Source organism: Allomuricauda sp. R78024 (assembly GCF_044596045.1).
Classification (GTDB): Bacteria; Bacteroidota; Bacteroidia; order Flavobacteriales; family Flavobacteriaceae; genus Flagellimonas.
On record NZ_CP138995.1, the window covers coordinates 576,713 to 807,398 of the forward strand.

The following is a 230,686-nucleotide window of genomic DNA, read 5'->3' on the forward strand; positions in this document are numbered from 1 at the left end:
TGAAATCTCCAAAAAATAACGAAACATGATTACTTCTTCATACACTGCCTTTTTTAAAGAACTAGCTAGAAACAATAATAAGGAGTGGTTTCATGCGAACAAAAAACGATATGAAAATGAGGTGAAAGCTCCTTTTTTGGATTTACTGGATAATTTGTTGCCAAACTTGACGGAATGGGACGATCGCATCCTTCCAGATGCCAAAAAGGCTATGTTTCGAATTAATAAAGATGTTCGTTTTTCAAAGGATAAAACACCATACCACAACATTTTAAAAGCTGGCTTTTCACCTAACGGGAAAAAATCCATTTTGCCTGGGTATTATTTAGGGATAGATGCTACCAGTATTCATGTTGGAGGCGGCCTTTTTATGCTAAGACCTCCTGAACTTGCCTTGGTCCGAAACCATATTGCGAAGGACATAGTGGCTTTAACAAAAATTGTTGAGGCTTCATCGTTCACCCAAAACTTTGGAAGACTTAAAGGAGAAAAGTCAAAACGATTGGATAAGAGCTTGCTTCCCGCAGCGGAAAAAACAAATCTAATCTATAACAAACAATTCTATGCCATGGCCGAATTTCCATTGGAGCCTTTTTATAACTCTGATGAATTAGGCGGTGAAATCTTGAACCATTTCAAGGCTATTAAACCTTTGAATACTTATTTGAGCCAGGCATTTGATTTATCTTGAGTTTATTTATTAATCATAAAAACAGAAACAAAAATGACAACACAAGAAGTTGCAGACAAACTAGTAAGCCTTTGTAGAGAAGGCAAATATGATCAGGCTTATGGCCTTTATGCCCAAGATGCGGTTAGCGTTGAGATGGCAGGAGTGCCAAATGAAGTGACCGAAGGGCTAGACAATATTTTAAAAGGTTTTGAACAGTGGGCCAATAATATTCAAGAAGCACATGGAGGAACTGTTGGAGACCCTATTGTAATGGGCAATCATTTTGTAGTGCCAATGACCAGCGATGTTACTTTTAAACAGGGAGGTAGAGTAAATATGGAAGAGCTTTCTATGTATCAAGTAGAGAACGGGAAAATTAAGAAAGCACAGTTCTTTTATGATCCTTCAGCCATGTTTTAGGTAAGAATGTTGTCAGTTCGAGCGCAGTCGAGAACTTTTTAATGCAAAGGTTGTAAAGACCATCTCGACTTCGCTCGATGTGACAATTAGCGATAGAAAATACGCTATCATCCTGCAAAAAATGTTTCCAGTTCTTTGAGTGTTTCCGTAGAAGTTTGAATGTCCTTTACTATTTCTCCTTTGTTCAATACTACAATTCGTTCACAAACTTCGGTGACATGAGTTAAATCATGGCTGGAAACTAAAACCGTGACTTCATTTTTAGCTGCCAATTCCTTAATTATACCTTTTAGGCGTATCTGCGTGGTAGGGTCCAAATTGGCGAAAGGCTCATCTAATATTACTACTTCAGGGTTTCCAATGAACGAAGCAACTATTCCAGCTTTTTTTTGGTTTCCTTTGGATAAATCCCGTAGGTACTTTTTTTGACCTAAAATTTCACCGTGGAAAAAGTCTTCAAAAGTGGAAAGGAGTGCATCTACATCTGCTTTGTTTCTTCCTCTTAAATCGCCAACAAAATAAAAGTATTCTTCAGGTGTTAAGTACCCTATAAGGAAGGATTCATCAATAAATGATGATGTAAAAGGCTTCCACCCTTCGCTCTTATTTACTTGAACATCGTTATTTATAATATGGCCTGATGTTGGCTGAATCAAATCCAATAAAAGGCTAAAAAAAGTGGTCTTGCCGGCACCATTGTTACCCACCAGACCAAAGCTTTGACCTTTAGGTATTTCCAAAGATTCAATGTTCAAGACTGTTTGAGATCTGTATTTTTTGGAAAGGTTTTCCGTTGTAATCATCTATGTGTTTTTTATTTTCACTTTCGTGAATTTTACTTAACTGTTCTTTTCCTTAAAGCCAGCTATCATTCCATATTTCTTTTTTCTATACTGTTCTGTAATCTTGTCCAGCAGATAATTCTTTAGCGCAAACCCTATAACTCCCAAAAGAGAAAGTGTTATTACCGCCGCTTCCATAGATATGAGATAATAGGCTCCAGTAAAAATTAGAATGGGTAGCCCTAAAACTGGTAACATTATTAAAAACTGGGTGGCACTTGTGCCCTGCATATTACCAAATGGGCTTTTATCCAGATCTATTCTTTTTTTATTGAAAGATCCAAAAAATAGAATCACGGGAATGTTTACTCCTAAATTATAAATCGCACTTCCAAAGTTTATTGCTAAAGCTTCCCAGCCAAAATAGACATAAGGAATGGTCAATAAAAACATGACCAACACACTAACAGATATAAGAGTTGCCTTGGACTCCAAATATTTTCTAAGCGGTATGTTCTGTGCCATCATCATACTATAATAACCACTGTCCCACGCAGGAATAAATTGTCCAAAATTGCTTAAGAAAATTCCCGTCATGAAGATTCCCAAAAAAGCAAACATCGGAATCATGTTGGCATAGATTTCTTGGGTGTAGAATATCAACCCATAAAACACAAAGAGAAGAGATATAAACACCTGGGCTTTGGTTCTTTTGTTGCGCCAAATCATCTTAAGATCCAACTGTAAAAAAGTTCCCATGTCCCCAAAGCGTTTTGTCCATGACAAATCTGAAGTCTTTACCTCTTTTGTTTTGGACTCTAAAGAAGCATCTAAAAAGAGCTTGTTTTTAAGCAGTTTATAATTCAAAGCATATGCCAAGATAGCCAGTCCCAGAGGTATTAGTACAGTAATGGGGTATTGATATAATCCATGAAAAATAGGTCCGAAAAATTCTTTTACAGGTATTATTTGAAAATAATCGAGTCCATATAGAACAACTATGATGCCCCCAATAATTCCTAATGCCTTATCACTTTTATTAACAAGAAAATTGACATAGTTGATACAAAGTATTATAGAGGAAATTGACACAAGCCATAACAATACATTCAAAGCGGGATATCCATTGAACAAAAGCACAATGCCAAAAGGGATAAAAAAGAAAAGTGCCAACAAATTGTAACCAGATACACCTGATCTACCCAATATATAATGTGTTATGGTACTTTTTTTAATCGGAAACAACAATAATGGTTTAATGTCCATAACAGGAAGCTTCTGCAAAAAGTATCTAAAAAGCAGTTCTATTAGGATCCAATAAACCAAATACCCACTAAGCACCCACATTGGAGATTGGTCTGGAAAGGTTTTTCTAAGGATTTCATAAAGAAATCCTCCAACAAACACCAAGGCCCCAATCATATAAATGCCAAAAAAGATCATTACAATCTTCAATGCCAACCCTTTCCCAAATGAAGAGGATCTATAAAAAGATTTCCATTGAAGATTGATAAAACGTTTAAACATGGGCTGGTGATTTTCTAGATGTTTGTACCTAAAATACTTGATTTGTTACAAAAGCAACGCTTTTTTTAAAATCTGCCTTTCAAAATTGTATGAATGCTTAGTTTTGCAAAAAAATTGACATTCCATGAATGACTTTCATGCATTAAAAATTGCTGCTGTTGATACTTTAACCCCAAATGCAGTGGCGCTTACTTTTGAAGTTCCCGAAAACCTTAAAAATACCTTTGCTTTTACAGCAGGTCAGTATATTACCATAAAGCATACGGTAAATGGAGAAGAATTGCGCAGAGCATATTCCATTTCCTCAGCACCATCTTCTGGAAAACTTACCGTTGGAATCAAAAAAGTGCCAAAAGGCACCTTTTCCGTCTATGCAAATGAGAACATTAAAGCTGGAGATGTTTTAGAAGTTATGCCGCCTGAAGGACGATTTGTTTTTGAAAAAAATTCCGAAGCAAAAAACATCGCAGCATTCGCCGCAGGAAGTGGAATCACTCCAATAATCAGCATTGCCCAAACTGTTCTGGAAAGTCATCCAGAAAGCACCTTTGTATTGGTTTTTGGAAACCAGTCTCCAGAAGAAGCTATGTATTTACGGGCAGTACAAGAGCTTCAAGATAGATATACCAATAGGTTTTTTACTCAGCATGTCTATAGTCGATCACAAGAAGAAAACGCTCTTTTTGGCAGAATTGAAACCTCTACCGTAAACTTTATTATCAAAAACAAGTTTAAAGAAACCTCTTTTGATGCTTTCTATTTATGCGGTCCAGAAGAAATGATTACTTCTGTTTCTGATACTTTAAAAACCAATGGAATTGCTGAGGACAAAATATTCTTCGAACTTTTTACGAGCTCTGACACGGAAGACACTCTTGCTGAAGAACTAGAAGGAAAAACAACCTTGGAAGTCACTGTAGATGATGAAGTTTTTTCATTATCCATGGATAAAAAGACTTTGGTCCTAGATGCCGTTCTTAAAGAAAACATTAATGCCCCCTATTCCTGTCAAGGTGGTGTTTGCAGTAGTTGTATTGCAAGGATTACCGAGGGAAAAGCTGAAATGGTAAAAAACCAAATACTAACAGATGGCGAAGTAGCTGAAGGGTTCATTTTAACATGTCAAGCACACCCACTTACCTCAACACTTAAGGTTGATTATGATGATGTGTAAAAGGTGAAAATAGGATTGAATTAGACGCGGACAGACACAATCCTGATTTTTCTATACTTTCAAAACACTTTCGAACATCCTACTGGCATGGTCATAACCAATGACAAAGGCCTTTTGTATTCCCTTTTTGTCCAAAACCCCAATTTTTTCCAACTCTTTGGGCTCTATGAACAAATCGCATTCTTTTAGTTTTTGGTGACTTGAAGCATAAATCATCAGCCCTGTTACCCTTCCGGCCAATTGCAAAGAATTTTTTAGGTCTTTTTTCTGGACTTCCCCGGCAATAGAAACGTTACTTCCAATAATAAAGTCAGCTTTTCCATCAACATACTCTTTAGGAAAGTTGTTCATTACCCCGCCATCGGCATATAGCGTTTTGTTAATTTCAACTGGACTGAACACTGGAGTTAACGCGGCAGAAGCTAAAAGCGGTTTTATTAGTTCTCCTTCAGTAAATACTTTTTCTTCTCCTCGGAGTAAATCAGTAGCCACTACATATAGTGGTTTCTCCAGACTTTCAAATGAATCTTTTGGGAAGTATCCTTTAAAAATATTAAAATACCTTTCGGTATTGATAAAACCAGGCTTACTAATGGAAAAGAAGTTATACTGAAATAAAGGAGTATCCTTAAAAAACTGCAACATGTCTTCCACAGAATTCCCATTTGCATATAAGGCCCCTACCAAAGCTCCCACGCTAGAACCTGCTACCACTTTAGCATCCAATCCATGTTCCTGCATTGCTTTTATTAACCCAATATGAGCCATCCCGCGAATTCCTCCTCCAGAAAGCACCACTCCAATGGATTTTGCTTGGATACTATTTGCGTTCATGAAATAAGTAGATTAAAAGCATTGCAAATTTAGTCTCTAGACCCCGAAATCACGATTTTACTGCCGTTTTTTAAGAGAACATTACCGACTTCTCGGTCTGTCATCTCTAAATACTATAGTCATTTATGTAGTTCATCGATACCTATTCGATTTTAATCTTTACCAATTGATACCCCTCCATTTTCAAAACCGACTTGCCGGTCGGAATGTTAAAATTGACAATTATTAAAGAAAAATGTAATTCATAGTAATCCTTTGCGACCAAATCAGAATAGATATTTATCGTAAGTTTACGATAGTAGATTAAATCTTGGAAAACACTTTCTCAAAAGAAACAGCAATCCTGATTTTTGCGAATTCCGCTGCTGTGGAAACTCGTCGTAAAAAGACTGTGGCTAATTTAGATTTATTCCATGCGCTAACGTCACGTACCATTCAAATTGCCAAAGCTTCCGGATTACCTTTTTTCCACTTTACCGAAAAACAACAAGAAGGTGCAACCTTTGGTGAGCGTTTTTCCAATGCCGTTCAAGCTATTTATGAAAAGGGCTATGCAAATGTTATTACCATTGGTAATGATAGTCCTCAATTAAAAGCCTCACATATTATTGAGGCAGAAAGGCAATTACAGCTTGGCAAAACTGTTTTAGGGCCAACTACTGATGGTGGTTTTTATCTAATGGGGCTTCATCGTTCCAATTTTGACCCAAAACTATTTCTTAGTTTGCCATGGCAACGTTTTGGGCTTTTCAACAAGATTTTCCTGTTATTTGAAAGTTACGATTCTCATGTATTCAGGCTTCCTGTTTTACATGACATCGATACCAAAGAGGATATTGTCAACATATTGCGTTTTTCCAAAACAATCGCAATTTCTATCTTAAAAATTCTTAGTTCCTTACTAAAAAAGCATATTCGGATTGTTTCCAAAAACGTTCAAATACTCCAACATCATTTTACCTCTCTTTATTTTAACAAGGGTTCACCAGTCTTGATGCAATTTTCCTAAGCATCAATAAGTAATGACATTTCTGTCATTTAAAAGACTAACGATTAAACCCATCAATGAAATACATTTTATTGTCTATGGTATTGCTCATAGGAGTCAATAGCCAAGCACAACAAACCTTATCCGGAAAGGTTACGGATGTTAATAATGTTCCTATCCCTTTCGTAAATATCATTTTAACTGGTTCTGAAATTGGTACAACCACCAGTGAAGATGGCTTGTATTCCTTGAAGGTTCCTAGAGCTTCAACAGCTCTTGAATTTTCCGTTTTAGGATACCGAACACAGAACATCTCAATCAACAATAGAACAACAATCAATGTGCAACTTGTTGAATCATCTGAACAGTTGGAAGAAGTGGTTTTGACCGCCCTAGGTTTAAAAAGGGAAACGAAGGAGTTGGGCTATGTCGTTCAAAGTCTTGATGCCAAAGGTGTCACAGAAGTAAAGGCAGTTAATTTTTTAGATAATCTCGCGGGCAAATTGGCTGGAGTAACCATTAGCCAAGGCGCCACAGGTGTGGGTTCTACCTCTAGGATAAGCATTAGAGGAGAGGCTTCTTTCTCCAACAACAATCCTTTGTTCGTCGTAGATGGTATTCCTATAAACAACAATTCGGTTTTTAATTTCACCAACGAAGCTGCAGCTGGTTTTCAAGAAGTTGATTTTGGTAATGGCGCCATGGAAGTAAACCCAGATGATATTGCGGAAGTTTCTGTGCTTAAGGGTCCAAGTGCGGCTGCACTTTATGGAACAAGAGCGGCCAACGGTGTTATTGTTATTGAAACCAAAGATGGTTCAAAAAGCAAAGGTCTTGGCGTCAGTTATAACACCAGTTTTTTTGTAGACTCTGCTTTTAAATTGTCTGAATTTCAGAACCAATACGGGCAAGGACAGTCTGGTGTCTTTGAATTTGTTGATGGACTGGGAGGCGGAACCAGCGACAATATCACGTACAGTTGGGGACCAAGGTTGGATGTTGGCAACCTCATTCCGCAGTTTGATAGCCCCTTGACCCTGCCGGATGGAACTGTAGTAAGAGGAGGTGACACTTCTTTATATAGCGGTTTGCCCATTACTCCAACCGAGTTTCGTTCAAATCCTGATAATTTGAAGGATTTATATGAAACAGGAACAACTTTTATCAACAATCTGGCAATTTCATCAGCTTTTGATAAAGGAAACTTCCGTCTTTCATTTACTGATTTGCGCAATGAGTCCATTATTCCGGGAGTCAACTTAGATCGACAGACCATAAGTGCAAGGCTTACTTTTAAGCCCACTGAAAGGCTCCGTATCAACTCTTCCATAAGCTACGTGAACTCACAAAGTGATAACAGACCATCAAGTGGATACGGTTCTGAAAACGTAAACTATTCTTTAGTTGCTTGGGGGCCGCGTTCTTTAAATATTGATAGTCTAAGGGATTATTGGCAACCTGGTTTAGAAGGCGTTCAGCAATTTTCTTATAACTATACTTTCTTTGATAATCCGTTTTTTATCCTTCTTGAAAATCGAAACTCTTTTAATCGAGACAGGGTATTTGGTAACGTGTCCGCATCCTATGATATTTCAGATAATTTAACGGCTACCATTAGAACGGGTATGGATTATTCTGATGAGCTTCGCCAGTTTAGGCGTTCCTTCAGTTCCAACCGTTTTGCCAATGGTGGCTACGCTGAACATGATGTGTTTTATCGGGAAATCAACACCGATTTCTTGTTAAACTACCGTAAGGCTTTTGCAAATTTTAAGTTTGATGTTTCTCTTGGCGGAAACCGTTTGGACCAAAAAGCATTTACCTCACAGTCGCAGGCCACTAGTTTGGCGCAACCTGGTATTTTTAGATTATCCAATGCTGCTTCGCCTATTGAAGTCTTTGAATTTGAATCCAACAAGCGCATCAACAGCTTTTATGGTTTGGCAAAGTTTGGCTATAAGGATTTCCTCTTTTTGGACATCACAGGGCGTAATGATTGGTCAAGTGCGTTGGCTACACCATTTTCTGTGGATAACACCTCCTTCTTTTATCCTTCAATATCAAGTAGTTTCATTCTTTCAGAAATAGTAGACCTGCCTCAGGCAGTTTCATTTGCAAAACTTCGTGCCAGTTGGGCACAAGTAGGAAATGATACAAACCCATATCAAACCACGGGTGCATTTGTAGCACAAACCCCATTTAATGGGCAGCCTACATTTAGTGATCAAAACATAATTGCAAATCCAAATTTAAAACCAGAGCAGACCTCTTCTTTTGAGGTTGGTGCGGATGTTCGACTATTTGGTGATCGATTGAACTTTGACATCTCGTATTACAACGCAGTTACCAAAGATCAAATCATTTCATTGCCTATTGGAATTTCATCAGGTTTTACACAGCAAGTTGTCAACGGTGGTAAAGTACGGTCCAAAGGCGTTGAAATTATAGCGGGAGTTACACCCATTAGCAATGAAAACTTTAGCTGGAACAGCACTTTCAATTTTAGCAGAAACCGTGCAACGGTGGAAGGTTTACCGCAAGAAGCGGGGCGATTGACTTTGGCTTTTTCCAGAATCTACGACAGTCAAAACCAAACGGTATTTTTACAAGTTGAAGAAGGTGGCAGAATTGGCGATTTATATGGAACAGGGTATTTAAAAAATGATGCTGGAGATTTTATCCTTACCGATCAAGGTCGATTTATTCCTGATAATACGCTACAAAAATTAGGAAATAACAATCCAGATTTTATGTTGGGTTTCAATAATCAATTCCAATATAAAAATTGGGATTTAGATTTTCTCTTGGATTGGCGTCAGGGCGGTATCATTGTTTCTAGAACTAGAGCGCTGGGTAATGTTGGTGGTCAATTGGCAGAAACTGCTTTTAGACCAGAAGAAGGAATTGTTCCAGATGGTGTGGTAAATGTTGGAACTGCAGAAAATCCTGTTTTTGAGCAAAACACCGTTGCAGTTTCCGCAGAAAGCTACTACAGACAGTTTTTTGACCGAAACCATGAAGAAAACAATGTGTATGATGCCTCTTTTTTAAAGTTGCGACAGGTATCCATCGGATATACCTTCAAAAGTTTTCAGCTATTCCAAAATGATGCAAGCTTAAGAGTCTCTCTTATTGGGCGCAATCTTTTTGCCATTACTGAAAATCCACATTTTGACCCGGAACAATTTGCCGTGCAGGGGAACAGTTTTGTTGGAGGCGTAGAGGATCTGTCCTATGCCACATCACGAAGTATTGGGTTTAAAGCAGGGTTTAATTTTTAGATGAGGAAGATGAAAAACACAAACAAAATAATTACTGCTTTGATTTTTACTCTGGTGATGGTCACCTCGTGCACCAAAGATTTTGAGGAAATAAACACCAATCCAAATCAGCCTTTATCCGTGCAACCAAGTCTGTTGCTTAGACAGGTTATTTATGATTATGGAGAGCAAATGTCTTACGAAGGCTTTACTGCTGGTAATCTTTTAGGGCAATACACTACTGCTTTGGACTTTAATCTTTTTGATCGGCACGATTTAAAGTCGCCACAATTAGGAGGTAATCCATGGCCTATATTTTTCCAAAATCTAAGGGATAATGAAAGTGTAATCCAATTATCATTGCAAAACGAAACTTTTGCCGTGTATGAAGGCCCTTCACGTATTCTAAAAGCCTATATGGCCGCAGCGCTTACAGACCTTTTTGGGGATGTTCCCTATTTTGAGGCATTTCGCGGAAAGGAAGGAACCGTTACCCCTGCATATGATTCTCAAGAAACCATTTATACAGCGGAAGACGGGATTTTGGACAACCTCAACAAAGGAATTGCTGCTTTGGAAAATTATTCTGGAAGTATTTCTCTGGAAGGTGATATTCTTTTTAATGGAGATTTAGAGAGCTGGATAAAGTTTGCAAATTCCCTTAGGATAAAATCCTTACTTCGTATTTCAAATAGAACAGATGTTGCAACAGAATTGCAGACCATCTTCAATGCGGGCGACTTTATAGATGAGAACACAGAAAATGCCATTTTCAACTTTACGGATGGCGAGCCCAATAACTTCCGTCTAGCCAGATTGCGTATTGGTGACTTTAACAATTTTGTGTTGTCCGAAACCATGGAGGAGGTCCTTGTGGATTTTGATGACCCAAGAATAGAAACGCTTTTTAGACCTTTTAGCAATAGTGATTCTGGAGAATTCAATGGATTGCTCAACGGTATTGATGCCACCCAAAATGCTGCTATCCTATCCGATTTTTCCTTGGCAGGAACCATTTTCAGGGAAAATACGGGACAATTGGATGCCAATTTTATGACAAGTTGGGAAACCCATTTTTTATTGGCCGAAGCAGCAGAACGCGGTTTTATAACTGCAGATGCACAACAGCTTTATGAAATGGGAGTAACACAGGCCTTCGAATATTGGCAAGTGGGCCTTCCTGCAGATTATTTGACCAATAGCGCGCCTTATGGTGCAGGTGGTGATGCTTCGATTCAACAAATCATTACGCAAAAATGGATTGCAAATATCATCAATGGTTATGAAGGTTGGATTGAGTACCGCAGAACTGGCTTTCCACACTTAAAAACATTATCCGCAAGTTTAAACAATGATATCATTCCTGTTCGCATGCCTTATCCGGCAGAAGAAGAAGCACTAAATAGTGTTAACTACGCAGATGCAGCTTCAAGAACAGATGGAAATAGTATAAACGTTCCCGTTTGGTGGGACAATAATAAGTAGTTAAGAAAAGTAAATGACTGAGGCATTTTTTTGGCAATGGGGTTTGGTAGTGGCATCTAGTTTGGTGCTGTTCCTAATTTCTCCTTTGGCTAAAAATACCAATCAGTTTTTTAATGCTGTTTATCAAAAAAAGACCCCTAATAGCTTTGTGCTTATGGGGTCTTTAGTCATTTCTTGGATCTTTGCAAAAAGCATTACCAATGCTGCCAATCTAGGCTTGGAATTTGGGATAGTGGGTGGTGCAGCTTATGCTGCATACTATCTGTCTTTTGCTGTAGCCGGTATTGTCATTTATAGAATGCGAAAATTTGGAGGCTTTAAAAGCATTCATCATTTTCTTACTTCTAAGTTTGGAAAAAGCGCTGTAGCTGTATTTTCCATTTTGATTACCATTCGTTTGTTCAACGAGGTTTGGAGCAATACCATGGTCATTGGGTCCTATTTTGGAAATATGGGCTCTACACCATATTACCTTTCTATTTTGGTTTTTACTGTATTGACATTGGCCTATGCCCTAAAAGGAGGCTTGAGCAGTTCCATATTTACAGATAGTATTCAAATGGTATTGTTCACCATACTGCTCCTAGTCATTTTATGGAATGTTTTTGCCGCTGATAGCACGTTTTCTGGTGAAACCGTGGTAACCTCAGGAGTCTGGTCTTTTGAAACTGGGCTCAATTTGCTTTTTGCCGCCGTACTTCAATCCTTTAGTTATCCCTTTCATGATCCCGTATTAACGGACAGGGGGTTTTTAAGTTCCTCAAAGATTACCTTAAAGAGCTTTCTCTGGGCCAGTATTGTTGGTGGATTATGTATTGTCTTATTTAGTATTATTGGTGTCTATGCGCAGCATCAAGGTTTTGCCGGTCAGGCTGCCGTTGTTGTAGGTCAATCCTTTGGAATTGTTATTCTATTGGTCATCAACTTTATCATGATAACCTCAGCGGCGTCTACATTGGATTCTACCTTTTCATCATTTTCCAAATTGCTTTCTATAGACTTAAAGCTTGGAAATAGTTTAACTTTTGGCCGAATTGCAATGGTATTGATTGCCTTCTTGGGAACAATTCCCGTTTTTCTTGATGCTGAAATTCTTTCGGCTACCACCATCAGTGGGACCATGGTCATAGGCTTAACTCCAATTTTCATGTTCTGGAAGAAATCACCCCCTAAAATCAGTTTTCATTTAAGTGTTTTCTGCGGATTGCTATTCGGTTTTTTATTGGTATTTAAGTGGTTTCCGCAAGCTTTGATTTTTACCACAGGAAAGTATGCAGATTTGCTCTGGGTTAATTTCTGGGGCATTCTATGTTGTATCATCTTATATTTGACGCCTTTATGGATAAAGAAATAGAACATATCGGCACAAAAAGTGGGAAGCTGTTGCTCTTTGGTGGAGTTTACAGCAACCTTCAAGCGTTGGAACAATTGATATCAATAGCACAAGCAGAAGGTATTGCACCAGAAAATTGTATTTGTACGGGCGATATCACAGGATATTGCGCCCAACCAGAAGAAACCATCACAACCTTTAAAAAGTGGGGAGCCTTGAGCATTGCTGGAAATGTGGAGTTGCAATTGGCCAATGATAGTGAAGATTGTGGATGTGATTTTAAAGCTGGTGGTCGATGCGATAGTTTCTCCAAAATGTGGTTTCCTTTTACCAAAGGACATCTGTCTGAATCATCCTTAAAATGGGTTTCGCAACTTCCGGAGCACATCGGTTTTGATTATGGCGGAAAAAAAGTAACCGTTGTTCATGGCACATATGCCAATGTATCGGAATTTGTTTTTGAATCGACTCAAGACAATATAAAAGAAAGATGTTTTGAAGAAACGGAAGCCGATGTAATAATTGCAGGTCATTGTGGATTACCGTTTAGTCAAGCCATTGGTAACAAATTTTGGTTAAACCCTGGAGTTATTGGTATGCCGGCCAATGATGGTACCCAACGGGTATGGTATATGCTTTTGGAAATTGAAAACGGTGAATTAAAATATACTCATCGGTCTTTTGAATATGATTATAAGACCACACAACAACTAATGTACAAAAACCACTTGCCAGAGGCATATGCGGATACGCTGGCTTCTGGCATTTGGGACAATATGGAAATCCTTCCCGAACTTGAAAAAATGGGACAGGGCATTCCAATTAATTTTGAAAACAATTCAACACAAAATAAAGAACCTAAAACACCAAAAAAGATGGCAGATTCATATTACGACCCTAAAGACCTAAGAAAATTTGGGAAAATTACTGAATGGAGCGAAGAACTGGGAACCAAATTCTTTGACTATTATGGTAAGGTTTTCGAAGAAGGTGCACTAAGTGCAAGAGAGAAGTCTTTGATTGCCTTGGCAGTATCCCATGTGGTTAAGTGTCCTTATTGTATAGATGCCTATACAAAAGACGGTTTGCAAAAAGGCATCACCAAAGAAGAAATGATGGAGGCAGTACATGTAGGTGCAGCCATTGAAAGTGGTGCTACGTTGGTACATGGTGTACAAATGATGAACAAATACAATAAATTATCAATGTAAAGACGAAATCCAATTCAAAACAAGAATTGAGTCTTCTACTTTATAGCTATAAAATAATGCGTTATGAGTGAAAGCATATTGCCCCAAATGAAAAAGGCGAAAAAGTCCATGAAGGCTCAAGAAAATGAGTTGGCTGCGATTAATAAACAAATGGAAATTCTTAATGGTGGCATTTTTGCAGATGGTGAGCTTCCTTATTTTAAGGATAAAATTGCAGAAATAGGGCATTTTCCGTTACGCCCCAATAAGTTGGAAATTCTACAGATCAATGTTGGTTATATGTGTAACCAGGTTTGTGAACATTGCCATGTAGATGCAGGACCTGACCGTAAGGAAATCATGACCCGTGAAACGATGCAGCAGTGTTTGGAAGTCATTAAAAATACAGGGGCGCATACCTTGGACCTTACCGGTGGGGCACCAGAGATGAATCCGGATTTTCGTTGGTTTGTAGAAGAAGCTGCCAAGGCTGGAATCAAAGATTTTATCGTACGTTCCAACTTAACCATTATCCGTGCGAACAAGAAGTATTACGATTTGCCAGACTTCTTTAAAAAGCACAATGTTCATGTAATTTCTTCCATGCCGCATTATACCCGTGGTAAAACCGACAAGCAACGTGGAGACGGAGTTTTTGATAAATCGATAAAAGCCTTGCAAGAATTAAATGCCAGAGGATACGGCATGCCTGGCAGTTCTTTACGTTTGGATTTAGTCTATAACCCATCTGGTGCTTATTTGCCCGGAGACCAAATGGCGATGGAAAAAGATTTTAAAAAGGCTTTGGACGAAGATTTTGGAATTCAGTTCCACAACTTATTTGCCATTACCAATCTGCCCATTGCCCGTTTCTTGGACTATCTCATCGCCTCTGAAAATTATGAGGATTATATGTATGCTTTGGTGGAAGCCTACAATCCCGCTGCGGTAGCCAATGTGATGTGTACCAATACCATTTCCATTAGTTGGGACGGCTGGTTGTACGATTGCGACTTTAACCAAATGCTCGACCTAAAGGTCGCCAGCAAGGTAAAGCACATTAAAGATTATAACGAGGATATCTTAAACGATAGGAACATTATCATTTCCCAGCATTGTTATGGTTGTACTGCGGGTGCGGGGAGTAGTTGCCAAGGGACGGTGGCTTAGCATAAATCGAACTTAGTTTGAAGAGAGTTTGCACGAGTTATAAACTCGTGCCAGCGAGGGGCTAGTTTTTCTGTTTTTTTCGTTTTCGCAACGCTATTATTTCATTGTTTAAATCTGATTTTGCTCTTAACCTCCATTTGGTGATTTCCTTTTCGTCTTTAGATTCTGTTACTTTTTCATCTGGTTGGGGTGGCATAGGGGGCGGGTTTAAGGTGGAAATATTGTTTTCAGGTTTATTGAAGCTCCTTGTAAGCCCACAATGATTTATCACTATTTGATTCTCATCGTTGAAATTCCCATAAATCAGCCATTTTCCCGTTTCATTGATTATTGGGCCGCATAGCGCATCATATTTCCCATTATAAATCTCTCCGCTTTTTTCGTCTTTGAAAGATTCAATGACTTTGAACTTAAAAGAATTGTTAAAAGCATCGACTTCGAGAACCTCACCAATAAAAATACATTCCGAATTCTCAAATTCTGAATCTTGAATCTCTTTTAGGCTCTCTGGAACCTTGCAGCTGCAAGCACAAATTTTAGTAGACGTCAATACTAAAGCACAAATCAATATTTTATAAATATGTTTCATTTTTCATATTTGGCTGTAAAAATTATAATCAATGGTCTTTGTAGCTAAGTGAAGTTAGGAATTTTTCATTACAGCATTCGGATTGAACTGATATAAGTCCAAAAAATAAACAGCACTTGCAATGGGATTCTAAACCATAAATACGTAAGTCCATGACCGTCAAAGGTTCCTTTTTGATAGTTTACCTGATGTATGGCAGCATAAACATTCGCTGGTAACATCACTATGAGAAAAACGATCAAAGTCCATCCACTTATCACTTTTAGTTTAGGGATAAGCAAGCCAATGGCCAAAAGGATTTCAAAGAGTCCAGTGAGGTGAACAAAGCTTGTCTTGAATGGAATAAATTCAGGTATCATCATGGACATGCCTTTAGTATAGACGAAATGTCCCATGGCCGTAAAACACAACATGATAGATAGGGCTATTCTTGCGGACAACGCAAAATCATATTGCTTGTACATAATTTTCACCACGAAAATGGCAATCACAAAGCTGGATAGAAGTACGAGTAATGGTTTCATAAGGTCTTGCTTTAACTCATTTACAAAATTCATAAATGATTTTAGGCCAGACAATGAACCTAGGTTAAGTAATTCGCTTTCGTATTCTGCTCAAGGCTTGAGGTGTAACCCCAATATAAGAGGCAATGTATTTTAACGGAATCTGTTTCAACAATTTGGGGCGTTCCTGAAACAGGTTCAAATAGCGTTCTTCTGCTGTTTTGCTCAGTAGGGAAATTTCTCTTTTCGACTTAATCAAAAACATATTTTCTGCCATTCTCCGCCCAATTACATTTCCGCTTTCGGTTTTTTTATACACCTCTTGCAGGTCTTTAAACGATATGCGCCACAAGGTCGCGTTGGTCAGCGTTTCGATTTGATAGGGAGAAGGTGTTTGGGTGATAAAGGAATCATAGGCCGTAACAAATTCGTTTTCAAATAAAAATCCAAGAGTTAAGTCACTTTCTTCTTGGGGAATATAAAACCGCACTATCCCTTCCGAAATAAAAGATAGGTAGTTCTCAATTTCACCGATTTTTATAAGCGGTGTGTTTTTCTTTACGGTTTGCTTCTGCAGTTTGGAAGAAAAGAAGTCCCAGTCAGCACTATGCATTGGATAGATACGGTCAATGAACTTTTTGATTTCTTCCATGCTATATTTTTGCTAGTGGGAACGCCCGATACGTGAAGTTTGGCATTTTTCGTCAAAATAAGACGCTTCTATTGGAGTGGCCTTACATAAGTTTGTAACTCGTGCGAGCAAGGGGCCCTTAAATTATCTCCAAATCATTTCATTTATGTTATCTACCATAGAAATCACTATAAGCAGAATAACCAATGGAATTAAAAGCCTGATATACTTTTTTAATTCACTTGTATTAAAAACTTTAAACACTAACCAAAGCATGAATATCCAAAAAAGGATATTTGCTGTTCCTCCAATTAATCCTAGATTAAAAGCTGAAATATTGTAGTGAATTAATAGATAAGGTCCAGACAACCGCAGACCTAATCGAATTACTGAAAATATAATTGCTAGATAGAATAAGTTTCTGGTTGTCATCTTTGAAAAGTATAATGATTTAAAATAAGATTTTTTTCTAATAAATTATATCGTCCGATACTGAAACAAGTTTAGTACAAGTAAGTGAAGTTCGAGAATTTTTTGTTGGAAATCAAAACTAAAAACCATCAACACCATTTGGCCCTTCTACCCAGTATGAGGTTCTGTACCATTTATTTTTAAAATACATCGCTATAATTGAATACATATATGCAGAATCCTCATCACCTTCTGAAGTAATAGTATCTTTTACCTCTTCATGGTACATTAAGACTTCGTCCTGACCATCATTATTAAAATCTATTCCTGTTTTGTACAATGTTCCTGGAAAATCTTTTCCTCCAAAATTTATGGTGTCTCTATTTATTTTCGCTCTTTCAAGGTCTGCATGTTCCATGAAATTACATGTGACAAATAGTACAGGAGACCTGAAGTCGAACTGATTTGCTTGCCTATATACTATTGGGACCATTCCTTTATCGATAATGTCATATTTTCCATATGGATAAAAGGTAGGGTACCTTAGGCCTATTAGAGAATCCAAAGTCATTTTAACGAGCTTATCATTTTTAATCATTAAAACATGAAGCGGTTTTTCAAATTCGATTGTTTGAATTTGCTTTCCAAATCGACTTTCCCAATGAGCTGGGTTTGAAATTGGTTGATTTTTAGCTAGACTGTTTATAACATCGATTTTAAGGAAGTAATCCAATTCATTCCTGTTGATTATTATTTTATCGTCATCAAGAGTTGATTTTGGCAGTATTTGTTCCCAAAGATTATCGTCTAGAGCCGATTCTGATTTTACTTCAAACTCCCATCGTTTAATTTCGTTGCCCCATAAGCTTCCAAACCTAGAACAAGAATCTAAATGGAATCTATTTTCAAACAACTCCTTTTGGGCAAGACATTCAACACTGCAGCATAAAATTGTTATCCAGACTAAAGTACTTTTCATTTTCTATAGATATTATGGGCAATTCTGAAAATATGTTTAGCTCAACTAAGTGAAGTTCGTAGGTTTTTGGTTAAACTAGTCACCAAAATTGACAGATAGGTGTTCTGAGTAAACTTATAGTGTTAAATCCTAGTGCTTTTTACCACCATTAAAATGGATATCAATCATTTCCGCCTGTCATTTATCCAATAAATGAATCTGTTAAACAGACTCGCTGGTCGGTTTCCTTTTTAAGGGCTCCCTCTTTTAGGCCCTTTTTCTACTTTTCACCGATTTTTCCTACAACTACATCCTCATTTCTTTCGGTTGGGGTTAATCTGCCGAATCTTTGTTACAGACTTAACGGTCTATTTAACCCAAAACCTAAATCTTATGGAAAAGAACCTAAAAAGACGCGAAACCATGCATCGTTTATGTGCCAAAGGCCTAGAAATATTTCATGAAAAAGGCTATTACAATACCAGTTTAGATGATATTCTAAAAGAACTAGAGCTTTCTAAAGGTGCATTTTATCATCACTTTAAATCTAAAGAAGATTACTTTATAAGCATTATACAAAACCTTGTTGTTCAAAAAGTGTATGCCTTATTGGTTGAACCTTTGAACACTCATGAAAATCCATTACCTATTATTTTAGATAGTTTGGAAAATGCTTTGGAACCTGGCAAACGTAATGAAATGGCCTATGGGTTTATGTTAAATGACTTTCTGACCGAATTCAACAAACGTAATTCAGAAATCAGCAAGTACCTTAAGGATATCCTTAAAGTATGGGAGGTAAATCTGGTCTCTGTATTGAAAAAAGGTAAAATTGATGGCCATATTGCCCGCCATATCGATTGCGAAGGAGTGGCTACCTATATTATTGCTTCGTATTTGGGAATGCGTTCCCTATTAATGGATAGTACTAACAGGCAATTAAAGTACCAATACGTACAACAGTTAAAACACTATTTTAGTTCCATTGCAGAACGCAAGGTGATAGCTTAAGAAGCTAACAGCTGGCTTATTTTGGTGACTACCTGCTCTGGAGTTATGGATTGCATGACATTCTCATATCCTTTTGGAAGTTTGTTGCCATACACAGAGGTTGGAATCAATGGAAACTGTTTGCGGTCCGACAGCAATGCATTTTCCAAAGATTGATTAAAAGGATAAAAACCAGCATAAGGGTGCGTAAGCCCCCAAAGCGTTACCACAGGAATACCATGATTGGCTGCCAAATGTGCATTGCCGCTATCCATGGAGAGCATTAGATCCAAATTTGAAATCAGTGATAATTCTTCCGACAGATTAAGCTTTCCTGCCATGTTAACTACGCCTTCGAATTCTTTTTCAATACCTTCTAACTGTTTGATTTCATTGGCGCCACCACCAAATAACGCTATTTTATACTTTTCGGTATCGTTTAGTTTTTTGATTACCTCTTTCATCAAACTGAGTGGATACATTTTACCTTCATGGGCAGCAAAAGGAGCTATCCCCACCCATTTTTTAGTATCCTGCCCAACCAATTCAAGTACTTTTTCTGAAAGTGGTTGACGCTCCAATAATTTTGTGTTGGATAAATCTATTGGAAATCCCAACTCCGTAAAAACATCTGCATAGCGCTGATGGGTACTTTTTAATTGTTGGAAGATTTTATTTTTGGAACGCGTAAGTGCTTTTTTATCCGTGCGACCCTTATCAATCTGAACAAAATGTGTTTTATCCAACGCAAAATACTTTTTCAGAATTCGGCTACGGAGCACATTGTGCAGGTCTGCAACATAATTAATATCCAATTTTTTCAATTCCTGATATAAGCGCCATAATCCAACTAGACCTTTATGGTTTTTTTTCACATCGGCCTCGTACACCTCAACATTTTTCAATCCAGAAAAAATAGGGGCAAATGGTTTTTTAGTAAGAACGGTAATCTTTAGTTCAGGATTTTTGTCCAGCAATGCAATCAGAACAGGAATGGTCATCGCCACATCTCCCATTGCAGATAGCCTAATGACCAAAATATGGGACTTACCCTTTTTGTCCACGGAGTACCGGGTTTAATTCGTCATCATTGTACATTTTCATCTGTTTATAGACTTTCATATACTTATTTCCTGCTTCAATATCCGTCAATAATTGGTCAATAGCTGTGGTAAGATCTTTCTTTTGTTCCAATAGTACAGCCAACTTATCATTGCATTTGGCAATATGTTCTGGAGAAGCATCCGTTCGGTTTGCCTCTTCTTCCATGTGGTAAATCTTCAAAGCCAAAATGGAAAGTCGGTCAAAAGCCCAGGCTGGGCTTTCAGTATTTATAGTGGCTCCTTTCTTTATCTCAACAGATTGATATTTGTTCAAAAAATAACCATCAATGTATTCCACTAAATCTGTTCGGTCTTGATTGCTGGCATCTATTTTTCGTTTAAGATCTAGAGCATCATCAGGGTTTATAGACGGGTCCCGAATAATATCTTCATAATGCCATTGCACAGTATCAATCCAATTTTTCCTGTATAACAAATGCTCTACCTTCTCTTTTGGATAGGGATTCACAAATTCTTGGCAGACATCATCTTTAAGATGATATGTAAGTATACTTTCCTGAAAAATATTGAAGGCAAATGAGCTAAACATGGACCAATTAATTTAGCACAAAGATATTGCTTTATGGTTTACAGATTAAGTTCTAACAGAAAAAGGACAAAGGACAAAGCAATACATATTCCTACTACAACTTCCTTGAGCTTAGCCTTTTTGATAGTCTCAACATAATTGGTTAAAAAAACCGCTGTTGGAAAAAATGTAATTAAAACGGGAGAGGAATCAACAGATTTGAAAAGGTTAATGAAGGCCCCAAAAATAAAAGCCAAGAAAACAATACGCAACGGCACCAATTTTCCCCCTCCTTTCTTTCTCACTTTTAAGAAAACCAAAGACATGACCACTACTAATAAAAAGACATAGATCAATAGTTTTATTATAGCTGGTTCTGTAAAAAAATCAGTTTTTAAAAAGCCTATTGAAAATCTATAATGGTCCGCAAAAAAAGAAAGTTCTCCGTTAACCTTTAAAAAAGTAAAGACCAAGATGAAAAAGGTTAAAATACCAACGATTGGGACCAGCCAGTTTTTAAATGTCTTTCTATCATAAACATTGATGACAAAAAAAACCAAAAGAAAAAACATCACAGCCCAATCGTAAAAAAGACTTGCAATACAGATTAAGAGTGATGCATCAAAAATCTTATGCTTAACATTTTTAATCGATTTAACCGCCAATAACCTCCAAACAGCGAGCAATAAAAAAAAGTTGCAGAAAATAGCATTTTTATCTCCAAGGACCTTTGAAAAAGCAACGAACAGCAAAACAAAAAAAAAGATAGCATACGAGCTGAAATCAGTTACCTTTTCGGTCCTGATAATTCTACTGATAACATAAATAGAGAGCAAAAGTGTCCCAACCGTTAAAACATCTAACGGAATGGTGTCCACATTAATCCCTTGATTTGCTTCAAAAAAAACAAAAACGCTGTAAAAGAGGAATAGGAAAACCGATAGAACAATATAGTTTATGGGTTTTGTTTTTCCGAAAAAGCTTGAAATCATGTTTGGTTTTACTACTTTTGTAAAGTAAATATAGCTAAGATGAGCAAGTTTTTTTACGGCATTGAAGACTTATTTGTAAATGGTCTTTTTGCTCCTTATGATTTTTTCCGTTTTATGCAAAGTTGGTGGTCTTCTAACGCTGTAAACTGGATTTTTGCAATTATTGGTTTTGTAGCCATGGTCTATTGGATGAACCAGTTGAAAATTTTCAACGATAGCGGTGAAGAGGACAAGAGTATTACCTCCCATTCCTATCTATAAATCGAACCCGAGGTCTTTTCTGTAGTACATTCGATCAAAATGTAATTTTTCTATATTTTGATAGGATTTTTGTAGTGCTTCCTGAAAATCATTTCCAAGGGAAGTAATGGCAATAACACGCCCTCCGTTGGTAACCACCTTTCCGTCACTTTTCTTTGTTCCAGCATGAAAGACCAAGGAATCTTTTATATTCTCAATCCCTGTGATTTCTTTTCCTTTTTCATACGTTTCTGGATAACCTCCCGAAACCGCCATTACCGTTGTAGCGGTTCTTTGATCTATATCAAGATTGATTTCATTTAATTTTCCTTTGGCCATCGCTGTAAGGATATCAACCAAATCATTTTTAATTCTAGGAACAACAACCTCAGTCTCTGGGTCACCCATGCGTACATTGTACTCTATGACCTTTGGTTCTTCCTCAACTTTTATCAATCCTATAAAGATGAATCCTACATATGGTAAATTATCCTTTTTAAGACCTTCTACGGTAGGCTTCACTACTTGTTGCTCTATTTTATGTAAAAAGGATTCGTCTGCAAAAGGAACCGGGGAAATGGCTCCCATGCCCCCTGTGTTAAGGCCCGTGTCTCCTTCACCAATGCGTTTGTAATCTTTTGCGGTAGGAAGTATTTTATAATTTGTGCCATCAGTTAGCACAAAACAGCTTAATTCTATCCCGTCCAAAAATTCCTCAATCACCACGGTTGCACTAGCGAAACCAAACTTGGAATCCAATAACATGGATTTAAGCTCTGCTTTTGCTTCATCCAACTCTTGAAGAATCAACACCCCTTTGCCAGCAGCTAATCCATCAGCTTTAAGAACGTATGGCGGTTTTAATGTTTCCAAAAAGGCGTATCCTTTCTCTACCGTTTCTGAAGTAAAACTTTCATATGCAGCTGTTGGAATCTGATGGCGCATCATAAACTCTTTGGCAAATTCTTTACTCCCTTCCAGTTCTGCAGCAGCTTGTTGTGGCCCTATGACTGAAACATCTTTTAGCGCATCATCATTCAAGAAAAAATCATGAACTCCATTCACTAATGGATCCTCTGGACCAACCACAACCAAATCTATCTTTTCGGCCAAAACCAATGCTTTAATACTTTCAAAATCGTTTACCCCAACTTCAACATTGGTTGCAATTTCTGAAGTGCCTGCATTGCCTGGTGCAACAAACAGTTGTTCAAGTTTAGTGCTTTGTGAGATTTTAAGGGCTATCGCATGTTCGCGACCCCCTGAGCCAAGGACTAGAATGTTCATCAATCAAAATTTTGGCTAAAATAAACCAATTCAGATATCGGATATCCGATATCAGTATTTATTTCCCATTCAAATGTGAAAAATCACGATGCTCCTTGCCATGTAATTCCTCTGGTGATAGCGATTTGAAGTATTCATATACCATTTTTAGCCCTTCTGAACGATGCACTTTAGGTTCCCAATCCAAAATTTCCTTGGCCCTAGTGATATCAGGTTGACGCTGCAAAGGATCATCCTGAGGCAATGGTTTGAATATTATTTTTTGATCTGTTCCGGTAAGCTTAATGATTTCCTCAGCGAATTCCAGAATTGTGGTTTCATCTGGATTACCTATGTTGACGGGAAGATGGTAGTTGCTCATCAATAAGCGATAGATGCCTTCAACCTGATCATCTATATACGTAAAAGATCTTGTTTGGGACCCATCTCCAAAAACCGTTAAATCCTCACCCCGAAGCGCTTGCCCCATAAAGGCTGGAACCACTCGCCCATCATTCAAGCGCATTCTTGAACCATAGGTATTAAAAATGCGAACGATACGGGTATCCAATCCATGATGAGTATGATACGCCATGGTTATTGACTCCATAAAACGTTTGGCCTCATCATATACCCCTCTAGGTCCAATAGGACTTACATTGCCATAGTACTCTTCATTCTGCGGATGTACTAAAGGATCTCCATATACTTCTGAGGTTGATGCCACCAGAATCCTGGCATCTTTTTCCTTGGCAAGACCTAACAAATTCAAGGTGCCCAGGGAACCTACTTTTAGGGTTTCAATCGGAATCTTTAAATAATCAATTGGACTTGCCGGAGATGCAAAGTGCAGGATGTAATCCAAATCTCCTCCTATATGCACGAAAGTTGAAACGTCATGGTGATGGAATTCAAAACGCTCATGTGGAAACAGATGCTCAATGTTTTTGAGATCTCCTGTAATAAGATTATCCATCCCAATTACGTGATGGCCTTCGGCTATAAATCTATCGCAAAGATGTGAGCCAAGGAAGCCCGCTGCGCCTGTTATTAGGGTTTTTTTCATAAGTTATACTCCTCTGGAGAATAAAACCGTGGTTACAGTTTTAAAAATTATCCGCATGTCTAATGTAATAGATTTGTTCTTTATGTAATACAAGTCATATTCCAACTTTCGTATTGAATCCTGTAAATCTTCTCCATACTTGTATTTGACTTGTGCCCAACCTGTAATACCAGGTTTAAACAAATGTCTTACACTATAAAATGGGGTTATATCATTAAGTTGATCAACAAAGATTTTTCTCTCAGGTCTTGGCCCAATAAATTGCATATCTCCAAAAATAACTGACAGAATCTGAGGCAATTCATCAATTCGAAATGCTCTTAATACTTTTCCAAATGGGGTAATGCGATTGTCATTTTTTTTTGCCATTTGAGCTCCAGTAATCTCAGCATTAGTTATCATCGATCTAAACTTGTAGATTTTAAATTCTTTGCCATGTTGACCTACTCTTAACTGGGTATAGAAAAGAGGACCTCGATTAAAAAAAAGATTTAAAAAAAATACAAAAGGGCAAACCGCAACAAATATTAGGCCTACAAAAAGTGATAATAGAAAATTAACTACATAACTAAATAAGAGTTGTAGGTACCTTATCTTTTTATTTCTGACTTGTAGAATTTCGTAAAAACTATGATAATGTGACTTAATTGGAAGTGCTTCATATACATTTTCATAAAATGAAGTATATGATATGACTTCACTACCTCTCAAAATAGAGTCTAGCAACAAATTTTCAAGCGTCTTGGGGATTTTGTTATAGTCCTTTACATTCAAAATCCATGTGTCTATTTTTTTAGATGCATCATGAAACCTCTTTTTGAATTCAATAGAGTTGTTATCCTCCATTTGATGTGTTAGTTTCACCTTATAAAAGGTTTTGATTCCCGCACCATTTATGTTCTCGGTGTTGTTCTTTAAATCAGCAATGGAGTTTTGGTCATAGATATAAAGCACATTTTTTATGGTAGGTATTATTCTAAATACATTGCTGAAAAGTAATCTCCAAAGCCAAATTTCGATAGGTGTTAACAGCAAAAAAGAGAGAAGGGGTATCCTCCAAAAACTAACATCAAAAGTGAAAACAGTGAAAATAAAAACTAGAAAAACAAATATGGCGGTTATATATACGGATTGTGATAAGATGTATCTTTTTCTTGCAACCTTTTCCAAATTGTAAAAGTCTAAAATATAGGAAAGGATAAGGTATGTGGAAACCCCAAAGACAAATACAGAGGTTTTTAGCACAAAAGAAATGAATTCTTCATCTATGGCATGATTTACAAATAGATTGAGAGAAGCCAAAATAATCAGCATGTCGCCGATTAAGAGAATAAACTTCCTTTCTATTGAATTTAAAATTGAAGGTCTTGCCATTAAGTACAAAATTTCAAAATACTCAAAAGTAACTTTTCAATTTCAAAACAACTGCAGAAAGCAAATAAAATGCCGATTTGAACCATGACAAACCTTCTATTTCACGATAAATTTTCCATTCGTATTTGACCAAATCCAATTTGTTGGCCGAAATGGATTCATTACCCGAACGATAACTGGCCAAACATTCATTTAAACCATATCCATCGGTTTTTTTTAGTAAATGCAGCCAAAGGGCGTAATCTTGACGCTTACGAATGGATGGCATGTATTGTTTTCCATAGAAATTGACATCATAAATCACAGTCAAGCAACCTATTGGGTTTTTGTATAAAGCACTTTTATAGGTGACCACAGGTTTACATTTTACATATTTGGCTAACTTTTTACCCGCCTCGTCAACCATATCGTAATCGGTAAACGAAAAGTGATAACCGTTCTCTTGCATGAAATTCAATTGCTTCTCCAATTTTTCTGGATACCATTGATCATCACTATCCAAAAAAGCGACATAATCTCCTTGAGCCATTTCAATGGCTTTGTTTCTTGCAATACCGGCGCCACTGTTTTTATCAAGGCGATGGTACTTGATTCGGTTATCTTTTTCTTGAAAGGATTTTATTAGTGCCTCACTATCATCGGAAGAACAATCATCTACTAGGATATGCTCCCAATCGGTATGAGTTTGTGCTTGTACAGATACTATGCTCTTCTTTAGATACTTTTCTGAGTTATATACAGGAGTTATTATTGAGATCATACCTCTTTACTTTTTCAATTGCGCTGCATTTTGAACCGAATTATTTTTGAAAAATTAAAATCCCATAAGGCTCATTGCACTTCAATAGGGTTGAAAACTTGTTTCCCATATAATTTGCCTATTGGCATATTGACCAGTTCTAACTGTCTTTTTTTTATAATCAGGAAGTTCTATAACCGCTGCCAAAAAATTACTGTTACCATACCACCAAGGCAATTCTAAGCTCGTATCTTCATAATTGAAGTCAAGATTGTCAAAATCATACTTTTGTCTTTTCTCAGGTAGGTCTTCAGTTCTGTCTGGAACAATATGCAAAAAGAACCTGGTATTCATCTGAGCTGCATTTGCTTTATCTTTAAAGTACCATAGTTTATTTTTGAATAAATAAACATCAAATCCCGCCTCACTCGCTAATAGGTTTTTTTTGTTTCGGACTTCTTTCAAAGTTTTATATTGCTCTATACTTTCCTTTTGAGCAAAAACAACACCAACAATCAGAGCTCCTAAAGCAATCTTTCCGATTATTTTATTTTTCCGATTTGTCTTTTTATAAAAGTCAAAAACATCTGTAAAAACCGACGATGTTATGCTTCCTATCGTTGCAAATCCGAATAAACAGAAAGGCATATACCAAACTATAAAATTAGTGTGCGTATGAATATAGGAATGCCCTTTGAAAATAACCAACCATGACAGTGCCGCAGCACTAGAAAGCCACATTACAATTATCAACGCGCTATTTGCCTTTGACTTGGCCCATATTGAAGGGGATATCTTTTTTGGCAACTGTGATAAAAGTGAAAAAATAATGAATATTAAAATCAGTTCGCCAAAATCTATTCTAATAAGGCTAGCCCAATCTGTGCTGATGTAGGTGTTTAAATCAATTGCAATGCCATTCCAATATTTTTCTAACACCATTGGCACCGTGCTTTCCAATGATTGCTGATATGCCTCTGAGAAATCGCCACTATTACCCGATGTTCTTTTTAGAAAACTATAGACAATATGCTCAAAACCCTTGGCAAAACTGCCTCTAATCAGTGACAGCTGATATGTCAACACAAAAAAGTACAAAAAAACTGCGACCAGTGAACCTAGCGTCACACTTAAAAGTCTTAAAGAAAAAGTCTTCCATTTCCATTTATTTAAAACAGCATAGTATACAAAGGGCATTACAAACATTATAAGGCTTGTTGTAATGAGTTCAAACCCGCTGAAAAGACATTTAATTAAAACTAATACAAATGCTATTATAGCTAGTTTTTTTAAGGTAAGATCTATACGTTTTTTTGTACTTTCCCTACTAAGAATAAAAAGCATCACGATAAAAGGCACATATAAAACACCTACTACCCAGTACAAATTTCTTCCAAAAACTGTAAGCCAGTGCGAAATCAAAAAAAGAAACAACGTAATTACAGCTGAAAACAATCCATATTTTTTATAAACCCACAAAAGAAACAACGTCAAGATAAATGCAAATAATAATGCGGAACAAAACTTGAATATCTTAAGATTAATTTCGTTGGAAAAAGGAGAAACACTGGATAGAAGAGAGAAAATAAATCCTTGACCTCCAATTTGACTTTTATAGGTACGAAATGTTTCTTTTTCTAATACAACTTCTTTATTTTGATAGAAGTCATATTGATTAAGCCATAGATTACCCTCCTCAATGAAATAACGCCCTAAAAGGCCTGCTTTGAAAGAGGTGCCTTCGCGTTCCGAGGCGGCCAAACGACCGAGAACAAGACTTTCTGAACTTACTTGAAAATCGTCGAACCAATTTTGGTCCGCTACATTCCAAAAGTTATCGTAAAGACCCATTTGAACGATTACCATTGCTATAGTGAAAAACAGAGCGCCTTTACTCATTAAAACACTTTTTAATCTGTTCATTTTTTTACTTTAAAATGCTAATGAACTGGTATTTAGACTTGAAGATTATTTTCACTAAAGGGCTATGGTCATATAAATGTATAGGGGTCAAACGCTTTACTTCAGTAAGACCACATTCGGAAATACACTTGTCATACGACTTCAATGAAAGGTATCGCTTTGGAATAGATATGCCATAGCCATAATTTCCGATGATATCAGCTAACTGTAAAATTTTTCTTGAAAAGAAGCCGTATTCAAAATGGTCTTTTATCACGATGTACTTAGACACTCGCTTCGCTTCTTTTAACAAAATCTCAATATTTTCATAATCATGATGCAGTACATCGCTGAACAAAGCGGAATCAAACGAATTGTCATCAAAGGGCATGTTTTTTCCGTCAAAATGGACGTAATTTTTCCATTTTCCAACATCTTTAAGCGCTTCGGGTACTTCATGTATATCAATCCCGGTGAAACTAATAGCGCTGTCTTTTTCAGAAATAGATTCACTGAGGGTCAAATCGCCACAGCCAATATCCAAGCATTTAATGCTCTCTAAATTCTCTTTTTCCATCAAAAACCGTAGGTCTTTGAAAATCAAGTCAGACAAAATCTCGATTCTACTATTATGAGAGGTTTTTCTATGGAAGGAGATGAGCAATTTGTCGAAAAAACTCTTTTTACTCTTTGCTATTGGAGAACTCATATTACCTTTCTTTTAATACCGATAATACTAAACATAAAACTAAAAATCATTATTTGAATGCCCAAAGTAAATGGGATTACTGCCAGTAATACTTTTCGAACGAAAATCACCGGGTCTAAATCTCCAAAACCAAGGGAGCTCCAGTTATAAAAATTGAGGCCCATGAGAACCAAGCCTATTATAAACAGCAAGGCACCCACTATCAGGCCTCGTTCCAGATTAAAATAATCGAATAGCTTATTAAAGTTTTTGGTTTCTGGCGTGAGACCGCTTACCACGCTATATATTTTAACAAAGTAGTGGAAGAAAATAAGCTGAACCCCGATAATCAAGGTAAAAGCCAAAATAATAGACGTATGAATATCAAAGGTAACACCCTCTAGTTCGAAGGGTTTCAAAATGACGATAGACCCAAATATGGCCGAAATGATCGTAAGAAGAACCCCTGGAAACAAAAACAACCAATTGGGAGAGAACATCAATAAAAAACGTAGATGCCTCCACCCATCTCTCCAAGTTCTCAAGTGAGGTGGTCGGGTTCTACCATCAGGTGACAATACCGTAGGTACTTCGGTAATTTTCATTTTATGAAGAGCGGCTTTAACAACCATTTCCGAGGCGAATTCCATTCCTGTGGTATAAAGTTCCATTCTTTCAAAGGCATCTTTTGAAAAGCCCCTCAAGCCACAGTGAAAATCTCGAATCGGTATTTTAAAAAACAATCTCCCTATAAAGGATAACACCGGGTTACCTAAATATTTATGAAGAAAAGGCATTGCTCCTTTTTTCACTCCGCCCTTAAATCGATTGCCCATGACCAAATCATAGCCTTCTCTAAGTTTTTCAACATAATTCATTAAACTTAGAAAATCGTAGCTATCATCGGCATCACCCATAATAACATATTTACCTCTTGCGTTGGTAATGCCCACCTGTAGTGCTGCTCCATAGCCTTTTTCAGATGCATGTACGAGTCTCGCACCGTTAGTTTTCACAATTTCTTGGGAGCCGTCTGTACTGCCGTTATCAGAGATAACAACTTCTCCGTTAACACCGGTTTTTTCCAAGAAAGTGTGGGCTTTTTTAATGCAAATTTCTAAAGTTTCCGCCTCATCTAAACAAGGCATCACAATAGAAAGTTCAATTTCAGGTTCTGTCATATCGGTTGGTTGTTTCAGTTTTTTGGGAAACGTTCAAAGCTATAAAGTTACACCTTTAAGTAACACTGATAAAAATTAGAGTAGGAAATATCCCATTTCAAAATGCCTCACAGTATGTAAAAATGAGTTGAGAGAGGCATAGAAATTGAATTAATATTATTAGTTAATTACTGGTATCACTTCTAGCATCCCCGCTGATGGTCCACCCCATATCATTAAGAATTGCTCAGGTGGCTTCACCTTCATCACAATAACGCATGCCATGGGCACCTAAAGCAATGTCGGTTTGTAGGTTGTTGCTCAGACCAACCTGATAATATAGCGCCATAGTTTGCTGTTGAAACGTCCGCATTAAAAACAGGTATTCCATTGCGGTCACCTTACTTATATTCTAGGTGCCAATCTCTTGATTAAAAGCTTCAGCATTCTCAAAGACTGCTAATATGACGATTAATATTGTAAGCATCCTACAAATGTTTCAAAGCACATAAGATTTTGGATAGAAGCTCTATCATCTTCAATCCTAAATGAATAGTATTCAAGATAAAACCTTAAGGGTATTAGTGATTCTATCTTACCTTCAAAAATTGTGAAGTATACAAATTTAGGAACTTAAAATACTGCTTTTCTAATACTACGAAAGGAGGTGGGTATAAAATCAGGATATTTCCAATTTACCAGCATATTAATCAACATAAACTAAAACTAGGTAACCGTACAATAGTAGGGTTTTGCTTACGTTGTTTATTTAACATTATAGTTACAAATAATTACATATGAGAATTGGATCGCTACTATTTTTTATTATTGCTGCTGTTTTTATCTTGCCAACGAGGTAACAATGAGGATAATTTAGTGAAGGATAATTTGATTATTGAATTTAGCCTTTTAGTCGAAAACAATTCAAATATTACAGCTAATATCGAAGGCATAATTGATAATCAAAATAATACAATAAGTTTGACTTTTTCTTTTGATTCGGTGGATTTTAATTTCACTCCAGATGTGGTGGTTTCAGAAAATGCATCAATAACTCCAAATTTCAACTCATCTTTTGATTTTTCAGATGAATTGGTTTTTGACGTTGTCTCAAAGTTTAAGCTATCTGTAAATAACTCTTCACTTGTTACTACGGTATATTTGAGGAGCCTATTCAGACAACTTCATTTGAGTTGTTCATTTACAATGAAAATGGTAAGATTTCAGAAATACGGTCTTTTAAAGACACCTCCTATTTAAATTCGACCATTTTTGAATATGAAAATAACCAAGTTTTTATAAAGAATAGTGACCAAACACTGACAATTGTAACAAACAATAACTCTTATTATCGAACATTTTTTGTTAATTATGATTCCTTTGGAAATGTTGAATCATCTACAATGAACGAAGTTGTAAATCAGACATTTTATTACAGCTTTAACAGTACTAATGAAATAACCCAAATTGAAATTGTACCAAAAGATTACGTTGGTGAAATAAGCTATACCTACGAACTAAAAATTATTGAGAAATTAGACGATTCTATTTTCCAAACATCATCTTGGTTCTCTACACATGGCGGATTATTAAACTGTAATGACACTGTAGTTGCAAATCGAGCTACATGTTATAAGCCAATTATAGACAGTGCATTAAACCCGTATTATAAATTATTTGCTGATTTTGGCTATTTAGACTCTCCATACAGTGTGCCCCTTAAACCATTTACAGAAACCGGTGGTGAATCTTTGGAATCTCCAGAACTATGTTAATGCAATAAACGCTTTCGAATATCCCACGGAATCAAAGAATGAAAACTACTTAGGAGACCATGGACCTACTGAGATACGATATGGTTATAAATAGAAATCGCTTGCCCTATAAGTTCAGATTTTAACAAAAACTAGATTTATCTTATAACTATTCTAAATCATGAAAGCCATATTTATTATGTTCAAATACACTGTCAATATTGTTATTTGAAAACATAGCTCCTGAGTCGATTTCTATCTCAGAATGAAATTCATGTACAAGTAAAAGGCCTCCATAAGCTTTAACAAGAAATTTATCGTTGTCAAAAACTTCAAGTATTTGACCGGGCATTATATTTTCATATCCAAAATCTTGAAAATCAAAAATCGCAGCTCTATATATAATGACTTTGTTGTTTTTGATGAAAGAATATGCCCCGTTAAAAGGTTTAGTAACCGCGCGTATAAGGCGCTCAATATTGAAAATATCATCTCCCCAATCAATTATGCTATCCGATTCCGTGCGTTTAGGATAATAGGTGGGTATAGTATTGGGTTGCTTTGTCAACGTAAAATTCTGATTAACCAAATTGTCAATATTCTTTTGAATCAAATATTTCATTGCCAATGTATTTTTAAAATGCATTGTCTCTCCGGTGTCGGAGTCAGTTACTTGAAATTTAAAGGTGTCTAAGACGTCTCCATCGTCTGCTCCGCTATCATACTTGAATAGGTTCGTATAAAATATTTTTCTCCCCTCGATTATTGACCAATTCATGGGGGACCTTCCCCGTCCTTTTGGTAAGTTCATGGGGCTACCATGCATGCCGAATACGCCAACAGAGAATGTGTTTAGAATTTTTTCTGGTACAAGCCTTTGCCAGCCAACGACAAATCCTATGTCAAATTTTTGATTTTTAAAAAACGTCAGGTCTTCTTCTGATATTAGGCTGTATTTATTGCTTACGTATACTTCTATGCTATTTTCAAGGCAAAAATCCTTTAGAAATAAATAGTCAGCTACCTTTTGAGATTTTCCCTTTTCTTCGTCAATGGTAACAAGATGAATTTTGTAATTCAAACTTATTAAATACTTCAGAATGAACTTAGTGGTCGATTTACAACCAAATAAAACGATTTGCTTAGTTGAGTTCATGCTTGATTTCATTAAATGGTTTGCAATTAAAGGCATAGTGAGATTTCATGAGCTCTTTCTTTTTGGTATAGAAATCCTTTAGCTTTTCATGATTCGTAGCTCCTTCGTAAATCCACCAAATAGGGTGAATGAGAATGTGTAAGGACTTTCCTGATTGAAACTCTTCCGTGTTAAAGGGGTGGCCATACCTAAAAGTTCCCGCGGAATCAGCAACATACTTTATGTTCTTAAAGTACTTCTCCATATAGGTGTGTTCAATATCGGATATGGACTGATTATAGTTCTGAAAATAATCATTCGGTCTATGAAGGGAAACTATATCCACCGCTGTTTTGAAAACAGTTTCAAAACATTGTTTTTCCATTTCCAGGCCCTTTTTAAAGTCTTCATAAATGGTGGGGTCAAAATGTATGGATACTTTATGGCCTAAATCTTTTATCTTATTGATAGAGTTCAAATTTTCTTTGTCAAAAGGATTGTAACTACCATTGGTGACCAGAAAAAAGTAGGTCGCTTTAACATTCAACTCATGTTCTATTTTAGCCGTCTCCAAGGCTGCCATGACGTCAAAATCAATATCATGTCTTATTATGGCTTGATGATGCGATTTTGATAATTCATTAAAAAAAATAAATTCATAATTCTCATTTTTGAGTGTCTTCAAAAAAGAACCGAAATCATTCAAATCTGTTTTTGTATACATCTAAAGCTCTATTTATTTAGACCATCATAAAAGTTCAATAACACTTGTTCTTCATTGCCCCAATTGAATTTTTTTAAAACCGCCTTTCTACCTCTTTCTCCCATTTCCGAGGCCAACTCCTTATCCTCTATTAGTCTTTTAATTGCTTCGCTGATTTCTTTCGGGTTCAATGGGTCTACAAAAAGTGCGCAATTTTCTTCTTCAACAAGTTCACGCCAATACGGATAATCTGAGGCGATAACCGCAATACCTGACATCATATACTCGAACATTTTAACCGGAATACACTCCAAATAACTTGGGGTTGGTTCAAGTAGAACCAACCCGGCCACAGACTTTTGTAACATGTTCTTGACTTGTTCGCGATTGAGAAAACCCAGTTCATCAACATTTTTCCAGCCTTTACTTTCTGTAGTTTTCTTTTTCAAATCTTCATTCTCGAATTTACCTCCAAGCAAAAATCTAGCGCCATTGTCATATTGCATAGCATCGACCATATTAAGGACTCCGCGTACTTTTGAGATGGCGCCTACGTAACAAACGAAATTTTGTTTGTCCCCATTATGGAAACTTTCGTCTGCAAACTCTTCCGCTAAAGGAAAATTCCTGACCTCAACTACCTTCTTATTGCTTTTTAGAAATCGATTTAATAACGTTGGTGTTACGGTAACAACTCCTGAAATTTTGGAGATAATTCGATCTTCATAAGATTCCAAGAAACGTGAAAGAGGTTTTCGGATGAGTGAAGGAATGTAAGCCTTGTCCAACACTTGACGCGGTACATCTTCATGGGCATCATATATGACTACCTTGCCTTTCTTGACCAAAGCAGTGGTAATTCTAAGTAATTCGGGGTCATGAAAATGATAAATTTGCACATCTAATTCTAAAGCTTTTTTTAGAATTACTCTGTGGTAAGATAACATTCGCTTTATACGCCCAGAGGGTTTGCCAATATCCAAAATTTTGACTCCATCCTTTTCTTCATTTCCTTTTCCATCGGCAACCACTAAGGTTACATCGTATCCGTTTTTTGCAAGACCTCTGCACTCTTTGACAAAAATGCGGGTATCGTAACGTACATGAACCGTTGTGAGATGGCAGATTTTAATTGGCGTGTTCAAATTCAAACTTGGGTTGACATTGATTGTTTCAAAGATACATGCAATGTTTAAATTGCAATACTAGTTTTTAATTTATATCAAAACGATCGCGTTTGCTGCCAAAAGAAATCTATGGAATGGACCGCGAATTTATTAAACTACTGGGTCCGGAAGAAAATCAATTGAGTGGTGTCTTAACCAATTGACAATGCCAATTGGTAGATATAGATCAGCGGATGTATTGGTCAGTAAAAAAAACCATAGAACCCGCAAATTTAAGCCCTATTCACAGCTTACATCTATATTCAAGGCATGGCATTGAAGACACAGTTTTTAGTAATTACGTTAACGTTGTTCTTTTCAATCACAATTAAAAGTCACAACTTCAGAGCCTTGATCACCATGTCTAGATTTTATTAGAATGTTATTACTCATAAACTCTTCAGTAATATTTTCATCTAGGCAAACGGCAAGTCTGTTTGAATCACCTTGCTCGAAGGTCGCAGCAAAATAATTTCTGAAATCAACAGTAATTTTCAAGTCATTCTGAATATTAAGTTTTGAACCTACAGGCACAGAATTTCTATCACCCCCTGGCACAAAAAATTTATAGTAAAACTTGTTCAAATTTGCGAATCCACTTAAATCTAAGATGGAAGGGTCGAATGATGAGAAGGGTTCAAAATATTGGTAATCAAAATAAAATTCTTCAATATCCGCTAGAGCAGGGTCGAATAACCAACCATCAGTGCCTATATCACCTCTTTTCATGAAATAGTAGAGCTTTTTTAGGTTAGGGCAATTGATTTTTGTTATTCCAAGTATCGATGCTTGAAATAAATGCAATGACTCCAAACTTGGCAGATTTTCAACTGAGAACTGAAATATATTTCTTCGAGATTATCAAGGTTTTCAATTGCAGCAATTATTCTAGGTTGAACATCCTCGGCAATAGCAAAGCGTACCTTGTCAGCGAATTTGGTTTTATCACTTGTTAGTTCTCCTCTTATAACCAATATTAATTTTTTTAAGTTTTTGAATTGTGATATCCCTGCTAACAAATTACTTTCTTCCAAATTATAATCATATCTCCAGTCACTATAATCTTCTCCTTGTTTATTGACATTTAATGTCAACTTCAGTTCTGTTAGTGATTCGACCTCCTTTATACTCGTTTTATTTTGCTCCCGTAAAGCTTCCAAAATATATGGGCTTTCAATGGTAGTCAAAATATCAGAATCAAAACCATCATCTTTAGAACAATTTGATAGACCTATCAGAATCAAAAATAATAATGTAAGAATTTTAGTATGTCTCATGTAAAATAAAACGAAGGCGTCTGTTCATGATTGCTCATCAAAAAGAGGTTTTCTTAAAATATTGAGGAGCGCGAAATCAGTAGTTCTGGTTAACCCCAGTTTTATCATTGAGTAGAAAAATCGCGACAAATAAAAGTGCAAAGGCTCCATGAGTTAAAAGCACTGTGAAAAGCGAAGAACTAATAAATGAAAATATAACTAGTACGAATAAACCAAAATATTTAGCTGGGATTTTCAGGCTATTTAGAACCATGAAATATATGGAAATCAAAAAAATATTAATTACCACCCCTAAAGTGCCAAAATTCATAAAGCCATCAGAAATTAAACCATTGTTTGCTGACATGTCAGGTCTATTAAAATATACCTCTCCAATCAAATTGGTATGCCTAACATCATATGGGTATTCTAAAAACCTTTTGAGTATGGACTCAGACCAATATAACGGTTGCCCATCAAAAAAATCAGTATAACAAATATCCAATAGTGTTGGAATAAAATGGATTCTTCGGAAGGTCAAAATCCAGGGATAGTCCAGATTCATCCAGGCCAAAAGCAAACATGCCACGGCAAACAATGCAGAATACTTTACGATAAACTTTACGGATTGTGAATAACTAAATCTGTAAAAAACAAGTACCACCAAAAGACCCCCATAAACTGCTTTATGTGCCCCAAAGAGGTAGAACAGAATAAGATAAAGAGCACCGACAAGCACCCAGATTCTCTTTTTGAGCTCTAGACTGAAAACGATAATCAAAGGGATTATTATTTTGGTAAAAATCGAATATGTATACCCAAAATAAGGGTTGGAGAGTTTGCTCATAACACCTCTCGTCTGATATACATCAATTAAAAAAAGGTTTTTTAGATTGATATGAGGGCCATATATAATTAGATAGGGCACTACCCCGATGGAAGTAATGCCCAATAACAGGTACAGCGCCTGAGTCTTATTGATTACTGGTACTTTGCTAAAGTCGATTCGAATCTTAGAAAACAAATACAAAGCGAAGAAAAAACCTTGATGATACCATAGCAACTCTGTTGGGTACATGCCTGTAGAAGTAAAGGCTATTAACGAAGGTATGGTGAGTAATGCAAAAAAGATAGAGAGCACAATGAATACAAGCTTTGTTCTCCTTAAAGTGTTCAGAAAAAACAGATTAATAAAAAACAAAACCACCGCAACGAAAAATTGGAAAAACGCAAAATCGAAATCACCATCTTTCAATTCAGCAATATATAGCCAGTAGAAATAGGTCTTTATCTTGTAATGGTAGAGCCCCATTAAAAGGAAAAAATAAAGCACAAAGTAATGTGATATAGATAGCTTAAATTTCATTTCTTAGATAGCCCTCCTTTCAATGCTGAAAAAATAAAACAAACTAAAAAGGAAAAAAAGGAAATACCAGAAAATCGATTGAACATACCTTCAAACATGGAGTTTACCAACAGAATAAGTACAAACGTTAGTAACAAAGGGCTATACCTGAAGCCAGGCAACTGTTGTTTGAGCAAAAAGTAAAAAATACTTATCAGTATTAATATAGCCAGAATTCCATTTTCCAGCCATGATTGCAGCCAAAGGTTATGAGCATTATATTTTTCCATTAATGGATAAGTGTATCCCTTTTGCTCATACCTTTTATTTAAAACCAATTGGGTGTTTGCATAGCCATAACCTAAAATAGGTTTTTCCTTTATAAGTGATATGGCAGCATCCCAGCTTAGGAGTCGTGTTGAAAAACCATAACGGGCCTCCTTGTTTAATAACAACTCGCCATCTGCTACTTTGGTCAAACTTTCTCTAATTCTTGGGTTCATAATAATAAAAGAAGCTACTATAATGGCAAAAACGGAGAAACTTATAGTTTTTTTCACCTTATTGCTTTGCCAAGTAAATACTCGAATGCATAACAACAATGTCAACACAATAAAACTTGCTTTATTGGAAATTAGAAAAACAAACAAAACAAAAAGCCCTAGTATAACAAACCGTGTTTTTGATGGAAACAACTTTGGATTAAACAGCAGAATTGCTATTCCTGCACATAGGTATGATGCATAATATACCGTTTGATGAAATATAGATAAGTACCGACCAAAAAAATAATTACCACCATAGAGTATTGACTCCATAAAACCTTTACCTTCCAGAACGTTAGGCTTAAAGTGGATGATTCCATCTTGAAAGACAATGGAATTAAAACAGGCAACCCCTAAGCACACCAATGCCGAACCTACCAAACCCAAAACAAAAACTTGTAACATTCTTTTTCGTTGCTTTTCAGAGTACTGGTGAAGAAAAAAAATCAGAGGAAAAATCAAAAATGATAGTTTATGTTCCAAAAACTTAAATGAAGGGTTTTCTGAGGTAAAGAAGCCCACAAAGTATAAGACATAAAAAGCAGGTAAAAGTAATAAGTATTTGTTTTTAAGCAGCATTTCTTTTCTAAAACTCAGCAAAGACAGTAAAACCCATACTATTAGAGACAGAGTAACCAACTTTTCAGGAAAGGAAACTAAGAATACATAAAGTAAGGCACCCAAATAGTATGATTCTCTTACATTTTTCCTTTTCATTGTTTCTACTTATTTGTTTTCGGTTTTAGATGTCCAATACGGAATAGTCCAATACCGAACCTATATCGACTAACAAGAGCTTTCTCCTTTGCCATATCAAAAATTGCAAAAGCCAATATACCTTTGAATACAATTTTAACCCTAATATTGACAGACTATTAATATACCCCCCTGATCTCAATAAAAATGTCCAGCGTCATAGGTCATTCTTTTAAATCAGCTATTTTATTATCATGATACCGCCTACTTCACATATATTAAATCTTCTCGATGTTTCGATTGCTTTTTTGCCCATAAAAAACAATTATACCACAAAATCGTTTTCCGTTTTTAATTCTTCTACCAAGCGTTCATACATACTGATGTATTTAAGATAGGAAGGATGAAAGAGATTATTATTATGCCACAGTAACGAAAAATTTCCATTGTATTTTTTGGCTTCTTCTATGAGCAATCTTACTTCTTCAAAAATATTAGAAACGGGATTGTCGCTTAGTAATGCTATGTCCATCACATGAAGCGTATCTTCTTTTAGGTTTAGTTTTTTTCTTGTCTTTACATTGAATACGGTATATCTATAACAGCTTCCTGTTCTAAATCCGATGAGTTTCGAAAAGCCCATGCTACCATCAATCTCCAAGCCCACATCTTCCCAATGTTGCCATGTTTCAGGCACTTGACATCTTAAATAATGTTGTCGCCCTTCTTTCATTGATAATCCTGTTATTTCTTCTAATCTTTTTTTCTCTTTTGATAACAAATCTTTATCAAGAAAAGAATTATACGATGGATGAATTCCTATTATATGTTTTCTGCTTTTTACCTTTTCATAAGCTTTTTTTACTCTTTTAGCATTATAATTATATCTAACATCATATTCTCCTATTAGTCCCGGCATAAAATAAAATCTTGATTTTATTTTACTTTTTTCAGATACATCCATCAAATAATCAAAAGTGTCATAATTATCCTTTCTCCCTAAAAGATATATATTTAGAACATCTAAAAACGTTTTGGTGAGTGACCTTATGCTTTTTCGCGTCAATATATCACCTCCTAGTGCACTTGCTATTTTTTTGAATGAGTCATATCTTGCCACGTTATCAACATCATGACTAAGAAGGGGTTCGAATTTTCTTGATTTTCGGTGAATTTCAATTTTTGATTTTTGAAATAATCGCACCAAAAATTCTGCATATTCATTTACTATTGGTCTTTGCTCCAAATTGTTTTGAACGGCCCATGAATTCCCTTCCGGAAATCTGCCAAACTGATCTTTTTCATTTTCTACAACTTCTTCCCATCTTGTCAGCATAAAAAATGCGGATGCAAAAATATCGGCACCACAATAAATCTTGGAGCCTTCAAAAACTAGCTTGTCATTCCCAAAAGGGAATGAGATTCTATTTGTATCTAGATTGATTGAATGATATCCCTTAGGGAGGTATGCCTTGTTCAAATAAGAGTCTTGAACATTTGTAAAAAAAAAGTCTTGAAGAACAATTACCACATCTCTCTCTGTATGTGTGATTTGGTAATCTTTATTGTCTGAAGCAAATATCTGATATTCCTCAATCCCAATAAATTCTGAAAATAAGGTTTCTACAATGTATTTTTTTTCTTCAAAAAAAGTACTGCCTATGTAAATATTGAACATTATTGAATTATCATTGTTGGTAAAGTTCACAAAACCTTTTGACTCATAGTACACAAGAAATGAATAGCCTTATCTAATGCAAACCGTATTCTTTTTGCCTGTAAACAAATCGCGAAATCAGCCATCTTGGGGTTTCTTTTTCCGCAAACAACTACTGCACAGAGTACCCACCGTCTATTTTTATGTTTTGGCCTGTAATCCACTTTGATACGTTTGAGAGTAAAAAGAGTACGACCGGGGTAACATCTTCTATCTGTCCTATTCCTAGAGGATGCATTTCTTCAATTTCTGAAACGTTTTCTTCGGAAAGCTGTGAAAACAATTTTTTTGTCATTGGTGTTGCTACAATTCCCGGAGATACCGCATTTACTCGAATCTTCCTTTTGGCCAATTCTAGGGAGGCAGACTTAACAACCCCCAACACAGCAGACTTAGTAGCGCAATAACCTACCTTACCCGGCTGACCTAATTCACCCATCACAGAAGAAAAGAACACAACACTTGAATTATCGTTACTAAATTTTTTCTTTGAAAAAATCCGTAAAAGTTCTATTCCCGAAAAGAGGTTTATATTAAATATCGATTTTATTTTATCCTCCTTATACATGCTAAGGGGAACTGTTTCTTCCTTTCCTGCACAAAGCACAAGGCCATCTAATTTCTCTTGATTTGGCAAATTGTTCTTAACCAACTCTTCAATACCATCCACGTTATTCAAGTCGTACGAAATAAACAAAAACTTTTCTTTGTCAAAGGATGAAGCCAAATCGTCTACTTTTTTTTTATCTCTCCCAATTCCAATGACTCTGGCACCTTGAGACAATAAGTCTAAACAAACACCCTTACCTATACCCGAAGTAGCACCAGTAACAAGAATATTTTTATTTTTAAGTTCGTTTTTTTTCATGAATACTTGGGCGATTATGTGATTTTAGGAGAATTTTTCAACACCTATTCTTTCTATCAGAGATTCAAATGTCGTTAGTTTTGTAATGTCTTCAGCGGTTAGGGTGACCTCAAACTTTTCTAGAACAGAACCAATTAGCACCATCATACCCATAGAATCCCATTCATCTAATTCTTGGAAACTTGTTTCTGATGTTACTTCTACCTCTATTTCCATGTCATCTGCCAACTCGGCAATAAATTCTTCTTTTGTCATATTTTAAATTATAAAGGATTGTTGATTTTTATTAATCCTCCAGACCAAGACAATCCTACTCCGAAACCAATTAGAATAATATCTTCTGGTATATTGATGTTCTGCGAGTATTGTTTCAAGGCAATAGGGATAGTATTAGATACCGTATTACCCCCATCTTTTAGATTAATATAAAAGTTTTCTTTTTCGATTTTTAGTCGCTTTCGCATAAAATTAAGCATAAACGCATTGGCTTGATGAAATATGTACTGCGAAATATCTTCTTTATCAATCGAGTTCTTTGCCAAAATTTCTTTTGTGAAACTTGGAATTACCCCAGAAGTAAAATTAAAAACCTCGGGGCCATTCATATATAAATGATTATCGGTATATTTATTTTTTGTGCCGTATTCTTTAACTAGACAATTGTTGTCATATTTATATTTGCTTGCTCCGTTTTTTACAATCAATTTGTCATAACCGCTTCCATCTGTTCCAAAAGCAAACTCTTTAATATTATTTTCCTCAGATTCCACGATTAATGTTGCTGTTGCAGCATCTCCAAATATTGATCTATTGGTTCGATCCCCCTTATATATTAATTTAGAATACGTTTCTGCTGTAATCAATAGAACATTCTTTGCTTGTTTGGACTCTATCAATGCTTTTCCCAAACTTAATCCATACGTATAGCCTGAGCATCCTAAATTAAAATCAAAAGCCCCAATACCTTTACTTAGACCTAATTTATCTTGAAGAATGCAAGCGGTGGTAGGTAAAAAATATTCAGGACTTTGAGTACAATACAAAATGTAATCTATACTATTTTTATCTACTCCTTTTTCAAAAAGCTTTAAAGAGGCGTTATAGGCCAAATCCAAACCTGTCTCGGTATCTTGGACAATATACCTCGAGTATATCCCCACTTTTTTTTCGAAATTCATAAAATCATAATGAGGAAATTCTCTTTGCAAATCCTCATTTGTTACCCTTTTTTCGGGAAAACAATACTCAATAGCAGCAATTTTGCATCCCATAATTTATTTTTTGCCTTTTGTTAATTTGCTAATCATTTTTGATAGATAAAAAGGAATGCTTCTTAGGCCATCAACGTGAAAATTACCATAACAATCTAGACAATCTTTATTTCCACATTGGATGATTTTTCTATTCTTTCTCAATTCCTCTTTTACTACATCATAGCATTTTTGCCCATCCATTATAGCACTTCGGGCATGGCCCACATACCCAAAATCGATTGCATCCTGCACTACCAGTGGGCCTATTAATTTATGCCCGCCTTTTGAACAGCCCCCAATATCATTTACTGTAAATAATTCGATTTTATTTTCCTCTGTTCTATAATATGTTTGAAACAAGCCTTTTGTTGGCATTTTGGCAGTATAACCAAGTTGTTCCTGAGAGTAGTGAATTGCTTGTGGGGCATTTTTACTATCTAAAGTGCCAATCATCACGAATTTCCCCCCTCTTTTTATTATCTCACCTACTACAGTATAGCTCATTGATTCATGGTTATGCGATTTGAAAATTTCGGCTATCGAATTTCCTATACCAATACATGAATTTTTTGGATGTTTGCTACGAACCGCACCTTCATGTTTAACTAAAAAACTAGACAATGCTCCACTAGTAGTATGTGCAAAACGATCAAAAATAATTTTCTTGTCTTTTTTAAATCTAAAGAATGTTTTAGTAAATGCGGGCAATATAATGCCTCCTTCGTTCCCTACTATTTCGCACAAAATTTCAACCCAAGAGCTCAAAGTTTCTTTTTTACTATTTACAAAAAACCCTGCCTTGAACACATCAATGCTTATAAAAAGTAAATCTCCTTTTTTAATGCCAAGTTTAATTAAATCGTTTTTTAAAGCAGTTTTAGTGACTTTCAACTCCATTTAAAGAAATTTTAATTTCTTATATCCAGATGCAGATCTATATTGCAATAATGTATGGAAGATATAATAAACAGAATAGGTTAGTGTATATAATTTTACTGAAACAACATAATCTGCCATTGTATACCCAATATAAATGGCAAAGATAGAAAAAGCCGCTCTGAATATTTGTAAAAACATATCACCCCTCTGGCTCTTGTTAAAAACAATTGTATAGGATAAAGGAGTGGATAAAAAGTTTAAAAAGATTGAAAAAGACAAATATTTTGTCATAGTCCCAGCTATTAGCCATTCATCCCCGAAAACGAAAACGAACATAGTCTCACTAAAAAAAAACAAAACCAGGAATGGAACAATACCCATTAAGAACAATCTTTTAAACGTTTGGACGAACAATTCCTTGCAATTACCAAACGATGCATAGTTTTCAGATGCTTTTTGTCTATATACCTCTCCTATAGCGTTTCCTATCATAGTAACTGTACCGCTTGTAATTCTTTGAGAAAGCGCGTAACACCCTGCAATGGATGCGTCAAAGTATGATGTGAATAAAATCACAGGAGCATTTGAAGCTATTGCACCGGTAAAAGTAGCGAACATTAGATACCTCGGGTATTCCTTATAACGTTTTAGAAGAACTAACGATCTTTTTTTGTTGAAGTAATCGCCCTTCAATGAAGCTTTCTTATAGAGGTAAAAAATATTAAAAACTTGTCCAATAATTGTGCCCAAAATAAGCCCATTTAGTCTTGTTACAATACCTATGAGCAATGAAGAAAGGGTTACTGAACTACTAGAAATTATTTTGGAAGTGCTTTTTTCCTTGTATAGTTTTTTTCTGTTCAACCAATATGATAAAGTTGAAATATTTGATATAAGAAAAACAGAAAAAGGAATAAGATATAACCACCATTTAATATCTATGTTTCCTATTAAAAGGGCTATTTTTTCATTAAAGAAGATGGCTATTAATAATAGAATAAAACAATATGCTATTGTGAAAAAAAATGACGATACTATCAGATTTTTAGCATCTTTATCATGTTTTGGCTCAATTATCGAGAAATCATATCGCCCAGCCGCAAAAACAGCTAAAATTGCGCTCAATCCAGTATATGCCCCAAGTAGCCCAAAATCCTTCGTTGTAAATACTCTTGTTAAAACTGGACTCAAAATCAATGGGATTACTTGAGCTATAGCAAATCCAGACACTAAGGTTACTACATTCTTAAAAAAATCTGACGAAGAAAATCCATTGATGAACTTGTTTAGCATATTTAATTTTCCAGAATTAACTACGTAATTTGTGCTATTAATATCCTTTTAAAAAGGAATGATGCTCCCCCTTTAGGCCAACGGGTGTTGTATTTCTAATATCATGAACAATCTCAATGGCCGTTCGGGCTGCTTCCAATCCATACCCTTTCCCATTCAGAATATCTTGATACACCATGGTGTGCAAGTCAGTAAAACCTCCGCTAAATTCCAATTCCTCTCCATCAATGGTAATAGAACGGAAAGTCGTTTGCCCTTTTTCTTTAATCTCCTTCGGCAAATAGTCTGAATTAATCGATAGAAACCATTTTACCCTGGCATTTTCAAATTCCAGATATCCTGCCGCACGATCCCTTTCGTGAACATGTACAATGTTTTCTTGTACGTCTCCGAAAATCCAGGAAAGCATATCGTAGAAGTGTACTCCTATGTTCGTTGCTATTCCGCCAGATTTGCTCATATCGCCTTTCCAAGATGTTTGATACCAATGTCCTCTGGATGTTAAATAGGTTAAATCCACTTCGAATTTGGAGTCTTTCTTTGCGTTTTTAACTTTATCTCTAAGCGCTATTATGGATGGGTGCACCCTAAGTTGCAAAATATTATATATTTTCTTGCCTGTATTTTCTTCTACCTTTTGCAGTTTATCAATGTTCCATGGGTTCAATACCAAGGGTTTTTCGCAAATTGCATCTGCTCCAGACCTTAAGGCAAATCTGATATGTGCATCATGTAAATAGTTTGGAGAACAGATACTTACAAAATCTAAATATATTTCCTTTTCGTATTTCAACTTCTCTATGTGTCGATCAAATCGTTCAAACTCCACAAAAAAATCTGCATTCGGAAAATGTGAGTCGATAACCCCTACACTATCGCCCTTATCATATGCTGCAAGCAAGTTGTTTTTTGTGTCTCTTATAGCTTTCATATGTCTTGGGGCTATATAACCAGCAGCACCTATTAGGGCAAAATTTTTCATTTATTCAATAATTTAAAGTTCTTAATTAAAAATGGTAGTGGGCAGAGTGCATTCTCTAAATTAAAAGCAGCCTTTTACTCTATTTTTTTTACCTTACCCTTTTCCAACTTATATTTCTGATTACTTTCTGGACATATTGCTTCATTGTTCTTTCCAAATTCCAACCTATGCCCAAACTCTCCTACCCAACCTATTTGCTTGGCTGGATTGCCAACGACTAAAGCATAGTCCATAACACTCTTTGTAACAACAGCTCCAGCTCCAATCAACGCAAATCTTCCTATATCGTTACCGCAAACAATTGTAGCATTGGCACCAATAGTAGCTCCCTTTTTAACCGTTGTTTTTGAGTATTGCCCTCTTCTATTAATTGCGCTTCTTGGGTTTACAACATTGGTAAACACCATTGAAGGGCCCAAAAAGACGTCATCTTCACAAGTGACTCCAGTATATATGGATACGTTGTTCTGTACTTTTACATTATTTCCCAAAACAACCTCAGGAGAGATGACCACATTTTGTCCAATATTACAATTAAGTCCTATCGTGGAGTTAGGCATTATATGAGAAAAATGCCAAATCTTAGTTCCAAAGCCAATTGAACATTCTTTATCTATGACCGCCGTTTCATGGGAAAAAAAATCGTTGTCTTTGTTTTCTGACGTTGTCTTCATATTGATTTAAGCCTTCGAGTATGGGTTAAATTACTCCTTGTGCACTAGTTGAAACGCCTTCCTGTTCATGTACTTGATGGCAGAAAACACAAAAAACAACCCAACTAAAGACAATGGTATTAAAACCGTTCCCTTTGCAAAAAAGACTTTCTTTACCTGCTGGGCGTTTCCAAAATTAACAATGTTAATTGCTTCTCTTTGCTCTTTAACTTCAATTTTCTTTCTTTCTATGCTCTGAATAAGTTGGTTCTTTAAACTAAAAAGGCCCGTGACATTAATCTTTTCAGTATTGTCCATAACAATTCGTCCATCAATGGTTTGGCTACTTTGGTTATTGAAGCTCTGGGAGTAAATAGAAATCAATTCATCAATTTGTTTGATAAATGTTTCATTTCTTTTGATCCTTTCTAATGCATTTTGATTAGAAGTGATTGCCAATTCCTTAAAATACCCATTTGAGTTTATGTATTCCATAACCTTTTGAGCAAACAATTTGCCTTCAGATGGGTTTTTGAACAAAAAAGTAATTCTATGGTTTAATGTGGTCTTATTTGAAAGCTCAGATTTGATCACATCCAAAAACTCTTCATTGGTTTGAAATTTCTCCAAGAGTTCAAGATACTCCAAATTCCCTTCCTTGTTTTTCTCATCTTCTATAGGTTCAACAGTAATCTTAAATTCTCCTAAATTGGTAACATCAATACCAATATTCTTAAAAAAGACCGAATTCTTAGCTCTTATATTACTTTCTACCTCCGCAACAACATCATATAAATAGTTCTTGCTTTCCAAATTAGGTTTGACAATTACCTCAATTTTCATCTTGTTTCTGGAAATCTGGTTAAGCCCATATCCAAGACCCACGCCCACAACAACAAGGATTCCCAATATTATGGCGTGCTTTTTTAAGTAAAGAAACAACCTCAAAAAAGCTATTCCAATTTTGTTAAACCCCCTGCCTATCATTTGAAACAGTTGCCCCAAATCTATCTCATCAGAAGTGCCGTTATTTACTGGTTGGTCTGCCATTTTATGAATTGAATATTTGTTTTAAAATCCTGTCCGTAATTAAATATGTCGGTTTTACACCTGTTGTTCCCAATCCTCCAGAAGCTAACGTACTTCCAGTCTCCAATGGGTTATCAGAGGCATAATACGCATACCTCACTTTCACATCTTTGTTAATGCTTTTTCTAATTTTTGAAGCTGATTGAACTGCTTTTTGGTAGTGTACGCCTTCCATTTCCAGTCCAATTACATTCCATGTGGATTCATGAAAAAATCGAAGAATGTCCTTGTTTTGAAGTGATGTTCCTAAAACGGTTACCATTGTTCCTTCTAATACCTTTAACCCATGCCCTTCAAAGTCCGAGGCACATAATTCATTTTTAAAGGGGTAATTATCCGCAGTACCTTCAAAAATATGTGCAGAAGGAATCATTAAATCTCCTTTGCCTCCTTCCAAAATTCCTGCTTTGCCCATTACGGATATGGAATCCACATTTAAAAATTTCTTTTGAACTTCTCCCTCCATTGGCTTTAAAAGTTCATCTATAGTTTCATAAGCCTGCTCTCCAAATGCATAATCCATAACAAAGATAACGGGTTTTTCATCGTCAGAAATGTCACTTGGGAAATCATAGCAACAGGTATTCTTTCCAAATTTAGCCGAATCAAAAATCTGTACATCAATATTTGCCCCAGATTCGTCATCAATAAAAATCATCCCATTCTTTTCTCCAACTTCCATGACTTTTTTTCTAAGTCCCTTGTTTTTTGAAGAACTCAACGCCTCATAAATATCCAAAGACTTTGTGTCTGGAAATTCTTTTGCCAAAACTTTCTTTGCAAATAGAGAGTTCATAACACTGTGCATATTAGCACTTATTATATGGATGGGCCTGTCCAACAATTTGTGATTGCCCAGTGTTTGTTTGATCAAGGCCGCCCAGCGCTCGCCATGAATGTGATGACCCAACCTTTCCCGAAGCAATGGGCTAAATGTAATTGTACGTTTATTACCCGTTGTTTCTTCTTCTATAGCTAACTTGCCCAACCAAAAAATGATGTTTAAAAAGCGATCTGGTTGCGTTAATGTGCTTAGCTTATTTTTAATTTCTACAACTTCCTCAAAAGTTCTTCCAAGAATATTTGCAACATGTATGAGTGCAACTTCACGCTCAGCTTCACTCTTTTCTTCACTTTGAACAAAATTGACCAGCTTATCCCAATCCCTTATTGTGGCAGTTCCGTCCTCTACCAAAACACGTTCGCATATCTTTCCAGATTCTATGAACAAAAAAGTAAGGTGGGTAAGAATATCATAGATGTCACTTCTCCCTCGGGTTATCTCAATATTCATTTGTTCATCGTCAATCCGATAACAATTTCTTCTTCGTTTTGGAGGTACAATTGCTTTTAGATGGGATTTGGAAAAGCCTTCATCAGAGGTTAGATTGATAAATCGACACTCTTCAATACCTTCAGGCAATCTTTCCAAGACATAAATAAGCCCATCAAGCTCTGCTTTTTCCTCTGCCACAGATCCGTAAATTTCTGGTCTTAGCAAAAGCAGTGCAGTACGTAGAGCATTTCCTGATACTCCTGAAGGTTTGTAAAATCCACGATTAAGCAAATGACGCATGGTAATATATAAGCGCTCAATTGCATTGGTAGATTCTTGTGCTCTTGTAGTTTGTTTTACTTCGGTTGCCATCATACGTTCTGGCAAAAATACATGAAATCCTACTAAAGAAGAACTGTTGGTTGTTATCTAAATCTGAAATGCGGTCAACCCCTCTGCTACTTTCCTGTCATTAGATAATCTTTGTACTTTATTCTGTCCTCCCAATTTCCCAATAGTTCTCATATATCCTTGGAAGCCTCCAGGTTTTATGCGGGTGATTTTTAGTGGTTGCAAGATGTTTCCTTCCAGTAAATCCAAATAGTAGCTGTTTTGTTTTTGCATACTTTCCTCTATAAGTCTGGAAAATTTAGAAAGGTCCGAAGGAATTCTTTCAAATTCTATGAACCATTCATGATAGGGCAGCTGCCCGTTTTCTGGCGAAGTTTGTGGAGCAACTGTAAATTCATTCACCAACGCGTCCGTTTGCTCTATAGCTATTTTTACAGCCTCTTCAACCTCTTTTGCAATAACGTGCTCCCCAAAGGCCGATATAAAATGCTTGATTCTTCCCGAAACAACTACTCTATATGGTTTTGATGAAATAAACCGAATGGTATCCCCAAGGTTGTATGCCCATAATCCGGCATCTGTGGAGATAATCATGACATAGTCTATATTTGGCTCAACCTCAGCTATAGTTAATCGTTTTGGGTTTTCATTAAAAAATTCATCCGCCTTTATAAACTCATAGAAAATACCTGAATTTAAAAGTAACAGCATTCCTTCCTCTTTTTGAGAGTCTTGGTAGGCAAAGAACCCTTCGCTTGCCGGAAAAAGTTCAATACTATCTACCTTTCTGCCTATCAGGTTTTCGAATTTGGCTCTATAAGGCTCATAATTTACTCCTCCATAGATAAATAGCTGGAAATTTCTAAAGAGCTCTCCAACCTTTATACCGGATATGGTATTAAGTTTTTCAAAATACATCTGGACCCAAGATGGTATTCCTGCAATTACGGTCATATCCTCATTTTTGGTCTCCTCAACTATCTTCTCTACCTTGGTTTCCCAATCTTCAATACAATTGGTTTCCCAACTTGGCAATCTGTTTTTTTGTAAATAGTTAGGCACATAATGTGCAGAAATACCGGAAAGGCGTCCTAATTTAATACCTCCTTTTTCTTCCAAAACTGGACTTCCCTGAAGAAATATCATCTTTCCATCTACAAAATCAGCCTTGCCAGTCTCATGAATGTACGTTAAGATTGCATTTCTGGAAGCTTCTACTTGGTGTCTAATAGATTCTTTGGTGATAGGTATATATTTCGCTCCAGAGGTAGTGCCAGATGTTTTGGCAAAATAAATGGGCCTTTCTGGCCATAGAACATTGCTATTCCCTTCAATTATCTTTTCTACATAATCTTTTAACTCCTCGTAATCTCTAACTGGAACTTTTTCCACAAAATCGGCGTGTGTTTTAATCTTGTCAAAACCGTGGTCTTTGCCAAATTCGGTCTGTTTTGCAGCAGAAATAAGATGTTTAAAAGTTTTTTGTTGCGCCTGTATGGGGTCGTTTGCCCATTTAGCTGTTTTCCTAACAATGTTTTTAGCAAAAAGTTTTGCTGCAAAGGACTTTAAGGACATTTATTTAAAATCAATGTAATTCAAAGGGTTTACAGGTTTTCCATTGTTCCAAAGTTCAAAATGCAAATGTGGCCCTGTAGTTAACTCTCCAGTATTCCCAATTGAGGCAATAACCTCGCCCGCTCTTACCAAATCTCCCTGCGATTTGCTCAAAGAGCCATTATGCTTGTAAACAGAAGTAAGATTGTCTTGGTGTTCAATAATGATAACGTACCCTGTTTCTGCCGTCCATTCCGAAAAAAGAACAGTTCCGTCAGCAATAGATTTCACAGGGGTTTCCTTGGGTGCAACAACATCCACAGCATAGTGTTTGGACTTAGCATCAAAGGGTTGGGACAGTGTTCCGCTAACTGGCGAAAACAACAAGCTGCCAACGTTTTCTATATTTCGTTCAAAAAGATTGTATTTGTCTTCCAGATCCACTTCTTCTCTTAAAAGTAAGTCTTCACGGATAGGTGTCAAGTCAACCGTGGAAGGGTCAAGTTTGTATTTTTCAAAAAGCGAGTCCCTATTAACCTCATTATTTTCAATATCCCCTCTTAAAACAAGACGAACATTGTCTAAATACCTATTGGTATAATTTAAAACCGTGACTAGCGAATCCGTTTTATACGTAAGTTCTGTGGCTTGCCTTTTTAATCTTGTAGATGAATATCCAGGTATATATTCCCTTAAAGGCGAAAAAGCTATAATAAGTGTGGTAAGGCCAATTAAAACAATAATGAACAGCGTTCCTGTTACAAATACATTGAGTCTGCTCAGTTTAAAAGAAATCTTTTCCTCAAAGGTGTTTTCGTTCAATATCACCAGCCGATACTTGTGCAGCAGCTTGCGTTTGATCTCTTTTCTTTTCTTCTTATCCTTTGCCATAATGAACAAAGATAACCTTAGATTTTAATTTAGTTGTTAAGCTTTTTAAAATGTGTATGAGTATTGCAAAAGCTTAATAAACAATTTGAGGTGCTAATTTTCGTTAATTGAACAGAGCCTTAAGGTTCTTTTTAGTAATTTTACTTTTCATTTAAAGGCGTTGACGTTATGATTGCTCAAACTATTTTTCTTGGTATGCTAGGCCCTTGGCAAATTGTACTTATCGTACTAGTTGTTCTTTTACTCTTTGGAGGTAAAAAAATTCCAGAACTTATGCGAGGACTGGGCAGTGGTATAAAAGAATTTAAAGATGCTTCAAAAGAAGACGAAAAACTAGAGGGCGGTAAAGAATCGGACTCTTAATTCTATTGTATTATACAGGTTTTTCCTACTCACAAAAACCCCGCATCCAAAGGGTTTGTCGATGAAGAACCACATTTTTGCTGCATACACGTTACAAATTCTCTCTTTCACAACAAAAAGTTATAAACGCTACAACCATATTCTATTTTAGCGTTTGAAACTGGTGTTATGCTTTTTGGTATAATACCCAATCAATCACCTGACGATAATTTATTCAGACGGAGTGATTATGAAAAGACTGATTTTAATTTTATTTCTCATTCTTGCACCTGGACTTAAATCCCAGGAGGTTTCCCTATTGCAGTTTCAGGATGAAGAATTGTCTTTAACCCCCCCTAGCGAACAACCGATTGAATATTCCCGACCAGTTTTTATAAAACAACTTGAAAATCTAGACCGTAGAGAGTTAACCAAGTTTGTTCGCGAAAAAGGCACAACTGCCAAGCTCATTAAACAAGCAGATTCTTATTTTGATAAAATGTGGTATGCCGAGGCGGCCCGTGTATATGATGTGGTCCTAGAAAAAAGTGATGCTAAGCATACTTTCAAACTTCTTTCCAATGCGGGCGACTCACATTATTATACCGGTAATCTAGAAAAGTCCTATAAGTGGTACCATGAGCTTTATGAAACGTTCAGAGAAAGAATCACCGAGGAAAAGTTCTTTAAATATGCCCATAGCCTAAAAGGAACTGGACGGTATCGAAGAGCTGCTAAGCTTACTAAGCTGTTCAGGCAGAAAAGAGATGAGCCGCTTAACGAATTGGATAAGGATAACATTGCGTCTAACGCTCCTGCTTTGGTAGAGATTAAGAATATGGCGATAAATTCAAAATATTCGGATTTTTCCCCAATGTTCCATAATGAGTCAGAAGTTGTTTTTGCATCAGCACATGATTCTTCCTTCCTTACTACGAGAAGATACAAGTGGAACAACCAGCCTTTCCTAGATTTATATGTGGCAAAGGCAGATGACGAGGGTGAGGATCTAACAAGTCCGAAAAAATTCTCTAAACAAATCAACACAAAATACCATGAAGCTTCTGTCGCGTTCTCGCCAGATCAAAAAACCATTTATTTTACAAGAAATAATTATGGTAAAAAGCTTAAGCGTGGTAAAAACGGAATAAATCATCTAAAAATTTATCAGTCTAAGTTTGTAGATGATGAATGGACCAAGGCAGTAGAAGTTTCATTTAACAGTGAAAACTTCTCTACTGGTCATCCTTCAGTAAGTCCAGATGGCAAAAAACTATATTTTGTATCAGATAGACCAGGCGGCTTTGGACTAACTGATGTTTATAAGGTGGATATTCTAGAAAATGGTGCTTTCTCTGAACCAGAAAATCTAGGTAGGACTGTCAACACCAGCAAAAAGGAGATGTTCCCTTATATAACAGAAAATGCCCTTTATTTTTCATCTGACAGGAATATGGGAATGGGTGGTTTAGACATTTATAGAGCAGATTATGCAGATGGCTTTTTTGGCGTGGGCATTAATTTGGGAGAGCCCATCAATAGCAATAGAGATGATTTTTCATATATAATAGATCAAAACAACGAAAAAGGATATTTTGCCTCAAACCGAAAAGGAGGAAAAGGAGACGATGATATATATTCTTTTAAGCACATCTTAAACCTTAATGCCATTTCAGGCTCCATACAGGACCTTATTAGTGAAGATCCTATTGCGGATGCCATGGTTAGTCTATTTGACAAGGACAATCTTAAGATTGATTCCGTGCTAACTGAAAAGGACGGTAGTTTTATCTTTAAAAACCTTGCGCCTTCAAACAAGTATACTGTAAGGACAGTTAAAAAAGGTTATTTTGAAGATAGCCTATCAACAAACACCAAAAACAATGAGAGGATTACGGTGACTCAGTCCTTAAAACAATTGAAGGAAATCATTGAAGAAGAAAAAGGTGTCCTAAAACTGGAAACAGAAACTATTTATTTTGACTTTGACCGATTTAATATTAAACAACAGGCTTCACAAGAGCTGGATAAGTTGGCAGAGGTAATGAGGGAATATCCAGAGATGGTCATAAAAATAGAATCCCATACGGATGCCATCGGTAAGAAAGCCTACAACAAATACTTATCGGACAAACGCGCAAAAGCCACAAGGGATTATATTATTTCGCAGGGCATTGATTCTTCAAGAGTACAAAGCGCCATAGGTTATGGCGAGGAACAGCTATTAAATGATTGTGCTGATGGAACTAGATGTTCTAGAGCTAAGCACCAACAGAATAGGCGTTCAGAGTTTATAATAGTAGAAATGTAGCTGCTATATACCTTATAATTTAAAAGCCCCTTCCTATCGGTTGGGGCTTTTTTAATGCTTTTTTATACTTCGGACTGTATTACATCGATGTTCCTCTCGTTATCCTGTTATTCTTCACTTGTATTTTGCCGATGAATATTTGTGCTTCATAGGGTTTTAAAAAAAAGCAGGCTGTTTGTCACTCTTTTTTGGGTTTTCATCCTGTTGTTTTTCGAGCTGCTTGCCAAAGCATAATCTTTGTCCTGTCTTTAAATCTTAAAAAGCTGACTTATGAAGAAATTAATACTCGTAAAAGAAATTTATCTAGAAGGATTTAGAAACCTTGGTAGTATTTTATTAGAAAAATACTTTAAAGTATTTGCCTGGTTTAGTTTTGTAATGTTCTTTATAGTGCTATACGCATTTGTATATAGAATTGCTACGGGTTTTGCTTTTGACTAAGTAAATCCATGGTATTTAAAGAACAAAAAAGCCCAGCTAGCTGGGGAGCACTGGGCTTTTCTGTTTTACAATTAACTTGTCTAATTTTCAGGAACCGTTGTTAAACTTAACGGTTCTTAGAATCGCTTCCAATTCAAACATATAGTCTCGTTTTTCTGCAGAAGGTGCAAAAGTAAACCCTTCCAGAACGAGTTTCCTATTATTCTCTTTGTCATTGATAATATAGGTTAAGAAAGGGCCTGCCATTGGGTATCCGCTAATTTCCCATATTCCTCTAGCTTCTGCAGCTTTCTTTCCTCCTATTTGAGCAGGGAAAATATAAGGTGAAAAAGCTTTTTCAGTAATCATAAAAGTATTCTCATAAGGTCCGGGCACATACTTCTTCCCTATAGAGTCCCTCATCTTTACAATATCGTTTACAAAAGTGGAATCATTAGAAAAACTATCCCACGGCATGCTGTATGCAACAATATTCATAGTTCCTTTAGGAATTTGAATATCCATCCAAACAAAATTCTTTTCACGTTTTCCAACCTTATATAATGATGGAACTTTTAAGCTTATTCCCAACTCTTCTTCAAATGCTTTTTCTTTATTCAAAGAGCGTGTAAACCGTTTTTGAGCCTCAGCAATTTCTACCTTTTTATATGATGCAATGGCCATTCCAGCTAAGGAATCAATGTTTCCTGCCAAATCATTATAGGTTTCTCCTTTTATTACAGCCACTTTTTGAGGTTTGGCGTATACATCCGTTTTTATATGGGCAAGCGATAATGTATCCTGCTGCACAAAAAGAACAGACCTTGAGTATGTAATAGCTCCTTTAAATACTTGTGGCGGAATTTGAGTTATACTGAACTTAGGTTCTCCTTGAGGCAGACCCAATACAGGAGCTGCAAACTGTTCCCTAATTTTATCGCCTACACCACCTTGCCAAAGCTCAGTGTCCATGACAACCATAAGAGAGTTAATGCCGCCTGTTGAAGGGGGCAGAAATCGCGGTTTTGGTCCAGAATCTTTACATGATAACATCACCATGGATATCATGGCGATGGATAATACTGATAATTTTTTCATCTCGAGTTAAATTTACGAAGAACAATCGCACAATTTTAGTTTTGTGCCCGGTTTTAAGTTGTTACCACTAAGACCGTTCCATTTTCGTAAATTTTCTATAGAAACTCCAGGATATTTTCTCGATATGGTCCAAAGGGAGTCTCCCTCCTTAACCGTATGCACTTTGGAGCCATTGCTTGCCAATGTGGCTGTGGATGATTTTGATGTGCTTGTTTTAGCCACTGCTTGTTTGGAAATATATGGTTTTCTCGGAAAAATAGTAAGTCGCTGTCCTACTCTTAAGTTGTTGCTTCGCAATCCATTCCATCTTTTTATTTGACTAACCCCAACACCATATCTTTCTGCTATTCTCCCCAAATAATCCCCGCTTCTAACTTTATACCTAACCTGATTTTTTGCCTGTGTTAGTTGCGGTAAAGGTTTTTCCAAAGAATCCAATTCTTTTTTAGCATATGCATAAATGGCCTCTTCATTGCTTACAAACTTTCCAATTTTAGTTACTGGTAAGCGAAGTGCGTAAGTTTTGCCCTTTATCTTAGGTATAATGTTTAGTTTGTATGCAGGGTTTAACATTTCCAGTTCTTCCTTACTTATATCTACCAACTTAGATATTTGGTCAAACGTAATTAGGTTTTTTACGTGAACTGTATCCGTTTCAAAATAAGGTCTATCAGCTTTTTTATATTGAAGCCCATGTTCCTCAGCATATTCAAAAATATACATGGTCGCTAGAAAAGCAGGTAGGTAACCAGCTGTTTCACGTGGAAGGTTTCTTCTAATGTTCCAATAATTCTTGTAGCCGCCAGATCGTCTTATTGCTTTGTTTACGTTCCCAGGGCCTGAGTTATATGCCGCCAATGCCAAATCCCAATCGTTAAAAATACCATGGAGTTTTGATAAATACTTTGCCGCCGCTTTGGTTGCAAAAATAGGGTCGTTACGTTCATCCACATAACTACTAACTTCCAAACCATACATTTTTCCAGTGCCATACATAAACTGCCATAGTCCTTTAGCGCCAACTCTTGATCTTGCTCTAGGGTTTAATGCAGATTCTATAATGGCCAAGTATTTTATCTCTAACGGAACGTCCTGGTTATCCAGTTCTTGCTCAAATAATGGGAAATAAAACTGGCTGGCAGTAATCATCCTTTGCATTAAATCTTTCTTTCTTACCAAAAAAGACTTTATCACACTCTCCAAAGAAGAGTTGTACGAAATATTGAAAGGTGTTTTTTCATCTAACAATGCCAATCTTGCCTTAAGCGTGTCCGTTGGTAAATCAACCATTGTAATTTCTTCTTCGGACGGATTTTGTACCTCAAGCAACAGTTCACTAAAGAGCTGCGCACTATCATGCAGTTCTTTAAGCCAAAGACTATCATATCTTCTTGCCTCCTCCAGGTCCATCAACTTGGTTTTGCTGTCATCCCCAACAGATATTGCAATGGTGTTGCCGTCTATTTTGTCTTCAGCAATTTTTAGGTTCAATGGCTTGATTGGTTGTACGGAAACAGAGTCTTCTTCTGAAGATTCCAATAAAACTTCCTTAGAATTAGTTTGTTTTGTGCCTGTGGAATCCATCTCTTGTGCAAAGAGCGAAGAAGCTGAAAAAAGAAGCGCTGTGGATACAGCTATTTTAAATATTTGGTTCATTTTGGACAAGGTTTGATTTTGGGGCAAACGAAAATGGTGTTTTTTTCTGAAATATTAAAGTTTTCAGTCCAAAACATAGCATTGCATAGGATTTCTCCTATTAATTCATAACGTGCATATTAGCCCAATATTGCAGCGATTCCAGGTAGTGTTCTTCCTTCTAAACTTTCCAACATTGCACCTCCACCAGTAGAGACATAACTCACCTTGTCTTCAAATCCAAATTGTTTTACCGCAGCTACAGAATCTCCTCCTCCAACAAGTGAAAAGGCTCCGTTTTGTGTTGATTCGTCAATGGCATTACCCACGGCAATAGTTCCCTTGGCAAAACTCTCCATTTCAAAAACACCAACGGGTCCGTTCCAAAGTATAGTTTTGGAATCCAAAATCACTTGTTTAAAGATTTCCAAAGTTTGTGGTCCTGCATCAAGACCTTGCCACCCATCTGGAATCTCGTTAACATCCATAAACTGGGTGTTTGCATTATTATCAAAAGCATCCGCAGCCAAAACATCAACAGGTAAATGGATTTTCACCCCTTTTTCAGAAGCTTGCTTTAAAATAGTAAGAGCCAATTCCATTTTATCATCTTCACATATGGAATCTCCAACTTTCCCCCCTTGAGCTTTTACAAAAGTGTAGGTCATTCCACCTCCAATAATCAAGTTGTCCACTTTGTCCAAGATATTTTCAATAATTGTAATCTTAGAAGAAACTTTTGCGCCCCCTAAAATAGCAGTTATTGGTTTTTCTCCTGTTTGCATTACCTTTTCTATGGCCTTAATCTCCTTTGCCAACAAATACCCAAAGCACTTGCTTTCGTTGAAATATTTTGCAACAATAGTTGTAGAAGCATGTGCTCTATGCGCTGTTCCAAATGCATCATTCACATAAATATCACCATGCTTGGAAAGTGCTTCTGCAAAAGCTTCATCCCCACTTTCTTCCTCATTGTAAAAGCGAAGGTTTTCCAATAACAATACTTCACCACTTTGTAATTCTGAAACTGCCGCATCGGCAATGTCTCCCACACAATCCTCTGCAAATTTTACCTGTACTCCAATAATTTCTGAAACTTTTTCACAAATATGGGCTAGTGACATATCTGGATTTACTTTTCCTTTGGGCCTGCCCAGGTGGCTCATTAAGACAGCACTTCCACCGTCTTCCAAAACTTTTAGGATACTGGGTTTTGCAGCTTCAATTCTGCTGGTATCGGTAACGTTGAAATCTGCATTCAGTGGCACATTAAAATCAACACGAATCAATGCTTTTTTATCTTCAAAATTGTAATCCTCTATGGTCTTCATTAGTATTTGTTTATGGCAAGCTCAAATGTAAAGATTTCCTGCTTTCCAGTTTGGTCATAATCATCATATTTTTAGAGTTGCAACAAAAAATCATCTAAAACATATGGAACCTAAAAAATGTATCTTTGGAGCATGCTGTTTAAAGACGTTTTAGGCCTTGAGCATATTAAAAAACATTTGGTGACCACTGCTAACTCTAGCAGGGTGGCGCACGCACAATTATTTATTGGCCCAGAGGGTTCCGGAACCCTTCCTATGGCATTGGCATACGCTCAATATTTACTTTGTGGCAATCTTGGAGGTGAAAACGATGGGGAAAATATGGCTTGTAATGCTAAGTGTAATTCTCTTACTCATCCAGATTTACATTTTGTGTTTCCAGTGTCCAATTCCGATAAGGTAAAATCCCATGCTGTAAGTGATCATTACATTCAAGATTGGCGACAATTTGTAGACGAACAGCCCTATGGCAATCTGTTTGATTGGTACAGGCTTATAGGAATAGAGAAAAAGCAAGGCCAGATAGGGGTTGATGAGGCACAGGATGTGGTTAAAAAACTTTCACTCAAATCTTATGAGGGAGGCTATAAAATAGTGGTGATTTGGATGGCAGAAAAAATGAATATTTCTGCTGCCAACAAGCTCTTAAAACTTATTGAAGAGCCACCAGAAAAAACGGTTCTACTTTTAATTGCTGAAGAGGAGGAAAAAATTATCAATACTATTCTTTCGCGTTGCCAAATTCTACATTTTCCCCCTCTTGCACAAAGTGACATCTCTACTGAATTGATAAAGCGAGGTTCAAATGAACCTGAGGCAATTTCCATTGCGCATGAAGCACATGGCAATTTTAATAAGGCTTTGGATCTGTTAAACAACGATTCTGAAGATTTAGTTTTTGAGCGCTGGTTTGTACAATGGGTCCGAAGTGCCTTTAAGGCAAAGGGAAACAAGGCCGCTATACAAGAATTGATTCTTTGGAGTGATGAGGTCGCCAAAACAGGAAGAGAGGTTCAAAAACAATTCTTACATTATTGCCTAACCATGATGCGCCAGGCACTTTTGCTAAATTATAAAGCAGATAGCTTGGTTTATGCAAAAATGCATTTAGAAGGGTTTAATTTGAAAAAGTTTGCGCCCTTTGTCCATGAAAACAACATTTTGGATATTGTGGAAGAGTTGGAAAAGGCAATTTTTCACGTGGAACGCAATGGAAATTCTAAAATTATCTTCACAGATCTCTCTATAAAACTCACCAGGTTGCTTCATACCAAAGCGGCTTAAAAACCAATACGATATGGAAAATTTTACTTCACATGCAACACAGATTTTGTTGCTTGCCTTCTTAGCGATCACATTCTTACAAAGTGGTATTGACAAAATTATGGACTGGAAAGGAAACTTGTCCTGGTTAACCGGCCATTTTTCCAAAACCTTTTTCAAAGGCATGGTGCCCGTGCTTCTTGGGATCATTTTACTTGCTGAAATGATTTCAGGTATTCTATCTACTGTTGGCGCTTTTCAATTTATAGCTGCAGGTGAGAGCAATATGGCCTTGTGCGCGGCAATTCTTTCTGCAGTTACTTTATTACTGCTCTTATTTGGGCAAAGGGTTGCCAAGGACTATGAGGGGGCAAAAACGATAGTTATTTATTTGATTCCAACCATCCTCTTACTGTACTTGCTTCAATCTTAATTTTATTGGCAATATTCTTCAGTCAGTGTTTTTAAAAATGCCTTAACCATGGGCAGAATAAATCCCTTAAGTTGAATATCATGAAAACAAATGAGGAAATTCAGATTTTAAGACTCGGTGATAGCGATTTGGAATTATTCATAAAGCTCGTGGAGTTGTTTAATGAGGTTTTTGATGAATACCATACAATAGCTTCTAAAAACCACCTAGTACGCCTGCTTCAAAAATCTGAATTTTATGGTGTTGTCGCCATCAAAAATGATATCGTTATTGGAGGGTTGACCGCTTATGAGTTTCAAAAATATTATACAGATAAAAGTGAGTTGTATATCTATGACATCGCTGTAAAGGCTGCCTTTCATAACCAAGGTGTAGGAAAGAGGTTAATCAACTATTTAAAGAATAGCCATATTGGTGTTGAAACCATTTTTGTAGATGCTCATTCTGAAGATGTTCAAGCTGTAAAATTTTATGAATCTACTTTTGGACCTGGTGAAAAGGTACATCATTTTACTTTTGACACCATCAGTCCAAAAAACAGCTAAAAAGGTGGATTTTCCTTACCATAAAAACTATTCATTATCTGGTATCTTTGGAGTTATGTTAGATTATCATTTGGTTAAAAGCCAAACTAGTACGCTTAAAACAAAATCAACAATCTCCTAAAATAAATAACATGAAACATGCACTTTCTATTTTCCTAATTATTCTGCTGGTCTCCTGTAGTTCTTCTGACAAAAAAGAGGCATATGCCTCCAAAGACTATAATGTCTATATGAGAGGAAATCTTGCCGGAAAACACTCTAGCACCATGGACGCTGAAGGAAACTATGTCTTCTCTTTTGAATATAACGATAGGGGAAGAGGTCCTGAAATTGAAGAAAAAATTAAGCTAAATGACAAAGGTTCCATTACCTCCCTTAAAATATCTGGGGTTAATTATCTAAAGGATACCATCTCTGAAGTTTTTGACTATAGTGCGGAAAAGGCCAGTTGGAAAAGCACCTCAGAGCAAGGGAGTGCCGTGTCTGATGGAAATCCATTTTATGCTAGTGTAAATAGTACTTTGGGAGATACAGAGTTATTGATTAGAAAGTTGTTGGCCTCACCCAACCATTCTGTGGAACTGTTGCCAAGCGGAACTGTAAATATTGCAACTATTGAGGACGTTGAAGTTGAAAACAAGGCCTTAAGAATCTTGGAAATTACAGGTTTTGGACTGGTGCCATCCTATATCTGGTTAGATGCAGATGACAGGGTTTTTGCTTCAGTATCATCATGGCTAACCATAATTGAATCCGAAAATAATGAACTTATGGGGCCCTTGTTAGAAATACAGACTGAAAAGGAAAATGCCTTCTTTAGGTCTCTAGCTCAAGAATTAACAGAGACTCCAAGTGGAGCTGTTGCCATAAAAAATGTAAATCTGTTTGATTCCAATACCGGGGAAACTTTGCCTAATCGTACAGTTGTAATTAGAGGAAATACAATCGAAGCCATCTTCCCAGATGATGCTTCATTACCTGATGATGCAACCATAATAGACGGAGCAAACAAAACCTTACTCCCAGGGTTATTTGATAATCATTGTCATGTGCAAAAAGAAGATGGTCTATTGCATCTGGCGGCAGGAGTAACTTCCATAAGGGATATGGCCAATTCCATGGAACTTATTGAAATCAAAAAAGAATTTGATAGCTACACCAGTATTGGCCCCCGCATAGTAACCATGTCCGGGTTTATAGATCAAAAAGGCCCTTTTGCAGGTCCGGGGCTCACTATTACAAATGTTGATGAAGGGTTAAAAGCTATTCAAGATTTTAAGGATAATGGCTACCAACAGATTAAATTATACAGTTCAATAGACCCTTCTTGGGTAAAGCCACTTGCGCAAAAAGCACATGATTTAGATTTGAAACTAAGTGGGCATATTCCCGCCCATATGTTGGCAGAAGATGCAATAAAAGATGGGTTTGATGAAATACAGCATGTAAATATGTTAGTGCTTAATTTCTTGTCAGATACTATTGATACAAGAACACCTCTGCGATTTTCAGCCGTTGCCGAACATGCCCATGCCTTAGATTTGAAAGGTGAAGAATTTAAATCATTTGTCAACCTTCTAAAAGACAAAGGCATTGAGATTGACCCAACAGTTTCCTTTTTTGAGGGCATGTTTACTTCAAAAGCAGATGAGCCCGACCCTCAATTTGAAGCTATTCTGGACAGACTGCCCATTCAGCTCCAGCGTGATTTTTATTCTGTAGGGTTGCCCATTCCGAAGGGGAGGGAACAACAGTTCAAGGACTCTTTCCAAAAATTATTGGATATCATTTATGAACTGCACATAAACGGGGTCACCATACTTCCGGGCACGGATGCCATGCCAGGGTTTGCGTTACATAAAGAATTGGAAAACTACGTGCGTGCTGGAATTCCGGCTAATGAAGTATTGCAATTGGCCACAATAACATCTGCCAAAAACACATCTATGGACGATAAATTAGGTTCCATCGAAAAAGGAAAGCTTGCTGATCTTATTTTGGTGGATGGTAATCCGTCCGAGAATATCAGTGATATTAGGCGGGTTGTCTTGACCATAAAAGACGGTAAAATCTTTAACCCAAAAAGTCTTTATGAGTCTTTGGGCATTAAGCATTTTGAATAACCTTTTCCATATCCAACTTGCTTTTGTACAGCATAAAAAAAGCCCATCTAGAAACGATGGGCTTTTATAACTCGGATAATCGAATGTTATTTTTTATACTTGTCGTTCAATATTTTTAGAACGGCTTCAGTAAGGTTTTGTGCATCTTCGCCATAAAGTACAGCTCCACCATCTCCACCTCCAAGAATATAGGTATAGCCATTTGCCTTACCATATCCTTTAATCTCTTCTTTAACTTTGCTTACCAAAGAATCCATTTCTATTTGGCTTCCTTGTTGCAACAGTTGTTCTTCTTGCTGAAGTTGTTGCCCTACAAATTGTCCTCTTTGCTGTAACAGGCTGTATTCTTCTTGAGCATTTTTTTGCGACATTTTCTGTGCTTTTGCTTGAAAAGCTTGAAGTTCTATCTGAAATGCCTGTGAAATACTATCTCTTTTTTTGGTCAATGCATCGGCCTTAACCTTAAATCTGGCTTCAACATCTACCTTTTCTTGATAGCCATCCATTAGTTTCACATTGTCCACATATCCAATCTTGTTTTGCTGACAAGCAACAGCGGTCAAAGCGATTGCAAATACTATAAGTTTTTTCATGTTTCTCTTTTAATGATGCGCAAAAATAGAAAAGCTTTTTGAATGACTACCAATATCTTTTATGAATCCAAAAAAAGCTTTTACCACCGCTATAAGCAATGTTTATTGAAGAATTGGATATAAATCGATTTTATTTATTGAGCGGGCTTTCAGAAATAGCCTCCTTGCGCATTTCTTTTTTTGAAAGGACAATTACACATTGTGAAGGAAGAAGTGATCAGAAATAGCCTAAAATGGCTTAATTTTTCTTTTTTATTACATAAATCAATGACGAATATTCTTTTGAAAAATTCGCTTTGATATTAGACCATAGTCCAACAAAAAAAGCACTGAACAAATACAATTTGTTCCCTTTGTATTTTTCAGATAAGAGCGAAACATAAAACGAATCAAAAAGCATAGGTCTAATTGAAACTACCTCCATCGCATGTCTTTCAAAAATTCTACTGATTGATGTTTGGGAGAAATGCCAAAGGTGTCTTGGAACATCATAAGCGGCCCAATGCGTGCCATAATATTTAGCATCGTAAGATTTGTAATTTGGAACAGCGACCACTACGGTTCCATTTTCCTTCAACAAATTTTTTATTTGTTTCACTTGCGTATCCAAATTTGGCAAGTGTTCCAAAACGTGCCATAAGGTAATTACATCATAAGTGTTTCCTTTTATCGCCGCAGCATCCGCATATAATTGGATTCCCTTCCTTTCTGCATTTGTCCTGGCTTTTTCATTTGGCTCTATCCCTTCGCCTTCAAACCCGTTTTCAATGGCTTTTGCTAAAAAATCGCCGGTTCCAGCGCCATAATCAAGCAGTTTTTTTGAGTTATATATTTGATTATCAATAAGTTGAATCTTTTTTTTAAGACTATATTGCTTTATCTTCTGATATAATTTGTCAACAAAAGAAGCTTTAGCATCTGTATGGGAAATGTATACCTCGCTATCATAATACGGACTTAAGTCTTTTGGTTGTGGATGCGTTACCAGCATTTCCAACTCTGAATAATAATGCAATTCAAAGGACTCTTGAGAGACTGAAAAATCTTTAGTTTTTAAAAACGACTTCATTGTAATTATGGGTGGAAAGGTATTCCTGTTTAAGATTTCGAAGATACGGTAAAACCACATTCCTTGAAATTGAATCTTCTCGCAAGCAGTCCTTTTCTGCATTACTAAAAACTTCAATCGCTATATACCAATTTCCTGATCTTAAAATCGGTTCTGCATCTTCAGAAAGGATAGGCTCAATTTCATCATTGCCAAGTGCGGCACTAAAAGCAACATCAAAAACAATAGGAAAAAGGTTGATAACCTTATCATTGATTTCTACTTCATAAAAAGAAAAGTAGAACTGCTCATTATTTAATGTAAATGGAACTTGGGTGTCAACGTAATAATCCTGAAGTTGAAACTTAGTGTTTACGTAATTATAAAATTCATCCGCGTCTTTGGAATCTTCGAAAACGAAAACTGTTTTCTTTGGCAGTCCGCGTTTAAATCTTTTGCCTTTGACAACTTTATAATCTTTGATGCTTGGTGCAATTCTGATTGGGATGCATGAATTTAAAACAATCCCAATAGCTGCTAGGAGTAGAATTTTCTTCATTGGTGTTTAGTTTGATCCATAAAATGAATCAATAATTAGGCCAAGAAAGAAGTATTTAAGTTTTGTTCCACGTGGAACAAAACTAGCCTTATCTCCCTAGAAAAACCAATAAAACACTTACGTCTGAAGGAGAAACACCACTAATTCTAGAAGCTTGGGAAATCGTAACCGGGCGTATGGCTTCAAGTTTTTCTCTAGCCTCATAAGACAAGGATTTTAATTTAGAATAATCAAATCCATCTGGAATCTTTACGTTTTCCAAACGGTGCAATTTATCCGCATTATTCTTTTCCTTTTCTATATAACCTGAATACTTTACTTGGATTTCAGCTTGCTCCAAAACTTCGGAGTTTAATTTGTTTTGTTCAACAAAACTAGAAACAGAGTCTAGTTGAAGCATGTGGTCCATGGTAACTTTTGGCCTAGAAAACACTTTGAAAAGCTTGTCAGATTGATGTACCGTTGCTGAAGAAACCGATTCCAAAATGGGATTTATCTCGTTGGTAGTAAAGCTGGTTTTCCTAAAAAAATCCACAAAGGCATCAGCCTCTTTTTCCTTTTTCTCCATCCGTTCTATCCGTTCTTTTGTGGCCAAGCCAATATCAAAGCCTTTAGGTGTCAAGCGTAAATCCGCATTATCTTGACGTAACAAGGTTCTATATTCTGCTCTTGAGGTGAACATACGATATGGTTCTTCTGTTCCTTTCGTAATTAAATCATCAACCAAAACGCCTATATAGGCTTCGTCCCTTTTTAAAATAAAAGAGTCCTTTTCATTGATTTTTAAATGTGCATTTATTCCTGCCATCAATCCTTGGGAGGCAGCTTCTTCGTACCCTGTTGTTCCATTTATTTGACCAGCAAAATACAAGTTGTTTATAAGCTTTGTTTCCAGGGTGTGCTTTAACTGCGTAGGTGGAAAATAATCATATTCAATAGCATAACCAGGTCTAAAGAATTTTACCTTCTCAAATCCTTTAACAGATTTTAGCGCGGTATATTGAACATCTTCCGGCAAGGAAGTAGAGAAACCATTTACATAGACTTCAACGGTATGCCACCCTTCAGGTTCCACAAAAATCTGATGTGAATCTTTCTCAGCAAAGCGGTTAATTTTATCCTCGATTGATGGGCAATATCTAGGTCCAATACTCTTAATTCTTCCATTGAACATAGGAGACCTATCGAACCCCTCGCGCAATAAATCATGAACCAAAGCACTCGTATGAGTCATGTGACAATCACGTTGTTCTGTTAGAACTGGAGTCTCTAAGTAAGAGAATTTTTCGGGGTTGATATCTCCTGGCTGAAGAATCATTTTTGAATAATCCAAAGAACGACCATCCACCCTCGGAGGTGTACCTGTCTTCATCCTACCGCTTTCAAAACCAAAATCAACAAGCTGTTCAGTAATTCCAGTAGCTGCTTTTTCTCCAGCTCTTCCTCCTCCAAATTGTTTTTCTCCAATATGGATAAGGCCATTTAAAAAAGTTCCATTAGTCAATACAACCGCTTTGGACTTAATATCAATTCCCAAAGATGTTCTTACGCCAACTACTTTATCTCCCTCAACCAACAAACCAGAAACCATCTCTTGATAAAAGTCTGCATTCGGAGTGTTCTCTAAAGCCAATCTCCATTCCTCAGCAAAACGCATTCTATCATTCTGCGCTCTTGGACTCCACATAGCAGGCCCTTTGGATTTGTTAAGCATCTTAAACTGAATCGCAGACTTGTCCGTAATTATACCACTATAACCACCCAATGCATCTATCTCACGAACAATTTGTCCCTTGGCAATTCCGCCCATAGCGGGATTACAGGACATCTGTCCAATGGTCTGAAGGTTCATGGTAACCAGCAAAGTTTTAGAACCCATATTGGCAGCAGCAGCCGTAGCTTCAGCTCCCGCATGTCCACCACCAACAACTATAACATCATATTCTTTCTCAAACATATCTAGTGTTCCACGTGGAACAATTTTATCTTTTCTTCTTCCTTCTTCCTCATTAACTCCTGCTCTTCATTCGTCTTGTCTCCAAAGCCCATAAGATGCAACACGCCATGACTCATTACCCTTAAGAGTTCTTCTTCTAAACTTACCTTGTACGCTTTGGCATTCTCTGTGACCCTTTCCGTTGAAATAAAAATATCTCCTGAAAGTGCCCTGCCGTCCGAATAATCAAACGTAATTATATCAGTATAGGTGTCGTGATTCAAATACTCCTGATTGATGTTTAGTAGGTAATCATCCGTACAAAAAACATAGTCCAATTGCTTCTCTGTAAAGCCCTCCGATTCTATAATTCTAGTAACCCAATCGGAATATTGGGTTTTATCATTTAAAACAAAGTCTGACTCAAAATGGAAATCAATCATTCTTAAAATAAACCTTTACCTTCTTTTCGTAATTTTGCCGCAAAGGTAGTGCTTGTCTATTTAATATTTCAATGTCGTTCTGGTATTCCTTAAGCAACTCTGGCTTTGTAGTAATAGGGTTAGTGAAATTATTAAGATTGGTGTTGCTTTCTCTTTCCCTTTTCTTGCCTTGTTTTAAAGTTGCATTCTTAAGCTTTAATAATTCATGTTGAATCGTATTCACTTTATTCCTTGTCCGTTGTGTAATTCCGTTCTCCAATAAATCATTCTCAAAATCCTCCATTTGCTGGATAAGTTTTTTGGCCAGATTCCTGTCAGCGTTGTTTATTAAATCATTCAACTGCTTTTCCAGCTGTTGGCGAATATATTGTTGCTCCTTGTAGATTTCATAAATTTCTTCCAATCCCATTTCCCCCTCACCACTTTGGCCTCCATTACCCTTTTCATTTCCTTGTTGTCCGTTACCGCCTTGGCCACCCTCTCCTTCTCCCTTTTTGCCCTGAGTACCTTCCTGACCTTTATCCCCAGAACCTTGCTTTTCGTCTTCTCCCTTTTGACCTTCTCCTTCTTTTCCTTCCTGTCCTGATTTACCTTTGCTCTGCTTACCAGAACTCCCCATCTTCTCTTGAACATCCTGCTGTCCCTTAATGATATCGGGTAGCTGAAAATCACCGCCTCCCTGACCGCTGCCTTGCCCAGGTTTCATATTCTGTTGCATATTGTCAAGAATATTCGCCAAGAAATCAGCCAATGCATTTGTCGCATTAATGACATATTGTTGATATGATGCCCCCTGAAAAACTTGGTTTTCGGCGATACTCTCCAGGGACTTATCAATGTTATAATATACCTCCGTTATTTGTTCATTAACAAACTCAGATAGCTCCGCTCTTCGAAGTGATAATGCAAATAGGCTGTCATCCACATGCTCAAACAATCTTCTTAGTTCCTTTTGGTCTCTTACCGTTCTAGAAAATTGAGAAACGTCAACGTCTGAACTTTCTACGTTCTCAAATAGTTTCTCCTGCTTGAAAGAAAAGGTCACCAAATTATCTAAAATTTGTCTCAACATTTCAGCATCTTCCGTAATAGAAGAACCTCCACCGCCCATAGAGCTTTGTTGTAATGATTTACTCATCTCTTTCATCTTTTGAGCAGCAGATTTCTGCTTTTGGCCAGCCTTGCTCTTAGCTGCTTTACTTTTTTCTTCTTCAGATTTTTCTTGTTCTTCCTTACTCTTATTTAGTTCGTCCAACGCCTTTTTCTGATCTTCCTGAACGTTTTCTTTGTCTTTATCCTTAACATTTATGCCCATTGGCTTTTTCAAGTTCTCATTATCCTTTTTAAGTTCCTCCAACTCCTTGGCCAATTCTTTAAAATCTTCGTTCAATTTTTGTTGTTTCTTTTCTGCCTCAGAAATTGCACTATCCTCCTCCGAAAGCTTTTCTTGTTTCTCTGATAACTCATCAAGCTCTTTAGATAACTGTGCCATTTTCTCCGTTACATAATAGCGCTTGGTAAGCTCCAAAATCTGCTCCAAGTTGCGGGCACTTGAACTCTGTTTCTTTCCAAGCTCTTCTAACTTCTTCTTTAACTCTTCCTTATCTATTTTATCCGCTAGCTTGTTCAACTCATCCAGTAGCTTCTCATTTTTTCTTGCTTCCAACTCCTGTCGTTCCAATCTTTCCTGTAGCATCTTCTTTCTTTCATCTGAACTGTCCTCCTTGTTCAAGCTTTCTTTTAGCTGTTTACTGAACTTCTCCATCAACTGTTCCTGCTGTTCTTGCTTTTGTAAAAAATCCCGTATCTCATTCTTGTCATCAAAGTTTAAGGTCTTTTCCTCCTTTTGCTTATCATTGATTTTTGAAAGTGTCTCCTGCTGTTCTTTATATTTTTCCAGAGACTTATCCATCTTGTTCAAAACAGTATTCTGAAATTCTAACTCTTTGTTTTTCAATTGATTAGTATCAAAAAGTGATGTGCTAAATGTCTTACTTTTGGTAACTTTTCCCTTTCTAAGTCCGTCATTATCAACAATTTCAAAGTACAATTTGTAGTTCTTGCCTTTTTCCAAAGTAAAACCAGACGGAAACGTATAATAAAACTGATGCACATTGCTATTTGGAGATTCTAAAAGCACTCTTTGTGTATCTTGATTATTGTCTAATGGATAGCAAACCGCGCGTATCTTGCTTACTTTATAATCATCAGCGGCTTGGCCAGTATAAAAAGATTGGTTAGGATTAACGGAGTCCAACACCTGGCTCACCTCAACCGAAGGATATGCATCCTTTACAACTTCCAATTGATATCCGAGTTTTTCAAAGTTCTTTACATTGACATTTGACGTACTCAGCTCATATGAAAAATCATTATACACACCATCCGTATAGGTAAAGACATTTTTTTCTTTGCTAAAAGCAACTGTAGTATCCCTTACAGAAATATTGATTTCCTCAACATGCTTTCCTTCAATATTCCATGTTACCTGAGTGCCTTCTGGAATGATGGCGTTTCCTGTTCCTGTAACAAGCTCTGCTATTCGTTGTGTGTACTTTGGAAAGTTCAGCCGCATTTTAAAATCCAACAAAGCCGGTGTTTTAAAACTTCGTATGGCATAGCTTTTAGAACTCCAACCATTCGCCATCAAATAAAAATTGCTTTCGCTAACAGGTGCTTCAAAAGTGTGCGTGTAGATGCCATTTTGATTCTTGAGCAATAGTTCATCGCCATTAACCACCATAAAAACGTTCTCTGGTTTTACTTCCCCGTTAGTGGTAACCTGAATGGTTAAGGGTTCGTTATCCAAAACCTCTAACTTCTCATTTAAAACCAGAAAGGTAAAGGGTGCCGGTTGCTCAAAAGCCATATCATAGTTGACAACTCTTTTGTACGAATTAAAAAATGATACAATGTTTCCAGACAACCATATAAAGCCTAAAATAAGAATAGGAATCACCACATACTTTCCATATTTAAAGCTCTCCTTAAAATCAATTGCTTTAGCAAAAGATACCTTGCTCAATCCTTCGCTCCGCTGTTCAATGCTGGCCAATAAAAGTTCCGATGCTGATTGGTTCTCAGCCAACTCCAGCAAATTATATAGCTTATCGTCTATCTGTGAAAAATGTTTTCCTATTAGCAGTGAGGCCTCTTTGTTGGAAATTCCTTTTCTTATCCTGAATAGAAAAAACAAGGGAACCGCTATAAACTTATAGATCAAGAACAACTCGGCTAGTAAAAAGACCCAAAACAACACAAGGCGCCAATCTTGATTTAACCAAAGTATATATTCCAAAGACATTACGCCTAACAAAAAGAGGAGTCCAATTGCTAAAAATAGCAAGCTTCCCTTGATCAATTGCTTGGTATAATACTTCTTAGTAAACTCGTTGAGCTTGCCGAGTATCTTCTGATAACTATTCAAAATCCGTCATATTTACTACCAAGATACCCGATAGCAAGGAATAGTCCTGAAAACTTTTTGTTAAAACACATTCCCTCAACAGTTTTCTAGTGCTGCACCAAGTAGTATCTTTGCGGCTCAATTTAGTATAGCATGAGTCAAAAAGTACGGGTTCGTTTTGCTCCCAGCCCAACTGGGCCTTTACATATAGGTGGTGTACGTACCGCTTTATTCAATTATTTGTTTGCCAAAAAACATGGTGGTGATTTTGTGCTTCGTATAGAGGATACCGATCAAAACCGATATGTAGAAGGTGCCGAAGAATACATTGGGGAAGCTCTGAACTGGTGTGGTATTCCTTTTGACGAAGGACCTGGGGCAGCAAGGAATTTTGGGCCATACAGACAAAGTGAGCGTAAACATTTGTACAAGGCATATGCTATGGAACTCATTGAAAAAGGACATGCCTATTATGCTTTTGACACCTCGGAGCGATTGGACTTCCACCGCAAAGACCATGAGGAAAAGGGGAAGACTTTTATCTATAATTGGCACAACCGATTAAAGCTTTCCAATTCGCTTTCATTAACGGCTGAAGAGACCCAGAAGAAACTGGATGCCGGGGAAGATTATGTCATTCGTTTTAAGTCACCGCAAGATCAAGAACTGCTGTTGCAAGATATCATTCGTGGTGAAATTAAAATAGACACCAACATTCTTGATGATAAAGTCCTTTTTAAAAGTGATGGTATGCCAACTTATCATTTGGCAAATATTGTGGATGACCATTTAATGGAAATTACGCATGTAATTCGTGGAGAGGAGTGGCTCCCTTCTTTGGCGCTTCATCAATTATTATATAATGCCTTTGGATGGAAGGCTCCAGAATTTGCACATCTACCGCTAATTATGAAGCCCGTTGGCAAGGGGAAACTGAGTAAGCGAGATGGTGAAAAAGGAGGATTCCCTGTTTTTCCTTTATCATGGAACGAATCCCAGGGGTACCGTGAAGCGGGGTATTTTCCAGAAGCTGTAGTCAACTTCTTGGCCCTTTTGGGGTGGAATCCCGGAACGGAACAAGAGCTGTTTAGTTTAGAAGAATTGATTGAAGCTTTTAGCCTGGAACGTGTAAACAAATCTGGTGCGCGTTTTGATCCTGAAAAAACGAAGTGGTACAACCACCAATACCTTCAAAAGAAAAGCGACAAAGAACTTGCGGCTTTGTTTGCACCAATTATCGCTGTCAAGTCGAGCGCAGTCGAGACCTCTTACGACACTGCCTATATCGAAAAAGCAGTCACTTTAATAAAAGAACGTGCTGACTATGTCGCTGATTTTTGGGAGTTGGGCAATTACTTTTTTGAGGCTCCTACTTCGTATAACGAAAAAGCGGTAAAAAAACAATGGAAGGAAGATACGCCGCAATTGATGCAAAAAGTAGCTGAGATATTGGATGCTATCGAAGACTTTAGCTCAGCATCTATTGAAACCCATGTAAAAGCATGGATTACGGATAGTGAACTTTCCTTTGGAAAAGTGATGGGCCCCTTACGGTTGATTATTGTTGGGGAACTAAAAGGCCCTCATATTTTTGATATTCTTGCACTTATTGGAAAAAAGGAAAGTGTTGGAAGGATTAAAACGGCATTGGAGGTTTTGGGGTGATGGTTTTGTCTATAATTTCGTTGAAACGACTTTTTGAATAAATTGATTCAATTTCGCACCCAATTGTTTAGTCCAAATATCAACTAGGGTTATTTCTTTATTTTTATGTGATAGTACTAATCTAAGTCCGGAATTAAATTTATCGTAATTCCTTATTTTAGTTTTAATTCCGCGGATTGAATTGAAAGAAAAATTCCGGCTATCAATTTTCAAAATGTTTTTCCGAAAGTAGTCTTGTGGAACAATAGTTATATTTTGGTTTTCAACATCAATAATTATATTGTTGTTAGCTACAATTTTTTGAATCCGTTTGTAAAGGGTCACAATAAACCAAATTATTGCTATTGCTATTAGAAACGAACTTGTTGATGTTGGCAATTGTTTGTTTGCAATTACAATGATTATAATTATTGGAACAAAAATGACAATGAATAAATTTCCAATCAAATTCATTTTATCAAATCCTTTGCTCACAAGAGTAATAACTCCATCTTCTTGATTAATCTTTGGGTCACTATATTCATTCCGATTTTCGGAAAAATATTTTATAAAAGTATCTGTTTCTAGTTTCATTTAAACTGTTGCCAATAATTGCATGTAATTAATAATCATATACCAATATAAATTACAAGTTAAGAAAATTCCTATTTCATTAGGCTAGCTTCTTATTTTGACTCCCCTGCGATAAATCACGACCCTCAATTGACAGATGTGTAACAAAACTTGATTATTGGCTACCTATATCTTACAGAGTTTTGTACTTTAACTTCTTAACTTAAAATCTATACGCTATGGGCAACTTTCTTCTTATTCCTTTAATATTTGTGGGGCTTATCATCCTCTTTTCTTCCTTCTTTATAGTTAAACAACAAACAGCGGTTATTGTTGAACGCTTTGGTCGTTTTCAAAGCATTCGTCAATCTGGTTTGCAAATGAAAATTCCATTAGTGGATAGAATTGTAACCCGTGTTGGTTTAAAAATTCAGCAACTGGATGTGATCGTAGAAACCAAAACTTTAGATGATGTTTTTGTAAAACTTAAGGTTTCGGTGCAATATGTAGTGATCAAATCTAAAGTTTATGAGGCTTTTTATAAATTGGAATATCCTCATGATCAAATTACTTCCTATGTTTTTGATGTGGTCCGTGCCGAGGTTCCAAAAATGAAATTGGATGATGTCTTTGTAAAAAAAGACGATATCGCCATCGCTGTAAAATCAGAATTACAAGAAGCCATGTTGGAATATGGGTATGATATTATTAAAACCTTGGTAACCGACATTGATCCTGATGCGCAGGTAAAAGAAGCCATGAACCGTATTAATGCTTCTGAACGAGAAAAGATTGCCGCTCAATTTGAAGGTGACGCCGCTAGAATCTTAATTGTGGAAAAAGCAAAAGCTGAAGCGGAAAGCAAAAGACTACAAGGACAGGGTATTGCAGATCAGCGTCGCGAAATTGCCAGAGGTCTGGAAGAATCTGTTGAGGTTTTGAACAAAGTTGGCATCAACTCACAAGAGGCATCTGCCCTCATTGTAGTGACCCAACATTATGACACTTTACAATCTATTGGGGAGGAAACCAACACCAATTTAATTCTTCTGCCAAATTCTCCACAAGCAGGTAGTGATATGCTCAACAATATGGTTGCCTCATTTACGGCAAGTAATATGATCGGGGAATCTATGAAGCAAACCCATGTGAAGAAAAAAGAGTAACCCTATCTAAAACTATCAAATTAAAAAGGGAGCGCAATTGCTCCCTTTTTTGTTTTTATAACATCAAATTTCTGTCTCAAGACTTGAACTATCAAAATTTACACGAATCCTTTTTTTAAAGACCCTCATCCAACTTTTGAAAAAAAGCAAGGAATCTAATCTACTCTTTTTGAAAACGCCCTGAAAACGCCTTAAAACAAATGCATTTTAATAAATAAACCAAATGGTATTGTTGGTTTTGAATAGATAAACCTTATGTTAAGATTTTTGCTCTAATTTGGCCCAAGTATCTCTTAAAGTAACCGTTCTGTTGAAAACCAAATTTTCATTTGTTGAATCCGTGTCTACATTAAAATATCCCAAACGCTGAAACTGAAATCTATCTCCAACTTTTGCATTTTTCATACTTGGTTCTAAATATCCAGTAATTTTTTCCAAAGAATCAGGGTTTACAAAATCCATAAAATCCTTGTCCTTATGTCCATCTGGATTTTCATCACTGAACAAGCGATCATACAACCGAACTTCTGCTTTAATGGCATGTGGAACGGAAACCCAATGCAAGGTTCCTTTTACTTTTCGTAAACTTTCTTCCGTGCCGCTGCCACTTTTACTCTTTGGGTCATAAGTGCACTGAACTTCTGTTATGTTTCCCTCAACATCTTTGGTGCAGCTTTCCGCTTTTATAATGTATCCGTTTTTAAGACGAACCTCACCACCAAGCTTTAATCTAAAAAACTTGCGGTTGGCTTCCTCTCTAAAATCTTCCTGTTCTATGTACAACTCTCTAGAAAATGGAACTTTTCGACTGCCCGCAGATTCATCCCCTGGATTGTTTTCTGCTTCTAGCCATTCTTCCTTGCCTTCCTCGTAATTGGTGATGACCACCTTTAGTGGATTAAGTACGGCCATTACTCTTGGAGCAATTTTGTTCAGGTGTTCTCTAACATGAAATTCCAACAAAGAAACATCCACTACATTTTCTCTTTTGGCAATACCGATAGTTTCTGCAAAATTTCTGATAGATTCCGGAGTGTACCCTCTTCGTCGCAGACCAGAGATGGTTGGCATGCGCGGATCGTCCCAGCTGTCAACTACACCATTTTCCACCAATTGTAACAGTTTACGTTTACTTACTACAGTATGACTCAGATTTCTTCTGGCAAACTCACGTTGTTTAGGGCGCAATTTATTAGAATCTACCAATTGGTCTAAAAACCAATTATATAGCTCTCTGTGCGGCAAAAATTCCAGTGTACATAGAGAATGCGAGACTTGTTCTATATAATCGCTTTCACCATGGGTCCAATCATACATAGGATAAATACACCAATCGGTATTTGTTCTGTGGTGTGGTTTGTGCAATACCCTGTACATGATAGGGTCGCGCATCAACATATTTGAAGAAGTCATGTCAATTTTAGCGCGTAGCACATGCTTTCCTTCTTCAAAATCCCCATTTTTCATCCCTTCAAAAAGAGATAGGTTCTCTTCTACGGAACGATTCCTGTATGGGCTTTCCTTTCCTACTTCTGTAGGGGTTCCTTTTTGCTCAGCCATTTCCTCAGAACTCTGGCTGTCAACATACGCTTTGCCTTGTTTGATCAACTCAACGGCCCAATCATAGAGCTGTTGAAAATAATCGGACGCGTAACGCTCAGTATCCCATTCATATCCCAGCCAAGTAACATCTTTTTTAATGGCGTCCACATACTCTTTCTCCTCCTTTGCCGGGTTGGTATCATCAAAGCGCAGGTTCACGGGCGCATTGTATCTAAGTCCTAATCCAAAATTTAGACAAATAGAGCTTGCATGGCCTATATGGAGGTATCCATTTGGTTCTGGCGGAAAGCGAAAACGCAAGTCTTGCTGGCCATATCCATTTGCCAAATCTTCCTCAACAATATGCTCAATAAAATTCAACGATTTAACTTCTTCCTCCATTCTAAAAATTTGAAGCGCAAATGTAGTAAAATCCAGCGTTTGTAGCCATTAATCATGTCTTGGTGTATACAAAGAAAGCCATTTTCACAACAGTTTTACCATACCCTACAACAATATCTTTCCATTCGACCAAATTAAAAGCATATTTGTTATTAGAATATTATATGAAATAGTGGGCGTTTATGGCGCCTAGCAGAACTAAACAAAATTAAGGGGCACAATTTATAGGGCATTATTGCCCATAACCTCTTAAAACTAACGCTGATGAAGAAAACTAGTTCGTATAATAGCATTTTTGTGATTGCATTCGCAATTATGCTGCTTGGCACCCACTTCTTAGGGGCCCAAGTACTAGATAAACCAACAACGATTTGGACAGCTGCATGTGCTTCGGATAGTTTTAACGAATACGATGTAAGCTTTAGATGGAGTCCTCCTTTGGTAGACTCAAGCAATGAATTTATCCTTGAACTATCAGATCGAAACGGAAACTTTGGAAGCCCTATAGAACTTTCCAGGGTTGGGGACAAAAACATGGAGTTCAATTTTGATTTTACTTTTGCGGTCCCCACAGATGTAAGTGGTGAGAACTACAAACTGCGTGTTCGTAGTACAAGCCCCGCAAAAACGAGTCCTGCAACAGATGCATATCCAATGCACTATGTTGAATTCAATTCCCCTTTGCTTATTAGTGAAAACGGAAGTGGGTCCATTCCTTCTGGAGGTTTAATACAATCTTGCGGGGGAGGATCTGTTACCCTTTCGCCACACAATATTCCAAACGCCAATAATTACAGATACAATTGGTATAGAAGTAGTACGCTACTATCAGAAAAGACTGAAAACCTCACAGTTTCCACTCCAGGAATGTATTATGTGGAGTTAGATTACGGATCTGTATGTTCGGGTTCTGCCAACACCCTTTCCAATACAATTACACTTTCTACTGGAAGCAGTGTTGGAATTGCTATAAATGGGTCAGATGATATTGGACTATGTCCGGGAGATGTTCATGCTCTTCAAGCAAATATAACCGGTATGGGCCTTACCTATACATGGTATAAAGATGGAGCAGTAGTTTCTGGACCTACTTTAGAGGGAGACACATATAATATAAATACATCAATAACTGGTTATGAGGGAAATTATGAGGTTGAGGTTGAAGGAGCAGCTGCCTGTTTAGAACGTTCGCCAGCTGTAACCATAAGAAATCTTGGTGATTTTAATGTGACAAGACAAAATGATGGAGACATTGTTTTATTGCCCGCACAAACCAAAACACTTTCTGTAACTACAACCGCAACAACACCATCATATCAATGGTATAAAGATGGAGCACCTATTTCAAGTGCCACCAATAGTTCATTGGACATTAACCAAGTAGGTGTATACTTTGCAAGAGTGACTGAAAATGGAGGTGGATGTTCTGCTTTTCCGTTAGATTCTGAAAGCACAACCGTAGTTTCTCCAGACTCTTTTGAGTTTGTAATTGACTATGTTGGTTCATACATCTCATGTCAAAGTAGCGATGCAACACTTAGCCTTTCTACTATCAACGCTGTTAGTAGTTCAGGTTCAAAAACAGATGTTACGTCAGATATACAATCATCTTTTACTTATCAATGGGCCCATGACGGAAGCGATGTTGGTGGTGAAACTTCCAAAACGATCACAGTTTCAGGTTTTGAAGAAAATGGAGCTTATACATTAAGTGGTGTTTTAGGAGTCTTTAATGCTACTTCCAATGGTTTGGATGTGATTTTGCCTACTAATCAAATCTTAGAAATTACTGCGAATGGAACTGTTCTATGTGATGGTGCTGACCCGATTGTTCTTAACAGCTCTGAAGGCTTAGGTGATGAGACTTTTGAATGGTTAAGGGATGGAACTATTATAGATACCACTTCAGAAGAAATTACAGCAACAGAAGTTGGTGTTTATCAATTAATAATAAGAACCCATGATTGTCCAGTGGTTTCCAATGAATTAACCATAAGGGCTTTTGATGAATCACTACTTGCACTTGATAAAGAACAAGACCTAGTAATTATTGAAGGTGAAACAGAAACCTTAACCGCTAGCGGCGCTGAATCTTACCAATGGTTTGATACTGGCAACTCGCTTTTGGGTACTCTGGATTTTTTCAATTTTGAGCAAGAAGGTGAGTATCTATTAGTAGCAAGTTTTGGTAACTGTACTACTAGTAGGGTTATTACGGTGACCTATAGAGATACTTTTTCCATTCCTAATGTTATTACAGCAAACGGAGATGGTATAAATGATTTGTGGGTATTGCCAAACACATACTCAAGAAACGACGATGTTGTTGTTACCATATTTGATGAAAGAGGGAGACAGGTATTTAGCCAATCCAATTATGAAAATAATTGGCCACAATCCACTACTTCGTTCAATAAAGCCAATATGATTTTTTACTATAAAGTCACCCGAGAGGGACAAAGTCTAAAACAAGGAACTATAACTGTTATCAGATAAAAGCAGAATGCACACGAACAAACCCCAACTAATACTAATCTTCATCCTAATGCTTGCTTTTTCTGGATTACGCGCCCAGGAAGAGAGTCCGTTTGTGGCTTATGATGTTCCTTCCCAAAACTTGTTGAAGTTCAATAGGTTCTTGATAAACCCTACGTTTTCAACGGTACGGGAAGACAAGTCATATGTCAATCTATTTCATAGAAACCAATCGGTATCTTTTGATGATAACAATCAAGTTTATTTTCTAAGTTATAGCGGTAGAATAGGAGATCGCAGTGGTGTTGGTTTAAGCCTTTTTACAAATCGTGAAGGGCTGTTCAATAATTTTGGAGTGCATGCCAATTACGCTTATGGAATTAAGTTAAGCCAAAAAAGTAATTTCACTTTTGGGGCTAATTTCTCATACTATCAAAGTGCTTTTAATCAAGATCGAGCCAATGCTTTAGATAATGATCCTTTTTTAAATAGTCTGGAAAGTAGTTCTTTAATTACTTTTCAGCCAGGTTTCAATATCTCTTATGGCAATTTTGACTTTGGTGCTTTTGCCGAAAATCTTTTCGATTATAATCTAAAAAGCAGCGAATCCATAACTGAGTTCAATGAGAAAACTTACTCTGGACACTTACAATATACCCATCAGTTTAAAAATGCTTCGGGTATTCTAGAACAAGGTAGGCTAATGCCTTTGGCGCGTGTTCGTAAAACAGGCGAGCAAAATCTTGTCCTGGGCGGGAATCTTATTATGGATCTGCCCAAATTAGGATGGGTTCAGGCAGGGTATGATGACTTTTACGGTGCTTCAGCCGGATTAGGTTTTAACTTAAATAAAAACCTTTCCTTAGGATACACCATTGAAAAGGGGCTCTCCAACAATTTTGAAAATTTTGGCGTGAGCCATGAGATTTCCCTTGCTTATTCCATTACTCCAAACTTGACCGAAGACCGGGTAATGCTTGAGAAAGAAAATGAAGATTTGGTAGATGCTGAAACAGTTCCTGAAGAAGATTTAACACTTTCTGAAAAAGACCTTAAAATTGCTGACCTAGAATCAAAATTGGCAGAAAACGACGCTATTTTGGATGAGCTTTTGCTGCGTCAAGACTCCATTGAAACTGCTAGAGAGCGTGATTTAGAGAGAAGGTTTGAAACTGTAATGAAAATGGTGCGGCGAGAAACAAAAGGCCAAAAACCAGAACTGGAAGAAAAAGCCAAGGAAGTATATTTTGCTAATATGGACAGTGTTGACATATTATCAAAACATAAAACACGACCCATAACAAATCAAGGGCTGTCCAATACGACGGCGACCAAAAAAGTCATCAACCTTAAAGATTCCAAAAACTCACGGATAGCAGAAAAGACATCAGTAAAAAGAGATCGAACAAATCGCTCTTCCAAGAAAACCATTGGGCGCTTTAGGTCTTTCAACATTCCAAATGTAGAAAGTGGTCATTATTTAATTGCCAATGTGTTTAAGGACACAAGAAATGTAGATGCTTTTATTGAAAAACTTGAATCCCAAGGTATAGATGCCAGTTACTTTGAAAATCCTAAAAATGGACTCAACTATGTATACCTAAAAGGGTATCGAGATAAAAAAGAAGCTGTTGAGGCTTATCATACCAAATTCAATGGCGCATACCAAGGTGATGCTTGGGTAATGAATGTTGAAGGAGTAGATTCTTACAACAGTTTTGTTGCTGTCGAAAAAAATAACAAGTCAAAATATGGAGATGATGCATTGCATAAGAACATTACCAATTCCAAGAAACAGGGTAATGCTTCACAAGTCTCTTATAAAACATATAAAATTAATGGCCTAGGTTCAGGCTTTTACATTATTGCAAATGTTTTTGAAAAACCTTCAAATGCAAAACGATTTGTAAAAGAGCTGAATGCCAAAGGATTAAATGCGAGCTATTTTATAAATCCAGAAAACAATTATAGGTACGTGTACCTTAAAAAACATGAAACCTGGAACAATGCTCTCACCTCATACTATTCCAAACTAAATGCCTCGTATGATGACAAAATGTGGATCATGCGGGTAAAACCAAACTCCAATAGTTAAAATGACCAATCACTTTCTCAAAACAGTTCTATGCCTTGTTGGCATATGGTTTGTAGGCTTTAACGGTCAAGCTCAGGAAGTTCCCTTTACTCCAAGACTTACTGATGGCGGCAACACCTATATAAATATAAAAGGAGATTATACGTTCTTGTCCAACAGTGTCATGAACCGTGTTCTCGATGATGGAACAGGTGTTAACACCCCGTACAACGGCAGTGGAAGTAATAACAGCCTACACATTGAATACGTGGATGTAGACTCTGACCCAACCACATATAGCTCTAGTAGTTCAACACTTTCTGTTCCAGATTGTTCGCAGATATATTGGGCCGGTTTATATTGGGCTGGTAACTATGATGAAGAGCGGAAAAATCAAGCTGGTGATTTCAACAATAATTTTACTGTAGACAACAATCACTATGATGTCACAGCCGTAAAACTTATGGTTCCTGGTGGCAGCTATGTAGATATTGTAGCAGACAATAACCCAGACCCAGTAGGAGAGGAAGATGCCATTATTGTAGATGGTTATAATATTCTTCCCAATGATCCCTATGTATGTTTTAAAAACGTAACCTCATTACTGCAAGTGCTTCCAGATCCAGATGGAGAATATACGGTGGCAAATGTTAGGGGAACAAGAGGGTCTACAAACCATGGTGCAGCTGGTTGGACCCTAGTTGTCATTTATGAAAACCCTACCCTTACCGGTAAATACATTTCTGTTTTTGATGGTTATGAAGGTATAACAACACAAGCTGGAAACAGTACAGCAGATATAACAGTTGCAGGTTTTAACACAATTCCTGTTGGGCCTGTAAATGCTAGAATTGGAGTTAGTACTCTTGAGGGTGAAACTTCGTTGGATGGAGATACATTCGGAATTGTTTCAAACAGTAGCTCCACGTTTACAGATATTACTAATGCGGCTAACCCAGACGACAACTTTTTCAATTCTAGCATTACGGAAGATGGGGTTAATGTAGCCTCTAGAGTTATCAACAGTACCAACGCTATCGGTTTTGATTCAGACGTTTTTGATTTGAACAATTTTGGGAATAGTATCATTGACAATGGAGACACCAGTGCAACGCTTAGGCTTGGTACAAGCAGGGACTGGTTCGCTTCATTTTTAGTCACATTTGGTATTGAAATCATTGAGCCAGATATTGTTCTGGAAAAAAAAGTTCAAGATATTGGCGGCGTAGATATTACTGGTCAAGGTGTTAACCTAGGTCAAGTTTTAGATTATGTGCTTTCTTTTGTCAATACCGGTAATGATGATGGTACGGCATTTACTATAAGGGATGTTCTTCCTGCAAACGTAACATTGGATGAAACGACTATAACCTTGCCCGGGGTTGGTGACGGTGATCCTACCAATGATGTAACATATACGTACAACAGCGCAACAAGGGAGGTTATATTTACAATCCCAGACAGCTATGTTGAAGAGGGGAAACCTGTTTCTGAAATTCGAATGCGGGTTCAAGTAGCTCAAGATTGTTTTGACTTTGTTGATGCATGTACAGATATCATACAAAACTTAGCTTATTCTACGTATGAAGGAGTAATAAATCCTAACCAAATTAGTGATGACCCCAGTGTATCAGATTTTGATGATTGTGGGTTTACCACACCGGGGGCCACTAACTTTTTGTTGGACGATTTAACCGCTTGTAGTTTTACCACTACAGCGGAATTATGTGGCGCAAATGTTTTATTGGATGCAGGAGACAACTTTGACTCTTATACTTGGTATTTAGATAGCGATTCCTCTGGAACCATAAATGCTGGTGACCCTGTTGTAACGGATGGTAATCCTGATGGAGACCCAAGCACACTCTTAGTAGACACACCGGGAACATATATCGTTGACAAGCAAGTGGCTGACCCTTGTAAAGATTTTGTAGAAATCATAGAAGTTTCGCGCTTTGGTGCTGGGGCAGCTCTTACCAATCCAATAACCGCCCTAATAAACGATGTAACCAATACCGTTGAAGGTGAGATTTTAAGCTGTCCAAACGATGGTAGTGAGCTGCCAGAAATATTTCTGTGCGGTTTAAACGACACCGAGCTTATACAAATCAACATTCCAACAGCCAGCAGTATTGTCTGGGAACAATTGGACGAGGCAGCAACAGCGGCGGCGGCAGTTGCCTGTAACGCACCTAACCCTCCACCAGCTGCTCCACCGGCAGGTTGTGCAAATACAGATACATGTGCCGTTTGGGCAAATGTAGGTACAGGAAATGATTTTCTGGCATCCGATGCTGGTGAATACCGTGTAACGGTGACCTACAGCGATGGTTGTTTTAGACGATTCAACTTCAATATTTTTAAAAACCCATTAGATCCACAATACACTTCTAGTGATATTATTTGTGCTACAGATGGTAACATTACCGTAACGAATATGCCTTTGGATTATGAGTATCGTCTTATAGACCAAGGAACAGGAAACGTTTTGGTGGGTTATAACCCAGACCCAAGTTTTACAATTACCAATAATGGTGCTTACACGGTAGAAATGAGGCAGCAAGGTGTAACGGATGGTTGTGTATTTGTCTTAGATAATATTGGTATTCTTGATAGAGATTTTCAGGTTGATGTTGAAACAACTGATACTAATTGTAACGGTCTGGGAGAAATAGAAATTTCCATTCTAAATGTAGAGGCACAATATTATTATGAAATATCTCAAGGAGGAACAGTTGTAGATACATTTGGCCCATCCAACGATAACAACTATACGTTTGAAAATTTAAATGATGGTATTTATGACATAGCCATTTCTACAGATGATGGGTGTTCTTATACGGAACAAGTAACCATAAACGATCTAACTAATTTAGCGGTAACTGCTCTTACAACCAAAAATATAGACTGTACAGATGGTGTTATCACGGTTACGGGCGCGGGTGGTTTTCCAAACCCTGATTATGCCTACGCAATATGGAGTTACAACGGTGTTGATTTATATCCATCTGTTGGAGATATTCCAGGCGGCGCTTATCAGATTCTAAACGATTTTACCTTCACTAACGGTGAAGAGGGTGATTATGAATTCATAGTTGTTGATGGCAACAACTGTTCTTTTGTATCTAACAGTGTTTCCATTGCTGTTTCTGCCTCAGTGCAATACACCACATCCACAACTGATGAAGTTTGTTTTGGTGCGGAAGATGGAACCATTTCAATAAACATTACCAACTCGAATGGATATGATGTCCGCTTTAGACTTTTAGACGATTTAGGAAATACCATTACCAATAACAACTCTGGAAATTTTACCGGGTTGGCTCAAGGTGATTATAGGGTCCGTATAAGACAACGTCCTTCCGGAACTACTGATAACTGTTTCTTTTTTGAAGATTTTACTATCGGTGGACAAGCCTCGGGGATTAGTGGAAACGCTACAATGATTCAAGATTACACTTGTTTGCAGGATGGTATTATTGAAGCTCAGAATGTAGCTGGTGGTACCGCTCCCTATGAATATAGCATTGACGGTGTAAATTTCTTCAATGGAGTAGGTGCTGAGACTTTTTCCAACCTTACAAATGGAACGTTCAGCATTACCATTAGAGATGCCAACAACTGTACTTTCGTAACCAACGGAATAACCTTTGACCCATTAAATCCACCTTCAGATTTAACCTTTACAGCTTCCACACCAAACTGTCCGGCATTGACATCTGATGTTACGGCAACAGTAGTAGATGGAAATACTCCTTTCGTTTTTGAGATTGTTGCTCCGGCTCCAATTGCTGCAACTTCTACAACGGGAGGTTCTGCAGATTTTGATGGTCTTGCTCCAGGAACCTACACCTTTAGGGTGACAGATGACAAAGGATGTACTTATGATGAATCTTTTACAATAAATCCAGTTTCTCAAATCAATGTTTCTGGACAATTAATAAGCAATATTACATGTTTAGGGGACACCGATGGTGAAGTGACGTTCACCGTTGCCGACTTCAATACAGACTACGATTACACAGTAACAGGTCCTGCTAATTTCAACGGCAGCAGCCAGACAGCGGCCACAATTCCTTTGACAGGATTAGCGGATGGAACTTATACTATTGTGGTTACAGACAATTTAACCAACTGTACGGCTACAACCGACGTTACCGTTAACGCTCCAGCCGCAGCACTAACTTTGAGTGCTGCAGAAACACAACCAACGTGTCCTACGGACGGGAGTGTGATTTTGACCTCAACAGGTGGTTGGGGAGGCAATACATTTGCCTTAACTAATCCAGATGCAACAAATTTTGGGACGAACGCTACTGGCGCATTTAATGGGTTGACTCAAACAGGAACATACAGTGCATCGGTTACAGACGCTAATGGGTGTGTGGTAACAACAACTTTTGACCTTGACCCCGCTATTGCTCCAGTGCTTGCAATAGTTCCAAATAATACATGTTATGATGATGCGGTTGGCTTAACGCTAACAGCGAATGTAACTTCTGGTGGCGATGGTAATTTTGAATATAGCCTTAATGGAGGTTCTTTTGGAACTGGTAATGTTTTTGCCGGATTAACACCAGGAACCTATTCTATTGATGTAAGAGATGGAAAAAATTGTACCGATAGTGCGTCTATAACCATTGACCCAGAATTAAGTGTTATTGCTTCGGCGCCAAATATTACGGCCTGTGCCACAAGCACCAATGTAAATATTACGGCCGCAGGAGGAGACAATAATTATGTCTATGCTATTGTAGGTGACGGAGTCGCTCCAACACCCGGTGATTTTGCAACAACGAACCCAGTAAGTATAACTGGAGCTGGCGATTATGATGTTTATGTAAGAGACAATTCGGGTAATTCAGGTTTTTGTGAAGCTTCATTTGATTTAAATATTGCACAAGATGCTCCGCTGGCCCTATCAATAGTTGATACGGGAATACAGTGTAGTGGAGAGGCACAAGCTACCATAACCATAACTGCTAGTGGAGGGGAAGCTCCATATCAATACAGCATTAACAACGGAACAACTTATCAGCCTTCCAACACTTTTGTAAATCAACCAGCAGGAAGTTTTAACATAAGAGTTAGAGATGCCAACAATTGTGATATTACGGAGATCTATAATATCACAGAACCATTGACCCTTTCTGCATCTGCTGCGGTAACGCAATTGGCAGAATGTAACCCAGGTCTTGGTGCTGAAGTAAGAATTACAAATGCCATTGGGGGTACTGCACCATATCAATATAGTTTTGATGGTGGAACCAATTACAATGCAAATCCTATTGGATTTCTTCTACCAGGAACTCACACATTGTTTATCCAGGATGCTAATAACTGTACATTCCCAATGACGGTTACTATTGATCCAGAACCAACTCCTCCGGGTGTAACTGCTGCAATAGATTATGAATGTGATGGCGAAGGAATCATAACTATTACTCCAGATAACGCAGGATACAGTTATACTTATGAAATTGATGCGACGCCAAACACACCGAATACTTCCAATGTGTTCAATAACGTGTTGGTAGGCTCACATACTATTACGGTTAACTATACTAACAATACACCACCTTCTCCAAGTATTATTTTGTTGGAGAATTTCGGAACTGGACCAAATACAAGCATCACTGAAATTGATGGTGATTACTATTGCTATGAGCCTCAAGATGGAAGTGCCTCCGCCTGTTCTCCTATTCCCCCCGACCCAAGAACTAGTAATAGTGCAAACGGCCGCATCAATGATTTGGAGTATTCGGTAACACAGGCTATTGCCAATCCCTTTGGCACTTGGGAAAGCCCCAATGATGCGTCGCTTACTGCAGGAGGAAGATTCCTTGCTATAAATGTTGGTGATCCAGGAGTAAACACAATTGTATACGCTAAACGTGGAATTGAAGTAATTCCCAACAGAGATGTTGAGATTTCATTGGCTGTTTTCAATCTATTGCGCACGGGAACTGGCGGATTAGACCCAGATATCTTGGTAGAATTAGTAGATGGATCTGACAATGTTATTGCAAGTTCTACCACGGGACTTATACCAAAAAATAACGGAGTAAATGATTGGTTTCGTCCGACTCCAATTTCTCTTAACCCAGGAGCCAACACGTCCATTGGTATTGTAATTAGAACCGTTGCTTCTGGAAACAACGGAAACGACATTGCCATAGATGATATTCAGGCCATACAAATACCTGAGGTTTGTGCTGGAACATTGACCGTAAATGTTGAGGTTGAAGCTGGAAATTCTTTTGGAGCTTCAATAACTGGTTTTTCAGATATTACATGTAATGGCGATAGTGATGGAACCATCACTTTTGAAGTAGAAAACTTTGATACTGTAAATGGTTTTGAATATAGGTTAGGAGGCGTAGGACCATATACTACAGCTTTTGCTAGTCCAGTAACAATTTCAGGCCTTCCAGCAGCAAATCCTCATAACATTGAGGTTAGAGATGTATTGGACAATACCTGTTCAATTCCTTTGTCACAAGCATTATCAGAGCCTGTTGTTCTAGAAACAACAGCGGTGATTACGGACGGTATAACCTGTATAAATGGAGGGGCCACTATTACGGCTTCTGTTACAGGAGGAACACCAGCATATGAGTACCAATTGGAAGATGGTGTCGGCGGGGTTGTAACTGCCTATCAAAATTCAAATATTTTCTCAGGTCTTGCTGCCGGAGATTATATCGTACGTGCAAGAGACGCTAATCTTTGTGATGATCCAATCGATACCGCATTAACAGTGGCTCCATTTATTCCAATTACTTACACCTTTACGGCTTGTTACGGTGGAAATAATGATGGTACCATTCAAATAGATGTTACTGCAGGTAACAACGACTACGAGTTTAGTTTAGATGGAGGTCCATGGGTAACACCTACTCCAGCAACTGCGACAACACATACATTTACAAACCTTCCAGCCGGGAATTACACTATTAATGTGAGAGATGGTTTTGGATGTACAGGGACATTGGAAAATGTTACCATACACCCAGCTCCAACCGTTGATGTTGTTGATATCAGCACTTGTGCAGACGGAAGTATAACCGTTACCGCACCAGCTGCTTTAACAAACTTGGAATACGCCTTTGTTCCAACAACAACAAGTCCGGCTGGACTGTTTTCAGCTACAAATACTTTTGCCGTAACCACAGGAAATGATGGAGACTATGATGTTTATGTAAGAGATACTTCAGCTGCAAATGCATATTGTGATTTCGTTGAGACCGTAACCGTTAATCCTGCTACGCCATTAACCGTAACCAATACCCCAACAGACCCGCTATGTCATGATGGCACAGGTTCTATTCTTGTAGATATTACCTCAGGAATAAGTCCATATACCATTCAAATTATTGACTTGGACAATGCTGGGGCTTCAGACCAAACAGATACGAATGTATTACCTAGCAGTAGAACATACTTCAACCTAATGCCTGGTGATTACACTATAAATGTAACCGATGCTACGGGTTGTACTGTTTCAGAAACACCAGTAACTGTTTCAAACCCTGATGAACTTACGGCAGATATCCTTTCTATTTTGCCTCCTGGTTGTGATCCAGATCCAAATCTTTACGGTTTTGAGTTTGATAATTATCCTTTGACCTTGACGGGCACATTAGAATTCAGTGCAGATGGCGGAACTACTTGGCAAACTAGCGACACCTTTACCGGTGTGCCATATGCGTCTGGAACAGTTGTAAACCCTTCCATAAGAACTATAGATGGATCAAATAACAGAATTTGCCGAGTTGATTTGCCCCAATATATTATTCCTTATCCATTAGATGATTTGAATATTACTATTGCGGCCATTGTTGTTGATTGTAATGACCTGCAAGTCACTGTTCAAGGAACTCAAGGATTGCCTAATTATGAATATGCATATACAGAAGACCCAACAACCTTTGACCCATTAACGGCCACATGGACTGCTCCGACAGCAGGCAGTCATCTCTTTGCAGGTTTAGTTCCTGGAAGGACTTATGTGTTTTACGTACGTGATTCAACCCCTTGCGTGAGACAAAGCACAGTAAACGTAAACGATGTTGCTCCACCGCCAATTGTTATTACAGCGGATATAACACCTTCATGCGATGGTGCCAGCAATGGACAGATTACCTATACCGTAACCGAAAATACTCCTGGAGAATTAGGTGGAACCTTTAACTGGAACCTTTTTGAAATTTCAAATCCAGCTATCTCCATTAACTCGGGAACGGTTGCGGCATTTACAACTGGTGATTCTTTTACAGTACCTGTTGCTCCAATGGCGGGGCTTGCAGCTGGAACATATTTTGTTGAAATACAGGGATCTGCACCAAACAATTGTGTTACTGGCAGTGAAAATGTTATCCTAGAAGAATTAGACCCATTAACAGGAACACCAGTAGTGCTTCAAAACATAAGTTGTGATACTCCTGGATTGATTCAGGTTCAAAGCCCATTTGGTGGTGGCGGTACTTATACGTATACTATAACCGGACCAGCTCCTTTTGTTACAATTGTATCTACATCAGATAACCCAATAGAGATTCCTGCAAATTCACCTGCCGGAAATTATCATGTGACCATGGAGGATCAATATGGTTGTTCTGCGCCTTTAGGAAATGTTGCATTAACACTTACTCCAAATCCAACTATTGACGCAATTGCTGTTGATAACTGTTCCAATCCATCAACAGTAACCATATCGGCAACAAGTGGTGCGGCCCAAGTATTGTACTCTTTAGACAATGGCGCAACATACGAAGACAATGCAGGTGTGTTTAATAATGTAACGGCAGGAACATATAATGTTGCTATTTTGGACAGCAATGGTTGTTCCGCAACAAGCACAGTAACCGTTCACCCTGTTCTAGAGGTAGATATCGCACTTACAAAATTGTTGGATTGTTCTGGAGCTCCAGATGATGCCCAAATTACCATAGAAGTCCTTTCTGGTTCTGGCGACAATTTAGGGTTTGCTGGAAGTTATGACTACGAAATTTCAGATGGAACGGGAATTGTAGTAGGCAAAACAGCATTGCTTAGCAATCCTTTTGTTTTCAACACTACTACACCAGAAAATTATACGATAACCGTTTATGACAACAACACAGCAACACCCTGTACTCGAGTATCGAATATTACCGTTGACCCGGCAATTACCCCATCATTTAATATCACTTCAAGTACAAATGTTACCTGTAGTGGTGATGACGATGGAACCATTAACGTAAGTGCAATAGATAATGGTATTGGCGCATATGCTTTTGAAATTATTTCAGGCCCAGGAAGTGCCGCTGCATTCCCTATTTTACCAACTACTAATAGTGATGCTACTGCCAGTTTTACTGGTTTGGAAGGAACGGCTGCCGGAATAACCTATACCATAGAAGTTACTGCCGCGAATGGTTGTGCTACAACACTTACGCAAGTAATCACACAACCAGACCCAATTACCAACGTGTCCACAGAGGTCGTTGAATTTGGATGTGCCACTGGAAACAACAGAGACAACGCAACCATTACCGTGAATACTGGGACTACTCCTTTGCCTACCGGACCAATAGTGGGTGGTAGTGGAACCTATGTTATCTATGAGTTTATTGAAGAAGATGATCCAAATACTGTTCCTGTTGAAGCCCCTGTAGTTGTTCAGTCTGGAGCAAGCAATATATTTACTGAGACAGATCCTGCAGGTGGAAGTTATACCATAAATGTTTATGACAGCAATGGTTGTTTTGCCACGGTAACGGAGACTATTAATCCATTTGATGAATTGCTAAGCGCAAGCGCAGCAGTTGACGTAGCCGCTACTTGTGTAACCGGTGAAGACATCACTATTACCGCTACAGGTTCTATAACAAATTCTACAACTTCTCCTGCCAATTATGAGTTTAGACTCTTGCCCGCAGGTGGTTTCCAACCTACAGGAAGTTTTACTGGCCTTGCCATTGGAACGCATAATTTTGAGGTTAGAAATACGGTGACCGGATGTATCATTACAACATCACATGAAGTTGTAGATCCAGAAGTGCTTAATTTAATTGTAGTCAACACAACGAATATTACCTGTTTTGGTGATTCCAATGGAACAGTTGAGTTAGATCTTCAAGATGCAGGAGGTGTAACCTATGCAAGCGCAACAAACTATACGCTTTATTTTGATGTAAACAATACACCAACAAACTTGGCCGATGATGTTACTTCAACTGGTTCAGATGCAGATGGTAGTTTCACTATTACCACTTTGGCAGCAGGAACTTATTATATTGAAGTAGAGGACACCAATCCTCCAGGTTCAGCATGTACCTATACCCAATCATTCAATATTGCAGGGCCTAGTATTGGTATTTCAGCCAATACCCAAATAACTCCTGTAACTTGTGCGCTTGGTGATGGAAGTATTGAAATTATCAACCCTGCTGGCGGATGGGGCGGCTATACCTACTTTGTAGATTTGGCTTCCAATCCAGCTCCAACATTTCCAGGAAGTTATCAAGCTTCACCGCTATTTACCGGTTTAGCTGGAGGCGCTGGTCCGGGTACAGATTATCAGGTTTGGGTGGCAGATCAAAACGGATGTGAATTCCAATTGTCAGACGAAAACTTGGTAGATCCTGCGCCAATTATTGCTGACCTACAAATCAACCAAGAAAACTGTACTAACCTTCAAGGAGAAATTGAAGTGGTTGGTATTCCAGCTATCAACCCAGTAACGGGTGGTCAAGGAAGCAATTACACCTATCAACTTGTCCGTAATGGAGCCAATGTTGGTTCTCCACAGACAAATCCTGTTTTCTCAGGTTTGGGTGAAGGTTCATATGAAGTATATATAGAAGATCAATGGGCATGTAATACCCTTGTTGGTCCTGTAGTATTGCTTAATGCAATGACCGCAACCCCAACAGTGGTCAAACAAATCGATTGTACACCTGACCCAGGTGGACATGTGACCATAAACATAACCGGGGGCTCAGCAAACTTAACATATGATGTTGTTTTCCCTGATGGGTTTACAACCGCGAGCAATGGAACTGGTGTTTTTACAGGACTTACACAACCCGGAACCTACACTTTTACAATAACAGATGGAGATACGGTAACACCTTGCGTTGTGGTTACTACACAGGAGCTAGATGATAAAGTTGACCCAGTTATTACCAACGTTATTGTTGACCCTGTGAGTTGTAACAGTGGTTCTGACGGAAGCCTTACAGTTGAATTGGACCCAGCTTCTGCTGTTAATCCGGTTTATACCTACGAGCTTTACGAAATTTCAAACCTTGTAACACCATATAGAGCTGCGCAAAACAGCCCTGTTTTTGATAACCTTCCTCAAGGAGATTATCGTGTACGTGTAATTTCTGCAAGGTCTTGTGATGATTTCCATGACGAAACGGTGCCAGAGCCTACGGCTTTAATCGTTTCGGCGACGGCGACGCCATTTGCTTGTAACGCAAGCAATGCCGTGAACACTTCAACCATCACTGTAAGTGCTGGGGGTGGAACAGGTCCTTATTTATATAGTGTAGACAATGTAAATTTCCAAACTACAAATACTTTTGATGTTGTTGATACCGGAGTGGTACAGAATATAACTGTTTATGTTACTGATGGAAATTCGTGTCCTCAAACGGCAATAGTAGCACCTATTGAACCTATCAATGTGTTTACAGCTGCAGTTACAAGAAACATTGCTATCAGTTGTGCTAATCCAGAAGAAATCCTGATTACCGTTACTGATAATGGAAATCCAGCAAACAACTATACTTACGAGTTGTTGCCAACAGGAAATCCTTTAGGAGGCTTAACCGCGACCCCTACCAATGTTACAACAACATTTGATTTGACCGCGCCTGGCAACTATACCTTTAGAGTAACAGATACTACTACGGGTTGCTACGTGGATACCGCGCCATACGAGATACTCCCTTACGATTTGATTGAGGTAGTTGCAACAGCAACTGCTCCCGCTATTTGTTTTGGTGATAACAACGGTGCGCTTGAAATCAATATAACAGGATACACAGGAACGTATGATTATCAAGTTTTTGATAGCTCCAATAACCCTGTAGGTGGTTTGGTTAATACCGATACAAGTGTAAACCCACGTCCTATTGGCGGACTTTCAGGTGGAAACTACTATGTGGTAGTAACGGAAACAGCGAATCCATTGTGTAACGAAACTTCAAATACTGTTACCATTGCATCTCCTGATAGAGCATTAACAGCTACACCTGTCGAAGTGGCCAATGTTACCTGTTCTAATGACCAAGGAGAAATAGAAGTATCTCCCGATGGTGGCTTTGCTCCATATGATATTCAATTGACCAATACTACCACAGCCCAAGTTTACAACGCTAATAATGTAGTAAGTTTTGTGTTCTCTGGTCTATCAGCTGGCACTTTCGATGTTCAAATTACAGATAATGCTGGCTGTATTATCAATGAGCCTCTAGTGCTTGTGCAACCAACACCAATTACGGCAGATATTGATGCAACACCAACAAACTTAGTTTGCTACGGTGATACCAATGCAACCGTTTCTGCTATTAATGTATTGAATGGCGAAGGGGTTTATCAATATCAATTGAACGTATACGATCCTACCGGAACCGTGATTACATCATCTTCTGGAACACAGGCTAGTTCTATTTTCAACAACTTAGGTGCTGGAATATATAGCATTACGGTTTCTGATGGATGGAGTTGTGGTATAGAAACCATTCAGGTGACGATTTCCGAACCTGTTGAGGTTATGGCTAATTTGATTCAATTAACACAACTAACCTGTACCGCTCAAGCTCAAATAGAGCTTTCAGCAACAGGAGGTACTGGACCATATGAATTTAGTGTTGATGGAAGCCCTGGCTCATATGCAGCAATGGCCGGAGGAACGACTCATACTTTTACTGTGCCAGCAGGTCCTTACCAATATTATGTTCGTGATGCTTTTGGGTGTGATGCCATGATTTCTAACCAAGTTACGGTTGATCCTGTTATTCCTTTAGACTTAATAATAGATGACAGTGCTGCCTTTGTCAATTGTACTGGCGAAGCTTCAGCATCTATACGTGCAACTGCCTTTGGAGGTTTAGGAAGCTATTCTTATGAGCTCTTTACCGATGCTGGTTTGACCACTTCTGTCGCTGGGCCGCAAAACACTGGTCAATTTAACACACTTATAGCAGGAACATATTACGTTCATGCTACTAGCATTGATTGTGAGTTTACAAGCACTGTAATCAATATTACAGATCCTGCTCCGTTACAAATAGATAGACAAGAATCTACAGATGTTACCTGTGCTGGACTAGAAGATGGTACTATAACTGTTGAGGTTTCTGGCGGAACTGGAGATATATTCTATGCCATAACACCTAACTTGAATCAGTTTAGTGCTGAAAACACATTTACAGATTTGGCACCAGGCATTTATGATGTAATTGCCCAAGATAGTAATGGTTGTTTTGAAACTTTCCAGTTTGAAATAATTCAACCAGCTCCTGTTCAAGTACAAGCCATAAATGTTATGCATGAAGTGTGCTTTAATAGTGCTGATGGTTCATTTGAATTGGATATTTCGGGTGGAACAGCACCTTATGAATCAAGTCTTAACTCCAATGCTGATGCAGATTATGTGTTAGACCAAGTCTTGTTCCAAAACCTTCCTGCAGGAACCCACGTGGTATTTGTAAGAGATGCTCAAGGTTGTGAATCCAATGTTTTCGTTGAGATCAATCCAGGCGTTAACTTGGCCGCTACCGTTACACCAATTTATGAGTGTGCTGGTAATCTTCCAACCAACCGTTTAGAAATAGTCTTTGAGGACCCAACTGTTTCCGGAGATGTCCTTTATGGTTTAGATACTTCTGATCCTGCGATGATGCAGTTAACGCCAGACTTTACTAATATCTTGGCTGGTGATCATACGCTAACCATTTTACACTCCAATGGCTGTCCAAATACTATTGATTTCAGTATAACAGGATTTGAACCATTGACTTTACTTCTAGAAAATAGCAACATCAATGAAATTACTGCTATTGCTGCTGGAGGTTTAGAAGACTATACCTTCTATTTTGGAGATATTGATAACGGAACTGATAACACATTTATAATAAATAGAACCGACACTTATCCTGTAACTGTTATTGACCAAAACGGATGTGAGGTAATCATGGAGATTTTTATGGAATTCATAGATATAGAAACTCCTAATTTCTTTACCCCTGATGGCGACGGTCTAAATGATCGTTGGTTGCCAGACAATTTAGAAGCCTTTCCTAACGTACTAATGATCATTTTTGATCGTTATGGTAGAGAGCTCTATCGTATGGGATATGGCGATAGCGGTTGGGATGGAATCTATAACAATACTGACCTTCCAACTGGCGACTACTGGTACATCATTAAGCTTCAGGGCGAAACGGATGACCGTGAATTTATTGGACATTTTACCCTTTATCGACAATGATAGCTTAACCTACAACATCATGTTAAAAAAACTCTTATCTTCAATCTTTATACTCTCGCTAAGCATGGGCGTTACAGCTCAGGAGTTGACCATTCCGCAGCTTTCCCAATATATTGCGGACAACCCTTTTGTAATGTCACCTACCTATGCGGGAATAGGAGATCATATAAAAGTTAGACTTACTGGCCTTACGCAATGGGTTGGCATAGAAGATGCTCCAGATACCCAGTCTTTGGCGGCAGATGCTAGAATTGGTAACCGATCAGGTATTGGTGTGCTATTGTATAATGATAGCAATGGTGAAACAAAGCAAAGAGGTTCCAAGCTTTCTTTTGCCCATCATCTAATTTTAAATAGATATGATGATATTTTCCTTTCTTTTGGAATTACGTATAATTTCAATCAGTTTCGGATAGATGTCGAAAACTTTAGACCTAGTGGAGGACAATTGCCTACAGACGATAAAGCTACTACAAACCACAATTTTGACCTTGGGTTCCTATATCGGTATAACAAATTTTACATTACCCTGAACGCATCTAATGTTCTAAGCAAGGATTTAGAACAATTTAATCCTGTTTTTGAGCCAAATACGTTACGTAACTATTATGCTTATGCGGGTTATAGTATTTCTAAAAATAAAAACAGTAAGCTAGAAATAGAGCCTTCTGTCTTTTTTCAATGGTTTGAAAGTGATGGCCGTTCTGTAACGGATGTAAACACAAAGTTCCGATTCCATGATTTTGAGGACTACTACTATGTGGGTCTTACCTATCGTTTTCTAAATGATCAAATTGGAAAGCCATTATATATTGCTCCAATAGCAGGTCTAAAAAAGAGCGATTTTTATTTTGGTTATTCTTATCAGGTAATTACAAATGAAATTCTGGGTTACAGTTCTGGTACTCATGTTCTAACTGTGGGCCTAGACCTTTTTCAAGGTATAAGTAATTGTAGGTGTATGTATTAATTATTTGGTTTAAGCTATTTTTGTCCCGCTTAACAAATTAGTTGTGGGGAAAATAAGAGTAAACAATATTAGAGTACATTCCAATCATGGGTGTCTTAAAGAAGAAATGTTGATTGGCAGTGATTACCGAGTAGACTTGGAAGTCCATGCTAACTTATCCCGACCTTCCCAATCTGACAAGCTTTCCGAAACGGTAGATTATGTCCATTTAAACAACATTGTTAAAGAAGAAATGGCTATTCGCTCTAATCTTTTAGAGCATGTTGCCAAAAGAATAATAAACCGTATTTTTCTTGAAATAGAATCTGTTCTTGCTGCTGAAATACAGGTTTCAAAAATTAACCCTCCTATTGGTGGAGATGTAGAGAGTGTAACTGTGGTTTTAGAGGCTAAAAGGCCAACATAATGGTTTGGGTAAGCTAAAAAAAGTAGTACATTTGCACCACTAAAATGGCATCGTGGCCGAGTGGCTAGGCGCAGCTCTGCAAAAGCTTGTACAGCGGTTCGAATCCGCTCGATGCCTCTTCAAAACCCAGCAAAATTGCTGGGTTTTTTTATTCACTTATTCTTTCAATACCATCTTTAATATTGAACTTTTCTTTAGGTAGAAACCCCTTTGTTATCAAAACGATTCCACATACAATTAGTACTACTCCCAGTCCTTTCTTAATTAATACGATCCTTTCTTGTGTCAAATACTTTTTTAGTTGTTTTGCTAGCAATATCTTAAAAAGATCCGTTATAAAATAAATGGTTATAACAGTACCAAAAAAAACGACGATTCTATTTGGGCTATTATCCAAACTAGGGCCCACAATTACGATAAGTCCCAACCAAAAAGCCAATACGCCAATATTGATAAAATTTAACAAGAACCCTTTTATAATAAGACTTAAGTAGGTGCCTGTTGAAACTTTTACATTATCCTTTTTTGATGCTTTTTTAATGAATATAACGATACCATATATCAGTAAAATCATTCCACCAAAAACAAATAGTCCAGGTTGATTGCTTAAATTTTCCAACAATTGAAAGCTACTGAAATAGGCAATAAGTAAAAAAACAACATCTGCTATAATAACACCAATATTAAAACTTACTCCAGCTCTAAAACCTTTAATTGCACTTGTTTCCAACAAGACAAAGAAAACAGGCCCTATCATAAAGCTTAATAGAAACCCTAATGGAATAGCTGTTTGAATGTCTTCAATCATTTCTTCAATTCACTCTTTTTACTTTCCCCCCAAACACAGTTTTTTCATCCATTTTCAATGGATCTCCATATACTAATACCTCTCCTCCTGCTTTAACATTGGCCTTTACATATTCCGTTGCATAAATCTCTGCGTTTCCCCCCGCATTTACTGTAATTGTGGTGTATTTTGTTTTGAAACCTTTACCATCATAGATTCCTCCTGTATTTATTATAACATCCTGATTATCAGAAAATCCAGTAACAGCAATTTCTCCGCCAGTGATGGCTTTTATTAAAAGCTGTTCTGTCTGGCAATTAATAACCAATTCTCCACCTTCTTGTGCCTTAAGCTCCAAAACACCTTGAATAAATACCTCTTCAGATGATATTCTTGCGTCTTCATTCACATCTATTACTTTAAGCTCTTCTGTATGGTATAAATCTATAAATGTTCTATATCCACTAAAAATTTTGTCTATTTCCATCCGTAGTTTTAAAACCCCGGCATTGTTTACAATAGCTACCTTCTTTGTGTTGACTCCTGTTACAATCGCTCTATTTACATCAGATTTAATAAGGTTTATGGAAAGACCATCAAAACCCTTTACTTCTGTAAACTTTTCAAGTTCTTGTGTAATCTTTTCTTCTTGTGCGCATAGTGCATGAAAAGAGAACAATAACAATAAAACCTTTACTATTTTCATGAGTTACAAATTGATTCTCAATGAATAACAAAATTTATTCCAAAAAAGTATCACTTTTTTTTACCAATCAACGAAAAATCTAAATGTCGTTTGATTAAATCTGTGTTTTTTACCATCACCATTACCTCATCTCCCAATTGATACATTCGTTTGGTGCGTTCTCCAATAATTGCAAATTGTCTGTCATCAAACACGTAATAATCATCTTTTATATCCCGTATACGCACCATTCCCTCACATTTATTTTCTACAATCTCTACGTAAATCCCCCATTCTGTGACTCCAGATATTACTCCTATAAACTCACTGTCCTTATGGTCCTCCATGAACTTTATCTGCATATACTTAATAGAATCTCGCTCTGCGCTGGAGGCCAACAATTCCATACTTGATGAGTGCTTGCATTTTTCTTCATACAAGGCCTGCTTAGGTGGTTTTCCACCATCTAGATAATGTTGCAATAACCTATGCACCATCACATCTGGATATCTTCTTATTGGTGATGTAAAATGACTATAATATTCAAAGCCCAATCCATAGTGACCAATATTCTCCGTAGTGTAAATAGCCTTGCTCATACTACGAATCGTCAAAGTGTCTACCAAATTCTGTTCTTTCTTTCCTTTTACATCCTGTAATAACTGATTTAAAGAACTATTGATGCTCTTTTTATCCTTTAGGTTAATACTATGTCCAAATTTTGAAATGACCCCATTTAAAGCTATTAATTTATCTTCATCTGGCCGGTCATGAATACGATATACAAAAGTCTTTTTTTGTTTCCCTATAAATTCCGCTACTTTCTTATTTGCCAAGAGCATAAACTCTTCAATGAGTTTATTGGCATCTTTTGCTTCTTTAAAATAAACACCTTCCGGTTCGTTATTTTCAGTAAGGTTAAATCTAACTTCTATCTTATCAAAAGAAATAGCGCCATCATCCATGCGTTTTTTACGCATAATTTTAGCAAGCCTATTAAAAGTCAGTGTTGCTTCAACCACATCCTTAGAAACTTGATAACTACCTTCCCTAATTGAAATATCTTCTGGTATAGTCGCTTGTTCTGTTTCTATTATATGCTGCGCCTCTTCATATGCAAAACGTTCATTAGAATTAATTACAGTTCTTCCAAACCATTGGTTAAGTAAATTGGACTTTTCATCCATTTCAAAAATTGCAGAGAACGTATATTTTTCCTCATTCGGTCTCAAAGAGCATGCATTATTAGACAAAACTTCTGGAAGCATAGGAACAACCCTATCAACTAAATAGACAGAAGTAGCCCTTTCATAAGCTTCATCTTCTAAAATCGTATTTGGTTGTAAATAATGAGATACATCTGCAATATGAATTCCTATTTCAAAATTTCCGTTTTCCAATTTTTGAAAGGAAAGTGCATCATCAAAATCCTTGGCATCTTTTGGATCAATAGTAAAGGTGAGTACATCTCTCATGTCCCTCCTTTTAGAAATTTCAGATTCTTTTATTGAAGTATCTAAAGTTTGGGCAAATTGCTCCACCTCATATGGAAATTCATAAGGCAATCCGTACTCAGCTAAAATGGAGTGGATTTCTGTATTATGCTCTCCTGGCTTTCCTAGTATTTGAGTAACTTCTCCATAAGGGGAATCAGCATCTTTTGGCCAATCTCCTAAATCAACTAAAACCTTATCCCCATCTTCTGCCTTATTAAGCTTCTCCATGGGAACAAATATGTCCTTATACATTCTTGAGTCTGACGGTCTTACAAAAGCAAAGGTTTTTTGTTTATCAACGATACCAACATAAGAAGTTTTCCTACGTTCTAGAATTTTAGAAATCTCACCTTCTGGTTTCTTCCCATTACGTCTGGGTTTAAGAAAAACCTCTACACTATCACCATGTAAAGCTTTATTTAGGCGATTATAGGGAACAAAAATATCATCATCCAGTTCATCAACTAATATATATGCATTTCCACTTGAAGTTAAATCTACTTTTCCCGTAAAATACGTGTGTAAAGATGGTTTCTTTTTAAATTTTCCACGTTCCTCCTCTACGATTCTATCACTGGATTTAAGCTGCCCTAATCTTTTGATCAGTTCATTTCTGTCTTGCGTATCTGTAATACCAAGACTAGCTGCAATTTGCTTATAATTAAAGCTTTTGGAGGGTTCTTTTTCTAATACTGTAAAAATGCCTTTTGTTATCTCATTCGTTCTTTGACTTCTTGTCCTCTTCTTTTTCTTTGACATTTATATTTTTAATTTTTGGAAAATTACAAATTATAATCCTTGACAACAGAAGTAACATAAAACTAATCCAAAACCAGAAGTAGTTTTATTAACATTATTAAATAATATTGTTTTTACTTTTTTAATTTAATATAAAAATGGTGATGATAATTGTTTGTTGAAATGTGCAATAAATTATTTGAGAAAAAGTTGCTTTGAACAAATAAATGTTTTTGTTCACAATTTATAAATTAGAGATAAAATTAAAAATCAAGGGTTTAGATTTCTTATAAACGATATTTAATAAGTGTTTTCAACATGAAATTATTGAAAATTAAATATTGATTTAATGTTAACTAATAGGATTTAATGTTTCTTACGTGTTGATTAATTTTTAATTGAATATAGATGGATGATTGAATAATAATGACTATTGGAATTATTTTAATGAACCACAAAACTTATTTTTAGTAAAAGAATAAACAAAACCAGTGGTTTTACAAATAGCTGATATATAGTAAGATGTAAAGATTCAGTGATTTTTATCAACATACCTCCATTAAAAGAATTGTACCTTTGTATAGCACCAAGTTAAAACAATAACGATGAAAATAGCAATAGGAAATGACCACGCCGGCACAGATTATAAATTAGCTATTATTGGTCTATTAAAATCTAAAGGTATTGAAGTTATTAATTATGGTACAGATGGTACCGACAGCGTTGACTATCCTGATTTTGCACATCCAGTTGCAACAGATGTGGAGGAGGGAAAGGTAGATATGGGAATCGTAATTTGCGGAAGTGGAAATGGGGCAAGTATGACCATTAACAAACACCAAAAAGTAAGGGGGGCCCTATGTTGGACCAAAGAGATAACAGCACTGGCAAGAGAGCATAATGATGCTAATATTTTAAGCCTTCCCGCACGTTTTGTTGCCTTACAACAAGCCTTGGAAATGGTTGAAACTTTTTTAGAAACAAAATTTGAAGGGGGCCGACACGAAAGAAGAGTTGAAAAAATAGCCTGTAGATAAGACAAACCAAAACACATGGGGCACCACCACCATGGTCACGCACATTCACATGATAATATTAAGGGAAGAAATCTATTAATTTCCATTCTTCTTAATATAGCCATTACTGTATCTCAAGTAATCGGCGGTATTATCTCTGGGAGTCTGGCATTGCTATCAGATGCACTTCATAATTTTAGTGATGTACTTTCTTTGATTATAAGCTATATAGCAACCATTCTAGGAAAAAGGAAAGCTTCAAGCCTTAAAACATTTGGCTATAAAAGAGCAGAAATCATGGCAGCATTTGTAAATGCTGCAACACTGGTAGTAGTAGCTATAATATTGATGATTGAAGCTACAGAACGTTTAATGGAACCAAAAGAGATAGCATCTAATTTGGTTATTTGGTTATCACTGGTTGGTATTTTGGCCAACGGTTTTAGTGTACTGTTATTAAAAAAGAATGCCAAGGAAAACATGAATATGAAGTCTGCATATCTACATTTATTAACAGATATGATGGCATCTGTTGCCGTGCTTATAGGAGGTCTTTTAATGAAGTTTTTTCAGGTGTACTGGGTAGATGCCGTTTTGACCATGGCCATTGGAGTTTATCTTATCTATATGGGGTACGACCTATTAAAAGAATCTACAAAAGTGTTGATGTTGTTCACTCCAAAAAGTGTTGATATTAAAGAAATTGTTGAATCTATTTGTACCATAGAGCCAATTAAAAACGTGCACCATGTTCATATCTGGCAGCTTAATGAAGAAGAAATACATTTAGAAGCTCATGTTGATTTTAAGAAAGACATTAAACTATCTGAGTTTGATGAGATTTTGGAAAAAATAGAGGAGCATGTATACTATAAACACGGAATCAACCATGTTAACATTCAGCCAGAGTTTGATAAATGTGATTCTAAAAATGTAATAGTACAAGATTGATGAAGGTTATTGTAAAAACATTTGGAGAACTCTCAAATACAGAACTGTACCAGCTAATGAGATTGAGAAGTGAGGTTTTTGTCGTAGAACAGGATTGTATTTATCAAGACTTGGACAACAAAGACCAAAAAGCGCTTCATGTATTAGGAGTAAAAAACCAAAATGTGGTTGCCTATACCCGTGTTTTTATGCCAGGTGATTATTTTAAAAACACAAGCATTGGCAGGGTGGTGGTGGAAAAAGAAGAGCGAAAGTTTGGGTATGGAAAGGTTATAATGGAGGCTTCGTTAGAAGAAATAAAAAAAAGGTTTCCTGAAAGCTCAATTGAGCTTTCAGCGCAAACATATCTAATAAAGTTTTATAATGATTTAGGCTTTAAAACCACTGGCGAGGAATATCTGGAAGACGGGATTCCGCATATAAGAATGATCAAAAAGTAAAGTTAAACCAATTTTTTGGCCACCCCTATTTGAATCAGAAAATCTAGCTTTAAAATTAGATTCACAGGTTTTTCTGCCTTGTTTTTTCTTGAGAAAAACAGATACCCTTCATTTTTTACATCAAGCGCTTTCAACTCTAGTTTTCCATGAAAACCTTCATTGGTTGCTGCTATTTCTTTCAAACCTTCTTTTGACAACTCACGGCTTTCCAAATAAGCAAGTAGCTTTTTCCTGTTTACAAAAGTGATACTACAAGAAGTAAACGTGTTTTCTTCATCCGCATAGATACTAGTGACCAAGGCATAAAAATCCGTTTTCTTTTTTGAATCAAATAGCCAACCTTGTCTTTGAATGCCATTTTTTTCATAGAAAAGCTCAAACGCAAAAGTTGGAAGACTATCGTTAATATAATCTAACTGAGCTTTTTCATCCACATAAAACACGGCATCCACTAATGTACTGGTGAGGATGAGGTCTACCCCTTTTCTTTGCTCCTCGAGACTGGAAATCCTTTTAAAACAATATTGCTTTAAATGTCTCTTGTAGTATTTGTCCAGTAATTTAGATAATTGTTTTTCCTTTTTTAAGTCAGATTTAAAACTACTTTTCAACCTCTTTTATTTTCTGAAACAAAACAGCTCCAATTTTCTTAACAACACCTACCACAAGGGCATTTCCCATAAAAAAAGCTCTCTTTGTGTCTGAGATTCCTTCTAATTTGGTGTGATTATCCGGAAACATGTTAAGCCTTTCCAATTCTAAAGGAGACAATCTTCTAAGGCCTCTTCTAGTTGGGATTACATGTTTAAATCTGGAAGGGGATTTACCCCCTTCGCCTGTTATTATTGTTCTTGAAGGTTGATTAAGGGCATCAGGAAAAACCATGCTGCCCTCACTATAATTATATTCAAAACCAGCTTTGGTTTTACGAACTTCTTTCTTACTCCCTTTTAAATATTCCCATTTAGGCAAGTCAGCATCAGAAATGAAAAGGTCCTCACTTGCGGAACCATTTTCCAAAACATCAGAAAGAACAGTGCAATCTTCATCATAAGAAGGGTTTGTTTTTAATGTGGATACGGTACCATCAATACAAACGCCTGAATTTAAAAACGGAGAAAGACCTTTATCGGGGTTAAAAGCGTTGGATAAGGACACCAAATCTTCCTCTATGAAAAAAGAATCCATGTTTTGTGCGGTGCTTTGCGTTGGAAAAGCGCTAGAGATAACACCATGCTCAAGCAGCCATTCTTTAGGAGTAGAAACCTTAAATTTTTTATAGAGCGCTGTAGATTTATGATACCCCAAGAAAAACACTCTTCTCCTGCGCTGTGGCATACCATAATCTGCAGCATTGATTACCCGCCACTCCACTGCATAACCCAAATCATTTAAACTTCTTAGCATTACTGCAAAATCTCGACCCCTTTGATTCGAAGGAGACTTTAGAAGACGATCAACGTTTTCCAAAAAAAGGTATTTGGGCTTTACCTTTTTTTCTGAAAGGATACGATGAATGGACCACCAGAGCACTCCCTTTTTTCCAATAAGTCCTTTAGAATTTTTAAGCGTGGTGGCCACGGAATAATCCTGGCATGGAAAACCTCCCACTAAAATATCATGATCAGGGACCTCAGAAGTAGGCACCTCTTCAATATTGATGTTGGAATGGTTTTTAGGCCCAAATTTAGCTTCATAAACCAAAGAAGCATGTTGTGCTTTTGTAGAAGGCTCCCATTGATTGCTCCAAACCACAGTGTAGTGGCCAGAGTTTTCTAAACCTAATCGAAACCCGCCCACACCAGCAAAAAGTTCGCAAACCTTTAGTTGTTGCATGGTCAAAAATAAGATTTGTTTGTTGGGATGTCAAGATAAACCTATTTCGGTTGTGATCAACTAATTAAATTGTCTTGAATATACTTATTGTGGAACAAGGCAAGGGATAACATCCTTGGTAAAATAAGGCTCTTGATTAACCCAAAACATATAGTTTACCCGTAAAAAATTGTCTGCGAATGCATGTAACAAAGCCACAATGTTCTGACGAGAATTATCCCCCGTATCCTCACTTTCGTTATAATCCAAATCGGAGCCGGTTTTGCCAATATAGTTTCCATCTTGTATCGCGATTCCTATAGGAACGGTGTAACGCCCCTCATGCATTAATGACAAAGCGTTGTTTAATTGCCCTTTTCTGGTCACCATTAAATCTGGCCCTCCTAATCCTACTCCAATTTCTTGCCCATATTTATAAAGACCCTTAAGATAACCTTTGTCGTTCCAAGGCAGCCACTCCCCAGGCACAAAATTTGCATATATCATAGTGGTTGTAGAAGGGAAAGCTTTTTTTAAAGCAAGCATATTTTCTTTTAATCCGAGGATATATTCCTCTTCAGAAAAAGTAGGGTCTGTTTTTTTGCTAACCTCTATAGCTGTTTCTTGAAGATTAATACCCTCTATTTTTTGGTCAAACTCTTTTCCTAGAGCCTGCAGAAGTAAAGCAAAACGCTCCCGAACCTTTTTATTCCACCGTTTGGCAACCCAGCCGTCGGGGCTTCCTTCTTCATCAAACTGTAATATAGTTCCCCCATCATATTCATTTGTAAGCAAATAACTAGGTGCGGCGTTGTAATTTGGGTTGAAAGTTGCGTCTTGTAATTGTATGAAAAGCTTTTTCCCGTATTGTTTTAAATAAGCAATGTCTTTTTCAATAACAGAAAAAGTGTATTGTCCTTTTTCAGGCTCTAAATCTTTCCAGGAGTACATGATTTGTGCTCCTTTAAATTGGGGCACAACCAAAAGAGGATGATTTTTGATAGAGGCCCTATCTTTTGAAAAATAAACGAAATGTTTAATGCTGGTTTCTTCCTTGGGGCAGGGAGCATCCAAATACTTTTTATAAGCATCTTTATATTTTTCTGAAGGATTCCCCTGCTTTTGTGCACTTGTTGAAGCCCATAAAAGGATGAATAAAATAAATAGAATACGGTTTGATGCTAATTTTCCCATTTGGCAATTCCTGTTTTCGCTCTTTTCAATCCGATGTCGTCGAAGTTTGACCACAGAGTAGTTTCCAGCCATCTTGTCGTTTGATCATAAGCCCAGTTTCAACAAGAGTTACTTTACTGATTTGACCAGCAGTGTCCGTCATTACCGAATGCAGACGGCCAGTGTATGTTGCGAGTTCTTTATTTAAGGCGGTAATTCTTAATGTGTCCCAGCGGTTATCTATAGATTGATATAATGGTGCATTTTGATTGAGTATCGCAACCACAGAATCGTAAGAAATAGATGTTGAGTATCCGGGTGGCGTCCAGAAGAACTCTTTGGAGTTATCAAGGTATTTAAATTCAGCAGTAAGCCCAGAAACTCGAATATCGTTATAGTAATTGCTTAATGTTTCGCGCACATTGTTACCAACCTCAATTTTCTCATCCATTGTCATCGTCTTGGATTGCTCACAGGAAAATGCTGTAACCAAAAAGAAAATCACCAATATATTTATGAGGTATCTCAAATTGTTTTTGTTCAACTATTAGTATAAAAGCAGTAACGAAAAACTCAGCAATAGCCTCGTTAGATGATATGCCGAATAAAAAGCAATGGCAGTTTGGCAAACATCCAAAACCGCCATTATTTTTTAAACATTACTGCTTCTGATGTTTTACTCCCTTAAAGGTATCATATTTGAAGTGTCTACTGGAAAACTATCATATTTATTATAAAGTTTTAGATATTTTTCAGGGTCAATGGGAACCTCATTCAGGGTTTCGTTGAGACCTCTAAAAAAACCTTCACGTTTTTGGGATGGATTGAAAATCAACGTCAACTTTACGGTTTCATTTGAGTCATTTTTAAATCCATGGGAGGTAAATCTTGGGACATATACGACTGTTCCGGGGCCAGCTTGATATTCTTTATTACCAAGCTGTATTGTTAAAACCCCTTCGTTTACGATAAATGTTTCATCCATAAACCTGTGGTAATGTAGTTTTGCGCCAATACACATGGGAGGTAGAGAAATCTCGTAAACACCCAATTGGTCATTAGAGGCCTCACTGCTAACCTTAAATGTTATTGAAATGGTGTTCAATTCTAGTTTTTCACCTTGGTCAGGTTTGATTATGACTGCATTATCCTCTATTTTGTCTTCAAAGTAATTTTCTTTATTTAATGTCATTGTTTTGTTTTTTGAATGATAGGGCTATACTATTTTGAACTGCGATTTTGTTGTGCTCCAGTAATTTGGCATCACTAGAACCTTCAAGTGAAAAAATTTCTCGGGTTTTTATTCCCATATGTCCAAGGATCGCACGCAGATAAGGTTCCTGAAAATCATATTGTTCCATATAAGTGTCTTTGTACGACCCTCCTTTTACTGTTACCAAAAAGGCTGATTTGTTTTCTAATAAACCATGATACCCGTCTTTATTGATGTTAAAAGTATGTCCAACTCTTACCACATGGTCTAGGTACGCTTTTAGGTTGGACGGAATGTTCAGGTTGTACAAAGGGCTGCTAATTAAAATATCATCTGTAAATTTTAATTCTTCAATCAATTTATCCGATAAAGCAGTGGCCTTTTTGTGTTCAGGAGACAGCTGTCCAAGAGGAGTATAAAACCCTTCTATAGTTTGGTTTTGTATATGTGGGATTTGTTTTTTTGCCAAATCCAGGGAAACAACATTGCCATCTGGGTTTGCCTTTACCCAGTTTTTCTCAAAATAATCAGCTAATGCCCTTGAATGCGAGCCAACAATTCTAGAGCTACAATCTATTCTTAATAATTTTCTCATCTATTGTTATTTTATATTCAACAGAATGACAAAACCGAAAGAAAAAACGTGACAGGTTTATCGAGAAAGCGATTTTAATTTATTCGGATCAATAACAGAAAATATGCGCTTTGTTTTGTTTCCTTCTAAATCAAACACCTGGCAGTTGATTAAAGAGTCACCCTTATAAAACAACAATGCAGGTTGATGATTGATTTCTGTGGTTTTTACGGATAGAGATTTTTGATGTGTGTTGAAGACGTAAAACAATAGGTCCAAAGTAGCTTTTTTCCCGGTTGTGAGTTCTCTTACCACTTTGATGTTTTCACCACCATCTGCATACAATAAAATGTCTTCTGAAAGCATTTTCTCCAAACGTCTCACATCTCCATCTTTAATCGTTTGCACATAATTGTTCATGTAAGAAGAAGAATCGGAAGGGCCGCTCCTAGTACTTTCAATAGTATGGTTAGACAATTTGGTTTTTGCTCTGCTTAACAGTTTCCGAGAATTTTCAATAGTGAGAGAAATAACTTCTGCTATATCTTTATGTGAGTAGTTGAAGGCTATTTTTAGTATATAAACCGCCCTTTCTTTTGGAGTAAGATTTTCTAGCAAAACCAGCAAAGAGTAAGATATAATTTCCTCTCTATTAATATTATCATCTGTTTTTTCTGTGGAGATAGGTTCAGGAAGCCATACTTTATAGGACTCAATCTTATTTTTTCTGTTCTTAATGTTTATGGACTGGTTTATGACAGATTTAACCAGATATCCTATTTCATTTTCAAAATGTTTTCTTTCAACGGAAACATGTTTCGTTAAAACATCTTGCACCGCATCTTTGGCATCTTCAACCGAACCTAGAATGTTATAGGCATAAGGAAATAGTATTTTTTGATAATTTTTCAACTTAAATGTTTACCGTTATTCTAAATAACAAATAGAATTATAAAAACGTGACATTTTGGATTTGGAGAGGCGGGGTTATAACTTCGATGTAGACCTTTTCGATAGGACCTTCTATATTTTCATCCATTTTATATTTTTTAGCGCAACCGTTTTACTTTGCTTTTGTTAAAGCCATCTTTACTGCAAGTCCAGTTAATACAGAAGCCATAAACCATTTCTGTATTCTTAACCAATTTTTTTTGAGAACTAGCTCACCGCCTCAATGTTCCCCAGAATCATTAAACTGCCAAAGCACATTTACAATTTGCCACTTTCCATTGAGTTTTACAATGTGCATATAATCAATCCATTTGTCCGCTATTAGCTTTACTGAAGCTGTTTTATCAAATACATCAAGGATAATAACTTCCTTTTTTGGGTTGTCAGGAAATTTGGTTCCGTCTTGATTGTATGTTTCCGCAAGTAAAACCATTGCATCTGTAAAAGTTTCCCTCAAATATTCTTTCCCCGTTTTTTTATTTGTCCAAAAAGTCCTTTTCACCATTCTTGGATGAGCTGAGCGTTCAAATTGTTCGGGTTTTACATTATGTTGAGATTCAATATAGTCTAATGCTGCTTGCTTAATTTCCAAAGAGTCTTGCTTGGTTTGAGCTTTAACATAAGATGTCAATAAGAAAAATAGAGATATGGTAAGGAGAATAGGTTGTTTCATAAAATTGTTCTATAAGTTAATTTAAATGCACTACTGGCCTTCTTGTGTATGAAGCGAAATGTTCAAAAGAACGCCAACTCTTCAGATTAAGCCGTAATACTATTCTGTTTTAGGATAAATTAAATTCAAAAAACGGTCAACCAAAGCGGCTTGCTCTTCATTAGAATTATAGAGCAAACTATTTTTTCTGGAATATGCTCTTGCAAAGAGATCAAACTTTAAGCGATACACCATTTTTTGAATTTCAGTATCGCCCTTTTCCTTAAGCGCATTTAGCTTACCCAATTCCTTCTCCCACCAACCAAAATTGGCTTTCTTTGGATTTTTAAAATCGGAAGCTATTTGTGTAGTCAATTTTTCTGCTAGCTTCCGCTCCATTTTTAAAACATTGGCAAGAGATGCCGATTGTTTTTTATAAGATTTGGAAGTTAATAATTCCTGGTTTTGTTTCGTCAAACTATCTACTGAGATCAATCCAGTATAACTTTTTAAAAGGCGCTCATACTGTTCAGAAGCATACAGAAATTCCCCGGTTGTTTTAAACTCCTCAATTTTGTTGTAATCAGACCTATAAAGAGCAAGAACTTCTTCAGACTCCCCAGGATTTGTGGTTTTTAGTTTTTGAACACGCAACCAGTCAAAAGCACGTAAGATTTGTTCCGGCGGCGGCCATGAATGGTCTCCGTCATAAGTTATAAGGGTATGGTTGAATTTCATCAAATTAAGATAATCCTTGTTTTTCAACATTTCCTTGAAATTCATATCCCTGTCCCCACAAAGCCCAACATAGGCATAATCTTGGGTTGATGGCATATGCTCTTGCAAATTGGAAAACCCAGCGCCACAGGCTATAACTCCTGCAAACTGATTTGTTAGAGATGCTATGGCACAAGCCAAACGAGAACCTCCAGAAAATCCAGTGAGATACATTTCATCTTGCTTAATATTATAATTAGTGAAAATGTGGTTGAATAGATTGTTGGCTATTGCAAAATTTCGTTCATATGGACCATTTCTAGAATTGTTGGAGCAAACAAGAACATGCCCATACTTTTCTGAAGCCTCAATAAAGGGTCGAATTCCAATGGCCGCCCTTGCGGCGGGCTCAAAAATGAAAACAATGGAACTGAGCTCGCTTTCTTGATAGTTTTCTGGTAAATAGAGTGCAAAACTTTCATCATTTGTTCCAGAAATAGAAATAGGAATAGAATCATGAATCATTCCTTTTTCAAATACTGTTTGGGCCTGAATGGTGAATCCAAGTGTAAAACAGATACAGAAAAAGCAAAACGTAAGCCGCATGGTTTATTTTAATATACTACGATATTTAGCGTTGTCTCCAAGCAATTCCTTTGCCGCCAAAATAGCGTCGTCGTGTGTCAAGTAATATTTGTACAACCCTTCACGATAGAAGTAGCGTTTAACAATCTCATCTTCAATGTTTTTTTGGATTTCTCCTCTAAAAGTCTCTAAAGCAGAAATCTTTCCTTTGTTTACTGCCAGTAAAAGATCTTTATATTTTTCTTGAACTTCTGGTCCAAGCAGATGTTCATCTGAATTTATGGATTCTTCCAATAATTCTTCTGTTTCTGTTTGAAAAGAGAAATTCTGTGTTCTTGCAAAAGCCTTGAAAGCATCAAAGTCTGAATCTGAAAATTCAAAGTCATCAACAGAAGCATAGGAATGGTCATAGTAGAAATCTGTGGCAAAATCAAAAACAATACTGTTTCTCTGTAAGGCATCTATTAAAGAGTTGGATTTTAAGGAGGCTATTTGAACATCTGGCATTACCCCGCCACCATCTTGTACCTTACGTCCATTTCTTGTTGTAAATTCTTTAAAGTTGGAATTTTTCACTGCTTTGCCTTCCTCATCCCTGTTCCAGTAATCCAAAGACTGAATACAACGGCCAGAAGGAGTATAGTATCTTGAAATGGTAACTTTTAGCTGTGTGCCATAGGTAAGTTTAAGAGGTCGTTGGACCAAACCTTTTCCAAAGCTTCTTGCGCCCATTACAACGGCTCGATCCAAGTCTTGAAGTCCACCGGACACAATTTCACTGGCAGAGGCACTTCTTCCATTTACAAGAACGACCAAAGGAATATCTAAATCTTCGGGTGCGTTTTTGGTTTTATATTCTTGATTGAACTTTTTGACCTTTGATTTTGTAGTAACGATCAACTCTCCCTTTGGAACAAATAGGTTGGTAATATTGACAGCTTCAGAAAGAAGTCCACCAGGATTTCCACGAAGATCTAAAATCAATCTTTCAGCGCCCTTTCCCTTCAAGTCTTGGATAGCAGATTTGGTCTGGGAAGATGCTTTTCTATTAAATCTGGAAAGAACAATATACCCAGTTTTGTCATCGATCATGTCATAGAAAGGAACAGCGTCCACATCAACACCTTCCCTTTTTAAGGTTGCTGTTTTTGTTTCTCCTTGCCTTACAAAGGTGACGTTTACACTTGTATTGTTTGCGCCTTTTAAAAGCTCACTTGCGTTGTCATCAAAATCTGAAACTTTAATATCCCCAATCTTAATAATTTCGTCACCTGCTTTTAGCCCTGCTTTATCTGCGGGATAGTCTTTGTATGGTTCAACAATCACCAATTTGCTTTCGTATGAGCGAACCATGGCCCCTATGCCAGAGTATTCACCAGCGTTGTTGATTTTATAAGCCTCAACATCTTGCTCGTTTAAAAAGCGAGTATAAGGATCAAGTTCATCCAGCATATTTTTAATAGCGGAATCCATGAGTTCCGCAGGGTTTGTTTCATCTACATAATTCATATTCAACTCCTTGAACAGGGTGGTAAAAATTTCTATTTGCTTTGCAATCTCAAAAAAATCACTTTTAAAACTACTTCCTACAAATAATAAGGTTAGTGCTAAGACCGGAATTACAAGCTTTTTACTGATCAATCTTTTCATGGGATTGTTTTTTTAGGAAAGTTTCCAAGAGCTGCTTCATAGCCTTATCTACTTCCTGATAATTTGGCATCTTACTACCAAGATATAAAAATAGGAACGCAAAGTTTCCCTCTATGTTGTTAAAAACGAGGTGCTTGTTAAGGCGATATCCTTCGCGCAACAGTCTTTTGACCCTATTTCTTTTTACTGCACTCCTAAACTTTTTCTTTGGAGCAACCACACCAACTTTAATATGAATATCACCATCAAAAGCAGCTTTTGTGTACAACAACTTAATAGGAAATGCTGTTATACTTTTTCCTTCCGTAAAGAGCTGCTCAAAAAGCTTTTTGTTTTTAAGCTTCTCATTCTTTGGAAAAGAAAAGTTCGCGGGATTATCTGTTGAAGGTTCAGTCATATTGACCATAATGATATGGTTTATGACAGCAAAGATACTTTTAAAGCAATCTTTTTAACCAAATACCAACTTGACTTACTCTGGCTGATATACATTGTTTTCTGGATTAACATCCGCCATTAGCTGAGAAGGGTCAATTGCAATTGCCTGTATAGCGCTTATAGGTTTGTTGATGATAAACTCATATGTAAGATAAGCCCAGGCCCAATCTTCAACTACAGTTCTGTTCAGAGTAGGGTATGGGTTTGCTTTTTCTCCGCGCATCATACGCAAAGGAATATAATAGGTTTCTTGACTACCATCAGCACCAACGACCAATAAATCTAAAGGCATTGGCATTTCTCCCAATCGTTCCAAAACAACTTTGGTTTGGTTTCCTTCTGCCTCTACACTTTTTATGGCATAGTCAATGGTGTTTGTGGTTTGTGTCCAATCTGTTAAGTACCAATCCAACTCCAATCCAGAAACTTTTTCGGCTGTTCGCTTTACATCATTTGGCACAGGATGCTTAAACTTGAAATCGGAATAATACTTTCTTATGGTTTCCATTAATTTATCTTGACCGATAACGTAACCCAGCTGCGACAGAAAAATAGAACCTTTGCTATAGGCAGAAATACCATAGGCAAAGTTAGTGGTGTAGCGATCTGCATGTGCTGTCTGAGGAAGCTCCATGCCCGAATTGACAAGAGCGTAGTACCCTTTATAGGAACCATCAAAAGGGTTTTCTTTATTTTGCTCCATAACTTCATTCATACACAAACTACTTATGAAGGAGGTAAAACCTTCATCCATCCATTCATGTTTGGATTCGTTAGTGGCTAAAACATGTTGAAACCAGGAATGAGCCATTTCATGAACCATAACACCAACAAGGCTGGAAAATTGGCGCTTTCCGGTGATTAGCGTACTCATGGCATATTCCATGCCCCCATCACCCCCTTGTACCACAGAATATTGATCATAAGGATACTTACCAATATTCTTACTGAAGAATCGCATGGCTTCCTCAGTTTTTGGCTGTAGATTTTTCCAGTTCTCCAGAATTTCAGGGTCATTCTTATAGTAGAAATGCAGGGTAGGCCCATCTTCCATTTTTAATGTGTCGTGGATGTATTCTGAGTCGGCCGCCCACATAAAATCATGCACGTTTGGCGCTTTAAAATGCCAGGTCAGTGTTTTACCTTTTGTCTTTACCTTGGTTCCAGCTGTCTCATAACCATGGCCAACTTCTTGTGGGTTTTGTAGATACCCAGAGCCACCGACGGTGTAATCTTTGTCAATTGTCAATTTAACATCAAAATCCCCCCAAACACCATGAAATTCTCGGGCTATATAGGGATTTGGATGCCAACCCTCAAAATCGTATTCAGAAAGCTTTGGATACCACTGACTCATAGAAAGCGCAACACCTTCGCTGTTGTTTCTTCCAGAACGTCTTATTTGTAAAGGAACCTGACCTTCAAATTCCATAGAGAAGACAGTTTTTCCTCCTGATGGAATAGGGTTTGCTAAATCCACAACCAAAATGGTACCCTCTTCATTAAAGGAAACAGCGCTACCATCTTGCGTTAAGGACTGTACATGCAAATAACCCGTTTCACTTTCAGAAAGAGCAGCAATTCTACTTTTGCCATTAACCATCATTCGTCCATCTGGGTCTTTAACGCTTTGCAATCTCGCATCCATTTCGCTTCCTGGCTGAAAGGCGTTAAAATAAAGGTGGTAATACACCCTGTCCAAGGCGTCTGGAGAATTGTTGGTATAGGTCAGTTTTTGCGTGCCTGTATATTGATAGGTATCAACATCCATTTTAACATCCATGACATAATCCACATGCTGTTGCCAATAGGAATAATCATTATTTTGTCCTGAAATAAGGGAAACACCCGCTAAGATTGTAAAAAAGACGAATCGTACTCTACTCATGTTATTTTGTATTATTGTTTAAGGTCATTTTACCTTTTGAGATGCTTTCTGCCATAAGAAGTGCATTATAAGCATTGACCATTTTTCCCGATTTAGAAACTTTATCAAAAGTAGTTGCGCTGGATGGGTCTCCCGCTACAATTACTGAAGCCTTGGAACTCAACCCAGACTGAATTATAATCTGCTTTACCTGAGAAGCTGATAGTTGTGGATGATAAGACCTGATCAATGCAGCCACTCCAGCCACCGCAGGAGCAGCCATTGAAGTTCCTCCCTGAAAGTCATATGTATTGTTGGGCAATGTAGAATAGATGCCATCACCAGGAGCAAAAACATCAACATTTTGTTTTCCATAATTGGAAAAAGAGGCGACCATTTTGGAGCCATAGCTGCTGGCCAACGCACCAACGGTTATTACATTATTTGCAAATTCCGAACCACCATATTTATGATCATTTGGGTAGTTGGGATTGTCTGGATTGTCTAAGTTGTTACCATCATTACCTGCAGCATGTACGATCAACACATCTCTGGAAGCGGCATATTGTATGGCATCATAAACCCATTGTGCATTTGGAGAATAAGATTTTCCAAAGCTACAGTTAATGATTTTAGCCCCATTGTCCACGGCATAACGAATAGCCATCGCAATGTCCTTGTCATATTCATCACCATTTGGAACCGCCCTAACACTCATCAATTTTACATTCTTGGCAACGCCATTAACACCTTTTCCGTTGTCTCTCTTGGCAGCAATAATTCCCGCAACATGAGTTCCATGGCTTTCCGTGTCCACTCTATTTTTTGGATTTCCATTTCCGTAAGACTTATCAGATAAATCATAAGGATTGTCACCAACTGGAGTTCTACCGTCAAAATCTTTGTTGAGGTTATAATTTACTTGATCGGCAAAATAGGTGATACCTTCAGAAAGCTCTTCCATTACGGTAGAAATAGTATCTCCATAAGAGAACATTTGTGTTAAAACCGCAAGATGTTGCTGCATTTTTTCCGTTTTGGCTTCAATGCCAGCTAGCTCCTTTTTGGTATAGGAATCTTTTCCCAATTCTTTTTTTACAGCTTCATCCGCATTTTTAACTACTTGGAAAATTTGCTCGTACTGTTGTTTGTTTTGAAGTGCTTTTGGATATTCCTCATCTAACTTTAATCTAGCTTTTGCCCTTAATGAAGCATCCCCCACATTTAATCGTAGCATGCGAACATACTCCAGTTGCTCATTATAAGCTTCCCCTAAAAAATTATAGCCGTGAATATCATCTATGTACCCATTGCCATCATCATCCTTGCCGTTATTTGGGCGTTCTCCTTTATTGGCCCACAATACATCTCTTAAATCTTCATGCTCCAAGTCCATTCCAGAATCCACTACGGCAACGATTACGGTCTTTCCGCTTTTGTTTTTGATGATTTCCTTATAAGCTTTATCTACACTCATGCCTGGTATGGTATCCGTTATTAGGTCGGCATGTCCCCAAGTTTTTTTCTGGGTCTCGGTAAGTTCTGAAACTTTAAGGGGCACGGCGTCTATGTTTTCAACTGGAGTGGAAACTAGAGAAGTGGCGCCACAACCCATTAAGAACAATGATGCTGAAAGTAATGTGAAATTAAGTTTGATATATCTGCGAGTCATAAATACTATTTTGTAAAAATGTAAAACTTTATTGCGGTTTGAATATTTCATTGAAAGAAAACAATTCGTCCAACCGCACCCCCTTTTCAGTATGTTTTAAGGTGCAAAGTTGGTTGTGAGCATCATGTTCAAAGAAGAGCAAGGAATTGCTTTCAACAATATTATTTAAAAATTTAGCCTTTTCATCTAAAGAAAGTAGAGGTCTGGTATCAAAACCCGTAACATATGGCACGGGGATATGGCCAACGGTTGGAACCAAATCCGCCGCGAAAAAGATGTTTTTTCCTTTGAACTTTATATGCGGAATCATTTGCTTTTCTGTGTGTCCATCTACAAAAAGAATACCAAAACCAAGTTCTGATTTTTCTAGAAAAGCTGAATCATTTCGTTGCAAAAAGTGAAGCTGTCCGCTTTCTTGCATGGGCAATAGGTTTTCTTTTAAGAAAGAAGCCTTTTCACGTGAATTTGGGTTTACTGCCCACTCCCAATGTGCTTGATTGGTCCAGAAACGTGCATTTTTAAAGGCTGGTTCATACCCGCTTTTGTCATGATTCCACTGTGTGCTTCCTCCACAATGATCAAAATGGAGGTGGGTCATAAAGACATCGGTAATATCATCTCTGTGAAACCCTAATTCTTTTAAAGAATTATCTAAAGAGTAATTCCCCCAGCGATAATAGTAGCTAAAAAATTTTTCTGATTGTTTGTTTCCCATTCCACTATCTATTAAAATAAGCCTATCATCATCTTGTATAAGAAGAGACCTTGCGGCAATATCAATCATATTATTGGAATCCGCAGGGTTTGTTCTGTTCCAAATGGATTTTGGAACTACACCGAACATGGCGCCGCCATCTAGCTTAAAATTACCGGTCTCAACGGGATAAATAGTCATTCAGAAAAGGAAATGGCGTGCAAAATAAGAAAAGCCAGACGCAAATGGTTAATAAACACATGTTTATTAGCCCTATTTTAACAAAATTAAACCACCAATGAATACTTTAGTAGTGTTTGAAGCTGTTGTCCAAAATAAATCATGGCCTTTATTTCTTGAACACTCAACAAACGTTCTTTTTTTAGGATTAATAACGAATTGCCATTTGATTCAACATGATAATATGGATTGCTCTCTAGGAAGAAGATAAGATCATCATGGAACAAAGCTTGTATTTCTGTCTTTTTTTCGCCGCTAAGAAAAAAACGACGGTTAAAGTCAGGGTGGTTCTTAATGGAAATATCTTTAAAGCCTGCCAGCTTATAAATTCGTTCCAAGAGACCTTCTTTATCTAAAGAAAAGACTGGGAGTTGATCAGGAAGGGCAATGTACATAACAGTTGTTTTCACCACTTCTTTTGCTACAAATGCCCCCTCGGTAAATTCAACATCAAAGACGGAACAATTATCTTTTTCATCAATAAGTTTATTATAGAAATAACTTATTTCCCGCGTTTTAAAAAAGATAAAGCTTGATAAAAACTTTGTTTTAATGCTTTTCTTAGCTTCATAGGACCAGTCATATTCAAGCGCGGTTGCTTTTAGGCTAGCTTGTCTTCGAGTAAAGTACTTTTCTATGGGCCTTAGAGTTTCTAGAGGCAGTATTTTTCTTATTGCAAAGGGGTGCTTGGAATCCGCACCATGCTTATCCAACCCAATGACCTCTATACTTCCGCCCTTTTTTAAAAAGGTGTCCATATAGTTTTCCAACCCCTCCATAACGGTGTGATCCACAAAACTACAGACGGAAAAATCTATGATTACGTTTTGGTCCTCTGGTACGGCATCCAACTTGTTTTTTAGTCTGTAAAAATTGAGAAAACTACAGAAGTACTTTACGTTTACATAATATGTTTTCTCCTCATGCTCTTGAAACAAGAGTACGTTGGGCTTGAAGACATTGGTCAAGAATAAGATTGAACTTTTATTGATGATCATATGAATGACCATTGTAGATAAAATACCAACACTTATTCCTGTAATTAAATTGGTGAAAAGTGTGGTCAGCAAAGTAGCCAAGAAAATGGCTATTTGCTCTTTGCCAATTTTTGCCACTTTGCGAAAGGTTTTGGGCGTGGCCAATTTATAACCTGTATATACCAAAATAGCGGCAAGTGCTGCTAATGGAATTTTTTTGAGCTGCTCTTGAAACAACAAAATAAAAACAACAAGAAAGAAAGCATGAAAAAAATTGGCAGACCTGTTGGTGGCGCCATTGTTTACGTTTACCGAGCTTCTAGCAATAACAGTAACCACATTAAGCCCTCCTACCAGGCCACTCAAAGAAGTAGCCAGTCCCAGAGCCTTTAAATCTTTGTTCACATTTGACCTTCTACTTTGCGAATCTAGTTTGTCCACTGCCTTTATGCTTAAAAGAGATTCTATGCTGGCAATAAGTGTAATGGCGAATACGCTAACAATAAATTCCTTTTGCAGTGCTTTTGAAAAATCAGGAAAGGCAAGATTGGACAGCACATTCTCTGGTATGGAAATAAGGTATGATGAGTCCATAGGGAAAGGAAGGTTCAACCATCCAAAAGAGTAACTGAAACCAACGGAAAGAATCAATATCCACATAGGAGCGGGAATCAACTGAAAGTATGGATTCCGAATTTTTGAATAGAAAATCATGATTAAGAGACTGATAATACCAATCCCAGCCGCCACCATTTCTTCGATGGTGCCGTTTTGAACCAGATCAGTTAATCCGCTTGGAATTTGAGCGAGCAATTTTACAATGCTGCCGTGCTCATTGTTATGCCCGATCATAATATGAAACTGCTTTGCAAAAATGCCCCAACCAATAGCAGCGAGCATACCCTCAATGGCAGAGGCTGGAAAAAAGTCAGCTAACCTTCCCATTTTTAAAAAACCGAGAAGCAACATCAATATTCCAGAAATTACAATGGCTGCAAGGGTAAACAGATACCCTTGGTATAAGTCTCCTACCCCCAATGTTGTAATTGCCCCTAAAAGAACAATGACCAAGCCATTTCCTGGGCCGGTGATAGTAACATTGGAGCCACCTATTACGGCAACTACAACACCCCCAACAATAGCCGCAATAATTCCTGAAATGGGTGGAGCATCACTTGCAATGGCCAAACCTAGCCCTAAGGGAAGCGCAATTAAGGACACCACAAAACCTGAAAAAAAGTTCTTTGGCAGTTCCTTAATAAATGTATTGGTATGGTTTGTTTTCGGCGTCAATTGGTTTTTCTAACAATTAGAAGGTCGGTTGGTAAATCAGACAAAATATATTCAATATCATGCGGGAAAATTCGATCCATTACCCCTATTTTTTTTGGAGCATTCATTACCAATAAATCGGCACGAACAACTTCAGCATAATGACCTATGGAATACCCTCTTTTTCCGAAGATACTTTGGGTCTTTATTTTTAATTCTTCCAAAAATTCTTTTGGAATGGATTTTAGAATTTTTCTAATTCTGGAATCCTCTCTATTTTTTAATCTTTCTTTTAATATGGTTACTCTTTTTAAGGATTTATCATCTTCTACATCAACCGCCACTTCCTTTTGCCTAATTTCCTCAACAATGGTAAGCTGTTTAGCGCCTAATGCATGGGAAACATAAAAGGCATTGGAGATAGCGAAAGGGGTTTCTTCATCCTCCAACCCATTAACCACTACATGTTTGCATGGAACTCTTTCTTCGGAAGGTTTTATAAGCAGCAAGACAGAACAACAAACTTTGCGGGTTAGTTTTCTAGCAATGGAGCCAACATAAAACTGATAAAGGTTCTCATGTTGAACCGCTCCAAGAATAAGAAGGTCTATGCCAGAACTCTGACAAGTTTCCAATAAAACCTCATCAGGCTTTCCAGTTTTCCATTGAATGGAAATCTCAAGGCTCTTGTGCTCAATATGCGACAGAATTTCATGGATTTTCCGCTCTTTTTCTTCAGACTTACTGCCTACGTGAAGCAAAATGAGTTTTGCTTCAAAAAAATGGGCAATCCTTGAAGTTTCCAACACATTGATTTTCAAGGTGGGTGAAAAAGCAAATCCAAATAAAACTGTTTTAAACGGGTTGTTCAAAGACACTATTTTTAGTAAGATGGAACACCAATATAGCACATAATGTATAAAGAGCAGAACTGCCCTTCCATATTAGTTAAAATATGAAAGAAAAACAGTAAATTTCAAGAAAACTAAAGCAATGCTTGAACTTGCAGGAATAATCATTCTTGGAATTATTGCACAATGGGTGGCGTGGCGTTTTAAATTGCCCGCAATTTTACCTCTTATTTTAATTGGCCTCTTGGTGGGCCCAATTGCAACCTTGTACACGGAAGATGGAGCAAAACTTATTGAACCTATATGGAATGGAGAAAATGGACTTTTTCCAGGAGATGGTTTGTATTACTTTGTTTCTTTGGCCATTAGTATTATCCTATTTGAAGGAGGACTTACCCTAAAACGGGCTGAAATTAAAAACGTTGGCCCAGTTATCACAAAGTTGATTACGATAGGTTCTATTGTCACCTTTTTTGGCGCAGGAGTTGCAGCGCATTATATTTTTGGACTTACTTGGCAAATCTCATTTCTTTTTTCTGCTTTGATAATTGTCACAGGGCCTACTGTGATAACGCCAATTCTTAGAAACATTCCACTTAAAAAGGATGTTTCTGCTGTTTTAAAATGGGAAGGAATTCTTATAGATCCAATAGGGGCTTTAGTTGCAGTATTGGTATTTGAGTTTATCAGCGTAGGAGAGGGCAGTGCTTTTACACAAACGGCCTTAGTTGAATTTGGTAAGATTTTGCTTTTTGGAACCACCTTTGGGTTTACGTTTGCCCATGCTTTGGCTTTTGCCATTAAAAAGGATTTGATTCCACATTATTTAATGAACGTAGTATCGCTTTCCGTTGTGCTTCTTGTATTTGTGGAGTCGGATGTTTTTGCACACGAATCTGGACTTCTAGCTGTGGTTGTTATGGGGATGGTCATGGGTAATATGAACCTTCCAAACCTTAAAGAGTTGCTTTACTTCAAAGAATCTTTAAGTGTTTTATTGATATCTATTCTTTTCATCTTGCTAGCGGCAAATATCAACGTTAGCGATATGGAGTTAATTTTTAATTGGAATACCGTTGCACTTTTTGCTGTAATTGTTTTCATAATCAGACCGCTTGGCGTTTTCCTAAGCGCACATGGGTCGGGATTAAAACTCAAGGAGAAACTATTTATAGGCTGGGTTGGCCCAAGAGGTATTGTTGCTGCAGGTATAGCCTCTTTATTTGGATCCAAGTTGTTGGCAAAAGGAGTGCCTGGCGCCGAATATATTACACCTTTGGTTTTTATGATTGTTTTAGGCACGGTACTTCTAAATGCAACAACAGCTAGACTTTTTGCAAAATTGATAGGAGTATTTTTGACCAAGTCCGAAGGAATATTAATTATTGGCGCTTCCAAAGTATCAAGATTAATAGGTAGCTACCTGAAGAAAAACAATAGGCATGTTGTGCTTATTGATAACAACCAAACCAATGTAGAAAAGGCACAAAGCTTGGGCTTGGAGGCAATGACGGCCAATATTTATTCGGACTCCTTGGCTGATAATATTGAATTGAACGACATGGGCTATTTGATGGCGCTGACAGGAAATTCGGATATTAACAAATTTGCAATTGATAAGTTTAAAAAGCAATTTGGTGAAAATGGAGCATTTAGATTAGTGAACACTGAAGAGATGAACAACCCGGAAAACAATCCAGAAGAAGGTCTTTTTTCTCATAATGATGACTTCATGAAATTAATGGATGCTGTGCGCAAATATCCTGCAATCCATGAAATTAGTCTAAAGGACAAGCAACATTATGATGGTCTTATTGACATTACTCAAAAGGACAGTGACATTATTCCAGTATTTACCAAATCGCCAGATGGGAGTATCCAAATAATCCCGGCTAACAGCAAAGACTTTACTCCTAATGGAGAGGGACATAAACTGGTCTATCTAGGAAAGATGTTTGATATAGATTAACACTAAACCTCCATTTGACAAAGCTTAAAATGTACGATAAACCCTAACTCTATACTGTTCGTTCTCATCTCCGAAAGAAATTTCAGGTCTAATGGTTAGTCCTGGTATGGGATCCCACCTAAGTCCAACAGCAAAGTAGCCTTCAAAATCTGAATTTTCCTCTAAATAGGTACCGTATCCAACATTTGCACTAGCTCCTAGATAATCATTTACATTATAAGTGAACGCGGCACTAATACTGGCAAAATCAAAACCATCCCCTTCTATTGTAACACCTCCTACATCCCAATCTTTTCCAACAAAGTGTGTGTAATCAACTTCAGGCCCAATACCAATAGATTTTGATACTTTAAAAGAGTAACCAGTAACTACGCCATAGGTAAAGGAGCTGGCGTCTCCGATACTTCCAGAAGCTACTCCTAAACTTAATCCTGCATAAAATGAGTTTTCCAAATCATCAGCTTTTATTGCGGTAACTGATATGGGAACATCTTGCGTTTTTTGCCCTTTTCTTTGGGCATTGGCAGCTATGACACATGCCAAGAACAATAAACTAAATAGAATAATGGAATTGCGGGTTGTAGTTTTCATTTTGTTGAAGTTTGGTTAATATATAATCACTTGAACTTTAATGGATTGAAGCATATGTTTTTAGGAAGTTATAATTGTTAAGCGTTATTTTTTTGAAAGAGAAAACCGCCCGCTTAACATTAAAGCGCCCAAACTACCTTCTCCAAAAGAAATATTTACATAGTTTAAGGCAATTAAAACAGCTTTCAAAGGTCTCCAAAAAGGCCCTGCGCTATATATAAGACCCCCATCTCCTCCTTCACTGGCAGAAATGGCATACCCCAAACCGGCTTCAACACCAAAAGCATTGCTTAAACCATAACTCGCTTTGGCCTTAATAGGAATAAAACTTTCACCCTCGGTCTCAAAGCCAAAATCTGTTTCTTTTCCTGTATATCTTGTATAACCTGCAGTTGCTCCTATTTGAAACCTATCGCTAACCTTATGCAGGTAACCTAGATCGCCACTATAAGAAAATCCAAAGAAATCTGATTCATCACCTATTGTAGGGCCCCCGCCTACGGTAATAGAAAAACCATCACCTGCCCAATCGTAATCGAATGCGAATGCAACAATGTCATCATTAGCATCATTTCTTGCTGAATAGTTTTCTTCTTCTTTTTTAGCAGAGCAGCACTCTTCACTAATAATATCTATTCTGGGGTTGATAGGGTCTCCTAAAGGCCCTTGCCTATCTGTAAGAACGGATTCTACGGAAGTACATGAAATTGTGAAAAATGCATTTTTAATCTCAGTGGCATCTCCCTCAGGAATACAAGGACACTCTTTAGAAGTAAACTCAATGCTATATTCAAAGGTGACATTTGGAAATTTAAATTCCTTAACGGTCCGAAAAAGTTTAGTGTCGAATGAACAACTTCCTATTTTCCCTGAAAAAAAAGGATCCCAGAGAGATGCTTTATTAGAAAGTTTTCGCTTCATATAGTCGTAATGGCCTCTAAGCTCCTTTTCTTCTTCGGGATTCAAATCTGCCATGTTCTTACCTGCAAAATTGCTCACAAATGCTATAAAACCATTAGATTCAGCATAAGCGCTTAAAGATTTATCGTGCAAAGAATCAAATTCGCCCCTATCATAAGATCCTATATATTGATATGAATGATGATTGAATAACATATCCGACGCTATAAGACCATAATCCATTTTCCCTATTGGGCTCATTCCCATTACGAAGCCGAGACTAATTTCTTCTTGATTTATCTTTGCTGCAAGATTACAGGATGTAGCATTATTAGGGATGGCCGGTGGGGCTTTATCAATCATTTTGAATAAAAAAGTTACTATTGAATCTGCACTTAATTCAGGTCCCTGTGCTTGAAGGGATAGGCCCATTAAAAAAGTAAAAAGAGCTATAATACGATTGGCTTTCATAATTTTTTTGTTTGGCAACTACTAATAACCCAAAGAGAATATTTTGAAACACATGAAACAATACCAGAACTCAGGTATATTTTGTAGGAATTATGACCAAGACCGAAGTGCCTTTATCTTGAATGGAGTCAAAAAGGAATTGACCGTTCATTTGGGTGACTCTTGACCTAATGTTTCTTAGTCCAAGGCCTGAAGGATCATTTTTCTTGATAGTTCCCTGCCCATCATCTTCAAAACTGAGGGTAACAGAATTTTTATGCCCAAACAATTGAATGTCTACCATTGACGCATTGGCATGTTTAATGACATTTTGAAGTAGTTCCTGAATAATTCTGAATAGGTGCGTGGCAATATCCTCATTTAGGCTTTCAGGAAACTGGAAAGTGTTGAAATTAACCTCTAATTGTTCTGTTTTCTCAATGGTTTCCAATAGTTCGTCAATGGCACCGGAGAGGCCCACCAAAGAAATCTCAGCAGGGGTAATACTATGGGCTACCGTTCTAACATCTTCGCAAATATCATCGAATTCTTTTTGCATTTTTGCATCAGCATATTTTGAACTGAACAATCTTTTTAAGTTCGCTATCTTACTTCCGATATTGTCATGTAGTTCGCCACCCACGCGTTTCCGTTCCTCTTCTTGGCCTTGCACAAAAGCATTCAAAAATTTTTGTTGTTGCAATACCAGTTTGTTGGCCAGTGTATTCCGCTCCTGATAAACTTGACCCACAACAATAGTTAAAGCGGTGGTTAAGAAACAGATTTCAATGACTGAGGCATAAAAAATACCAGGAAGACCGTAAAAAGACAGCTTTAAAAGACCAAAACTGTGGTGCAGCACCAATAAAATAGAACCAATGGTCATAAACAAATAGGAAATAGCAAAGTAGGACCCAACTTTTGTGTTATGTTTTAGATAGGTAAGTATTTCGATAATTATGGCAATTACTAAAAACAGGATGGTTAAATACCATAGTTTCATAAATAATTCTACTTGGCTGGAATACAAGGAGTTTGCCGCGAAATGAAGAAAGATTCTAAATGTAAATTGAATTAAGATTACAATTTCAACGCTTTTTTTGAGTTTGGGCAAATACGTTTTGGCCATTAGAATTTGTTGTGCAAACAAAATAAAAACAGCAGTGGAAAGCTCAATCGAGATTACATAGATAGCTCGCCCTACATCTAATGACTTAGGAGGTAGAAGGACATTGGTATACCCAAGGTACGCACCAATAAATACTGTGAGCACAATAAGATAAAAACCATAAAGTAGAAAAACTGTACGTTTGATAAGACCAAATATGAAAATTGTGAAAAGAAGGGATAATAGGATTAAACCAAGGTATGCACCTATAGCAATATTTTGAAAGGTTCCTGTATTGTAATACGTATCTCTGTCCTGAAGTGTGATATCGGTAGCAAGGGGCTTACCTTTGGATTTATTGAAGACCAAAAAGTAAGAAGCCGTTTCATTTGGCAATACCGGTATTGATATCTTCCAAGTCCGCTCTACAGCTTTTTTCAAGGTATTGATACCTATGCTTCCCTCAAGTTTCAAGTTATTATTGACAACTTTGTAGACTTTTGCATCCTCCAAAAATGGATAGGAAAAAGACAAGATAATTTCTCTAGGCGCTTTTGAATCATTTTTAAATGAAAACTTGGAATACGCACTGACCACATCAAAGTCAAAATAAAAAAATGAGCGATTATCTATAACTGGGTTAAAGTCATTCTGAGAATTTAGGGAAAAAGTGGAAATTTCATTTTCAGATACAAAAACCGCGGATAAATCTTTTAGGTTTTTGTGAATTACAGAAGTGTTTAAAACGATGGTATCATTTGCCTGGACGGCGAACAGGCAAAGCTGAAACGCCAAAAACCAAAGGAAAAAATGCCTATAACAATTGATTTTCATGAACAAATGTTACTAATTTAACACTGCTGTCAACACCAAGCTTTCTATAAATATTTTTTTTATGCGTTTCAACGGTTAGCGGACTTATATGCATGGTGTTGGCTATGTCCGGAACTTTTTTACCATCGCACAAATATTTTATTATTTCTTTTTCTCGTTGTGTTAATCGTATGCGCTTGTAAAACTCATCATCAATAAGAGCATTCTGTTTTTTAGTTTCTATAACTCCCTCACCATAATAAAAGGAATCGTTTTCAGATACATGGATAAGCGCACTGTGCAAATCTTCTGAGGAGCAGTTTTTCAGCAAAAATCCATTGGCCCCTTCAGAAAAAACCTTGTTAACAATGGTTTTCTTATTGTACATGGTGAGAATCAGCACTTTTACGTGATTCTTCTTTAACCTAAGCTCTTGTAGAATTTCAATTCCGTTTTTATGGGGAAGATTTAAATCCAATAGGAGAATATGGGGATTGTTTTTTTTTAATGATGGGAGTAATTCAGAAAAATTGTTAGCGGTGTCAACAACATCAAACTCAGGAAAATCAAGAATTATGGACCGAAGTCCATCAATAACAATCTGATGGTCCTCGCAAATAAGAATTCTTTTGGTTTGGTTATTCACGTTTGGCTACTCTGTGATGTAAGGTACAAAAGATAATATTACATCCATTTGTTTGAGACATTCCCTCCCGTGAGATACAATATCAACTAAGGCAGTATGGAAAGGGAACAACTATCCCACAAAGAATTTGTAGCAATGAATTGTGAAATAAAAAAAGGGTGTTTATACTTAATTTGAATTAATCATTCAATTTTAAAACAGCCATAAATGCTTCTTGGGGCACTTCTACATTACCCACTTGACGCATTCGTTTTTTTCCTTTCTTCTGTTTCTCCAATAATTTTCGCTTTCTCGAGATATCTCCACCATAACATTTAGCGGTTACATCTTTACGTAAAGCTTTGGTAGTTTCTCTGGAAATAATTTTAGCACCAATAGCTGCTTGTATTGGAATATCAAATTGTTGTCTTGGGATAAGTTCTTTTAACTTTTCACACATCTTTTTACCAATATTGGCAGCGTTATCTGCATGTATTAGTGCTGAAAGGGCATCTACCGGCTGTGCGTTCAATAAAATATCTACACGCACTAGTTTAGAAGTTCTCATGCCAATTGGCGTATAATCAAAAGAGGCATATCCTTTAGAAACTGTTTTTAAGCGATCATAGAAATCGAAAACAATTTCCGCTAAAGGCATATCAAAGTTTAATTCTACCCGTTCCGTAGTTAAGTATGTTTGATTGGTAATTTGCCCTCTTTTTTCTATACATAAAGACATTACATTGCCAACAAAATCGGACTTAGTAATAATGGTAGCTTTAATATAAGGTTCTTCAACACGATCTATGGATGAAGGGTCCGGAAGGTCAGCGGGGTTATTTACAATCATTGGCGTTTCCGGATTTTTACGGGTAAACGCATGATAACTAACGTTTGGAACTGTGGTGATTACAGTCATATTAAATTCACGCTCCAAACGTTCTTGAATGATTTCCATATGAAGCATCCCCAAAAACCCACAACGAAAACCAAACCCCAGGGCCGCACTGCTTTCAGGTGCAAAAACCAAAGAGGCATCATTAAGCTGTAGTTTCTCCATAGAGGAACGCAGTTCTTCAAAATCTTCGGTATCTACGGGATAGATTCCAGCAAACACCATTGGTTTTACATCTTCAAAACCATCAATGGGATTTTGGGTAGGGTTAACGGCATCGGTTATCGTATCTCCTACTTTTACTTCGCGAGCGTCTTTTATACCTGTAATCAAATATCCTACATCGCCCGAAGAAATTTTGTTTTTAGGAACCTGACTCAACTTCAGGGTTCCAATTTCATCAGCAAAATAGTCTTTGCCAGTAGCTACAAATTTTATCTTTTGCCCTTTTTTAATCTCCCCGTTAATAACTCTAAAATAGGTCTCTACACCCCTAAAAGGATTATAAACAGAATCAAAAACCAAGGCTTGTAAGGATTCATCGAGGTTTCCTTCTGGAGCAGGAACACGGTCAATAATAGCGGTAAGGATTTCTTTAATGCCTATACCTGTTTTTGCACTGGCAGGAATTACTTCTTCTGGTTTGCATCCTAATAAATCCACTATATCATCAGTTACTTCTTCTGGATTGGCACTCGGTAAATCCACTTTATTGAGTACGGGGATGATTTCCAAATCGTTTTCTAAAGCCAAGTAGAGATTAGAAATAGTCTGGGCTTGAATACTCTGTGCCGCATCAACCACTAAAAGAGCACCTTCGCATGCTGCAATGGAGCGCGAAACTTCATAGGAAAAATCAACATGCCCTGGGGTATCAATTAAGTTAAGCACATACTCTTCTCCTTCATGTTCATATTCCATTTGAATGGCATGGCTCTTTATGGTGATACCACGCTCCCGTTCCAAATCCATGCTATCTAAAAGTTGGTCTTGTTTTTCACGTTCCGTTACGGAGCCTGTAAAATCTAACAAGCGGTCAGCCAAAGTACTTTTACCATGGTCTATATGGGCAATAATGCAAAAATTTCTGATGTTCTTCATAACAACTCTTGCTCAGCAAAAATGAGGGCATGTAAGCAACTGCAAATATAGGTCTTTTCAATACCTAGATGTGGCTTTTTTGCAAATATGAAAACTGAGCCATTTCTATCGCTCTAAAATATTTTCTTAGATTTGATATTCAACCCAAATAGTAAATGAAACACTTCACCTATATCTTTTTTATAGTGTTTTTAATGTCCAAAAGCTTATCTGGGCAAATTTATGAGATAAAGGGAAAGGTTGTGAATAGCGAAAACAAAACCATCCCTTATGCCAATATTTTACTTCTACAAGCATCAGACTCCACTTTTGTAAAAGGGACATCTGCTGATGACAATGGGCTTTTTGTGCTTACGGAAGTAAAACCGAATTTGTATTTACTTCAAGCCAGTTATGTTGGAATAGGGTCAGAGCCTCGCGCATTGGACATTGCTAAAGATGTATCCTTGGGGGCGTTGATAATTCCATTGGGCACGACCGACTTGGAGGAAGTTGTGGTAACCGCGAAAAGACCAACATTACAAAGATTGGCAGACAGACTGGTCTTTTCGATTGAAAATACGGTTATTTCTCAAGGTAGTTCCTGGGACATACTTAAAAGTACTCCAGGTGTAATTGTTAATCAGGAGGAACTGCAGATAAGAGGGCAAAGCGCAACAGTATATCTTAATGATAGAAAAGTGCAATTATCCGGGCAAGAAGTGAAAGATTTATTGGATGGCCTTTCGGGAACTGCAATAAAATCTATTGAAGTAATTGCGAACCCACCCGCAAGATATGAGGCAGAGGGTGGACCCATTTTAAATATAGTTACTGCCAAAAATGTAATTCCCGGATACAAAGGAAGTGTTAATGGAAGTTATACTCAGGCGGTGTTTCCAAAGTATAGCATAGGAACAAGTCATTATTTTAAAACGGACAAGCTAAATCTGTTTGCCAATTATACTATCAACCCTAAAAAAGAGCTTCGAAAAACAGATAAGGGAATTAATTTTATTGACGATTCGGATTTGATATTTTCCAGATGGAATACACAATACAATCAGACAGATCGTTCAAAAGCGCACAATGCAAACTTGATTTTGGATTATGATTTTGATGATCAAAATAGCTTAAACCTGACATCTAATCTTGCTTTCAATCCAAATCAAGAAAGAGAAAATATATTAAGTAATGAAATAAGAAATGGACAAAATCAGTTGGATTCTACCTTTATTACACAAAACAATACCGATCTTGACAATACCAATTTGGCGTTTGACTTAACATATGTGCATAAATTAAAGAAACTTGGAGCAAGATTTTCTTTAAATGGGCATTACACATACTATGACGGAAAAACGGAACAAAACCTTAGTTCCATTTATTTTGATGATAATGGCAATTTTCTTAGAAACTTTGGTTTTGATACGGATTCTCAGCAAGACATTCAAATTTTTACGGGCCAGGCCGATTATTCATCACCGATAGGAAATGCATCCATAGAGACGGGTCTTAAAATTTCATCTATTGCTTCGGAAAGTAATATTGATTTTTTCAACTTTGTTGGAGCAGATGACCAAGTAGACGCTTCTTTGTCCGACAATTATACCTATGATGAGAATGTGTATGCGGCATATTTTAGTTTCGTTAAAAACTGGGAAAAATGGTCAATGAAAATGGGGCTAAGGGGAGAACTAACCGAAGCAACAGGAACATCACTGACCTTAAATGAAGTAAACACCCAAGATTTTTTTGAACCCTTCCCTTCCCTTTATGTACTATATTCTCCTTCGGACAAGCATAGCTTTTCTTTTGACTATGGAAGAAACGTAGATAGGCCAAAATACAATGATTTAAACCCATTTAGGTTCTTCTTCAATGAAAATGATTTTGAAGAAGGAAATCCAGGGCTTAAACCAAGTTTTAGTAACAACTTCAATCTCAACTACACCTTCAACAGTGAATTTTTCTTTGATGTGTATTATAGAGATAATGGCAAAAACATTGCTGATTTGGTTTTTCAAAATAACACCAATCAAACCTTGGTTGAGCTGAAGCAAAATGTTTTAGGAAGCAAATCCTATGGATTGGATTTTACGGTTAGCAAAGGTATAATGCCGTTTTGGTTCCTTTATGCATACGTTTCATTATTTCATGAGGAGGAAACTTTTTTGGCCGTTGAGAGCAATAACCAACAATTTACCAATGAGGTGGACGGCGTTTATGGTTATTTGGCAAACTATTTAACGCTTTCTAAAGATGGCACATTTACAGGAGAGCTGACCATGACCTATATTTCCAAATTCCTATTTGGATCCTACGTGTCCGACGAACAGTTGAATTTGACATTGGGACTAAGAAAATCCTTATTCAACAATAGAGCGATTGTCTCAATTGCGGCAGAAGATATTTTGGAACGGTATATTCCTACCTATAGCTCTAGATATCTAAACCAAGATAATTTTTATAGAAGACGCCCAGAATCACAATTTATAAGAGTAGGTTTCACCTATAACTTCGGAAACTTTAGGCTGGAGGATAATCAGAAAGAAATTGACAAAAAGGAGCGGGAAAGACTAGAACTGGAATAAAGAACTGATTTTCTTATATTTTGTACTTTTGCAATCCAAAAAATTCACGGTTTGCCTAAAATTGGAGATATAGAACTTCCTGATTTTCCGCTACTTCTTGCCCCCATGGAAGATGTTAGCGACCCTCCTTTTCGAGCTTTGTGCAAAGAGCAAGGCGCAGATGTAGTGTACACAGAATTTATTTCTTCGGAAGGACTTATCAGGGATGCTGCCAAAAGCACCATGAAGTTGGATATTTATGAAAAAGAACGTCCGGTAGGCATTCAAATATTTGGAGCGGAGTTAGATTCTATGCTTCAAGCCACTGATATTGTGGAGAAATCCAACCCAGATATTATTGACATTAACTTTGGTTGTCCCGTAAAAAAAGTGGTCAGCAAAAATGCAGGTGCAGGGATATTAAGAGATATTCCGTTAATGGTAAAATTGACGGAGGAGATAGTAAAAAGAACCAAATTACCCGTTACTGTAAAAACTAGATTAGGTTGGGACAGTGATTCCATTAAAATTGTTGAGGTTGCCGAACGGTTACAGGATGTTGGTATCAAAGCCATTGCTATTCATGGACGAACAAGGGTTCAAATGTATAAGGGAGATGCAGATTGGAAGCCAATTTCACAAGTAAAAAACAACGCCAGAATGCATATTCCCGTTTTTGGAAATGGGGATATTGATACACCGGAAGCAGCGGTTAAAATGAGGGACGAATTTGGACTGGATGGAGCTATGATTGGCCGAGCCAGTATAGGAAACCCATGGTTCTTTGCTGCGGTAAAACATTTTTTTAAAACAGGAATCCATATAGAACCTCCAACTATGGAAGAACGGGTAGATGCAGCTAGAAGACATTTACAGATGGCCATTGACTGGAAGGGAGAAAAACTTGGGGTTTTTGAAACAAGAAGGCATTATACCAACTATTTTAAAGGAATACCACATTTTAAGGATTATCGAATGAAAATGGTTACTAGCGATGAATCTGCTGATGTTTTTGCTGCTTTTGATGAGGTCTTGGAAAAGTTTGGGGGTTTTCAGTTTGCTTAGGCATCAATTAATTTTCTAGAAATTCTACTGCTAGCGATTTTTGAAGAGATAAAACCAAGTACAACAATTGTAGCCAACACCACAAAAACATTCACTACATCATATTCAACAGGATAGGATAATGAAGGGGTTATTTTGAGCCAACCAAAGGCTAACTGAGAACCAATCAACAACGAACCGATTAACACACCGATAAGCCCACCAAGCGAAGTCACCAAAAGGCCTTGCGTAAAGTAAATGGTTCGCAATTCTTTTATGGTGGCCCCTAGACTAAATAATGTCTTAGAGTTTTGCTGCTTATCTAAAATCATCATGATAATGGCTCCAACAACATTAAAAAGGGCTATGATCAATACAAGGGTAAAAATTAAATAGGTCGCTAAATTCTCCGTATTGAGCATTCTGTACAGCGTGCTATTCTGTTCTTGTCGGTCAAGCACTAAGACCTTATCCCCTAAAATCTTTTTTATTGAAGTCTTAATGTCTTCAATAGGAATTTGACCATTCAGTTTAAAGTTTATGCCGGAAATTTGGGTACTATCTTTTTCTAAAAGGGCCTGAACTAAAGGAAGATGGGCAAAAACATACTTTTTATCTAGATTTTCTTCCACCGCATAAACCCCACTTACAACAATGGGCAACTCATTATATGGTTTTGTAGCGTTTAAACCTTGTTGAGATAGAGAACCTTTGCCTGGTTTTGGAACCAATACGGTCATAGGTGTTTGATAATTATCTAAGGGAACACCAAGTAAATTGTAAATACCGATTCCCATAACACCATTATACTCTGTAACCCCCCAATTGCCAAAATATAAGGTGCTATCCACCCCAGTTACAGAGCGGTATTGAGAATCTATTCCTTTGATAAAGGCAATACAGCTCTTTTCTCTAAAGGTGAGGTATGCCCTTTCTTCAAGTTCCTTGGAGTAGTTTGCTAGTCCAGCAACATTACCTAATGCAATTTCTTCTTCAGGAGAAACAGAAAAATACTTTCCCGAAATGGGCAATGCTTTTAAATCTGGATCAAAAGTATTGGTGAAGGAAAGACTAAAGGTTTTTAGCCCAGCAAATGCGGAGAGCACCACAAAAAGTGCGGCAGACCCAATTACAATTACCAGAAAGGTTATAAAATTAATAATGTTAACCGCATTTTGACTGCTTTTGGAACGTAGGTAGCGTTTTGCGATATAAAAAGGAAAGTTCAAAATCAGGATTTCTTTCGTTTGTCAAGCAAGTCCCTATTTTCAATAGGATTTTCCTCTCCTTTGAGTGATTTTTCAATCTTATCAATGTACTCCAAAGAATCGTCTAAATAAAAACTGAGTTCAGGAACACGACGCAATTGGTTTTTTGTGCGTTGTGCCAAATCGTGTTTAATAAGAGGTTGGTTAGATTTCATGCCTTCAAGTAATTCACCAGCACTTTTGTTTGGAAAAATACTTACATAAACTTTGGCTATGGATAAATCAGTGGTAACATAAACCTTGGAAACCGAAATCAGCGTTCCTTTTAGCCCTCCATCAGTAGCAGCACGCTGTAAAATATCAGCGATATCCTTTTGGATGATTCCTGCAATTTTCTTTTGCCTTTGTGTTTCCATACCTGCAAAAATAATGGAATTAATGACTAACCTCATGATATGATTAGCTTACAGTGCGTAATTTTGAAGAATGTTAGAGACATTAGCATAATAGTAGATGCAATAAAACCCATCATACAATGAAAAAAATAGAGCATATTGGCATTGCGGTTAAAAACCTGAAAGACGCTAACGTACTGTTTGAAAAGCTTTTAGGAGTACCTCATTACAAAATGGAGGAGGTGGCATCAGAAGGAGTAAAGACTTCTTTTTTTAAATCTGGTCCAAACAAGATAGAATTGTTGGAAGCTACAAATGAAGATAGTCCCATTGCAAAATTTTTGGAAAAGAAAGGAGAAGGGGTTCATCACATTGCCTTTGCCGTTGATGATATTGTGTCAGAAATCAATAGATTAAAGGAAGAAGGCTTTACGGTTTTAAATGAAATTCCAAAAAAAGGAGCGGACAACAAATTGGTGGCATTTTTGCACCCAAAGGGAACAAATGGTGTTTTGGTAGAGCTTTGTCAAGAAATAAAAGCGATGTAGGGGCGTTAAAACCTTGCTATGAAGAGAAATAAATAGTAATATTGCATCCGCAAAATTGCAGGTCCTATAGCTCAGCTGGTTAGAGCACCTGACTCATAATCAGGGGGTCCATGGTTCGAGCCCATGTGGGACCACAAAAAAACCTCCAATATTGGGAGGTTTTTTATTTTTATGAGGACAAAGAGAGACATTTTTTAAGGTCCTTACTTTCCCTTTATTGCAAACATCTCTGCTATAGATTATGCAGGATTAAAAACAACTGCCCCTTACGTGTTTATTGCAATATCTCACTAATTTGAACAACGGGTTGAATATTGGTATAATTTGGGATGTCGCCCACAATTTTTTCTGCATTTGGCCCGAAAGAATTTTGATAGGCCGAAAGCTTGTCAAAGTATAAATATCCAATAGCCAAATATGGAATTGGTTCATCTGGAGTCCTACCCGCTATTCCTTTATCAATTTTTGACAGCTTCAATGAGTCGCCCAGTAAACTTGCCACCATTGGCATGTGTTTATTGGAATAGTAGTTCATGTCAAATGTTTTCCCGTCACCGTTCGGATATAATATCGTCACTTTGACCATACCCTTTTTACTTTTGGAAGTATCACTTGTTATACTCTGCTGGCAACTGGCAAAGAGCGCAGTAGCGCCAAGAATTAAGAGGATGATTTTGGTTTTCATTTAGTTGAGATTTAATGGGTGGTTAAAAATTAATGTTTTGATTTAGTATTGGTTATAACAGTCTTGTATAAGAATAGTGTGGTTTTGTGCGCAAAGATTTTCCTCAATAGCTCGAAGTTAACAAATAAGCGCGGATTTCAGTTTAGGAAATCCGCGCGCAATGGATTATAGCCACTGCTAGGTTTAGTTTTTTAGATCAGGCTGTATTTAGAACGATACTTTCATAGTGCGAGACGGAACACTCTGAGATAAATTTTTCCATTCCCTTTGGAATATGGGCCTGATTCCAATTTTGTCCAGCAAATTCAATCAAATCCTTTTCAGTTTCCCATTGTGAAATCATAATAAATTCCTGCGGATTCCATTTAGTAGGTCGACCTATTTCAAGCGAAATTAATCCTTTGTAGTTTTTAACTACGGGAACAGAGATTTCTTTAAACTTAATTTCAAATTCAATGTGTAATTCAGTTGGTATTATTGCCTTAAATATTCTGACTATCATCTTGTTCAATATTAAATCTAAGGTGTTTATAAGGATGTATTTTACATCCTTATACCCCAAATATGGACTATAATCGATGTAATTGCCCATCTTTTTTTATATCTGGATATAAATACCCAAATAAAAAGGTAAGGAAAACCAACGTAAAAAACGGGTTTTCCTTTACCATTTCTTGAAAGTGCCGACAACTTGTCAAAATATGGTTATTTTACACTTGCCTAAAATTTTATAATGGAATTTGAGGTGTAACCTGGAGGACGGTCTTTCTGAAATAACTATAGTAAACAATGCCTATTGGCTTGAAAAAAGGCAAAATTATAAAGAAACAAAATGAATAAATTCATCTTATTAGCATCATTGTTGATCCTGTCATTGAGTGGTTTTGCTCAGGATAAGGACAATTGGGAACTGGTTTATCATAATGATGAGGTTGGAAATACGATTGAAGGAGATATTGAGATACTGATTGAAGCAGTAAGGAAGGGAGAAGAAATAAGGATTTATTGGTCTGCTCCAAGTGCAAATGATAAAACCAAAAAAGTGGAGCACTTTGCAGATGCTAAATTCCTAACTGTTTTAAGCGATTCCGTAGTATTCGCACAGATTGATGCAATTACAGGCCAAACACCCGATTTTGACTTGCAAACCATCACGTTTAAAGAAAATCTGGAATGGTCATTAATGGCGGCAACCAATGGAAAATCTGATACCATGATGCGAAACGTTGTAACGGGTGAAATTATAGGACACAATTTGGTTCCATTTGCAATTAAATGGTATGCCAAAAAATGATGTTTTCCAAAGAAGAACAACGTAAATTAAAGGTTCAAATAAAAGATATACAAATAGAAGTTCCTTTGAAAAGACACGAGCTATTTTGTTAATTAACAATTAAACATGTTGCATATACAACTTATATGTGTACCTTTGTCTCATGAAGTATCAACTAGAACAGTGTATAGGCTCTAGGATAAGGCGTTTATCCCGAATAGCTGACGGGCATATTAGAAGTTTTTTGGGGGACCATAAAATCACCGAAAACCAAATGACCATCCTGTTTACCTTACACGAACTGGGCAGGGTTGAGCAGGGAAAAGTGGGAGAAGTACTTTGTCTAGAACGATCCACCGTAAGTAGAAATATTAAACTTCTGGAAAAGCAAAACCTATTACTGCGTACCACAGAATATAGACCTGAGGTTGAACTGACCACACAGGGTTTGGATTTAGTAAAAGTACTTATCCCGCAATGGGAAAAGGCAATGGATGTCCTCGTAGAACAAATACAAGCGGATGGAATGAAGAGTCTTAACATGCTGGAAAGTAGAATGCATTAAAAAATTTATGAGTAAAGTTGTATATACAACATATTATTAATGATTAACCTTAAAATAAACACAATGAAAACAAATCAAGAAAATTCTAAATTACTGGACACCAAGAAGTTGTGTATTCAAAGATTTGGACTGAATATCCGTTATGCTGAACTGGGCAACAGTGACAACCCAACAATCCTGCTGTTACATGGGGTTCCTGAAAACTTATATGCATGGTATGACATTGCACCATCATTGTCAAAGCGCTATCATGTTTTAGCTATTGACTGGCCCGGTTTTGGAGGCAGTGATGCCTTTACCAATCTGAAGGATCACAACCCGCGCACTTTTGCCGCTATAGGTATGGATTTTCTAGATACGCTTAAAATTCAGTATGCGCATATTATAGCAACGGACATTGGATTTACTCCTGCTTTGATCATGGGGGCAGAAAACCCTGAACAAATTGGCCAGATGGTGGTAATGGATGGAATCCCATTTCCTACTACGGCTTATTCTTCATGGGAGTTGAGAAGCTTTGGGCGCAAAAACTCCATTACGGCAAAAGCACTGATTAAATGGTTCCCAAAAATTTCCGCCAAGATTGCTTACCAAAAAGGGTTTTACAAAGGCAACAATATACCCAAAGAAGTTCAAGAGGAATTCCTGGCAGATGGTTATAAAATATCAACTCAGAATGCTTTTTTATCCTACTTCCAAAACAATGCGCCAGGACAAGCTTATTTAGAAAGCAGAATACATGAAATTCAACAACCTGTATTGGTTATCTGGGGAAGGCATGACCGTTTTATCAATGTTAAACTTGGAGCGCTTTTGGTAGAAAAACTGCCCAATGCGCATCTGGAAATTATAGAAGACTCGGGACATTTTGTACATATGGATAAGCCTGAAGCTTTACTCAAGCTTACTTATGAGTTTTTAACAACGGAACCCATTCAAAGCACAACGATAAATGAGTAGCTTTTTTACAAAGTAAATGTTGTATATACAACCAAATACATAAAATCATGAAAACAAAATTATTGATTTACCTCTCAGTTTTGATTACTAGCATTATTATGTCTTGTAATACTGTGGAGACAAAAACAGCTGTGGAGCCTTATGTTGAGAATTTACACATTGAACAGAATACTTCTATTGTAGCACTTAGCAAATCACTGCATCCCTCCAAGGATTTTGTTGCTTTTAAACAACATGAAAATGACCGTAGTTTTCATTCTGATATTGCTTTTTATGAAGTGGTATTGTCTTACGGCCCAAGTCAGGACCCCAACCCCATATTCCTTCTAGCGAATGCTTACATAGCTACCAATCAGCAGAATTATGGTATTCGTTATTTTGAAAACATACTTGAAAGGTTTCGTTTTCAAATGTCGGGTGAAGTTAGGTCTAATTACCTATCGGCCTATGCCCTTTTGCGGGCAAGTTATGCTGATAATGTTTCCCTTTTTATACGAATGGGCTGGGTAAAAGAAACGTTCAAGGTTTTGGAAGAAGCCCAAAATCTGTCTCAAAACAATCCTTTGGTTCATTGGGTATCTGGCATTATCTATGCACAAGTGCCTTGGTTTTTTGATAAAAAGGAAGAAGCCCTTGAAGAACTTCTATGGTTGACAAATCGTCCAGAACTAGAACCCACACCGGGCTTTTATCGTGAAGTATATCACTACCTAGCTAAACTATATGCGGAAGAAGGTGAGATGGAATTGGCAAAAAGCTATTTGGTTCAAAGCGGCTATACAGACTATGAACCAAAAATGTTATTCTCGGGTTGGTTTTCCACTACCAAAGAGAAAGGTCTTTTGTTTGCCCCGACTCCATGGATAGAAGAGGTTATTCCTAATAGAGTCTTTGCAGTAAGAGGGTTTGGATTTTCGGACCTGCATTTTGTGGTCTCCAAAAATGGGCAAGAACTATTGTCCATTGATGCTGGAACCCAACCATATAGTTACAAGGAGGGATATGAGTTCTTATTGGAGCAATATCCTGACTTACCTCCATTGACCACCGGTTTGATCACACACGCTCATTGGGACCATATTGGGGGGCATACTTATTTAAAATCCTTAGGTCCGGGAATAACGCTTTACGGGCGCGAAAATTTTCAAGGAACGGTGAATCGTATACTAAAAAACCATAGTTATACTCAATTCAGAGGCGTCAACTTTAAAGACAGTTGGGTTAGTGAATACAAGCCAGATGCAATTGTAGATTCAATAAGCGAGATTCACATTGGTCAGTCTAAAGTAAAGCTTATCCCTGTTACAGGAGGCGAAACTGAAGACGCACTTCTATTTTATTTTCCTGAACTTGAATTGGTCTTTATGGGTGATGCACTCATGCCCTTTTATGGAGAACCTTGGACGGAAGAAGGCTTCATTAATGAAGCCCTGGAAGTAATGGACACCGCACTTGACCTTAACCCTAAATATATTTTACATGGTCACGTGGGAATAACCATACTGTATAAAAACACTGAACAATTAAGCGCATATCGGGATGCTTTTAAATGGCTTGTAAATGAAACGAAAAAACATTTAAGGAATGGCTATTCTTCTAAAGATATTATACGACTCAATTTGATTCCTCCAGGACTACAAAACCACCCAGAAATTTTCATCAGCTATCTCTCACCTAGAGACCATATCATAGCGAGAACTGCGGATCATATGGTGGGTATATGGCAAGAAGAAGTCAGTGGAAAAGATCCTGAAGGGCTTGATGTTATCACCTCAGTAGAGCGAGGTCGATTTTTGCAGTTGTATTTGGGTCTCTCGGGAAATCAGGTGGTAAAGGCCCTAAAAAAAATGATTGATAACGGAGATAACGAATTGGCACTGCAGATGGCAATAGCCGCCGAAAGCAGGTATCCAGCAAACACGAAAATTACTAATTTAAAGGAAGAAGCAGCCGACCGATTGCGAAGTTCTGTGCAGTTTTTTGACCCCTTTAAATTTGTGACCTACACAGAAATAATTGGGAAGGAACACCATCCAATTTCAAAAGAATAGAAAAAGCATTGGATAATGCCAAGAAAGCAAATTTTGATTTAGCTTCCTAAAACTTTATCCAATTCCAGGTATTTGGAACTCATGGTACTTAGTGCAAATGCAGCAGCAGATGCCGTAAATACAGAATAGTCCAAGGGACCTTTTATTCCCGTTGAAAACGTCATAGATAGACCAAAAAGCAGTAAAAGCACCCCACTCAGTTGAGCAAAGAACTTGGTTTTAAAACCGAGCAATAGAGAAAGGCCAAAGAGGATTTCTAAAAATGTTGCGGCAACGGCGACAAAAGAAATCATCTGACCGGGAACCCAAGGGTTTAAGAGTTGGGTGTACTCAACAAAACTGTTCCAGTTGCCCCATGCAGAAATCGCTGCGTCCCACATTCCAAACCTATCCGCACAAGCAGAAAGAAAACCTACGGCTAATGCAATCCTCAAGAAAACTTTTATATACTTTGTGTTCATTTTTTGTTTGATTTAAATTGATGTTTGTTTAAGCTGAAAGTTATAACAATTCCACATCCTGAAAGGAAGAAAACGCTTCATTTATTTCTAAAAAATGTATTTGAAAGATGACATTTTCTATTTTTGGTTATATACGATAAAACAAGATGAGCCAAACCAAACTAATATTAGTGATTTTCTTGGGATTACAGGTCGTGACCTCTCAAGAATTACCACAGTCCGCAATTGATGAAATAGTGAGCGATTACCAGGCTAAAATGGAACAAGCAACTGTGCTAAAAGATTGTGGGCATGCATTTGATGGGCCAGCATTTATTATTAAGCAGTTTGAAAATAATTGGTTGGATGCGATGCTTTTGGTTACAAGTGATTCTAAGAGTACCATTGGCAGGGATATCTACAATCAATATAAAGTGTTGGGTAAAATAGATAATGGGCATAGTATATACCCCAAAGCAGAAGAGATACTGAAAAACCTGACCAAATATGTTAATCGGAAAGATGTTACATACCGTTTGAGTATTTTAAAATCGGATGAAATAAACGCATTTGCTACACTTGGAGGATACCTTTACATTACTACCGGTTTAATAGATTTTGTGGACTCCTATGATGAGCTGGCCTTTATAATAGGCCATGAGGTGGCTCATGAAGACAAACTACATACGCAAAGAAAAGTAACCAAGCTAACACTGTCCGCAGACTTGTCAAATAGAACACGAGTGCAAATCTTTGGTGATATTGCCAAAGGCCTGAACAGCACTTTCTCTCCACCGTTTGATCAAATAGATGAGTATGAATCTGATAAACATGGTTTTGAACTAGCACGCAACGCAGGGTATGATGTAAATAAGTTTGCTGATTTCTTCAAAAAGCTTGGGAAATATCAGAAGCAAGATTTAATCAAAAAACTGACTTCCACCCATCCATTTGCAGAACACAGAAAAAAATGCATCGAACAATATATTGTTAACCGTCAATAGCAACTACCCAGATGTATTTAGAATTTAATCGTACCAGACTGGAATTATCGGAAACTCCCATCTCAATTGGACGAAAGGGACATGGGGCCGATGTTGAAATAGATTCCCGTACTGCATCCCGCAAGCATGCTTTGGTGAAAAAAGTGGGCACTAAGGTATTTATCAAGGATTTGGAAAGTGCCAATGGCATTTTATTGAATGCAAAAAGAATTGTATCCAATGATTGGGTGGAAATTACACTTAAAGATAGGGTTACCATTGCTTCTCAAACCTTTAATCTGTTTGATGAAGTAGTAGTGCCAGTAGAGGAGGAAATTTCTTCACAACCAGAGAGTGCTGAAGAGCCACAGCTTAAGGAGACCTCAGATTTTAAATCACAAATTGATAAAAAGGGCTTTCTAAATGTTGGGAGGCTGCCCTCTAACGACATTGTCTTTGACGACCCTACGGTAACGCGTGTTCATGCAAGAATTAGTGTTGAGGATAAAAAGTACTATGTTGAAGACCTTGGCTCTAAAAATAAGACCTATATAAACGGGAGGGAGGTTACAGGTAAGGTGGCTTTAAAGGATAGCGATATTGTCACCATATCCTCATATATGATCAACCTTGTTGAGGGAAGCAAAGATTTAAGAAAGGAAAAATATGCGATAAAGGCTGTTTCTATCCAAAAGAAATACCCAAACAATAAAATTGGACTTCAGAACCTTTCCATGGACATTCCCAATTCCAGTTTTGTCGCCCTTATGGGACCTTCAGGTTGTGGAAAATCTACATTGCTCAAGTGTTTAAATGGGGATAACCCAGCAACCTCTGGAGAAGTTTTCATCCATGGTTTATCACTGAGAAAAAATTTCAACCTAATTAAGAAAAAGATTGGGTACGTGCCTCAGGATGACATTATCCATAAAGAATTGACCGTATATAAAACATTGTTTTATGCGGCAAAATTACGTCTGCCGGATGATACCACAAATGAAGAAATAAACAAAAGGATAAACAAAGTAATAACAGACCTTAATCTAAATCAAGACAAGGAAAAAGACATTAAGGAGGTTAAAGTGGGTAGCCTCTCTGGGGGGCAACGCAAAAGAATTTCCATTGCGGTAGAATTATTGACCGAGCCAACTATTTTGTTTTTAGATGAGCCAACATCTCCGCTTGATCCAGAGACCATAGAGAGTTTTTTAATGAGTTTGCAAAAACTGGCACATTCTGGAACCACAATCGTTATGGTTACCCATAAACCGGAAGATTTAAATTATGTGGATCAGGTTATTTTCTTGGGAGTACAAGGACACCTTGTTTACAAGGGCCGGGCACAACTGTTAACCAGTCATTTTGGCGCGGAAAATATTATACAGGTGTATAGTAAAATGAGCGACTCAAATATGGTGAAATCTACCTATTACCAAAAGCCAAATGCAATAGCATATAAAAATTCCAACACAACGGATTTTAAACGGGACAAACCAGATTCGCTATGGTTACAACTTTACTGGCTTGTGTCTAGATATTTCAACATCAAAATAAACGACAAGGAGAATCTATTGTTGCTATTGGCACAACCCGTTATTATTGCCGGCTTGGTATGTTTGGTGTTTGACCGGCTTCAAATAGGGGTGCTATTTTTAATGGCTATATCCGCAATATGGTTTGGGGTAAGCAATGCAGCAAAAGAAGTTGTTGGGGAGCTTTCCGTATACAAAAGGGAGCGTATGTTCAACCTCAATATACATACCTACATACTTTCTAAATGGATAGTGCTAGCCCTTATTGCCCTAGTACAAACCATCGTTTTTGTAAGTGTGATATACCTCAATTTCAAATTCAATACATATGGTGATTTTGATGAGGTTTATCTTAGACCTTATGGCCAAGGAATTCTGTTCATGTTCTATATTTCTTTTTCAGCATCTCTTATTGGGTTATGGCTTTCATCATCTTTAAACTCTACAGAAAAAGTAATGACCGTGGTTCCTATTGCTTTAATGCCTCAGATTATGCTGGCCGGGGTAATGACAAAAATCAATAATGTTCTTGTAGAGATTTTAAGCTTTTTTACTCTTGGCAGATGGGGCACGGAAGGTTTTGCCAGATTGCAGGATGAGGCTTCTCCTTCCCACCCAAGAAATTTAGGATCCAAAGAGAGTGTTTTAACATCATACCCTTCACCAAGTAATTTTAATGCCAGTGCAAAAGAAGTATCAGACGCTTCAACAGAGCTTAAAAAAGGTGTTGTGGAAGATTCTGCCTCCGCAATGGATATTTTGGATTTATACAATCAAAAATTAATGGATGAAGGGAGTTTGATAGGAGGAGTGTTCAATAGCTTTGATAAAAACATACTTGTAATAGCGCTGTTGAATGTCCTTTTTTATATCCTGATTTATTCGGCTTTAAAGAAAAAAGACAGTATTTAAATGATTCAAATGCGAAAGATATTTATACTCTTACTGGGATTGGCCATATGTACTTCTTGCAGTAAAAAACCAAAATTTATTCAGGTGGACAATGTTTCCATACTTGGATTAAAAGATAGCCTCTTATTGGTCACCATGGATTATGTGGTATACAACCCTAACGATGTAAAAACTAAATTGAGACAATCTGGGATGGAGATATTCTATAAAGATTCTCTTGTGGGAAACGGGTATTTGGACAAACAGATAAATTTAGTGGCCAATGACACTCTTAGCGTACCTGTACGTTTTGAAATCGCTGTAGAGAAATTACACAAATACTATCCAGAACTTATCACGTCTGATTCCACCGTTTTTTCCATAAAAGGAAATAGCCGGGTAAGTTTTCTCTTGAATTCTTTTACGATTGATATGGACGATGAAATCCATTTAAATACGAAGAGTATAATCCATGAGCAAATAAGAAAAAATTTAAGTACAGCTGATAATTTTAAAATTCGATCAATATCCTCCAACAGGCTCCCATCATTTAACACAACCAAATTACAGCTTCAGATAGAAACCCAAAACAACCTTCCATTAGACTATATGATAAATGAGTTGCAACTTGATTTTTATCTGGATAAGAGCCGCGCTAAAGTTGCCAATTGGCAGCTTTCTCAACCCTTAAGACAAGAAAGCCTGCAAAAAGCTTTGATCCCTGTAGATGTTACCCTAAACAATTTTGATATTTTAAAACAAGCCAAATTGTCTTGGCTTACAAAAACCGAAGTTAATTTTAGTATTTTGGGAGAGATAGCGATACAGATAGAAGGATACGAATTTAGAGTGCCAATAGAAGACAACTTAAATCTTGCTTTATAGCAAACAACATAGAAAAAGCTCTTGAATGACCGACCAAGAACTGATAGACCAACTTAAAAATGGCAATGAGGGGTGCTTACAACATCTTTATCAACATTTAGGGAAGGTAAAAGGATGGATATCTCAAAATAGTGGGAATGATGACGATGCCCTTGATGTTTTCCAAGAGGCGATCATAGTTTTCTACAAAAATGTAATGGCGGGCAAATATGAACTTAGGAGCAAGATAAGCACCTATCTTTTTGAAGTTTCCAAACGGCAATGGCTCAACCAGCTAAATAGAAGAAAGAAATATGAAAAACAGAGCGATGGGGTTGTGGCTGTGGATTGGGGGCAAGAGGATGATGAAATTGAATTTACCTACAAAGGACCCTCTCTCAAAAAATATTTAATGGAAGCGCTGGAAAAGCTTGGGGAACCCTGTAAGTCCTTGTTGGAGACAACTATTTTTTTAGGTATGCGAATGGAAGACATAGCAGAGAAATTTGATTATTCTGGCCCACGTTCAGCAAGCCAACAGAAATTGAGATGTTTGAAAAAATTAAGAAGCGGCATATCTTATGAAGTCATTATAGGCCTTAAATAACATGGAAGAAGATTTAAGACATATAGATTTAATAGATAAATACTTGAGCAATGCCTTAACCAAGTCTGAAAAGGAAATGGTTGAAAAACGCATTGCTGAAGATGCAAGTTTTGCCAAGGAACTAGAAGTCTACAAGCAAATATATAAGGGAATAGAACAACAGGGTGATACTGTCTTAAAAGAAAGGCTCACATCATATTACAATAGTTACAAAGAAGAAAATAAAAGCAAGACCAACAAAGGGTATTATCGCAGACTGGTTGTATTTGGCAGCGGAATAGCGGCTTGCGTTCTTATAGGATTGCTATTGTTTTTTTATTATCAAAACGATGGACAGAACCCTAGTTTTAAAGATGTTAACCCAATTATAGTTGACATTGATACGGTGCAGTCCAATAGGAAGGACACTATAGAAAACCCTATTGATGAAGAGCGTTTAGTACAAGAAGAAAAACCGCAGCAAACAAAAACAGAAAATCAAGTTGACGAAGAATTGGTCAATCAAGAGGGACTAAAAGACAAGTCCAGGGATACCGTTCAGTTAGACAATAACAATATAAATAACGATACTCAATTGGCTTTAGGTGGCTTTACGCCTCTTCCTCCAGAATCGGTTAGAACGATAGAATACCCACTTCCCCTGCGGTATACTTTTGATGGCGATAAACTAACACTTTTTGGAGACCCTTTACTATCTAAATTACAACTGCAGCTTATAAAGAACAAAGAAGAAGAATATGTTTTGTTTTATAAAAACAAATACTTTTCAATTGATAAAACAGCTGGCGTAAAACCTTTGGAAGAGTTGCGAACCGATAGTTCTTTTGGCAATTCATTATTGAAGATAAAACCAAAGCTAAATCCATCCAAAGAGAAATTGGACATAGTGTTGGAAGACATCACTAGGTTTTCAGGGAAATCTAAAAACCTAAAGGTAAATTACGATTCAGAAAGTTCTTTGGGCACTTATTTTTTTAATGAAACAGAGAACACGCTTGAACTTATAATAAACTCAAATTTGGATTCTGAAATAGCCAAGGTTTATGAGGTCAAGGAAAAGAATAGACATCGTTACTTTTTAGTTGAAGGCACAATGATATATGAGTTGGATGTCCATGCTAAAGAACCCAAGCCGTTGGAACAGGTAGAAATCACCAAAAATAAAATGGCTCGCCTTTTTATGGAAAAAGCCTCCTTTGAAACTACAGTGTATACAGAAAAATGAAATAGAAGTATTTAAAAAGCACCTTGGGCAAATACCAAGAATTAAATAAATTTTAGCTGAGTTTAATACTTTAAAGATGACATTTCACTTTTCTTGTTATATAGAATAAAACAACAATGACCAACAAAGAAAGAGCCCTACTTGTAGCAGAAAAAGCCCACTCAAATCAGCAATATGATATATACCCATACATATACCATATAAAGCAAGTGGTGAAAATAATCGAAGATTTAGGGTATGATGAAAGTGTTATCGTGGCGGCTGTGTTGCACGACACCTTAGAGGATACAGATCTTTCATATAACGATTTAAAAAAGGCATTTGGGGAAGAAGTAGCAGAGATTGTTTATGCCGTAACTGATGAGTTGGGAAGAAATAGAAAGGAACGTAAAACAAAAACATACCCAAAGATAAAAGCAAATTGGAAGGCCACGGTAGTAAAAATATGTGACCGTGTTGCCAATATGGAACAATCCAAAAGGTACAATCAAAAATTATTTGAAACCTATAAAGGAGAGCATGAAGAATTTTGTGACCAACTGCGTAATGATGAACATCCAGATGTGGAAGTGAACAAGGCATGGGAAAGGTTGTTTGGGTTGATTAAGGAAGTAAATAAGTGACCCATAGATTTTAAAGTTTACCTAGAAGAAGAAGTTTTTTAAATTGTAATACGATTAGCCTAACACTCAACCAAATGAAACTAAACCAATACGAATGGGATCCCGAAAAAGATAAGCTAGGAGAAGGTGCCTTTGCAGAAGTTTTTAGAGCCAAAGACACCTATGCCAATAGGAACGTAGCGCTCAAAATCTATAAAATAGCGGTCACCTCTGGCGATATGGGTAGTACAAGGCAGTCCAAGTATAGTTTAGAAAAAGAGTTTAATAATTTGGAAGGCCTATCCCATACAAACATCATAACTTATTTTGGTCTTAACTATATAAAGCATACAGATGCCATGGGTAGGTCTGGCAGCTATCCCGTGATTATCATGGAGTATGCTAACCAAGGAACCTTAAAGGAATTTGTAAAGACTAAACCTTCAAAAGAGGTACTGGACAAGCTCATTAGGGATATTGTCCTGGGTGTGGGATATCTACATGAAGAAGGGCTTTTGCACAGAGACCTAAAGCCAGGGAATATTCTGATTACCAAAAATAAAAAAGGAGTTCCTACCGCTAAGATTTCAGATTTCGGGATTAGTAAGGATACACTGTCTGCAGAAAATATTACCAAGTCTTTTACGGAAATGATAGGAACGCCTCATTATATGGCGCCAGAACAGTTCCACAAGAAGAAATTTGGTTTGGATGGCACCATAAGTTCAAGGACTGACTTGTGGGCTATTGGAGTAATTGTTTATAAAAGTTTAACGGGCAAATATCCTTTTGGCGAGGGAATGGATGATATTGAATTAGTTCGTGATGCCATCACCGAGAAAGACCCTGACTTAAATAGTATTCCAGAAGATTACAAGAAGCTGCTTTCTATATGTTTTGAAAAGAAAGCCATTAACAGACCATCTTCTGCGGAAGAATTATTACAATATATAAATTCTGATTTCAAGGCGCCTATTAAAGAAAAAAAGGACGCAGATAGAACAATTGTTGAAGAAGAAAATCCTCAAGAAAAGGACCTTGATAATACGGTATTCATCACAAAAGAAGGAGAAGAAAAACCTGAAGATGATCAAAGTTCCAAAGTAACCAAACTTCAAAAAATAATACTTTGGATTTATGCTGGAATTTCGATTCTATGGTCTGCCTACTTGATTTTAGATTCAGAGAATACTGTATATGCCTTTCTTCTTTACCCAATATCAGTTTTCCTCTTTGCTGTTTTTTATGTCAAGCCTAAAAACCAATATACCTTGCCAAAACTCCTTAACACAGGGTTTTTATTTTACTGTAACCTAATAGTTGCTTCCGTTGTAATAGCAATGTCAGTAAATAGTAGTTTAAAGGCAGAAGACTATGTTTTCCTATTTTTAGGAATAATCCAAGGACTAGTTTTCTGTTGGTTGGTTTATAGGGATATAAAAAACACATCCCAAAAATCCAAAAGAAGGTTCGCTATCGAAAACTATCTGGCATTGTTTTTTTTATTGACCTATTGTATATCGTATTTCTTCGATATTTATGAAGACACCATTGGTTTTATGGTAGTGTTATTATTAGATAAACAATGGATGGTGCTTACACTCATGCCCAATGTACTATTTATTGCCGCCCTATTCTTCTTTATTTATAAAAAACATAAAGACTTTGGAAACACATTGATATTATTTTTTATCGCAAGTGTTGGTATTGCTTCATTATGGTGGCTGTTTTTAGAAACTAATTCTTTGTTTTTTCAAGGCGGGAAAGGTTTTTATAGTTCTTTGATTGCCAAGGTGAGCTCTAAGGTATATATCCAAGACTTTAAGATAGGGTATTACATGTGGTACTTTTCTATGTTTTTTGGATTTATGGTAATCATTTATTCGGCAATAAAAGAGACCAGCTTCAAAAAATACTTCTGGCCTGCAATAAGCATTTTCACACTTATTTTAGGAACCTTGTTTTATAGCCAATGGGCTAAATCAAAAATCGGATATGACTTTAATGAAGGCATAGAAAACGTAAATTATTCCCAGTTTATAGAGGCTTTGGACAACAGAGCCAAGTGGCATTTTGAAAAAGGAGTGGTAAATAGAATATTAGGAAAGTATACTGAAGATAATGCAGATGAACTAAAAAGAATGCTCCGTCTTTTTGTAGATCATAGTGGATTAACAACAAGAATAGATGACAAACAACTTAAAGCAGCTGTTGAAACCAATGATGCTGAGGTTTTGGAGATTCTAATGACTCCAAAAGTAGGAGGATTTACAGAAGACGTAGATTTTATTGAAGATGAAAAAAGTCTACTGCAAATGGCTCGTGATCAACAAAACACTAAAATGGACACGCTGTTAATAAACAAAGGGGCCAAACTTACTGATAAAGAACAAAAAGCAGAAGATCTAAAAAGGCAGGAAGAACAAAAAGCCAAGAAATTTAAATATCATGAGAATTTCACCAACGGTTCAACAAAGTTCCCAAAATTTTCTGATACAAATAAGGAATGGACCTACGAGTTTAGTGCCTATAAGATAAATGTAAAAAATAAGGAGCTAAGCCACAAAAAAACGGCTTATTTTGATATAGATGCCGCAAAGCCTTATTCGGTAAGCACAAAAACAATCAGGGGAAGCAGTAAAGCAGCGATAGGATTGGTTTTTGATTATAATGGTTCTGATGACTATCATATTGCTGAAGTGGGTAACAACACAGTAAATATACATAAATATGAAGGCGGTAAATGGAACAAAATAAAAGGGGTTAATGTTACTACCAAAGAAGGGACAAACACGATAATGATTCGTAAAAACGGAAATTATGTCTCCTGTTATCTAAATGGCAAGATTGTTATTTCTAGCCAGCCAATACAAAGCACGGGGGGCAAATATATGGGAATGATAGTCTCTAACCCCAGTAGTAATCCTGTTCTTTATTTTGATGATTTTAAAGTTGAGGGGACAAAAAGATGATCTACAAAAAAGAAACCAAGGACAATGAGCTCTATGTCTATATGAACGGCAAGCTTATATATAAAAAAATGGTTGTCAACCGGACAGTCTATCGTTTTTGATGTTAGGGCATATGACCGATTTACCTTAAGCTCTATTACAGAAGAAAAGGACACTTAATTTAAAAGTAAAACCTCTTCCTAAACTCCATTACAACAATCTTGAATAGAACATTTTAAGTTCTATTCAAGATTTTTTTGTTTAAAAAGATGACATTCTTAAAAAGTAGTTATAAAGAATAAATGTATAACTAAAACCTTTTAAAAATGAAATCTAGAACAACCCTTTTGATGCTTTTGTCAATTATGATTTTTGGATCGGCAACAGCTCAAAATGAAAGAAGTAGAACAGATCGAACCAAAGAAAGAACTAGTAGTCAAGGAAATTGACAAGACGGACCGCACTGTTGAGGAAACCAATGCACAAATAGATAGTACTACCGTAAGTATTGAAAACACCATTGAAGGAACCAAAGAGACAATTGATAAAGTAGGGAAAATACTTTTTGGCTCTAAGGAAGGTAAGGCTAAATCTAAAAACATCGTTGTCATCCAGATTCATTCTGTGGAGTATGGGAATGAGAACTTGAGTCAACTGCAAGAACACATTAAAGGAATAAAAAGCGTAAAAAAGGTATCTAAGACTTTTGCTAACAACAATGCAACCATTAGCGTAGAATCTAAAAAAACAGCAGATGATATATGGCAAGAAGTACCGCAGAACTTAAAGCAAGGCTTCACTATAAATAGTGTTTCAGAGAATACCATTTCTTTAAAAGCCAATAACTAGAATTTTTAAAATCGATTTTTAAACAAATACAAAATGAAGACTATTTACACCATATTAACCATGCTATCTGTGATGTTCTTATCCATTAATTGCGACAATGATAATAGCAGCGAAGAAGAAATAGCAAGTACAGATGCCAGGGGCGTAATTACCTTGTCAGGAGAAGACACTGCTGAAATAGGGACCCAATTAGAAGTAGGAGATATAAACTATGGGAGAAAAGATTTAACAGGATTGGATGAAACTATCATAATAGTACCCAAGGGCGCTAAAATATCAGAAGACGCGCCTGATTTGCCTTTAAATGACCCTGATTATGTAGAATCTATTATAAGTTTTGAGGATATAGAAAACACTTTTGTAATAGTTCTTGGACAAGAATTGATTTCTATGGTCATTGTGGTCAATGGTATAGAGAGACGTTACATATGCGATTCACTTTTTGAAACCTCAATAGCATGTGGGTCTATTATATTAGATGCTGAAGCGAAAAAAAGTGTGCTTTCTAATGTTACTGTAAAGAATGTTGAAACAGGCACAATTCTCACCATGAATGGTACTGTAAATTGGTGATTTTTGAGAACCGTATTAATTCTTGGTAAACAATGGATGTGCAATGAAATATCAGATCGGACTATTATTTGTTTTAATTAACTTGGGATTTATTAATGCCCAAATAACTGATTATTTTAGCGAAACTATTGGCTTTAGCTGTTCTTTTGTTGGAAAACCAACATACGTTGTGAAGAAAATGCATCAGTATATTAGTGCATCCAGATATGATGAGATTGGACAACTTTTGTATTCACATAACACAGCGGAACGTATTATGGCAGTTATAGTATATGAAGAATTAATGTTTTCTGGAAAATTAACCTTAAGAAGAGATCAGAAAAAAACAATACGAGAATTGTACAGATCGGAGAGTAAAGTATCCGTCTGTTCTGGCTGTACTTTTTTTGGATTGGCAACCGTAAAGGATCTTTTAAATAATATAGACACTTATGGTATAGGGCGTAAAATGCGCTTATGGGTAAAAAGAGAATTGATGAAACAGGCAGTTATTAATTAAGTATGAAAGACAATATAGAAATACCATTGAGCAGAATAAAACTGGTGCTTATAATTCTTGGTTGCGCTATGTTTCTTGCATTGAGTGTATTTATTCTTTTAAATGCGGAAAACATGCAAACCCGAAAAGCTGAAAATCCATTTATAATGAGGGCAATTGCGGTTATAGCTATTTTATTTTTTGGTGCGATACTCATTTCTGTGTTCAAAAAACTTTTTCAAAACCGCATGGGGATGATAATAAGCGATAAGGGCATATGGGATAATTCAAATGGGGTAAGCATTGGGTTAATTGAATGGCAAGACATTCAGAACATCAGAAAATCCCAAGTGATGCTGACCAAATTTTTGCTTATAGATGTTAAGAATCCGGAGAAGTATTTAAACAATGCAAGCAGTAAGTTCAAAGCTTCTATTATGCGTAGGAACATGCAAACCTATGGAACACCAATTTCCATTTCCTCTGGCGGATTAAAATGGGGGTTCAGAAAAATAGAGTCAACGATTATTAGGGAGTTTAAAAGGCAAAAACAGATTCCTTTTATGCAGTCAACCAAACCGACAACAAATAAGGATATATGAAAGTATTCACTCCTGTCTATATTAATGAAATCGGAAATCGGAATAACAATGAAGATTCCATACACCCTGAAGAACCAACAGGAAAAGATGAGCTTTTTTTGGTATGTGACGGGGTAGGCGGGCATGAAAAAGGAGAAGTAGCTTCATCTTTGGTGTGTAAGTATATGGCAGAGTTTATTAATAAGAACTATGCTGATGTAAAGGACGTTGATATTTTGCCCAAAGCACTGGAGTATACAGAAAAAAAACTTGTTGATAACATTTCTACTGTACCCGCTCTAAAAGGAATGGCAAGTACCCTAACGTTACTTAAATTATCACATAACAAAGAGCACGCGCTAATAGGGTGGATAGGGGACAGTAGAGTGTATCACCTTCGTAATGGGGAAATATTGTTCCAGACCAAAGATCATTCTGAAGTACAAAATTTACTTGATATGGGTGAAATCACCCAAGAAGAAGCAGAAAATCATCCTCGAAAAAATGTCATTACAAGAGCCGTAAGCGGAGTAAGGCCCACTAGAATAGATCATAAAGTGATTGAAGATATTAGAAAAAATGATTTCTTTTTGTTGTGCACTGATGGTATTCTAGAAACATTGGATGAAGATAAAATAAGGAATTGGTTCACATCAGAAAGTACAGCCGAAGAAGTAAAATCCAAAATCCTAAAAAATGCTTCGGGGAGAACCCAGGACAACTATTCCTTGTATCTCATCAAAATCAAAAAGACAGACACAGAACAAACTCTTGACCTGCAAAATACAAGTGCGACAAAAGCAGTTTTTGAGACAAACTTGAAAAATAAGAAAAACCCTAAACCCTATTTAAAAATTGTATTTTTTATACTACTGTTATTGCTTGGGTTTTGTTTGTACAAACTATGGGACTTAGGACAATAATGCTAACAGAGCACACAAAAAATTCAACCAATAAAACCTAAAAAAAATGAGATTATTTTTACTACTCTTTTCATTCGCCATATTAATTCCAAACGTAGCATCTGCTAAGAAGATAGGAGGTCTTTTTGGAAAAGACGAAAGCATAAAGGAAATTATGGCTTTAGAAGGCAAAGGCCCTAATGGGGAAGAAGTTTATCTTGCCTATAAGACTACCGGAACGTTTTTCTTTATGGGGGCATATTTATCTGATGATGGCTATGTTCTTGGTATACGTGGCACCTCAGGGTCCTATTATCCTTTAGATGAGAAGCAAATCAAAGCATTTCAAGAAAGCGGTTTTTTCCCAACACCTTTGCCTGAATACGAAATTCCGACTATGGATTGGGTATGGGGGTTTGCATTGTGGATTTTGCTTATTGTTATAGCTATTATATGGTTTTTTCCAACGAATGGGAACAGCTTTGAAAGAGGATGTAAATATTATTTTGGGAAAGAAACAGCTGTAGATTATGGGAAGGCCTATAAGTTGTTTAAAAAATCAGCCAGCAAAGGATTTGCGCCTGCACAATATAATTTAGGAATCATGTACCTCAATGGCCAAGGGGTTCCGAAGGATGTTCAAAAAGCAATTTCCAATTTTATGTTAGCCTCCGATCAAAACTATGCAAATGCCCAGTTCCAAATTGGAAGCCTTTATTTTAACGGACAAGAAATACCAAAAGATTTAAATAGAGCCCTATCTTTTTATACATCTGCTTGTAACAATGGTAATCAGGATGGTTGTAAGATGGTAAACCATATAAATGGCAGCACTAAATAACCTAAGGTCGTGGTCTTTCTATTTGAATAAAATAGCAATTGCTCCAATGGCTGTAACAATTAAAATGAATCTTTTATAGTTGCGGTCATTGATCTTTTTTACAAGTACAACACCTAAGAAAAGTCCAGTAAGAATAGCTGGAAGTAACTTAATGTTAATCAACAATGTTTCTGGGGAAATGGTTTTCCAAACAAACAGATGAAAGGGCAATTTAAAAAGATTGGTGATTAAAAAGAGCCACGCAGCGGTGCCTACGAATTCATTTTTTGGCAAACGCATGGCCAGAAAGAAAATATTGGTAAACGCACCTGCCAAATTCCCGATCATGGTACAGATACCTGCCATAATCCCTATAGAACCAGAAAAGAACCAATGGGTAGGTATAGCCTTGGATTTTCTTTTATCCCACCAAATCAACATTCCTAAACTTATAAGAATGACAACTACCATGCTTATTTTAAACTCTTTTTCTGGTAAGTCCTTTCCAACGAAAACCCCTATAAGAATACCAGCGAGCATCCAAGGTAAAAATTTTAAGATATGATTCCATTGGGTGTGCCGGTTGTAATATATTACAGCAAAAACATCTCCCACCAAAAGCAGAGGAATTATTAACCCTGTAGATTCTTTGGCTCCAAAAGCCAAAGCCATAAGCGTTACATTGAAGATAGAAAGGCCCTTTAACCCTGCCTTTGAAATCCCCATTAGAAACGAGGCAGTAGCCGCCATGACCCACGCTATTAAAGAAGGTTCAAATGTTGTAGATAGCGTCAAATTTGGCGTTTAGCGAACAAAGAGCAAAGGTATTCTAAAAAATTATACATTAGCAGTTAACCAAACCAATAAAATATGGAACTCAGCACGCTGGACTACAGTCTTATAATTGTTTTTTTTGCCATTGTTTTGGGAATAGGGATTTATGTTTCCAAAAAGTCCGGTAAGAGCTCATCAGAATACTTTTTGTCTGGCAGAACAATGCCTTGGTGGTTATTGGGCCTATCTATGGTCGCTACAACCTTTTCTACAGACACTCCAAACCTTGTTACCGATTTAGTAAGAACCAATGGAGTATCTGGCAATTGGGGTTGGTGGTGTTTTCTGCTTACAGGGATGCTTACTGTGTTTGTATATGCCAAACTGTGGAGAAAATCTAATGTAAAAACGGATCTTGAGTTTTACGAACTTCGTTATGGAGGCAAGGCTGCAAGTTTTTTAAGAAAATTTAGAGCCATTTATCTTGGGGTATTTTTTAATGTTATTACCATGGCTTCAGTTACTTTGGCGGCAATAAAGATTGGCGGGGTTATGCTGGGCCTTGAACCTTGGGAAACGGTTGTAGCTGGAGGGCTTATAACGGTTATCTTTAGTGCACTTGGTGGATTTAAAGGAGTTGTCTATAGCGATTTTTTACTCTTTTTTGTTGCCATGGCAGGCGCAATCGGAGCTGCTTATTACTTGGTGAATATCCCAGAAGTGGGTGGGATTCAAGCTATTATGGAAAATGAAAATGTAAAAAATAAATTAAGCATTCTACCAGATTTTAGCGATAAAAAAGCCTTGATTACCATGTTGGTTATTCCGTTGGCTGTACAATGGTGGAGTTCTTGGTATCCTGGTGGAGAACCGGGCGGAGGAGGATATATTGCACAACGAATGTTGGCAGCTAAGAATGAAAATCATGCTATGGGGGCCACATTTTTTTTCAATATTATGCATTATGCATTACGTCCTTGGCCATGGATTTTGGTAGCACTGGCTTCCTTAGTTATATATCCTGATGTTGCAAGTATTCAAGAAGCATTCCCTAATGTTGCGGAAAGTAAATTAGGGCAAGACCTTGCCTACTCGGCAATGCTGACCAAACTTCCAAGTGGTCTGTTAGGTTTAGTACTAGCTTCCTTGGTTGCGGCATATATGAGTACTATTTCAACTCAATTGAACTGGGGCTCCTCTTATATAGTATATGATTTTTACAAACAGCAAATCAATCCAGACGCAACAGAAAAGCAAATGGTTAACGTAGGAAGATTATCCACGGTAATCCTCATGATTTTAAGCGCATTTTTAGCATTGGCATTACAAAGTGCGATGGGAGTTTTCAATTTACTGTTATCTTTTGGGGCAGGTACGGGACTCATTTTCATTTTACGATGGTTTTGGTGGCGTATCAATGCTTGGAGTGAGATTACGGCAATGTTTTCTTCAGGGATTTTAGCTATTCTTTTAGAAACAACTGCATTAAAAGAGATACTTTTTAGCTCGGAAACCGGAGTATTTCCAGAGTGGGGAGAATTGCCATTTATTATGATAATTACATCAATAATATGGCTTACCGCTACTTTTGTTACCCAACCAGAAACTAAAGATGTGTTGAGAAGCTTTTATATTAAAATTCAGCCAGGCGGGCCGGGTTGGGCCAAAATTATTGAAGATGCAAAGCAGGACAACGTTGAGATTGTTGTGGGCGACCAAAAATGGAGCGTACCATCTGGGATTACAGCAATGTTATTGGGCGTGGTGTTAATTTATACTATAATGTTCGCTACAGGGTATTGGATTTATGGCAAAACAAATTTGGCTTTGATATTGACGGGAGTTGCTGGAGTCTCAGGATTTTTGCTGATAAAGGCTTGGAATAGAATGAAGGATAACATTTTATAATATTACCATGAAAAGCAGGATACTCTCTGTTGATATTTTTCGTGGAGGGACCATTATTTTGATGATTTTGGTGAACACACCGGGAACATGGTCCAATGTGTACGCACCCTTTTTACATGCAAAATGGCATGGCTATACCCCCACCGATCTGGTATTTCCATTTTTCTTGTTCATTGTTGGCACGTCAATTGTGTTCGCATACCAAAACAAGAAAGCAGATGCTGCCGTCTATAAAAAAATCGCGATTCGAAGTCTAAAACTAATTGGGCTAGGTCTCTTTCTTGGGGCTTTTACCATTAGTTTTCCATTCATAAAGGATTTCTCTTCAATAAGATTTCCTGGGGTGTTGCAACGTATCGGAGTGGTTTTCTTTTTTGCAGCGATCCTCTTTTTAAACCTTAACTGGAAAAGGTTAATTTGGGTTGCAGCAATTTTATTGATAGGATATTGGCTATTAATGGTTTTTATTCCTGTTGAAGGTATAGCGTCTACGTTGGAGCGGGCGCCAAACAATTTGGCCAATTATTTGGATGTTCAAGTTTTTGGAACCCACAGCTATAAGCCAGACTATGACCCCGAAGGTTTACTAAGTACAATACCGGCAATAGTAAGCTCGCTTCTAGGAATTTTTACCGGATTGATACTAGCTTCAAAACAGGAGAAAAAAACAACTATTCTGTTTGGACTGGGAGGTTCACTATTGTTAGTAGGACATCTTTTGGATTTTGTTTTTCCAATTAACAAAGCACTTTGGACAAGCAGTTTTGTTTTGGTAACTACGGGTTGGGCGAACATTGTTTTAGCATTGATTTACTATCTAACAGATGTAAGGGGTATCAAGTTCGGGAGCATATTCAGGTATGCTGGAGCAAATGCAATAGTGGTTTACTTTCTGTCCAGTTTTATCACCAAGTTGTTTTATTCTATAAAAGTTGATGAAGATACCTCAATACACGGATGGCTTTTCAATAAAATCTATGTTCATGATTTTATGTCCATGGAGCTATCATCATTACTCTATGGTTTAAGTGTAGTGTCTTTTTATTGTCTTTTGGCTTATGTACTTTATAAAAGAAAGATTTTTATAAAAGTGTGATGCTGCTGCTCTAATGAAAAGAAAAAACAGGATTTAGGAATGAAGTTGTATTAACCTTGCAACGTATTTTCCAATTACATCAAACTCTAGATTTACGGTAGTCCCCGGCGAATATGTACTGAACCTGGTGTGTTCATAAGTGTACGGTATAATAGCAACACTAAAAGCATTTTTTTTAGAGTCGACAACTGTTAAACTAACACCATCCACGGTAATAGAACCTTTTTCAATGGTAATATTATTTAAAGTAGAATCATATTCAAACCCAAAAACCCAACTCCCATCTTTTTGTTGAACAGAAATGCAGCTTGCGGTTTGATCAACATGCCCTTGCACAATATGGCCATCCAATCGCGCACCCAATACCATGGCCCTTTCAAGATTTACGACATCTCCAACCTTTAGGTCGCCTAAACTGGTTTTGGCCAATGTCTCTTCAATAGCGGTTACGGTATACTGATCTGCGTCCAACGCTACAACGGTAAGACAAACACCATTATGGGAAACGCTTTGATCAATTTTTAGCTCTGAAGTAATTTCGGAAGAAACGGTAATATGCAAATTGTCACCATCTTTTTCAAGCTTTTCAATTTTACCTAAAGTCTCAATAATACCTGTAAACATGAATCTTTTTAATTGAGTAGTTTTGTAATGTAAATGTAGCTATATCGGCAATTATTTTATGAAGGAAAAAGGAAAAATAAAACTGGGTATTTCAATTGGAGATTTTAATGGTATTGGCTGCGAAGTTGCTTTAAAGACTTTTCAAGATCCAAGGATGCTAGATTTCTGCACCCCAATTATTTTTGCATCAAACAAGGTGATATCCCAACAAAAATCAGATTTGGAACTTAATATTAGTTTTAATGGAGTAAGAGATGCTTCACAGTCCATTGATGGTAAAATCAATATTGTGAATGTTTGGAAAGAAACGCCTAACGTTGATTATGGAAAAGCTACAGAAGAAGCCGGCAAATACGCCATAAAATCTTTAAGGGCTGCGGTCGCGGCTTTGAAAAATGGCAAGATTGATGTTTTGGTTACCGCTCCTATCAATAAAAACAATATTCAATCTGAAGACTTTAATTTTCCAGGACACACTGATTTTCTTGCTCAGGAATTAGATGGCGAAAGTCTTATGTTTATGGTAACGGACACATTGAGGATTGGATTATTAACAGATCATATAGCAGTTAAAGATGTGGCTCAGGCGATTACGCCTGCATTGATTAGAAACAAGGTGGAAACGATGGAAAAATCACTTAAAATGGATTTTGGAATCCGAAGACCTAAAATAGCATTGCTTGGTATTAATCCACATAGCGGTGATAACGGAACTATTGGAGAAGAGGATGACAAAATTCTAAAACCAGCTATACAAGAATTGTTTGATCAGGGGACATTAGTATATGGGCCATACTCCGCAGATAGTTTTTTTGGATCTAATTCCCACAATAATTTTGATGCAATTCTGGCTGCGTATCACGATCAAGGGCTTATTCCATTTAAAACGCTCTCTTTTGGTAAAGGAGTAAATTATACCGCGGGGTTGGAAAAAATACGGACATCTCCAGATCATGGAACCGCCTATGAAATTGCTGGCAAAGGAGAGGCGGATGAAAATTCGTTTAAAGAAGCAGTTTTTACAGCGATACAAGTTTTTAAGAACCGCGAAGAAAACATAGCATTGAACAAAAACCCTTTGCAAAAGCAGAAGATAAAACGAGCAAGTTAAAACTTGAGTTTTATGTGTGATATTTATTATAATACAATTGCAGTTTTCTAAATAAGTAGTATCTTTGCACCCGCCTTTATGGGCTGGTACACAAACCTTAAGTGTAGAAATGATGAAGCTGAAGGAGTTTTTTATTCCTTTTTCGGGATTAAAGTTGGGGAAGCACGAGTTTGGGTACGAGATTGACAATACGTTCTTTGAATCTTTTGATTACCAAGAGTTTAATGATGCTTCGGTGCAGATTACCGCCATATTGGACAAGATGAACAATATGATGGAATTGGATATTGAAGCAAAAGGAACCGTAAATGTAGATGGTGATTTAACAGGCGAACCATTTGATCAGCCTATTTCATCAAATTTGCATCTAGTTGTTAAGTTTGGGGAAGAGTACAATGATGAAAATGACGAAATCTTAGTCATTCCCCATGGCGAGTATCAAATTAATATTTCTCAGTATATCTATGAAATGTTGGTGTTGGCAGTTCCGCAGAAACGAATTCACCCGGGAGTACTGGATGGAACATTAGAATCGGAAATCTTGGATAAGCTGGAAGAATTACAGCCAAAAGAAGTCAAAGAAGAATCAGAAAATACAGATCCCAGATGGGACGATTTAAAGAAGTTATTAACGGATAAATAGGTATATAATGGCACATCCTAAAAGAAAAATCTCGAAAACCAGAAGAGATAAAAGAAGAACTCATTACAAGGCAACTGCACCAACAATTGCTAAAGATTCTGCAACAGGAGAAATGCACTTGTATCATAGAGCACATTGGCATGAAGGTAAATTGTACTACCGTGGTCAAGTGTTGATAGACAAAGTTGAAGAAGAAACTGCTGCTTAGTAGTTAACTTTTTAAAATATATTGACTCCCGTTTTTTTATAACGGGAGTTTTTTTATGGGATAAGGTTAATTTTAAAAACCACCTCTTTTTGACCAAAAAGTCGTAGAAAATGACTATTTTTCACCGTTTTTGGGTCAATTCTTAACGTTTTTGACAAAAAAGGACACTAATATGAAAAAACAAACAGCAGCTATTACAGCTGTAGGAGGATATGTTCCTGACTTCGTTTTATCCAACAAAGTGTTGGAGACCATGGTAGATACCAATGACGAATGGATTACTTCTAGAACAGGAATAAAAGAAAGAAGAATCTTAAAAAAAGAAAACGAAGGAACTTCATATTTGGCAATTAAAGCCGCTGAAGATTTAATAAAGAAAAGCGGTGTAGATCCATTAGAGATAGACTTTGTTTTGGTTGCAACTGCAACTCCAGATATTCCAGTAGCTTCTACTGCTGCTTACGTAGCCTCACAGATAGGTGCTGTTAATGCATTTTCTTATGACCTTCAAGCAGCTTGTTCCAGCTTTTTATTTGGGATGTCCACAGCTGCTAGTTATATAGAATCTGGAAGATATAAAAAGGTGTTGTTGATTGGAGCGGACAAGATGTCTTCCATTATTGATTATACGGACCGAACAACGTGCATAATTTTTGGTGATGGAGCTGGAGCGGCACTTTTTGAGCCTAATGAAGAAGGTCTTGGGTTGCAAGATGAATACTTACGATCAGATGGTGTTGGACGCCAATTCTTAAAAATTGATGCAGGAGGCTCCATTCTACCAGCATCAGAAGAAACTATAAAGAACAAAAGGCATTTCGTTTATCAAGATGGCAAGTCGGTATTCAAATTTGCCGTTTCCAATATGGCAGATGTTTCTGCTTTGATTATGGAACGTAACAACCTTGGCCATGAAGATGTACAATGGTTGGTACCACACCAGGCAAACAAGCGTATTATAGACGCCACAGCAAATAGAATGGGAGTAGATCGTGATAAAGTGATGATCAATATTCACAGATATGGAAATACCACATCTGCTACTTTACCGCTCTTGTTATTCGATTATGAAAAGCAGCTCAAAAAAGGAGATAACCTTATTTTTGCCGCTTTTGGCGGAGGTTTTACATGGGGCTCCATTTATTTAAAATGGGCATATAATTCTTAAAAGACAACTAACTAAATCATATTCCATGGATATTAAGGAAATTCAAAGTTTAATCAAGTTTGTAGCTAAATCAGGCGCTAGCGAGGTGAAGTTGGAGATGGAAGACATCAAGATTACAATTCGCACAGGAGGAGAGTCGGTACCAGAAACTACAATTGTACAACAAATTCCTATGGCACAAGCTCCTGTGGCTCCGGCAGCGCAAGTACCAGTGGCAGAAGTAGCTTCTTCGCAAACGGAACAACCAGCAGTTGCAGATGATGATTCAAAGTATATCACTATTAAATCGCCAATAATTGGTACGTTTTACAGAAAACCATCTCCAGACAAACCTGTTTTTGTTGAGGTGGGAAGCACCATTAATCAAGGAGATGTACTTTGCGTGATTGAAGCTATGAAACTATTTAACGACATTGAATCAGAGGTTTCTGGTAAAATTGTTAAGGTATTGGTTGATGATTCTTCACCTGTAGAGTTTGATCAGCCCTTATTTTTGGTTGACCCTTCCTAATCAAATTCCAAGAGTTAACATTTCAAAACCCAACAGACGGGATTTTGACTTTAAAACTTTAGGGCCTAACATGAAAGACTATGTTTAAAAAAATATTGATTGCAAATAGAGGAGAGATTGCACTACGTATTATACGGACGTGCAAGGAGATGGGAATCAAAACAGTAGCGGTATATTCCAAAGCAGATGAAGAAAGTCTTCATGTGCGCTTTGCAGATGAAGCTGTTTGTATTGGCCCTGCACCAAGCCATGAATCCTATTTAAAAATACCGAACATCATTGCTGCAGCAGAAATCACCAATGCAGATGCCATTCATCCTGGATATGGATTTCTTTCAGAGAATTCCAAATTCTCAAGGATTTGTGCTGAACATGAAATTAAGTTCATAGGTGCTTCAGGAGATCAGATTGATAAAATGGGAGACAAGGCGACAGCCAAGGAAACCATGAAAAAAGCAGGTGTACCCACAATTCCAGGCTCCGAGGGATTATTAAAGGATGTGACCGAAGCAAAAAAAATAGCCAAAAAAATGGGCTATCCTGTAATGATAAAAGCCACTGCTGGTGGAGGTGGAAAAGGTATGCGCGCCATTTGGTCTGAAGATAAAATGGAAGCAGGTTTTGAAAGTGCGGTACAAGAGGCCACAGCTGCATTTGGTAATGGGGGAATGTACATGGAAAAATTGATTGAAGAACCTCGTCATATCGAAATTCAGATAGTTGGTGATCAGTATGGAAAGGCATGTCATTTATCTGAAAGAGATTGTTCAGTTCAACGTAGGCACCAAAAATTGACAGAGGAAACCCCTTCTCCATTTATGACGGATAAGCTTCGTGAAGATATGGGTAAGGCTGCTGTAAAAGCTGCTGAATTCATTAAATATGAAGGAGCAGGGACAGTGGAGTTTTTGGTGGATAAACACCGGAACTTTTTCTTTATGGAGATGAATACCCGTATCCAGGTTGAACATCCAATTACAGAACAAGTAGTTGATTACGATTTAATCCGCGAACAAATTTTAGTAGCAGGAGGAGTACCTATTTCAGGTAAAAATTATTTTCCAAAACTACACTCTATTGAATGCAGAATCAATGCAGAGGATCCATATAATGATTTTAGACCTTCACCGGGTAAAATCACTACCCTGCATACTCCAGGAGGTCATGGAATACGATTAGACACCCATGTGTATAGTGGTTATATGATTCCGCCAAACTATGACTCTATGATTGCCAAGCTAATAACTACTGCCCAAACCAGGGAAGAGGCAATTAATAAAATGCGTAGGGCACTTGATGAGTTTGTGATTGAGGGTGTAAAAACAACAATCCCATTCCATAGACAATTGATGGATCATCCAGATTACTTGGCAGGGAATTATACTACCAAGTTTATGGAAGATTTTGTAATAGACACAAAATATCAAGATTAAACCAACCCCGATGCAAGTCGGGGTTTTTATTTGATGGAATTAAGCTATTGGGAATATAAAACGTGGTTGTCCAATGTAGATTTTACAGTGGTAGGAAGCGGTATAGTCGGTCTCAACTGTGCATTGCATCTTAAAGAAAAGTATCCCTCCAGCAAAGTACTAGTATTGGAAAAAGGCTCCTTGCCACAGGGAGCTAGTACTAAAAATGCAGGTTTTGCCTGTTTCGGTAGTATTTCTGAGTTGTTATCTGACCTAAGAATACATTCACAGGAAAATGTTGTCAACTTGGTTAAGAAGCGCTGGGATGGTATACAAGTATTACGAACCCTTTTGGGAGACAATGTAATTGGGTTAGAACAGTATGGTGGGCACGAGCTTTTTCTAAAAAAAGATACCTCATTATTTAAAACGTGTGTAGAGGGGATGGATACCTTGAACGCATTGTTAAAGCCTATTTTTGGAGAAAAACCTTTTGTGAAAACCAGGAACGTTTTTGGATTTGAGAATATTCAGAATACCTATATCACCCATACTTTTGAAGGTCAACTTGACACGGGGAAACTGATGTCCGCATTGCTTGAAAAGTGTTTGAAGAAAGGAATACATATTATGAATGGAGCTGCGGTTAAGAAGCTTCAAGATTCTGGAAACAGGGTTGAAATACAGACAAGCGACTTTTCTTTCAATACTAGAAAAACATATATTGCCACCAATGGCTTTGCTTCAGAATTCTTAAAAACTGAAACAGTTAATCCTGCTAGGGCCCAGGTTCTGATTACCAAACCAATCAATGACCTTAAAATAAAAGGAACCTTCCATTTTGATGAAGGATATTATTACTTCAGAAATATTGATAACCGGATTCTTTTTGGCGGGGGCCGTAACCTGGATTTTGAAACGGAAGAAACCCCTTCTTTTGGAAAAACAACTATTGTTCAACATGAACTTGAAAGACTTCTCAACACGGTTATCTTTCCAAACCAAAATATTGAAATTGACTACAGTTGGAGCGGAATAATGGGAGTGGGGCCACAAAAAACGCCCATCGTCAAGCAAGTATCCAACAATGTTTATTGTGGAGTTCGCTTAGGGGGAATGGGCATTGCCTTGGGCAGTTTGGTTGGAAAAGAACTAGCCGACCTCTCTAATTAAATCATTCTCCCATCTAAAAGATTGATGATACGAGAACCATATTCAGCATTTTTCTCGGAATGAGTAACTTGGATGATTGTAACTCCTTCATCATTTAATTGTTTAAATAATTCCATGATTTCCTCCCCCTGCTTGGAATTCAAATTTCCTGTGGGCTCATCTGCCAAAATCAATTTTGGGCTAGAGATCAATGCTCTGGCAACACCTACCAATTGTTGTTGCCCACCGCTCAATTGAGCTGGAAACAAATCTTTTTTGCCTACTATATTAAATCGATCTAACATATCTGCGACCATAGCTTTCCGCTCAGAGCCTTTAAATTTTTTATAAAGTAGCGGCATCTCCAAATTCTCTTTTACCGTTAATTCATCTAATAGGTGATACGATTGAAAAACAAAACCTATATATTCCTTATATAAGGTAGCCCTACGTTTTTCTTTGAGGGAGTGCACAGACTCGTCCAAAAAATGATATTCCCCTTCGTCAAAGGCATCCAACATACCAATAACATTAAGTAGGGTAGATTTACCGGAACCGGAAGGACCCATGATAGAAATAAATTGCCCTTCTTCCACATTAAGATTAATGTCCTTTAATAAAAAGATACGTTGGCCACCTGAGTTGACCCATTTAAAAATATTATTGAGTTGTAGTAACATTATTTTTTGTTTTTAATTAAAATATTCTATCCCTCTCTCAAAGCATTCACTGGGGGTTTGTTTGCTGCCTGTATTGCTTGAAGCCCAACTGTAAGTATGGCAACCAGTAAAGCTATAAAACCTGCTCCTAAGAAATACCATACTTGTAATGGAATGTGATATGCAAATCCTGAAAGCCAGTTTTGGGTCAAAAAATACGCAATGGGCAAAGCAATAACGATAGAGAGTAAAACCAATTCGGCAAATTCACGTGAAAGCATTATTGTGACCTGAGAAACACTTTGTCCCAAAACTTTGCGAATGCTAATTTCCTTTCGTCTTCTTTCAGCCGTAAATATGGCCAGCCCAAATAGCCCAAGACATGAAATTAGTATCGCCATACCAGCAAAGTATTTTGATAGGGTAGCCACTCGTTTCTCAGAAGTATAAAGTGCCTGATAGTTATGATCTAAAAACTGATATTCAAAAGGAAAACCAGGATTGAAAGTTTCATAAAACGCTTGGAGTTCGTTGAGCGTCTCTTTTTCCTTTCCCGCTTCAATTCTTGCCATCACCTTGTTTACCCCTTCTGGCATTAAGGACATGAACAATGGTTCTACTTTATCATGCAAAGATTTAAAATGAAAATCCTTTACGGTTCCAATAATCGTTCTATTACCAATCATTTTACCAATAGGGTCTTCAATCCCCATGGCTTTGATGGCAGTTTCATTGAATATGATACTTGTACTATCCGTTCCAAATTCCCTGCTAAAACTGCGACCCATCGCCATTTCCATTCCTAAAGTTTCTATTAGGCCATAGTCCACGCCTACAATTTGAAATTGAGTAACATTATCGGACTCTTTTCCTTCCCAATTCAAGGTTGTTGACCAATTATGCCCCACCATACTATGGGTAGTGCTTGAGGCGTTCTTTATCCCCGGCAATTTTTTCACTTCAGAAACAAAGGTCTGCAATTGGTCTTTTATTTTGCCTTCAATTCTGAATTGCACAATGTTATCTTGGTCATACCCCAAATTTTGGTTCTGAACAAACTCAACCTGTTTGTAGACCACTAGTACGGATACAATCAATACGACGGACAGTGTAAATTGGGTAATGACCAATCCCTTCCTTGTCCATAATTCTCCAACAGAGCTATTCCATTTTCCCTTAAGAATGGCTACGGCATTAAGGCTGGATAAATAAAACGCTGGATAGCTTCCAGCAATAAGACCTGTAAAAACTGTAATACACAAAATGATTAAAACAAGGTTGACATTAAAAGTGAGCGTTAATTGTTTGGCTATGATAATATTAAATTGTGGAAGAAAGATAGCTACCATTATTAGGGCAATTGAGAGGGCCATAAACACCATTAAAATGGACTCACCTAAAAATTGAAATACAAAAACCTTTCTTTTTGCCCCAACGGCTTTCTTTATGCCTATTTCTTTCAATCTTTTTGATGCTCTTGCTGTGGATAGATTCATGAAATTGATGCAAGCGATGGTCAAAATGATCAAGGCAATGATTGAAAACAAGCGAACGTATTTTATTCTCCCTCCTACCTGTTTGCCGTTTTCATAGGTTCCATGTAGATAATGTTCAGAAAACGGGACAAGGGTGGCCGTCCGAATGGTGTTTTCATTTCTACTTTTTCGAATCATCTCAACCTTGGCGTTTAATGCACTAATGTTCGTCCCTTCCTTTAATGAAACATAGACCCTGGGACCACTACTGTTCCATGTATTCAAAGAGTTCCATGGTGTCTCTTCTTTTGAAGCTTCAGTAGATAGGGCAAAATCGAATTGAACTGTGGAATTTGCCGGCACATCTTCAAAAATTCCTGAAACCTGAAATTGACGTTTTTTTTCAAATTCCACCGCTTTACCAACAACGTTCTTTGTGCTACCGAACAGGTTTATGGCCAATGTTTTGGATATGACAATTGAATTTGGATCTGACATTACATTATTCTTATCCCCTTCAATCAAACTAAAAGAAAAAATATTGAAATAATCTTCACCTATCAGTTGTCCTGTCGCCTTAAGATTGTTTTCATCTACAGAAAGCACATGATCTCCAAACCATGAAGGGGGAATGGTTGCTGTGGCATACTCTACCTCCGGCATTTCTTCTTTTAGCAGCTCAGCCATTGGGCTTGAAGTTTCTGTAATGGTTTGAATCCCATCTGTAAACTCCAGATGTTCAATTACCTGGTAAATACGTTCATGGTTTGCATGAAGCTTGTCCACATTCAGTTCATCCACTACCCAAAGCACAATGAGAAGGGTACATGCCAAACCTGTAGACAACCCAATGATGTTAATCAAAAAGGTGTTCTTCTGTCTTTTGATATTTCTAAAAAAAAATAAGATATTGTGTTTTAACATGATTTCTATCTTTTTTAATTTCTATTCTGTTCTTAAACTTTCTACAGGATTCACCGAAGCAGCTTTTAAGGTTTTCCCTCCTACTGTAATAAAGGCAATTGCGGCGGCTAAAAGACCGGCGCCTATAAAAAACCAAACGCTGAGAGAAATATGAAAAGCGTATCCCTGTAGCCACTGGTTCAATGCATACCATGCTATGGGAGTAGCAATGATAAAAGCTACTCCTACCAGTTTTAAAAAATCTTTTGTCAGTAATAATGTAATAGACGAAACAGTGGCTCCAACAACTTTGCGAACCCCTATTTCCTTTGTTCGTTGCGCAACTACCAGTAGCGAAATAGCAAAGAGACCAATACAGCTTAAAACAATTCCCAGTATTGAGCCACTGGTTATTATTGTGGCCATCATTTTTTCACGCCTGTAGGTGCGATCAATATTTTCATCTAGAAAAGAACCTTGAAACTCGGCATTGGGCTCAATTTTCTCCCAAGCAGTTTTTAGAAACTCAAAAGACTTGGATAATGAACCCGGAGCAACTTTTACATAAGCATAATACAGGTCCCAATCGCGGTTCATAAATAGGGTAAGTGGCTCAATTTCTTTGGTGATTTTTTGAAAGTTGAAATCCTTTATAACTCCTATAACGGTATATGAGATTGAATCATCCATCATAATTTTGGTAGAAATTGGATCGGTTTCATTCAGTTCCTTTACCATGGCTTGGTTAATTATGAGACTAAGACTGTCCGCTTTAAATTCAGGACTGAAGGTTCTTCCGGAGAGCAGTTCAATATCTAGGGTTTTAAGGTAATCGTGGTCCACGGTAAGTATATTTGTGGTTACCCCCCGTTGTTTATAGTCAAAACCCCATTTACTGGTAGATAAACTGCCATCTCTTCCTCTTCCCAAATTGTTGTCTGCTCCCGTAACTTCCAAAATATTGGGATTGTTCTGGAGTTCTTCACGTAGCAGATCTATAACACGATAACTGTCTTTTTTTCCGTTTAGGGGAATAGAAATCACCTGTTCTTTGTTATACCCAAGGTCTTTGTCGCGCATGAACTGAAGCTGTCCCTGCAGTACTAAGGTGCCACTTATCAAAATAATCGCAATGACAAATTGAACCACGATGAGGACATTTCTAACACCGTTCTTTCCCATTTCCCATTTCCCTTTCAATGCACGAAGGGTGTTCATTTTACTCAGTAACATGGCGGGATAACCTCCTGCAATAAAAACGATTAGGAACATGGCCACAAAGAAACCAAGAAGTATAGAAGGTTTGGTTAGGTTAGCCATGGTAGCCTCAGTATTAAAAAGCACCTTGAAGGGGTCGATAAGCAAATTGCCCAGTACTAGACCTAGGAATAAGGCAGCGGTAAATATCAAAAGGCTTTCTGTCCAAAATTGAAAGAATAACTGTCCTTTTATGGCTCCCAATGTTTTTCGCATCCCAATTTCCTTAAGTCGTTTTTCACTAAGAGCAATGTTCATGTTAATAAAATTGGCACACGCGATAAAGATGATTAAAAAGGAGATGCCCAGTATGATATAGGGGAAAGTACGTTGCACTTGAATAGCACCGCTAGCGTATGAAACAAAATGGACATCTGTATAAGGAAGAAGATGAAACTGTTTGTATTGGTTATTGGCATCTGGCCGCGCTCCATCCCTAACTAGATTTTCAATACTTTCTCTGTAATGCATGTTGGTGAACTCCCAGGTATTTTTTTCGAACTGATCAGCGGATACACTCTTGTCCAATTCAATATAGACTTCATGAAAGTTGGAATCCCATACTGTTAAATTCTCTGAATATTCGGAATGGTTTTCAAAGGGAATGGCAATCTGGAAATCGACACTACTGTTTGTTGGAAGGTCTTTAAGAATTGAAGAAATGGTAAAGGGACGCTCCTCTTTCCCCAGCAGTAGGTAGATTGTTTTTCCAATTGCGGATGTATCCCCAAATAGCAGTTGTGATGTTCTTTCAGTGATGGCAACGGATCTCTTGTCTGAAAATGGATGGTTTCCATTCCCCAATACAATGGGATAGCTGAACATTTCAAAAAAGGCGGGATCTACATAATGTGCATCCAAAACCAATTCTTTCTCTTGGTAGGTTACCAGAGCATCTTCGCTTACGGCTCTTGTAATCTGTTTTATCCCTGGAACTTCGCTTTTTAGAGAAGGAGCCAAAGGAACGGGACTTGCTGTACTTGTTCTGGTGCCCTTTGGTGTTTGATTGGAAAGTGCCAGTTGGTAAATAGAGTCCTTGTTGGTATGAAACTGATCATATGACAACTCGAACAAAGCGGTCATTGACAAAAGAATGGCCACGGCAAATGCAAGGGTCAAACCAATTACATTTGCAAGAGTAAACACTTTGTTTTTAAGAAGGTTCCTCCAAGCTATTTTTAAATAGTTCTTAAACATAATTTTTCTTTTTTGATTGATTTGATGAGTTTTTATTCGTCCCGAAGCACTTCAACAGGATTTGCAATTGCTGCTCTAAAACTTTGCCAGCTTACCGATATTAATGCAATTATGAGAGCAGAGATTCCCGCTAAGACAAATACCCACCAACTAATAGTGGTTTTGTAGGCAAAGCCTTCTAACCACTTGTGCATCGCAAACCATGAAATGGGTATGGCCACTACAAAGGCCAATCCAACCCATTTTATAAAGTCTTGATTCAGCAATTGTAGAATTTGAGTAATTGTTGCTCCATTGACCTTTCGGACGCCGATTTCTTTTTTTCTTTGAATGCAGGTATAGGAAGTAAGTCCAAAAAGCCCCAAAGAGGCGATTAAAATTGCCAGAATAGTAAATATTTGGAAAGCCTTGGCAAATTTTTGATCTTCATTAAAGAACGCCTCAAACTTTTGATCTAAAAAGGTATAATTATAAGTGCTCAGCGGAAAGACTTTATACCACATACTCTCTAAATCATACAAGGCCTTGTTTACTCCAGCCATGGTGGTCGCTTTTTTATCAAGCTTGACCAAAACATTACTACTGTTTCTGCCATGTCTTATAATTAGAGGTTCTACTCTTGCTTTTAATCCAAAATGATTGTAGTCCTTGATTACACCGCTCACTGTCCAATCTTCCTCCCAAAAATTAATGGTTTTGCCAATGATACCCTCGAAATCAGAAACCCCCATGAAATGGGCCATCCTTTCATTGATGACTACATTTCGACTCCATTTTTGGGCAGTTTGTGAAAAAGCCTTTCCCGCTGCGAATTCCATTCCCATTAAATCAAAATACTTGGGATAGGCACCATAGTTATACCAAATGTGCTTGTCGTCGATTCTTCCATCTGGGAAGGTAAGTCCTAGATTGGAATTCATATTGGCGTAAGCATCCCCAGGATAAGTGCCCGCTGCGGTCACCTCATCCACATAAGGACTTTTTCTAAGCTCGTCCAGAAGAGTCTCAAATTTTGGATAGAACAAGGAGTCTGATGCTCTATTTAAAACTTGTCCCTTTAATGCTACTACTTGGTTTAAATCAGCACCAATTGGACGGTTTTTAAGAAAACGAATCTGTTTGTTTGCCATGAATGTGCATATCAACAAAGCAATGGTAGCCACAAATTGAGTGATGATGAGAGCTCTTCTAAAATGAAGACCATTTTTTGAAGTCTGCAATTTTCCTTTAAGAACTTTAACCGGGCTGAACCTGCTTAATACAAAGGCTGGATATAAAGCGGCCAACGAAGCACCTAATAACATAATACCTAAATAAGGTAGAAGCGTTTTTAATTGCGCGCTATCAAACCCTAAATTTTGTCCCACCAATCTATTGAAACTGGGCAATAAGAGATAGACAACGAGCAAAGCCAACAGTATTGCCACAAAATTTAACAAGGCAGATTCAAATAGAAATTGCAGTGTTAGTTGCGATTTTTTGGCTCCTGCCACTTTACGGATTCCTATTTCTTTGGCACGTTCCAATGATTTACTGCTGGATAGGTTCATATAGTTCATCCATGACAAGAAAAGGGTGATGAAAGCAATAATAGATAAAAGTTTAATGTTATCGCCATTGCCATTGGTTTCGGCCTCATATGGTTTATGTGAATACAAGTGTATATCCTCTATAGGTTCCAGATGATGTCTTTCATTTTTTAGCCCTTCTGGTGTGAAGGCCATTACCTTTTGATTGAGTAAATCCACATTTGTGGATTCATCCACTTGGAGATAGGTGAAATACTCGTTTTGGTTCCAAGTATATTTCCAATCATTTTGAAAAATTTTCCATGTGTAGAAAGTTTCAAAAGAAACTAGAAAATCATTTTTTAAATGGGTCTTTTGGTTGTCATCTGCCAAAACCCCTGTTATGGTAAATATGGAATCTGCATCACCCACAATCTTTATAGTCTCTCCTATTGGATTTGCATCAGCGAAGATTTTTTTTGCCAAGGAAGAAGTGAGCACAATGGAATAAGGTTCGCTCAATGCGGTCTGCGGATTTCCTTTGCTTAAACTACGGTCGAAGATTGAAAAGAATGACGGATCCGTCAATGCGCCTATGTTTTCATCAAAAGCTAAATTGTTATGTATTAACACCATCCCATGCCTCCGTCGAAACCGTACAAAGTCATTTATCTCAGGGAATTTTTCTTTTAGGGATGGGCCACTAAGAATATAGGCATTGGCATCACCAGGAACATATTTGCCTCCTTCCAAATAATCCATGAACACCCTATGTACATTTTCTGAACCTATGAACGTGTCATAACTACGTTCATAATTTACGTAGAGCATGATTAAAATGAACGATGCAACTCCAATGGCCAGACCTGCTACATTAATAAAGGAATACATCTTGTTTTTGAAGAGAAACCTAGTTGCTATTTTCAGAAACAATTTAAACATAAGCTCTATTTTTTGATTACTCCGTTCGTAAGCTTTTAATCGGATTCGCCAAGGACGCTTTTAAACTTTGGTAACTGACTGTTGATAGTGCCACAAATAAGACTGTGAAGCCAGCCAGAGCAAACATCCACCATTGGATTTCTATATGAAATGCATATTCTTCCAACCATTTGTTCATTATAAACCAGGCAAGAGGAACAGCAAGAACAAAAGCTATAAAAACTAGTTTTAGAAAATCTTTAGAAAGCATATTTACCAATCTTATGGCGTTTGCTCCCAAAACTTTTCTAATCCCAATTTCTTTGAAACGTTGTTCTGTCATAAAAGCGGAAAGGCCATAAAGACCCAAGCAAGAAATAAAAATTGCGAGTATGGCGAATACTTTAAAGATTGAACCCATTTGCTGCTCCCCTTTGTATTGGGAATCCAAATTGGCATCAACAAAATTATAAACCAAAGGGTAGGCAGGGTTTAAAGTCTGATAGATGTTCTCAAGAGCTGCAATAGTACCCTCTGTACTTTTGGGAGCTGTTCTCACTACGGCAATGTTTCCATGATTTCTATGTTGTATTAACAAAGGCTCTATGGCATACTGCAGTTGCTTATAATTAAAGTCCTTAACAACGCCGATTATGGTTCCTTTATCTCCGCGGAAAGTTAGGGTTTTGCCTATAATGTCTTCGATGTTCATGCCCATTACCTTGACTGCGGTTTCGTTGATGATGTAGTCTTTATTTTCAAATGAGGTTTTTGAAAATTTTCTACCATTTAAAAGAGTCATCTGAAAAACATCCAAGAAATTCTCATCTGCCATAATACTTGGAAAAAGAATTTGTTCATTAGGATCTTTACCCTCCCAATGAATATCAAAATCACCAGAGACTAGATTGGCCGGAATATCAGAGACAATGGAAAAATCACTTGTTAGTGGGTTTTGAGCTAAAGCGGTTTTTAATGCTTCCTGTTTTCCCCACATTTCCCCTTCCATTGGAATGTATATTAAATTGGATTTATCATAACCCAGGTTTTTGTTTTTAATAAAAGTCAATTGTTTATAGATAACTGTAGTGCCGATCATCAACAACACAGAAACTACAAATTGGGAAATGACCAATCCATTTCGGAACAGAAGATTGTATTTTGAGAGTTTCAATTTGCCCTTTAAAACTTTAACTGGCTTAAATCCTGATAGAAATAAAGCAGGATAACTTCCGGAAATAAGCCCAGTTATCAAAGCTATAATGAGCAAAGCCGACCAAAGTATTGGGTCTGCCATGCTAAATACAAGTTCTTTTTGAGAAAGATGGTTAAATGCGGGCAACAACAAATACACCAAGCCTATGGCAAGGACTAAGGAGAGGAAAGAAATAATCAGGGATTCACCCAAAAACTGAAATATAAGTTGGCGACGACCAGCTCCTATCACTTTTCTTAACCCTACCTCTTTGGCTCTTTTGGAAGATCGTGCAGTTGCTAGGTTCATGTAGTTGATACATGCCACTATTAAAATGATAAAGGCAACTAGAAAGAAGATGTTTACATATTGAATATTTCCATGACCAGGGAGATCTATTTGCAAGTCAGAATGTAAGTGAATATCCTTTAAAGGCTGTAAATTAAAAGTAATCTCAAACTCAGGTGATCGTTCTGCAAAAATCTTGTTGATTCTATCCACCATTTCAGATAATTTCTCTGGGGTAGAAACAGCATTTTTTTCAAACTGGAAGTAACCGTAAAAATTAAAACTGTTCCACACTTTGTTTACCAAATCACTATCATTTTTCGCTTGATAGGTCATTGGTATTATCATGTTGAATTGTAAGTGTGAATTGGACGGAACATCTGCTAACACACCTGTAACAGTAAAGGTGTCCTTATTGTCAACCTTAATGGTCTTACCCAAGGCACTTCCAGCCCCAAAATACTTAGTTGCAATGGCTTCTGTTATTAAAACAGCGTCAGGATTCTCAAGAGCGGTCTCAGGTTCGCCTTCTATTAGGGGAAAAGTAAACACATCCAAAAGATTAGAATCTGCATAGAAAACGGGACCTTCTTTAAATTTTTGATTATCTATTTCAACTAAGGCCTCAAAAGGGGCACTTAGACGAAGACTTGACTTTATTTCAGGGATGTAATCAGGCAATTCCTCAACCATGCCAGGAGCGCTTACTGCGGCTTTAAAATTTTCATTTGCCTCTGCTGTCAGTCTATATATGTTATCTGCATTGGAATGAAAAGTATCATAACTAGACTCATTCTGCACCCATAAAAGAATGAAAATACTGCACGCCATACCAATGGTGAGCCCCCCTATATTTAAAAGAGAATACCATTTGTTTTTTGTAAAGCTTCTCCATGCAACCTTGATATGATTTTTTAACATGATATGATTTTTTTGATTGATGTTTAATTCATTCAGTACGCAGACTTTTAATAGGATTGGATCTAGCTGCTTTAATTGCTTGAAAACTTACAGTTACAATGGTAACTAACACTGCACCTATCATAGCAAGCGCAAAAATCCACCATTTAAGAATTACCCTATAAGGGTAATCTTGTAGCCAACCATTCATTACGTAATAGGCAATGGGAACGGCAATGAAACAGGAAATAATAACCAACTTTAAAAAATCTTTGGAAAGCATGTTCCATACATTAAAAACCGATGCTCCCAACACTTTTCGCACCCCTATTTCTTTAGTACGTTGCTCAGCAACAAAAGAGGTAAGTCCAAATAATCCAAGGCAGCTAATCAAAATCGCCAAGGCTGTAAAGATTCCAGAGAGTCTTCCAACTCGTTCTTCTGAGGCAAATTTTACTCCATACTCTTCATCTACAAAATCGTATTGAAAAGGAATATTTGGAAAGTGTTGTTTAAAAACGCGTTCTATAATCGCTAGATTCTGACCTACACTTTGCTTAGGGTTTAGCCTTAGGTTATAGAAACTTGACTCACCTTCCTTGTCAAAAACGTACATGCCTTGCTTAACAGGCTCATATGGCGACTGTGCAATCATATCCTCTACAACACCAATAACTCTAAGCGGAGGGTCTGGATCTTCATCAGAATCATCTTTAATAAGCATCCCTATAGGGTTTTTAAGTCCCATATATTTTACCGCCGTTTGGTTCAATAGAACTGCATTGGAATCTGTTGCAAATTCTCTGGAAAAATCCCTTCCTTCCACAATTTTTAAATTCAAGGACTTGGCATATTCTGGTGATACTTCCGTCCATGCCAAATCTTCCTGAAACCCTTCTGCTTTACCTTCCCAAACAAAGCCATTTCTGTTGGACCATATCCGAGTTGTTGGGCTGCTAGAAGAAGACATTTCAATGACAGCGTTTGAACTCAAAAACTCGCGGCGCATTAGGTCATATTTACCAGTAAAATCTTCGCTGAAGGTTGGAACTTGAATCAACCCTTCTTTATCATAACCTACAGGGCGGTTTTTAGCATAGTTTATCTGTTGCATTACAATAACGGTCCCAATTATAAATGCTACTGAGACGGTAAATTGAAGAACAACTAGAATTTTTCTAGGAGTACCGGCATGTTTACCCGCTTTGAAGGTTCCTTTTAAGACATCCACGGGTTTAAATGATGAAAGATACAAGGCTGGATAACTACCAGCAAGCAAAGCTGTAAACAAGACAAATACTATGGAAATGAGCCAAAAAAACGGATTAGCCCAAGGAAATACAATCTCTTTTTTCGCTAATTCGTTAAACCCATTAAGGGATAGAAGGACAATTAAAACCCCAATGATAAAAGCAAAAAGAACTACCAAAAATGATTCGCTCAGGAATTGATTTATGAGCTGTCTTCTTTGTGAACCTATTGATTTTCTAATACCAACTTCTTTGGCGCGCTTTTCTGACCTTGCCGTACTTAGATTCATAAAATTAATGCATGCCAAAAGCAAAACAAAAGCTCCTATAATACCAAAAAGCCAAACGTACTTTATCCTTCCACCAACTTGCACACCATTTTCGAAATTGGATCGCAAATACCAATCCTTCATTGGTAAAAGAGCTAATTGGGGGTTAAACGGCTCCCCATCTTCAAACAGATTCTTTTTTACATCTTTTATGGTTGAAGAAACGCTTTCCATTGATGTGTTATCTGAAAGCTGCACAAACATTTGAAAGGAATTATTGCCCCAGCTGTCCTCAGATTCTTGTACCCATTCTCTTGAGGTCACGTATTTATCCCATGGCATGATAAAATGTGTATCATTAAAAGAGTTGTTGAAAGGAATAGCTTCATAGATGCCGGTTACCATCATATCATACTGGCTGTTTACCTCAATGATTTTACCTATTGGGTCTTCATTGCCAAACAATGCCTCAGCCGTTAAAGTTGAAAGCATAATTGAGTTTAATTCTCTAAGTCCGTCTTTTTCTCCTTTTATAATTTTTAGATCTAACATTTCCGGAGCTTTATCTTGCATAAAATTCCCAGTTCTTGAAATACTGTTGTCCTTATATTTTAGGTACTGGGAGTTGGTCCAAGATGACATGACCAGATATTTAAAATTGTCCATGTAATCTTCTCGGAAAGTCATTTCCAATGGACGCGGAATTGCTGGACCAGTGCCAGTAAGGCCATTGAAGGTCTGCGATTGAATTACCTGCGCCACAGTTTCCTTATTTTTAAAATAATCATTGTGGGTGAGCTCGTCTTGCATCCAAAGCCCTATGATAAGTGTAACAGCCATTCCCAGGGCCAGGCCACCAACGTTTATGAGGGTATAAGCCTTATTCTTAGTAAGATTTCTCCAAGCTATTTTTAGATAATTCTTTAACATGATAGTTCGTTTTATTGATGATTTTATTCTGTCCGCAGACTTTTTACTGGGTTCATTAATGCTGCTTTGATGCTTTGATAGCTTACCGTCAGAATTGCAATTGTTACCGCTAAAAATGCAGCCAAAACAAAAACCTCTAAGCCGATATCAATCCGGTATGAAAAGTCTTCTAACCAAGTATTCATAGCATACCATCCTATAGGTAATGAGACCAGTATTGAAATGCTTACAAGCTTAAGAAAATCTATGGCAAGTCTATAGGTGATTTGACCAACGCTAGCCCCCAATACTTTTCTTACCCCGATCTCTTTAGCTCGTTTTTCTGCATTGAAAGCAGCCAATCCAAAAAGACCAAGACAAGCTACTAAAAGAGAGAGCAGGGTAAATACAATAAAAATTTGCCCTAGCTTTTTTTCCGCCTCATACGTAGTATTAAAGGCATCGTCCATAAACCGATAATTAAAAGGTTGCCCTGGTGCCATCTGTTCCCATATTCTTTCTATGGCAGCAACGGAATTGGAAAAATCCCCAGCATTAAGCTTTACCGCCATTGAGCCAATTGAATTACCAAGTGTTAGGCTTAGTGCACCAATATCTTTTTTTAATGATTCAAAATGAAAGTCTTTAACCACGCCGACAACTGTAAAAAAGGTAGCATCTTCTTGACCTAAATCTCTAGATAAACGCATTCCAAGAACTTCTTCTGTTGAAACCCCTAAAACAGATACCGCGGATTCATTTAAAATGATAGCGGTAGAGTCAGCAACAAATTGATTGCTAAAATTTCGACCAGAAACAAGTTCCATATTAAGTGTAGGGAGATAATCATGATCTATCAGCCATATCTGCATATTTATGGTATTCTCTTGGTCTTTGGTACCTTCCTTAAAAAAGGAAGTATTGCCCCGATAAGAGGGTGTAGGAAGAAAACCAGATAAGGACGCACTTTCTACTTGCCCAAGGCTTGCCACTTCTTCCTTAAAGGCTTGTGCATTATCTCCTGCAGCGTATGCATCCTCAATAATTAATACTTGATCCTTGGAAAAACCAAGATCCTTACTTTGAATAAAATCCAACTGCTGGTAGACGACAATTGTGCTTACAATGAGGAAAACAGAAATTGCAAATTGAAAAACGACCAAAGCATTTCTAACTTTTCCACCACCAATACTTTTTTCTCCAGAGCCTTTAAGTACCGCAACGGGCATGAACCTTGACATAAAGAACGCAGGATAAGCTCCTGAAAATATTCCCAAGAAAAAGGTCGCAGCAACTAAAGCAATCCAGAAAAATGGATTGGAAAAAGGAATTGATATAGCCTTGCCTGCTAAATCGTTAAAAAATGGAACTGCAATAATTGCTATGAGTATTGCAAGAACAAGAGAAATAAAGGTGATTAGGCCAGATTCCATTAAAAACTGACGTAAAAGATTCGCTTTTGTGGAGCCCAAAGTTTTTCTAACGCCTACCTCTTTACTTCTTTTTAAAGAATGTGCTGTAGACAAGTTCATAAAATTAACACTGGCCAATACAATTAAAAAGAGCCCAATAAAGGATAGTATATAAATGTTCTGCATACTACTGTTGGCACTCATTTCAGATTCTAAATCAGAATGCAAATGAATTCTGGTCAGTGGTGTTGAACTCAGATAGTAGTGGTTTCCAGAAGCTTTGAACTGCTCTTCTGTTATACCAGGGAAAAATCTTTGTGCATACGGTATAACATATGTGTTGAACATAGACTGTAAGGGCTCTTGAAAATCCTTTTCATCAACTCCTGGGGCTAGTTTAATAAACGTGGAATAGTTATGACTGGTCCATTCCGTGCTCAGTGCATCCTCATAGCCAGCCATTGCCATAAAAACATTATAATCCCTAAGGAAAGAATTTTTTGGCATATTACTGATAACACCTGTGACGGTATAAGTGGCCCCATTGTTCAAAACCAAGGTTTGACCAAGAGCTTCAGATGTGCCAAACTGTTTTTCTGCAGCTGTTTTGGTCAGCACTAAAGTATTGGGCTCTTTTAAGGCACTATTACTATCGCCTGCCAGTAGATGTAACCCAAACATTTCAAAGAAAGAAGAATCCACAAAAGTTGCATCGGTCTCTTTTGTATTTTGTTTAGCGCTACTTTTTCTAATAAGTATGCTTCCATTCCTCCTAAATCTTGTGGCAAGTTCTACTTGGGGGAAATCAGCTACCACAGCATCGGCCATCGGTGCCGATACTTCAGCCATTTTACTTTCTTTGCCCCCAAATTTGACATCTACATCTATACGGTGTATACGATCGGCATCTGCGAACATTTTATCAAAACTTAGCTCATCGTAGATATATAAGGAGATAAGTAGGCCACCTGCCATACCAATTGCAAGTCCAAAAGTGTTCAAAAATGTAAAAAAGGGCTGCTTTTTAAGACTCCTCCAAGCTATTTTGATATGGTTTTTAAACATGACATTTTATTTTATTGATGATTTTATTCTGTCCTTAGACTTTTTACTGGGTTGACAATGGCCGCTTTAATGCTTTGATAGCTTACTGTAATTATGGATATTACCAAAGCTAATAGGGATGCCAAAATGAAAACCCACCAACCAATTTCTATACGATATGAAAAGTCTTCCAGCCATGTATTCATGGCATACCAACCGATAGGTATCGAAACAAGGATGGCCAGGCCAACAAGTTTTAGAAAATCTATTGTAAGTTTATATGCTATTTGGCTTACCCGAGCTCCCATTACCTTACGAACTCCGATTTCTTTAGTTCGTTTTTCAGCATTAAAGGCAGCCAACCCAAATAGTCCAAGACATGCTATCATAATTGACAAAATCGTAAAAATGATAAAAATATGTCCCAACCGCTGCTCTGATTGATAGGTGTTATTAAAAGAATCTTCCATAAAGTAGTAATCAAAAGGCTGTCCAGGTGCCAACTTGTTCCATATACTCTCAATACTGCTTATTGCACTGGAAAAACTACCCTCTTCTAGCTTTACGGCCATAGAGTTTGAAAAACTCCCTAAATGCATGCTCAAAGATTCAATCTCATTTCTAAATGGAGAAAAATGAAAGTCTTTTACAACACCGATAATTTTAAAGTAACGAGGGTTTTCAGAACCCATATCAGGAGTATATTGCATACCAATTGCCTCATTTGGTGAAACACCAATAACCGCCACTGCAGATTCATTAACAATAATACTGGTAGAATCATTCTTAAAACTTTGCTTAAAATTCCGACCAGCAATAATTTCAAAACCCATTGTCGAGACATAGTCATGATCAACACCCCAGCGTTGCATGCTTAATGCATTCTCTTGGTCAGTTGCTCCCTCCATTGGTGAGAATGTGCTATCAGACCTATTTGAAGGAGTAGGAAAGTAACTGCTTAACGTAACATCTTTAACAAAACCGAGCTTTTTAACCTCTTCTTTAAAGGAAGTGGCTTGGTTGCTAATCATAAAGACATCATTTACAATAAGCACCTGGTCCTTTGAAAAACCAAGGTCTTTATTTTGAATATAATTTAGTTGCTGATAGACAACCATGGTGCTTATGATTAAAAAAATGGAAATTGAAAATTGAAAGACTACTAAAGCGTTTCTTATTTTTCCACCACCAATACTATTACTGCTAGCCCCTTTTAATACTTTTATGGGAATAAATTTTGACATAAAGAATGCAGGATAACTACCTGACAATAGGCCTAAAATAACCCCGGCAGCTATTAGAATCAACCAAAAAATGGGGTTGGCGTAGGGCATTGAGATGTTTTTGTCGGCCAAATCATTAAAGAAGGGCAATGCTATTATTGCTAGAACTATAGCAAATAATAGGGAACCAAAAGAGACTAAGCCAGACTCTAAGAGAAACTGACGGATCAACTCTCTTTTTTTAGAGCCCAACGTTTTTCGAATGCCAACTTCTTTTGCTCTTTTAAGAGAATGTGCGGTAGATAAATTCATGAAATTTACACATGCCAAGACAATAAGAAAAATGGCTATAAAGGAAAGGATGTATATACTTTGAATATCATTGTTAGAACTTATTTCGGCTACTCGATCTGATTTTAGATGGATGTCGGTTAATGGTATTGTACTATAGATTAGGTGATTCCCCGCTGCTTTAAATTGTTCTTCTGTAATACCTGGCATGAACTGTTGCACTCCTGGAACCACATATTTGCCTAAGAATCCTTGCAGTGGTTCTTGCAGATTAGCAATGTTTGCTGTAGGAATAAGTTTGATATAGGTCTGATAATTATTGCTGCCCCAATTGACAACACGTGAATCTTCATAACCAGACATGGACATAAAAATGGTATGATCCCTTAAAAATGAATTATTGGGTAGGTCATCAATTATACCTGACACGGTATAATTTTCACTATTGTTCAATACAAGGTTTTTGCCTAGTGCGTCATTGATTCCAAAATGTTTTTCTGCTGCAGTTTTGGTCAATACCAATGTATTTGGAGCTTTTAAAGCTGTTTTGACATCACCAACAAGAAGTTTGATTCCAAACATTTCAAAAAATGTAGAATCTACATATGTGGCTTGCATCTCTTTTAAATTAAACTCTGTATCCGCTTTTCTAATTAATGTACTCCCCCTAGTTCTAAATCGAGTAACTAATTCTACCTCTGAAAAATCGTTCTCCACTGCTTCAGCCATGGGGGCAGGTATAACAGCAAATTCTCTAGCTTCACCGCCAAATTTTATATCCACATTTATACGATGTATGCGATCAGCATCTGCAAACATTTTATCAAAACTTAACTCATCGTAGATATATAAGGAGATAAGTAGACCACCCGCCATACCAATAGCAAGTCCAAAAGTGTTCAAAAACGTAAAGAAGGGCTGCTTTTTAAGACTCCGCCAAGCTATTTTAATATGGTTTTTAAACATGATGCTTTGTTTTTTGATGTGTTTTATTCTGTTCTTAGACTTTTTAAGGGCTGAATCAATGCTGCACTTATGGATTGATAGCTAATCGTTAGTATAGCTATGACCAAGGCTATTAGCCCAGCTGTGATAAAGGTGGTCCAATCCAATCCTGTTTTGTATGCAAAATCTTCTAGCCATCGGCTCATCACATACCATCCGACAGGAACGGCCATAACAATTGAAATACCAACAAGTCTCAAAAAGTTAATGCTCAATAGGCTATATATATTTTTAAAAGAAGCCCCCAAAACCATACGAATGCTGATTTCCTTTTTACGCTGCTCTACCATAAATGCTGATAGCGCAAATAACCCTAGGCAAGCGACAAGAATTGCTAAAATTGAGAAAGAAAGAAAAATAGTTCTTATCCGGGTTACATTGGCATACATTTTAGTAAAAGATTCGTTCATGAAAGCATACCGAAATGCCATATTGGGTGAAAATTCATTCCACTTGTTCTCAACTTCCTTTAATAGTGAAGACATGTCTCCAGTATCTATTTTTAAAGAAATTATTGAGGGACTTACGCCTCTAAAAAAACATAGTGGCTGCACTTCTTGCTTTAAAGAATTAAAATTGAAATCTTCAACAACGCCAATTACTTCGTAAAGCCTACCATACCTCGATATTTTTTTGCCAATAGGATTATCAAGGTTAAGCTTTTTGGCCATGGTCTGATTGATTACAGTCGATTCATCATCACTGATTTTATCTATGGAGAAATTTCTTCCTTCCACTAACGTAATCCCTAAGGTTTCCAAATAATCTTCATCCACTACCCAAGCCTGTCCGGGCACGGTTTCGTCCACATTATCTCTACCTTCATTTACAAAGCTATTGCCATTTCTTTTTGTTCCTTCAAGAGGTAAATAGTCACTTATACTTACACTGGTGACACCATTAATCTCTTTCAGATTATCTTTAAAGGTATCTACTCTGTCACCCATGATATTGGTTCCGTAAAGCTGAATTACTTCTTCTTTTTCAAAACCTATTTTAGAGTTGAGGATAAAATCCATCTGCTGATTTACAATAAGGGTTCCGATGATTAGAATAATTGAAACGGTAAATTGAAATACAACAAGACCACTTCTTAATGGGTTAGATTTACTGCCAGTACTAAGCTTGCCCTTAAGGACAGCTACCGGACGAAATCTTGATAAATAAAAAGAGGGATACAAGCCTGCAAGCAAACCTACGGCCAATGAGGAAACTAAAAGAAGAGGGATAAACACAGGGCTAGCAAACGGTAAACTCAATGCTTTTCCAGAGATGCTACTAAAAAGTGGCATCATTAACCAAGCTATTGCCAAGCCTATTACAAAGGAAATGAAAGAAAGTAAAACAGACTCAGTCAAAAATTGACCAACGAGATAACGTTTGGGCGCCCCTACCACTTTCCTAACCCCTACCTCTTTGGCCCTATTTGCGGATTTGGCAGTTGAAAGATTTACAAAATTGATGCTGGCAATGACCAAAATAAACAAGGCCACTATACCAAAAATCCATATAATCTTGATGTCGTTTCTTGAATTGGCTTCAAAATCAATATCATTTGAATATAGATTTATATCGGTCAAGTGCTGTAATCCAATGGAAAGTCGATCTTCAAGATTTCCTGCCATGGCAAACCCACCTGCTTCAAACGCAGGCATTAAATAATCTTTGATGATATGATTTGAGATTTTCTTTTGAACCTGCAGGATATTCGTTCCACTCTTCAGGGTGATGTAGGTAAAATAGTTGTTCTGGGTCCATCTTGTTTGTTCTCCTTCCCCAAATTCAACGCCGGACAGGGTTAGCATAAAATCGTAATCTAAGTGGGAGTTGCTAGCGAAGTCTTCCATAACCCCATTGATTCGAAATGGTTGGTCGTTGTTTCCGTTTAGATATATTGAGCTTCCCACCGGATTACTTTCTCCAAAGTACTTTTCAGAAATGCTATTGGAAATCACAATAGTACCTGGTTCGCTAAGGGAAGTTGGCGCGTTTCCATAGACCATTTGGATATCCATAATATCCATAATGGACTGATCCGCATAAGCAAAGCCCTCCTCATGATATTGCGTGGGGCTCCCTTCCAATCGAATTTCATTACTGCCTGCTCCATAAAACAATCCGTTATCCATTATTCTTCCCGCATTTTCAACTTCAGCAAAATCATTTAGCACAGTACTTGCCATAATGGCTGAAAAATGAATACCACCCCTTACATTACCATCCTGGATAATGGCATTGGTCATTCTATAAATGTTTTTGGAATTTGCTACATGTTTATCATAACTGCTTTCATGAATAATATAAATTGAAATCAGAATGCATGCGGCTACACCAAAACTAAGACCAACTATATTGATTAAGGTGAACCCCTTGTTTTTTAAGAGACTTCTCCACGCGACTTTTAAATAGTTCTTTAGCATGATTTTATAATTTATTGAGCTTATTCATCCTTTAGTGAAATGGCGGGATTTATAAAAGCTGTTTTAATAGATTGTAGTGATATTGATAAGGTGGCCACTGTCAATACAATCAAAAAAGGAATGATGAACATCCACAATCCTATTTGAATGCTGAAAGCGTAATTCTGTAGCCAGGCTTTAAGGGTAAAATAAACAATCGGAATTGCGATTACACCCGAAAGCATTACAAGGCTCAACAATTCTTTGGGGATTAAAATGACTGCCTGAAGAACGGTTGCACCCAAGACCTTTCTTACACCTATTTCCTTTACTTTTTGCAAGGCCATATGTGAGCCAAGCCCAAACAACCCCAATGCCGCAATTATAATGGCCAATATGGAGAATAACATACAGATCATTCCAAACTTTAGATCCGCTTGATATTGTCTATTAAAATATTCATCCAAAAAGAAGTAATTAAAATAATCTCCCGGGAAAAACTTATTGAAACTTTCTTTAATTGAGGTTACTGTGGCATTTACATTTTCACCATTGATGTTAGACGTGAGATAAGTGGCAGCGTAGCCATCTGAAAAAATAAATACCATACCATTAACATTATTTTTTAGAGATTCATGATGATAATCTTCAACTACCCCAATTATTTCCGCTCTTCTATCTATTGGACCTTCTTTGAAGACGACTTTTTTGTTAATTGCAGTTTTTGGATTTGAAAAACCAAGTTTTTTTACAGCTGATGCGTTTAACATGACCCTATGTAGTTTAGGTGTTTCAAATGCTTCATCGCTATAATATGAGGTCCGATCCTCAATCCGGAAATTTCTTCCAGCCAAAAGACCAACCTTATAGGTTTCCAAAAAAGTGTGATCTGTATACAAATAATTTACACCTACACTCGCTGCCTTTTCGTCCTCTTCTTTACGAATGTTATTTACCGTAGTAATAGTTTTGCCAGGAACTGAATTTGTTATAGAACTACCATTGATATTGGGATTTCTAAGCAATTCTTTTTTAAAAGCTTCTACCTTATCCACGGTGGTTGAATCCCTATAAATTGGAGCATTGATGACCAGGCTATGATCGATATTGAAGCCGAGATCTTGATTTTGCATAAACGAAAATTGATTATAGACGACAAAGGTTCCGGATATTAAAGCAATTGAAACCGTAAATTGAGCTATAACCAATCCTTTGCGAAAAGCATTACTCTTTGATGATTGGTGAAACTTGCCTTTGAGGACTTGTATTGGCCTGAAACTGGAGAGCACAAAGGCTGGATATACCCCAGCCAACAACCCTCCAATAAGAAAAATGGATAAAATAATCATCCATATACCAAGTTCTGACCACATATTAAAAGTTAGAATGCGAAGCCCTACTAAATTGTTGAATGGGGTCATTAATAAATTGACCAGTGCAATGGCAATGAGGACCGCTACAAAATTGATGATGAGAGATTCACATAAAAATTGTGTAATGAGTGAATTTCGGTGAGCACCAATTACTTTTTTTATCCCAACTTCTTTTGCTCTTTCTAAGGATTTAGCCGTTGATAAATTGACAAAGTTCATAAGTGCGATACCAATAACAAAAAGCGCAATGATGATTAAAAATACCAACGTGCTTTCATCATTATTGGCAGATAGTTCTTGTCGATAATGTGATTTTAGATGAATGTCTCGCACTGGCTGCAAGGCCATTTTAGCTTCAAAACCATGCTCAGCCATAATATCGCTGAGATATTTCTCAACAAAGCCAGACAATTTTTTTTCTACTTGTGTTGGATTCGTTCCCGGCTTTAATAGGATGTAGTTATAAAACTCTGGCCATACCCAATTTGTGTTTTTCCAAGCCCCTAGAGTTTCAAATGAAACAAGCATATCAAAATCTAAATGGGTATTTTCTGGAAGATCTTCAAAAACCCCAGTCACTTTTGCAGAATCCTCCTCATTGAGTTTAATTGTTTTTCCAATGGGATCTTCATCCCCAAAAAAACGCTTTGAAATAGTGGAAGAAAGCAGAATGGTTTCAGGTTCTGATAAGGCCGTTTTGAGATCACCTTTCTCCAGCGGAATATTGAATAATTCCAATATAGAGGATTCTCCCAACAACAATCTGTCATCATTGGTACTTACTTTTATAATGTCACCATTACTATTGGTATAAGAAAGAACAAAATTATTAGACCATATGACGCTTTTATCAACTAATCGAGCATAATTTTTTACCTCGGGAATATCGGCCTTAAGCGATGGTGCAACGGCTGGGTGATTTGTTGCTGAGGTTTCAAATCCGTTGCCGCCCAAATCTGTTGTAATGTGAACCCTGTATAGATCATTAATATTAGTATGGTAATCATCATAAGACCGCTCAAAGGTTACATATTGGGTAATCAATAAAAAAGCAGTAATTCCAATGGTAAGTCCTAGAACATTGATTGCCGTGAAGAGCTTGTTTTTAAAGAAGAATCTAACCGCAATTTTGATATGATTTTTTAACATGATTTAGGCTTAAGGGCTTATTCTGTTCTTAGACTTTTTACAGGACTGGCAACTGCCACTTTTAATGTTTGATAGCTAATGGTGATCAGCGTAATCACCATTATGGAAATTATGGCGAAGGCAAAAACCCACCAATGTATTTCAGTTCTGTATGCGTAACCTTGAAGCCATTGCTCCATTAAATACCATGCAATTGGGGTAGCAAGTAAACCGGCAATAAGAATAAGTTTAAAAAAGTCCACAGTAAACAGAGTCAAAATATTGGCAACATTACTGCCCAATACTTTTCTTATTCCTATTTCTTTTGTGCGTTGTCCAACAAAAAATAAGATAAGCCCATAGAGCCCCAAGCAACCGATCAATATGGCTAAAGCAGAAAATACTTTGGAAAGCGACAAATACCGCTGTTCTGTTTCATATTGCTTTGCGACTCTTTCATCTAAAAAGCGGTATTCAAAAATGTATCCCGTAAAGGCATCTGACCATTTTTCACCAATCTCCTCTAAAGTGGATGCTGTGTTTTGATGGTTTATTTTAAGGGCAATTTCACCGTACCAGTCATTATTGGCAGCAATAAAAACTGGGTTTATCCCTTCTGTAAAATTAGAATCATGAAAATTTTGCACTACCCCAACGATTGTCCCGCTCATCCTGCCTCCGTTGACTTCTATTTTTTTCCCAATTAGTTCTTCTGATGTGGCCAGACCTAATTTTTCACCAAGCCTTTCATTAACAAGCAACTCAGTTATAAGAGAATCGCTTTCAAAGAAGTTTCTGCCTGCCACAAGAGGAATATTAAAAGTGTTTAAATAGTTTACATCCCCTATTTTAGCTTCTATGCTAAACTCTTCTACTTCTGCTCTGTTATGATATTTTACTCCTGTGCCCCAATTGTTTTCAGCCGCACCAGGGCTGCTTAAACAGGCCGAAACGTTTTGCACCCCAGGAATTTGATTAAACCGTTCTTTCAAGCTTTTAAGTTTAATGCGGTCTATAGCTGCTGGGATTTCTACCATGACAATGGATTCTTTGTCAAAACCCAAGTCGGTATTTACAGCATAATCTATCTGTCTAGAAATAATCAATGTAGCAGCAATAAGAGTAATGGATATTGCAAACTGGGCAACTACAAGCACTTTTCTCGTGGTGGTTCCTCCGGTATCATTGTGACTTAGCTTGCCTTTTAGCGCAAGTACGGGAACAATGCGGGCCATTAGTATTCCAGGGTAGCTCCCGGATAAGAATGCAACCAATGTTAAGATGAACATTAAGAACCCTAAAAACCTATAGTTTAAAAGATCCTTCCAGGATAACTGCAATTCAAAAAGATTGTTGAATGAGGGTAAAAAAACTAAAGTAAGGGTAACACCTAATATTATTGCAAATAAACTGATGACAAATGTTTCTGATAAGAACTGCCAAAACAGGTGATGTTTAAAGCTGCCCAGCACTTTACGAACCCCGATTTCCTTAGAACGATAAAAAGCTTGAGCTGTTGAAATATTGATAAAATTGATACAGGCTATTGTAATCAAAAACAAACCTATAATGGCAAACACCCATAAAAGAACAGGGTCTAAACCACCATAGAGTGGATTAAAATGGATATCCGACAGGGATTGTAATTTGTAGATATGTTTGTTCTTGCTTTTTGGCCTATGTTTCTTAGGAAGCTCCAACAAAGCGGTTTCAATAGAGGCAATATTTTGGTTTGGTTTTAAAAGAGCATAAGTCTGTAGATTGCTGGTTATGCCTCCCCAAGTTTCTGAAGCAGCAAACTCAAAGAAATCTTTGAGGTTTTCAAAAGAGACAAATACACCTCTATCTAAAAAAGTAGTTTTAGGAATGTTTTTCAGCACCCCGGTAATTTCTATGGTCTTATTGTTCTGTAAAACAAAAGTCTCACCCACCACGTTAGTTTTTCCAAACATTTTTAGGGCGACCGCTTCTGTTAATACGGCTGTGTTCGGAGCTGAAAGAGAGATGTTATTGCTGCCATTGATTAAGGGGTAATTGAAAATTTGAAAGAAATCTTCTTCCACAAAGGCCACATCTTCCTTAAACTTGTCTGTGACCCCATTCCTTACAACATCCATTATAAGACCATCTTGACTTGAGATTTTAGCAACTTTTTCTGCATATTCATAGTCTTCCCTAAAGGTTTTGGCAAAGGCTGGGGGGACACTGGGTTCAAACTCTATAAGATCCCTGTGCTCTTCAGTAGCCATTCTGTAAATACGGTCAGAGTTGGCATGGAAATTATCAAAAGAAAGATGATAGCTTAAGAACAAATAAATTAAGATGCCGCTACCAAAACCAATGGCAAGGCCTAAAATGTTAATGGCTGTAAAGACTTTTCTTTTTAAAAGATTTCTCCAGGCAATTCTTAGATAGTTCTTGAACATGATTTAATCGATTTTCTGAATTTCGGCTTCACCTATTATTATTCCTCTATCTACTTCTGGGGAACCTTCATAGGCAATAATTGCCTCTCCATAGGCGGTAACTTTTAGTCTGTCTGAGACCGCTACCCGGTAGCTGCCTTCACCATATGCTGTTATCTTGGTCTCAATGGTGCTTACCTCTAAAGTGTTAATTGTACTTTCTCCATAAGCCGTTATTTTTTGTCTGCCAACAGAACCTTTTTTAAGTTCTAAATAGCTTTCGCCATAAATAATCGTAGTCAGATTATCTAGGGTTACATCATTTAAATACACTTCTGATTCTCCATAGAGCTTAAGCCTAAGTTCATGACCAGTAATTGAACTCTCACAAACAAATTTTTCCTCTCCACGTAATGAAAGTTCTTTTAGTTTTTTATAAGTAACTGTTGCAGTGACCACGGTACCTTTGTAAATGGACCGCTTGCTTTTCCATTTATCATTTTTGATTTTCTCTCTTTTTGTCACCATTTTGGCGTTGTCCAGATAAAGATGAAGTGTCTTGCCAACAACTTCTATATTGAGTTTTTCTATTGCCTCCGTACTTGAATGAACATTGACAGACTCAGACGCACCTTCAACAAAATTTACGGCTATGTGTGGGCTGACAATGACCTTGTCAAAACGTTCAACAGCAACTTTTTTAAGTTGACCAAAAGAATATCCAGATAAAAGAACAAAACCGATGATGAGCAGTTTTTGAATATACTTTTGTGTTTTTAATGATTTCATAACTATTCGTCTTTTGATTGATGATTTTGTTTTTTGATTGATGAATAAACTCCTCGGTTTTACTTAGACCATTGCTCCCATAGGTTTGTTTTGACTTTCCGTAACAATTTGCCCATCAAATAAATTAATGACCCTATGCGCGTAATGGGAATCTCTGTCTGAGTGTGTAACCATAACAATGGTTGTACCTTCTTGATTAAGTTCTGTGAGCAGGTTCATAACCTCAATCCCATTTTTGGAATCCAGGTTACCCGTAGGCTCATCTGCAAGAATCAATTTAGGATTTGTTACTACTGCTCTTGATATAGCAACCCTTTGCTGTTGACCACCGGAGAGTTGTTGCGGAAAATGTTTTTCACGATGTGCAATTTTCATGCGCTCTAACACTCTTTTTACGTTCTCTTTACGTTCGGCCTTGTTCATTTTTAAATAAATCAAAGGGAGCTCTACATTTTCATAAACAGTCAACTCATCAATAAGGTTAAAGCTTTGAAAAACGAAACCAAGATTTCCTTTTCGTAATTGAGTTCGCTGGCTTTCTCGTAACCCTCCAACTTCGTGTCCGGCAAATTGATAGCTTCCATCCGTAGGATTGTCCAGCATACCAATGATGTTTAGCAAGGTTGATTTTCCGCAACCAGATGGTCCCATTATAGCTACGAATTCTCCTTCGGCCACATTAAGGTTTACACCATTCAATGCCAACGTTTCCACTTCTTCCGTTTTGAAACTCTTTTTTAGATTCTGTATTTGTATCATCTTAATAGTTATTGTTTTTTTAAACTTTCTTGGTTAGATTTCTTTAAAGACCTGTTTTATAGCGCTTTGTTTCAGTAAATCTGTAATTAAGTCTTATTTCTATTTATTATTTATTTAATCTGCGTTAATTCCGTTTTTATGAAGGCTGAAACAAATGACCTTAAACCCAAGGTCCATCTCTTCTCCTTCGTTTTCTATGTATTCAATAGAATTTAAATCGAAATATGCTTCGTATGGAGAGAAACCCTGTGGCAGATAATGGGCCGTATTAAAGCCTAATTCTATAGCTTCATCCTCTACATAATTAATCGATTCAACTCCAACGATGTCGGTATAAGGATCAAATCCTTCTGGCAAATTGTATGTGGCATCAAAATCTAATTGCAATTCGTTCTCATCCTCAATATATATGATGGAATTCAAATCAAAATAGATTTCATATGGATTAAAATCCTCGGGAAGATAATTGGAGGTATCAAAGCCCAAATCAATTTCTGATTCTTTTTCTATAAACTCAATTTCATCTAAATTCAGAGTAAAAGAATCTTTGATTATCTCAGTATTGCTGTTCAATACTGTATAATTGCGCTCAAACGTACTGACAGTTTTAGCGGTTGTCTGTGCAACCAATGTCGTACTTTGTTGTTCTTCGGCTACGGCGGTACTGCTTATGAGTAAACATCCGTAAATCATTAATAACTTGTTCATTTTTTGATGTATTTCTTTTATTTTAAAACTATTCTTTCTGCAGTTCCAAAACTGTCATAGTTACTGGTAATTACCTGCTCGCCTGGTTCTAAACCTTCCAACACCTCATAGTATCTTGAGTTTTGTTTTCCAATACGGATATTTCGTTTTACAGCTTCGTTTTCATTTGTGCCCACGACAAAAACCCATTGCCCACCTGTACTTTGAAAGAAACCTCCTTTTGGCAGTAATAATGCGTCGTTGGAAGCACCAAGCTGCAGCTTTATATTGTAGCTCTGCCCAGCTCTTATGGTTTCAGGTTTGTTGTTAGTAAAAACTAAATCCACTTTAAACCTTCCGTTTCTTACTTCAGGATAAACCTTCCGTAAACGAAGACCATATTCTTTTCCATTTCTTTCTAATGTTGCTGATAGATCTCGTTTTATTCGATCTATATAGTGCTCGTCTATTTCTGCTTCAATTTTAAAATCCGTTAGCACATTAATTTGACCTATACGTTCACCTTGCGCAATGCTTTGTCCTATTTCAGCATCCAAAAACCCCAATTGACCATCAGCTGGAGCCCTAACATTTAAATGATCTAAACGCTCATAAACCATTGATAGGGTTTTTTGCATACGCTGCAAATCCGTATCCAATCCAGTAAGTGATGTTCTTCTTAATTCATCATCCTGTACCGTTTGAATCTTTACGATGTCATGTTGTTTTTTAGACAACTCATAGTTTTCCTTGGCGGTTAAATACACTTCTTTAGAAACCAGCTCTTCCTCGTAGAGCGCTTCGTTTTGCTCGTAGTTTCTTTTAAGACGTTGCAAATCATATTCGGCCGTGGCCAAAGACCTTTTTCCTTCTACTTGTCTAGAATCAAAAGTCAATTTAGTGGAGCGCAAATCGTTTTGCTTAAGGGCCAAGTTACTTTCACTGGCCAAAATCTGCTCATAAAGCATCATGTTTTCCAGCTTCAGAATGATGTCTCCTTTCTTGACCATGGTACCTTCTTCAATTAACTTTTCAGATACACGACCACCTTCATAAGCATCCATATAGATAGTAGCAATTGGGGCTACAGAGCCATTTATGGTAATGTAATCATCAAACTTTCCTTGCGTTACTTGCGCTATTGAAAGACGTTCTTTCTCTGTCCGAAAAGTGGATACGGAATTTGCGAAGAGCAACTTCCATCCTGTAAATAAGACCAGGGCACCTAAGGCGATGTATCCATAATGTTTTGGTCTTAATCCTTTTCTTTTTTCCAGTTGTATATCCATTCGTGTGGTTAATTAAGATTAAAAATAGGTAAGCCGTTATAGAAATCTATCGTGCTTTTATTCACTTTTAAGCGCAGGCCTACCTGTAAATTTTCATTTTGAGTTACGCCATATAAATTTTTTGCCTGAAAAAGATCTATGGCATTAATGAGACCCTTTTCATACCTTTTTTGCGCTATGTTGAATGCTAATTCCTGAGCTTGAACCCTTTTGTTGCTTTGCTCGTATTCTGCCATTAAAGCTTGATTGGTCTGAACCAATTGTTGTAAAAGTTGAAATAGTTCTTGTTCTTGAATATCAAGATTGGTTTTAGCTTGCTGATAGGCTATTTTTTGTTGCTTCACCCTTGAGTGATTGGACCAGCCCAGACTAATGGGAATATTGATTTGTGCTCCGGCAAAACGAGCAAAGTTATCACTGATTTGATCTGAAAATGGAATGATATCATCATTGTCATCAAGATTTGTTTCAGAAAACCTTGTCGATAGACCGGCAACCAAAGAAATTGAAGGATACAGACTTCCTCGTGTAGCTTGCAGTTGTTTTTTCGCAGCATAGACTCTAAATTCTTGTGATTTTACCAGGGGAACAAAACTTCTGGCGACTTCATAAATCGAATCTATAGAGACCTCATCATTCAAGGCAGTGGACACTGGGTCAAGTGTGGTCTGTAGTTGTATATCATTTTCTTCAGTCAGATTCATTTCCTGAAGTAGGGTAAGCTTTGCTAGGGCCAACAAATTTTCATTCTGTGTAACTAAAAGCTTATCACCCAAAAGATTAGATTCGGCTTCGTACAAATCTGCTTTGGCCATAACCCCCAATTCTACTTGTTTGTTGACCAGGTCATAATTAGATTGCGAAATTTCTAGTTGTTCCAAAGAGTTAGTCACCAAGCCTTCGTTGAACTTTATATCATAAAAGGCGCTCATCACTCTAAAAGCTAAAAGAAACTTTTCTTGCAACACGTCTTCTTGGGTGGCTTTGTATATAAATTTGGTAGCCTTTATAGTATTCAACTTCTGAAACCCTTGAAAGAGATCAACATTCGCGTTTAGACTATAGCGGTTACTATAAAACTCATTATTTACAAGAACACCTGTCTGTGGATCTTCTATTAAACCTGAGTTATATATGTAATTGGAAAAACCGGTTACATTGGGCAACATGTCCCTTACAGACTGTCTGTAAGATTCTTTACCCGCATCCTTATTGTGAGTTGTGTTTTTTACTTGAAGGTTATGCTCCACGGCATAAGAAACACATTCATCCAAAGTCCAAGTCTTTTGACCAAACCCGGTTAAGGAAACTAATAAAGCTAAAATTGTGATGTATGTTTTAAAAGTCATAATTCAATACTGTGCCAAACTATTTGCTATTCTCGTGCCAAAGAATTAAACATCTAATTATCAATTGATTAAAACAATTCAGTGCAATAGAAGAATTTCAGAGTGTAAAATTTTTATACAAAAAATGTCCAATTATTTTACACTGTCTAAAAATTTACAATCTCAATTCGTAGTTTTAAAATCAAACATGAACAACAGGTCAAATGATTGATGCCAAGATTTTAGTCATTGATGATAATAAAAGCGTACTAAGCGCTTTGGAGATTTTATTGCAATTTGAATATAAAAGTGTTGAAACACTTTTTAATCCAAATCAGATTTCTTCCTTCCCCAACATGGAGAAGATTGATATTGTACTTCTGGACATGAATTTTTCCGCAGGGGTAAATACAGGGAATGAAGGCTTATACTGGTTGAATGAAATTAAAAAGAAATCACCTAACACATCAGTAATTATGATGACCGCATACGGCGCGGTCGATTTAGCAGTAAAAGCTTTGAAACAAGGAGCGTCTGATTTTGTTTTGAAACCTTGGAACAATGAGCGGTTATTGACCACAGTAAAATCTGCATTTGAACTTAGAAAATCCAAAGAAGAAATACACAAGCTTAAAAAGAAGGAAAGCAACTTAAAACAAGTCATTAACGATGACAAAAATTTCATTATAGGAAATTCCAAGGCATTGACCTCCGTTTTAAATTTGGTTAGAAAAGTGGCCAAAACAGATGTAAATGTTCTCATAACTGGGGAAAACGGTACAGGTAAGGAATTGATAGCTCGCGAAGTACACCGGATATCCTCCAGAAAAGAGGAGGTTTTTATTGGTGTTGATATGGGGTCCATTGCTGAAAACCTATTTGAAAGCGAGCTTTTTGGCCACACAAAAGGTTCTTTTACAGATGCCAAGGAAGATCGCTCCGGCAAATTTGAAGCTGCTCACCAAGGGACTTTGTTTTTAGATGAAATGGGAAACCTTTCGCTTCAGATGCAAGCTAAATTATTGTCGTCCATTCAAAATAAATCTGTGGTAAGGGTCGGTTCCAACAAATCGGTTAATGTAGATATTCGTTTGGTGTGCGCTACCAATTGCAACTTAGAACAGATGGTTGCGGACGGACTTTTTAGGGAAGATTTATTGTACAGAATCAACACGATTCAAATTGAGGTGCCCCCGTTGAGAGAGCGAGGAGAAGATATTATGATTTTGGCGGACTTTTTCCTAAAAAAGTTTGCAAATAAATACGATAAAAAGGGATTACGGATGAATAATTTGGCCCAAGAAAAACTAATGGAATATCTATGGCCAGGAAATGTGAGAGAACTCCAACACACTATGGAACGTGCCGTAATCCTTTCAGAGGGAAATGTTTTAAAACCAACGGATTTCTTGCTGCATTCCAAACCAAATCAATCCATGGAGAATGGGCCGGCAACCTTAGACGAAATGGAATTGCAAATGATTTCTAGAGCGTTGGACCAACATGATGGAAATTATAGTGCGGCGGCTGATCAATTGGGTATTTCCAGACAAACGCTTTACAACAAACTGAAGAAAAAGAATAAATAATGGCGAGCAGAAACTTTTATGTACAGCTCATTTTTAGAGTGCTTTTTATTACGCTAACAGCATTGGCTTTTGCATTTGCAGTATTTAAGTTATGGTATTTTACTTTGGCATTCTCTATCATTTTCCTTGTTGCACAAGTGTATTCCTTAATTGCTTTCATAAATAGTACTAACCGCAAGATTTCTTATTTTTTTGATGCCATCCGCAATGAGGATTTTACGTTGCGGTTTCCAGAAAAAGTTTCCATAAAATCTTTTAAGGAACTCAACCAGAGTTTGAACAGGGTAAACGGTCTTATTCAAGAAGTTCATTTACAATTACAGATAAGGGAGCAGTATTATCAAGAAATTCTAAAACAGGCAAGCATAGGAATCATGACCTTTAATGATAAGGGACACATTCTTTTTTCTAATCCTACTTTGGAAAAATTGTTGAACTATACACCCTTAAACCACATTAAGCAGCTTGCACAAGTTGATGAAGGGTTGTATCAGGTTTTTAAATCGTTTAAACCTTTTGACAGGAAGTTGTTCCAACTTACCAATGAACGGGAGCAAATACAATTGGCGCTAAAATCTACGCCCATTACGTTAGACGGAAAATCACTGATATTGGTTGTTGTGCAGGATATTCATGAAGAGCTGGATGAAAAGGAAACCGAATCTTGGGTGAGACTTATTAGAGTGCTAACCCATGAAATTATGAATACGATTACCCCAATAGCTTCAATTTCAGATTCTATAATTAAATATTATAAGAAAGATGGCAAAGTAGTGTCTTCTAAAAGTTTAGATGAAACTCAAATTAAGAATACACTAAAAGGATTGGAAGTAATAAAGGAGCAAGGAGGAAACCTAATGGATTTCGTTCAATCCTACCGTAGTTTATTAAATGTTCCTGAACCCAATAGAACCATAGTAAGTGGAAAAAAGTTATTGGGAAAAATAGAGGTCTTAATGTCGACCAGACCGGAAAATGAGCAAACCAATTTTTATGTGGAATGCAATCCTGATGAGTTGGAATTTTTTATTGACGAAAAACAAATTACCCAAGTATTGATTAATCTTGGTAAAAATGCCCTGCAATCTGTTAGGGAAACAAAAAAAGGACAAGTACATATTATTGCAGGAATTGAAAATGATGGTGTAAAGTACATAGAGGTAAAAGATAATGGACCGGGAATACCATCAGATTTAATAGATGAAATTTTTGTTCCTTTTTTCACCACTAAGAATGAGGGCACTGGCATTGGTTTGAGTCTATCCAAGCAAGTAATGCAATTACACGGGGGTAATCTAAAGGTTCGATCTATTCAAAATCAAGAAACTGTTTTTAGACTAACCTTTGCGTAACCATTGAGTTTGAAAATGAAGAAGGAAATACTTTTAAAGTTTTGTTGGGACTACCTAAATAAAAGAACAGAAAGACTACAGGAAAGGAGTGTTTCATTGCAAGAATCCCTGAACTCCGAAACGAAGAGCAGTGCTGGAGACAAACATGAGACCGGTAGGGCAATGGTGCAGCTAGAGCAAGAGAAACTGGGAAAACAACTTTTTGAGCTTGAAGAAATAAAAAGAGTTCTTCAAAAGGTAGATATTAAAAAAACGTCGAAAAAAATCAGTTTGGGAAGCCTGATTAAAACAACTTCAGCTAACTACTTCATTGCAATTTCTGCAGGAACGGTTAAAAGGGATGATATCTCTATTTTTTGTATTTCAGCAGGTTCGCCAATAGGCAAACTTTTATTGGGAAAACAACAAGGAGATTTGTTTAGCTTCAACGGCACTGAGATTAAGATTCTCGATGTAAATTAATTTTTATCACTCCTTTTTCAAATGTTATCCTGAGCAATGTCGTACTTAGCTTGTTGAAATATTGTTGAAGAAAAAGAACTTTTTCCTTCTGGCCTATTTATAAATCAATAGCCCATATCCATCCATTTCCACTGGATTTTTTAAATAAATTTCCCGAACTTCACTTATCGTTGGATATAAATCATTAAAACGGATTCATATCCTTTTAGTTAGCCATAATTTAAGAAATGACCGTACTCACCGCAAATCAAGTAAATGAACTTTGTATTTTTATAGAAAATCAAATTGAAAAAAATGGATGCGACCATTCTTTAAAAAACACATTTGAATGGGCTGAACAAAACGGAATCCATAAAGCTGACTTAATCGATGTTTTAGAATTGAATGGTGGATTTTGTGACTGCGAAGTGACATTCAATTTACCTGAAAATTGTGATTTGGAACTTGAATCTGACAATAAAGAAATAGATTTTAAAAATCCGTTCAAACTACCTGTGAATTTTGAAAAAGCGGAAAACAAGATTTACACAAAAGCAATATTTTCAAATTCAGAATACGGAAATAACAATTACACAAAAAATGGTGAATTACTAATTCCAGCACCTTTTGGATTTAAACCGAAAAAGAGAGTTAGGAAAAGTATGCACTTTTTTAACGGAACTGAATCTGAATTGCCATCAGAAATCGGAATCGTTAAGGAAATTGAACCGATAACTGGAAAGGAATTTGCCAAAAAAATCCGTGACTTAAAACTGGAATCTTTTATGAGATTTTCAGAAAGAGATGCTGAATATTATTTTTCGCGAATAGAAAAAATTGACATTGGAAAACCAATGGGAACACACTTTATTGAACGGACAGGAATTGGCGGAACGAAAATTGAATTGAAAATACATAAAGTGATATTTAGAAAATAAAAACTATGGCTAACAACACCTATACGCAATGCGGGGTTTAGGTTTAATCGAAAGGCGGTTGCTTATTTGGTGTGTCGCCAAAGTATTAAATTTAGTATTTTAGAAAATATAAAAACAAAACATAAACTTTGGCTAAGTGCTAGCTTGAAAACCAGTGATTTTCTGCTTCCGCACTGCGCATAGCTAAACGATAAGTGAAAACCCCTTGAGACCGACAGGCGGGTTTCTGTCTATCTTTTAACTAGACTTAGGACTTCAGTTGAATTCGAAGTGACAAAATCAATCCAAATCAGGTTTTTTGCGATAAGCCTTTTTATTGGAATCTATTTTTTTAGATTTTAATCGCTTTTCAACTGAAGATCTTGAAGGCTTTGTAGGTTTTCTTTTTTTGGGAACCTCCAAGGCTTTTTTAAGTAGGTCAAAAAAACGTTTTATAATAAGAGCTTTGTTTTTATGCTGACTTCTTGCTTCATCACACTGTAGAATAAGTGATCCCTCTTTAGTCAATCTTGCCTCAAGTTTTAATAAGAATCTGCTCTTTTCGGCATCGGATAGACCATAGGAAGATTGTGGATTGAAAGTCAATTCTACTTTTGAAGAGACTTTGTTTACATGTTGTCCACCTGCGCCGCTGCTTCGTATGGCTTTAAATTGAAGTTCTTTAAGGATTTGTTCTTTGTTCAATTTGAAGACGTGAATTAATTGTTTCCAAAGATACATTAAGGAAAACAGTATCACCTTTCTGTAGCTTTTTTGAAGTATTGAAGTATAAAACTGTTACCTCATTCACCGTAGCTTCATTTAGAAAATGACTTCCTTTAAAAAAAGAATCTTTTACGGACACTTCCAAACCTGAAGTATCGGAAATTTGAAATTCGTGCGGATAAACAAGAACCGATTTATCAATTTCGGCATAGGACTTTAGGAGTTTGATGGGAAGTCTATTTACTTCCCCAAAAAGCGAAGCCGTGTAATAATTTGGAGGGTTCTTATAAAGCTTTTTTGTTTTCTGATTGGCAACGATTCTCCCTTTTTCTAAGACAATGGTACTTTCCGCATAGGGCAAAACATCATTGGGGTCATGACTTGCAGTAAGAACGGTGATTTCTTTTTCTTTTAGATACGGAAACAAATTTCTCCGTAACGAGTTCCTTTTAAAATTATCAATATGTCCAAAAGGCTCGTCTAAAAGTAATAGTTCAGGTTCTTGGGCCAAAACGCGAGCTAAGGCTACGCGTTGCTGTTGGCCTCCACTTAAATTTTTAACCTTGGTTTTTGCATAAGCCTCAAGTTCTATAAGCGCTAAAAGTTCTTGAATTCGTTGTTGATGCGTTTCACGCTCAAACACAGACAGATGTTGTCCAATATTTTCTTCAACAGTTATAAAGGGCATCAAATCAAAATCCTGCGAAAGATATTTCATGTATGATTCCCCTGGAACAAGATTATAGTTTGGACCAAGAGCTTCCTTATCGCCCCAAAAGATAGCTCCGGTCTCAACATGCAAAAGCCCATAAATAATTTTGAGCAAGGTACTTTTGCCAGACCCACTTTCTCCCATCAGTGCCAAGTTTTCCCCTTTTGCCACTTGAAAGGAGATATCTTCCAAAATAACTTGGTCTTGATAACTGAAAGAAGGAATATGAACGTCAAGCATAATCGTCAGAAAGATTGTTTTGTCAATTCGAGCGTAGTCGAGAACTATTTGCATCTCGACGGCGCTCGATAGGACATTTTTTTAAATCTATCAATCCTTAAACTCTTTTAAAATGGATTGATTAGGAAGCTGGTCATATCCCATATTGAACAACGTAAAACCAAAGATATCCGCATATTGTTCAATGGTTTTGCTCACAGGTGTTCCAGCACCATGCCCTGCATTGGTTTCTATTCTTATTAAGGTTGGATTTTCCCCCGCTTGTTTTTCCTGTAGCTCCGCTGCAAATTTAAAACTGTGTGCTGGAACCACACGATCATCATGATCTCCAGTAGTCACCAAAGTAGCTGGGTAGGCGGTTCCTTCTTTAACATTATGTACAGGAGAGTACCCTTTTATATAATTGAACATTTCTTCGCTTTCCTCGGAAGTGCCATAGTCATAGGCCCAACCTGCACCGGCAGTAAAAGTATGATATCTAAGCATGTCCAGCACGCCGACAGCGGGTAACGCCACCTGTACTAAATCCGGTCGTTGGGTCATGGTAGCACCTACCAATAACCCTCCATTAGAACCACCTCTAATGGCAAGATATTCTTTTGAGGTATAGTTGTTTTCAATTAGGAACTCTGCTGCAGCAATGAAATCGTCAAAGACATTTTGCTTTTGCAGTTTGGTTCCGGCAATATGCCATTTCTTCCCATATTCCCCACCACCTCTAAGGTTAGGAACTGCATAGACACCTCCTTGTTCCATCCAAACGGCATTTACAATACTGAATGAAGGTGTTAGGCTAATATTGAATCCGCCATAACCATATAAAATGGTAGGATTTTTACCGTTGAGTTCTACTCCCTTTTTATATGTAATGATCATAGGGACCTTAGTACCGTCTTTGGAAGTATAAAACACCTGTTTAGATTCATAATCTTCTGGATTAAAATCAATTTCTGGTTTCCAATATTGCTCGTATTCTCCAGTTTCTACATTGTATTTGTATGAAGAGCTTGGCGTGTTGTAGTTGGTAAATGAAAAATAAAATTCTTTCTCTTCTTTTTTGCCGCCAAAACCACCTGCGCTCCCTACACCGGGCAACCTGACTTCGCGAACCAGTTTACCATCATAATCATATTGTAATACCTGAGAGATGGCATCAACCATATATTCCGTAAAGAAATAACCTCCTCCCGTTCCAACCGTCAAAACATTTTCAGTTTCTGGAATAAAATCCTCCCAGTTATCTGGAGTAGGATTGGACGCATCTGTTATCACAATCTTTTTGTTAGGAGCATCCATATTGGTGACCAAATACAACTTGGACCCCACATTTTCTATCACATAGGTATCAGAATCGGTATGGTCCAAAATGGGAATCAACTCACTATTGGGTTCAGTTAAATCTTTTAGAAATAATTTGTTGCCAGAGGTTGAGGTTGAGGCTGAGATGAACAGGTATTTTTCATCTTCTGAAACTGAAGCACCTACATACCGATGCTTTTCTTCAGGGGTGCCACCAAATATAATTTTGTCCTGAGATTGCGGAGTACCCAATTCATGATAGTACAATTTGTGCTGGTCTGTTTTTGCAGACAGCTCACTTCCTTTGGGTTTGTCATAGCTGGAGTAGAAAAATCCTTTATCTCCTTTCCAAGAAATTCCACTAAACTTTATATCAACCAAGGTGTCCTCAACAATTTCCCTGCTTTCAGAATTGATTACGATGCCTTTGCGCCAATCACTGCCTCCTTCAGAAATTAAATATGCCGCCTTGGAGCCATCTTTTGTAAACTGCAGCCCCATTAAGGAAGTGGTGCCATCCTCAGAAAAAGTATTGGGGTCTAAGAAAACTTCTTCTTCCCCACCTTCTTTTTTTCTATAGACCACATACTGGTTCTGCAACCCATCATTTTTGTAGAAATAGGTATAGTCACCCTCTTTAAAAGGAGAGCCCAGTTTTTCATAATTCCATAGCTTTTCTAATCGGTTCTTTAAATCTTCCCTAAAAGGAATTTTATCCAGGTAATTGAATGTAGAGGCATTTTGTTCTTTTACCCAAGCTTCGGTTTCCTCGCTTCGGTCATCTTCCAACCAACGATAAGGGTCTTTAACTTCAGTTCCAAAATAAGTATCAACAGTATCGACTTTTTTAGTGGTTGGGTAGTTCACGACTATGGGTTCTCTTTTGGTAGTTTCTTTACAAGCAGCTATAAGAATTAGGGCTGCAAAGGGGATTAATTTTCGCATGTCTTTTGGATTGATTCTGCTAAAAATACCATAAAAAGCCACAATCTCTAAAGAAGGAGAAAGCTTTAACGTATTTTAAGAAACTACTTGAGAAGTGTTGGAAACCAGCTTATTTTCCACTAAATACTCAGCAATTTGAACGGCGTTGGTTGCGGCACCTTTTCTAAGATTATCAGAAACCACCCACATATTTAGAGTATTGCGTTGCGTTTCATCTCGGCGTATACGACCCACGAAAACATCATCTTTTCCATGAGCGTAAATAGGCATGGGATAGGTGTTGGTATCTGGGTTGTCCTGAACCGTTATGCCAGGAGTTTCGCTAAGTAGTTTTCTTACTTCGGTCAGGTCAAAATCCTTATGGAATTCCACATTAACCGATTCTGAATGACCTCCGGCGGTTGGGATGCGAACAGCAGTAGCCGAAACGGAGAAGGTACGGTCATCCAATATTTTTTGAGGTTCGCGAGCAAGCTTCATTTCTTCCTTGGTATACCCATTTTCCATGAATACATCGCAATGTGGCAATGCATTTCTCCCAATAGGATATGGGTAGGCCATTTCTCCTTGCACACCGGCAATCTCATTTTCTAATTGACGAACAGCTTTTACGCCGGTTCCTGAAACAGATTGATAAGTGGAAACCACCACACGTTTCATTTGATATTTTTTGTGGAGAGGATTTAGCGCCATCACCATTTGAATGGTTGAGCAATTGGGATTGGCTATAATCTTGTCTTCAGTGGTTAATTCGCTAGCGTTTATTTCTGGGACCACTAGTTTTTTAGTAGGGTCCATTCGCCAAGCTGATGAATTGTCAATTACTGTAGTCCCAACTTCGGCAAATTTAGGAGCCCATTCCAAAGAGGTATCTCCGCCAGCTGAAAATATGGCAATATCCGGGTGAGCTGCAAGCGCATCGTTAAGTCCGATTATTGTGTATTCTTGATTCTTATAAGTCAATTTCTTGCCCACAGATCTTTCAGAAGCAACCAGTAATAATTCTGAAATAGGAAAATTACGCTCTGCCAATACTTTTAACATTACCTCGCCAACCATTCCAGTGGCTCCAACAACTGCTACTTTCATTTTATTCCTTTTGGAGAGACAAATGTACTACAGATAAAAATTTAAACAAGTATTTTAAAATCACATAATCAAAAAATAACAAAATGTTACAAATAAAACAACCGTCAGAATGTTAGCGAAACAAACTGACGGCTTTAAGATTATTATTGTGATGTAGCGGTTGGCCTTTTTATAGGCGAACGATTTTTACTTCTTTAATAAGTCCCTGATTTCTGAAAGTAGCTCTTCTTGAGATGGACCTGCTGGTGCTTCTGGAGCTGCCTCTTCTTTTTTCTTCATCTTGTTCACTCCTTTTACAATCATGAACATCACAAAAGCGACAATGATGAAATCAATAACGTTGGTTAAAAAATCGCCATATAGTACAGCAACTTCACCAACTTTTTCTCCAGCGTCATTCATGGCTCCTTCTTTTACGATATATTTTAAATCTTTGAAATCCGCATTAAAGATTAGTCCAATCAAAGGAGAGACAATTCCCCCGGTAAAAGAGGCAACAACCTTGTTAAATGCTGCACCCATAACGAAACCTACGGCAATGTCCACCAGGTTTCCTTTCATTGCAAAATCTTTGAATTCTTTCAACATAATTTTATAGTTTAAGTGGTTAATAGGCTTACAATGTAATTAAAAAAGAGGTTTATGCCAATTTGCCGGCATAAAATCATGAGTTAATGATTACCCTTTTTACCCTTGGAGAAATAGCTGTTAATATTTCGTAAGAGATAGTATTTGCTGATTCCGCAAAATCTTCTGCAGATTGGTTTTGTCCAAAAACCACAACTTCATCACCCTCTTTACAATCGATATCCGTGATATCTATCATAATCATATCCATGCAAACATTGCCAATAATAGGTGCTTTTCTACCTTTAATAAGCACATGACCTTTTTGATTTCCGTATTGTCTGCTTATCCCATCAGCATGCCCTAGTGGGAGTGTGGCCGTTATTTTATAGCCATCAGATTTGTATGCGCGATTGTAGCCCACGCTTTCATTTGGCTCTATTTTATGGATTTGAGAAATGATGGTTTTCAATATAGCGACGGGCTTTAACTGGGCGTCAATTGCCTTATCATTACCATAACCATATAAGCCTATTCCACTGCGAACCATTTCAAATTGAGCTTCAGGATAATTTATAATTCCTGAGGTATTCAGCATATGGCGGAAAGGAGCATACCCCAATTTTTGATTAAGCTCTTCGCTTATTTTTTTGAAGGTTTCAATCTGAGTTAAGCTAAATGGTTTTTCAGAAGCATCTTCTGAAGCGGCCAAATGGGAAAAAACAGAAACGACCTTTAGTTCCTTTCTATCTCTTAAATGCTCAACAATAAAATCCACATCATTTTCCCAAAAACCAAGGCGGTTTAATCCTGTATTGAATTTAACATGAATGGGATAATCTATTTGCTTTTTGTCCTTAGCTATTTCTAAAAAGAGCTTTAGATTTTTTGGAGAATAGATACTGGGTTCCAAAGAATGGTGAATCAATTCGCCAAAATTTACAGGCTGAGGATGCAGCACCAAAATGGGAGATTTAATCCCAGCATTCCTAAGCAAAACACCTTCCTTTACGTAAGCAACAGCAAAATAATCTATTCCCAAGCGTTCCATTTTTTTTGCAATAGTTATCATGTCGCTTCCATACGCAAAAGCCTTTACTACTGCTAAAAATTTGGTTTCTTGGGCTAATCTGGATTTTAAAAACCAGTAATTGTGTTCTAGCGCGATTAGGTCTATTAGGAGGGTGGTGTCACCAATTTTACTCATTGGCGGCTTTCTTTTTAGCTTCCACTTCCTCAGAATCCACATTCATCTGACTTACTTTTTCCTTTAACATGGCCTTGTAGAAAGCGGCTCTGCTTAAAGGTTCATACTCTCCAGTTTCACCAAGAAGCACAAGCTTGTCATTATTGGATTTTCTAAAACTGTAATTGGCCAAGTTTCCGGTACGGGTGCAAACTGCATGAACTTTGGTTACGTACTCGGCAGTAGCCATTAACGCTGGCATGGGACCAAATGGGTTTCCTTTAAAATCCATATCCAATCCAGCTACTAATACACGAACACCTCTGTTGGCCAAATCATTGCAAACAGTAACTATCTCATCATCAAAAAATTGAGCCTCATCAATTCCAACAACGTCACAGTCATCTGCCAACAGACGAATATTTGCTGCTGCCGGAACCGGAGTAGATCTAATTTCATTGGAATCATGGGAAACCACCATATCCTCATGATATCGGGTGTCCACAATAGGTTTAAAAATCTCAACTTTTTGTTTGGCAAATTGGGCACGCTTTAATCTTCTAATAAGTTCTTCGGTCTTTCCAGAAAACATAGAACCGCAGATGACTTCTATCCATCCAAATTGTTCTTTAGGGTTTACTGTGTTTTCGAGAAACATACCGTACTTTTAAACGAAATTGTGTAGTTTTTCGTTTTATTAAAGGAAAGCACAAAACTACTAAAAAAATATGCCTCGACTTAAGATTAAAATTTAACCTTTTGTTCTTAGTGGTATAATGAAAATGATTTTATTTTTATAGTAAAGATTAATAGCTATGATACGGAAATTAAGGGAGGAGCTGATAAAATTGTCCACAGACATTATTACAACAAGAGACGATAAGGAATTGACAGAGCTTTATGATAAGGCTAAAGACATCTATGAAAAACTGGCAGTACTTAAATTTATAGATGAGAAGTTGAGCGATGTTGAAGTCGATGTGTCTAAAAACGTAATTGCTTCACGGTTTGAAAAAATGGCAAATGCTGTTCTAAGCGGCAATATTGCAGTACCTGAAAGTAACCCACACGAAGAAGATATAATTATTCCAGGGATGGACACCATAAAGGATATGGTTTCAGAAATGCCTACAGAAGAGGCTATAGAACATGTTTTTACAGAATTTGTGGCGAAACCAGAATACATGAAGAATGAGAAAGAAATTCTTTCTCCACCAGAAACAAACGGGAATACAGAAAATGGCAAATCTAAATCACTGAATGATACCTTTGTTAAGGATTTTCAAGTTGGACTTAATGATAAATTGGCCTTTGTAAAACATTTGTTCAATAATAACACGAATGATTACAACAGGGTGTTGTCTCAGCTTAATACAATTGATACAGAGGAACGTTCCATTGCTTTTATCACCAATATGGTAAAACCAGAGTACAAAAACTGGGAAGGCAAAGAAGAATATGAGTCACGCTTTATGGCCTTGATAGCGCGCAGATTTCAATAAACCGTTCTTTTCCGTTTACTTTTTATATTTTTAAGGGGATTACAACCTTAAATAATCAATTATGAATTTTACAAAAATTGCCTTTTGGCTTTCAACAGTATTGTTGACAGCTATAATGTTCTTTTCTGTTTATAACTATTTCTTTAATAACGAAATGATCCGTAGCTTCTTTGAAAGTATGGGCTATCCTACATATATTATCTATCCTTTGGCCATTGCCAAGATACTTGGACTAATAGCGGTTTGGGGCAATTTTTCCAAGTGGTTAAAAGAGTGGGCGTACGCAGGGTTTTTCTTTAATTCTATTTTAGCGTTTTTTGCTCATTATATGGTAAGTGACGGACAACATGCGGGAGCGGTTATTGCTTTTGTTGTTGTTTTGATATCTTATTTTACAGGAAAACAAGTAAGGCCTTAACTTTGGCCTATGGGAAAATTATTTCTGGTTCCGACTCCAATAGGTAATCTGGAAGATATTACGCTTAGAGCCATTAAGATTCTTAAAGAGGTTGATTTAATTCTGGCGGAAGATACCCGCACCAGTGGAAAACTGCTCAAACATTTTGAGATAGCAACACCTTTGCAAAGTCACCACATGCACAACGAGCATCATCAGATTAATGCATTGGTACAAAAGCTAAACGGAGGTGCTGTTTTGGCGTTAATTTCTGATGCAGGAACTCCAGCTATCTCCGACCCGGGATTTTTACTGACACGTGCTTGTGTGGAACATGGTATTGATGTGGAATGTCTACCTGGTGCAACAGCCTTTGTTCCAGCTTTAGTGAATAGTGGACTGCCAAATGATAGATTTGTTTTTGAGGGATTTCTACCGGTCAAGAAAGGTCGTCAAACAAGATTGAAATTTTTGGCAGAAGAGACTCGTACCATGGTATTTTATGAATCTCCGCACAAGCTACTTAAGACATTGAATCAGTTTGTAGAGTATTTTGGAGAAGACAGACCAGTCTGCATATCTCGAGAACTTACTAAAATGTATGAGGAAACGGTTCGCGGCACTGCAAAAGAGATTTTGGAACACTTTACCCAAAACCCTCCCAAAGGAGAATTTGTAATTGTGGTTGGTGGAAACAAATAAATACTATATTTAGGTAGCCAATCAATAAAGATGAATACTAAGATGCGTTTTAAAAGAGCATGAATTTAGCTCCTTGGGCCATTGCTCTTTTCACTGTAATTGTTGTTTATTTTCTTGACCGTTGGGAGAATAAACATATCAAGTCTATTTTTGACTGGGTACCGGCAATACTATTGGCCTATTTAATCCCTGCTGGTATTTCATACGCGTTGGGGCTCGATTTATCCCATGCTAAAATCCACGATTACAGCAAAGATTTCTTTATTCCCTTAACCATTGTTTCAGTAATGGCAAGCCTTTCATTGGGGCAGCTTAAGGCTATTGGCTATAAGCCAATCGTGCTTTTTGTATCGGGGTCATTTTTTATTGCGCTTTTTCCGATAATTTTTGTCATGGGCTTTTCCGATATAACCTTGGTTGTCGAAACACTATCCAACGATGGTTTTTGGAAAGGAATACCTCCAGTAGTAGGCAGTTGGATTGGAGGAAGCACAAGTCAATTAGTGCTAAAGGAATTGGTAGAATGCCCAGAGGCAATTTTCCTTTCTGTTTTGGTGATGGACAATATCTTGGTCAACGTTTGGACAATTTTAATGTTTCAGGGAATTAAAAAAAGCAACAAACTAAACACTTGGTTCAAAATAACGGATAAAGGAATACCAGAGGAAATCCGTACAGAAAATCAAAAACCAATAGCTGTATGGATAACCGTCGTTATTCTTTTGGCGATTGTTTTTGCCACCAACCACTTTATTGAAAGTTTTGTGGGGAAAGTAGTTTTACTTTCCATTATTGGCTTGGCTCTTGGAAACTTTATTCCCCGATGGAACTTTAAGTTCTCATTAAAGGCAGGAGCAATTTTAATCTTGGTGGTCATGGCCATTTTAGGATTAAAGCTGCAGTTTGACACCCTTGGTTTTGATGTATCCTTTTTTGGCTTTTTAGTAGTTTGGTTATTAGGTCATTTTGTTTTTATGGTCCTAGTGGCCAAATTGATGAACATAAATATGGCTTGGGTACCCATTGCAAGTATGGCGAATGTAGGAGGGATAGCAACGGCGCCAGCTGTTACGGCCGCTTATGAGAAGAAATGGATGCCCCATGCTATTGTATTGGCAATACTAAGCATGGCAACAGGTACTTTTTGGGGGATGCTTACGATATACTTTTTAAAAGTAACAGTAGGGTCTTAACTATATTAAATCTTTGAGCGGCTATTAAAACGCCAGATTTGATAGTTCTGGAGTGTATTTTCGACAATATCTATGGCATTTAGTATTTGACTCCAATGGTTCAAAAGTTTAATCCTGAGATTGATAAGGTGTATTTCATCAACAAATACACACTGTTTCATATTATGTCAGGTTCTGGTACCATCCAAGTGGATTTTAAGAATTATACAGATTGGCAAGACAAGGCCATTTACTTGGAAAAGGGGCAGTATATCAAATTCTTTTCGGATGATTTTGTGGTCAGAAAGATAGAATTCCCAAACAAGACCATTTTTGAGAAGAAAGAGGTGCGAGTTCTTTTTAAGCACCTGATTTCGTTAGGCTACATCAACTTTAATGAATGTGAGGAATGCAAAAGATATCTGTCAAATACAGTTTTCTCTGAAAACACCGCTGAAATTATCGACATCTCTTCAAAACAGTGGTATTGGCAAAATCCTTTTCAGGCAAGCAAACAGGAGTATCAGATTATTTTTGATGTAAAGGAAATTATCGACAAGGAATATTACGGCAATTTCAATAATAATGACCTCTCCGCTTTAATGTTAGAAAATGGATATAATGCCCAAGCACTTGTAAAGGATAAGATAGGTCTATCAGTTAAGGCTTTACTCTCTAACAAAAGATTAATGGAGAGCAAAAAGAAAATAGCCTTTACAGATAAGAGCATTCAAGAGGTGTCTTTTGAAACAGGGTATAGGGATCCAGCATACTTTAACCGGGTATTTAAAAATACTACGGGACAGACGCCGTCAGAATTTCGAAACGATTTCGATTATGAAAACCGTGATACCTTCACCAAAAACCTTATCGAATTATTAAAAAATCATCATGCTGAACAGCGAAACCTTGAGTTTTATGCTGACAAAATGAATCTCTCCGTCAAGGCACTTTCCAAAAAAACTAAAGCAAAAATGAACGCTTCTTTAGGTCAGCTGATTCGAAACGAGTTGATTTCTACCTCAAAAAAACTACTTGTCCAAGAAGCTTCCGTCAAGGACATTGCCTACAAACTTGGATTTGAAGAGGCGAACCATTTTTCAAACTTCTTTAAAAATTATACAGGAAGTACTCCTACCGATTACAAATTCAAAAAGTACAATTCTTAGCGTCTTTTTTGTACCTCTTTGAAGGCATTCCATGCTGAAATTTGCAATGTAATTACAAACTAAAATTTGTTTAATCATTAAAAATAAAAGTAATGGATATTAAATCACTGGCCACCGAAATGGATGGCATTGTAGGCAAAGGAGCCATTGTAGATGCTGTAAAACAATTTTTTGCAGAAGACGCCACAACGTCTGACTATAATGGACTAGCGACCACGAACAAACAACAAATGGTCGAAAAAATGGAAGGCTTCGCGGGAGCAATCGCTCAAGTAAATGGGATTACCCATCACCATACTATTGTAGATGGAAATGTATCAGCTTCGGAATTCACATTTGATTTCAATATGAAGGACGATAGCAAAATCTACTGGCACGAAATCATTCGTCGTGTATGGAACAACAATGGTGAAGTAGTTCAAGAAGAATATTTCAACGCCCAATAAATGTTCCCGTCTTTCCCTGATATTAAACCTAAAACTCGATTACGTGGTATTAGTGATGCCAGTTTTGGCGCCCTTTTTATTAGGTCCAGATGGTATTATCAATTAGGACTGAAGGGAAGAAATATCAGTAAGGATAAAGACATATTAATTAAAACAAACAAATAAATATTTAAAGAAAAGCAAAATGAAAATTTTAAAATTATCTATAGTAATGGTAGCACTAACATTTGCTACAAATTTATCGGCTCAAGACAAAATGGCCAATAATATTGACAATAGTAATATTGCACTTGCAGGTTATAGCCCTGTATCATACTTAGATTTGGGATTGGCCCAAAGAGGAAATAAAGCGCATAAATCCGAATACAAAAAAGTGGTTTATTATTTCACCTCTGAGGAGCAAAAGGCAACTTTTGATAAAAACCCTTCCAAGTATTTACCTCAATATGGTGGTTTCTGTGCTTTTGGCACCTATGCTGGAGCAAAATTCAGAGTGGACCCAACTAAATTCATCGTAAAAGATGGAAAATACTACTTGTATTTGAACAATGTGGAGTTGGATGCAAAACAACTCTGGCTTGCAGAAAACAATCATGCAAAATTAAAAAGTGTTGCTGACACCAATTGGAAGAAGTTGGGTAAGACGCATAACTAGACCATTTTAATAATCGCTAAAATTTTTAGTCATGAAATTCATAACCAAAAGAATTCACGCATTTTTAGATTACCCTGTGGCTGTTGCATTAATAGTGCTACCCTTCTTACTGGGTTTGGGTGATTCGAACCCGTTGGCTTTACAACTTTCGGTAGCGACAGGAATTGCAGCATTTGTGCTGACCTTGTTAACTGACCATCACTTAGGAGCTTTTAAAGTTATTCCCTATAAGTTTCATTTGTTGGTTGACTTTATAGTTGCCGTAGTATTTATTCTGGCGCCTTTTATACTGTCTTTTGAAGGAATCGATGCTTACTACTATTGGATAAATGGAATTGCGGTACTAACGGTGGTTAGCCTTCATAAAGCAGAAGTAATTGCTTAGAACTATGAAAGTGGAGAATAACGCTAAAACCATGTTCTTTTTCATATAAAAACAACTAAAGATTTAGATTGGTTGTGGCTCAAAGCATGTCAATTGTAAGATTGATGTGCTTTGGTGTTTAACGTAAATCGTAAAATTAAAAGAACAAAAGCTAAGTGGCTAAAACTACTCTTGGCTTTTTTATACATTTAACAGACATGAAACAATTACTCTCCGATATTCGTAAGTGCGAAGTATGCATAGAACACCTTCCTCTAGGGCCAAGACCCATTGTTGCAGGACACCCAGATGCTAAAATCCTGATTATTGGTCATGCGCCGGGCACGAAAGTGCATAAAACCGGAATACCCTGGGATGACCCTAGCGGTAAACAACTCAGAAAATGGATGGGTGTGACGGACGAAATCTTCTATGACGAAACCAAAATTGCCCAAATGCCGATGGGATTTTGTTATCCAGGAAAAGGAAAATCAGGCGATTTGCCGCCGCGCACCGAATGCGCACCGCAATGGCATAAGTCTCTTTTGGAAAAACTGACAAACGTAGAACTTACAATTTTGATCGGACAATATTCCCAGCGCTATTATTTGGGGAACAAAATGGAAAAAAATTTAACAGAAACGGTTAGAAATTATGGCAACTACGCCCCCGAATATTTTGTATTGCCACACCCTTCACCTAGAAACCGATTTTGGTTGAGCAAAAACCCTTGGTTCGAAGTTGAAGTGATTCCGAAACTTCAGGAACATATTTCAAAACAATTGAATGTTTAATACGAAATACCGGATCGTAATCGGCTAAAAGTTTCAGGTTTCATGTTAAGGTAAGAGGCCAAATATTTTTGCGGAATCACTTTTAGCTCTTCAGGGCAACGTTGCATAAAAGCGATATAACGCTGTTCGGCAGAAAGGGTTAAAAGTTCTACCTCTCTACTCAACCTTCCAAATAAGATCTGTTGAAAAAATTCATGTCCCCACTTATAAAAGTCAGGGTGCCTTTCAAACAAATCTTGGTAGTCTTTAAATGAAATCGCCAACATTTTTGAAGGTTTCAACGCTTCCAAAAAAGTATCCGAAGGTTGTTTTTTAATGAAGGAATCAAACGCCCCCGAGGGGCTTCCCGAGTACGAAAACCCAAGAACCACTTTCTCCCCTTTCTCGTTTAAGATGTAAATGGCCTGGACCCCTTCCAACACAAAATAAAAATAACGTTCAATATTTCCGGCTTCCGTGATGAGGTCGTATTGATTAAAAGTCTTTACTGACCACAGCGATTTAAAATGATGTTCTTCTTTTTCGGTCAAAGCGACCTGAGGGAAAAATGACATTAGGTGAACAAAAGTTTCATCATCCATATGGGAGGATATTTTCCTCAAAAATAATCCAAAATATTCCTTTCCCGAATCTCATCATAATCCTGTCAGCACTTAGCAGAGCTTAAGTGTTGAAGGTGTAAATTATGTACCTAACGAAAGTGGGAATTTTGCAAACATGTTTTGTCAGACCTTCAAACAAGAATCAATTGGAATAAAAAGCAAGTTTCGGGTTGAACAACTAAGGAACACATCCGATATTTGTATAATAGTATTCATTGAAAAATATTTTTCTTAAAAATATTCCCATGGAAATTAAAAATTCTACAGAAAAGGACATTGATGAAATATTTCGGTTGTACGGTCTAGCATCTGAGTATCAAAAATCAAAAGAAGGAGTAGTGGTGTGGCCTACATTTAAAAGGCAACTTGTGGAAACTGAAATCGATGAAAACCGCCAATGGAAGTTGCTTATTAACAATCAAATTGCTTGTGTTTGGGCAATTGCATTCGATGACGAGCAAATCTGGGAAGAAAAGAATGTCGATGCCGCAATTTACATTCATCGAATTGCCACCAACCCTGATTTTAGGGGCAACAATTTTGTTGCGATTATTGTGGAATGGGCAAAAGAATATGCTACCGAACTTAATAAGGATTATGTGAGATTAGATACCTTGGGCAATAATAAAAAGCTGATTAAATACTACGTTAATGCTGGTTTTGAATTCTTGGGGATGTTTGATTTAAAGAATACTGATGAATTGCCGGGCCACTATAAGGAAGCCCCAGCCTGTTTGTTTGAAATCAACCTGAATCCAGACAAAAAAGGCACTAACAATTGATTTAATATATTCAACTAAGAGAAACATAGGTACAATCAAAAAAACAACTTGCTAGACTTATACATTAAAATCGGTATTGAGCATGGTAAGAGAATGGGGTCATGCTAATCACAATTATCTTTCACCTCATAGTTTATGGGTTAATAAAAGCCTAATTGTATATAATTTAAGAATGATTGAAATGGAATGGATATAGTTTGGTGGTCTAAATGACCATTTATGAAAATAAAACTACTTCTTCTAATTTCAATTTTCACCCTCTTATACACCAATGGATTTTCCCAAACAAATACAAATCCTAACAACAACTTAGAATTCTCAACAGGCTTCAATTCGGGCTCATTAAAGAATTTAGAATTTGCGCCAGTATCCCGTTACGATTATGATGGCTTGTTTTACAGTTTAAACTATGAGCGTAAAAGCAGAAATGAAAATTTATTTGAAATACAGGTCGACTATTTAACCACAGAGTTAAAATCAGATGCAATTCCACAACTAAATACAGACTATTCAAAAATTGGATTGGGTTTTTCGTATTTAAAACAAATTTTTGATAAAGATGCTTTTTCCATACACATAGGATTACAATCTCAAACCACAGCCTCTTTATACCGAGACAATTATTATTTAGTAGATCAAGAATTTGGTATAGCAAGCCGATTTACATATCAGTTAAACAAAAAACAATATTTAACTTCTAAACTGACCATTCCTTTGGTCTTAATGCGGCTTAGGGGAGATTTTGGTTTAGATGTGTATTTAGTAAATCGCTATCAAGGCGCCCTATGGAACTTAGAATATGGGTATTCAATCTCTAACAATTTTGGCTTACGTCTAAGCTATGATTTTAAATACAATAGACTTCAAATACCAAATGCATTCCGAGAATTACAACATCAGTTTAACCTAGGCATTAATTATAAATTTTAATTATGAAACGTAACTCACCTATAATTTATGTTTTTTATTTTCTATTAATTTCAATACCAACATCTTGCTCAGATACTTTGATTGGTGATGAAGGAAAATCGGATGAAGACATTTATTTAAACTATCAAACAAAAACAGATTTAGAACTGCCTTTTGAGGAAGAATGGTATGTGTTTGTTGGAGGTAGAACACACTTAAACGGACGACATCATTTTATTACTCGGGGTACAGGTCAAAGATATGCCTATGATATTGCTGTAGTAATTGATGGAAGTAGTTTTTCAGGAGATAGTAGTAAAAACGAGAATCACTATTGTTTTGGAAAACGCTTAAATGCTCCTGCGGGTGGTAAAATAATGGCCCTAGAAAATAACATTGATGATAATTATGTATCAGGTTCAGTAAATAGTGATATTAATGATAGTAATCTTGCGGGCAATTATATAATAATAGATCATTTAAATGGGGAATACTCTATGTTGGCACATTTTAAAAAAGGGTCTATAATAGTTTCTGTTGGGGATATGGTTGTTAAAGGGCAAGAAGTAGGTAAAGCTGGAAATAGTGGAAATTCTACTGGCCCACATTTACATTATCATTTACAGAACACACCCGATTATCTTAATGGAATTGGACTGCCTGCCCAATTTGCAAATTACTATGAAGATGATGAATTGATAGAGAGAGGCGAACCGGTAAGAGGTCAAACCGTAGTAAAAAATTAAACAAAGCTTGTAAAGCATATTAGGGAAAAAAGTGTCAGTAAAGTGAACGGAAAAGACATAAGCTATTCTTTAAGTCTCCCGACCTGCACTGAGTAAAGTCCAAGCGTCAAAGAAAAGGGAAAGAATTGTTCATGAATTTATAGCCCATATCTATCCATTTTGAGTTGATTTTTAAAGTAAAAACAGCGAACTTCACTTATAGACGGGTATAAATCATTAAAACGATTCATATCCTTTTAGTTGTGTTGCATTTAAAAATATAGAGATTTAAAAAAGAATATGAAAATAATGTGTCTTAATGGATGGGGCGGAAAACTCTGCGACAAATTACTACCATATTTGACTGACGAAGACCCAGATATTCTTTGCTTACAAGAAGTTGTACATACACCAGAAACTGGAAAAGACTGGCTTACTTACAGAGACGGAGACCATATTCTTTCTCAACGTGCTAACTTTTTTAGAGATGTTGAAACTGTATTACCTAACCACATTGGTATTTTTTGTCCAGCTTCACAAGGTGTTCTATGGGATGAGAATACTAAAATTCCTTCGCAATGGGGACTTGCAACTTTTGTGCGAAAATCTTATCCAATAATTGGACAAGTCCAAGGGTTTGTACATAAATCATATTCACCTTATGATTATGGAGAGCATCCTCGTTCCAGAAGTGCGCACACGGTTAAAGTGTTCGACTATAAGAACAATAAACCTGTAGTTATTACACATATGCACGGTTTAAGAGACTTGAATGGCAAAATGGATACGCCTGAAAGAGCCCTACAAGCACATAAATTAGTGTCATTTGCAAAAGGAGTGGCAGAGAATGATGATACTCTTGTCGTTTGTGGAGACTTCAATGTAGAACCGAGTAGCGAGACACTAAAAATTTTGTCTGAGGCTGGACTAACTGATTTAGTAACTACAAGAACTACAAAAGGAACTCGTAATTCTCATTACAAAAAGAAAGGTAGGTATGCAGATTATATGTTAGTCAACGAACATACTAGTGTTTTAGATTTTAATGTGATTTTTGAACCAGAGGTTTCGGACCATTGCCCATTAATTCTGATTATTTAAAATAAATGGAAAATAAAAAACGCACCAGAACAATGTATAACAGCAATTACGGCAAATTTGACTAGATCCGAATCCACTCGGGATTGTTAAGGTCAGTGACCAATCCGAAAACTAACGCATAAAAACCCGTAACTGACGGTTATACGAGACCGATAAGTGCAATCCAAACACAACTTGCCATGCATGCAAAGGTTGTCACTTTAAAACGCTGTTTACTTTATGCCAAAATCTCATCTATCTGTACCATATGTCGTTCCACATGGGAGAGTAAAAATTCAAAAGCTTCAGGTAAATAAAAACGCACTAGCGGGCCAATAGCAGAGGTAATTTTAGTTTTGGTCACATCCTTGTTCCTGCTTTTTAAAATAGATCGTTTAAGATGGTCATGCAATTTGAAAAATTCAGTAAAAATGGAATCAATTTTTTCTCTGTTCAAATCTTCTTTACTCAATAGCGGCTCAAAGCGTTTAAGGGTTTTCATTTTCCATTTTCTAACACCCTCTTTTGGGCGTTGTCCTTCAATCACAAATTTTTGCCAAGGCCTAGCCTTAAATTCTTTTGAACCAGAATCGTTAGTAGGGAGTTTATCCAATGCAATGTCTATCTTTTCAACATATAAGGTGTAAGAAATATTCAAATGGGCAATTACCTCTACCACATTCCATGATTTAGGATGCGGAGGAGTGGTCAATAGTGAAACATCCAACTCTTGGAGTGATTTCACTTTATTGACAATGCGGTTTAATCGCTGAATTTGACTTTCCGGGCTTAGGATTAAGCTTGCCATAACTGTTCGTTTTTTGATTGGAACAAAGTTCAGTTATAACACACCAACAAATGTTGATGTAAATCAAGAAATCTATTTACCTAAAAGCTATGCATCTAATATCTAGACCCATCATGCTTTCCTTCTTCCCAACCGTGCTTTCCAAGATATTGTTCCCCGCTTTCCACAGCACCTTCCTCAATAGAAGTGCCCATAGAATCGTTCCAACGGTTGAGGTAACCAAATAGGGAAATTACCCCAAGCATTTCTACAATTTCTCCTTCGTTCCAATGCTCATGCAAGCGAGCTTTTATTTCGGCATCCACCGCATTGGGTACTTGTGAAGCTACTAAGGAAAAGTCCAGAGCAGCACGTTCAGCCTCAGAAAAAGATGGATGGGTTCTGTATTCCCAGATATTATCCAGTTGCTCCTGTTCTGCACCATAACGTTCCGCAGCCCTTATAGCATGCGCTTGGCAATAACGACATCCGGTAGCATTGCTGCTTACCCATGCAATCATCCGTTTTAAAGCAGAAGTAACCCTTCCTTCATTGGCCATTACCGCTTTATTAAGATTGATAAATGCCTTTGAAATTGCTGGCCGATGCTGCATGGTCAAAACGGAGTTTGGGCAAAACCCAAGGGTCTCGTTAAAGAATTCGGCGAGCTTTTTTGTCTCTGCATCGTGATTAGGGTCAAGTGGATTTACTAAGGCCATGAATGTAGTTTTAAATTGTATTTTTGAGGACTACAAGAAACGAAAATTTGACATCATGACAAATCATATCACTACCAAATGGCTGGGCGAAATGGCCTTTGAAAGCAATAACCCTTCAGGATTAAATTTAAAGATTGATGCAGGCCCTGATGATGGGGGCAAAGGAGAAGGATTTAGGCCCAAGGCATTGATGCTTTCTTCCGTTGCAGGTTGCTCCGGATTGGATGTTGCCTCCCTCATTAAAAAAATGAAATTGGAAGTGGATGATTTTCAAATTGATACCATTGCCAACTTAACGGATGAGCATCCAAAATACTACGACACTGTTGCTATAGAGTATCATTTTTATGGCTCCAATCTGAAGGAAGATAAACTACAGAAGGCCGTAGATCTATCTGTGGAAAAGTATTGTGGAGTAATGGAGATGTTTAGAAGATTTGCCGAGCTGGAGATTAAGACGATTTTTCATCATAAATAGGTGAATCGTCACTTCGAGTGATTCTGATAAAATCAGAATTGTATCGAGAAGCACTTAAGTAAACAAGAAATGAAATTATCCTATGTTTACATCTTAGAATGCTCGGATGGAACGTATTATACAGGTGTTACTTCTAATTTAGAAAAACGGTTTCAAGAGCATAAAGAAGGAAAACATCAAGATAGTTATACATTTTTGAGAAGACCTTTAGCATTGGTTTTCTATGCTGAGTTTACAGATATAAGTATTGCTATTGAGAAAGAAAAACAAATCAAGAAATGGTCTCAAGCTAAAAAAGAAGTTTTGATTAGAGGAGACTATGATGCATTGCCCAATCTTGCTAAAAAGAATTTTCAATAACTTGTTCTCGATACATTTCGAAGCAAGTTCGAAACACTCGAACTGACGTTATCAAAAATCAAACGCTACCATGCGCTGGACCATAAAGCCAAAACCCACCCAAACGGACATTGATCAATTTTCAAGTGAATTGAAGGTAGATGAGTTGGTGGCCCAATTACTTTTACAACGAGGAATAACAACATACGAAGAGGCGAAAGCCTTCTTCCGGCCACAACTATCTCATCTGCACGATCCTTTTTTAATGAAGGATATGGATAAGGCAGTAGCACGTATTGAATCTGCTATTGCAAATAATGAAAATATCATGGTCTATGGAGATTATGATGTGGATGGCACAACAGCTGTGGCATTATTGTCATCACATCTTTTAGAGAATTACCCAAATGTAACAACATACATTCCGGACAGATATGCGGAGGGATATGGGGTATCCATGCAGGGAATCGACTTTGCATCAGATAATGACTTTACCTTGATAATTGCTTTAGATTGTGGCGTAAAGGCGATTGAACAAGTAAATCATGCCAAGGAAAAAGGAATAGATTTCATTATATGTGACCATCATAGACCAGGTACGGAACTACCAGATGCAATTGCAATTTTGGACCCTAAACGTGATGATTGTAATTATCCGTACAAAGAGCTTTGTGGTTGTGGTGTAGGATTCAAACTGATTCAGGCATTGACTCTAAAAAATGGTGGAACGATAAATGACCTTATCCCATATTTAGATTTGGTGGCAACCGCTATTGGCGCAGATATTGTTCCCATAACTGGAGAGAATAGGGTATTGGCGTATTATGGATTGCAAGTGATTAATATGAATCCTAGAATTGGGTTTAAAGCGATTATTGATCAAATTAAAAAAAAGACCCTTACCATTACGGATGTTGTTTTTATAATCGCTCCGCGAATCAATGCTGCCGGACGAATAAAACATGGACAACATGCGGTAAACTTGTTGGTGGAAAAAGATTTGAGCGTTGCCCAAACGTTCGCCAAAGAAATTGAACAGTTTAATTCGGACAGGAAAAATCTTGATAAAGAGATTACTGAAGAAGCCCTTGTGCAAATTCAGAAGAATGAAGAAGAGGAGCGGTTTACTTCAGTGGTCTATAATGAAAATTGGCATAAGGGAGTTATTGGTATTGTGGCGTCGCGACTTACGGAAACCTATTATCGCCCTACACTTGTTTTTACTAAGAGTGGCGATAAGCTGGCTGCATCGGCCCGATCGGTAAAGGGTTTTGATGTCTACAACGCCCTAGAGGGATGTTCAGACTGTTTAGAGCAATTTGGGGGGCATAAATATGCGGCCGGATTGACCTTGTTGGAAGAACAATATGAAACTTTTAAGGCCCAGTTTGAAAAAGTGGTTTCTGAATCTATTGACCCTAAATTATTAGAACCCGAACTTACTATTGACACTAATATTGAATTAAGCCAAATTGATGATAAGCTAATGAGGATTATAAAACAGTTTGCTCCTTTTGGCCCTGGTAATATGGCGCCGGTTTTCATGGCTGAAAAAATTCAAGATACCGGCTACGCAAAAGGTGTAGGAGAGGGCGAAAAACATTTGAAACTATCAGCATTTCAAAAGGGTTCTGCAACTATTGGGGCAATAGGCTTTAATTTAGGGAGTAAAATCGAGAGAGTAAAAAATAAAAATTCATTTGATGCTGTTTTTTCCTTGGATGAAAATGAATGGAACGGAACTATAAGCCTGCAGTTAAAATTAAGAGATATTCGCTAGATTTTTATGGATCCCTACGCAGCACTTCGTTATAAAGAATTCAATATTTTTTTAATTGTCCGGTTCGCAATGGTCTTTGCTTGGTCTATGCAATTTATCGTAATTGAATGGCAAGTATATTCATTAACAAAAGACCCTTTATCGTTAGGCATTATTGGATTGATGGAAGTAATTCCTGCAGTAGGTATGGCGCTCTTTGCAGGGCACGTTGTTGATCAGAAAGAAAAAAGAAACCTGCTGATAAAATGTATTCTGGGGTTTTCGGTTATTAGTTTGGGGCTTTTTTTTCTCAGCGACCCATCTTTGGAAACTGATATTTCCTCAAAAAATATTTTGTACGCCATCTATTTTTTGGTTTTTCTTGGTGGCCTTGTGAGAGCCTTTTTAGGACCCACCATTTTTTCTTTGATAGCTTTAATCGTTCCCAAAAAGATTTATCCCAATGCTGCTACTTGGAGCAGTTCTACTTGGCAAATGGCGTCTGTTTTGGGTCCGGCACTAGCTGGTTTTAGTATTAGTTGGATTGGAGTGCATTGGTCCATGTGCGTTATTTTGGCTTTTTCACTCTTTGCTTTGCTCTTCCTGCTTAAAATTCCAAGAAAGCCTATTTTAAATCCTAAAATTGGAGAACCTGTTTTCCAAAGTCTAAAAGACGGATTGAAATTTGTTTTTAACAGCAAAGCTATTTTTGGAGCGTTGACTTTGGATATGGTTGCTGTACTTTTCGGTGGTGCCGTGGCACTTTTGCCCATTTACGCGCAAGATATTTTGCACGTAGGGTCAGAAGGATTTGGTATTTTAAGGGCAGCACCGGCAATTGGCGCATCCATTACGATGCTTGGTTCTACAAGGTTTCCGTTACACAAATATGCGGGTAAAAAACTATTGCTAGCGGTTTTTGCCTTTGGTATATGTATTATAGTTTTTGGTATTTCCACATCCTTTTGGCTTTCAGTTGTAGCTCTATTTTTAAGTGGAGCGGTAGATGGTGTTTCTATGATAATCCGTCAAACGATATTGCAATTAAAAACACCGGATCATATGCGGGGAAGAGTAGCTTCGGTGAATTCTATTTTTGTTGGCTCGTCCAATGAGCTGGGGGCATTTGAAAGTGGATTGGCCGCCAAGCTTTTGGGGACTGTTACTGCAGTAGTTTTTGGGGGTTGCATGACGCTTTTAACGGCGGGCACCACCGCTTTAATATCACCTACTTTTAGAAGATTGGACTTATCAAAAGATGTTGAAGAACATGAGAAGGATTAATCTTCTAATTTTTCGAGGGATAATTTTTCTCCATCAAAAACGGCATAGGTAAAATAGGAAATCCAATCTCCAAGATTGGTATAGATGGATTTTTCATTTAATTTAATTTCCATAGGAAGATGGCGATGTCCAAAAATAAAATGATCGTAGTGTTGTTCTTCTAGTTTTCGCTTTGCGTATAGAATCAACCACTCTTTATCCTCTCCTAAAAAAGATGCATCAGCTTCACCAGAAATAATTCGGTTATTAACAGAAAGATGTTGTGCCAGCCGCACTCCCCAATCTGGATGTAGCCATCTAAAGAACCATTTGGCAACAGGATTGGTAAATACCCTTTTCATGCGTTTAAAACCTTTATCATATGGTCCCAAACCATCACCGTGACCAATAAAAAAAGAGGTATTGTTGATTATGAGCTGCTGAGGTTTGTGATAAACAGGAATATTGAGTTCTTCTTCAAAATAACCATTCATCCAGAGGTCATGGTTTCCAACAAAATAGGTTATTGGAATGCCAGAATCTGTGAGTTCTGCCAGTTTGCCCAAGGTTCGCGTAAACCCTTTGGGAACTACTGTTTTGTATTCAAACCAAAAATCGAACAAATCCCCCATTAGGAATATAGCTGCAGCATCATGCTTTATAGAGTCCAACCATGCTACAAATTTCTTTTCCCTTGGTAAACTTGCTTTTAGAGTAGGGGCACCTAAGTGATTATCACTGGCGAAATAGACTTTTTTGCCTGATGGAACGGTTATGCTTTTCATTTCCTTGTAAATATAAGAATTCCCACTTTTGGGAATAGGAGTAATTTAATTGTCCTCAGCAAACCACTCGGCAAAGGATGTGTCAGTTTCTTGAAGTTTTAGCGAATGCAATTGAATGTTTTTAGGAAGTCGAGCACCTATTTTGGAAGCAAAATCGATGACCATATTTTCACTGGTAGGTTGGTAATCTGCCAAAATCACATTGTGGCCCCTTTTTGATAATTCTTTGGCGAGCTCTATATGTGGTGTATTCTTATTGAAAACGGTCGCATGATCAAACGTATCTACAATTTCTTCCTTAACAATGGTCTTAAGATCACCAAAATCAATCACCATTCCCAGTTTTACATGGTCAGTATCCGTTATTGGTGTGCCAATAACCGTAACAGATAGCTTGTAACTATGCCCGTGTACATTTCTGCATTTGCCATCATAACCAAACAAGGCATGGCCTGTTTCAAAAGTAAATTGCTTAGTAATTCTAATTTTCCCCATAAGGTGTGCAAAGGCACAAAGGTAGTAATCCTTAAAAGGCAATTATAACAGGACGGAATTTTTAGTTAAGGTTTACCTTAAGGTATATAACAAGTAAGACGAACCTATTACCAGGAATGGAGAAGCAATCATCAGTAGAATAACACTAGTTCTATAAAGCCCCCAGAAGGAGATGGTCTTTATATTTTGGTTATCGGTCTTGTCATAAATGATTTTCACTTTTTCACCAACTTTATAAGCTGGCGGACTAGAGCTTATAGGACTTTTATATGTTCTGGTTACGCTGTTTCGATCCTTAAATTCAAATACTGGAGTATAGGTATCACCATCACTGTCATAATTGGTCAATAGATCAATGACCACTGCAGTAGTTTTTATACCATCCGATAGCAAGTTTTGAGTCTTTTGATATTGCTGAAAGGCAAAGAAAAGTAAGGCAAAACCCAAAGTAAAAAAAGAACCGTACAAGACTAGCCACATGGTATACTTTTTTGCTGCCATACTTGGCTATCGTTTAAATTTTCTTCTATTTCGGAATCTGGTAACCAAATAAATTATAACTACCATAAATGCCACTAACGGGAAAACAATATCGCTATTTAAAATTGAAAGCAGTTCCATTTGTTTTTCTTCAGGAATTATACTCTTGGCTAAAAAGCCAGTTAACAGCATAATTAACGGTTTTCAGCTGATATTATTTTTTGAAGTTTTAATTTTTCCTTTACACCATACAATTCTTTCCAAACAACCGACTCTTTTGATTGGGGAGAAACAATGGAAAGTACATAAACTCCCTTTGTTTGCTTATTTGGTATAACCTCCAATTCCATGTTGAGCAATATGTTTTGACCATTGGTAAAAGGATCAAAAAAGTTGATTAGAACACCATAGCTTTTGGTCTGAGAACTTGGCTTCTTCAATTTTTTAAGACGTACTTTAATTTGAGACGTGTCTATTGCCATTTTTTTTGATGTTGCCACAGCGCTACAAAGACCCTTGTAGTATTTAGATAAAAGTGTTTTTAACTCATTCTTTGGCAACTCTTCTTTGTTCTGTATTGAAAGAACAAACAGATAAGTAAAATAGGTTGATGAAGAGGTGTCGAACATCCCAGGAGCAAAGCGTAATTCTTCAAAACCTTCATAAGGCAAGCTGGGAGCAAAGTCCAATGGAAAATCAATTTTCTCATAGCTCCAATCTTTTGGACCATCAAGTATAATTGGAGTTGACTCTTGGGCAAACCCCATAAATTGACAAATAAGCAAGAGTGAAAAAGTTAATAGAAGAGATTGTTTTTTCATTGATAATACGATTTAAAAGGCAAGAGCTTTTAATATTCAGAGGTTTATGTGTTTAAAAATACTGAACTTTTATTAAGGAATACAGACCAAATAAATTAAGGTAGCTGTAAGCTAAAGGTTGGACTATTTTAGTTCCTCAAAGATTTTTTTAAACCGTTTTGGAAGTTCATCCATCATATGAATTCCTTCCCCTGTAAACGGATGTACAAATTTTAAGGAGTAAGCGTGCAAATACAATCCTTTCCCTTTTAAAATTAAGTTTTCAATTCCATAGTCCTTATCTCCCAATATTGGATTCCCTATACTGGACAAATGTTTGCGCAGTTGATGCCTTCTTCCTGTTTGTGGGTTTAATTTCACCAAGTTGAGTTTGCCAAATCTTTTGGAAGGTACCGATTTGGTAATGATGTAATTTGATTGAGCAGATTTGCCGTCAATTTTTGAACTTATTTCGCCTTTAGGGATCATTTCTCCAATGGTAACGGCATAGTATGTTTTCTTAACCGCTTTGTTTTCAAACATTTTGTTTAATGCTTGAATGCTGCTACTGGTTTTCCCTACTAACAAAACACCAGTGGTAGCATAATCTAATCGATGAACAGGTTGCGGTATTGTAGCATCCGAGAGTTTACTGGGTTTAATGTTTTGGGGTAAGGCATAGGCAATAGTTTTAAAACTGTTTCCGCTCACCAAAATTCCGGCAGGTTTATGAATCATTGCCAAGTATTCGTCTTCAAATATTACCTTCAGAGGAAAGACCAACTCTTTTTTGGGACTGATTTCTTCTGGAATGGAAAATCTAATGGTTTCACCTCCGTTTATTAATGTGGCTGAAGTGGCGAGAGTTTCATTTACCGTGATATGTTTCTTCTTTAAGGCTTTTTTTAAGGCCGATTTAGTTGGTGCTCTATTGAAAATACCAACACCATATTCTTGAAGCCGAATAGGCGTTATGAGTTTAGGAACAATATGGATTTCGGTTGAAGGTATATTGGTTATTTTTTGAACTTTTCGAGTGCTACTTTGGTAGCGGGGGATAATGCAAGTCTACCTGAAACTTCCGCTCTTTCATAAAGCAAAGCACTCCAGTTTTCTGTTCCTTCCCATAGTGCACGTTTCATTTCCGCAAGAGCTTCAGGGTTGTAAGAAGCTAGTTTTTGAATGTGAAACTCTAATTCTTTATCCATTTCGGAAATGGAGTCAAATACCTTAGAGAACAGCCCTTTTTCTTTGGCCCAATAGGCATTTTTCCATTCGGTTGGAGCTAGGGATAATTCCGCCAAACCAGACTTTCCTATTTTTCGTTCCACGGCTGGCGCTATAACCAAAGGAGCAATACCGATGGAAATTTCAGAAAGTTTAATGGAAGCCGCTTCTGTAGCATACACATAGTCGCAAGCGGATGCCAATCCAACACCACCACCTACTGCTTTTCCTTGTATTCTTCCAATGATAGGTTTTGTGCATATTCTCATGGCATTGATGACGTTGGCAAAACCACTAAAAAAAGCTTTTCCTTCTTCTAAGTTCGAAATAGCAACCAATTCATCAAACGACGCCCCTGCACAGAAAGCACGTTCTCCTTCAGATTTTAAAAGAATTATGGAAACTTCATCACTTTTTGAAAGCCTGTCCAATTCTTTGGTAAGGCGTTCCAACAGTTCTGATACAAATGAATTGCTCGCGGGATGGCCAAATTCAATTGTTGCTATACGGTTTTCAATTTTTGTATAAAGACTTCCGCTGACTCTATCTGTGGACATTGTTATAGATTCTTAGTTCTTTCGGATACTAAATTAACTGTTTTGAACCAAGGGCTTAAATTTTCTTCTAAACTTCCAGACCAAAGCCAAGCCACGTATCAACATCCAAACCACAAATGCTATCCAAATGGCATTAAAACCCCAACCTAGATACTTGCCTAAATACAACGCAGGAATAAACCCAAGAAAAGTGGCAGTTAGCAAGACGTTTCTTAGGTATTTCATTTCTCCTAATCCTTTAAAAAGCCCATCAAAAACAAATGCTAAAGTATTCATTGGCAATCCAATAATAACAATAAAGAAGATTCCATAGAAGGTTTCCAAAACAATAGATTCATTTGAAAAAATATGCCCAATAGGTCTGTAAAAAACAAATCCGAAAACCATTAGGATAAGGCTTATGAGCAAACCATAAGTGATGATCTTTTTGGATAGCTTCCAAAGACCTTTGTAGTCTTTAGCTCCTAATAATTTTCCACCCATACTATTTCCGGCGGCACCATAACCATCAATAAAAAAGGCTGCAAACAGCCAAAGATTTATAGCTATGGTATGGGCGCCTATGTATTTATCACCAAGTGCAGTTGCCTCACGAACGGCTATGATCAGGGCAGCATTAAGTGCCAATGCGCGAACAAATAAATTTAAACTCATTATAACCAGCCGCTTTATTTCTTTGTTCAAAGGAAAAACCAATTTTAGGCTTATTTCGGTTTTCTTGAGTAACAAGATAAAGACCAAAATGGCCATAACAGCCTGCGAGATTAAACTGGCCCAAGCAGCTCCTTCTAAATACATTGCAGGAATGAGACCTTCTATGCCGTAAACAAAAATAAAATCCAATAAAATATTGAGCACAGCCCCAATCAAGGCGATGATCATGGGATAATACGTGTTCTGCAAACCTCTAAAGATTCCAAAGATGGCAAAGGTAAAAAGGGTAAGTGGAAAGCCCCATACTCGAATGGAATAATAGGATATGCAATATTCCAATATCTTCCCGGTAGCTTCAAACAAACTAAAAATTTCTTCTACGATAAAAATTGTAGAGAGCAGTAGGAATATGCTCAAAAGGATATTAAAAAAGATAGCCTGTGCGGGTAGATTTTTAACTTCTTCTAATTTTCCTGCACCCAGATATTGTGAAATTATGGCGGAAATGGAACTTCGGGTTTGACCTAGGACCCAAATGAGCATAGATAAGAAGGAGCCTACAATTCCTGCTGCAGCCAAGGATTCCAGCCCATCAACGGGGATATTGCCTACAATAGCAGTATCCGTAATAGAAAGTATGGGTTCTGCAATACCAGAAATGGTTGCAGGAACGGCAAGGTGGTTTATTGTTTTAAAATTGACTTCTGTTCTCAAAGTCAGCGCAAGTTACAGTACTAATTCATAACAATGAAAAGGATGTACACTTTGTTTTGGAAAGAAGATATCGTCCAATTTTTGATAGCCTCTTTGCTCATAGAACCGTTGATTCCTTTTGTTTTGTGAAAAAGTATCTAACCGTACTGATACAAAGCCATTGGATTTGGAGTAGGCTTCGCCAAAATCCATCAATTCTTGGGCATACCCCTTGCCCTGATATATGGGGTCTACACCCAGACGATGTATGTAAATACTGTTTCCGTTTGGTGTAAGCCATTGGATTGGGACATATTCTTCATCCATATATGTTGAGATAACAATAGTGCCAATTACCTTTCCATTACTTTCTTTTACATAAAGTTCATTTCTTTCCAAATCATTTAAAAAGGCACTTTCTGAAGGGTAATTATCGTTCCATTGAAAAATTCCATTACTACTCATTTTAATGGCGCAAGCCTTGGTAATGTTCAGTATATCCTTTATTTCAGATATCTTTGCATGTCTTATCATGGATTCATTTCAATTAAATTGTAAATTTAAGGTATAATCATAACCACCATACAATGAATAATATACTGGTACCCATAGGAACCTCGCCTAATTCTTCGGACACACTGCAATACGCCATTGACTTTGCTGCAAACTTTGGAGCGCAAGTTTTTGTAATGGATGTATTTTCCGTAACATCAGGAACAGGAAGCTTGGCCAATGTTAAAGAGAAAGTAGCTAAAAGTAGTAAGGAGCATTTGAAAGAAATTATTGCAACGGTCAACACAAATGGTGTTGAAATAAAGATAGCTACATACAATGGGGATATTATTGATGGCCTTAAAGAAATTGATAAAGAACTAGGGATAGATTTGATGATTATAGCTCCCAGAAGCAACGCAATAGAAGAGGAACTTTATTTAGGAAATACCACTGGTAGAATTGTAAAGCAAACGAATATAGCCACTTTGATAGTTCCAAAAGGAACGGTCTTTAAGCCTATACAAAACATTATGACGGCATTTGGTTCTGGAATCCTTAAAAGGAACAGAATTCTCAATCCTCTAATTGAGATTAAGGACAAGTTTAGGTCCAACATTACACTTCTTTTGGTAAAAAGACCAGGGTATTCTGAAGAAGACCTTCAGGTAAATACCGCACTCTTAGATCTTAGCCAACAGTTGACGATTACAGAACATGCAACAACCTACCTGGGAGTCTTAGAGCATTTTCAAAAACAACACCCTGAGATGCTATGTGTGTTTAGGAGAAAGCGCGGATTTTTTAAAAAACTATGGGAGAAAAATACAGTTCCCAAAGCTGAGTTTTTTGTAACGATCCCGGTATTGGTGCTTAGTGTTAAAAAGTAGAAGGGACTACAACTCTATTTTGAAACGTTGTTAAAATGTCTTTCCTTTGCGCACGCTTTGGGGGATTAGCTCAGCTGGCTAGAGCGCTTGCCTGGCAGGCAAGAGGTCACCGGTTCGACTCCGGTATTCTCCACCAAGTAAATAGAAGCCTTCACATCTGTGAGGGCTTTTTATTTTCTCACAACAAGTACTACGCTAATCAATTCTTTAAGGGCAATGAATACCATGCCTTAGACAGAATTATGGCTATTGATTTCTAAACATTTTCTGGCGATAATTTAGCATTGTTGATAACGGTGTGGAAAAACTTCAAGATTTTCAGGAGGAACAAGAACAATAAAAATTGACCTTTACGTCTCGCTTCTTTAGAGCAATTTTAATCACAAAATATCATGGAAATTACCCACGTCATCAAGAGGGATTTTGTCACGAAACCCTTTCAGCTAGATAAGATAACAAATGCTATTCTAAAAGCCATGACCGCTGCAAATCATGGAGATTTTATGGATGCAGAGCGTATCTCTGGCAATGTTTATACAGCACTTTTGGAACGAAAGCAGTTTGATGAAAGCTATGTGCCTACCGTAGAGGAGGTGCAGGATTTTGTTGAAAACAAACTGATGGAAAGTGGTTTTTTTGACGTGGCCAAGGGCTATATTCTATATCGTAATGAGCAAGCACAGAAACGCAAGACCAATATTTTTGAGAAGCGGATTAATCTAAAACCGTATGAATACCCAGCGTTATATGAATACGTGCCAGCTATTCGTCATTCGTACTGGATTCATACTGAATTTAATTTTACAAGTGACATTCAAGATTTTAAGACACGTCTCTCGGAAACTGAGCGTAGTGCCTTAAAAAATACCATGCTGGCCATCTCACAAATAGAAGTCGCGGTAAAAACATTCTGGGGAGATATATACCATAGAATGCCAAAGCCCGAGGTAGGTTCAGTAGGCGCAACTTTTGCTGAAAGTGAAGTTCGCCATCATGATGCGTATTCTCACTTACTTGAGATTTTGGGACTTAATGAGGAGTTTAAGAACCTCAAGAAAAAACCAGTCATCATGAAGCGGGTACAGTACTTGGAAACAGCGCTTAAAAACGCAAAAAGTGAGGATAATAAAGAATATGCAGAATCTGTTTTGTTGTTCTCTCTATTTATTGAACACGTATCCCTATTCTCACAGTTTTTGATCATCATGGCCTTTAACAAGCACAAGAATATGTTTAAGGGTATTTCCAATGTTGTAGAAGCCACATCTAAGGAAGAACAGATTCACGGTGATTTCGGTATCGATATCATCAATATCATCAAAGACGAAAACCCTGAGTGGTT

General features: G+C 37.2%; 196 protein-coding genes, 3 tRNA genes and 1 pseudogene (2 of these 200 cut by a window edge). 88 read left to right on the top strand and 112 right to left on the bottom strand.

What is annotated here, in order from left to right; all coding sequences use genetic code 11:
• The 3 genes in view from SJY44_RS02585 to SJY44_RS02595 are tightly spaced (at most 33 nt apart) and all read left to right on the top strand, a layout consistent with a single transcriptional unit that may run on beyond the window.
• Positions 1-19 carry the 3' portion of a TfoX/Sxy family protein gene (locus SJY44_RS02585; protein WP_396591153.1) on the top strand. Its footprint begins 308 nt before the window's first position, so the window shows 19 of its 327 coding nt (coding positions 309-327); its start codon lies off the left edge, out of view; the stop codon is at positions 17-19.
• A gap of 6 nt (positions 20-25) precedes the next feature.
• The gene (locus SJY44_RS02590) at positions 26-691 is read left to right on the top strand and encodes a DUF2461 domain-containing protein (protein ID WP_396591154.1); all 666 of its coding nucleotides are present in this window, start codon (positions 26-28) and stop codon (positions 689-691) included.
• A 33-nt stretch (positions 692-724) separates the two neighbouring features.
• Positions 725-1,093 (top strand): nuclear transport factor 2 family protein, encoded by a 369-nt coding sequence (locus tag SJY44_RS02595; protein WP_298923362.1) that lies wholly within the window; start codon positions 725-727, stop codon positions 1,091-1,093.
• Between the two features lie 107 nt (positions 1,094-1,200).
• Here the strand turns inward: SJY44_RS02595 and SJY44_RS02600 are convergent, their stop codons facing one another.
• Together SJY44_RS02600 and SJY44_RS02605 are read right to left on the bottom strand one after the other, a co-directional pair.
• Positions 1,201-1,896 carry an ABC transporter ATP-binding protein gene (locus tag SJY44_RS02600; protein ID WP_396591155.1) on the bottom strand — a complete coding sequence of 232 codons (696 nt, stop codon included), beginning with the start codon at positions 1,894-1,896 and terminating at the stop codon, positions 1,201-1,203.
• A gap of 36 nt (positions 1,897-1,932) precedes the next feature.
• Positions 1,933-3,402 (bottom strand): DUF5687 family protein, encoded by a 1,470-nt coding sequence (locus SJY44_RS02605; RefSeq protein ID WP_396591156.1) that lies wholly within the window; start codon positions 3,400-3,402, stop codon positions 1,933-1,935.
• Positions 3,403-3,526: 124 nt separating this feature from the next.
• On the opposite strand from SJY44_RS02605, the gene SJY44_RS02610 reads away from it, so the two are divergent.
• On the top strand, positions 3,527-4,576 hold the full coding sequence (locus SJY44_RS02610; RefSeq protein WP_298923368.1) for a ferredoxin--NADP reductase: 1,050 nt from the start codon (positions 3,527-3,529) through the stop codon (positions 4,574-4,576).
• A 51-nt stretch (positions 4,577-4,627) separates the two neighbouring features.
• Here SJY44_RS02610 and SJY44_RS02615 read toward each other — a convergent pair whose 3' ends face one another.
• A complete protein-coding gene (locus SJY44_RS02615) occupies positions 4,628-5,410 on the bottom strand; it encodes a patatin-like phospholipase family protein (RefSeq protein ID WP_298923370.1) in 783 nt (260 codons plus the stop codon).
• Positions 5,411-5,720: 310 nt separating this feature from the next.
• On the opposite strand from SJY44_RS02615, the gene SJY44_RS02620 reads away from it, so the two are divergent.
• From SJY44_RS02620 to arsS, 7 genes and pseudogenes are all read left to right on the top strand, one after another.
• Entirely contained in the window at positions 5,721-6,419 is a 699-nt protein-coding gene (locus SJY44_RS02620; RefSeq protein WP_396591157.1) for a DUF2064 domain-containing protein, read from the top strand.
• A 56-nt stretch (positions 6,420-6,475) separates the two neighbouring features.
• The gene (locus SJY44_RS02625) at positions 6,476-9,679 is read left to right on the top strand and encodes a SusC/RagA family TonB-linked outer membrane protein (protein WP_396591158.1); all 3,204 of its coding nucleotides are present in this window, start codon (positions 6,476-6,478) and stop codon (positions 9,677-9,679) included.
• 9 nt (positions 9,680-9,688) lie between these two features.
• Positions 9,689-11,143 (top strand): SusD/RagB family nutrient-binding outer membrane lipoprotein, encoded by a 1,455-nt coding sequence (locus tag SJY44_RS02630; RefSeq protein ID WP_396591159.1) that lies wholly within the window; start codon positions 9,689-9,691, stop codon positions 11,141-11,143.
• 13 nt (positions 11,144-11,156) lie between these two features.
• Positions 11,157-12,497 carry a sodium:solute symporter gene (locus SJY44_RS02635; RefSeq protein ID WP_396591160.1) on the top strand — a complete coding sequence of 447 codons (1,341 nt, stop codon included), beginning with the start codon at positions 11,157-11,159 and terminating at the stop codon, positions 12,495-12,497.
• A pseudogene (locus tag SJY44_RS02640) lies at positions 12,482-13,117 on the top strand (metallophosphoesterase family protein); the annotation flags it as partial. The gene SJY44_RS02635 and the pseudogene SJY44_RS02640, both read left to right, overlap by 16 nt.
• A 234-nt stretch (positions 13,118-13,351) precedes the next feature.
• On the top strand, positions 13,352-13,687 hold the full coding sequence (locus SJY44_RS02645) for an arsenosugar biosynthesis-associated peroxidase-like protein (RefSeq protein WP_094999161.1): 336 nt from the start codon (positions 13,352-13,354) through the stop codon (positions 13,685-13,687).
• Between the two features lie 87 nt (positions 13,688-13,774).
• On the top strand, positions 13,775-14,836 hold the full coding sequence (gene arsS / locus SJY44_RS02650; RefSeq protein ID WP_396592113.1) for an arsenosugar biosynthesis radical SAM (seleno)protein ArsS: 1,062 nt from the start codon (positions 13,775-13,777) through the stop codon (positions 14,834-14,836).
• A gap of 61 nt (positions 14,837-14,897) precedes the next feature.
• Here the strand turns inward: arsS and SJY44_RS02655 are convergent, their stop codons facing one another.
• From SJY44_RS02655 to SJY44_RS02670, 4 genes are all read right to left on the bottom strand, one after another.
• Positions 14,898-15,425 carry a hypothetical protein gene (locus tag SJY44_RS02655; protein WP_396591161.1) on the bottom strand — a complete coding sequence of 176 codons (528 nt, stop codon included), beginning with the start codon at positions 15,423-15,425 and terminating at the stop codon, positions 14,898-14,900.
• Between the two features lie 68 nt (positions 15,426-15,493).
• Positions 15,494-15,949, bottom strand: coding sequence for a hypothetical protein (locus SJY44_RS02660; protein WP_396591162.1), 456 nt, complete (start codon positions 15,947-15,949; stop codon positions 15,494-15,496).
• Positions 15,950-16,013: 64 nt separating this feature from the next.
• On the bottom strand, positions 16,014-16,580 hold the full coding sequence (locus tag SJY44_RS02665) for a Crp/Fnr family transcriptional regulator (protein WP_396591163.1): 567 nt from the start codon (positions 16,578-16,580) through the stop codon (positions 16,014-16,016).
• A gap of 529 nt (positions 16,581-17,109) precedes the next feature.
• Positions 17,110-17,949: a hypothetical protein gene (locus tag SJY44_RS02670; protein WP_396591164.1), complete on the bottom strand. Its 840-nt coding sequence runs from the start codon at positions 17,947-17,949 to the stop codon at positions 17,110-17,112.
• A 372-nt stretch (positions 17,950-18,321) separates the two neighbouring features.
• On the opposite strand from SJY44_RS02670, the gene SJY44_RS02675 reads away from it, so the two are divergent.
• Positions 18,322-18,939 carry a TetR/AcrR family transcriptional regulator gene (locus tag SJY44_RS02675; protein ID WP_396591165.1) on the top strand — a complete coding sequence of 206 codons (618 nt, stop codon included), beginning with the start codon at positions 18,322-18,324 and terminating at the stop codon, positions 18,937-18,939.
• Here the strand turns inward: SJY44_RS02675 and SJY44_RS02680 are convergent.
• From SJY44_RS02680 to SJY44_RS02690, 3 genes are read right to left on the bottom strand one after another with little or no spacing between them, the layout of a single operon-like run.
• Entirely contained in the window at positions 18,936-19,982 is a 1,047-nt protein-coding gene (locus SJY44_RS02680) for a glycosyltransferase family 9 protein (protein WP_396591166.1), read from the bottom strand. The two genes, SJY44_RS02675 and SJY44_RS02680, sit on opposite strands and share 4 nt — an antisense overlap.
• Entirely contained in the window at positions 19,966-20,571 is a 606-nt protein-coding gene (locus SJY44_RS02685) for a DUF4254 domain-containing protein (protein WP_396591167.1), read from the bottom strand. Before SJY44_RS02685 ends, SJY44_RS02680 begins: the two co-directional genes overlap by 17 nt.
• A gap of 38 nt (positions 20,572-20,609) precedes the next feature.
• Positions 20,610-21,542: a DUF6427 family protein gene (locus SJY44_RS02690; protein ID WP_396591168.1), complete on the bottom strand. Its 933-nt coding sequence runs from the start codon at positions 21,540-21,542 to the stop codon at positions 20,610-20,612.
• A 39-nt stretch (positions 21,543-21,581) separates the two neighbouring features.
• On the opposite strand from SJY44_RS02690, the gene SJY44_RS02695 reads away from it, so the two are divergent.
• A complete protein-coding gene (locus SJY44_RS02695) occupies positions 21,582-21,803 on the top strand; it encodes a uracil phosphoribosyltransferase (RefSeq protein WP_396591169.1) in 222 nt (73 codons plus the stop codon).
• On the opposite strand, the gene purD is transcribed toward SJY44_RS02695, so the two are convergent.
• The 7 genes from purD to SJY44_RS02730 all read right to left on the bottom strand — a co-directional run bounded on the left by purD (position 21,798) and on the right by SJY44_RS02730 (position 29,998).
• Positions 21,798-23,069, bottom strand: coding sequence for a phosphoribosylamine--glycine ligase (gene purD, locus SJY44_RS02700; protein WP_396591170.1), 1,272 nt, complete (start codon positions 23,067-23,069; stop codon positions 21,798-21,800). The genes SJY44_RS02695 and purD overlap by 6 nt on opposite strands.
• 58 nt (positions 23,070-23,127) lie before the next feature.
• Positions 23,128-24,114, bottom strand: a complete 987-nt coding sequence (locus tag SJY44_RS02705) for a UDP-glucuronic acid decarboxylase family protein (RefSeq protein ID WP_396591171.1) — start codon at positions 24,112-24,114, stop codon at positions 23,128-23,130.
• Between the two features lie 3 nt (positions 24,115-24,117).
• The gene (locus SJY44_RS02710) at positions 24,118-25,428 is read right to left on the bottom strand and encodes a sugar transferase (protein WP_396591172.1); all 1,311 of its coding nucleotides are present in this window, start codon (positions 25,426-25,428) and stop codon (positions 24,118-24,120) included.
• A gap of 82 nt (positions 25,429-25,510) precedes the next feature.
• Positions 25,511-26,248, bottom strand: coding sequence for a glycosyltransferase family 2 protein (locus tag SJY44_RS02715; protein WP_396591173.1), 738 nt, complete (start codon positions 26,246-26,248; stop codon positions 25,511-25,513).
• Between the two features lie 81 nt (positions 26,249-26,329).
• The gene (locus SJY44_RS02720) at positions 26,330-28,150 is read right to left on the bottom strand and encodes a hypothetical protein (protein ID WP_396591174.1); all 1,821 of its coding nucleotides are present in this window, start codon (positions 28,148-28,150) and stop codon (positions 26,330-26,332) included.
• A 4-nt stretch (positions 28,151-28,154) separates the two neighbouring features.
• Positions 28,155-28,838 (bottom strand): class I SAM-dependent methyltransferase, encoded by a 684-nt coding sequence (locus SJY44_RS02725; protein ID WP_396591175.1) that lies wholly within the window; start codon positions 28,836-28,838, stop codon positions 28,155-28,157.
• Positions 28,835-29,998, bottom strand: coding sequence for a glycosyltransferase family 2 protein (locus SJY44_RS02730; protein WP_396591176.1), 1,164 nt, complete (start codon positions 29,996-29,998; stop codon positions 28,835-28,837). The genes SJY44_RS02725 and SJY44_RS02730 overlap by 4 nt, the downstream gene beginning before the upstream one ends.
• An 855-nt stretch (positions 29,999-30,853) precedes the next feature.
• Between SJY44_RS02730 and SJY44_RS02735 the strand changes: the two genes are divergently transcribed.
• Positions 30,854-31,237: a hypothetical protein gene (locus SJY44_RS02735; RefSeq protein ID WP_396591177.1), complete on the top strand. Its 384-nt coding sequence runs from the start codon at positions 30,854-30,856 to the stop codon at positions 31,235-31,237.
• A 143-nt stretch (positions 31,238-31,380) separates the two neighbouring features.
• A complete protein-coding gene (locus SJY44_RS02740) occupies positions 31,381-31,752 on the top strand; it encodes a hypothetical protein (RefSeq protein ID WP_396591178.1) in 372 nt (123 codons plus the stop codon).
• Positions 31,753-31,900: 148 nt separating this feature from the next.
• On the opposite strand, the gene SJY44_RS02745 is transcribed toward SJY44_RS02740, so the two are convergent.
• The 19 genes from SJY44_RS02745 to SJY44_RS02835 form a co-directional block, all read right to left on the bottom strand.
• A complete protein-coding gene (locus SJY44_RS02745) occupies positions 31,901-32,812 on the bottom strand; it encodes a methionyl-tRNA formyltransferase (protein WP_396591179.1) in 912 nt (303 codons plus the stop codon).
• Between the two features lie 61 nt (positions 32,813-32,873).
• Positions 32,874-33,590 carry a hypothetical protein gene (locus tag SJY44_RS02750; protein ID WP_396591180.1) on the bottom strand — a complete coding sequence of 239 codons (717 nt, stop codon included), beginning with the start codon at positions 33,588-33,590 and terminating at the stop codon, positions 32,874-32,876.
• Between the two features lie 8 nt (positions 33,591-33,598).
• Complete coding sequence (locus tag SJY44_RS02755; RefSeq protein WP_396591181.1) at positions 33,599-34,714, bottom strand: glycosyltransferase family 4 protein; 1,116 nt, start codon at positions 34,712-34,714, stop codon at positions 33,599-33,601.
• Positions 34,715-35,053: 339 nt separating this feature from the next.
• Complete coding sequence (locus SJY44_RS02760) at positions 35,054-35,464, bottom strand: hypothetical protein (RefSeq protein ID WP_396591182.1); 411 nt, start codon at positions 35,462-35,464, stop codon at positions 35,054-35,056.
• A 41-nt stretch (positions 35,465-35,505) separates the two neighbouring features.
• Positions 35,506-36,012, bottom strand: coding sequence for a hypothetical protein (locus SJY44_RS02765; RefSeq protein WP_396591183.1), 507 nt, complete (start codon positions 36,010-36,012; stop codon positions 35,506-35,508).
• A gap of 76 nt (positions 36,013-36,088) precedes the next feature.
• Positions 36,089-37,357, bottom strand: coding sequence for a hypothetical protein (locus tag SJY44_RS02770; protein WP_396591184.1), 1,269 nt, complete (start codon positions 37,355-37,357; stop codon positions 36,089-36,091).
• A complete protein-coding gene (locus SJY44_RS02775; RefSeq protein ID WP_396591185.1) occupies positions 37,354-38,598 on the bottom strand; it encodes an O-antigen ligase family protein in 1,245 nt (414 codons plus the stop codon). The genes SJY44_RS02770 and SJY44_RS02775 overlap by 4 nt, the downstream gene beginning before the upstream one ends.
• 304 nt (positions 38,599-38,902) lie before the next feature.
• Positions 38,903-40,285 carry a polysaccharide deacetylase family protein gene (locus tag SJY44_RS02780; RefSeq protein WP_396591186.1) on the bottom strand — a complete coding sequence of 461 codons (1,383 nt, stop codon included), beginning with the start codon at positions 40,283-40,285 and terminating at the stop codon, positions 38,903-38,905.
• 121 nt (positions 40,286-40,406) lie between these two features.
• Entirely contained in the window at positions 40,407-41,162 is a 756-nt protein-coding gene (locus SJY44_RS02785) for an SDR family NAD(P)-dependent oxidoreductase (RefSeq protein ID WP_396591187.1), read from the bottom strand.
• A 24-nt stretch (positions 41,163-41,186) separates the two neighbouring features.
• Positions 41,187-41,417, bottom strand: coding sequence for an acyl carrier protein (locus SJY44_RS02790; RefSeq protein WP_396591188.1), 231 nt, complete (start codon positions 41,415-41,417; stop codon positions 41,187-41,189).
• Positions 41,418-41,425: 8 nt separating this feature from the next.
• A complete protein-coding gene (locus SJY44_RS02795) occupies positions 41,426-42,433 on the bottom strand; it encodes a 3-oxoacyl-ACP synthase III family protein (RefSeq protein ID WP_396591189.1) in 1,008 nt (335 codons plus the stop codon).
• A 3-nt stretch (positions 42,434-42,436) separates the two neighbouring features.
• A complete protein-coding gene (locus SJY44_RS02800) occupies positions 42,437-43,312 on the bottom strand; it encodes an AAC(3) family N-acetyltransferase (RefSeq protein WP_396591190.1) in 876 nt (291 codons plus the stop codon).
• A complete protein-coding gene (locus tag SJY44_RS02805) occupies positions 43,313-44,587 on the bottom strand; it encodes a lipopolysaccharide biosynthesis protein (RefSeq protein ID WP_396591191.1) in 1,275 nt (424 codons plus the stop codon). It lies immediately after the preceding gene.
• Positions 44,588-44,624: 37 nt separating this feature from the next.
• Positions 44,625-45,569 (bottom strand): Gfo/Idh/MocA family protein, encoded by a 945-nt coding sequence (locus tag SJY44_RS02810; protein ID WP_396591192.1) that lies wholly within the window; start codon positions 45,567-45,569, stop codon positions 44,625-44,627.
• Between the two features lie 74 nt (positions 45,570-45,643).
• Positions 45,644-46,243 (bottom strand): acyltransferase, encoded by a 600-nt coding sequence (locus tag SJY44_RS02815; RefSeq protein WP_396591193.1) that lies wholly within the window; start codon positions 46,241-46,243, stop codon positions 45,644-45,646.
• Positions 46,244-46,273: 30 nt separating this feature from the next.
• The gene (locus SJY44_RS02820; protein WP_396591194.1) at positions 46,274-47,272 is read right to left on the bottom strand and encodes a hypothetical protein; all 999 of its coding nucleotides are present in this window, start codon (positions 47,270-47,272) and stop codon (positions 46,274-46,276) included.
• Position 47,273: 1 nt separating this feature from the next.
• Positions 47,274-48,962, bottom strand: coding sequence for a DUF6909 family protein (locus tag SJY44_RS02825; protein ID WP_396591195.1), 1,689 nt, complete (start codon positions 48,960-48,962; stop codon positions 47,274-47,276).
• A 54-nt stretch (positions 48,963-49,016) separates the two neighbouring features.
• A complete protein-coding gene (locus SJY44_RS02830) occupies positions 49,017-50,513 on the bottom strand; it encodes a GH3 auxin-responsive promoter family protein (protein ID WP_396591196.1) in 1,497 nt (498 codons plus the stop codon).
• Positions 50,514-51,383: a M23 family metallopeptidase gene (locus SJY44_RS02835; protein WP_298923429.1), complete on the bottom strand. Its 870-nt coding sequence runs from the start codon at positions 51,381-51,383 to the stop codon at positions 50,514-50,516. It abuts the gene before it with no gap.
• 168 nt (positions 51,384-51,551) lie between these two features.
• Between SJY44_RS02835 and tatA the strand changes: the two genes are divergently transcribed.
• From tatA to SJY44_RS02850, 3 genes are all read left to right on the top strand, one after another.
• The gene (gene tatA, locus SJY44_RS02840; RefSeq protein ID WP_298923431.1) at positions 51,552-51,746 is read left to right on the top strand and encodes a twin-arginine translocase TatA/TatE family subunit; all 195 of its coding nucleotides are present in this window, start codon (positions 51,552-51,554) and stop codon (positions 51,744-51,746) included.
• 229 nt (positions 51,747-51,975) lie between these two features.
• The gene (locus SJY44_RS02845; RefSeq protein ID WP_396591197.1) at positions 51,976-54,036 is read left to right on the top strand and encodes an OmpA family protein; all 2,061 of its coding nucleotides are present in this window, start codon (positions 51,976-51,978) and stop codon (positions 54,034-54,036) included.
• Between the two features lie 270 nt (positions 54,037-54,306).
• A complete protein-coding gene (locus tag SJY44_RS02850; protein WP_163420760.1) occupies positions 54,307-54,477 on the top strand; it encodes a DUF6747 family protein in 171 nt (56 codons plus the stop codon).
• 87 nt (positions 54,478-54,564) lie between these two features.
• Here SJY44_RS02850 and SJY44_RS02855 read toward each other — a convergent pair whose 3' ends face one another.
• The 3 genes from SJY44_RS02855 to SJY44_RS02865 form a co-directional block, all read right to left on the bottom strand.
• Positions 54,565-55,554, bottom strand: a complete 990-nt coding sequence (locus tag SJY44_RS02855) for a DUF4837 family protein (protein ID WP_396591198.1) — start codon at positions 55,552-55,554, stop codon at positions 54,565-54,567.
• 12 nt (positions 55,555-55,566) lie between these two features.
• Positions 55,567-57,210 carry a LysM peptidoglycan-binding domain-containing protein gene (locus SJY44_RS02860; RefSeq protein WP_396591199.1) on the bottom strand — a complete coding sequence of 548 codons (1,644 nt, stop codon included), beginning with the start codon at positions 57,208-57,210 and terminating at the stop codon, positions 55,567-55,569.
• A 119-nt stretch (positions 57,211-57,329) separates the two neighbouring features.
• On the bottom strand, positions 57,330-58,520 hold the full coding sequence (locus SJY44_RS02865) for a phosphoglycerate kinase (protein ID WP_396591200.1): 1,191 nt from the start codon (positions 58,518-58,520) through the stop codon (positions 57,330-57,332).
• A gap of 132 nt (positions 58,521-58,652) precedes the next feature.
• Between SJY44_RS02865 and SJY44_RS02870 the strand changes: the two genes are divergently transcribed.
• The 4 genes from SJY44_RS02870 to SJY44_RS02885 all read left to right on the top strand — a co-directional run bounded on the left by SJY44_RS02870 (position 58,653) and on the right by SJY44_RS02885 (position 62,884).
• Positions 58,653-59,804 (top strand): ATP-binding protein, encoded by a 1,152-nt coding sequence (locus tag SJY44_RS02870; RefSeq protein WP_396591201.1) that lies wholly within the window; start codon positions 58,653-58,655, stop codon positions 59,802-59,804.
• A 13-nt stretch (positions 59,805-59,817) separates the two neighbouring features.
• On the top strand, positions 59,818-60,216 hold the full coding sequence (locus SJY44_RS02875; protein WP_396591202.1) for a DoxX family protein: 399 nt from the start codon (positions 59,818-59,820) through the stop codon (positions 60,214-60,216).
• Positions 60,217-60,296: 80 nt separating this feature from the next.
• Complete coding sequence (locus SJY44_RS02880) at positions 60,297-60,761, top strand: GNAT family N-acetyltransferase (RefSeq protein WP_396591203.1); 465 nt, start codon at positions 60,297-60,299, stop codon at positions 60,759-60,761.
• Positions 60,762-60,892: 131 nt separating this feature from the next.
• The gene (locus SJY44_RS02885) at positions 60,893-62,884 is read left to right on the top strand and encodes an amidohydrolase family protein (protein ID WP_396591204.1); all 1,992 of its coding nucleotides are present in this window, start codon (positions 60,893-60,895) and stop codon (positions 62,882-62,884) included.
• A gap of 86 nt (positions 62,885-62,970) precedes the next feature.
• On the opposite strand, the gene SJY44_RS02890 is transcribed toward SJY44_RS02885, so the two are convergent.
• The 6 genes from SJY44_RS02890 to SJY44_RS02915 form a co-directional block, all read right to left on the bottom strand.
• Positions 62,971-63,477: an OmpH family outer membrane protein gene (locus SJY44_RS02890; protein ID WP_298923450.1), complete on the bottom strand. Its 507-nt coding sequence runs from the start codon at positions 63,475-63,477 to the stop codon at positions 62,971-62,973.
• A 238-nt stretch (positions 63,478-63,715) separates the two neighbouring features.
• Entirely contained in the window at positions 63,716-64,546 is an 831-nt protein-coding gene (locus SJY44_RS02895) for a class I SAM-dependent methyltransferase (RefSeq protein ID WP_396591205.1), read from the bottom strand.
• A complete protein-coding gene (locus tag SJY44_RS02900) occupies positions 64,524-65,084 on the bottom strand; it encodes a hypothetical protein (protein WP_396591206.1) in 561 nt (186 codons plus the stop codon). The genes SJY44_RS02895 and SJY44_RS02900 overlap by 23 nt, the downstream gene beginning before the upstream one ends.
• 88 nt (positions 65,085-65,172) lie before the next feature.
• Positions 65,173-67,041 (bottom strand): tRNA uridine-5-carboxymethylaminomethyl(34) synthesis enzyme MnmG, encoded by a 1,869-nt coding sequence (gene mnmG, locus SJY44_RS02905; protein WP_396591207.1) that lies wholly within the window; start codon positions 67,039-67,041, stop codon positions 65,173-65,175.
• A 2-nt stretch (positions 67,042-67,043) separates the two neighbouring features.
• Complete coding sequence (gene ybeY / locus SJY44_RS02910) at positions 67,044-67,463, bottom strand: rRNA maturation RNase YbeY (protein WP_396591208.1); 420 nt, start codon at positions 67,461-67,463, stop codon at positions 67,044-67,046.
• Positions 67,456-70,890, bottom strand: a complete 3,435-nt coding sequence (locus SJY44_RS02915) for a hypothetical protein (RefSeq protein WP_396591209.1) — start codon at positions 70,888-70,890, stop codon at positions 67,456-67,458. The genes ybeY and SJY44_RS02915 overlap by 8 nt, the downstream gene beginning before the upstream one ends.
• Positions 70,891-71,022: 132 nt before the next feature.
• Here SJY44_RS02915 and gltX point away from each other — a divergent pair, with 132 nt between their 5' ends.
• Positions 71,023-72,534: a glutamate--tRNA ligase gene (gene gltX / locus SJY44_RS02920; RefSeq protein WP_396591210.1), complete on the top strand. Its 1,512-nt coding sequence runs from the start codon at positions 71,023-71,025 to the stop codon at positions 72,532-72,534.
• Between the two features lie 9 nt (positions 72,535-72,543).
• On the opposite strand, the gene SJY44_RS02925 is transcribed toward gltX, so the two are convergent.
• Complete coding sequence (locus tag SJY44_RS02925) at positions 72,544-73,107, bottom strand: hypothetical protein (protein ID WP_396591211.1); 564 nt, start codon at positions 73,105-73,107, stop codon at positions 72,544-72,546.
• Between the two features lie 218 nt (positions 73,108-73,325).
• Here SJY44_RS02925 and SJY44_RS02930 point away from each other — a divergent pair, with 218 nt between their 5' ends.
• Positions 73,326-74,252, top strand: a complete 927-nt coding sequence (locus SJY44_RS02930; protein ID WP_298923466.1) for an SPFH domain-containing protein — start codon at positions 73,326-73,328, stop codon at positions 74,250-74,252.
• 258 nt (positions 74,253-74,510) lie between these two features.
• Here the strand turns inward: SJY44_RS02930 and SJY44_RS02935 are convergent, their stop codons facing one another.
• Positions 74,511-76,196 carry a glutamine--tRNA ligase/YqeY domain fusion protein gene (locus tag SJY44_RS02935; protein ID WP_396591212.1) on the bottom strand — a complete coding sequence of 562 codons (1,686 nt, stop codon included), beginning with the start codon at positions 76,194-76,196 and terminating at the stop codon, positions 74,511-74,513.
• Positions 76,197-76,460: 264 nt separating this feature from the next.
• Between SJY44_RS02935 and SJY44_RS02940 the strand changes: the two genes are divergently transcribed.
• The 6 genes from SJY44_RS02940 (at position 76,461) to SJY44_RS02965 (ending at position 96,726) form a co-directional block, all read left to right on the top strand.
• The gene (locus tag SJY44_RS02940; RefSeq protein WP_396591213.1) at positions 76,461-78,692 is read left to right on the top strand and encodes a gliding motility-associated C-terminal domain-containing protein; all 2,232 of its coding nucleotides are present in this window, start codon (positions 76,461-76,463) and stop codon (positions 78,690-78,692) included.
• Between the two features lie 7 nt (positions 78,693-78,699).
• Positions 78,700-80,766 carry a PorP/SprF family type IX secretion system membrane protein gene (locus SJY44_RS02945; RefSeq protein ID WP_396591214.1) on the top strand — a complete coding sequence of 689 codons (2,067 nt, stop codon included), beginning with the start codon at positions 78,700-78,702 and terminating at the stop codon, positions 80,764-80,766.
• 1 nt (position 80,767) lies between these two features.
• Entirely contained in the window at positions 80,768-95,233 is a 14,466-nt protein-coding gene (locus SJY44_RS02950) for a T9SS type B sorting domain-containing protein (RefSeq protein WP_396591215.1), read from the top strand.
• Between the two features lie 19 nt (positions 95,234-95,252).
• Entirely contained in the window at positions 95,253-96,203 is a 951-nt protein-coding gene (locus SJY44_RS02955; RefSeq protein WP_396591216.1) for a type IX secretion system membrane protein PorP/SprF, read from the top strand.
• 43 nt (positions 96,204-96,246) lie between these two features.
• Positions 96,247-96,609, top strand: coding sequence for a dihydroneopterin aldolase (gene folB / locus SJY44_RS02960; RefSeq protein WP_396591217.1), 363 nt, complete (start codon positions 96,247-96,249; stop codon positions 96,607-96,609).
• A 46-nt stretch (positions 96,610-96,655) separates the two neighbouring features.
• Positions 96,656-96,726: transfer RNA gene (locus tag SJY44_RS02965), tRNA-Cys, on the top strand.
• Positions 96,727-96,757: 31 nt separating this feature from the next.
• Here SJY44_RS02965 and SJY44_RS02970 read toward each other — a convergent pair.
• The 3 genes from SJY44_RS02970 to rnr are packed head-to-tail and all read right to left on the bottom strand — an operon-like array spanning position 96,758 to position 100,336.
• On the bottom strand, positions 96,758-97,417 hold the full coding sequence (locus SJY44_RS02970; protein ID WP_299168519.1) for a LysE family transporter: 660 nt from the start codon (positions 97,415-97,417) through the stop codon (positions 96,758-96,760).
• A gap of 4 nt (positions 97,418-97,421) precedes the next feature.
• The gene (locus SJY44_RS02975) at positions 97,422-98,102 is read right to left on the bottom strand and encodes a head GIN domain-containing protein (RefSeq protein WP_396591218.1); all 681 of its coding nucleotides are present in this window, start codon (positions 98,100-98,102) and stop codon (positions 97,422-97,424) included.
• A gap of 50 nt (positions 98,103-98,152) precedes the next feature.
• Positions 98,153-100,336, bottom strand: coding sequence for a ribonuclease R (rnr, locus tag SJY44_RS02980; protein ID WP_396591219.1), 2,184 nt, complete (start codon positions 100,334-100,336; stop codon positions 98,153-98,155).
• A 584-nt stretch (positions 100,337-100,920) separates the two neighbouring features.
• Between rnr and rpiB the strand changes: the two genes are divergently transcribed.
• From rpiB to SJY44_RS02995, 3 genes are read left to right on the top strand one after another with little or no spacing between them, the layout of a single operon-like run.
• On the top strand, positions 100,921-101,352 hold the full coding sequence (gene rpiB / locus SJY44_RS02985; RefSeq protein ID WP_298923485.1) for a ribose 5-phosphate isomerase B: 432 nt from the start codon (positions 100,921-100,923) through the stop codon (positions 101,350-101,352).
• 15 nt (positions 101,353-101,367) lie between these two features.
• On the top strand, positions 101,368-102,282 hold the full coding sequence (locus SJY44_RS02990; RefSeq protein ID WP_396591220.1) for a cation diffusion facilitator family transporter: 915 nt from the start codon (positions 101,368-101,370) through the stop codon (positions 102,280-102,282).
• Entirely contained in the window at positions 102,282-102,722 is a 441-nt protein-coding gene (locus SJY44_RS02995) for a GNAT family N-acetyltransferase (protein ID WP_396591221.1), read from the top strand. Before SJY44_RS02990 ends, SJY44_RS02995 begins: the two co-directional genes overlap by 1 nt.
• Before the next feature lie 2 nt (positions 102,723-102,724).
• On the opposite strand, the gene SJY44_RS03000 is transcribed toward SJY44_RS02995, so the two are convergent.
• The 16 genes from SJY44_RS03000 to SJY44_RS03075 all read right to left on the bottom strand — a co-directional run bounded on the left by SJY44_RS03000 (position 102,725) and on the right by SJY44_RS03075 (position 120,084).
• Entirely contained in the window at positions 102,725-103,333 is a 609-nt protein-coding gene (locus SJY44_RS03000) for a hypothetical protein (protein ID WP_298923491.1), read from the bottom strand.
• Positions 103,323-104,558 carry a DNA (cytosine-5-)-methyltransferase gene (gene dcm / locus SJY44_RS03005; protein WP_396591222.1) on the bottom strand — a complete coding sequence of 412 codons (1,236 nt, stop codon included), beginning with the start codon at positions 104,556-104,558 and terminating at the stop codon, positions 103,323-103,325. The genes SJY44_RS03000 and dcm overlap by 11 nt, the downstream gene beginning before the upstream one ends.
• Before the next feature lie 84 nt (positions 104,559-104,642).
• The gene (locus SJY44_RS03010) at positions 104,643-105,731 is read right to left on the bottom strand and encodes a hypothetical protein (RefSeq protein WP_396591223.1); all 1,089 of its coding nucleotides are present in this window, start codon (positions 105,729-105,731) and stop codon (positions 104,643-104,645) included.
• Positions 105,732-105,756: 25 nt separating this feature from the next.
• Positions 105,757-106,161: a nuclear transport factor 2 family protein gene (locus SJY44_RS03015; RefSeq protein ID WP_396591224.1), complete on the bottom strand. Its 405-nt coding sequence runs from the start codon at positions 106,159-106,161 to the stop codon at positions 105,757-105,759.
• A 225-nt stretch (positions 106,162-106,386) separates the two neighbouring features.
• Complete coding sequence (locus SJY44_RS03020; RefSeq protein ID WP_396591225.1) at positions 106,387-106,902, bottom strand: cupin domain-containing protein; 516 nt, start codon at positions 106,900-106,902, stop codon at positions 106,387-106,389.
• Positions 106,889-107,518: an FMN-dependent NADH-azoreductase gene (locus SJY44_RS03025; RefSeq protein ID WP_396591226.1), complete on the bottom strand. Its 630-nt coding sequence runs from the start codon at positions 107,516-107,518 to the stop codon at positions 106,889-106,891. Before SJY44_RS03025 ends, SJY44_RS03020 begins: the two co-directional genes overlap by 14 nt.
• Before the next feature lie 57 nt (positions 107,519-107,575).
• On the bottom strand, positions 107,576-108,409 hold the full coding sequence (locus tag SJY44_RS03030; protein WP_396591227.1) for a sigma-70 family RNA polymerase sigma factor: 834 nt from the start codon (positions 108,407-108,409) through the stop codon (positions 107,576-107,578).
• A 259-nt stretch (positions 108,410-108,668) separates the two neighbouring features.
• Positions 108,669-109,121, bottom strand: a complete 453-nt coding sequence (locus SJY44_RS03035) for a nuclear transport factor 2 family protein (RefSeq protein ID WP_396591228.1) — start codon at positions 109,119-109,121, stop codon at positions 108,669-108,671.
• 99 nt (positions 109,122-109,220) lie between these two features.
• Positions 109,221-110,423, bottom strand: coding sequence for a hypothetical protein (locus tag SJY44_RS03040; RefSeq protein ID WP_396591229.1), 1,203 nt, complete (start codon positions 110,421-110,423; stop codon positions 109,221-109,223).
• 3 nt (positions 110,424-110,426) lie between these two features.
• Complete coding sequence (locus SJY44_RS03045) at positions 110,427-112,052, bottom strand: S41 family peptidase (protein WP_396591230.1); 1,626 nt, start codon at positions 112,050-112,052, stop codon at positions 110,427-110,429.
• On the bottom strand, positions 112,033-112,458 hold the full coding sequence (gene rnpA / locus SJY44_RS03050) for a ribonuclease P protein component (protein ID WP_396591231.1): 426 nt from the start codon (positions 112,456-112,458) through the stop codon (positions 112,033-112,035). The genes SJY44_RS03045 and rnpA overlap by 20 nt, the downstream gene beginning before the upstream one ends.
• 66 nt (positions 112,459-112,524) lie before the next feature.
• Complete coding sequence (locus SJY44_RS03055) at positions 112,525-114,378, bottom strand: M1 family metallopeptidase (protein ID WP_396591232.1); 1,854 nt, start codon at positions 114,376-114,378, stop codon at positions 112,525-112,527.
• 1 nt (position 114,379) lies between these two features.
• Positions 114,380-116,029: a S8 family peptidase gene (locus tag SJY44_RS03060; RefSeq protein ID WP_396591233.1), complete on the bottom strand. Its 1,650-nt coding sequence runs from the start codon at positions 116,027-116,029 to the stop codon at positions 114,380-114,382.
• Between the two features lie 28 nt (positions 116,030-116,057).
• Positions 116,058-116,924, bottom strand: a complete 867-nt coding sequence (locus tag SJY44_RS03065; RefSeq protein ID WP_396591234.1) for an MBL fold metallo-hydrolase — start codon at positions 116,922-116,924, stop codon at positions 116,058-116,060.
• An 86-nt stretch (positions 116,925-117,010) separates the two neighbouring features.
• On the bottom strand, positions 117,011-119,233 hold the full coding sequence (locus tag SJY44_RS03070) for a SulP family inorganic anion transporter (protein WP_396591235.1): 2,223 nt from the start codon (positions 119,231-119,233) through the stop codon (positions 117,011-117,013).
• On the bottom strand, positions 119,230-120,084 hold the full coding sequence (locus SJY44_RS03075; protein WP_396591236.1) for a universal stress protein: 855 nt from the start codon (positions 120,082-120,084) through the stop codon (positions 119,230-119,232). The genes SJY44_RS03070 and SJY44_RS03075 overlap by 4 nt, the downstream gene beginning before the upstream one ends.
• Before the next feature lie 121 nt (positions 120,085-120,205).
• Here SJY44_RS03075 and SJY44_RS03080 point away from each other — a divergent pair, with 121 nt between their 5' ends.
• Positions 120,206-122,032 (top strand): sodium:proton antiporter, encoded by a 1,827-nt coding sequence (locus SJY44_RS03080; protein ID WP_298923521.1) that lies wholly within the window; start codon positions 120,206-120,208, stop codon positions 122,030-122,032.
• A gap of 24 nt (positions 122,033-122,056) precedes the next feature.
• Here SJY44_RS03080 and SJY44_RS03085 read toward each other — a convergent pair whose 3' ends face one another.
• The 5 genes from SJY44_RS03085 to lepA all read right to left on the bottom strand — a co-directional run bounded on the left by SJY44_RS03085 (position 122,057) and on the right by lepA (position 128,515).
• Entirely contained in the window at positions 122,057-122,623 is a 567-nt protein-coding gene (locus SJY44_RS03085) for a hypothetical protein (RefSeq protein ID WP_298923523.1), read from the bottom strand.
• An 84-nt stretch (positions 122,624-122,707) separates the two neighbouring features.
• Positions 122,708-123,994: a hypothetical protein gene (locus SJY44_RS03090; protein ID WP_396591237.1), complete on the bottom strand. Its 1,287-nt coding sequence runs from the start codon at positions 123,992-123,994 to the stop codon at positions 122,708-122,710.
• A gap of 70 nt (positions 123,995-124,064) precedes the next feature.
• Positions 124,065-125,915: a 7TM diverse intracellular signaling domain-containing protein gene (locus SJY44_RS03095; RefSeq protein ID WP_396591238.1), complete on the bottom strand. Its 1,851-nt coding sequence runs from the start codon at positions 125,913-125,915 to the stop codon at positions 124,065-124,067.
• Positions 125,896-126,540, bottom strand: coding sequence for a response regulator transcription factor (locus tag SJY44_RS03100; protein ID WP_298923528.1), 645 nt, complete (start codon positions 126,538-126,540; stop codon positions 125,896-125,898). The genes SJY44_RS03095 and SJY44_RS03100 overlap by 20 nt, the downstream gene beginning before the upstream one ends.
• Positions 126,541-126,718: 178 nt before the next feature.
• Positions 126,719-128,515 carry a translation elongation factor 4 gene (gene lepA / locus SJY44_RS03105; protein ID WP_396591239.1) on the bottom strand — a complete coding sequence of 599 codons (1,797 nt, stop codon included), beginning with the start codon at positions 128,513-128,515 and terminating at the stop codon, positions 126,719-126,721.
• Between the two features lie 155 nt (positions 128,516-128,670).
• On the opposite strand from lepA, the gene SJY44_RS03110 reads away from it, so the two are divergent.
• Both SJY44_RS03110 and dusB read left to right on the top strand, forming a co-directional pair.
• Entirely contained in the window at positions 128,671-131,088 is a 2,418-nt protein-coding gene (locus tag SJY44_RS03110; protein ID WP_396591240.1) for a TonB-dependent receptor domain-containing protein, read from the top strand.
• Positions 131,089-131,139: 51 nt separating this feature from the next.
• Positions 131,140-132,132: a tRNA dihydrouridine synthase DusB gene (dusB, locus tag SJY44_RS03115; protein WP_396591241.1), complete on the top strand. Its 993-nt coding sequence runs from the start codon at positions 131,140-131,142 to the stop codon at positions 132,130-132,132.
• Here dusB and SJY44_RS03120 read toward each other — a convergent pair.
• Positions 132,129-133,340, bottom strand: a complete 1,212-nt coding sequence (locus SJY44_RS03120; RefSeq protein ID WP_396591242.1) for an ABC transporter permease — start codon at positions 133,338-133,340, stop codon at positions 132,129-132,131. The genes dusB and SJY44_RS03120 overlap by 4 nt on opposite strands.
• A gap of 2 nt (positions 133,341-133,342) precedes the next feature.
• Positions 133,343-133,735: a 30S ribosome-binding factor RbfA gene (gene rbfA / locus SJY44_RS03125; protein ID WP_298924845.1), complete on the bottom strand. Its 393-nt coding sequence runs from the start codon at positions 133,733-133,735 to the stop codon at positions 133,343-133,345.
• A 119-nt stretch (positions 133,736-133,854) separates the two neighbouring features.
• Between rbfA and mce the strand changes: the two genes are divergently transcribed.
• Positions 133,855-134,262 carry a methylmalonyl-CoA epimerase gene (gene mce, locus SJY44_RS03130; RefSeq protein ID WP_396591243.1) on the top strand — a complete coding sequence of 136 codons (408 nt, stop codon included), beginning with the start codon at positions 133,855-133,857 and terminating at the stop codon, positions 134,260-134,262.
• A gap of 60 nt (positions 134,263-134,322) precedes the next feature.
• Positions 134,323-134,396 (top strand) — tRNA-Ile (locus SJY44_RS03135).
• A gap of 140 nt (positions 134,397-134,536) precedes the next feature.
• Here SJY44_RS03135 and SJY44_RS03140 read toward each other — a convergent pair.
• Both SJY44_RS03140 and SJY44_RS03145 read right to left on the bottom strand, forming a co-directional pair.
• Positions 134,537-134,947, bottom strand: coding sequence for an EthD family reductase (locus tag SJY44_RS03140; protein WP_396591244.1), 411 nt, complete (start codon positions 134,945-134,947; stop codon positions 134,537-134,539).
• A 196-nt stretch (positions 134,948-135,143) separates the two neighbouring features.
• Positions 135,144-135,539, bottom strand: a complete 396-nt coding sequence (locus SJY44_RS03145; protein ID WP_396591245.1) for an antibiotic biosynthesis monooxygenase family protein — start codon at positions 135,537-135,539, stop codon at positions 135,144-135,146.
• Between the two features lie 240 nt (positions 135,540-135,779).
• Between SJY44_RS03145 and SJY44_RS03150 the strand changes: the two genes are divergently transcribed.
• The 4 genes from SJY44_RS03150 to SJY44_RS03165 all read left to right on the top strand — a co-directional run bounded on the left by SJY44_RS03150 (position 135,780) and on the right by SJY44_RS03165 (position 139,796).
• Positions 135,780-136,241 carry a hypothetical protein gene (locus SJY44_RS03150; protein ID WP_396591246.1) on the top strand — a complete coding sequence of 154 codons (462 nt, stop codon included), beginning with the start codon at positions 135,780-135,782 and terminating at the stop codon, positions 136,239-136,241.
• 142 nt (positions 136,242-136,383) lie between these two features.
• A complete protein-coding gene (locus SJY44_RS03155; RefSeq protein ID WP_396591247.1) occupies positions 136,384-136,785 on the top strand; it encodes a MarR family winged helix-turn-helix transcriptional regulator in 402 nt (133 codons plus the stop codon).
• 63 nt (positions 136,786-136,848) lie between these two features.
• Positions 136,849-137,745 (top strand): alpha/beta fold hydrolase, encoded by an 897-nt coding sequence (locus tag SJY44_RS03160; protein WP_396591248.1) that lies wholly within the window; start codon positions 136,849-136,851, stop codon positions 137,743-137,745.
• A gap of 47 nt (positions 137,746-137,792) precedes the next feature.
• Positions 137,793-139,796: an MBL fold metallo-hydrolase gene (locus SJY44_RS03165; protein ID WP_396591249.1), complete on the top strand. Its 2,004-nt coding sequence runs from the start codon at positions 137,793-137,795 to the stop codon at positions 139,794-139,796.
• 38 nt (positions 139,797-139,834) lie between these two features.
• On the opposite strand, the gene SJY44_RS03170 is transcribed toward SJY44_RS03165, so the two are convergent.
• Entirely contained in the window at positions 139,835-140,257 is a 423-nt protein-coding gene (locus tag SJY44_RS03170; protein ID WP_396591250.1) for a DoxX family protein, read from the bottom strand.
• Positions 140,258-140,403: 146 nt separating this feature from the next.
• Here SJY44_RS03170 and SJY44_RS03175 point away from each other — a divergent pair, with 146 nt between their 5' ends.
• The 13 genes from SJY44_RS03175 to SJY44_RS03235 all read left to right on the top strand — a co-directional run bounded on the left by SJY44_RS03175 (position 140,404) and on the right by SJY44_RS03235 (position 154,115).
• On the top strand, positions 140,404-141,240 hold the full coding sequence (locus SJY44_RS03175) for a M48 family metallopeptidase (protein ID WP_396591251.1): 837 nt from the start codon (positions 140,404-140,406) through the stop codon (positions 141,238-141,240).
• Between the two features lie 11 nt (positions 141,241-141,251).
• Positions 141,252-143,663 (top strand): ATP-binding cassette domain-containing protein, encoded by a 2,412-nt coding sequence (locus tag SJY44_RS03180; RefSeq protein WP_396591252.1) that lies wholly within the window; start codon positions 141,252-141,254, stop codon positions 143,661-143,663.
• 9 nt (positions 143,664-143,672) lie between these two features.
• On the top strand, positions 143,673-144,527 hold the full coding sequence (locus SJY44_RS03185; RefSeq protein ID WP_396591253.1) for an LEA type 2 family protein: 855 nt from the start codon (positions 143,673-143,675) through the stop codon (positions 144,525-144,527).
• A gap of 25 nt (positions 144,528-144,552) precedes the next feature.
• Positions 144,553-145,113 carry an RNA polymerase sigma factor gene (locus SJY44_RS03190; protein ID WP_396591254.1) on the top strand — a complete coding sequence of 187 codons (561 nt, stop codon included), beginning with the start codon at positions 144,553-144,555 and terminating at the stop codon, positions 145,111-145,113.
• Between the two features lies 1 nt (position 145,114).
• Positions 145,115-146,338, top strand: a complete 1,224-nt coding sequence (locus SJY44_RS03195) for a hypothetical protein (RefSeq protein ID WP_396591255.1) — start codon at positions 145,115-145,117, stop codon at positions 146,336-146,338.
• A 116-nt stretch (positions 146,339-146,454) separates the two neighbouring features.
• Positions 146,455-146,961, top strand: a complete 507-nt coding sequence (locus SJY44_RS03200; RefSeq protein ID WP_396591256.1) for an HD domain-containing protein — start codon at positions 146,455-146,457, stop codon at positions 146,959-146,961.
• Between the two features lie 74 nt (positions 146,962-147,035).
• Positions 147,036-149,912 (top strand): protein kinase, encoded by a 2,877-nt coding sequence (locus tag SJY44_RS03205; RefSeq protein ID WP_396591257.1) that lies wholly within the window; start codon positions 147,036-147,038, stop codon positions 149,910-149,912.
• A gap of 372 nt (positions 149,913-150,284) precedes the next feature.
• On the top strand, positions 150,285-150,740 hold the full coding sequence (locus tag SJY44_RS03210; protein ID WP_396591258.1) for a hypothetical protein: 456 nt from the start codon (positions 150,285-150,287) through the stop codon (positions 150,738-150,740).
• A gap of 33 nt (positions 150,741-150,773) precedes the next feature.
• A complete protein-coding gene (locus SJY44_RS03215) occupies positions 150,774-151,313 on the top strand; it encodes a hypothetical protein (protein WP_396591259.1) in 540 nt (179 codons plus the stop codon).
• A 43-nt stretch (positions 151,314-151,356) separates the two neighbouring features.
• Entirely contained in the window at positions 151,357-151,812 is a 456-nt protein-coding gene (locus SJY44_RS03220; RefSeq protein ID WP_396591260.1) for a hypothetical protein, read from the top strand.
• 2 nt (positions 151,813-151,814) lie between these two features.
• Positions 151,815-152,393, top strand: coding sequence for an STM3941 family protein (locus tag SJY44_RS03225; protein ID WP_396591261.1), 579 nt, complete (start codon positions 151,815-151,817; stop codon positions 152,391-152,393).
• Positions 152,390-153,295, top strand: a complete 906-nt coding sequence (locus SJY44_RS03230) for a PP2C family protein-serine/threonine phosphatase (protein ID WP_396591262.1) — start codon at positions 152,390-152,392, stop codon at positions 153,293-153,295. The genes SJY44_RS03225 and SJY44_RS03230 overlap by 4 nt, the downstream gene beginning before the upstream one ends.
• A 46-nt stretch (positions 153,296-153,341) precedes the next feature.
• The gene (locus tag SJY44_RS03235) at positions 153,342-154,115 is read left to right on the top strand and encodes a tetratricopeptide repeat protein (protein WP_396591263.1); all 774 of its coding nucleotides are present in this window, start codon (positions 153,342-153,344) and stop codon (positions 154,113-154,115) included.
• A gap of 18 nt (positions 154,116-154,133) precedes the next feature.
• On the opposite strand, the gene SJY44_RS03240 is transcribed toward SJY44_RS03235, so the two are convergent.
• Positions 154,134-154,844, bottom strand: a complete 711-nt coding sequence (locus SJY44_RS03240) for a sulfite exporter TauE/SafE family protein (protein WP_396592114.1) — start codon at positions 154,842-154,844, stop codon at positions 154,134-154,136.
• 120 nt (positions 154,845-154,964) lie between these two features.
• Here SJY44_RS03240 and SJY44_RS03245 point away from each other — a divergent pair, with 120 nt between their 5' ends.
• Together SJY44_RS03245 and SJY44_RS03250 are read left to right on the top strand one after the other, a co-directional pair.
• On the top strand, positions 154,965-156,776 hold the full coding sequence (locus SJY44_RS03245; RefSeq protein ID WP_396591264.1) for a sodium:solute symporter family protein: 1,812 nt from the start codon (positions 154,965-154,967) through the stop codon (positions 156,774-156,776).
• 7 nt (positions 156,777-156,783) lie between these two features.
• Positions 156,784-157,872 carry an acyltransferase family protein gene (locus tag SJY44_RS03250; protein ID WP_396591265.1) on the top strand — a complete coding sequence of 363 codons (1,089 nt, stop codon included), beginning with the start codon at positions 156,784-156,786 and terminating at the stop codon, positions 157,870-157,872.
• 33 nt (positions 157,873-157,905) lie between these two features.
• Here the strand turns inward: SJY44_RS03250 and SJY44_RS03255 are convergent, their stop codons facing one another.
• A complete protein-coding gene (locus tag SJY44_RS03255) occupies positions 157,906-158,496 on the bottom strand; it encodes a riboflavin synthase (RefSeq protein ID WP_396591266.1) in 591 nt (196 codons plus the stop codon).
• A gap of 58 nt (positions 158,497-158,554) precedes the next feature.
• Between SJY44_RS03255 and pdxA the strand changes: the two genes are divergently transcribed.
• The 7 genes from pdxA to SJY44_RS03290 all read left to right on the top strand — a co-directional run bounded on the left by pdxA (position 158,555) and on the right by SJY44_RS03290 (position 164,722).
• The gene (gene pdxA / locus SJY44_RS03260) at positions 158,555-159,607 is read left to right on the top strand and encodes a 4-hydroxythreonine-4-phosphate dehydrogenase PdxA (RefSeq protein WP_396591267.1); all 1,053 of its coding nucleotides are present in this window, start codon (positions 158,555-158,557) and stop codon (positions 159,605-159,607) included.
• Between the two features lie 109 nt (positions 159,608-159,716).
• Entirely contained in the window at positions 159,717-160,250 is a 534-nt protein-coding gene (locus SJY44_RS03265) for a DUF177 domain-containing protein (protein ID WP_298923604.1), read from the top strand.
• A 7-nt stretch (positions 160,251-160,257) separates the two neighbouring features.
• On the top strand, positions 160,258-160,458 hold the full coding sequence (rpmF, locus tag SJY44_RS03270; protein ID WP_298923605.1) for a 50S ribosomal protein L32: 201 nt from the start codon (positions 160,258-160,260) through the stop codon (positions 160,456-160,458).
• Between the two features lie 172 nt (positions 160,459-160,630).
• The gene (locus SJY44_RS03275) at positions 160,631-161,626 is read left to right on the top strand and encodes a beta-ketoacyl-ACP synthase III (protein ID WP_298923607.1); all 996 of its coding nucleotides are present in this window, start codon (positions 160,631-160,633) and stop codon (positions 161,624-161,626) included.
• Positions 161,627-161,651: 25 nt separating this feature from the next.
• Entirely contained in the window at positions 161,652-162,137 is a 486-nt protein-coding gene (gene accB / locus SJY44_RS03280; RefSeq protein WP_396591268.1) for an acetyl-CoA carboxylase biotin carboxyl carrier protein, read from the top strand.
• A gap of 80 nt (positions 162,138-162,217) precedes the next feature.
• Positions 162,218-163,570: an acetyl-CoA carboxylase biotin carboxylase subunit gene (accC, locus tag SJY44_RS03285; RefSeq protein WP_396591269.1), complete on the top strand. Its 1,353-nt coding sequence runs from the start codon at positions 162,218-162,220 to the stop codon at positions 163,568-163,570.
• A gap of 33 nt (positions 163,571-163,603) precedes the next feature.
• Positions 163,604-164,722 (top strand): NAD(P)/FAD-dependent oxidoreductase, encoded by a 1,119-nt coding sequence (locus tag SJY44_RS03290; RefSeq protein ID WP_396591270.1) that lies wholly within the window; start codon positions 163,604-163,606, stop codon positions 164,720-164,722.
• On the opposite strand, the gene SJY44_RS03295 is transcribed toward SJY44_RS03290, so the two are convergent.
• The 16 genes from SJY44_RS03295 to SJY44_RS03370 form a co-directional block, all read right to left on the bottom strand.
• Positions 164,719-165,381 carry an ABC transporter ATP-binding protein gene (locus SJY44_RS03295; RefSeq protein WP_396591271.1) on the bottom strand — a complete coding sequence of 221 codons (663 nt, stop codon included), beginning with the start codon at positions 165,379-165,381 and terminating at the stop codon, positions 164,719-164,721. The two genes, SJY44_RS03290 and SJY44_RS03295, sit on opposite strands and share 4 nt — an antisense overlap.
• A 26-nt stretch (positions 165,382-165,407) precedes the next feature.
• On the bottom strand, positions 165,408-167,759 hold the full coding sequence (locus SJY44_RS03300) for an ABC transporter permease (RefSeq protein ID WP_396591272.1): 2,352 nt from the start codon (positions 167,757-167,759) through the stop codon (positions 165,408-165,410).
• A gap of 21 nt (positions 167,760-167,780) precedes the next feature.
• Positions 167,781-170,192 carry an ABC transporter permease gene (locus tag SJY44_RS03305; RefSeq protein ID WP_396591273.1) on the bottom strand — a complete coding sequence of 804 codons (2,412 nt, stop codon included), beginning with the start codon at positions 170,190-170,192 and terminating at the stop codon, positions 167,781-167,783.
• A gap of 32 nt (positions 170,193-170,224) precedes the next feature.
• Positions 170,225-172,642, bottom strand: a complete 2,418-nt coding sequence (locus tag SJY44_RS03310; protein ID WP_396591274.1) for an ABC transporter permease — start codon at positions 172,640-172,642, stop codon at positions 170,225-170,227.
• Between the two features lie 16 nt (positions 172,643-172,658).
• Positions 172,659-175,025, bottom strand: coding sequence for an ABC transporter permease (locus tag SJY44_RS03315; RefSeq protein ID WP_396591275.1), 2,367 nt, complete (start codon positions 175,023-175,025; stop codon positions 172,659-172,661).
• Positions 175,026-175,053: 28 nt separating this feature from the next.
• The gene (locus tag SJY44_RS03320) at positions 175,054-177,453 is read right to left on the bottom strand and encodes an FtsX-like permease family protein (RefSeq protein WP_396591276.1); all 2,400 of its coding nucleotides are present in this window, start codon (positions 177,451-177,453) and stop codon (positions 175,054-175,056) included.
• 23 nt (positions 177,454-177,476) lie between these two features.
• On the bottom strand, positions 177,477-179,909 hold the full coding sequence (locus SJY44_RS03325) for an ABC transporter permease (protein WP_396591277.1): 2,433 nt from the start codon (positions 179,907-179,909) through the stop codon (positions 177,477-177,479).
• Between the two features lie 23 nt (positions 179,910-179,932).
• Complete coding sequence (locus SJY44_RS03330) at positions 179,933-182,368, bottom strand: ABC transporter permease (protein WP_396591278.1); 2,436 nt, start codon at positions 182,366-182,368, stop codon at positions 179,933-179,935.
• Positions 182,369-182,391: 23 nt separating this feature from the next.
• Positions 182,392-184,827, bottom strand: a complete 2,436-nt coding sequence (locus tag SJY44_RS03335; protein WP_396591279.1) for an ABC transporter permease — start codon at positions 184,825-184,827, stop codon at positions 182,392-182,394.
• Positions 184,828-184,847: 20 nt separating this feature from the next.
• Positions 184,848-187,328 carry an ABC transporter permease gene (locus SJY44_RS03340; RefSeq protein ID WP_396591280.1) on the bottom strand — a complete coding sequence of 827 codons (2,481 nt, stop codon included), beginning with the start codon at positions 187,326-187,328 and terminating at the stop codon, positions 184,848-184,850.
• A 17-nt stretch (positions 187,329-187,345) separates the two neighbouring features.
• A complete protein-coding gene (locus SJY44_RS03345; protein WP_396591281.1) occupies positions 187,346-189,733 on the bottom strand; it encodes an ABC transporter permease in 2,388 nt (795 codons plus the stop codon).
• Between the two features lie 3 nt (positions 189,734-189,736).
• Positions 189,737-190,501: a head GIN domain-containing protein gene (locus SJY44_RS03350; RefSeq protein WP_396591282.1), complete on the bottom strand. Its 765-nt coding sequence runs from the start codon at positions 190,499-190,501 to the stop codon at positions 189,737-189,739.
• Between the two features lie 63 nt (positions 190,502-190,564).
• A complete protein-coding gene (locus SJY44_RS03355; protein WP_298923631.1) occupies positions 190,565-191,260 on the bottom strand; it encodes an ABC transporter ATP-binding protein in 696 nt (231 codons plus the stop codon).
• Between the two features lie 114 nt (positions 191,261-191,374).
• A complete protein-coding gene (locus tag SJY44_RS03360) occupies positions 191,375-191,968 on the bottom strand; it encodes a hypothetical protein (protein ID WP_396591283.1) in 594 nt (197 codons plus the stop codon).
• A gap of 17 nt (positions 191,969-191,985) precedes the next feature.
• Positions 191,986-193,236, bottom strand: coding sequence for an efflux RND transporter periplasmic adaptor subunit (locus tag SJY44_RS03365; RefSeq protein WP_396591284.1), 1,251 nt, complete (start codon positions 193,234-193,236; stop codon positions 191,986-191,988).
• Between the two features lie 8 nt (positions 193,237-193,244).
• Positions 193,245-194,585, bottom strand: coding sequence for a TolC family protein (locus SJY44_RS03370; RefSeq protein ID WP_396591285.1), 1,341 nt, complete (start codon positions 194,583-194,585; stop codon positions 193,245-193,247).
• 203 nt (positions 194,586-194,788) lie between these two features.
• On the opposite strand from SJY44_RS03370, the gene SJY44_RS03375 reads away from it, so the two are divergent.
• The 4 genes from SJY44_RS03375 to SJY44_RS03390 all read left to right on the top strand — a co-directional run bounded on the left by SJY44_RS03375 (position 194,789) and on the right by SJY44_RS03390 (position 198,884).
• On the top strand, positions 194,789-196,153 hold the full coding sequence (locus tag SJY44_RS03375; RefSeq protein ID WP_396591286.1) for a sigma-54-dependent transcriptional regulator: 1,365 nt from the start codon (positions 194,789-194,791) through the stop codon (positions 196,151-196,153).
• Positions 196,153-197,505 carry a sensor histidine kinase gene (locus SJY44_RS03380; RefSeq protein WP_396591287.1) on the top strand — a complete coding sequence of 451 codons (1,353 nt, stop codon included), beginning with the start codon at positions 196,153-196,155 and terminating at the stop codon, positions 197,503-197,505. The genes SJY44_RS03375 and SJY44_RS03380 overlap by 1 nt, the downstream gene beginning before the upstream one ends.
• Positions 197,506-197,520: 15 nt before the next feature.
• The gene (locus SJY44_RS03385) at positions 197,521-197,967 is read left to right on the top strand and encodes a 3-oxoacyl-ACP synthase (RefSeq protein ID WP_299168456.1); all 447 of its coding nucleotides are present in this window, start codon (positions 197,521-197,523) and stop codon (positions 197,965-197,967) included.
• A 227-nt stretch (positions 197,968-198,194) separates the two neighbouring features.
• Entirely contained in the window at positions 198,195-198,884 is a 690-nt protein-coding gene (locus tag SJY44_RS03390) for a DUF2695 domain-containing protein (RefSeq protein ID WP_396591288.1), read from the top strand.
• 279 nt (positions 198,885-199,163) lie between these two features.
• On the opposite strand, the gene arfB is transcribed toward SJY44_RS03390, so the two are convergent.
• From arfB to SJY44_RS03425, 7 genes are all read right to left on the bottom strand, one after another.
• Positions 199,164-199,568 (bottom strand): alternative ribosome rescue aminoacyl-tRNA hydrolase ArfB, encoded by a 405-nt coding sequence (gene arfB, locus SJY44_RS03395; protein ID WP_396591289.1) that lies wholly within the window; start codon positions 199,566-199,568, stop codon positions 199,164-199,166.
• Positions 199,546-200,595 (bottom strand): sulfate/molybdate ABC transporter ATP-binding protein, encoded by a 1,050-nt coding sequence (locus tag SJY44_RS03400; RefSeq protein WP_396591290.1) that lies wholly within the window; start codon positions 200,593-200,595, stop codon positions 199,546-199,548. The genes arfB and SJY44_RS03400 overlap by 23 nt, the downstream gene beginning before the upstream one ends.
• Before the next feature lie 36 nt (positions 200,596-200,631).
• Positions 200,632-202,785 (bottom strand): prolyl oligopeptidase family protein, encoded by a 2,154-nt coding sequence (locus SJY44_RS03405; RefSeq protein ID WP_396591291.1) that lies wholly within the window; start codon positions 202,783-202,785, stop codon positions 200,632-200,634.
• Positions 202,786-202,860: 75 nt separating this feature from the next.
• On the bottom strand, positions 202,861-203,874 hold the full coding sequence (locus SJY44_RS03410) for an aspartate-semialdehyde dehydrogenase (protein WP_396591292.1): 1,014 nt from the start codon (positions 203,872-203,874) through the stop codon (positions 202,861-202,863).
• 186 nt (positions 203,875-204,060) lie between these two features.
• Complete coding sequence (mscL, locus tag SJY44_RS03415; RefSeq protein ID WP_298923651.1) at positions 204,061-204,462, bottom strand: large-conductance mechanosensitive channel protein MscL; 402 nt, start codon at positions 204,460-204,462, stop codon at positions 204,061-204,063.
• 76 nt (positions 204,463-204,538) lie between these two features.
• A complete protein-coding gene (gene alr, locus SJY44_RS03420; RefSeq protein WP_396591293.1) occupies positions 204,539-205,648 on the bottom strand; it encodes an alanine racemase in 1,110 nt (369 codons plus the stop codon).
• Positions 205,641-206,285, bottom strand: a complete 645-nt coding sequence (locus SJY44_RS03425) for a thymidine kinase (protein ID WP_299168434.1) — start codon at positions 206,283-206,285, stop codon at positions 205,641-205,643. The genes alr and SJY44_RS03425 overlap by 8 nt, the downstream gene beginning before the upstream one ends.
• 157 nt (positions 206,286-206,442) lie before the next feature.
• On the opposite strand from SJY44_RS03425, the gene SJY44_RS03430 reads away from it, so the two are divergent.
• From SJY44_RS03430 to SJY44_RS03470, 9 genes are all read left to right on the top strand, one after another.
• The gene (locus SJY44_RS03430) at positions 206,443-207,129 is read left to right on the top strand and encodes a hypothetical protein (RefSeq protein ID WP_396591294.1); all 687 of its coding nucleotides are present in this window, start codon (positions 206,443-206,445) and stop codon (positions 207,127-207,129) included.
• Positions 207,130-207,190: 61 nt separating this feature from the next.
• Positions 207,191-207,547 carry a DoxX family protein gene (locus SJY44_RS03435; protein ID WP_396591295.1) on the top strand — a complete coding sequence of 119 codons (357 nt, stop codon included), beginning with the start codon at positions 207,191-207,193 and terminating at the stop codon, positions 207,545-207,547.
• A 9-nt stretch (positions 207,548-207,556) separates the two neighbouring features.
• On the top strand, positions 207,557-208,228 hold the full coding sequence (gene rsmI, locus SJY44_RS03440; RefSeq protein WP_396591296.1) for a 16S rRNA (cytidine(1402)-2'-O)-methyltransferase: 672 nt from the start codon (positions 207,557-207,559) through the stop codon (positions 208,226-208,228).
• Between the two features lie 59 nt (positions 208,229-208,287).
• Positions 208,288-209,421: a DUF819 family protein gene (locus tag SJY44_RS03445; protein ID WP_396591297.1), complete on the top strand. Its 1,134-nt coding sequence runs from the start codon at positions 208,288-208,290 to the stop codon at positions 209,419-209,421.
• Between the two features lie 95 nt (positions 209,422-209,516).
• Positions 209,517-210,569 carry a helix-turn-helix domain-containing protein gene (locus SJY44_RS03450; protein WP_396591298.1) on the top strand — a complete coding sequence of 351 codons (1,053 nt, stop codon included), beginning with the start codon at positions 209,517-209,519 and terminating at the stop codon, positions 210,567-210,569.
• A 92-nt stretch (positions 210,570-210,661) separates the two neighbouring features.
• Positions 210,662-211,015, top strand: coding sequence for a hypothetical protein (locus SJY44_RS03455; protein WP_298923666.1), 354 nt, complete (start codon positions 210,662-210,664; stop codon positions 211,013-211,015).
• Positions 211,016-211,199: 184 nt separating this feature from the next.
• A complete protein-coding gene (locus SJY44_RS03460; RefSeq protein ID WP_298792534.1) occupies positions 211,200-211,670 on the top strand; it encodes a YHS domain-containing (seleno)protein in 471 nt (156 codons plus the stop codon).
• 31 nt (positions 211,671-211,701) lie between these two features.
• On the top strand, positions 211,702-212,055 hold the full coding sequence (locus SJY44_RS03465; RefSeq protein ID WP_396591299.1) for a hypothetical protein: 354 nt from the start codon (positions 211,702-211,704) through the stop codon (positions 212,053-212,055).
• Positions 212,056-212,252: 197 nt separating this feature from the next.
• Entirely contained in the window at positions 212,253-212,828 is a 576-nt protein-coding gene (locus SJY44_RS03470) for a uracil-DNA glycosylase family protein (RefSeq protein WP_396591300.1), read from the top strand.
• Here SJY44_RS03470 and SJY44_RS03475 read toward each other — a convergent pair.
• A complete protein-coding gene (locus SJY44_RS03475) occupies positions 212,825-213,409 on the bottom strand; it encodes a Crp/Fnr family transcriptional regulator (RefSeq protein ID WP_298923672.1) in 585 nt (194 codons plus the stop codon). The two genes, SJY44_RS03470 and SJY44_RS03475, sit on opposite strands and share 4 nt — an antisense overlap.
• Before the next feature lie 266 nt (positions 213,410-213,675).
• Between SJY44_RS03475 and SJY44_RS03480 the strand changes: the two genes are divergently transcribed.
• The 4 genes from SJY44_RS03480 (at position 213,676) to SJY44_RS03495 (ending at position 216,947) form a co-directional block, all read left to right on the top strand.
• Entirely contained in the window at positions 213,676-214,212 is a 537-nt protein-coding gene (locus tag SJY44_RS03480; RefSeq protein ID WP_396591301.1) for a GNAT family N-acetyltransferase, read from the top strand.
• A 219-nt stretch (positions 214,213-214,431) separates the two neighbouring features.
• Positions 214,432-215,142: a hypothetical protein gene (locus SJY44_RS03485; RefSeq protein WP_396591302.1), complete on the top strand. Its 711-nt coding sequence runs from the start codon at positions 214,432-214,434 to the stop codon at positions 215,140-215,142.
• Positions 215,143-215,144: 2 nt separating this feature from the next.
• Complete coding sequence (locus SJY44_RS03490; RefSeq protein WP_396591303.1) at positions 215,145-215,867, top strand: M23 family metallopeptidase; 723 nt, start codon at positions 215,145-215,147, stop codon at positions 215,865-215,867.
• A 279-nt stretch (positions 215,868-216,146) separates the two neighbouring features.
• Complete coding sequence (locus SJY44_RS03495) at positions 216,147-216,947, top strand: endonuclease/exonuclease/phosphatase family protein (protein WP_396591304.1); 801 nt, start codon at positions 216,147-216,149, stop codon at positions 216,945-216,947.
• A 217-nt stretch (positions 216,948-217,164) separates the two neighbouring features.
• Here the strand turns inward: SJY44_RS03495 and SJY44_RS03500 are convergent, their stop codons facing one another.
• The gene (locus SJY44_RS03500; RefSeq protein ID WP_396591305.1) at positions 217,165-217,734 is read right to left on the bottom strand and encodes a DinB family protein; all 570 of its coding nucleotides are present in this window, start codon (positions 217,732-217,734) and stop codon (positions 217,165-217,167) included.
• 95 nt (positions 217,735-217,829) lie between these two features.
• Positions 217,830-218,432, bottom strand: a complete 603-nt coding sequence (locus SJY44_RS03505) for a carboxymuconolactone decarboxylase family protein (RefSeq protein WP_298923679.1) — start codon at positions 218,430-218,432, stop codon at positions 217,830-217,832.
• Positions 218,433-218,487: 55 nt separating this feature from the next.
• Between SJY44_RS03505 and SJY44_RS03510 the strand changes: the two genes are divergently transcribed.
• From SJY44_RS03510 to SJY44_RS03525, 4 genes are all read left to right on the top strand, one after another.
• Positions 218,488-218,910, top strand: a complete 423-nt coding sequence (locus SJY44_RS03510) for an OsmC family protein (protein ID WP_396591306.1) — start codon at positions 218,488-218,490, stop codon at positions 218,908-218,910.
• 69 nt (positions 218,911-218,979) lie between these two features.
• Positions 218,980-219,270 carry a GIY-YIG nuclease family protein gene (locus SJY44_RS03515; RefSeq protein WP_396591307.1) on the top strand — a complete coding sequence of 97 codons (291 nt, stop codon included), beginning with the start codon at positions 218,980-218,982 and terminating at the stop codon, positions 219,268-219,270.
• Between the two features lie 70 nt (positions 219,271-219,340).
• Positions 219,341-221,029 (top strand): single-stranded-DNA-specific exonuclease RecJ, encoded by a 1,689-nt coding sequence (recJ, locus tag SJY44_RS03520; protein ID WP_396591308.1) that lies wholly within the window; start codon positions 219,341-219,343, stop codon positions 221,027-221,029.
• A 6-nt stretch (positions 221,030-221,035) separates the two neighbouring features.
• Positions 221,036-222,292: an MFS transporter gene (locus SJY44_RS03525; protein ID WP_396591309.1), complete on the top strand. Its 1,257-nt coding sequence runs from the start codon at positions 221,036-221,038 to the stop codon at positions 222,290-222,292.
• Here SJY44_RS03525 and SJY44_RS03530 read toward each other — a convergent pair.
• The 8 genes from SJY44_RS03530 to SJY44_RS03565 all read right to left on the bottom strand — a co-directional run bounded on the left by SJY44_RS03530 (position 222,289) and on the right by SJY44_RS03565 (position 228,496).
• The gene (locus tag SJY44_RS03530) at positions 222,289-223,056 is read right to left on the bottom strand and encodes a UDP-2,3-diacylglucosamine diphosphatase (RefSeq protein ID WP_396591310.1); all 768 of its coding nucleotides are present in this window, start codon (positions 223,054-223,056) and stop codon (positions 222,289-222,291) included. The genes SJY44_RS03525 and SJY44_RS03530 overlap by 4 nt on opposite strands.
• A gap of 45 nt (positions 223,057-223,101) precedes the next feature.
• Positions 223,102-223,551 carry a 6-pyruvoyl trahydropterin synthase family protein gene (locus SJY44_RS03535; RefSeq protein WP_396591311.1) on the bottom strand — a complete coding sequence of 150 codons (450 nt, stop codon included), beginning with the start codon at positions 223,549-223,551 and terminating at the stop codon, positions 223,102-223,104.
• A gap of 72 nt (positions 223,552-223,623) precedes the next feature.
• Positions 223,624-224,052 (bottom strand): DUF3592 domain-containing protein, encoded by a 429-nt coding sequence (locus tag SJY44_RS03540; RefSeq protein WP_298923692.1) that lies wholly within the window; start codon positions 224,050-224,052, stop codon positions 223,624-223,626.
• Between the two features lie 173 nt (positions 224,053-224,225).
• Positions 224,226-224,852 carry a hypothetical protein gene (locus SJY44_RS03545; RefSeq protein WP_396591312.1) on the bottom strand — a complete coding sequence of 209 codons (627 nt, stop codon included), beginning with the start codon at positions 224,850-224,852 and terminating at the stop codon, positions 224,226-224,228.
• A 123-nt stretch (positions 224,853-224,975) separates the two neighbouring features.
• Positions 224,976-225,569, bottom strand: a complete 594-nt coding sequence (locus tag SJY44_RS03550; protein ID WP_396591313.1) for an RluA family pseudouridine synthase — start codon at positions 225,567-225,569, stop codon at positions 224,976-224,978.
• A gap of 278 nt (positions 225,570-225,847) precedes the next feature.
• Positions 225,848-226,615: an enoyl-CoA hydratase/isomerase family protein gene (locus SJY44_RS03555; RefSeq protein ID WP_298923696.1), complete on the bottom strand. Its 768-nt coding sequence runs from the start codon at positions 226,613-226,615 to the stop codon at positions 225,848-225,850.
• Positions 226,616-226,648: 33 nt separating this feature from the next.
• On the bottom strand, positions 226,649-227,983 hold the full coding sequence (locus SJY44_RS03560; protein ID WP_396591314.1) for an MATE family efflux transporter: 1,335 nt from the start codon (positions 227,981-227,983) through the stop codon (positions 226,649-226,651).
• Between the two features lie 12 nt (positions 227,984-227,995).
• On the bottom strand, positions 227,996-228,496 hold the full coding sequence (locus SJY44_RS03565; protein ID WP_396591315.1) for a GNAT family N-acetyltransferase: 501 nt from the start codon (positions 228,494-228,496) through the stop codon (positions 227,996-227,998).
• A 53-nt stretch (positions 228,497-228,549) separates the two neighbouring features.
• On the opposite strand from SJY44_RS03565, the gene SJY44_RS03570 reads away from it, so the two are divergent.
• The 3 genes from SJY44_RS03570 to SJY44_RS03580 all read left to right on the top strand — a co-directional run.
• Positions 228,550-229,344: a universal stress protein gene (locus SJY44_RS03570; RefSeq protein ID WP_396591316.1), complete on the top strand. Its 795-nt coding sequence runs from the start codon at positions 228,550-228,552 to the stop codon at positions 229,342-229,344.
• 59 nt (positions 229,345-229,403) lie between these two features.
• Positions 229,404-229,480 (top strand) — tRNA-Ala (locus SJY44_RS03575).
• Positions 229,481-229,736: 256 nt separating this feature from the next.
• Positions 229,737-230,686, top strand: partial view of a ribonucleotide-diphosphate reductase subunit beta gene (locus tag SJY44_RS03580; protein WP_396591317.1) — the 5' portion only. Its footprint extends 325 nt past the window's final position; the window shows 950 of its 1,275 coding nt (coding positions 1-950); its start codon is at positions 229,737-229,739; its stop codon lies beyond the right edge, outside the window.

Coding starts and splice junctions, on each gene's coding strand:
- SJY44_RS03300 (WP_396591272.1), bottom strand. CDS start 167,759: ATGTTAAAACACAATATCTTATTTTTTTTTAGAAATATCAAAAGACAG.
- SJY44_RS02610 (WP_298923368.1), top strand. CDS start 3,527: ATGAATGACTTTCATGCATTAAAAATTGCTGCTGTTGATACTTTAACC.
- rnpA (WP_396591231.1), bottom strand. CDS start 112,458: ATGGTCAATATGACTGAACCTTCAACAGATAATCCCGCGAACTTTTCT.
- SJY44_RS02850 (WP_163420760.1), top strand. CDS start 54,307: ATGAAGAAATTAATACTCGTAAAAGAAATTTATCTAGAAGGATTTAGA.
- SJY44_RS03065 (WP_396591234.1), bottom strand. CDS start 116,924: ATGACTATTTATCCCGTTGAGACCGGTAATTTTAAGCTAGATGGCGGC.
- SJY44_RS03240 (WP_396592114.1), bottom strand. CDS start 154,844: ATGGCGGCTACTGCCTCGTTTCTAATGGGGATTTCAAAGGCAGGGTTA.
- SJY44_RS03085 (WP_298923523.1), bottom strand. CDS start 122,623: ATGAAAACTACAACCCGCAATTCCATTATTCTATTTAGTTTATTGTTC.
- SJY44_RS02695 (WP_396591169.1), top strand. CDS start 21,582: ATGAGCAAGTTTTTTTACGGCATTGAAGACTTATTTGTAAATGGTCTT.
- SJY44_RS03565 (WP_396591315.1), bottom strand. CDS start 228,496: ATGATAAGACATGCAAAGATATCTGAAATAAAGGATATACTGAACATT.
- SJY44_RS03025 (WP_396591226.1), bottom strand. CDS start 107,518: ATGAGAAAATTATTAAGAATAGATTGTAGCTCTAGAATTGTTGGCTCG.
- SJY44_RS02675 (WP_396591165.1), top strand. CDS start 18,322: ATGGAAAAGAACCTAAAAAGACGCGAAACCATGCATCGTTTATGTGCC.
- mscL (WP_298923651.1), bottom strand. CDS start 204,462: ATGTTGAAAGAATTCAAAGATTTTGCAATGAAAGGAAACCTGGTGGAC.
- SJY44_RS03225 (WP_396591261.1), top strand. CDS start 151,815: ATGAAAGACAATATAGAAATACCATTGAGCAGAATAAAACTGGTGCTT.
- rpmF (WP_298923605.1), top strand. CDS start 160,258: ATGGCACATCCTAAAAGAAAAATCTCGAAAACCAGAAGAGATAAAAGA.
- SJY44_RS03205 (WP_396591257.1), top strand. CDS start 147,036: ATGAAACTAAACCAATACGAATGGGATCCCGAAAAAGATAAGCTAGGA.
- SJY44_RS02865 (WP_396591200.1), bottom strand. CDS start 58,520: ATGAAGACCATAGAGGATTACAATTTTGAAGATAAAAAAGCATTGATT.
- ybeY (WP_396591208.1), bottom strand. CDS start 67,463: ATGATTGATTTCCATTTTGAGTCAGACTTTGTTTTAAATGATAAAACC.
- lepA (WP_396591239.1), bottom strand. CDS start 128,515: ATGAAGAACATCAGAAATTTTTGCATTATTGCCCATATAGACCATGGT.
- SJY44_RS03325 (WP_396591277.1), bottom strand. CDS start 179,909: ATGTTTAAAAACCATATCAAAATAGCTTGGAGGAGTCTTAAAAAGCAG.
- pdxA (WP_396591267.1), top strand. CDS start 158,555: ATGAAGGAAAAAGGAAAAATAAAACTGGGTATTTCAATTGGAGATTTT.
- SJY44_RS03340 (WP_396591280.1), bottom strand. CDS start 187,328: ATGTTAAAAAATCATATCAAAATTGCGGTTAGATTCTTCTTTAAAAAC.
- SJY44_RS03505 (WP_298923679.1), bottom strand. CDS start 218,432: ATGGCCTTAGTAAATCCACTTGACCCTAATCACGATGCAGAGACAAAA.
- SJY44_RS03185 (WP_396591253.1), top strand. CDS start 143,673: ATGCGAAAGATATTTATACTCTTACTGGGATTGGCCATATGTACTTCT.
- dcm (WP_396591222.1), bottom strand. CDS start 104,558: ATGCAACAACTAAAGGTTTGCGAACTTTTTGCTGGTGTGGGCGGGTTT.
- SJY44_RS03410 (WP_396591292.1), bottom strand. CDS start 203,874: ATGAAAGTAGCAGTTGTTGGAGCCACTGGAATGGTTGGCGAGGTAATG.
- SJY44_RS03155 (WP_396591247.1), top strand. CDS start 136,384: ATGAAGTATCAACTAGAACAGTGTATAGGCTCTAGGATAAGGCGTTTA.
- SJY44_RS03350 (WP_396591282.1), bottom strand. CDS start 190,501: ATGAAATCATTAAAAACACAAAAGTATATTCAAAAACTGCTCATCATC.
- SJY44_RS03210 (WP_396591258.1), top strand. CDS start 150,285: ATGAAAGAAGTAGAACAGATCGAACCAAAGAAAGAACTAGTAGTCAAG.
- SJY44_RS02890 (WP_298923450.1), bottom strand. CDS start 63,477: ATGAAAAAACTTATAGTATTTGCAATCGCTTTGACCGCTGTTGCTTGT.
- SJY44_RS02945 (WP_396591214.1), top strand. CDS start 78,700: ATGCACACGAACAAACCCCAACTAATACTAATCTTCATCCTAATGCTT.
- SJY44_RS03255 (WP_396591266.1), bottom strand. CDS start 158,496: ATGTTTACAGGTATTATTGAGACTTTAGGTAAAATTGAAAAGCTTGAA.
- mnmG (WP_396591207.1), bottom strand. CDS start 67,041: ATGTTTGAGAAAGAATATGATGTTATAGTTGTTGGTGGTGGACATGCG.
- SJY44_RS02830 (WP_396591196.1), bottom strand. CDS start 50,513: ATGTCCTTAAAGTCCTTTGCAGCAAAACTTTTTGCTAAAAACATTGTT.
- arsS (WP_396592113.1), top strand. CDS start 13,775: ATGAAAAAGGCGAAAAAGTCCATGAAGGCTCAAGAAAATGAGTTGGCT.
- SJY44_RS03245 (WP_396591264.1), top strand. CDS start 154,965: ATGGAACTCAGCACGCTGGACTACAGTCTTATAATTGTTTTTTTTGCC.
- SJY44_RS02655 (WP_396591161.1), bottom strand. CDS start 15,425: ATGAAACATATTTATAAAATATTGATTTGTGCTTTAGTATTGACGTCT.
- SJY44_RS03060 (WP_396591233.1), bottom strand. CDS start 116,029: ATGACTCGCAGATATATCAAACTTAATTTCACATTACTTTCAGCATCA.
- SJY44_RS03360 (WP_396591283.1), bottom strand. CDS start 191,968: ATGAACAAGTTATTAATGATTTACGGATGTTTACTCATAAGCAGTACC.
- SJY44_RS03555 (WP_298923696.1), bottom strand. CDS start 226,615: ATGTCCACAGATAGAGTCAGCGGAAGTCTTTATACAAAAATTGAAAAC.
- SJY44_RS02940 (WP_396591213.1), top strand. CDS start 76,461: ATGAAGAAAACTAGTTCGTATAATAGCATTTTTGTGATTGCATTCGCA.
- rsmI (WP_396591296.1), top strand. CDS start 207,557: ATGGGAAAATTATTTCTGGTTCCGACTCCAATAGGTAATCTGGAAGAT.
- SJY44_RS03275 (WP_298923607.1), top strand. CDS start 160,631: ATGAAAAAACAAACAGCAGCTATTACAGCTGTAGGAGGATATGTTCCT.
- SJY44_RS02590 (WP_396591154.1), top strand. CDS start 26: ATGATTACTTCTTCATACACTGCCTTTTTTAAAGAACTAGCTAGAAAC.
- purD (WP_396591170.1), bottom strand. CDS start 23,069: ATGAACATTCTAGTCCTTGGCTCAGGGGGTCGCGAACATGCGATAGCC.
- SJY44_RS02785 (WP_396591187.1), bottom strand. CDS start 41,162: ATGAAAAAAAACGAACTTAAAAATAAAAATATTCTTGTTACTGGTGCT.
- SJY44_RS03475 (WP_298923672.1), bottom strand. CDS start 213,409: ATGGATGATGAAACTTTTGTTCACCTAATGTCATTTTTCCCTCAGGTC.
- SJY44_RS02765 (WP_396591183.1), bottom strand. CDS start 36,012: ATGAGACATACTAAAATTCTTACATTATTATTTTTGATTCTGATAGGT.
- SJY44_RS03495 (WP_396591304.1), top strand. CDS start 216,147: ATGAAAATAATGTGTCTTAATGGATGGGGCGGAAAACTCTGCGACAAA.
- SJY44_RS02790 (WP_396591188.1), bottom strand. CDS start 41,417: ATGACAAAAGAAGAATTTATTGCCGAGTTGGCAGATGACATGGAAATA.
- SJY44_RS03045 (WP_396591230.1), bottom strand. CDS start 112,052: ATGAAAAGATTGATCAGTAAAAAGCTTGTAATTCCGGTCTTAGCACTA.
- SJY44_RS02860 (WP_396591199.1), bottom strand. CDS start 57,210: ATGAACCAAATATTTAAAATAGCTGTATCCACAGCGCTTCTTTTTTCA.
- SJY44_RS03450 (WP_396591298.1), top strand. CDS start 209,517: ATGGTTCAAAAGTTTAATCCTGAGATTGATAAGGTGTATTTCATCAAC.
- SJY44_RS02800 (WP_396591190.1), bottom strand. CDS start 43,312: ATGGAGTTGAAAGTCACTAAAACTGCTTTAAAAAACGATTTAATTAAA.
- SJY44_RS02925 (WP_396591211.1), bottom strand. CDS start 73,107: ATGAAACTAGAAACAGATACTTTTATAAAATATTTTTCCGAAAATCGG.
- SJY44_RS02975 (WP_396591218.1), bottom strand. CDS start 98,102: ATGAAAATAGTAAAGGTTTTATTGTTATTGTTCTCTTTTCATGCACTA.
- SJY44_RS02885 (WP_396591204.1), top strand. CDS start 60,893: ATGAAACATGCACTTTCTATTTTCCTAATTATTCTGCTGGTCTCCTGT.
- SJY44_RS03010 (WP_396591223.1), bottom strand. CDS start 105,731: ATGGGAAAATTAGCATCAAACCGTATTCTATTTATTTTATTCATCCTT.
- SJY44_RS03040 (WP_396591229.1), bottom strand. CDS start 110,423: ATGCGGCTTACGTTTTGCTTTTTCTGTATCTGTTTTACACTTGGATTC.
- SJY44_RS03370 (WP_396591285.1), bottom strand. CDS start 194,585: ATGACTTTTAAAACATACATCACAATTTTAGCTTTATTAGTTTCCTTA.
- SJY44_RS02635 (WP_396591160.1), top strand. CDS start 11,157: ATGACTGAGGCATTTTTTTGGCAATGGGGTTTGGTAGTGGCATCTAGT.
- SJY44_RS03380 (WP_396591287.1), top strand. CDS start 196,153: ATGGCGAGCAGAAACTTTTATGTACAGCTCATTTTTAGAGTGCTTTTT.
- SJY44_RS03485 (WP_396591302.1), top strand. CDS start 214,432: ATGAAAATAAAACTACTTCTTCTAATTTCAATTTTCACCCTCTTATAC.
- alr (WP_396591293.1), bottom strand. CDS start 205,648: ATGAGTAAAATTGGTGACACCACCCTCCTAATAGACCTAATCGCGCTA.
- SJY44_RS03460 (WP_298792534.1), top strand. CDS start 211,200: ATGAAAATTTTAAAATTATCTATAGTAATGGTAGCACTAACATTTGCT.
- SJY44_RS02935 (WP_396591212.1), bottom strand. CDS start 76,196: ATGGAGGAAGAAGTTAAATCGTTGAATTTTATTGAGCATATTGTTGAG.
- SJY44_RS02815 (WP_396591193.1), bottom strand. CDS start 46,243: ATGAAGACAACGTCAGAAAACAAAGACAACGATTTTTTTTCCCATGAA.
- SJY44_RS02810 (WP_396591192.1), bottom strand. CDS start 45,569: ATGAAAAATTTTGCCCTAATAGGTGCTGCTGGTTATATAGCCCCAAGA.
- SJY44_RS02600 (WP_396591155.1), bottom strand. CDS start 1,896: ATGATTACAACGGAAAACCTTTCCAAAAAATACAGATCTCAAACAGTC.
- SJY44_RS03310 (WP_396591274.1), bottom strand. CDS start 172,642: ATGTTTAAATTGTTTCTGAAAATAGCAACTAGGTTTCTCTTCAAAAAC.
- SJY44_RS02845 (WP_396591197.1), top strand. CDS start 51,976: ATGAAAAGACTGATTTTAATTTTATTTCTCATTCTTGCACCTGGACTT.
- SJY44_RS02665 (WP_396591163.1), bottom strand. CDS start 16,580: ATGGAAGAAATCAAAAAGTTCATTGACCGTATCTATCCAATGCATAGT.
- SJY44_RS02990 (WP_396591220.1), top strand. CDS start 101,368: ATGGGGCACCACCACCATGGTCACGCACATTCACATGATAATATTAAG.
- SJY44_RS02605 (WP_396591156.1), bottom strand. CDS start 3,402: ATGTTTAAACGTTTTATCAATCTTCAATGGAAATCTTTTTATAGATCC.
- SJY44_RS03055 (WP_396591232.1), bottom strand. CDS start 114,378: ATGAGTAGAGTACGATTCGTCTTTTTTACAATCTTAGCGGGTGTTTCC.
- SJY44_RS03490 (WP_396591303.1), top strand. CDS start 215,145: ATGAAACGTAACTCACCTATAATTTATGTTTTTTATTTTCTATTAATT.
- SJY44_RS02760 (WP_396591182.1), bottom strand. CDS start 35,464: ATGAAAAGAGGTGATATAGGCACTGATGGTTGGTTATTCGACCCTGCT.
- SJY44_RS03365 (WP_396591284.1), bottom strand. CDS start 193,236: ATGGATATACAACTGGAAAAAAGAAAAGGATTAAGACCAAAACATTAT.
- SJY44_RS02825 (WP_396591195.1), bottom strand. CDS start 48,962: ATGATGGCAACCGAAGTAAAACAAACTACAAGAGCACAAGAATCTACC.
- SJY44_RS03140 (WP_396591244.1), bottom strand. CDS start 134,947: ATGAAAACCAAAATCATCCTCTTAATTCTTGGCGCTACTGCGCTCTTT.
- accC (WP_396591269.1), top strand. CDS start 162,218: ATGTTTAAAAAAATATTGATTGCAAATAGAGGAGAGATTGCACTACGT.
- SJY44_RS03390 (WP_396591288.1), top strand. CDS start 198,195: ATGACCGTACTCACCGCAAATCAAGTAAATGAACTTTGTATTTTTATA.
- SJY44_RS03150 (WP_396591246.1), top strand. CDS start 135,780: ATGAATAAATTCATCTTATTAGCATCATTGTTGATCCTGTCATTGAGT.
- SJY44_RS02630 (WP_396591159.1), top strand. CDS start 9,689: ATGAAAAACACAAACAAAATAATTACTGCTTTGATTTTTACTCTGGTG.
- recJ (WP_396591308.1), top strand. CDS start 219,341: ATGCGCTGGACCATAAAGCCAAAACCCACCCAAACGGACATTGATCAA.
- SJY44_RS02995 (WP_396591221.1), top strand. CDS start 102,282: ATGAAGGTTATTGTAAAAACATTTGGAGAACTCTCAAATACAGAACTG.
- SJY44_RS03455 (WP_298923666.1), top strand. CDS start 210,662: ATGGATATTAAATCACTGGCCACCGAAATGGATGGCATTGTAGGCAAA.
- SJY44_RS02900 (WP_396591206.1), bottom strand. CDS start 65,084: ATGAAGAAAATTCTACTCCTAGCAGCTATTGGGATTGTTTTAAATTCA.
- SJY44_RS02730 (WP_396591176.1), bottom strand. CDS start 29,998: ATGACAGAACCTGAAATTGAACTTTCTATTGTGATGCCTTGTTTAGAT.
- SJY44_RS03035 (WP_396591228.1), bottom strand. CDS start 109,121: ATGAAACAACCTATTCTCCTTACCATATCTCTATTTTTCTTATTGACA.
- SJY44_RS03480 (WP_396591301.1), top strand. CDS start 213,676: ATGGAAATTAAAAATTCTACAGAAAAGGACATTGATGAAATATTTCGG.
- SJY44_RS03020 (WP_396591225.1), bottom strand. CDS start 106,902: ATGACATTAAATAAAGAAAATTACTTTGAAGACAAAATAGAGGATAAT.
- SJY44_RS03515 (WP_396591307.1), top strand. CDS start 218,980: ATGAAATTATCCTATGTTTACATCTTAGAATGCTCGGATGGAACGTAT.
- SJY44_RS02705 (WP_396591171.1), bottom strand. CDS start 24,114: ATGAAAAAAACCCTAATAACAGGCGCAGCGGGCTTCCTTGGCTCACAT.
- SJY44_RS03445 (WP_396591297.1), top strand. CDS start 208,288: ATGAATTTAGCTCCTTGGGCCATTGCTCTTTTCACTGTAATTGTTGTT.
- SJY44_RS03425 (WP_299168434.1), bottom strand. CDS start 206,285: ATGTTTCTCGAAAACACAGTAAACCCTAAAGAACAATTTGGATGGATA.
- SJY44_RS02740 (WP_396591178.1), top strand. CDS start 31,381: ATGAACGAAGTTGTAAATCAGACATTTTATTACAGCTTTAACAGTACT.
- SJY44_RS02805 (WP_396591191.1), bottom strand. CDS start 44,587: ATGCTAAACAAGTTCATCAATGGATTTTCTTCGTCAGATTTTTTTAAG.
- SJY44_RS03540 (WP_298923692.1), bottom strand. CDS start 224,052: ATGGCAGCAAAAAAGTATACCATGTGGCTAGTCTTGTACGGTTCTTTT.
- SJY44_RS02595 (WP_298923362.1), top strand. CDS start 725: ATGACAACACAAGAAGTTGCAGACAAACTAGTAAGCCTTTGTAGAGAA.
- SJY44_RS03430 (WP_396591294.1), top strand. CDS start 206,443: ATGATACGGAAATTAAGGGAGGAGCTGATAAAATTGTCCACAGACATT.
- SJY44_RS02685 (WP_396591167.1), bottom strand. CDS start 20,571: ATGTTTAGCTCATTTGCCTTCAATATTTTTCAGGAAAGTATACTTACA.
- SJY44_RS03385 (WP_299168456.1), top strand. CDS start 197,521: ATGAAGAAGGAAATACTTTTAAAGTTTTGTTGGGACTACCTAAATAAA.
- SJY44_RS02950 (WP_396591215.1), top strand. CDS start 80,768: ATGACCAATCACTTTCTCAAAACAGTTCTATGCCTTGTTGGCATATGG.
- SJY44_RS03170 (WP_396591250.1), bottom strand. CDS start 140,257: ATGAACACAAAGTATATAAAAGTTTTCTTGAGGATTGCATTAGCCGTA.
- SJY44_RS02835 (WP_298923429.1), bottom strand. CDS start 51,383: ATGGCAAAGGATAAGAAGAAAAGAAAAGAGATCAAACGCAAGCTGCTG.
- SJY44_RS03375 (WP_396591286.1), top strand. CDS start 194,789: ATGATTGATGCCAAGATTTTAGTCATTGATGATAATAAAAGCGTACTA.
- mce (WP_396591243.1), top strand. CDS start 133,855: ATGAAAAAAATAGAGCATATTGGCATTGCGGTTAAAAACCTGAAAGAC.
- SJY44_RS03265 (WP_298923604.1), top strand. CDS start 159,717: ATGATGAAGCTGAAGGAGTTTTTTATTCCTTTTTCGGGATTAAAGTTG.
- SJY44_RS02715 (WP_396591173.1), bottom strand. CDS start 26,248: ATGATCTCAATAATAACTCCTGTATATAACTCAGAAAAGTATCTAAAG.
- SJY44_RS03175 (WP_396591251.1), top strand. CDS start 140,404: ATGAGCCAAACCAAACTAATATTAGTGATTTTCTTGGGATTACAGGTC.
- SJY44_RS03080 (WP_298923521.1), top strand. CDS start 120,206: ATGCTTGAACTTGCAGGAATAATCATTCTTGGAATTATTGCACAATGG.
- SJY44_RS02690 (WP_396591168.1), bottom strand. CDS start 21,542: ATGATTTCAAGCTTTTTCGGAAAAACAAAACCCATAAACTATATTGTT.
- SJY44_RS03525 (WP_396591309.1), top strand. CDS start 221,036: ATGGATCCCTACGCAGCACTTCGTTATAAAGAATTCAATATTTTTTTA.
- SJY44_RS03530 (WP_396591310.1), bottom strand. CDS start 223,056: ATGAAAAGCATAACCGTTCCATCAGGCAAAAAAGTCTATTTCGCCAGT.
- SJY44_RS03545 (WP_396591312.1), bottom strand. CDS start 224,852: ATGAAAAAACAATCTCTTCTATTAACTTTTTCACTCTTGCTTATTTGT.
- SJY44_RS02955 (WP_396591216.1), top strand. CDS start 95,253: ATGTTAAAAAAACTCTTATCTTCAATCTTTATACTCTCGCTAAGCATG.
- SJY44_RS03315 (WP_396591275.1), bottom strand. CDS start 175,025: ATGTTAAAAAATCATATCAAGGTTGCATGGAGAAGCTTTACAAAAAAC.
- SJY44_RS03145 (WP_396591245.1), bottom strand. CDS start 135,539: ATGGGCAATTACATCGATTATAGTCCATATTTGGGGTATAAGGATGTA.
- SJY44_RS03235 (WP_396591263.1), top strand. CDS start 153,342: ATGAGATTATTTTTACTACTCTTTTCATTCGCCATATTAATTCCAAAC.
- rnr (WP_396591219.1), bottom strand. CDS start 100,336: ATGTCAAAGAAAAAGAAGAGGACAAGAAGTCAAAGAACGAATGAGATA.
- SJY44_RS02625 (WP_396591158.1), top strand. CDS start 6,476: ATGAAATACATTTTATTGTCTATGGTATTGCTCATAGGAGTCAATAGC.
- SJY44_RS03510 (WP_396591306.1), top strand. CDS start 218,488: ATGACAAATCATATCACTACCAAATGGCTGGGCGAAATGGCCTTTGAA.
- SJY44_RS03570 (WP_396591316.1), top strand. CDS start 228,550: ATGAATAATATACTGGTACCCATAGGAACCTCGCCTAATTCTTCGGAC.
- SJY44_RS03295 (WP_396591271.1), bottom strand. CDS start 165,381: ATGTTACTACAACTCAATAATATTTTTAAATGGGTCAACTCAGGTGGC.
- SJY44_RS02895 (WP_396591205.1), bottom strand. CDS start 64,546: ATGAAGTCGTTTTTAAAAACTAAAGATTTTTCAGTCTCTCAAGAGTCC.
- SJY44_RS03190 (WP_396591254.1), top strand. CDS start 144,553: ATGACCGACCAAGAACTGATAGACCAACTTAAAAATGGCAATGAGGGG.
- SJY44_RS02820 (WP_396591194.1), bottom strand. CDS start 47,272: ATGGCAGACCAACCAGTAAATAACGGCACTTCTGATGAGATAGATTTG.
- SJY44_RS03180 (WP_396591252.1), top strand. CDS start 141,252: ATGTATTTAGAATTTAATCGTACCAGACTGGAATTATCGGAAACTCCC.
- SJY44_RS03160 (WP_396591248.1), top strand. CDS start 136,849: ATGAAAACAAATCAAGAAAATTCTAAATTACTGGACACCAAGAAGTTG.
- SJY44_RS03290 (WP_396591270.1), top strand. CDS start 163,604: ATGGAATTAAGCTATTGGGAATATAAAACGTGGTTGTCCAATGTAGAT.
- SJY44_RS03215 (WP_396591259.1), top strand. CDS start 150,774: ATGAAGACTATTTACACCATATTAACCATGCTATCTGTGATGTTCTTA.
- SJY44_RS02855 (WP_396591198.1), bottom strand. CDS start 55,554: ATGAAAAAATTATCAGTATTATCCATCGCCATGATATCCATGGTGATG.
- SJY44_RS02795 (WP_396591189.1), bottom strand. CDS start 42,433: ATGGGATGCAAAATTGCTGCTATTGAGTATTGTTTTCCCGAAAAAAGG.
- SJY44_RS03355 (WP_298923631.1), bottom strand. CDS start 191,260: ATGATACAAATACAGAATCTAAAAAAGAGTTTCAAAACGGAAGAAGTG.
- SJY44_RS02775 (WP_396591185.1), bottom strand. CDS start 38,598: ATGAAAAGGAAAAATGTAAGAGAATCATACTATTTGGGTGCCTTACTT.
- SJY44_RS02660 (WP_396591162.1), bottom strand. CDS start 15,949: ATGAAACCATTACTCGTACTTCTATCCAGCTTTGTGATTGCCATTTTC.
- SJY44_RS03305 (WP_396591273.1), bottom strand. CDS start 170,192: ATGTTTAAGAACTATTTAAAAATAGCTTGGAGGAACCTTCTTAAAAAC.
- SJY44_RS02710 (WP_396591172.1), bottom strand. CDS start 25,428: ATGCTGATTATTTTGGCTTCTCTCAATCTATTTGTAAATCATGCCATA.
- gltX (WP_396591210.1), top strand. CDS start 71,023: ATGAGTCAAAAAGTACGGGTTCGTTTTGCTCCCAGCCCAACTGGGCCT.
- SJY44_RS02720 (WP_396591174.1), bottom strand. CDS start 28,150: ATGAACAGATTAAAAAGTGTTTTAATGAGTAAAGGCGCTCTGTTTTTC.
- tatA (WP_298923431.1), top strand. CDS start 51,552: ATGATTGCTCAAACTATTTTTCTTGGTATGCTAGGCCCTTGGCAAATT.
- SJY44_RS02875 (WP_396591202.1), top strand. CDS start 59,818: ATGGAAAATTTTACTTCACATGCAACACAGATTTTGTTGCTTGCCTTC.
- SJY44_RS03110 (WP_396591240.1), top strand. CDS start 128,671: ATGAAACACTTCACCTATATCTTTTTTATAGTGTTTTTAATGTCCAAA.
- SJY44_RS03550 (WP_396591313.1), bottom strand. CDS start 225,569: ATGATTCATAAACCTGCCGGAATTTTGGTGAGCGGAAACAGTTTTAAA.
- SJY44_RS03015 (WP_396591224.1), bottom strand. CDS start 106,161: ATGGATGAGAAAATTGAGGTTGGTAACAATGTGCGCGAAACATTAAGC.
- SJY44_RS03200 (WP_396591256.1), top strand. CDS start 146,455: ATGACCAACAAAGAAAGAGCCCTACTTGTAGCAGAAAAAGCCCACTCA.
- rbfA (WP_298924845.1), bottom strand. CDS start 133,735: ATGGAAACACAAAGGCAAAAGAAAATTGCAGGAATCATCCAAAAGGAT.
- SJY44_RS03095 (WP_396591238.1), bottom strand. CDS start 125,915: ATGAAAATCAATTGTTATAGGCATTTTTTCCTTTGGTTTTTGGCGTTT.
- SJY44_RS03330 (WP_396591278.1), bottom strand. CDS start 182,368: ATGTTTAAAAACCATATTAAAATAGCTTGGCGGAGTCTTAAAAAGCAG.
- SJY44_RS03250 (WP_396591265.1), top strand. CDS start 156,784: ATGAAAAGCAGGATACTCTCTGTTGATATTTTTCGTGGAGGGACCATT.
- accB (WP_396591268.1), top strand. CDS start 161,652: ATGGATATTAAGGAAATTCAAAGTTTAATCAAGTTTGTAGCTAAATCA.
- SJY44_RS03345 (WP_396591281.1), bottom strand. CDS start 189,733: ATGTTCAAGAACTATCTAAGAATTGCCTGGAGAAATCTTTTAAAAAGA.
- SJY44_RS02645 (WP_094999161.1), top strand. CDS start 13,352: ATGGCAGATTCATATTACGACCCTAAAGACCTAAGAAAATTTGGGAAA.
- SJY44_RS02930 (WP_298923466.1), top strand. CDS start 73,326: ATGGGCAACTTTCTTCTTATTCCTTTAATATTTGTGGGGCTTATCATC.
- SJY44_RS02770 (WP_396591184.1), bottom strand. CDS start 37,357: ATGAAATTTAAGCTATCTATATCACATTACTTTGTGCTTTATTTTTTC.
- SJY44_RS03405 (WP_396591291.1), bottom strand. CDS start 202,785: ATGCGAAAATTAATCCCCTTTGCAGCCCTAATTCTTATAGCTGCTTGT.
- SJY44_RS03435 (WP_396591295.1), top strand. CDS start 207,191: ATGAATTTTACAAAAATTGCCTTTTGGCTTTCAACAGTATTGTTGACA.
- SJY44_RS03195 (WP_396591255.1), top strand. CDS start 145,115: ATGGAAGAAGATTTAAGACATATAGATTTAATAGATAAATACTTGAGC.
- SJY44_RS03165 (WP_396591249.1), top strand. CDS start 137,793: ATGAAAACAAAATTATTGATTTACCTCTCAGTTTTGATTACTAGCATT.
- SJY44_RS02670 (WP_396591164.1), bottom strand. CDS start 17,949: ATGAAAAGTACTTTAGTCTGGATAACAATTTTATGCTGCAGTGTTGAA.
- SJY44_RS02880 (WP_396591203.1), top strand. CDS start 60,297: ATGAAAACAAATGAGGAAATTCAGATTTTAAGACTCGGTGATAGCGAT.
- SJY44_RS03470 (WP_396591300.1), top strand. CDS start 212,253: ATGAAACAATTACTCTCCGATATTCGTAAGTGCGAAGTATGCATAGAA.
- SJY44_RS03400 (WP_396591290.1), bottom strand. CDS start 200,595: ATGCAAATAGTTCTCGACTACGCTCGAATTGACAAAACAATCTTTCTG.
- SJY44_RS02750 (WP_396591180.1), bottom strand. CDS start 33,590: ATGTATACAAAAACAGATTTGAATGATTTCGGTTCTTTTTTGAAGACA.
- SJY44_RS03335 (WP_396591279.1), bottom strand. CDS start 184,827: ATGCTAAAGAACTATTTAAAAGTCGCGTGGAGAAGTCTCTTAAAAAAC.
- SJY44_RS03535 (WP_396591311.1), bottom strand. CDS start 223,551: ATGGGGAAAATTAGAATTACTAAGCAATTTACTTTTGAAACAGGCCAT.
- SJY44_RS03090 (WP_396591237.1), bottom strand. CDS start 123,994: ATGAAAGCCAATCGTATTATAGCTCTTTTTACTTTTTTAATGGGCCTA.
- SJY44_RS03500 (WP_396591305.1), bottom strand. CDS start 217,734: ATGGCAAGCTTAATCCTAAGCCCGGAAAGTCAAATTCAGCGATTAAAC.
- SJY44_RS02870 (WP_396591201.1), top strand. CDS start 58,653: ATGCTGTTTAAAGACGTTTTAGGCCTTGAGCATATTAAAAAACATTTG.
- SJY44_RS03465 (WP_396591299.1), top strand. CDS start 211,702: ATGAAATTCATAACCAAAAGAATTCACGCATTTTTAGATTACCCTGTG.
- rpiB (WP_298923485.1), top strand. CDS start 100,921: ATGAAAATAGCAATAGGAAATGACCACGCCGGCACAGATTATAAATTA.
- SJY44_RS02615 (WP_298923370.1), bottom strand. CDS start 5,410: ATGAACGCAAATAGTATCCAAGCAAAATCCATTGGAGTGGTGCTTTCT.
- SJY44_RS03230 (WP_396591262.1), top strand. CDS start 152,390: ATGAAAGTATTCACTCCTGTCTATATTAATGAAATCGGAAATCGGAAT.
- SJY44_RS03320 (WP_396591276.1), bottom strand. CDS start 177,453: ATGTTAAAGAATTATCTAAAAATAGCTTGGAGAAATCTTACTAAGAAT.
- SJY44_RS02725 (WP_396591175.1), bottom strand. CDS start 28,838: ATGAGTTCTCCAATAGCAAAGAGTAAAAAGAGTTTTTTCGACAAATTG.
- SJY44_RS03220 (WP_396591260.1), top strand. CDS start 151,357: ATGAAATATCAGATCGGACTATTATTTGTTTTAATTAACTTGGGATTT.
- SJY44_RS02970 (WP_299168519.1), bottom strand. CDS start 97,417: ATGATTGAAGACATTCAAACAGCTATTCCATTAGGGTTTCTATTAAGC.